This is a genomic window from Mucilaginibacter arboris, assembly GCF_009754915.1.
GTDB lineage: Bacteria > Bacteroidota > Bacteroidia > Sphingobacteriales > Sphingobacteriaceae > Mucilaginibacter_A > Mucilaginibacter_A arboris.
Window position 1 is genome coordinate 1 of the sequence record NZ_WPIK01000008.1, and the last position, 228,419, is coordinate 228,419.

The following is a 228,419-nucleotide window of genomic DNA, read 5'->3' on the forward strand; positions in this document are numbered from 1 at the left end:
AAAAGGTGGGCAAAAGAAGTAGTTGAATGCTTCTTTTACCATATAATTTTGTTAGTTCAAATTTTGCCTAACGGCTTTTACCTCCTTAGAAATCTCGTCCAATGTCATTTCAGAAAGTCAAATACTTATTTTAGCGACTGTGCTTCTTCAAATCAGGAAGTTCAAATTTTTCAAAGTCCTCTTTTGCTTTTTTCACTTTTTCGGGAAATAGAACAATATTGTCGTACTTGTTTAATGACTTGTCAATACGAACAACCGGAACTTTCTTTTCATTCAATTCAAGTATGCTTTTCATAGTCCAAATTTAAGTTTTTTCTTTGTACAACAAATGCCTGATAGTCTTTGCCTTTTATAAATCTTTCCCATTCACTCTGGGTCAATCCGAAAATTTCAAAATCCTCCTGTACAATTTCGAAATACTTATTGATACCCATGCGGTAAAGCCGTGTTCGTGCTGCTGTACTTCCAGTGGCATAAATCCATAATTTCGGATGTTTATCACAAAAAGCATAAATAGCTGATACAATAGTGGCAAGAACTTTTTCGCTGTCACCGTTATCGGTAATAACCAAATCGTCAATCTCACCAGTTTCAGGTTTTTTGTCACCAAAGCAAGATTATAAAGACCGTTTTGATTAACAAGTGTAAACTGAATGAGTTTCTGAATTTTTCCTTTCGGTCCTTCGCTTAAAAATTCATATGTTAAAAATTGATCACCGGATTTAAATTCGTATCGGTCAAGTTTCATGCCTTTGTTAATGTAGGCGTGAAAATAATAATTTAAGTCTACTGTTGAAAATTTAGCGTGTCAAACCTTTTTGACCAACCGTTCAAAGCTTAACGAAGAACTTAAAATAGAAATCCTTCAGCCTAACCTAAACCAAATTAGATGTTTAAATGTTAATGCTTCTTTTATCAACTAATTTTTTGTTTTTATGCCTAAAACTGAAGCAACATAGTGAAACAAAAGTATTGCTCAATTCTTTTAGCCAGTTTTTTTGCTAAACCTTTGATCGTCGCACTGGCCTCTTATTAATATCCGTTTATTAATTTCTTTTTTTAATCCTACTTAACATTTTTGCTTTCTTTTCGTCAAACATTTCTTGCCAAAACAATTTGTCTTTGAGGGTTGAAGCATTTTCAATTCTTTTTCTGTCGTTAAGTTCTGTTTCTAACTTCATTCTTGCTCCTACTAATCTCATTTCAAACAATCCTGCTACTCCATTTTTATATCCTTGCTTTTGAGCTTCATCATTATATTCTCTATTTAAGAGATTGTCAATTTTAGAAAGTTCAATTGCCTTTTCAATGTCAGCAATCTCACCTTCAAAATCCAAAATTGCACCTTTTGATACTGACCTTGAAAAATATTTATTACAGTCATTTGATGCTAATGTAATTGATTTATCGAAATTATTAATTGCATCATAATCATAGTCCAGTTCTTGTAAACAACAACCTCTCATGCCAAATAATTTAGTTACTTCTGTAGGAAAGTTTTCTATAAAATTATATTCAAGAGCTTTGTCAAAATATAATAACGCATCATCTGTCTGCCTCTTGAGATAACAGTCTTTCCCTTTTTGAAAAAGGTCAAATCTATCCCACTTTCTTTTTAATTGTTCTTTTTCTTCGAGCGAAAGTTCTCGTTCCTTTTTCTTTCCAAATAATTCTGAAAGCCAAGTCATTTAGTGAATGTTAGAATTTGAGGTGATCAGCGTTTTAATTTAAATTAAACATATAAATTAAATGAAAAATATAACTGAAATGATAACAAAAGAATGTTTATTCAATAGCTAATATCAAAAAAATAGGGGTAAAAGAAGTATTTTGATACTTCTTTTACCCCTATAAAATTGAAAAGACTAATTGCCTTACAAAGCCTCAGAAACCACTTCCGTAACTTCAGGGACCATGCGTTTCAATAAACTTTCGATTCCTGATTTTAAAGTGATGGTGGATGAAGGGCAACCGCTGCAGGAACCGCGCAATTCTACGGTTACTACGCCATCTTCAAAAGATTTATAAGTAATGGCGCCGCCGTCCTGCTCTACAGCAGGGCGAACATAATCATGCAAAATCTGCTGAATTTTTACTTCTGCATCATCACCTTCAAAAGCAACAACTTCCTGTTCTTTTTCCTGAACGCTTAGTTCAGATTCAACCGCACCTTTTACAAATTCTTTTAAAATCGGTTCCAAATCGTTCCAGTCAGAACCTTCGGTTTTGGTAACAGTAACAAAGTTACTGGCAAAAAAAACACCGTTTACAAAGGAAAACTTAAACAGTTCTTTCGCAAAAGCTGATTTTTCTGCGCTTTCTGCAGTCGCAAAATCAGCACTTCCGTTAATTAACAACTTGTTTACAATAAACTTCATTGTTGCCGGATTTGGCGTGGTTTCGGTATATACGTTGATGTTCATGATGATCTCTTTTTTATAAAATTACAAAAAATAAAACAGCTTGTTTTGAATGCTTCTTTTATCGGCTATTTTTTACGGCTTGTTGACTTATCAGCTTAAATTCCGGTATAGTTAAAAGGCGTAATCGCGATCAGTTCCTGTTTCAGTTCCTCAGAAATATTTAACTGGTTTACAAAATTAGCAATGGTATGTTCATCAACATGGCCAGAAACACGTGTTAAATCTTTTAAAGCCTCGTAAGGGTTTGGATAACCTTCGCGGCGGAGGATGGTTTGAATAGCTTCTGCAACAACTACCCAGTTATCTTCCAGATCTGCACGTATCGCTGCTTCGTTTAGCACCAATTTATTTAAGCCTTTTATTATCGATTTAAAAGCGATTAGGGTATGCGCAAACGGAACGCCGATATTTCTTAGAACAGTTGAATCTGTAAGATCGCGCTGCAAACGGGAAATAGGCAATTTGGCAGCTAAATGTTCAAATAAAGCATTGGCAATTCCCAGGTTCCCTTCGGAGTTTTCAAAATCAATTGGGTTAACTTTATGCGGCATGGCCGATGAACCAACTTCTCCGGCTTTAATTTTTTGTTTGAAATAATTGATGGAGATGTAGGTCCAGATATCCCGGTTTAAGTCAATTAAAATGTTGTTGATCCTTTTCAGGTTATCACAATGCGCTGCAAATTGATCGTAATGCTCAATTTGAGTAGTAAACTGCGATCGGCTTAAACCTAAAACTTTGTTTACAAAATGGTTTCCAAACGCTTTCCAGTCGGTTGCCGGATAAGCAACATGATGCGCATTAAAATTGCCGGTTGCACCGCCAAATTTTGCTGCAAACGGAATTTGATGACAAAGTTGTAATTGCGCTTCCAGGCGTTCTACAAAAACCATCATTTCTTTGCCTAAACGTGTTGGCGATGCCGGTTGTCCGTGTGTACGCGCCAGCATTGAAACGTGCTTCCAATCTTCAGCAAAACCTTTAATTAAGTTGATTACTTCTTTTACCGCCGGAAAATATTGTTCCTCAACCGCTAACTTAAAAGAGTAGGGAATGGCCGTGTTGTTGATGTCCTGTGATGTTAGACCGAAATGGATAAACTCTTTGAAATCAGTTAAATTCAATCGGTCAAACTGTTTTTTCAAAAAATATTCTACTGCTTTTACATCATGATTTGTTATTTTCTCAATCTCTTTGATCGAAATTGCGTCCTCTTCTGTAAAATCAGCATAAATTTTTCTAAGATCTGCATAACTGTTTTTGTTAAAACCTGCAAGCTGGGGCAAAGGCAATTCGCAAAGCTGGATAAAATATTCCAGTTCTACATAAACCCGGAACTTGATGAGTGCTGCTTCCGAAAAGTACTTGCTTAACTGATTAGTTACCGGATAATAACGGCCATCAACAGGCGAAATAGCAGAAAGCGGAGACAATGGCATAAATTTAATTAACTATTCTGCAAAAGTAAAAATTACAACCACTCTTTATGGACATAAATCGAAGGTAATTCTTGCCAATGCTTCTTTTATGCCATAAAAAATTGAGGGCATAAAAAAAGCCATACAAATTGCATGGCTTTTCTTTTATTTAAAAAAATTATTACATTTTTTTAACAGTTGTTTTGGTAGATTTTAAAGTAGTGTCTTTTACAGTGCTGTCTTTAGCAATTGTATCTACTTTGCTGGTATCAGTTGTAGAAGAAGACATGCTGGAAGAATCGGTTTTGGTAGAATCAGAACCTTCGCCAGTTTTTTTGTTAGAGTTACAAGCAGCAACAGATAAAGAAATTGCTAAAGCTAAAAAGCCAAATTTGAATGATTTTTTCATGAAGAAATTTAAAATTTTTGCCTTTATACGGCAGGATGAATAAAAATGATTTGTTTTTTTTGAAATAATTTGCAAAAAAGCAAATTACATTTTTTTCGTAGTATCTTTTTTAGTTGTATCTGTTGTAGCAGCAGAATCAGTAGTAGTTGTGCTGGCAGCAGAATCAACTTTTGTAGAATCAGATGATCCTAATGCTTTTTTATCAGAACTGCAGGCAGCAACAGATAAAGATATAGCTAAAGCTAAAAAGCTTAATTTGAATACGTTTTTCATGTTTGGTTTTAGTATCAAATAAACAGGACTGATATAAAAAAGTATTATCAGTCCTGTTTATTAATTAATCATTACATTTTTTTGGTAGTATCAGCACCTGTAGCCATACCTTTTTTAGCAGTATCAGTAGTTGCTGATTTTGAAGTATCCATCATTTTAGATGAAGTATCAGTAGAAGTAGATACTGAAGTAGAATCAGCAGCAGTTGTAGATTTGTTAGAGTTACAAGCAGTAACTGATAAAGTAAGGGCTAAAGCTAAAAAGCCTAATTTGAATGCATTTTTCATGTTGTTTCCTATTTTTTTAAGCAGTGAAATTTTCAACTTAATACCCTAACCTCAAAAAGGTAACCCTGTAAATAAAAAAATATTTTTTTTTCGGAAAATGGGTTACATTTTTGTACAAACTGTATTAAGTGGTGAGTTTAAAGATAAATAGTTCTGTACCAACCGACAGCGAAGATATACTTGGGATTTTAAACAACTCTCCGGATACTTTAAAGCGTATTTACAAAGTTCATTTTCCGATGATTTTGCAAATGGTATTGAATAACAATGGAAATGAGGAGGATGCAAAAGATATTTATCAGGAAAGCATCATTATATTATATAACAAAGTTAAAGCAGGCGATTTTGAACTAACCAGCAAGCTAAAAACGTATATCTATTCGGTTTGCAGGCGTATTTGGTTAAAAAAATTAAACCAGCGGAGTAAAAAGGATGTCGAATTAAAAGAGATACATGATTATCTGCCTGTTGAAAATGACTTGGAAATGCACGAAATGCGCGACTTGCAATTTAGCAAAATGGAAGAATCCATGCTGATGCTCGGCGAACCTTGCAGGACCATTATCCAGGATTTTTACATGCAAAACAAATCTATGCAGGAGATTTGTGACAAGTTTGGTTATACCAATCCTGAAAATGCAAAAACGCAGAAATATAAATGCCTGCAACGGTTAAAAAAGCTGTTTTTTCAGCTATAAATATTGAAGAAGATGAACGAGCCACAATTACTTGATTTGATTGAAAGATACCTCGGCCATGAGCTTTCTGGGCAAGAGCAGATTGAGTTTGAACGGATGCGCAAAAGCGATGCAGTAATAAATAATCGCATTAAAGAGCATCAGCAGTTTTTAAAATATATGGCCGATTGGAACGAGCGTTTGGAATTTGAAAATACCTTAAATGCCATCCACGAAGAAATTGATGTAGATGCTGTTAAAGAAAAACTTGGCCTTCGTCAGGGCCGTGTGGTTACTTTATGGCGCAACCATCATTCAAAAATTTCGGTTGCTGCTTCTGTAGCCATTTTTGCGGTAATGCTTACTTTGTTTTTTACCGGTTATTTTAATAATCAAAACCAGCAATCAAAATATAGCGCTTTACGACGCGATTTAGAAACCGTTAAGCGGTCTCAAAATGCTTTGATCCGGGATATAACAGGAAAATCTGCCCGCAAAAAAAACCTTAATCCCGGTGATTTTGGCGGAACCGGATTTGCCATTAATACCAACGGTGATATTATTACTAATTTTCATGTGATAAACGGAGCTGATTCTGTTTATGTACAAAACTCTAACGGCGATTCTTACAAAGCAGTTGCTGTTTATACCAATGCCGATTATGACCTGGCGGTTTTACATATCACCGATACTTCTTTTAAACGGTTAAGTGCAGTGCCTTATGCTTTCAAAAAATCAAAAGCGGATTTAGGCGAAGATGTATTTACGCTGGGTTATCCGAAAGATTCTGTAGTAATTGGTAAAGGTTATTTAAGTTCTTTTACCGGTTATGATAATGATTCTCTGGCTTACCAGGTTTCTATTCCGGTTAACCCTGGCAACAGCGGTGGCCCGCTTTTGGATAGTTACGGAAACGTAATCGGGATCATCAAAGGCAAACAAACCCAGGTTGATGGTGCTGCTTTTGCTACAAAATCCAGTTATTTAATGAAAGCTATCCAGGAAATGCCTGCTGATTCTACCGGCAAAAAAATTGTTTTAAACAGTAAAAACAGCATGTCTAAACTCACCCGTTCGCAGCAAATTAAAAAACTGCAGAACTACGTTTTTATGGTGAAGGTTTATAATTGAAATGCTTCTTTTAGCCCCTTAAAATCTATACATAAATTCGAAAAGCTCCGTAAAAGGGGCTTTTTTTGTTAACGGTCTAATTCGCCCAACACAATATCTATAGAACCGATAATGGCTACCAGATCAGCAATCATCACACCTTTGCTAATGGCAGGCAACACAGATAGATTATTAAAACTCGGCCCGCGCGCTTTCACACGTTTTGGTATTTCTGTTTTGCCATCTGCAATAAAATAAAAACCAAGTTCGCCTTTCGGGTTTTCTGCCCGTATGTAATAATCCTGTGCTTTTGGAATAATTTTGCGGGGAAGTTTTGCACGCGGATCAAAATCAGGTGTACGTTTCAGTTCTTTCTGCAAACGTTCTACGCATTGCTCAATCATTTTTAACGATTCGCCAATTTCATCAATACGTACTTTAAAACGGTCCCAGCAATCGCCCACACTTCCCATTTCTCCTTTTCCAACCGGAATATCAAAATCCAGTTCAGGATAAACAGAATAACCATCAATACGGCGCAAATCCCATTTCAATCCAGACCCTCGTAGCATCGGCCCTGAACAGCCATAATTAATAGCAACATCCAAGGGCAACACACCAACATTAGCCGTACGGTTGATAAACACCTGGTTATTGGTCAACAACTCATTCAGCTCAACCATTTTCGGTTTAAAGTAATCTACAAATTCCTTGCAGCGTTCTTCAAAACCAACCGGCAAATCATAAAACAAACCGCCAACCCAAATAAAGTTATACAACAACCTTGCGCCAGAAGCCCATTCCAGCAAACCCATAATATGCTCCCTATCACGGAAACACCATAAAAAAGGTGTAAAAGCGCCAATATCAATGCCATAAGTACCTAAGGCAATTAAATGTGAACCAATCCGGTTCAGTTCGCAAACCAGAACACGAATGTACTCTACCCGTTTCGGAATTTCCTGATCAATGCCCAGCATCCGTTCTACACCCATCACAAAAGCATGGCTGCTATTCATAGACGAAAGGTAATCCAACCGGTCTGTATAAGGAATAGTCTGCTGATACGACATCGATTGCCCGTGCTTTTCGAAACAGCGGTGCAAATAACCAACATGCGGAATTACTTCGTTTACAATTTCGCCATCCGTTATCAGTTCCAGTCGTAACACGCCATGTGTAGATGGGTGCTGCGGGCCCATATTTAAAACCAGTTCCTCGGCGCTCAGGTTTTGAATGCGTTCCTGGTATCTTTTAAATGCTTCGTTTATCATATAAAAATCCCTGTCTTGCAGCAGCTTTAATCAATCCTGATGCCTTTATAATATTCCGCGCTTTTATAATCGTTTCTTAACGGAAAACCTTCCCAATCATCCGGCAATAAAATACGGCGCAAATCCGGGTGGCCTTCAAAATCAATCCCCAATAAATCATAAGCTTCCCGCTCGTGCCAGTCGGCCGTACGGTAAACATTTGAAACTGTTGGAAAGGAGGGAAGCACCTCTGGACCAGCAGGTTTTTCTACACTTACTTTAAGCGTTAGTTGCGTTTGATAAGGGATAGACGACAGGTGATAAACTACACCAAAACGCTTTTCCTGCCCGTAATCCACACCGGAAAGGCAAGCCAGAAAATCAAAATAAGTTTGCGGATGATCGCGTAAAAAAAGGCAAACCTCCGAAATTTGTTTTGGGTGGATGAGCAAAGCAGGTTGCAGGCCAGCTGTTTCTTCGCCCACAATTACACTTTCTCCAAATTTTCCTGTTAAAAGAAGCTTTATTTCTTCAAAACTCATGGTGCTAAACGAACAATTTTCCAGGCTTTCTGGTCGGCTTTTTTATAAACAATACGATCGTGCAAACGGCTTGACCTTCCCTGCCAAAACTCAATCAGCCTCGGTTTTAAAATATAACCACCCCAGTGTGCTGGCTTGGGCACTTCCTTGTTTTCGTATTCCTGCTCCAGTTGCTGCCATTTGCTTTCCAGTTCTTCCCTCGAACTGATTTCCTGGCTTTGCGGAGAAACTACAGCACCAATCTGGCTTCCTTTTGGCCGGGAATGAAAATATTTGGCAGAATATTCTTTGCTTAGTTTTTCTATCGTTCCTTCAATCCGTACCTGGCGTTCCATTTCGGCCCAGTAAAAAATTAAACTGGCCAAAGGGTTTTTGGTGAGTTCTTTTCCTTTACGGCTGAGGTAATTGGTGTAAAATTTAAAACCATCATCACTAAAACCTTTCAGCAAAACAATTCGTGCCGATGGCCGGCCATCGGTAGTTGCGGTAGCCAAAGTCATGGCATTGGGTTCGTAGAGCTTGGCCTGCAAAGCTTCGTTAAACCATTTTTCAAACTGTTTGACCGGGTTTGGGTTTACATCAGCTTCTGATAAAGTAGCCGAGCGGTAATCTCTTCTTAAATTTTCTATACTTTCCTGTTCCATCTGCCACAAACTTACAAATTGCTATTTTAGGTGTAACTATTATCAAAACTAAATTTTAACCGGAAAAAATGATGATGCTTCTTTTAGCAGTAAAAAATTTAATTTAAGCGGAAAAAGAGAACATCATAAATTTAATTGTTTTTTTGTGCTGATAAAAGAAGCTTGACTAAAAAATCAGCAACTTTGTATAACAACCACGAGGAAAAAATATGTTAAACACCTTAAAACCGGCAGCCGGCAGGTTGCTAATTGCAGAACCATTTATGTTAGACCCAGAGTTTAAGCGCTCTGTTATTCTAATAACGGAGTATGCAGAACAAGGCGTAGTGGGTTTTGTGCTAAACCATCCATCAGGTTTATATATTAATGATGCCATAATTGATTTCCCGGAAACAGATACCAAACTGTTTACCGGCGGGCCTTGCAATAACGAAAGGCTTCACTTTTTGCACCGTTGTCCGGAAAAAGTATCGGGCGGAATAGATATTGGTAACGGTATTTTTTGGGGAGGGGATTTTGAAGAAGTTAAAACGATGTTTAAGCTCAATTTAATTACAGCCGATGAAATTAAATTTTTTCTGGGTTATTCTGGCTGGGGTGCAGAACAGTTAGACAAAGAATTAAGCTTGAACAGTTGGATTGTTTCCGATCAGTTTGATAAGGGTTTGATTTTTAGTGATGAAGAAGAGGACCTATGGAAAGAAGCAGTAACCAATTTAGGCGACCGCTATGCGCATATTGTTAATTTTCCAAGTAACCCGCAGTTAAATTGATGCTTGCAATGCTTCTTTTACCAGTTAAATTCGGGTGTATTTTGAGTGGTTATGTTGTCATTTAGATTAAAGGAAGAAATCGTTATTAAATAATATAAGAAATAGGAAACCCTTTTAAAGAAGGTTCCTTCCTAACGTTGCTATGCCAAGAAGCATGCTTCTTTTATCACCTAAAATTCATCATGCGCCAATCACAATTTATAAATCCACCTTCTGATATTACTGCAAAAGATATTTTGTATGAAGATAACCACTTAATTGCGGTCAATAAAAGGGCAGGGGATATTGTGCAGGTTGATGAAACCGGAGATGAACCGCTAGATGAAAAAGTGAAGCGATACATCGCCCAAAAATACAACAAGCCAAACGGTGCTTTCTTAGGTGTGGTGCACCGGTTAGACCGGCCGGTAAGCGGTGTAATTTTGTTTGCTAAAACAAGTAAAGCACTTGAACGCGTAAACGAGCTATTTAAAAGCCGGGACATGCACAAAACCTATTGGGCAGTTGTTAGAAACAGGCCAGTACCAGAAAGCGGAAATTTAGTTCATTGGCTAGTTAAGAATCAGCAAAAAAACGTAACTACGCCTCATATTCGGGAAGTTGCAGGAAGCCAGCGGGCAGAGTTAAATTATAAATTAATTGGCGAATTGAATGGTTATTATTTGATCGAGATAGATCCGATAACTGGTCGTCCGCATCAAATCCGTGTTCAGCTTTCTACTCTTGGCTGCCCTATTGTAGGCGATAATAAATATGGTTATCCGCGTGGAAGTTTGAAGAAAAGTATTTGCCTGCACGCTCGCCAACTGCAATTCATTCATCCTGTAAAAAAAGGACCGGTAGCTATTTTAGCGCCTTTACCAAAAGATGGTTTTTGGGAGAAGTTTGAAGTTTTCGGGCACTAATTTTTGTGCCATAAAAGAAGCATCGGTACAAATCATCATTCAGGATCCCTTTTGTTTGCCCCCAATTCAGAACGCAATAAAAAGGCATTTTTCTTTTGGGTTGAATATATCTGCTTTTTAGTAAAACATTGTATGTAATTTCTTCCTTTTTAACAATTAAACTGGTTTTTATAAGCGGATTCGTAAGTTAAGATGCGAGTCCAAAAATCAGATTAGAAGTTAATTAAAAGGAGGAGAAAAACAAATGAATTCAGAAGACGTGATGGACACCATTGCCAAACAGGAATGGCTTAAAGCAGTAGGAAAAAAACTTCAGCCAACAGTTATTAAAGCATTTGAAGCAGGCGGAGAAACCGGGCAAAAAATAAAGAATTTTTTACACGGGACCTGGTTAGGCCATCCGCTGCATCCGATTATTACCGATGTTCCTGTCGGTTCATGGACGGCTGCAGTAGTATTAGATGCGATGGAATTATCTGGTCAGAAAAAATATGCAGCAGGCGCCGATGCAGCAATTGCGATAGGATTAGCTGGAGCCGTTGGCGCAGCAGTTTCCGGCATAACAGATTGGTCTGGAACTACCCAAAAAAGAAGTCAGATTGGTTTGATGCACGGTATTTTAAACGTTGCTGCCACTGCTCTCTACACAACTTCATATATTATGCGCAAAAATAAAGGTCCGCGCAAAACTGCAATTGGTTTAGCCCTATTGGGTTATGGCATTACAAGCGCTGCAGCTTATTTGGGCGGACATTTGGTTTATGTGGAACAAACCGGCGTTGACCATACCGCAACAGCAGCAAAATATCCGAAAGAATTTGTGGCGGTTTTGCCGGAAAACGAATTAGCAGATAATTCGATGAAACGGGTACAAGCCGGAGAAATACCGGTTTTATTAGCTAAGAAAAACGGTGAAATATTTGCTATCGCCCATACTTGTTCGCATTTAGGCGGGCCACTTTCAGAAGGTGATTTATTGGATGATAATTGCGTTCGTTGTCCTTGGCACGGCTCTGTTTTTTCTTTGGAAGACGGAAGTGTAGTAGATGGGCCGGCAACCGCACCACAGCCTAAATTTGAAGTCAGGACCAACAATGGCCAAATTGAAGTCAGGCTGATAAAAAACGATAAACCATAAGATTTAACAAAAGGTTACTAAGATTTTAGGCTGATAAAAGAAGCATCAAACTCCTGATGCTTCTTTTATCAGCCTAAAAATTTTACTTAACCAACAAAAGTTTCCAGCAATTTAAAACCAATTGAAGTTTCCAGTTGAATGTTTTTAATAGCATTCGGGATCAAAACACAATCTCCCTTTTTAACCGGATATTTTTCGTTACTGCAAACCAGGTCATAAGCGCCATCAACGCAAACATGGATTACAAAAGAATCCAAAGCAGTATAATCACGCGAAGTATTCTCGGTAAATTCCAAGACGTTTGTTGTAAAGTAAGGACAAGTTACGGCTTCCACAGATTCATTGATTTTATGATGATACTTGGATTTATATTCCGGATAAACTTTGTAATCAATTGCAGCTAAAGCTTCCTCTGTGTGTAATTCCCGTTTTTGGCCTTTATCATCCACACGGTCAAAATCGTAAATGCGGTAAGTAATATCCGAAGTTTGCTGGATTTCTGCAATCAGCAATCCTTTTCCGATAGTATGAACACGACCGGCAGGCAAGAAGAAAATATCTCCGGCTTCTACTTCCTCTTTATTTAAAATATCAGAAAGTTTGCCGCTATTCAGTTTCTCCAGATAAAGCTTTTCATCCACCTGCTGGTTAAAACCAGAAATTAAGGTTGAACCAGGATCAGCCTGCAAAACATACCACATTTCTGTTTTTCCAAAAGAGTTATGGCGTTTTTTTCCCAATTCGTCGTCAGGATGCACTTGTATGGAAAGATCATCGTTGGCATCAATAAATTTAATCAGTAACGGAAATTCGGTCCCAAACTTTTTGTAAAGCTTTTCACCGGCAAGATTTCCCTGGTAATGGTCTAACAGTTCTGTTAAGGTTTTGCCTGCTAACGGCCCGTCTGCAACTACAGAAATATCACCTTTTACGCCTGATACTTCCCAGGTTTCGCCGCAGTTTGGCAACGGTGCAAAATCTTTTCCTAAAACAGTTTTAATTTTTTCTCCACCCCAGATTTTATCTTTAAAGATGGTTTTGAATTTTAGCGGATATAGTGAGGACATAAATATTTAATCTTCAATAATTTTTGATAGTTGGTCGATTAACAAAAGTAGATAGGTTTCTTTAATACGCCAAACAGTAGTTAGATCAATTCCAAAGTATTCATGGACGATTCTGTTTCTAAATCCTATAATTCTATACCAATCGATGTCAGTATAACCGGATTTAAAATCTTCTGTTAATTTATTTGCGGCTTCACCTATAATTTCAAAATTTCTTAGAACGGCATCAACCTTAATCTCATCTTCTTTAAATGTTTCAAAAGTATTGCTGGCTGTATACTTTTGAATTTTTAATGCACTTTGCAGAATATCTTCTATAAGCAATTGATTATTTCTTTTAGACATAAAGTATCTCAGGTTCAATCACTTCATAGTATCTTGGCTTAATCCCGTTTCTTGAAACTAAATCGACTCTGCGGTTGAGTTTTTCCTCCAGTTCATCTGCTAAATCAATAAATTCAACTCCAATTGGTTTACTAAAGGTTACCAAAATATCAATATCGCTTTGATCTGTAAAATCATCCCGAACAATGGAACCAAAAAGCCCTAATGAACTTACGCCATATTTAGACATAAGTTCTGGTTTTAGTTGCTTCAAAGTAATTTTTACTTCTTCAAGGTATGACATGGTAACAAATATAAGTAATTAACAAAGAAGCACGCTGTCCTTTTACAGAGCGTGCTTCTTTTATCAGCATAAAATCAGGATTTAGAAACCTAATTTAGCTTTTAAATTTTCATCAATTGCAGCTAAAAACTCTTCTGTGTAAAGATAATCGCGGCCGTGTTCTACTTTGTTTCCGTGGATGCAAACGGCTAAATCTTTAGTCATTTTGCCGCTTTCTACCGTTTCGATACAAACTTCTTCCAATGTTTTGCAGAAGTTGATCAATTCCTGGTTGTTGTCTAAAATTCCGCGGAATTCTAAACCACGGGTCCAGGCAAAAATAGAAGCAATCGGGTTGGTAGAAGTTGGTTTGCCAGCCTGATGATCACGATAATGACGTGTAACTGTACCATGTGCAGCTTCTGCTTCCATCGTTTTGCCATCCGGCGTAACCAAAGTGGAAGTCATCAAACCTAAAGAACCGAAACCTTGTGCAACGGTGTCAGATTGTACGTCGCCGTCATAGTTTTTACAAGCCCAAACAAAGTTACCGTTCCATTTTAAGGCCGAAGCAACCATGTCGTCAATTAAACGGTGCTCGTAAGTAATGCCAGCTTCCTTAAATTTAGTTTTAAATTCCTGCTGATAGATCTCTTCAAAAATATCTTTAAAACGGCCATCGTATTTTTTTAGGATAGTGTTTTTAGTGGATAAATAAAGTGGCCAGCCTTTCATTAATGCCTGGTTAAAACAAGCATGTGCGAATCCTCTGATAGATTCATCCGTATTGTACATGGCCAAAGCAACGCCATCTCCTTTAAAATTGTAAACTTCAAAAGATTGTTCTGCGCCGCCATCTTCAGGAGTAAAAGTGATGGTTAATTTACCTTTTCCTTTCGTTACAAAGTCTGTAGCGCGATACTGATCGCCAAAAGCATGACGGCCAATGCAAATAGGAGCAGTCCAGTTTGGCACCAAACGAGGCACATTGCTCATCACAATCGGCTCGCGGAAAACTGTTCCGTCCAGAATATTCCGGATCGTTCCGTTCGGCGATTTCCACATTTGTTTCAAGCCAAATTCTTCTACACGTGCTTCATCAGGTGTAATTGTTGCGCATTTTATACCAACACCACAAGCTTTAATAGCATTAGCTGCATCAATGGTAACCTGATCGTTTGTTTCGTCGCGGTATTCAACGCCCAGATCAAAATATTGAATGTCCAGATCCAAGTAGGACAGGATAAGCTTATCTTTAATAAATTTCCAGATGATGCGGGTCATCTCGTCGCCATCCAGTTCAACAACCGGATTTGTTACTTTAATTTTCTGTGGCATAAGAGGTTTTTAAATAGAATGCTGTTTTTAGTGTTCCAAATATATAAAAATGCAATTATGGCTGCCCCGATATTTGATATAAAATTTTAGCTTAGTGTATAATTAGTAAAACTTCTGGCTTGATTTTTTCTTTATCTCTTTAAAATAACAATTATCATGATTGATCAAAATACAACCTCTCCTGGTTTTAATGACGAAAACTTAGACCGGGACAAAAAGCTAAAGGATGACCTGGGCAATAGGACAGATGCAGAAGACCTGTTATACAATGCGGATAAAAACAGTTATGAAATTGACGTAAAAAGCGAAGATCCGGATTATCAGCACGATTTTCCTTACAATACCGCTGCGCCAAACGGAGAAGATTTTAATTCGACCTATGATGAAGCTAACCCGGAAGCAGTTGATGAATATATTCCGAATGAAAGCCTGGAAACTGACGTTGATAACCTGGGAATGCATATTGACCACGGACAAAGTGTAGAATTAGACCCGATAGACGAAGTGCTTTCCCGTACACCGGAAGATGACCGCGATGACCTGGATGAAGAAGGTTATCCGAAAAATGACCGTGGAATTGATGCAGAAGGTTATCCTAAAAAAAGCGCGGGCGATAACGATACCGAGTTTTTTAAGTAAGATTAGAACTTGAGGTTTCCGGCTCTTTTAGTCGATTTCCAGGTTAAAGCGTTTTCTTAATTCCGCCAATTCAGGATTTTTGGCAGCCATAAACTGAAATTTTTCTACCGGAGAATATGGTTTTCTCGACCCGGATTGTTCTTCAATCCGGGTTTGTATTTCTATATTAAAGTTTCTTAATGAAGTCCGCAAAAAGTTCATCAGGTTTGGTTTGTCTTCCCTGAAACTATTTTCCTGGCTTTTGTTTTCCAGAATCAGTTCAAAAATATAAGGCTGCAACATTACCGGTTTTTTGTTGTTAAAAACAGTAAGTAGCGTCATGCCTTTATCTTCTGCTTTGGCTTTTGCTGCATACTCGTTCCATTTTTGTAAAAAGGTTTCGTTATCAAAATTCTCAGCATCATTTCCCTTTAAATAAGGATCATCTTCTGCAATTTCTTGCGAAACTGTTTTACCTAAATCTTTTAAGGAAGGAATTTTAACGGAAGTTGAAGCGAGATTAAGATTCGGGATAAATACTGTTGATTTTTCAACTGGCTTTTCAACAGGTTTTATATCAGGTTTTTCAACTGGTTTGTATGCTAATTCAGGTTCGGTAACTGCTGGCAGATCAGCTTTTTTTATTTCTGGTTCAGCCAGTGTTTGATCAATTTTTACACTAATTTCCTGTGGCTGATTAGAAGTAGCAGGTGGCAAGGTTACAAGGTCAACTTTTTTTTTACCAGGATCTTCCGGCCTGCTTGCGGTTGATGCTTCTTTTACCAGGTTAAAAGCAGCATTGATGTGGCACATTTTAATCAAAGCCAATTCTACCTGCAAGCGTTGGTTTTTACTTAATTTATAGTTCAGGTCGCACTGATTGGCAATATTTAGCGCAGAAACTAAAAACGAAGCTGAAATTTGCTGTGCCTGCTGTTCGTACTTTTTGCGGATTCCTTCGCTCACTTCCAGCAGTTTTAAGGTTGAAACATCTTTCCCGACCAATAAATTACGGAAATGATTAGCTAAACCGGTTATAAAATGATAGCCGTCAAAACCGTTTGCTAAAATTTCATTCAGGATCAATAAACTTTGAGGCGTATTTTCATTCAGAATATAATCTGTAAGCCTGAAATAATAATCATAATCCAGAATGTTCAGGTTATCAATAACCAGCTTGTAAGTAATTTCTTTTCCACCGGAAAAACTAACGATCTGATCAAACATCGATAAAGCATCGCGCAAACCGCCATCAGCTTTTTGTGCGATGATGTGCAAACCGTCTTCCTCGTAATTGATATGCTCTTTTTGCGCGATAAATTCCAGATGTTTGGTCATATCTTCCACACCAATCCGGTTAAAATCAAAAATCTGGCAACGGGAGAGGATGGTAGGTAAAATCTTATGCTTTTCGGTTGTGGCCAGGATGAAAATAGCATAAGAGGGCGGTTCTTCCAGCGTTTTTAAAAAAGCGTTAAAAGCAGCCTGCGAAAGCATATGTACCTCATCAATAATGTAAATTTTATAACGACCGGCTTGTGGCGGAATGCGGACCTGTTCTATTAGATTCCGGATGTCGTCCACAGAATTATTGGAAGCAGCGTCCAACTCATGCACATTAAAAGAATTGCCGTTTTGAAAAGCGCGGCAGGAATCGCAAACACCACAAGCTTCAATATCTGGTTGTAAATTTTGGCAATTGATGGTTTTAGCAAGGATACGCGCACAAGTAGTTTTACCCACACCACGCGGGCCACAGAATAAAAATGCTTGCGCCAGCTGGTTATTTTTGATCGCGTTTTTAAGCGTTCCGGTGATATGGCGCTGGCCAACAACACTTTCAAACGTAACCGGGCGGTATTTACGGGCTGAAACTACAAAATTATCCATCAATGCGAAGTTAAACAGAAGCCGGGGTTTGTGCAAGTAATGATTGTGATGCTGTTTTTATCGTGCAAAAATCGTTAAAGAATTAATTTGTATTTTTGAAAATCAAGATTTACCGATAATGCAATTCTCCGATCTCGATCTAAACAAAACCTACACTTACGCCGATTATTTAAAATGGACTTTTGATGAACGGCTGGAATTAATAAAAGGACGGATTTTTAAAATGAGCCCGGCACCGGCAGAGGTGCACCAGCGCATATCTGCAATTGTTGGTAATGAATTATACAATTATCTGAAAGGCAAACCTTGTAGAGTTTATGCTGCCCCTTTTGATGTCAGGCTGGTACGAAAATCAGTTTCAGACCAGGAAGTTACAACCGTTCTTCAACCTGATATTTGTGTAATTTGTGATCTTCATAAAATTGATAAAAAAGGCTGTATCGGTGCACCGGACATTGTGGTAGAAATTCTTTCTAAAGGCAACAACAAAACTGAACTGAAGAACAAGTACGAGGTTTACGAAGAAGCAGGTGTAAAGGAATATTGGATTATTCAACCACAGGGAAAAATGTTTTTCAAGTATATTTTAAATGAAAACGGGAAATTTCAGCCTACAAAAATATTGACACTTGGAGATGAAATTACAAGTCCAATATTACCAGGCTTTTCTTTAAGTTTAGATGAAGTTTTTGCTGAACTTTTAAACGGATTAGCTGATTGAAAATTTGATACTGTTTTTATCACCCTAAAAACAGCATTCTGTTATTGCTGTTGCAACTTATAAAAACACAATGTCTCAGCCACAGCAAACTACTTACACCAATCCGGTTATCAATGCCGATTTTCCAGACCCTTCTGTAATTTATGTTCCCGGTGATGGTTATTATGCTTATGCTACGCATGATGAGTTTTCGCCAACGATCAATAATATTCAGGTTTCTAAATCAGTAGATTTAGTTAACTGGTCGGAGCCGGAAGGCGCGTTGGCAGAGCCGCCCGTTTGGGCTAAAAATTGTCATAAATATTGGGCGCCACAAGTTGTAAAGGTTGGCAACCAATATCGGTTATATTATGCTGCAGAGCCAGATACGAAAGATGGGATGTGCCTGGCAATGGCTGTTTCTGAACGGCCTTACCATTTTTTGGATATGGGTAAACCATTGGCACAAGTGCCAGGCTCTACTTACCAGATGATTGACCCATGCTTCTTTTATGACACTAAAACTGGTAAGAACCTGTTGTATTATGGCTCGGCGCATGAACCAATCCGTGTGGTTGAAGTTGCAGATGACGGCTATTCTTTCATTAGCAAACCAATTGTTGTGTTAAATACAAAACCGGGAGTGCAGTACGAAAGCCTTCGCGAAGGTGCTTTTGTAACTTACCAGTCCAGTTACGACCGTTATTTTTTATGGGTTTCGGGCGATAATACCTGGGCAGAAAACGGTTATGCCGTAAGTATTTTTTGGTCTGATGATCCACAGAAAGAATTTCAGCCTGTCCCCGGCAATCATATAATTTTAAAACCCAATGAACAATGGGATTCACCTGGTCAAAATTGTATTTTAACAGATGAAGCAGGTAACGATTGGATAATGTACCATGCCGTAGACCCTGCAGATCGTTTTAATGAAGGAACAGATCATTTTAAACGTAAAATGTGTATGGACAGGGTTTTTTATAATGAAGAAGGCTGGCCAGAAGTAGAAGGGAACTCGCCATCATTTACCAAAGTTGATTTATCCTAAAGCGAACTTATAAACAAGTAAGTTATACAATAAACTACTAAGATTTTAAAATGTACTTTTAGAGGTAGTGGTATAAATTCTTTTCACATTAATATTTCTTGCAAAAAAATATCTTTTAATAACGTAAACCTAAAGAATTATATATCTTGCAGAAGATATTATTAATATACTTAAATTTATGGTAAAAAAATATTTACCCTTACTGCGTGTTTCTCATTACTTAAAAAACTTTTATATTTTTTTACCTCTTTTTTTCTCTGGAGAAATACTAATTTCAGAAAAGCTTTTTAAATCATTACCAGTATTTTTTTCTTTCTGTTTGGTTGCAAGTTCCATTTATATTTTTAACGATTTAATGGATATCGAGTTTGACTTAAAACATCCGATAAAAAAGAATAGGCCTATACCATCCGGAATGATATCCAAGTTTGAAGCTTATTTTTTAACTTTTATATTATTTTTTACTGCAGTAGCGATAGCTTATACGGTTTCTTCAAAGGTATTAATTGTTATAATAGGCTATTTTTTATTGAATATACTCTATTCAGTTAAGCTTAAAAATTTTGCTTTAATTGATGTAACCATAGTTAGTATTGGGTTTAATTTAAGGGTAATAGCAGGTGGCCTTGCTACTGGTATAATCATAAGTAAATGGCTTATGGTTATGGTTTTTTTACTGTCCATGTTCCAAGCTCTTTCTAAAAGAATGGATGATTTGTATTTAATGGCTAAAGATAGTAATAGTCAGTTAAGAAGATCTATTCATGGATATAATATTGAGTTTCTACAAATAGTTTTATCTATGCTGACAGGGGTTTTGTTAGTATGTTATATCATGTACATCATATCTCCTGAAATTATTTTTAGGCTTGGGGAATATTCTTATTTTACCACGGTGTTTGTTTTACTTGGATTGCTTCGGTATCTGCAGTTTACATTTGTAAAAAAAGCAAGTGGTTCACCGGTAAAAATATTAAGTAATGATAAATTCATACAATTGTGCATTTTGTTTTGGCTAATAACTTTTGCAACTTTAATATATTTAAAATGAACAGAACAATAATCGGAATTTTTGTAGGTACAACTGTTTTGTATGCTATTTTATCACTAATATTTGCAATAAATGGTTTCCCGTGTTTTTTTCAAGATGCCCTTTGCTTTCTGCCCACTTCTTACTTTATCAACCACCAGCACCAGTTGATAAACCCACTTTATGATGCTGGTATTGACCCTATCACCCACAAATTTCTGTTTTACCCGCCCTTGTTTCCTTATTCTGTTGCAATGATCTGTAAACTACTTCCGGATAATTATAATCAGATTCATATTGCATTAACTCTCATAGATATTTGCAGCATTATTATAATGTTAAAAAGTGCTTATATCTACATTAAAAAAAGCAATATAAATTATAATTTCTATTTGTACCTTTTTTTAATCATTTGGACAGTTGCATTATTTTCATTCCATGGAGTATTTGATGGAAGGCCGGAAATCCTTTCAGATTTTTTTATTGCTTGTTTTATACTAAATAACATATGTAAGGACAAACGTTTTTTTAATTTTATTAATGGAGCCCTGATCGGATTAAATGCAATTAATTCACCTATATCAACTTTTTACCTGGTTATAATTACTGCTGGGATTATTTTTTATAATAACAATCTTAGAGCAAAATCCATAATACAAACTGTAACGGGCTTTGTGATTATATTCGGTTGTTTTGCATTAGTTTATCCATATCATTTAATAGACCTATTTCAAGGTTTGATAAAACACTCAACCCATGTTGTGGTAAACAGGGCAGAAGCGGCAGAAGTAGCAACAGACTGGTTAAAATGGATACAAGAGGTACGAGGTATGTATTTTATAACTCCATTTCATGTTTTAGCTGGAGTTAGCTTTTTAGTTTCTATTTTTTATACACTTTTTTTGCTAATAAAGCAAAAAAAAGTTATCTCAATTTTATGCTTTATTTTACTGTTTGCATTAATAGATTATTTTGCATTTAAAAATGTGCTTATGTCTTATAACACGTATGTTTTGTCGCCTATATATATGTTTGTATTGCTGGTGCTTTTTATAGATATACTTAATAAAAAAATTCTTGTCACCGTTTCAAATACTTCTGTTTGGATTTTAGTTATACTTCTTTTTATTAATTCACTTGGCCTCTTTCGTACAGCTTTAATGTTTTTTAGTACACAGGATAAAAAAGTACCTATTAATGAGGTTGGAAAAGAAATAAATTTTTTAAGTAAAAAACTAAAAAAGGATAAAAAAATTTATATCACTTTTTCACTATGGCCACCTGCTCTCGATAAAGCAAATTCTGTAGTTTCATACACCCCAATGGATAATCCAGTAATTCAATTTATTATTTTACAACAAAGTAATTCTGGTCAAAATGTAGCCCCTCAAATAGCTGGCTTTAAATTAATTAAAAACGGATTTATTCCAGAACATCCAAAATTTGGAAAAATTCAAATTGGAAATACGTATCCTTATTATCAAACAGCTATTTATGAAAAAGAATAGCATGCTCGATAATCATCTTTGTCAAAATATTTTGTATGGACTTTAACAGGAAAAGTTAATCGAATTATAATTTTGATATTCAATAAAATTAAATTATTGTTTATAGCTTATCTTTAAACTTTCTCTATAATAAATGAAAATATCTTTAAAGCTATTTCTAACAATAATCGTTACAACATATTCGTATCTAACATTTCTATTTGCCTTTAATGGTTATCCCGGATTCATCCAGGATTCTACTTGTTTTTTACCTACGGCTTATTTCATCAACCATTATCATCAGCTAATCAATCCGTTATATGATGCAGGTATTGATCCTATTCAACATAGGTTTTTGTTTTATCCGCCTTTATTTCCCTGGGCAGTTGCCTTTATCAATAATTTGATGCCTGAGTTTTACAATAATATGCAGGTAACGTTGGCTTTTATAGATATTTTAGGAATAATTGTTCTTATAATTAGCGTTTGGGTTTATTCCAGGAAAACAAATTTGAAACAACCTTCCGGTTTGCTTCTGTTTTCAGTGATTTGGCTTTTAGCTTTGTTTTCCTTTTACGGCGTGCAAGAAGGAAGGCCGGAAGTTTTGTGTAAGTTTTTTATCGCTTGTTTTCTTTTAAACAATGTTTATCAAAGTAAACGTTTTTGCAATTTTAACAATGGTTTGCTGGTTGCATTAAATTTGATTACTTCACCGGTTTCTACTTTTTATTTAATGCTTATTACCTTTGGTTTACTTGTATATCGAAATGAGTTTAAATTAAAACCAATAGTACAAACACTAATTGGATTTGCAATTATATCAGGAATTTTTACAATTGTTTATCCATATCATCTTATCGAGTTGATAAAAGGTTTACAAAAGCATTCTCAAAATGTAATTGTTAACAGGTTCAGCACAGATTCTTTTAAAAACTTCATTACTTTCTATGTAACATATGCTTACGCACCTTTGTTAATATTTAACTTTTTAATCACCATTATTTATACAGCTTATGTTTTGATTAAAAAATATAAAATTTTGTCATTGGTTTTACTTGCGATCCTAACTTGTTTGGTTAGCTACTTTTCTTTTAAAGATATGCCCATGAATTATAACATGCTTGTACTTTCGCCTGTTTTTTTCTTTGTCATATTTGTAATGTTTAGCCATATAAATAATATCGATAAAAGAAGCATGCTATCAAAAGTATCGCCAGTAATGATCGTTGTTTTATTGTGTATTAATTCTGTAGGTTTTATACGCAAAACATTGCTTTTTTACACAACTAAAAATGAAAAGGTATCTTACCTGGATTTTAGAAAAGAATTTATAGGGGTAACTAATCACACAAATAGTCATAAAAAGGTTTGTATTACTTTTTCGTTATGGCCATATTGTTTAGATCAATATCAACATATCACCTTAAACATGACGGATACTTCTATCCAGTATTTAATGTTGCAGCAATTGTACTCTGGAGTTAGCGAACCTCAGCCACAAACAAACTTTCATTTAGTTAAAAACAATTTCATCATCAAACATCCAAAGCTTTGGAAAATACCTTTAGGCAACACTTATCCCTGGTTTCAAACAGCTACTTATGAACGAAAGTAAAAGTATTGCTTTTTTTGATTTTGACGGAACAATAACCAACAGGGATATTTTTTGGGATTATACTTTTTTCAGGTTAAAAAATGGTTTATCCTTTTTTAAATTAATTAAAAGTATTCCTGATTTTACTTTATACTTATTTAAAGTTTTAAATAACGAACAAGCCAAACAAAGAATTTTTGGTAAGTTATTTAAAGGCGAAACAATAATTTTTTTTAATCGCACAGTTAGCAGCTATTACGCATCTTATCTTTACAAAAGAATAAAAAAGGATGCCTTAGACAGAATTAACTGGCATAAAAACAGTAACCATACCGTTTGCATTGTAAGCGCAAACTTCGATTTACTGTTACAGGATTTTGCAGAAAATAATAAGTTAAAATTAATTGCTACCCGGTTACAAATCGAGAACAATATAATAACCGGAAAATTTGCAACCCGAAATTGTTACGGAATAGAGAAAGCAAACAGGATAAAAGATATTTTTCCCGACTTAAATTCCTATTCGCAAATCTACGCTTACGGTGATAGTAAAGGCGATCTGGAAATGCTTGAATTAGCTTCAGAAAAGTTTTATTGCTTCTTTAAAAAGTAATAAATTCTTCCTACATTTGCGCTCCGCTTTTTAGGCGGGTAAATCATTAAATATCAACAGCAAGAATGCAACAGTACGAAACAGTAATCGTTCTTACCCCGTTGTTATCTGTAGAAGTAGCGAAAGAGGCTATTGCCAAGTTCACTAAAGTTCTAACTGATAACGGAGCCGAAATTATCCAGGAGGATAATTGGGGTTTGAGAAAATTAGCGTACCCTGTACAAAAGAAAACTACAGGTTACTATCACCTAACTGAATACAAGGCCCCGGGTGAACTAATTAATAAACTGGAAACAGAATTCCGCCGCGATGAACGCGTGCTTCGTTTCTTAACTATTTCCCTGGATAAACATGCTATCGCTTATAACGAGAAAAAACGCAGCGGTGCTTTTAATCAGCGTAAACCTAAAGCAGAGGAGGCAGCAGCAAGATAATGGCAAACGATCAGATCAAATACGTTACCGCCCCTAAAGTAGAGGACAACCGTAAAAAATACTGCCGTTTTAAAAAGAACGGGATCAAGTATATCGATTATAAAGACGCTAACTTTTTAATGAAATTCATTAACGACCAAGGTAAATTATTACCACGCCGTTTAACCGGGACTTCTTTAAAATTTCAGCGTAAAGTGGCACAAGCTGTTAAACGCGCCCGCCACATTGGTTTATTACCTTATGTTGCTGACTCGTTAAAATAGGAGGATTACGAAATGGAAGTTATTTTAAAACAAGACATCAAGAACCTCGGCGAGAAAGATGATGTAGTAAACGTAAAACCAGGATATGGTCGTAATTACTTGATTCCGCAAGGATTTGCAAGTTTAGCAACCGAATCTGCACGCAAAGTTTTAGCAGAAAACCTGAAACAAGCTGCTTTTAAACAAGAAAAAATCCGCATGGACGCTGATGCCATTGCTGCCCGTTTAGAAGGTGTTACACTTTCTATCGGAGCAAAAGCTGGCGAAAGCGGTAAAATCTTCGGTGCCATCAATACAATTCAAATTGCTGATGCATTGAAAAAACAAGGCTTTGATGTTGATCGCCGTAAAATTACTTTTGATAGCGAACCTAAATTTGTTGGTGATTATACTGCAAATTTAAACCTGCATAAAGAAGTAAAAGTGAAAGTTCCTTTCACGGTAGTTGCTGAATAAGAAGTCGGGAAGACGGAAAGTCTGGAAAGACCGAAAGTTAAAAAAACATGGCGGCATTGTCATTTCGATCAACGGGAGAAATCTTCATCGGATTTATAAGATGATTTGATCTGAATCAAAACCCTTTTCGTATGGAATGGTAGCACCATGCTTCTTTTAACACGATAAAATTAGTATTACAAATAAAAAAGGTGCCTGGGTAATCCAGGCACCTTTCTTATTTATATTTGGCCTTACCATGCGTCTGTTTAAATATCTTCTGAAATTACTTTTGATTGGCTTTTTTGGCATCACCATTCTTTGGGTTTTGCTTTATCGCTTTGTCAATCCGCCAATTACTTTGTTAATGATTGACCGCGGTTTTGAACGTAAAGCAGCAGGGAAAGACTGGAAGATTGATAAAACCTGGGTTCCGTTTGATCAAATGTCTATCAACGTAAAAAAAGCAGCCGTGGCATCAGAAGATCAGTTGTTTTTTGAGCATCACGGTTTTGATTTTAAAGCCATAGAACGTGCAATAGATAAAAACCAGCATAGCAGTAAACTGATCGGCGGAAGTACGATCTCCCAACAAACAGCTAAAAACGTTTTCCTTTGGCCTGGCCGTTCTTACATCCGAAAAGCTTTTGAAGCTTATTTTACAATGTTGATTGAAGCGTTATGGAGCAAAGAGCGGATTATGGAAGTTTACCTGAATGTAATTGAAATGGGCGATGGCATATACGGTATCGAAGCTGCTTCAGAAACATATTTTAACCATTCTGCTGCTGATTTAACCAAACAACAAGCTGCCCTTATTGTAGGCGTTTGGCCAAATCCGCTTAAATGGTCTCCGGCAAACCCTACACGATATATCCGTCACCGAAGTTATTTGATTATGAAAAATATGCGGCGTTTAGGTCCGCTTGATTTTTAAGTGATAAAAGAAGCATCGGCAGGATTTACAACACAAATCGGTTTGTGGCGAACAGGAAAGCTTAAAGAATTGGCAATAAAACACAGTTCGTTCGCTTTTTTGTGCAGCTCGTTTGCCTTTTCAATCATCGAACTTGCTGCAACAGTTACGGTTGGGTTTAAGGTTACTTCGCTAAAATGCCCGCCACAGTTTGTTTCCGTCATTGTTCCCGTAGCTTCGTCTGTATAATTTAACACGATTATTCCTGCTTCTGCACATAAGTGCAAATACCAGAGCATGTGACAACTGGAAATAGAAGCCAAAAAAAGTTCTTCCGGGTTGTGTTTGGTTTGGTCACCTAAAAAAGCAGGATCTGATGAAGCTAAAATAGGTACTTTATTTTCAGATGTTATAGTATGGCTCCGCTCGAAAGAACGATAACTATTTGTTCCTTTTCCTTTGTTTCCTGTCCAAACAATTGTTAAACTGTAATTATGTTCTTTACTCATTTGCAAGTTAAAGCATTAAAAAGCAGAATATTTAGGCTTGCACCAAACTGCCAAAAACACGGGCATGCCAGCTATCTTTTAAAGGAACCTGCCATTTGGTTTTAAAATCATGAAGATTGGCAACAAGATTATTAAACACAATGGTTTTGTTGTTTACTTTGCCTTCTTTCAATAAATCTTCAAATTCTTGCCGGCTGGCAGAACGTATTTCGTCTGCATCGATATAAGCCGTATTAAAACGGTCAAACAGGTTCAATCCAAACTCCTGCTCTAAGCTTTTCATAAAATGAACAGATTTATCAATAGAACAGCCGCTTGCGCCTGCCTGGCTTTCATCAACGAGTAAAATAATAAAGCGGTTATATAAAATTTGAGCAGCAGCTTTTAATTGTTGGTTGTGGGCTGTCCAAATGCTGGCAAACTGATCCAGCAACTGTTGAAGCTGATCTGTTTCAGTTTCATTCAGTTTACGGTTTGATTGATAGATCCAGATTTTGGAGGCAGGTGAAAATTCCATAGCACAAAAATAATTAATTGGTATTTGGTATTTGCATTTTTATGTAAAACCTTAAATTTACTTTTAATTAAAATTTTATGGTTTCCAAAAGCGCTTTGGCAGTTGTTCTGCTAATTTGTTGTTCGTTCCAAAATAACGAACTGGAAGAACTTGTGCCAGCTTTGCAAAATACGCTTCAACATTCCCTTCAGTTTCCAGCACAAATAAATACTGCAAAAACAAAGGTGGAAGTAAACCAGGCAGGGTTTGTACGCTACACGCAAACTTTAAAAAGCGGAAAACAAAATTATGCTTCACTCAATTTATGTAAATTTTTAAAATTAGATTATTGGGGAACAACACAATCAGGAATGCTGATTTTAAGGTCAGCCAAAAACAATGTAATTATTCAAACTTTTAACGATCCTGCCGGTGATGTCGATTCGATGTCAACACATTTAGATATTCCAGTGGCGTCCATCGAACCAGATCAATTGAATACCGTTGAGCAACAATTGCAACGGATTAAGGTTTTATTGCAGAAAAAGCCCCAGTTAGCTATAAACCATTTGTCAGGGCCGTAATTTTCGAAACATCAAGCTTAAAATGTTTAAATTAAATAACCATCGGCATGCTTTTACAGGTTTCGGTTTTACACCTTTTAAAACGTCGGAAAAGGATAAATTGAAGAAATTTTAAAATAAATTTTAAAAAGCAAAAAAACGCACTACATTTGCAACCCCAAGCAGGGGGTACCATAGCTCAGTTGGTAGAGCAAAGGACTGAAAATCCTTGTGTCGCTGGTTCGATTCCAGCTGGTACCACAAAATCAAAAGCCGCTTTTTAATTTAAAAGTGGCTTTTTTTATGTTGTTTAAATTTTGTTTTTGATAATTATGAAACCTGCCAAACTGTTTCTTACGAGTGTATTTTTATCTTTTGGTGCTGTTGTTCTGGGGCAATCCTCTCAAAACATTATCAAAATAGATCAAAATGGTTATTATCCAAATGCGCCTAAAATTGCGGTTATTACCAGCGATTACAAAACGGATGAGTACGCGGGTCCTAACTTTGGTTTTTATGTTTTAAAAGCAAATGTAGGTGATACCGTATATAAAAGTAAGTTAAGTGATGTCCGTTCTTCTGCCAATTCTTCTATCAAAACCCGTATTGCAGATTTTAGCGCTTTTCATCAAAAAGGAACTTTTGTAATTTATGTACCCGGCATTGGCAGTTCTTATCCGTTTAAAGTTGATGATGATGTTCATAAAGATGCTGCTACGGCTATTTTAAAAGGTTTTTATTACATCCGTTCGGCTATGCCGCTGGAAGAAAAGTATGCAGGTAAATGGCATCGTCCGGCCGGCCATCCAGATACCCATGTGTTGGTGCACCCTTCGGCAGCGAGTGCAAAACGCCCTGCCGGTACAGTTATTTCTGCTTCCGGCGGTTGGTATGATGCCGGTGATTATAATAAATATGTGGTAAACTCCGGGATATCAACAGGAACATTATTGTCTGCTTATGAAGATTTTCCTGATTATTTCACCCAGCTCAACACTAATATTCCTGAAAGCGGTAATGGCGTTCCGGATGTTTTAGATGAAGCTTTGTACAATATCCGCTGGATGATGCAGATGCAGGACCCGAACGATGGCGGTGTTTATAACAAATGTACCAATGCCGCATTTGATCCGATGGTGCGGCCGGGCGTAACCAAACTGCCAAGATATGTAGTGCAAAAAGGTACAGCAGCTACGCTTGATTTTGCAGCAGTGGCAGCACAGGCAAGCCGTATTTTCCGAAAGTACAATAAACAATATCCGGGTTTGGCAGATAGTTTATTAAATGCAGCTACTTATGCCTGGAAGTGGGCCGAAAAGAACCCGGCTTTAGAGTACAATCAGAATTTGATCAACCAAAAGTTTGAGCCTAAAATTACAACAGGTGCTTATGGCGATAAAAGTTTTAAAGACGAGTGGTTTTGGGCAGCTACAGAACTGTTGGGCACAACCGGTAAAAAAGTTTATTATGATACGGTTGCTAAACATACCACTGATCCTGTAAGCCTGCCTTCCTGGGCCAATGTGCGTATGCTGGGCTATTATACTTTAACACGTTTAAAAAATAACCTGCCTTCTTTTGCAAGAGGTTCTGCGGATGCAATGGCCAAACAAATAGTTGCTTTTGCTGATAATTATCTTCCAAGAATACCCGAAAATGCATTCGGAACGGTTATGGGCGCATCACCAAGAGAGTTTAACTGGGGAAGCAATTCTGAAGCTGCCAACCAGGGAGTTGCTTTAATTAACGCCTATTTAATTACCAAAGATAAAAAGTACGTAGATGCTGCTTTAACCAATATGGATTATTTGTTGGGCAGAAATGCAACCGGTTATTGTTTTGTTACCGGTATCGGTTCAAGGCCAACCATGCGCCCGCATCATCGACCTTCTATTTCGGATGGGATAGAAGATCCTGTTCCTGGTTTAATGGCAGGAGGTCCGAACCCGGGCATGCAGGACCATGCTTATTACGAGCATAAAGAACCCGAAACTGCTTATTCTGATACGGATGCCGCTTATGCTTCAAACGAAATTGCCATCAACTGGAATGCGCCTGCTGTTTATTTGTTTAATGCGATAGAAGCTTTACAGAAAAAAGTTGGTTATTAAATTACCATGCTTCTTTTATCACCTAAAAATTTGCTTTAAATTTTACTTAGGTTGAGGAACAAACCAGCAAGTAACAAAAAGCAACTAAACAAAAGAGGTACAAGCTTTATTTTGAGTGAGGATTTTACAAGTTATCCTCAAAAATAAATAATTTATAAAAAGTATTAATAAAAAGGGTTGGTGTATGTTTTACACTAACCCTTTTTGTTATACATTTACAGAAAATACAACTGTTCAAACCTGTTATAGCTTAATTATTTATGAGAAAAAGTTTTCTGCTTACACTACTGGGTGTTGGCCTAAATATATTGCCAAATTTTGCACAGGTAAAAGAAGCATCACTAAATATCGGTATAGGCCCGAAGGTAAAGATGCTGTTATCAAAAATGACTTTGGAGGAAAAAGTAGGGCAGATGACCAATCTTACATTAGATGCCATTTCCAAAACTGATGCAGCAGGTAAAATTGTTGAACCTCACCAAATTGACGAAGACAAGCTCAAAGAAAAGATTTTGAAATATCACGTCGGCTCATTTCAAAATGTGGCCGGACACACTTACGACCGTAAACACTGGTTTGAAATTATTTCTGCCATGCAACGCGTAGCGCTACAAGATCGGCTTAAAATCCCTGCTTTATATGGTATTGATGCTATTCATGGTGTTACTTATACTATTGGCAGCACTTTGTTTCCTCAGGAAATTGGTATGGCCGCTACTTTTAATCCTAAACTTGTACAGCAAATCGGAGGGATTTCTGCTTATGAAACCCGCGCAAGTTATATTCCCTGGAACTTTTCGCCTGTATTGGATGTGGCTAAATTTCAAACCTGGCCAAGGATTTATGAAACTTTTGGTGAGGACCCTTTTCTGGTTAAAACAATGGGTGCTGCTTTAATCAAAGGTTATCAGGGCAATAATGTGGGCGATAAGTATCATGTTACATCTACCATGAAACACTTTTTAGGTTACGGTGCACCGCTAAGTGGTAAAGACAGAACGCCGGCATGGATACCAGACCGCTATATGCGTGAATACTTTTTGCCTCCTTTTATCGAAGCGGTAAAAGCAGGTTCGCGCACAGTAATGATCAATTCGAGCGAGATCAATGGCGTTCCGGTCCACTCCAGCAAATATCTGCTTACAGATGTATTGCGAAAAGAGTTAAAATTTGATGGCATTGTAATTTCCGACTGGATGGATGTACGCTACCTTTATACACGCCATCATGTAGCCGCAAGCGAAAAAGAGGCCGTTGGTTTAGCAGTAAATGCCGGTATTGATATGTGTATTGTTCCTTTTGATTATACTTTTTATGATTATCTGATTCAGTTGGTGCATGAAGGAAAAGTACCAATGTCGCGCATTAACGAGGCGGTTGCTCGTATTCTCCAGGTAAAGTACGAGTTAGGTTTGTTTGAACGGCCAATAGGTAGCCCGGAGGATTATACAAAATTCGGTTCTGCGGAATTTACAGCAGTAAACCACCAGGCCGCTGCCGAAGCTATTACCCTCCTGAAAAATAACAATAATATTTTACCCCTTAAAAAAAGCATGAAAGTGCTGGTAACCGGTCCTGCAGCTAACACCATGCGTTCGCTTGATGGCGGCTGGAGCTACACTTGGCAAGGCGATCAGGACGACAAATATGCAGCCGATAAAAACACCATTTTAGAAGCTATTCAGCAAAAAATAGGTAAAAACAATGTTGCTTATGAAAAGGGTGCTACCTTTGATTCCCTTCAAAATGTAAATGCAACACTGGAAGCAGCACAAAAGGCAGATGCTGTTATTCTTTGTTTGGGCGAGACCTCTTATACAGAAAACGTAGGTAATATTGATGATTTGAATTTACCGGCAGCACAAATTGAACTGGCACAACAATTAGCCAAAACAGGCAAACCAATTATTTTGGTTATGGCAGAAGGCAGGCCGCGGATCATTACTCCGGCAGAAAGTTTATCATCTGCAACTATTATGGCTTATTTTTCCGGAAACGAAGGCGGCAATGCCCTTGCTGATATTTTGTTTGGCGATGTTAATCCTTCCGGCAAACTTCCTTTTACTTATCCGCGCAATGCCAATGCGCTGGTTAACTATTATCGTAAAAACCTGGAGAATGGAAATTCTGATGATGCTCACGGTTATAATCCTTTATACGAGTTTGGTTTCGGCCTGAGCTATACACCGTTTCGCTACAGTAACTTGCGCTTAGATAAAGCTAATTTAAAAGATGATGAAAGCGTAAACATCAGCGTGGATGTAACTAATAATGGAGCACGAACAGGAAAAGAGTCTGTATTATTATTTATAAGTGATTTATATGCTTCTATCGCGCCGGATACCAAACGTTTAAGAGGTTTTGATAAAATAGAGTTAAAAGCCGGAGAAACCCGAACGGTTACTTTTAAGATCACAGCAAAAGACCTTGCTTTTATAAACGATTTAAGCAAACCGGTTACAGAACCAGGCGAGTTCAAAGTACAGATTGGAGATCAAACTAAAAACTTCAACTATCAAACAACTGCGCCTTTTAAACCTGCTATAGATGGTAAATTATAATGAAATGAAGGCAAGTTTGTTTTGTATTTAATTAGACGCTAATTTTTATCGGCTAAAAGAAGCATGTTTCTTTTAGCCGATAAATTTAAATATCTCCTGTTTTTAAATTAATCGAATTTTGTGTTCTTGCATATTAATTAACTAAATCTAAAAATATATGGATAGAAGAAAGCCTTTTCTTTTCCGGTTCAAAGCAACAAATTTAACTTTGTCCGTTAATGATGATAATGAATAAATTTTACCTGCTGTATTTAAAACGCGTTTCTTCTTTTGCCAACTACAAGTACCTGTTTGTCTGCAGTATTATTTTAGGAGGTTTCAGCAATCTTCAGGCTCAAAATAAATTTACGGTTAGCGGAACGATAAAAGATGCACAAACCGGCGAAACCTTAATCGGTGCAACCATTAAACTGCAGGAAGTTGTAATAAGCGGCGTAACCAGTAACAGTTATGGTTTTTATTCGCTTTCTGCTGGTAAAGGAAATTACCATTTGTTAATTAGTTATACCGGTTATCAAAGCGTTTCGAAAAACGTTAACTTAAACCAAAATTTAAAGCTTAACATACAATTAAGTCCAGGCACTAATTTAAACGAAGTAACCATTACCGGTCGGGCAAAAAAAGACGAAGCGTTAAGCAGTCCGCAAATGGGGTTACAGGCATTCAGCATCAAAGAAATAAAGGATGTGCCGGTTTTGTTAGGAGAACGTGACGTGCTTAAAACTATTCAGCTACTTCCCGGAATTAAATCTGCCGGCGAAGGCAACAGCGGCTTTTATGTTCGCGGCGGCGCAGCAGATCAAAACCTGATTTTGTTGGATGAAGCTACGGTTTACAATGCTTCGCATTTGTTAGGCTTTTTTTCAACCTTTAATTCTGATGCCATAAAAGATGTAAACCTGTACAAAGGCAACATGCCAGCACAATATGGCGGGAGGCTGGCATCCGTGGTAGATATTAAAATGAACGACGGCAACCAGAAAGAATATACTGCAGAAGGCGGCATCGGACTGATTGCTTCGCGCTTAAAAGTAGAAGGGCCGATTGTAAAAGACCGTGGTTCTTTTATGATTAGCGGCCGCAGGACTTATGCTGATGTTTTTCTTAAAGCATCCAGTGATACTACACTTAAACAAAGTTCCCTTTATTTTTATGATTTAAATGCAAAAGCAAATTATCGTTTGGATGATAAAAATACCGTTTATCTTTCCGCTTATCTCGGTAAAGATGCGCTTGGTTTGGGCAACACTTTTAACCTGAACTGGGGAAACCAAACCGGAACGCTTCGTTTAAACCATCTTTTTAGCAGCAGGCTTTTCTCCAACACAACACTTATTTACAGCAACTATAATTACGAAATTACCAACTCGACTAACAACCAGGATTTTAAGGTAACTTCAAAAATAAACGATTACGAGTTTAAAGAGGATTTTCAATATTTTTTAAATGATAAACACCAAATTCGTTTTGGTTTGGATGCCGTACATCATACCATTGCCCCCGGTAACATTACTTCCTCAGAAACTTCCAGCATCAATTCCAAAACCTTGGAAGAACGCTACGGCGCAGAAATTTCTGCTTATATTTCTGATGAATGGCGCGCAACAGATCGTTTAAATATAGTTTATGGTTTGCGTGTAAATGCTTTTTCGCTGCTTGGCTCAGGTACATTCAGTACTTATAATGCTGATGGAAGTATAGCAAGCAGTGCTGTTTTTAGCAGTGGAAAACTGGTGAAAACTTATATCAACCCGGAACCCCGCGCATCTGCCAGTTACCGTTTAGATTCGGTTAGTTCTGTTAAAGCAAGTTATTCGCGCAATACACAAAACCTGCATTTACTGTCTAATTCTACCTCCAGCTTGCCAACAGATTTGTGGATTATGAGCAGCAATAACATTAAGCCGGAAATTGCCGACCAAGAATCGTTAGGTTATTATCGAAATTTAAAGGATAACCGGTACGAATTTTCTACAGAGGTTTATTACAAAAGCATGCAGAACCAGATCGATTATAAAAATGCAGCAGAATTAAGGGCGAATGAAAATGTAGAATCGCAGTTACTGTTTGGGACAGGGAGGGCTTACGGGGTAGAGTTTTTCCTGAAAAAGAAAGAAGGTATTTTTACCGGCTGGCTGGGTTATACTTTATCACGGACAGAAAGAAAATTTGATGGTATTAACGATGGTAACTATTTTCCAGCAAAGCAAGACCGCACACATGATATTTCTGCTGTTGGTATTTATAAACTAAGTAAACGCTGGACGCTTTCCGGTACTTTTGTTTACAGCACCGGCAATGCCATTACTTTTCCAAGCGGTAAATACACCATTAACGGAGAAACTACTTTCTATTATTCGGAGCGGAACGGATACCGGATGCCAGCTTATCACCGTTTGGACCTGAGCGCAACACTGGAAGGAAAACCTCACCCTAAATACCACTCGAGCTGGACTTTTGGTTTATATAATGCTTATGATCATCATAATGCCTACGTGATCGAATTTAAAGATAACCCTAACGATCCAAGCCGTACGGAAGCAGAGCAAACTGCGCTTTTTGGCATCATCCCGTCTGTTACCTGGAATTTTAAGTTTTAATTATGAAAAGTAAAATTTACCATCAGCAAATATTTTGCACCCTGCTGGTTTTTGCTATGCTTCTTTTATCGTGCAAAAAAGTAATTAATATTGATTTTAAAGATGCAGGTTCTTTACTGGTGATAGAAGGTAGTGTAACCAACCAGGGGAATACCCAAACGGTTAAACTTTCAAAATCTGTTGCCGTTACAGATCCTAATAATTTTCCGGCAGTATCAGGCGCCACTGTTACCATTGCCAGCAGTGATGGTAAAACTTACAAATTACTGGAACAAACTGCCGGTACTTATATTACCAATACTTTAAAAGGGCAGCCCACAAAAACTTACCAGCTAACTGTGGTTACCGGTAATAAAACTTATACAGCAATTTCTACCATGCCTAACCCTGTTAAATTAGACTCGATCGGTTTGAATTTGGTTAGCGTTTTAAACAAAGATTATATTTACCCGGAAGTTTATTATCAGGACCCTGCCGGTATAGCTAATTATTATCATTTTACTTTAGCCGTAAATAATGTAAAATCAAACAATATTTTTGTTTATAATGATGACTTGACGGATGGCCGAAAAGTATCTCATCAATTGCGCGACAATGATCTGGAACTGGTTTCGGGCAAGCTGATTTCGATTGAAATGCAATGTATAGATAAAAATATTTACAACTACTGGAACGGATTAGACCAAAACCAAAACCGCGGAGGTGCTTCTACAACGCCAGCAAACCCACCGTCTAACATTAGCAATGGCGCATTGGGTAATTTTAGCGCATATACTGTGCAGCAAAGTTTTTTTGTAGTTCCGTAAAAAGCTGCTTAACTTCTTATTTAAATACTTCTTTTATCTCCTAAAAATCTCTACTGTTGTTCTATTTGTAACCAGAAAGCCAACACCCGCTTCTTTAAAATCAAACCTTTACAAAACGAAAGGGTTGCTTAACTAATAAGCACATCAATCAAAACAGCATTAACTTAAACTGATGGTTAAAACAACAATTTATAAGGGTTAAAGCTTCTGTAAGAAAATATTTATGAACAACACCAAAGCTTCACCCCTGATAAAACTAAGCCTTATTTCACTTACTATCGGTGGCTTCAGCATCGGCATGACAGAGTTTTTAATGATGGGCGTTTTGCCCGATCTTTCCCGCTCGCTGCATGTTTCTATCCCAACTGCCGGCCATCTTATTTCCATTTATGCTTTAGGTGTTGTTATTGGTGCACCGTTAATGGTTGGTTTAACCAGTCATCTTCCGCCTAAAAAAGTATTAATCGGTTTAATGCTGATGGTTTTGGTGTTTAACGGGCTGTTTGCGTTAGCTCCAAATTACCCTTTGCTTTTAGCCGCACGTTTTTTAGCAGGATTGCCTCACGGTGCTTTTTTTGGGATTGGTGCTGTTGTTGCCAGTAAACTTGCCGATCCGGGAAGGGAAGCCAGGGCAGTTTCAGTAATGTTTGCCGGGTTAACCGTAGCCAATATTATTGGCGTTCCGCTGGGCACTTACATCGGCCACAATTTAAGCTGGCGTTTATCTTTTTTATTGATTGCAGCCGTTGCACTTGTAGCCGTGGTTGCTATTAAAATTTGGCTGCCAGCTTTAAAAGCAGCTTCAGAAGCCAGTTTTGTTAAAAGCCTTAAAATTTTTAAACAACCAGGTTTATGGATTATTATTGGCATCTCGTCTATTGGTACAGGAGGAATGTTTGCGTGGATTAGTTATATCGCACCTTTGATGACGGAAGTAGCAGGTTTTGGCAACAATACCATCACGATCATTATGGTGATTGCAGGTTTAGGCATGGCCGTAGGAAACTTTACCGGTGGCCGTTTAGCCGATCGTTTTTCGCCTTTAATTACAACTTGTGCCTTGCTCATTTGCATGATCCTGGCCTTACTTGCCACCGTTGCTTTAGTCCATTTTAAAACTACAGCTATCGGTATGACTTTTATAACAGGTGCTATCGGTTTTAGCGTAATTGCACCTATGCAAATGCTGATTATGCAGGAAGCAAAAGGTGCAGAAATGTTAGCCTCGTCGGTTTTACAGGCAAGTTCTAACATGGGCAACGCTTTAGGCGCATTTTTGGGTGGTTTGCCCATTGCCGCAGGTTTTGGCTATACTTCTCCGGAATACGTGGGCGCAGGTCTGGCTTTCTGTGGTTTTCTTTTTTGTTTGATCCTGATGCAAGTGCACAAACAACAGCAAAAAGCACAAGTTGTACTGCAGTAATTATTGCTGCTTTTCAAGTTGGATTGACGGAGGCTGATACTTCTTTTATCACCTAAAAACTTTAACTTTTTTACGCAATTGTTAAGTTAATAAACACTGATTTTTAGGTGATAAAAGAAGCATCGCTATAACAACAACAAACTCTGCATTAAAAACACATTGAATTGAAGTATTGAAAAATACTTTTTCCGGCATAGTTTCAAGGCATATTCCTGTCAGGCATAATAAGAAGTTTTTCTCTATTGAAACCAATGTTACCATTTAAGTCTGTTCCTGCTATTTGGATAGTATAAGAACCTGGTAAATCAGCCGCATAAAAGAATATTGTAGCTTTGCCATTTTTATCCGTTATAATATTAGGTTCCCAATGTATAGTTGATCGTAGGTCAGTGGCCGTTGTTATACTTTTATTGATGCTATATCTGGGCCGGTAAAATTGTTTTGGAAGGCTGAAGGGGAGAGGCCTGTAAACAGCTACATTTGGTGTTTGGTTAATAAAAGGACCATTGCCATCACGAGTGGTAATTTCTATATATGACCAACCGCCTGGAGGAGGGATTTTAAAATATGTAAAACCATATTTGCCAGTATATTTATCACTCGACATCAGTTCTACGCCTTTAATGTCAGCAGCCGTAAATGCATTAAATACACTTCTTTCAAATTCATAACGTTCGTTCAGGACTGATGTATTAGACCTTTCTGCCTGATAATAAAATTCCAGATTAACACCATCAAAAATGAATTTAACATGATCGCTATGAATCATAAACCATAAATCAAAGCTGTAGGCTGGTATCCGGGCAGTAAAGCCAGGAATTTTTTGGTAAAGCAGCTCTAACAAGCTTGTTTTTGATACTTTAATGAGGTCTTCTTCATTCAAAGTTAAATCTGCATTGCCTGGCCCATTTAAGTTGTGAGAAGTTTTTACAGTTTTTTTTGCCCTGATGGTTACTTCTTTTAAAACAATACCTGTAAGTTTTTGTTGCTGCTCATTCCTGATCCTGCTATAATCAGTATATCTAACTATAGGTTTGTCTGTATTAATATACCATGGCATAGTTAACCGGTTATTAAAGGTAAATACCGGAGGCACAAATTCATCCAATTTAATATTTGTATTACTTTTTCCATTTCTATTTTTAGACTGTATTACAAAAGCAGTAGTACTGTCTATTATTGGCAGCCTGTTAAAAATAAAATATCCTTGTTTATCCGAAATTGTATCTTGAAGCAATAATGGTTTTTTACTAAAAATCGTAATTTTTGCATCCTGCAGCCCATGATTAAACATATTGCTTACCCTGCCTTTTATTGCAAATCCGGATTCTGCAGCAAATCGAACAGGTTGTGGCTTTTTAAGCACGTCTGACCATTTATAGCTTGTCCACCCCTGGGCTAAAAGTAAGTTGTCCAACTCCTCTAAATGCTGTGTACCTTTGTTATTCAAATAATACTCTGGTTGTTCAACATCACCTTTTAAATCATCTGTTAATAGCAGGTTAGTTATGATGTTGCCACTGTTAATAGAATCAGGTTTTACCTGGCTATCGTCTGTTACAGCTAATGAGAAATTTCCTTGTATCGGTTTACCGTAGCTATCAGTAACGTTAATGGCTAAAGCAATACTATCATGGGTAAAATAACTTTTTTGGTTAGGCTTTATTGTTATATTCAATTGGTTATGATGGTCAATAAATACAGTCCGCTCACAAACAGGCTCAAAAGTATTGGCATTAAATAAAGTAATACTGGCAATGCCAGTAGGAAAACTACGGGTATTGATCTTTCCTATAAGAGAACCATTTGCAAAAGAAACCCTGCTGGCATAACATACTATTCCCTGTACATGCCCAATTAAATAGTAATCAGTATTATTACCCGCCATAATATCATCTGTGGCAGCAATAGCTATTTCTAAAGTATCAGTTAATTGAGAATTTGGCTTTATTCTCATAACTATGCCGGAAGCTTGTACCACAGGAAGCGGATACTTTTTGGTTTTACCATTGAAAAGTGTTACTACTGCTGTATATGTTTCGTTGGCAAAAGGGGTAAAATTAACTATGCCTATACCTTTAAAAGCTGCTTTAAATACTGCAACCTTCTCATTTTTACTGTTTATAACAACACCACCTACATTTATTCCGTAACCATTGCTACTAATTGCCTTAAAACCAATATGTGCCGGAATACCTGCTATCAGTTTTCCACTTTCTGGCATAAACTGCAAATCGGGATCATCACCATCTAATGTAATTGGAATAGTTAACTGATGCTGATGATGGTCATCACTGCTTTTTTGAAGCACCTCTAAAACAAATGAACTGTTAGTTGCTAAATCAGGAACATCAAAATCTATATTCAGGCTACCGTTAGCTGTAGTTTGAAGTTCGCTTTTATACCAAACTTTTTTATTCTGGCGTATTTTTAAAAGTAAATTTTGTAAGCTTACGGGTTGATGATTTAATTGTGTAAGAAGCAAAGAAAGGTTTACATGTTTGTTGTCCGGCTTGCTCACTTTAGTTGATTCTACATTTACCAGCCATGATTTTTCATCAGGATTACTGATGAAAATACTTTTTTTAAATTCAAAGTTCTCGTTAAAGTTGCGTTGCCAATTGCTATAAGCCCTGATTGTATAACTACCAGCAAATATTTCCTTATCATCGAGCGCCAAATTTCCCCAACTAATGCCTGATATAACAGGTAACTTAATCCGTTTTATTACCCTATTGCTATCATTTGATAGCTCCAGATAAATAATACCGCTTTTAGCAGAAGGAATTAATGCGCCTGCTTGTAATAGGTATGCTTTAAACCATATCGTATCTCCAAAACTATAGTAAGGTTTGTCTAATTGTACGTAAAGTTTTTCTGGCGTAATATTGTGGCCAAAGCTGTCTATTTTAGCAATAATTGTATTTATTGGCCGTGTTTGTTTCTGTGTTGATAGATGTTGAGCCTCTAAAAAGCACGGTAGCACAAGTAATGCCATTAAAAGGATTTTTAAGGTTAAAACACGCATGTTACGGATAATGCAATGAAGAATTATTTAAGGTCTGATTAAATTTTATTCAAATATTTTCTATGCTTCTTTTACCACACAAAAACCGGTAGCCTTGTTGTACTTTTTGTATCGATATAAATCTTCAAACAAAGCATTTATAGGCATAAAAGAAGCATTATAAATGTTGATGAAATAAATTTAAATAGGCTCTAATTTTTAAGTTTTTAAGATCGTTTTATTGTTAAATATATAAAAGAGGGAATAGTAAATAAAATACATTTTCCGGTTACCTGATAATTTTTATAATTTGTGCTTCGCTTAAATTTATTAAGCCTGATCAAATTCTTTCCATATAATGTACTTAGTTTCCTACACCGTTAACCATGTCTGAACCTACGCAGGAAAGACGTTTAGGCCTTGTTCATGCAACTGCAATCAACATGACCGATATGGTTGGTATCGGGCCTTTTATAACCCTTCCTATGGTAATCGGGATGATGAACGGCCCGTACTTTTTGTATGCCTGGCTTGCCGGTGCAGCTTTATCTATGGTTGATGCAATGGTATGGAGCGAGCTGGGCGCAGCATTTCCAAAAGCAGGCGGTTCTTATAATTTTTTAAAAGAAACCTATGGTAAAACAGGCTTGGGCAGATTGATGAGTTTTTTGTTTGTCTGGCAAACCATGATCCAGGCACCGCTCGTAATTGCTTCTGCTGCAATTGGTTTTGCTGCTTATTTTTCCTATTTGTTGCCATTAACGCCAATAGAATCAAAAATGATGAGCGGCGGCGTTGTAATTTGCATCGTTGCTTTACTTTACAGGAAAATTGAAGACATCGGAAAAATAAGTGTTCTGCTTTGGGCAGCCGTTATTTTAACTATGCTTTGGATTATTGGCGGAGGAATAGCACATGGCAATTTCCTGCAACCGGTAAAGCAAATTAACGACGGGATGACTATGAATTATGCTTTTGTTACCGCTATTGGTTTTGCAAGCGTAAAAAGTGTTTACAGTTACCTGGGCTATTATAACGTTTGCCATTTAGGCGGAGAAATCGTTAATCCATCAAAAAATATTCCACGCAGTATGTTTCTTTCTATTGCCGGAATTGCAGTTTTGTACCTGATGATGAATGTGAGCGTAGTAAGTGTAATACCCTGGCAACATGCTAAAAATAGCCAGTTCGTTATCAGCGAATTTATGCAGCATTTAGCTGGGCCTACCGCTGCAAAAATTGTAACCTGCCTTATTTTACTCGTTGCTTTTGCTTCGGTTTTTTCGGCTACACTGGGTTATAGCCGCATTCCGTATGCCGCCGCCGCAGACGGTGCTTTTTTTAAGGTTTTTGCAAAGTTGCATCCAACCGGTAAATTTCCTTATGTTTCGCTGTTGGTTTTAGGTGCTATTGCCTTTGTTTTTAGTCTGCTTTTTAAGCTGAGTGATGTAATCAGTGCTATTTTGGCTATGCGGATACTGATCCAGTTTATTGCACAAGCCGTTGGATTATTAATGCTGAGAAAAGTAAGGCCCCAAAAAGATTTTCCATATAAAATGCCTTTTTTCCCTATGCCGGTTTATCTCGCTATACTGCTTTGGGCATGTATTTTAATTTCTACCGGGTTTACAATGGCTGCAGGAGGTATGATCGCTATCATTAGCGGTGCTATTGTTTACTTTATTAAAGCTAAAGTGAACAGGGAATGGCCTTTTCAAACAATAGAAAAAAGCAATTCAGTCTAAGGCCATAGTTAAAAACAGAAAGGCAATGGCTTTAGTTCAGTAACTTATCAACCAGGGATTAAAAACAAGGCCTATGATACTTTTTTACGTCTGGCTATTTGTTCTTGGGGTGCAGCCACACAATTTTTTTACTGGTATTTAACTGCCTGCACCATCGGTCCTTTAACTGTTAGCATCAGTATGAGGGTACGGAACGATACTCCAAAATAGAGGTTAGTTTTTTTAAAATAAAAGTATCGCCTGTAAACCCTTCTTTTTAATCAGGAAATAACCGGATGTGGTTCTACCCGTTTTAAGGTAAAATTAGAAAACGGGTTAACAACCAAAGGTATTTTTTCTATGCGCGTTTCGCTGGTATCTAATCCGTAAGCTTGTGCATCAGACAAGGCATAATGTTTAATGGCGAAATAGCTACGTAGGATAAAACCTTCTTTCAGGCTGAACTCGTTTTCGTAGGAAAGGAATTTCTCCAACAAAACAAAGCGAAAATCAGCAGCCAGGTTATATTGGCTTAAAGATTCATACGGACTGGTAATATCGAGTTCTTTGTTGGCAACCATTTCCTGTACAACTTTCCGGAACAGGACATTAATACGTGGTTGTATACGGAAACCAAGCCTGAACTCTACCCGGATAATTTTGTCTTCTGCAAGTTCTTCAATGCTGTACTCCATTGTGTAAGGGTCATCAGCTCTTTCAATATGAATGAACCAGTAAACATCGGCCCGTTTTGGCATCCTGCTGAATATGGAATACAGTATTTTCTGTTCAATTTGTTTACTGTTGTTTGCTTTGGTAAGATAGATGAGGTGCGTTGCAAATTTCGGTATCGATTCTTCTGCACTTAATGCTTTAAACATCGGTATTTTATCTTTCAGGTCGATAAAATGCAGCAGCCTGTTATTAATTTTTCTGGCCCGGTACCAAATGTACATGGTAAAAATTAACCCGACTTCAAAAACCAAAAAGAACAAACGTTTTAATAATTTAACAGCATTGGCAACAAAAAAGGAACCTTCTACAGAAACAAAAACACAAAGAATGATAATTACTAACCATAAAGGCCAGTGTTTAACATAGCGCATAAAATAATAGATCAGGAGGGTAGTCATCAACATAGCCACTGTAATTGAAAATCCGTATGCAGCAGTCATAGCTTCAGATGTTTTGAAATAAAGGGAAACAGCAATGCACCCGAAACACAACAGCCAGTTAATACTTGGAATATAAATCTGTCCGCGGATATCGCTTGGAAATTTAATTGTAACACGCGGCCAGAAATTCATGCTTACTGCTTCGCTGATTAGGGTGAACGAACCACTAATTAAAGCCTGGCTGGCAATAATGGTGGCAAAGGTTGCCAGGATAATGCTCGGAATTAAAAAAGCATGCGGCACGATCTGAAAGAATGGATTTATATCGGTAAAAGAAGTACCGGCTGGCTGCAGCAGGACCCATGCGCCCTGACCCAAATAATTCAGCATTAAAGTAGTTTTAACAAAAATCCAGCTCACCTGGATGTTCTTCCGGCCACAATGCCCTAAATCAGAATAAAGTGCTTCGGCACCTGTTGTACATAAAAATACAGCGCCCAATAACCAAAACCCGCGCGGATGCCCGGTTAACAGGGCAAAACCATAACAGGGGTTTAGGGCTTTAAATATTGGGGGATACTGTATAATTTGTAAAGTTCCAAGCAAGCCTAACATCAAAAACCAAAGCAGCATTACTGGGCCAAAAGCAGAACCGATAACTTTTGTACCAAACTGCTGGAAAAAGAAAAGCAGCAGGATAATGCCAATCACGATGGTTAAAATCAATTCTTTTCCAGGAATAATATACGAGGCTAATGCAGGGACCAAATGCAGGCCTTCAATGGCAGAAGTAACCGAAATGGGTGGCGTAATGATGCCATCGGCCAGTAAAGTACCGGCACCGATAATGGCAGGTACAGCAAGCCATTTTCCGTATCGCCGAACAAGGGCGTACAAAGAAAAAATACCACCTTCGCCTTTATTATCAGCCTGCAACGTGATAAAAATATATTTAAAAGTAGTTTGAAGCGTTAGCGTCCAGAAAACACAGGAAATAGAACCTAATACCAGTTCCTGGTTCACTTTTCCGCCTTCAGTTAATAAGGTCTGGAAAACATATAGTGGAGAAGTACCAATATCACCGAAGATAATACCCAATGTAACCAGCACACCAGCGGCCGAAAGTTTTTTAAGATGAGAACTCATATTATGAAAAAGTGGGAGGGAACAGTTAAGCAGAAAAAAACCGGCGTTGTAAATAAAAATGGCAATACTTCTTTTACAAGCATATTTTTACTTTTCTTTCTAAAATTAAAATAGCAATTTCTGGTAAACCGGCTAAAAATATGCCTATCATGCCGGCCAGAAGTAATTTGATCCTAAGCTGCTGATAATTAGCTTACTATCTTTTATAAAGATTAGGTTAATAAAAAGAGCACACAATCATTTTGATAATATCCTATCAAAATGATTGTATTAAAATAATAAGAGTGCAAAAGCAAAAAACTACTGAAAAATTTTTCTTTGTTGGTTGAAGTTGATAACTGCTGAATTAAATACTTCTTTTACACAAGCAATTTTCTTATCCGATAAGAGGAGGTTTATCTGCAATCCGGAAAAAACCAATTTGTGGATTATAATTTGTTGATGTCTGATATTAATTTCGTTAAAAAATCCACTTCTGTCCAATGCAAAAAGGTAGGTTATTAATTATTGATGATGCAGAACGGCTACGCAAGCTGCTTTCCCGTATCTTGCAGTTAGAAGGATATGAAGTTTTTGAAGCTGCAACAGCGAAAGAAGGCTTAAAAAAATTAGAGCAGGAAACGATAGAAGTAATTGTAAGCGACGTAAAATTACCAGACAGTAACGGAATTGAACTGACCAAAAAAATAAAAGCAAGCTGGCCCGAAACAGAAGTGATTGTTTTAACTGCTTTTGGAACAATTAGCGATGGTGTAACAGCTATGAAACACGGTGCTTTTGATTATATTACCAAGGGTGATGATAATGAAAAAATCATCCCATTAATTAGCAAGGCCATGGATAAAGCGCTTTTGCAGCGGCGCGTAAACGAACTCGAAAATAAACTAAGCAGCCGTTTTGGCTTTGAGCGTATTATCGGAACGTCTGCCGCCATAACAGAAGCTGTTGATCTTGCCCGCAAAGTAGCCGCAACAGATACAACCGTATTACTGCTTGGCGAAACCGGAACAGGTAAAGAAATATTTGCAGAGGCGATACATCAAAGCAGTCGGCGCAAGGCTAAATCATTTGTAGCTGTAAACTGCAGCGCTTTTACCAAAGAGTTATTAGAAAGCGAGTTGTTTGGCTATAAAGCCGGAGCTTTTACCAATGCCTTAAAAGATAAAAAGGGGCTTTTTGAAGAAGCCAGCGGCGGAACTATTTTTTTAGATGAAATTGGCGAATTAGACCAGGACTTACAGGCAAAGTTGCTTCGTGTACTCGAATCGCAGCAGTTTATTAAAATTGGCGATACCAAACCAACATCGGTTAACGTACGCATTATTGCTGCAACAAATCGAAACCTGCTTACAGAAACGGCAAAAGGTACCTTTCGTTCAGACCTTTATTATCGTTTATCGGTATTTCAAATCACGCTGCCTCCTTTACGGGAACGGAAAAAAGACATTAAATTGCTGGCCGCCTATTTTTTACAGTATTTTGCCGGAAAGGTAAAAAAGCAATTGCCATTTTTAAGCAGGGCTTTTATTGAAAAGCTGGAAGCCTATTCCTGGCCAGGGAACATCCGGGAACTGAAAAATATTATTGAACGCACAATTATTTTATCAGGCGACAATGGTGCGGATGAAGCTTTACTGCCCGATGGTTTGCAGGAACCTGCAGTTTCACAGGTTTCAGGTACGCATTCTGTGTTTGATTTGGCTTCCGTAGAAAAACTTCATATTCAACGCATATTGAACCATACCAGAGGTAACCGGGCAGAAACAGCCCGTTTATTAAATATAGGTATAGCAACTTTATACCGTAAACTTAAAGAATACGATCTGGATTAAAAGCTTTTTAGTTACGATAAGAAACCCTAATGCTTCTTTTAGCACTATAAATTTAGTATTTATACAGTTTTTTAAAAGGTGTTTTCTGAAGTAAATGCTCCTTTTGTTTGGCCACTTTTCTAACCTTGCGGGTGAAATCCTTTTACAGAATGGGTGGTGTAGATCACCCTTCTAAGGCGTATCGCACCTGAAAAAAGTGGACAGGTTTTCCCGGTTATTGTACCGGTAAGAAATCAAAACGGGATATTTCTTTCCCCATTTCTCGTACAGGCCATCAGGTTCTCGTAACTCTGGTCCTTGGGTTTAGCCTGCAATCAGCTAAGCATCTTTCCAAAAATAGTATTTCAGCTTTGCTGTTTTTTACCTGATAAAAGAAGCATTGAAATACAGGGCCCATTTAAACAGCTTCTGTTTCATTTTAATAATAACCTATCAAACTGATAAGCATAATTTAGTTTATTACGCTTTTTTGTTTTTTTATTTCGTTCATTATTAGATCGTTATTAAAAAAAATACAGCTTGGCATTGGCTTGGTATATCTCCTCGTAAAATCATAATTTTTATGGATGTTATACTCACAATCATTTATGTACTATCCTTTATAGTCATATTCTGGCTCTTCTTTAAAGCAGTTAATTATTTCGAAAAAATCTAACCGCCATGATCGCATTATTCATTGTGGCCATAGCCGTGTTTGTTTACATGGTGTACGTGCTGCTTAAACCCGAAAATTTTTAATTTTTAAAACGATGAACACTGAAATTTCAGGTGTAATATTTACCTACCTACTCACACTTGCAATTGCCATACCGCTTGGACGATATATATCCAGAGTATTTAAAGGCGAAAAAACATGGCTTGATTTTATGGCCCCCATTGAACGTTTTATTTTTCGCTTTAGTGGCATCGATGCCAAAAAGGAAATGAACTGGAAACAGCATTTATTCGCCCTGCTTACAATCAATAGTGTATGGCTTATTTATGCTTTTATTTGTTTAATGGCGCAGGGCCACCTGCCGCTTAATCCCGATGGTAATGCAGGCCAGTCTGCAGATACAGCCTTTAATACCGCTATCAGTTTCCTTGTAAACTGTAATCTTCAGCATTATTCTGGCGAAAGCGGTGCCACTTATTTTACACAGCATTTTGTGTTTATGTTCCTGCACTTTGCATCTGCTGCTACCGGTATTGCTGCCCTGGTAGTATTGTTTAGGGCACTAAAAGATAAAGTAACCGATAAACTGGGTAACTTCTGGAATTACTTTCTAAAATCGATCACCCGTTTATTATTGCCTATCTCTTTTATAATTGCTATCATCTTTGCTTTTAACGGTATGACTACCAGCTATGCAGGTAAAACTACTTTCATTAGTATGCAGGGCGATACTGTTCACGTATCCCGCGGCCCTGTTGCTGCCCTGGTTGCCATTAAACATTTGGGTACAAATGGCGGTGGCTGGTTTGGTGCCAATTCGGCCCATCCTATAGAAAACCCTAATTACTTAACCAATACTGTTGAACTTGTTGCGCAATGCATCATCCCGATTGCGTTGGTATTTGCCCTTGGTTTTTTCCTTAATAAAAAGAAATTCTCCTATGTAATTTTTGGGGTGATGACGTTGGGCATGCTGCTCCTGGTTATCCCGACTATAAATGCAGAACTGAATGGCAACCCTGCCATAGCACGTATGGGTATTAGTCAGCCAACAGGGGCAATGGAAGGTAAGGAAGTAAGGTTCGGCCCGGTTAACTCTGCTTACTGGAGCATCATGACTACCATTATATCTACAGGTTCTGTAAATTCTATGCATGATAGCGCAATGCCAGTATCTGGCACCATGATGTTGCTTGCAATGATGGTAAATTGCTTTTATGGAGGATGCGGTGTGGGCATCCTTAACTTCTACATATTTATCATCATAGCAGTATTTATATCTGGGTTGATGGTAGGGCGAACACCAGAATTTTTTGGGCGTAAAATAGAAGCAAGGGAAATAAAGATAGCTTCATTAATAGCTTTACTACATCCTTTTATTATACTGGTTGGCCTTGCAGTATCATCCTATACATTAGTGCATGCACCAAATGCAGATTGGTCTGTAAAACCTGGCTCTTGGTTAAATAATCCTGGTAATCATGGTTTTTCCGAAATGTTGTATGAGTACACCTCATCTGCAGCAAATAACGGTTCTGGCTTTGAAGGTTTAGGTGATGGGAACATCTTCTGGAACTATACAACAGGTATCGTAATGATATTAGGCAGGTTTTTACCCATAATTGGCCCGCTGGCAATTGCTGGTTTGTTAGCGAACAAAAAATACATCCCGGAATCTGCCGGGACACTTAAAAGCGATACTTCAACCTTTGGGGTAATGATCTTCGCGGTTATTGTAATTATTGCGGCATTGTCATTCTTCCCATCACTTGCATTAGGTCCAATTGCCGAACATTTTTCTTTAAAATAAACATGAAAAACTCAAATACATTATTCCAGGGCGAACAGATGAAAGAAGCTTTGAAGCAATCTTTCATCAAACTAAACCCCCGCGCCCTATTCCGCAACCCGGTGATGTTTACCGTAGAAATCGGAACAGCAGTAATGCTTTTAGTTACCATATTTTCCTACGCCAATAAAAGTCAGGGTAGCTTTGCTTATAACTTTACCGTATTCGTTATATTATTATTAACCGTACTGTTTGCAAACTTTGCAGAAGCTATTGCCGAAGCCCGTGGTAAAGCACAAGCCGAAAGTTTGCGTAAAACCCGAGAAGAAACAACTGCACGTTTGCTGGTAAATGGCAAAGAGCAGCAAGTAATGTCGTCCCGGCTTAAAAAAGGCGATGTATTTTTTTGTGAAACAGGCGATAATATTCCTGCAGATGGTGAAATTATTGAAGGTATTGCTACAATTGATGAATCGGCCATAACCGGCGAATCAGCACCTGTAATAAGGGAATCAGGCGGTGATAAATCATCAGTTACAGGTGGTACTAAAGTTCTGTCAGACAAGATCAAAGTAATTGTGACTACCCAACCTGGCGAAAGTTTTTTAGACAAGATGATTGCTTTGGTCGAAGGTGCATCGCGCCAAAAAACACCAAACGAAATCGCCCTGACTATTCTGCTTGCAGGCTTTACAATAATATTTGTTATCGTTTGTGTTACCCTGAAACCATTTGGCGATTATTCAAATACACCAATTACCATAGCGGCATTTATATCCCTTTTTGTTTGTTTGATCCCTACAACTATTGGCGGCCTTTTATCAGCTATTGGTATTGCAGGTATGGAGAGGGCTTTACGCGCCAACGTGATCACCAAATCTGGCAAAGCCGTAGAAACAGCCGGGGATTTAGATACTTTATTGTTAGATAAAACCGGCACTATTACTATCGGTAACCGTAAAGCAACTAATTTTTATCCGGCAAACGGCGTGAATGAACAGCATTTTATTACTGCTTGTGTCTTAAGTTCGCTGGCTGATGAAACGCCCGAAGGAAAATCAATTGTTGAACTGGCCGGACAAGGTCCAAACAAACCATTATCAGTTGCGCCTAAAGATGCTGTGTTTATTAAATTCACTGCAGAAACCCGTTCCAGCGGTTTAGATACATCTGATGGTTTACGCATTCGTAAAGGCGCCTTTGATTCTATCCGTAACATTGCCATTAAATCCGGCCATACAGTCCCCTCAGAGGTTGAAGATAATGTTAAGACTATTTCATCAAACGGTGGTACACCTTTAGTTGTATCGCAAAACGAACAAGTGCTTGGTGTAATAGAACTACAGGATATTATTAAACCTGGTATTGCAGAACGTTTTGAACGCTTGCGTAAAATGGGTGTTAAAACAGTAATGGTTACTGGCGATAATCCGTTAACGGCCAAGTTTATTGCTGCAAAAGCCGGTGTAGATGATTTTATTGCAGAGGCGAAGCCCGAGGATAAAATGAACTATATTAAAAAAGAACAGCAGGCCGGTAAATTGGTAGCGATGATGGGAGATGGTACAAACGACGCCCCGGCATTAGCGCAGGCAGATGTTGGAGTAGCCATGAACAGCGGTACACAGGCAGCTAAAGAAGCAGGTAATATGGTTGATTTGGACAACGACCCAACCAAATTAATCGAGATCGTGGAGATAGGCAAGCAATTGCTGATGACCCGTGGCACACTGACCACTTTTTCCATAGCTAATGACGTGGCTAAATACTTTGCTATAGTCCCAGCTTTGTTTATGGTTTCCATACCCTCATTAAAAGCTCTAAATATCATGGGTTTATACAGCCCGCAATCAGCAATATTATCAGCAGTAATATTTAATGCAATCATTATTCCGATGCTGATACCATTGGCATTAAAGGGTGTGGAATATAAACCGATAGGAGCAAGTGCCTTATTACGCCGTAACTTACTGATTTATGGATTAGGGGGCGTGCTTATCCCATTCATCGGTATTAAATTAATTGATTTACTGATAAGCACTATCGTTTAATACACAAATTTTAAAATCAAATTCTCATGAAAACATATTTGTTGCCCTCAGTTAAAATAACTGTTGTCCTGCTCGTGGCCCTGTCTGGCCTGTACCCATTAGCAATAGCAGGAATCGGAAAGTTTACGCCGGGCCATGGCAATGGTGAAACCATAATTTATAAAAGCCGGGTAGTTGGCTATGCCGGAATAGGACAAAAATTTACCAGGGATGACTATTTCTGGTCTCGTCCGTCTGCCGTTGATTATAATGCTGCCGGTTCCGGAGGTTCAAACAAAGGCCCTTCCAATCCCGACTACCTGAAGCAGGTGGAAGGCAGAATTCAGGATTTTTTAAAGCACAATCCACAAGTAACACGTGCACAAATACCGGCAGAACTGGTTACCGCATCCGGAAGTGGTTTAGATCCAGACCTTTCTCCCGCAGGGGCACAAGTGCAAATAGCACGCATAGCCAAAGTTCGAAGATTAACAGTTGGACAAGTAACACAACTTGTTAATAGTCATATCGAAAAACCCATGCTTGGTTGTTTTGGTCCGTCAAAAGTAAATCTATTAAAACTGAACGTGGCACTTGATGAATTGAAAAAATAGTCCAAACCCAGGCATTGGTAGCATTGAAGATAATGTGCGGATTTTATTTATGAGAAACAGCAATGCTTCTTTTAGCACTAAAAAATTGATATTGGTTAAAAGTTCTGATCCAACTATAACAACAAGCTTACAATGGTACCTAACATGACAGTAGAAAACAAAGATCAATCCGTTGAGCATTTCCTTGAACTGATCAAGCGTTCCAGGCGTGGCAAATTTAAAGTTTACATTGGCATGATTGCCGGTGTTGGTAAAACCTACCGAATGTTAATGGAGGCACAAGCCTTGTTGCGTAATGGTATTGATGTAAAAATAGGTTACATTGAAACCCATAACCGAATAGAAACAGAAAGCCAGTTACCTGGTTTGCCAATAATTCCTTGTCGGAAGTTGTTTTATAAAGGCAAAGAGCTGGAAGAAATGGATGTACAAGGTATTTTGCATTCCTCGCCGGAAGTGGTAATTGTAGATGAACTTGCACATAGCAATATTGAGGGCAGCAAAAACCAGAAACGCTGGCAAGATGTAGTTGATATTTTGAACGCAGGAATCAGTGTAATCTCGGCGGTAAACATCCAACACCTGGAAAGCTTGAACGATGAAGTACAGCGGGTTACAGGCATTGCAGTTGCAGAACGTATTCCGGATAGTATTATCGAAACGGCTGATGAAGTAGTGAACATAGACCTAACAGCCGAAGAACTGATTGGGCGATTGCAGGCCGGAAAAATATATGATCAAAGTAAAGTCCAAACCGCATTAAGTAATTTTTTTCAACCCGATAAAATTTTACAGTTGCGGGAACTGGCCTTAAAAGAAGTAGCCCATCAATTAGAAAGGAAGATCAATGCTGAAGTGCCCAAAAATATTAAATTAAAGGAGGAACGTTTTTTAGCATGTATTTCTTCCAACAATGAAACAGCAAGAAACGTGATCCGGAAAACGGCAAGGCTGGCATCATATTATCGCTCCCGTTGGATAATGCTTTATGTGCAGACCAGTACAGAAACAGGAAACCGCATCCGCTTAAACAAACAGCGATATCTAATCAATAACATGAAAACGGCAACCGAACTCGGCGCCGAAGTAATTAAATTAAAAAGTGACTCCATCAGCAGTAGCATTATTGCCATAGCCGAAATGCACGAAATAACAACAATTTGTATAGGCAAACCTCATTTCAATATCTTTCAGATCATTTTAAAAACAGCCGTATTTAACCAGCTGCTTAAAAAGTTATCTGCTTCTGCCATTGATTTGATTATTTTATCTTGAATTATGAAAATAAAAACTAAACTCCGCCTTGGCTTCACTTTTTTATTTGTGATTTTTTTGTTTCTGGGCGGAATAGCCGTATGGTTCATCCGCGAGCTTTCCCAGGCATCTTCCCAAATATTAAAAGACAATTACAAAACCTTGCAGTATATGCAAGTAATGATCAAGGATTTAGGTGATGAAGCTAAACCTCTTTCTGCTAATACCCAGAAAATCTTTGAGCAGACTTTGCAGCAACAGGAACACAACATTACCGAACCAGGCGAAGGTGTTGCAACTAAACAGCTTCGAAAAGAGTTTGACCGAATGCAGGCCGGCGAAGAAAGCGGGCAAATAATTTTAGGGCATAAAAGAAGCATCAGGTCGGCCATTTTCGCCATTATGGAATTAAACAATAAAGCAATCATTAAAAAAAATGACATCGCCAGAAAAACTGCACACGATGCAACGCTTTTTGTAGCTCTGATGGCCACCTTTAGTTTTTTAATTGTTTTTAGCTTTATTATTAATTTCCCCGGTTATGTAGCCAATCCAATCCGGGAACTTTCTGCAGGTATCCAAGAAATTTCCAACAAAAATTACCAGCGCCGGATACATATTGATTCTAACGACGAGTTTGGTGATCTGGCAGAAGCATATAACCGAATGGCTGCGAAGTTAGAAGAATACGAAAACAGTAACCTGGCCAAAATACAGTTTGAAAAACTACGGATCGAAACAATAGTACAAAACTTAAACGATGCTGTAATTGGGTTTGATGAAAGCGGACGGGTATTATTTGCCAACCCAACAGCCTTGCGTTTAATGAATTTAACTGAAAACGAAGTAACCGGAAAATATGCGCCCGATATTGCCTTGCAAAATGATCTTTTTAAGCAATTGCTGCAGGAAAACAAACAAACTACGGCCATAAAAATTTTTGACGACGGTAAAGAAAGTTATTTTAGCAGAGAGATGTACCGAATCACTGTTCCGGCAAATAATTCAAACACGGAAGAAAAAGCAGTGGTAAAAACAGTAAAGGATATTGGCTCGGTTATCCTGCTTAAAAATATTACCCGTTTCCATGAGCTGGACGAAGCCAAAACTAATTTTATGGCAACCATTTCGCATGAGCTAAAAACCCCTATTGCTGCTATTAAAATGAGTTTAAAACTACTGGCAGACAAGCGGGTAGGGGATTTAAATGAAGAACAGGATTACCTGATGCGGAACATGCAGGAAGATAGCGACAGGCTTTTAAAAATAACCAGCGAATTACTCGAACTAACCCAGGTTGAAACCGGTAAAATTCAACTTAAATTTCAGCAGACAAGCCCGCAGGCTATTATTGATTATGCCTTTAATACCGTCCGTTTTCTGGCTTTACAAAAAAATATACGAATTGATATGCAAGTTGATGATGGGCTACCCAAAGTAAATGCTGATGTAGAAAAAACGGCTTGGGTATTGGTTAATTTTTTGTCGAATGCCATTCGTTACAGTGCAGAACATTCAAGCATTGAACTGAAAGCAACAGTTAAACAAAAAATGGTAGAAATATCTGTACGCGATTTTGGAAAAGGTATTGAAGATAAATATCTGGAACGCATTTTTGACCGCTATTTCCAGGTACCAACGGATTTGAAAGAAAAAGGCGGAACAGGGCTGGGACTGGCAATTTCCAAGGATTTTATAGAAGCACAAAATGGTAAAATCTGGGTTGAAAGTGCTATTGGCGAAGGAAGCAAGTTTTATTGTGCGCTGCCTTTTATCCATGATATTTAATTACAATCGCCCTATTTACACACTCCTTTTATCCCGTAAAAACAGTAATTTGTGAAGTTATAATAGATAAGGTATAAACTTTACAGCGATAAAAGAAGCATTGAACATTATTTGTGGGCAAGATAATAGGCTATATAGGGTTTTTACTTATTTAGTCGTTTCATCTGTTTTTCTGTAAGCCCAGCCAAAGATCAGCGGGAATACCCATAAGCTAAACACCATTGCACAAAGGATACCGCCTATTACCACCCTTGCCAAGGGACGGGAACTTTCTGATCCGATGCCATGCGATACGGCTGCCGGGAATAAACCGATGGCGGCCATCAGGGCTGTCATCATTACCGGCCTGATCCTGGAATTGACCCCTAATTTTAAGGAAGTGTATAGCGATTGGTGCTGGCCTTTAAATTTATCGATATTTTGTTTGAACACCGTGATGAGCAATACGCCGTCCTGGATACAAATGCCAAATAAAGCAATAAACCCGATACCGGCAGAAATACTAAAGTTTGTACCAGTGATGAGCAGCGCCAGGATACCGCCTACTATGGCAAAAGGCACGTTCAGGAACACCAGGGCTGCATCCTTAATATTGCCAAACATTACGTAAAGCAGAAAAAAGATGAGGGCCAGGCTGATGGGCACCACTTGTGTCAAACGTTTTTCTGCCCGTTTCTGGTTTTCAAAATCGCCCTGCCAGGCTAAATGGTAACCGCGTTTTACTTTAACCCTGGCTGCTACTTTTTGCTGGGCTTCGGCAATGGTGCTGCCCATATCCCTGCCCCTGATAGAAAATTTAAGGGTGGCATAACGTTCGTTGGCATCCCTGAAAATTAAACAAGGCCCGGTTTTCTGGCTGATGGTGGCTATTTCTTTAACCGGCACTTTTCCCCCGCTTTGCGTAGGCACCAGCAAATTTCCGATGTCGGAAGGTGTTTTCCTGAAGGCTTCCGGGAAACGGATCCGGATATCGAACGTTCTTACGCCTTCGTACAAGGTAGAAGCGGCCGTTCCGCCAATAGCCATCGAGATCACAGAATTGGCATCCGAGGTAGTTACGCCGTACTGCGCCATTTTCTGCTGGTCCAGGTTTATGTCCAGTTCGGGCAAACCGATGCTTTTTAGAACACCCAGGTCTGCAATGCCCTTAACCCCTTTTAATACGTTATATATTTCATTTACTTTTCCTTCTGCGTAATTTAAAGAATCACCGTAAACCTTTACCACGATCGAACCTTTTACACCGGAAACAGCTTCTTCAACGTTATCGCTGATGGGCTGTGAAAAGTTAAGGTCGGCGCCCGGGAGTTTGGATAGCTTGGCATTCATCTGGTCGATCAGCTCTTCTTTCGTGATCTTAGGCTTCCAATCGTCCTCCGGGTACATCACCACATCAAATTCGTTATTGTAAAAGCCTGCCACATCTGTTCCGTTATCCGGCCTGCCTGTTTGAGACACTGCATATTGTACCTGCGGAAAAGACATTAATATTTGTCGTACCTGTTTTGATGTTTCCACTGATTTATCAAGCGATATACTGTAAGGAAGCTGCACCCTTAGCCAGATAGAGCCTTCGTTCAGTTCCGGTAAAAACTCGCTGCCCAAAAAGCTAAACGAGAATAAGCCCACAGCCATTGCAATTAACGAAGTAATGACCACCAGTTTTTTATACTTAAAGGAAGTGGTAAACCCAAAAAGCATAAACTTGGAAAGGTTGTGCACAAAGGGGTTATGTTTTTCGTGCACATTTTTGTTTAAAAGGAGGCTGATCAATACAGGTACCAGCGTAAGCGTGGTAATTAATGCACCAAGCAAAGCAAAGCCAAGTGTAAAAGCAAGCGGCGAAAACAGTTTGCCTTCTACTTTTTGAAAGGCAAACACCGGCAGCAGGCCTGTAATGATGATGAGCTTGGCAAAAAAGATGGCTTTGCCCAGGTTAGCACCATTATTTTTGATGAGGCCCAGCTTGATCTTTTTATTGAACCGTTCCATTCCCATCTCGGTAGCCTCATGGTCTAGGATCACGAACATGCCTTCCACCATTACCACCGCCCCATCTATAATGATACCGAAATCAACAGCGCCCAGTGAAAGCAGGTTAGCAGACATGCCCATCAGGTGCAGGCAAATAAAAGCAAACAGCAGCGCCAGGGGGATGATGATGGAAACGATTAGCGTGGTGCGCCAGTTAAACATAAATATAGACACCAGAAAGGTTACCAGCAGGATGCCTTCGATCAGGTTATGCAATACGGTGTGCGTGGCAAAACCGATCAGGTTGGAGCGGTCGTAATAAGGTACGATCTTGGTATCGGCCGGCAAAACATCGTTGTTGATCTTGTTGATCTCGGCTTTTAAAGCAGCCAAAACCTCGGTAGGGTTCTGGCCTTTTCGCATTACAATAATAGCTTCAACCGCATCTGCATCATCAACTACCGTCCTTTTGCCATTTTTATCAATTATCGCATCGCTCCTGCCTACCCATCCCAGGCGCGGTACATTTGAAATGGAAACGGTGGCCACATCATTCACAATAACGGGCACGCCATTGTTGTTGCTCACCACAATATTCCTGATCTGGTTGATATCCTGCAGCAGCCCTAAGCCCCTTACTGCAAAGGCCTGGTTGTTCTGCACGATCATATCGCCCCCAACGTTCATATTGGTTTTTTGAACGGCAGCAAAAACATCTAAAGGCGTAATACCCAGGGTAGCCAGTTTGCCTGGGTCAACCGTTATTTCGTAAGCTTTTGTTTTACCGCCAAAACTATTGATATCGCCTATTCCCGGGATAGCCCTCAGCCGCCGGTCGATCACCCAATCCTGTATCGTTTTTAATTCCCTCACATCGCGTACAGAACTTTTTAAGGTGTACCTGAATATTTCTCCGGTTGGGCCAACCGGCGGCTGTACAGCGGGGGTAATGCCGGCAGGTAAAGTAGCGTTGGTTAACAGGTTGTACACTTGCTGCCGCGCTTCCTGGTCTGACACGTTATCTTCAAAAATTACCTTCACATAGCTTAAGCCAAAAATAGTGGAAGAACGCAGGCTGGATTTCTTTTGGACCGGGTTTAGGGCGATCTCTATCGGAATGGTTACCAGTTTTTCAACCTCTTCTGCACTTTGGCCCGGCCATTGGGTAATAATATCTACTTCGGTATTGGTCACATCCGGAAAAGCCTCAATGGGCATTTGCATAAAGGTGATTACGCCCGTTACAACCAGGGCCGCCGCAAGAAATAGAATGAGGTATTTGTTTTTTAATGAAAACCCTATGATGCCTCTAAGAACTTTGATCATTTCTGTTGAATTGAAGATGAAGGTTTAGCTGTTTAATGAGCCATAAATGAGGATGGCATCTGATGCGACCACCCGTTCGCCAGGGGAGAGCCCGCTTTTAATGTAGGCCGTGTTTCCGTTAATGCTGATGATATCCACGGGCCTGATCTGTACATTTTTTTCTCCCTTTACAATAATTACATAATACTGGCTATGATCAAAAACAAGGGACTTGCTTGAAATAGAAATTGCCTGTTTGTTTTCATTATTATTTACGCTTACCGTAGCAAACATCTGCGGCTTTAGTAGGTAGCCCGGGTTGTTTAAAACCACCCGCATTTTCATCACTTTTGTGGTCGGGTCGATCACGTTCATGATCTCGTTTATTTTACCTTTAAAAACCTTATCCGGATAGGAAATAGTCGTTACATCAACGGGGTCTCCCTGGTGTACCTTGCCTATATTTTCTTCGTAAACATTAGCCTGTACCCAAACGTTTTTCAGGTCAGATATGGTAAAAAGGCCGGTATTATTGTCTGTGCGGATGGCCATGCCATTGGTTACATTCTTTTGTACGATAAATCCGTCTATAGGCGCTTTGATAATATACTCGCCATTGGTATTATTGCCATTGATGCTTAATATTTTCTGCGCCGCCGTTCTGGCCGCTACAGCCTGTTCATACGCAACTTCGGCATTGGTTATATCCACTTGCGATGCCAAACCGCTGTTGAACAGGTCTTTTTGCTGAGACAATTGCCGCGCTGTTAAACGTACAGTAGCTTCGGCCGTAACCAATGAAGAGTTATAATTAGCTACTTCGGCACTTTTTACTACGCCCAATACCTGGCCGGCGTGTACATAATCACCAGGCATTACATTAACGTTTTGCACATTACCGCTAACCAATGGAAAAACATTAACTACATTATTGGTATTAAAATCTACGATTCCGTTAAAATTAATCACATCAATTATGTTGGAAGTCTTTACGGTATCGATCGCCAGTGTCTTCCATAAAGAATCAGGGATTACGTAAGGCGCACGTGCATCACTGGTTGTTTCGGTGCGTTTACAGGAAAACAGGTTTAATAATACCAGGCAGAAGGTTACCGTACGGATGCTGTTTTTAATGGTACTTTTTTTCATGGATATGTGGATAGAAAAAATAGTTGCGGGTTATTGGTTAAAGAAAGGTGTACCGGTAACAAAATTGAGCTGCTCTAATGAGGTAACCCGGTTAAGCTGGATGTTATTTAACTGCAGGGTATTTACCTTGTAGGAATCATAAAAATCAAGGAACTCCAGCAAGCTGATATTCCTTTTTTCGTAGTTTTTAAATACTTCACCGATCAAATGCGTAAAATCACCTTTAAATTTCGGGTCAAAACTATTATATATGGTTTCGTACCGCAGCGCTACCTTATAATTGGCAGCTACATCGCTTTCTACCTGGTTTTGCTGGTTCTGTAATTGTACCTTGCTTTGGTCGATGGCAATCCTGGCTTGTTTAATGGCGCCCTGGTTGCGGTTAAAAATAGGCAAAGGAAAATCGATGCCTATGCCCGTATAATCCCTGATATAACTTGCTTGTTTATCATAATTCACACCAATATTAACATCAGGAACAGCGAGCGCTTTTTGCAGGCTCAGGTTTACGTTGTTATAATCCAATGTTGCCTTGCTTAGCTTCAGATCATTACGGTTAACATAGGCCGAATCAAGCAGCCTTTGATAAGGCGTGGTGAGCACCACTTCTTTGCCATCCAGTTGATAATCGTATCGGGGCACGATATAAGCATTCGGTTTTGCCCTGATCAGGAACTTAAGCTGGCTTTCTGTTGTATCTATACCCACATTTAAATTTGTAAGTTCTGATTGCAAAGAGTATAACTGCGACTGGATGCGCAAGACTTCTTTTTCGGCAATGTTGCCTTTGCTGTATTGCACTTTATAGGCAGTTAAAAGCTTTGTTAAAGAACTGATCTCGGCATCATAAACCCTGGCCGACTGCTGCTGGAAATAGATGGTAAAAAAATCGTTCCGTAAGGTTAGTTTGAGTGTACGCAACAGGTCAAAGAATTGATACTGCGCCTGCTGGATACCGATTTTAGCCAGGCGGATATTTTTATTACGCTTGCCGGCAGTTAAAAAAAGTTGGTTTATGCTAAAGGTGTATTCGCCTGTTTGGCTGCTCACATCGAGTATCCTTTTTGTATTGGGGTTATAAAGCACATTGGAAAAATTGAAATCAGGGTTTTGAAAAAGCCGGGCGGTTATTACCTGTGCCTCTGCATTATTGATTTCGTAATGCTGTATGATTAACTGAAGGTTGTTTTTTAAGAACTGGTCTTCGGCTTGTTTAACAGTAAGCTGCAGCGTATCAGTGCCTTGCGTACGTGTTTGTGTAAAGGCCGGATTTCTGATAGTTACCAGCAGCAACAGGCAAAGCCAAAATACATTGACTGGTTTGAGATGCATGAATTAAGATTTGCATCAAAAATAGGGTGATAAAAGAAGCATCAGATTAAAGCGGGATTAGAATTTAAAGGCCCGTTTAGTTTATCCTTTTTTACCCATGCTTCTTTTACCGGCATAAAATCAAAGCCCGAGAATTATAGTGATAAAAGAAGCATGGCGATTGTCGTTATCACCCCATACAAAATCCAGCCGCTGCTACGAAGCTTTAAACTCGATCGTAAAAACAGACCCTTTGCTGGCAACAGAATGAAAACTGATGTTCCCTTTAAATAAACGGACCACTTTATCGGCAATATACAAACCAATGCCGCTGCCCAGGAAACCATAAGCGTTTTCTCCCCTGAAAAACGGGTTGAAGATCTGGTCGCGGTTAATTTCTGTAACACCGATCCCCTGGTCTTTTACTTGTATTTGTATCCGTTTATCATCCGCTAAAAGCGTAAGCTGAACGGGTTTATCTTCAGAAAACTTAAAGGCATTTCCAATAATATTATTTAAAGCAATAATTAAAAGCTGCCGGTTTACTGATAAAGTAAGGTGGGCTTCATCTTCCGGCAGTTGCAGCATCGAAACATCCAGCATCTTTTTGCCGTACTTTTTGTTCCATTGTTGCTGCAGTTCCCACACCAGGTCATCTATACGTACATTCGATTGCTGAGCGATGGTATAATCGGCATCAACCTGGGCAAGTTCCATTAAATTGCTGATGGTTTCTTTTAATTTTTCAGAATCATGGAGGATAGATCTGAGCAGTAACTGATATTCTGCTTCGCTTCGCGGACGGTATAAAGCCACCTCGATCTCGCCGATAATACTGGTAACCGGTGTCCGTAATTCATGCGAAGCATTGGCAATATACGTTTTCTGCATCTCAAAAGCATTTTCCAGGTGCTCCAGCAGTTGGTTAAAGTTCCGGGCCAGTTCGCTTATTTCATCCTTGTTGTGGTCTTCCTTAACCCGCAGGTTCAGGTTATTTGCTTTGATCCGTTGCATTTGCTTTACTACTTTATCTAAAGGCAGCAATGCTCCCTGCGCAAACCATCTGCTTATAAAAAATAAACTGATGCCCACCGATACAAACAGAAAGAGCATGATTTCCCACATCTGTTTCAACCGGTGCAAACCTTCAAAATCACTTGCCGAAACCAGGATCACGAAATTTCCCTGGTTGTCTTTGTAGTAAATGCCAACCGCCTGCCGGTTTCCTTCCACAAATTGCAAATAGCCTTTTTGGCGCACCTGGTTAATAATGGCTGCATTCCAGTACTGCATTTTATCCTGTATAAACTCGGCATTGTTATCACTGTTATAAATCCTTACCACCTCGCCCGGCAGCTCGTTTAAATATAATATCCTGACCTTGTTAAGCGAGTCTGTAGATATTTCGTCGGCCTCGAGGTAAAGCCTTGCCGTAACATTTGCCCGTTCTTTTAAATGCAGGTAAAAATCATCACGAAAAAATACAACGAAGGAAAGATAAATGGCAATAAAAACAGCCAGCAACACACCCGAGCTAATTAAGGTGAAATAAAGGGAAAGGCGGTTCTTGATTTTCATTTTGCCAGCCAGTTATTTCAAAATATATCCTTTGCCAATAACCGTATGTACCAGTTTTCGATCATGCCCTTTCTCTATTTTTTTGCGTAGGTAGTTAACGTAAACATCGATCATATTCGTACCTGTATCAAAGTCAATCCCCCAAACTTCTTTAGCAATGGTTTGCCTGGTTAAAATTTTATTTTTATTGCGGATAAAAAGCGCCAGCAGATCAAACTCCTTAGCGGTTAAATTGACGGCGGTGCCTGCCCTGGTTACTTCATTGTTTAAAGTATTCAGCACGATGTCTTCAAATTCAAGAACAGGCGCAGCGCTTTGGTTTTTTCTTCTCAGCAGTGCTTCAATACGTGCCAGCAGTTCGTTAAAATGAAACGGTTTAAGCAGGTAATCATCTGCACCTGCCTTCAGGCCTTTTACCTTATCCTCAACCGTTCCTAAGGCCGTAAGCATCAGGATAGGCACTTCTGTATTTTTTAAGCGGATTTGTCGGCAAAGTTCTACACCGTTAACGTAAGGCAGCATCACATCAAGGATAATTAAGCTGTATTCCATGTTCAGAACACGCTTTAATGCTGCCGCACCATCTGGTGCAAGTTCAACATTAAACTGGTTTTCTTCCAGTCCTTTTTTAATAAAAGCGGCTACTTTTTCCTCGTCCTCAACTAAAAGTATATTGATCATTGCTGGAGGCAAATATAACGGAACGGTTTATGGGATTATGCTTCTTTTACCGCCTAAATTCTACTGTATATTTTGTGGATGGCGTTTCTGTCGATACAATTGACGGCTTCATCGACACAAGGATAAAAATAACGCCTTATATTTACAATCTTGCCCAGTTATCATTAAAATATCTTTCCCTACTACTGTTTTGTATATGTTTGATTTTCTGAAAAGTTTGTTTACCATTTCGGAAGCTGCTGATCGTAATGCTTTAAGAAACCAGGCTGCAAATAGTATGAGAAGCTTATGCGGCATAAACAGATATTGTTGTAGTGCTTTTTTTACCGTCTTATTTTTAGTATTAACAGGCAGCAAAGGTTTTGCACAATTATGTACCGGAAGTTTAGGCGACCCGGTAATTAGCATCAACTTTGGCTCTGGTACGGCAACTCATGCCGGCGCATTGCCTTCTGGCGAAACGAGTTATACTTACAGTTCGGCTGATTTCCCGACAGATGGTTCTTATACGATAGAAAACACAACTGCCGGAGCAGGGAATGTCTGGTGGTCAACCACAGATCATACCGGCAATATAGGCGGTTATATGATGGTGGTAAACGCAAGTGTATCCAAAACCGATTACTTTTATAAAAGCCCAGTTGGTGGTTTATGCCCCGGTACAACTTATGAATTTGCTGCATGGGTTGTAAATTTATTACGCTCACGGGATATTAGTCCGCCTGATATTACTTTTACCATATCAACTACCAGTGGAACGGTTTTAGGAACTTACGATACCGGAACTATTCCGTTAACATCAAGCGGCGCAACCTGGAAGCAGTACGGACTTTATTTTACTACTCCGGCGAACGTTTCTGATGTAGTTATCCAAATGACCAATAACAGTGCGGGCGGCGCACCGGCCAATGATCTGGCTTTGGATGATATTACCTTTCGCCCTTGCGGCCCAACCATGGTTGCAAGTTTTAACTCATCCAGTGCGGTAACTACGCAAACCACTTGTGCAGGTTCAAACCAAACTTTTACTTTAAGTTCGGCAGTTTCTACCGGTTATACCAATCCTGCTTATCAATGGCAGGTAAATTCGGGAAACGGCTGGACGAATATTACCGGTGCCACAGCAACAACTTATACGGTCACTTCGCCAACAACTGCCGGAACATATCAATACCGTTTGGTAAGTGCAGAAGCTGCAAATATTGGCTCTACTTCTTGCCAGGTGGCCTCAAACCTGCTTACTTTAACGGTAACTGCTGTCCCGGTGGCTGCTTTTACCGTTGCTGCCAATACTTGTTTGGGCGATGCTACTGTTTTTACAGATAATTCTATCTCAAACGGGCTAACCATAACTTCCTGGCTTTGGGATTTTGGCGACGGACAAACTTCAACCCAACAAAACCCAACGCACGCTTATACCAGTGCCGGAAATTTTACAGTAATCTTAACCGTTAGCGCTGGTAGCAGTAGTTGTACGGCAACGCCTGTTACAAAAACCATTCATATCGGTGCAAAACCAGTTGCAAGTTTTACGGCTTCCACACCAAATTGCGCCGGGCAAGCAGTTACTTTTTCCGATCAATCCACCACTTCGGAAGGAACCATTACGCAATGGGTTTGGAATTTTGGCGATCAATCAGCCAGTCAGACGTTAACTACCAATGCTTCTTTTACCCATACTTTTTTGGCAGCAGGAACTTATACGGTTACTTTGCAGGTTACAACTAATGCAGGCTGCGTAAATACTTCAACCCAAACTATCGTAATCCATCCTTTACCTGTTGCTGATTTTTCTTTGCCTGATGTTTGTTTATCAGATGCTTATGCAAAATTTACCGATAAAAGCAGCATTGCAGATAATACCCAGTCCGGCTTTATTTATTTATGGAACTTTGGCGATCAAAATGCTACTGCCGCAAATCCCAATACTTCTACCGTTCAAAATCCTCAGCATAAATACACTCAAACCGGTAATTACATCGTTACTTTAACGGTAACTTCTGCAAGTGGCTGTGTTTCGGCGGTCAAATCTCAAACTTTTACGGTTAACGGCGCTATTCCGGTTGCTTCTTTTACAGCCGAAAATAACGGAAGTTTATGCAGCAGCGACAGCGTGGTTTTTGATAATACCTCTACCATTGATTTTGGAAACATTACCAAAGTTGTTTTTTACTACGATTATACCAATGCCCCAAATGACAGTACTGTTTTTTACAGAAGCTTGAACCAAATACCCTCCAACAACAAGTTTTCTCATTTCTACGGATTGTTCAATTCGCCAGCTTCCAAATCTTATGATGTAAAAATGATTGTTTACTCCGGTGCAACTTGCTTTAGTTCTGTTGATCGTACCATCACTATTAATGCAAACCCGATAGTTACTTTATCAACTATAGCAAGTATTTGTCAGGAAGCTTCTGCCGTACAAATCACCCAAAACTTAAACGGATTTACCGGGACAGGAACATTTACCGGAACAGGTGTTTCTTCCACCGGTTTATTTAATCCGGCAACAGCAGGCGTTGGTACGTTTACCATTAGTTATTTGTTTACGGCCACCAGCGGATGCACGTATTCGTCTTCTCAGCAAGTTGCGGTTTATAGAACGCCAGCGGTTACACTTCCTGCTAATGTTTATGTTTTGGAAGGAGGGCAGTCCGCGGTAAAAGTAACCGTAACCGGCGATAGCCTAACTTATAAATGGACGCCTTCAACCGGTTTAAGCGCTGATAATATTATAAACCCGGTTATCAGTCCAACTGCCGACACACAATATACCCTGACTGTAACTTCTGCACAAGGCTGTTCTGCAAGTGCACAGGTTGAAGTACATGTTTTAAAAGCGCCGGTTGTGCCCAATGCTTTTACGCCAAACAACGACGGAATAAACGATACCTGGAACATTAAATATTTAGACAGTTACCCGAATTGTACCGTAGAAATTTATAACAGGTATGGCGTAAAGTTATTTTACTCTGTTGGTTATCCGGTCCCCTGGGACGGAACATTTAACGGGGCACCATTGCCGGTTGGCGTTTACTATTATATCATCAACCCAAAAAGTGGCAGAAGTGCTGTTTCGGGAAGTTTAACGATTATCAGATAGAAACATTGAGATTGACCCGGATCAGGAACGTTGTTTTTACACTGTTAAATTTATGTTAAATGTTTAAACTTCTATTGCCTTAGTGTATTTTTCACACTACATTTGTGCTCTTCATATTTAGGTTTATAATTGGTTAAAAGGATCTCATTCTCCCCGTTTGAGGTCCTTTTTGTTTTACGCTTTTTTAAAGTCATAACCAGCAACAGGACCGTTTTAAAAAATAATTATTGTTTAAACAATTACCGCCGATGCTTCTTTTATCAACATAAAATTTACGGCTTAAAAATTTGTTTTCCTTGCTGTCCAATTCTATCAACACAAGCAATCAAATTAATTATTAAAGTGATGAGAACGATCAAAAAACTTCATAAAGCAGAATACGAACCTATTGCAGATTTAATTACTTATCGCGTTTTACCTACGCGTTCTATAGATTACCTCGACCCTTTTTTGTTTTTAAACCATCACGGCCCGCAGGTTTATCCGCCTTTTAACAGCGGTTTGCCTTTTGGCCCGCACCCGCACAGGGGCATGGAAACAGTAACTTTTATTTTAGAAGGCGATATCGCACACAAAGACAGCGGCGGGCACGAAAGTGTAATGACGGAAGGAGGCGTGCAATGGATGACAGCCGGCCGCGGTTTGATCCATGCTGAAGTTTCTTCGGAAGCATTTAAGAAGAGCGGCGGCCCGTTGGAGATTTTACAGTTGTGGATCAACCTTCCGGCAAGATCAAAAATGACCACGCCTTTTTATAAAGGTTTGCAAAAAGAAGACATTCCCAGTTTAACTTTAGATGAAGGCAAAGTTGTTGTAAATTTAATTTCCGGTGATTGGGAAGGACATAAAGCAGCTTTTGAATCTGGAATTGGCGTTCAACTCAATACCATTTTTTTTAAACCCGGAGGAAAACTTTCTATCCCTGTTCCGGCTGATCATCATATTTTCTTTTATGTGATTAAAGGAAAACTGACTGTAAATGACACGGAAGTAGAAAAATTATATCTGGCAGAATTTAACAATGATGGCGACAGGATCAATATTTCTGCCGATGAAGACAGTATCCTGCTTTTCGGTCAGGCAAAACCATTGAACGAACCTGTAGTTTCTCAAGGGCCGTTTGTAATGAATACCGAAAAAGAAATTGAGGAAGCTTACTTGGATTACAGGCGCGGAAAGTTTGGAAACGGAAATTTTTAAGCTGAGAAAAAACACCGGTAAAAGAAGCATCAGGAAAAATGTTACTTAGAAGTTGTTTAAACTTTTTAAAGCCTTTCTTTTTGGGCCGATGCTTCTTTTATCACCTGAAAATGTTAGTCACTAATAGACCTATAAGGTTTTGAAAACCTTATAGGTCTATTAGTGATGTACCGGGTAAAAATTGGTGTTTACATTTAATCGATCTAAAAACAATGGTTAACATTTTCAGGTGGTAAAAGAAGCATCAGGAAAAAAATCTTACGCAGAAGTTGTTTAAACTTTTTAAGGCCTTTCTTTTTGGGCGATGCTTCTTTTATCACCTGAAAATGTTAGTGTCGGGTTGTTGACGGATTTGAAAAATGCCAAACAAATGCCAACGCCAATTTTTACCCGGTAAAAGAAGCATGGGCACCATTAAACTTCAACTAAAATTTTAAACAATTTCTATATAAATGTTACACAAGTAAAAATTAATTCTTAAAAACATTATGCTTGAGGTAAAAGTTATTTATAAAATTGATAATCAGTGAAAAAGGACGAAGAAGATAATGCCCGGGATAAGCTAAATGCTGATCTGTCGCCGGGCGGGGCAAGCAGGCGGAGCTTTATATCAAAAATTGCAGTTGCAGGAGCGGGCTTATCTTTAGCTCCGCTGATTACTGCCGCAGCAGAAAAAGAAGCAGAAAACGCAGCGATTGCACCCGTTGAAGTAAACAGCGTAACCTTAATGGTAAACGGACAAAAGCGTACTTTAAATTTAGATACCCGGGTAACGCTTTTAGATGCTTTACGCGAAAAACTGATGCTGACCGGTACCAAAAAAGGCTGCGACCATGGCCAGTGCGGCGCTTGTACCGTTTTAATGAACGGCACACGGATCAATTCTTGTTTGATGCTTGCCGGAATGTGCCACGATGCAGAAATTACTACTGTTGAAGGTTTGGCCAACGGCGAAAAACTACATCCCATGCAGGAAGCTTTTATCAAGCACGATGCTTTTCAATGCGGCTATTGTACACCAGGCCAGATATGTTCTGCAGTTGGTTTGGTAAAAGAAGGGCACGCCAAAACTGATGCAGAAATCCGGGAAGCCATGAGTGGAAATATTTGCCGTTGCGGTGCTTATCAGAACATTTTAAGTGCTATAAAAGAAGTACAACAAATCGCTTAAATCCGACTAAAATCAATTATGGAACCATTTAAATTAGTTCGGGCACAAAATAATGCTGCTGCTATTGCTGCGGCTACCTCGAAAGAAACAAAATTTATTGCCGGCGGTACCAACATAATCGATTTGATGAAGTTGTATATCGAAACGCCGAAGCAACTTGTTGACATCACTTCTTTAAATTTAAAGCAAGTTGAAACCCAGCAAGACGGAAGTGTAAAAATAGGCGCATTGGTAAAAAACAGTGATCTGGCTTATCATCCAATCATCACTAAAAACTATCCGTTTTTATCGGAAGCGTTGCTTTCCGGCGCATCTGCACAGTTACGTAATATGGCTTCTGTTGGCGGCAACTTATTACAACGCCCTCGCTGTTATTACTTTTACGATACAGCATTTCCCTGCAACAAAAGAGAACCAGGTTCGGGCTGTTCTGCCTTAACCGGTTTTAACCGTAACCACGCTGTTTTAGGTACTACCGAAAATTGTATAGCTACACATCCTTCTGATATGTGTGTGCCGATGGCTGCTTTAGGCGCAACCATCCAGGTGGAAGGGGCAAAAGGAACGCGGAACATTCCTTTTGATGAGTTTTACATCATCCCCGAAAAAATCCCTCAGTACGAAACCATTTTAAAACCAGGCGAACTGATCACAGCAGTCATTTTACCGCATTTGCCTTTTGCTGCAAAATCTCATTATTTGAAAGTCCGCGACCGTGCTTCTTATGAATTTGCCTTAACATCTGCTGCAGTTGCGTTAGACATCTCCAACGGAAAAATTAATGCTTCGCGGATTGCTTTAGGTGGTGTAGCAACAAAACCATGGCGATCTGCAGCGGCAGAAAAAGTATTAAACGGCGCAGCAGCAAATGCACAAACCTATCGGGCAGCAGCAGAAGCAGCTATGGCAGGCGCAAAACCACATAAATATAACGCATTTAAAATTGAGCTGGCAAAACGTACGATAGTTCGTGCTTTGGAAGCAGTAGGAGGAATGGTATGAGCGATACAGTAGGAAAACCGATTGACCGTGTTGACGGACGACTGAAAGTAACCGGTGGTGCTAAATATTCAGCAGAATTTGATATCAAAAATATGCTTTATGGCGTTGCTGTTACCAGTAACGTAACCAAAGGCCGGATAAAAAATATCAATACCAGTATTGCAGAAAAATCACCGGGAGTAGTTGGGGTGATGACTTACAAAAATTCTATGCAGTTGCATTCGCCTTCAAGTTCTGATCCGGGCGGAGGAAAATTTGCAGAAAAAGACCTGATGCCATTGCAAAACGACCGTATATTTTATGACGGACAAATTATTGCAGTGGTTATGGCAGAAACCTTTGAACAAGCCGAACATGCAGCTACCTTAGTAAAAGTAGATTACCAGACCGAAGATCCAATTTTTGATCTGGAAAAAAATATTGAAAAAGCTTATAAACCGGCATCAGCATCAACAGGATCAGAAACCCAGGTAAGCCGCGGTAATGCTGATGATGCTTTAAAAACGGCCTCTTTAAAAGTTGAGCAAACTTATACCACGCCGGTTTATCATCATAACGCAATGGAGCCACATGCAACAATAGCTTTATGGCAAGGCGAAACGGTAATGTTTTATGATTCTACTCAATCTGTTGCTGGTACAAAAAGTTTGATGTCTTCAATGCTTGGCGTGCCTAAAGAAAAAGTAAGGGTTATATCCTATTTTATTGGCGGCGGGTTTGGTTCTAAAGGATTTTCCTGGCCAAACACTGTATTAACAGCGATGGCCGCAAAACTGGTAAACCGTCCGGTTAAATTAGTGCTAAGCCGTCAGCAAATGTTTACTACGGCTGGCCGTCGTTCTCAAACCATTCAAAAGGTTTCTTTAGGTGCAGATCAGAGCGGAAAGCTTTCAGCTATTAAACACGATAACACCGTAGAATCATCTTTTGTAGATGAATTTGTAGAAACAGCCGGTGTGGCTACTTCTATGATATACAGCAGCCCTAATGTAGATGTGAGCCATAAATTAGTACGGTTAAATAAAGTAACGCCATGCCCGATGCGTGCGCCAGGCGAAGCACCCGGAATGTATGCACTGGAAGTAGCAATGGATGAACTGGCATATCAATCTAAAATCGATCCTGTGCAGTTGCGTTTAGTTAATTATGCTGAAGAAGAGGAACAGAAACATAAAAAGTTCTCTTCAAAATATTTAAGGGATTGCTATCAGAAAGGTGCAGATTTAATTGGCTGGAGCAAACGTAACCAGCAGCCAGCATCCATGAAAGAAGGTAAATATTTGGTAGGCTACGGAATGGCAACTGCAACTTATCCCGCCAACCGAAGCGCTTCTTCTGCTAAAGCAGTATTATTTGCTGATGGACATGCAGAAATTATGTGTGCAACACAGGATATTGGTACAGGAACTTATACCATAATGACGCAAACCGCAGCAGATGCTTTGGGTTTGCCGATAGAAAAAGTGATTGTTAAATTAGGCGACAGTGAATTTCCAAAAGGTGCAAACTCTGGCGGTTCACAGGTAACTGCGAGTGTTGGGCCGGCAATTCGTGCTGCTTCTTTAGGTGCCATCAGCAAATTGGTAACAATGGCTGTTGCTGATCCAAAATCTCCTCTGCATGGACAAAAGGAAGTGGATGTTACTTCTCAAAATGGCCGTATTTTTCTCGCTGCCAAACCAGATCAGGGCGAAAGCTATACGCAAATCCTATCCAGAAATAACTTGCAAAAGATAGAAGCACAAGCCATTACAAAAGTTTCCACCCGCCAGCAAACAGAAGCCAATCCGGCAGCAGGAGGAACTCCTGAAAAGGAGATTGAAGATGAAAGCAAAACAAACCAGGCAGTTCAGCTGGATGAAAAATTAGACCGTAAACCTTTCTCTTTCCATTCTTTTGGTGCCCATTTTGTAAAAGTTTTGGTTGATCCGGATCTGGGAACGGTGCGTGTTGATAAAGCAGTTGCGGTAATGGACATAGGTACCGTTATGAACGAAAAGACTGCTAAAAACCAAATTATGGGCGGAATGATTTTTGGAATAGGCATGGCGTTGATGGAAGAAACTAATTATGATCCTAACCGTGGCCGCCCGGTTACAAAGGACCTGGCCAATTATCTTGTTCCGGTTAATGCCGATATGCCCGATTTCCAGGTTGAGTTTATTAATAAAGCAGATAACATAATTTCTCCAATTGGTGCAAGAGGCATTGGCGAAATTGGAATTACCGGAATTACTGCTGCCGTTAATAACGCTATTTACCATGCAACCGGAAAACGGATCCGCGAATTACCAGTTACACCAGATAAACTTTTATAGTCGTAAAAGAAGCATCCGCTAAAATAATACATTTGGCGGATGCTTCGTTTATCACCTAAAAATCTTCGACTTAAATTATGTCCGAACTTCAACGTTTGTTAACTGCTTACGACCGACAACGTATTACCGGAAACCCTTGTGCTTTGGCTACGGTTACCGAAGTGGAAGGTTCATCCTACCGCAGGCCGGGAGCGAGAATGCTGGTTACGGATGACGGACAACTTACAGGAAGCATCAGCGGAGGTTGTTTGGAAGGAGATGCTTTGAGAAGGGCAAGACGTGTTATGCTTACCGGAAAAAGTGAAATTATTGTTTACGATAGTACCGATATTGAAGAAGATTTACAGCATGGCGCACAGTTAGGATGCGAAGGCACCATTCATATTTTGCTGGAACCTGTTGATTATGCTGATCCAAATAATCCTGTGGAATTGTTACGAAGAACTTCCCGTCAGGATGCCCCGGTTGTTCTGGTAACTATTTTATCTGCTAAAAACAGTATTAATAATTTAACTGGCAGACGTGTTTTAGTTGCAAATGCTGATAAGCAGCGAATTACATTAACAGAAGATTCAGCAGCAGATGCCCAAATTTTTAACGATGCTTTGGGCGTTTTAAGTTCCGGACAATCACTAACACAAAACTATCGGATTAATGAAGGAACAGTCCGGCTGTTTCTTGAACTTATTCTTCCTGCCCCGCAGCTAACAGTTTACGGTGTCGGCAACGATGCGCAGCCTTTAGTTCGGCTGGCAGTTGGATTAGGTTGGCGTGTTCATGTGGTTGATGGCCGTTCTCCGCAAGCAACTGTTCAGCGTTTTCCGGAAGCAGAATCTGTACAGGTAGTAAAATTAGCAGATTTAGAAAAGCTGAATTTCTATCCGGGTTACGCAGTTTTGATGAGCCACAATTATCATTATGATTTTGCCGTGCTGCAACAATTAGTTTCTTTTAATCCTGTAAATTATATTGGGATATTAGGTCCGCGTAAAAAAACAGACCGTTTGTTAAATGATCTGGCAAAAGCAGGAGTTTTGATAAATGAAAATGAAAACGAACGTTTATATGGACCGGTTGGATTAAACATCGGTGCAGAAACAGCCGAGGAAATAGCAGTGGCCATTATGGCCGAACTATTGGCGGTAAGGCATCAGGCAAAAGCAGGTTTTTTACGGGAGTTAGATGGCCCAATCCATAACCGTAACTTTATTGCCGCTACCGAAAATTGAGCACTTCACCAACAATTTCTCCTACTAATGTAGCCATTATTATTTTGGCTGGCGGTTCATCTTCCCGTTTAGGAAAACCAAAACAATTGCTTCAATATCAGCAGAAAACATTAATAAAACATGCGGTAAAAACAGCATTGCAAACTACGGCTAAACCAGTAATTGTAGTTACCGGTTTTTTGAATGAAGAATTAGTTGTTGAGCTGGAAAATGAACGGGTTCAACTCATTCATAATCCTGACTGGCAGGAAGGTATGGGTTCTTCTATCCGTACCGGAATTAATGCATTGGGCAAATTTGAAACTGTAACTGAAATTGATGCCGCTTTAATGATGTTGTGCGACCAGCCGCTAATTACCACCGAGCATTTAAACTGTTTAATTACTCAATTTTATGCTGATAAAAGAAGTATGGTTGTAGCAACAGCTTACGCAGAAACGAAAGGAGCACCGGCTGTTTTTGATAAAACCTTGTTTCCTGTACTTGAGGTTTTATCCGGAGACAAGGGCGCACAATGGCTCTTTAAAAATTATGAAAAGGAGTTAAAAGTAGTTGCTTTTGAAAGTGCTGCAATTGATGTAGATACCGAAGAAGATTATTTGCGGTTAATCAAGTTATCAGGAAATAACAACCCATAAAAATACCTTTTGAATAACTTAATGAATGTTGGTTCCAGGCATATTTAAGTTAGCATCAGAGACAGATAAAACACTATCTACCACAAAATTACTTACGCCACGCCAAGGTAAAATACCAATATATTCTTTGTAATGCAGTTGTACAATTTTTCCTCCGGCTGTTTCCAGCTGGTTTGCAATCCGTGCATCAGTAACAGAAAACATAAATTCGTTAGATGAAATCGAGCCTTGTGTTCCTCCCCGGATCCCGGTTTGTATTAAACGGCCTTCATTAGTTTTAAAGATGTAGCCTTTTTTAACAATATAATTTAACTCGCCGGCTTTAACACCTTCGCCAAAAACAAAGAAATAACGGTAATAAAGAAATCCTGCTACCGCCAGAATTACAATCAGGGAAATAATGGTTACTGTGCGTCTCATAACATTTTATTTAAAATTCAGGTGTAAAAGAAGTACCTGCATTTAATATAGCTGTTTAAACCTGATTATGTTTGATTAAAAACTTAAAATTACTGCACAACTTGCAGCTACCGTTATTGTTAAACCCTGTTGAAGGTTTGTTTCCGGATATTGAATATTGGTAAGCAAATCTGTAAAAGTGTAATTTCCGGGTGCTGCTACGTTAAACAAATTCAATAAATCATCTGTAAATTTAACCTGTAAGGTTACTTCGTTTCGGTTAAAGTTGGCGATAATTAATAAACGGTCATCATTTTTATAACGAAGAAAAGGATATACTTTGTTATTAAAACCGCGTTCCTGATCATTTAAATACAGCAGATCATAAAATGCTCCGTTACTGATTGCTTTATGATTAGCCGTGATTTTTAATAAAATATTATAAAAATTCCTGAGGCTTTTTTGGCTGTTAGAAAGTTTTGCACCGTCCATTTTACCATTGTTCAGCCATTTCTGGTGTTCTGGTACGCCACAGTAATCGAAAATAGAAGTACGGCCGTCACTGGAAGAAAAACCTGTTGTACCTTCGGCTTGTTCGCCAACTTCCTGTCCAAAGTAAACCATCACAGGTCCTTGTGAAAGTGTTGCAAGTGTAACCATTGCCGGAAGTGCCAAACAGGCATTACCAGCAAATTCTTTGGAAGCAATACGGATTTCATCATGGTTTTCCAGAAAGCGCAGCATGTGTTCTGTAAAACCATTGTGCTGGTGCTGCCACTGGTCGCGTATTTCATATACGTTTGCTTCGTATTCGTTGCGGACCAGCTTTTTCAGCGTATCGTATAAACCTACTTTATCATACAGATAATCAAACCTGCCTTCAAAAATGTATTTGCTGTAAGCTTGCGGGTTGTAAGCTTCTGCAATAAATAATACTTCCGGATATACTTCTTTTACCTGTGCAATTACCCAGTTCCAAAATTCAACCGGAACCATTTCGACCATATCACAACGAAAACCATCAATTCCTTTTGCAGACCAGAAAAGCAGTATATCCCGCAGCTTAAACCACAAAGGCGGAATTGGGCTGAAATGAGTTTGGCCGCCATTTACATAATCAACGCCATAATTTAGTTTGACCGTTTCGTACCAATCGTTTTTTGAAGGTGCTTCGTAAAAAACATCATTTCCGGTTGCTTTTGCCGGATATTCCTTAAAATCGCGGTCTTTTAAACTGTTTTTAAATTCATCGCCGCCAGGGTTTATATCTCCCGGAACCCAAAACTTTTTGCCGGGCAGGTAATAGAAATCGTTTGAAGGACTAAAAGCTTTGGTGGTATCATCATCCTGGCCTATATCTCTTACACCTTCTGGTTTTGTATCAGATTGATAAGTCCGGGCCACATGGTTCGGAACAAAATCAATAATCACTTTCATTCCGTTTGCATGGGTACGTTCAATCAACGCTTCAAACTCCTGCATCCGTTCTCTTACATCAACTGCCAGATCAGGGTCCACATCGTAATAATCCTTGATAGCATAAGGAGAACCGGCACGGCCTTTTACCACATCCGGATCATCCGGTTTGATGCCGTAATACGAATAATCCGTCATGGTTGCATGTTCCAGGACACCAGTAAACCAAATATGCGAGAAGCACATCTTTTTTAGTTCTTGTAAGGCAAGGTCATTAATATCGTTAAACTTTCCGCAGCCGTTTTCTTCTATCGACCCATAATATTTGTTGGTTGTGTTTTGGTTGCCAAACAATCGTACAAACAATTGATAGATTAGTAGTTTATGTTCGGTTTGGTTATTTGTAGTTGATAGATTCATTCTTAAACATATAAGCTGTGCTGATTTTTATGCCATAAAAACAGCATGTGGACTAATTTAAATTCAAGGTTTACTGACAATAACTTGTTGCATAGCCAAAATGTTCTGTTCGTGCCCATAAACAAAAACTTTAATTTGGTTATTGGATTTATTGCTGATTTGTACTTTACCCGCACTTACTTTAATATCTAACAAGGCATTCCTGAAGTTGATGTGAAACGAAAAGCTTTGCCATTTTTCCGGTAAAAACGGATTGAAATTTAACTGACCGTTTTTTACACGCATGCCGCCAAAACCTTCTACAACAGCCATCCATGTTCCTGCCATAGAAGTAATGTGGCAACCATCGCAGGTATCATTATTATAATTGTCTAAATCAAGGCGTGCAGTACGCAAATAAAATTCATAAGCACGTGCTTCATCACCTAATTTTGCTGCTAAAATAGCATGCACGCATGGCGAAAGAGAAGATTCGTGAACGGTGCGGGCCTCATAAAAATCAAAATTTCTGCGGATGGTTTCCAAGTCATACTTGTCCTGAAAGAAGTAAATGCCTTGTAAAACATCAGCTTGTTTAATGTAGCAGGAGCGAAGGATGCGGTCCCAGCTCCATTTCTGGTTTATCGGGCGTTCGCCTTCCGGCAGGTCTTTCACCAGAATTTGTTCTTTATCCAGGTAATTGTCCTGCTGCATAAAAACCTGATGCTTTTCGTCGAAAGGAAAATACAACTGATCAGCAATTTTATTAAATAAAGCTGTTTCTTCTTTTTGGCTGAATTTGATTTTTGATAAAATTTCTTCTAATCTCTCCGGATTTAGTTTCTTAACAATTTCTATGGCCTCTACAGCATATTTCAAACACCAGGCGGCAATCGTATTGGTGTACCAATTATTGTTGATGTTGTTTTCGTATTCGTTCGGACCGGTTACGCCAAGCATAACATATTGCTGTCGCACTTCCGACCAGTTAACCCGCTGCGCCCAAAACCGTGCAATGCCAATTAAAACTTCCAGTCCGTGAGAAGCAAGATAAGCTTCATCGCCAGTATAATTGATGTAGTTAAAAACAGCATAAGCAATGGCACCGTTACGATGGATTTCCTCAAAAGTAATTTCCCATTCGTTATGGCATTCCTCGCCGTTCATGGTAACCATCGGATATAATGCCGCACCATCTTTAAACCCTAATTTTGCTGCATTTTCTATTGCTTTCTGTAATTGGTCGTAACGATAAACCAACAGGTTTCGGGCAACTTCCTGCCCGGCAGTAGCCAGATAAAAAGGAATACAATAAGCTTCTGTATCCCAATAAGTTGAACCGCCGTACTTCTCGCCCGTAAAACCTTTTGGGCCGATGTTTAAACGGGCATCTTTACCGGTGTAGGTTTGTTCAAGCTGGAAAATATTAAAACGGATGGCTTGTTGCGCTGCTGCATCACCTTCAATCTGAATATCGTTCATTTGCCATTTTTCTGCCCAGGCTGCTGCCTGTTCTTTCAGCATTTGCTCAAAACCTTTTTGGCTGACGCGTTCTAAAGTTTCGGCGGTTAGTTTTTGTAATTCTTCTTTCGGGTGATTAAGAGAAGATAAATTGGCCGCGTATTTATAAAGAGTTAAGGTTGATGCTTCTTTTACCGGTGTTTTTATTTGGATGCCGGTAAATTTTTCGCGCTCAATTTGTGTTGATTCAAATTCAATTGCCTGATTATCTAAGGAAAGTGAAAATTGCATTCCCGTACAAACTACAAATTCGGTTTTCTTGGTTTTCATTTCTACAAAGCTGCCATTTTTGTAAAAACCGTGTCCCGTTTCATCCCAGAATTTCTCGTCGTAATTAGAATCCTGATTTTTTACATCGCCATTAATAAAAGGCGTTAAACTGATTTCTCCTGAAAAATTTAATGGTGTTATGGCATATCGTACAGCTCCGCATTCATCATCTACCAGGCTGCAAAAACGTGTTGTCTTAACTTTAACTTCTTTTCCTGAAGCTGTTTTAGCCTGAAAACTTCGTTCTAAATATCCCTGCTGCATGTTCAGTTCCCGGCTAAATGCTGATACTTCACATTTGTCAAGGTCTAAAATTTCATCTTCCAGTTTAATCTCTATTCCGGCCCATTCCGCTGCGTTTAAAACTTTGGCAAAATATTCCGGATAACCGTTTTTCCACCAGCCTACACGTGTTTTATCTGGATAGTAAACGCCTGCAACATAGTTTCCCTGTAAAGTTTTTCCGGTATAAGTTTCTTCAAAATTAGCACGCTGGCCCATTCGTCCGTTTCCTAAGCTGAATATGCTTTCAGAAAGTTCGTGGTTATCGGCATTAAAACCTTCTTCAATAATTTTCCATTCGTGTATCTGTAAATATTTCTTCATGCTTCTTTTATAAGCTGTTTAATTTGTCGATGTTCATTTTGTCCAGGCCGGAAACTACAAGATCAGCTTTGTTTAAAATTTCTCCCGAACCAATTCCAATTACTTTCATTCCGCCTGCCAAAGCTGCTTCTACACCGGCAATTGCATCTTCAAAAACCACACAGTTTGCAGGTTCAATTTTTAGTGCTTCGGCTCCTTTTAAAAAAACTTCCGGGTCTGGTTTTGCGGTAGCAACATGGTTTCCATCAACAATCGCATCAAAAAATGGTATCAGCCCTGTTTTCTCTAAAATAGTCCCTGCATTTTTACTTGCCGAACCCAATGCTGTTTTTATGCCCGCATTTTTTACCTGCTGCAAAAATTCCCTTGCGCCTGGCAAAACTTCGTCTGGTTTCATCTTGCTGATCATTTCTGTGTACCACTCGTTTTTCCGGGTAGCCAATTCCTGCTTTTCAGCTTCTGTTTTGGTTTGATGGCCGATTTCAAGAACAATTTCCAAAGAACGCATCCGGCTTACGCCTTTTAATCTTTCATTATCATGCAAGGTAAAGTTTATACCGAGTTCATCGGCTAAACGTTTCCAGGATTTGAAGTGATAAACGGCCGTGTCTACAATTACACCGTCTAAATCAAAAATACAAGCTTTAACATTCATGCTTCTTTTATGGGATAAAAAAATGGAAAGGATCTGTATAAAAAACCCGGGTACATCGCTTGTTTGCGCTGCATCCGGGTGAGTAATTTAAAACACGAATATTGTTTTTACAGGTTTTTATTAACCTGATAATGGTGCAGCTTTGCCAGCACGGTTGGCGCCTGATTTTCAGAATAAGTGCCGTAAGCACTTACTAATGAACCTTTTATATTAAATTTGGGGGAAGAAATGGCATAAAGAATAGACATATCTGAAGGGTTGGTTGCACCTTCAAAACGATGAAATTCATCAATTTCAAATTCATCCGCAGTCATTTTAATTTTTTTCTCTCTGTCTTCTAATGCATCGTTTTCATCATCAATATTAAAATCTTCTGTATAGCCTCGTTCAACAATATCTTTCAGGGCATCTAATAATGTATCGTAATTTTTCATGGTTTTAGTTGGTTAAGGTTAATTTGTTGCAATAATTTTTACAATAATAAATTATTATCATTGATTTCATCGCGGCCTGACTTGAAATGGAAGTCAATTTCTTTATCAATCGCATCTTTTAAAGCATCATCTTTTGATTTAATGTAAGCTTTATTGGCTTCCTGATTTTTTTTTAGGAGGTCTAAAACCCGGTCTTTTGCATGTTTAATTTCTTCTGCCGATTCTTTAATTGGCTTAACAGAATAAACCGTTAGCGAAAAATAACCGCTGTGGTCGGTTAAATAAACTTCTTCTTTCGGATAAATAGTGGTGTATTTAAGTGCATTGATTGTTCCCGTATACGGAACTGTATAAATAGCGTAATATAATTTAATATAATCGGTTACACTCCTCAAACTTGCTATTGAATTTTCGCCCATAATATCGCCGGCAACGCTTTTTTCAAATTCATATTCCTGGTTTTGAACGCTGATGTCAGGCACTTTGACCTCAAAATCGCTAAAGCCCCACTGTCCTGATAAATCATCAAAAATATCTTTTTTAATTTTATTCAGATTACCGTCTTCCAGGCTGTTAGATAACCTTAAAGCTTTGATCATTTCCGGAAGTTCTTGCACAATTGCAGTATATTTTTCTTCTAAGCGATGTTCAAAGAGTGTGAATTTTGGTATGCTCATCATTTTACAGTTTAAACTGAATTTCTTATTGTAAACAGTTGATTTAGCTTTTTAACCCTTTTAGTATTATTATGTTTTAGATTGATTTTTTTATTTCTTTATGCCGCACAAAATATTTTTATTGCTTTTGCAACTGTTAATATTAAAAACATCTGGCTTAAAGATAAGTTTACACTAATTAGTTAGCACCGGCACTAAAAATTACCCGGTAAAAGAAGCATTGGTGCTGATCGGGGTAAATTGATCTGCTTAAGAGAAAGTGCTATAAAGCCGGCAACTATTAAATCAGAAACTATGCGCTTAAATGAATTTACAAAACATCCTAAAATAGTAATCATTGGTGGTGGCTTTGGCGGTATCCAATTAGCCAAAACTTTAAAGCATTTAGATGGAGAGGTGCTTTTGATAGACAGGCATAATTATCATACGTTTCAGCCACTGTTGTATCAGGTTGCTACAGGAAGCATCCAGGCAGAATCTATTTCATTTCCCCTGCGCAAAATTTTTCATAACCAGGATAACTTGACTGTTATTTATGCTAATGTAAAAAGCATTGATTCTGCAAACAATACGATAATTACAAGTGACGGTAATGTTTGTTATGATTATCTGGTACTGGCTACCGGTTCTAACACAAATTTTTTCGGTAACCAGCAGATTGAGCATTATACCATGCCCATGAAAAATGTTACAGAAGCTTTAAACCTCCGCAGTTTAATGCTGCAAAACCTGGAAGCCGCTTTTTTGGAAGAAGACCCCGATAAAAAACAGGCGTTATTAAATTTTGTGATTGTTGGGGGCGGGCCAACAGGTGTAGAATTATCAGGTTCCCTGGCTGAATTTAGAAACCATGTTTTGGCGAAAGATTTCCCGGAACACAAAAAAGAAACCATGAAAGTTTACCTGATAGAAGGTAAAACAGAATTGCTTGCAGCTATGTCTGAAGAAGCTTCTGTACATGCGAAAAAAAACCTGACCGAATTAGGCGTAGAGATTAGCAACGATGTGCATGTAAAAAGTTACGACGGTGAGTTGTTAACGATTGATGATGGCCGTACCATCCGTACTAAAAACGTAATATGGGCAGCAGGCGTAAAAGGCGAACTGCCGGAAGGGTTTTCTCCGGGTGCGGTAACAAAAGGTAACCGGGTACAAGTAGATACCACGAACCGGGTACATGGTTATGAAAATATTTTTGCCATTGGCGATGCGGCTGCCATGATTACCCTGGACACACCGCAAGGACACCCCGGGGTTGCGCCGGTTGCCATGCAGCAGGGAAAGCATTTAGGGGAAAATCTGATCAGGATAATTAAAGGGGAGCCAACAAAGCCCTTTGTTTATAACGATAAAGGTTCGTTGGCAACTATTGGCAGGAACAAAGCCGTTGCAGATTTAGGTAAAATACATTTACATGGTTTTATTGCCTGGCTTATCTGGATATTCGTCCACCTGATGTCGTTAGTAGGTTTTACCAACCGATTGATTGTGTTTTTAAGCTGGGCTTCCAGCTATCTTACTTATAATGGCGGTAACAGGTTAATTATCAGGCGTTTTAATACTAAGGAAATGAAACTTGAAGTAGATAGTGATTAATCAGGTTCTAATTGATGATTTGCTGGTTTACTTATCTTTATCAGGTGCTTCTTTTACCGGCAATTTTTCTGTTTCTTTTTCCGGTGGATAATGCAAATGGAGATTACGCTGCGGAAAAGGTATTTCTATTCCTTCCACATCAAAAGTTTGGTAAATATCATTTAATACCCTGCTTTTTAGTTCTGCCGATTTACCTAAATCTGCAACCCAAAACAGTATTTGAAAATCAACGGCATTATCACTAAAATTTTGGATCAACACTGCTGGTCCCGGATCTTTCATCACATCTTCGCGCTTGGTAATTAATTGATAAAGCAGCTTTCGTACCTTGTTTAATTCTGATCCGTAAGCCACGCGTATAACTAATTCTACACGGCGGTTATTGTTGCTTAACGTCCAGTTTACCAAATGCTGTGAGAGCAAATCGCCATTCGGAACAATAATTTCTGAACCATCTCCGGTAGCAATTTTACTGGCGCGGATACCCATTTCTTTTATCGTTCCGGAATGGCCTCCAACTTCAATTACATCACCAATTTGTACGGGTTTTTCAAAAGCTAAGATCACTCCTGAAACTAAGTTGTTTACAATGGTTTGCAAGCCAAAACCAATGCCTACGCTTAAAGCACCAATAATAATATTGATTTTTTCTACCGGAATACTGGATGCAATAATGGCCAGTAAAAAGCCTACACCAAATATGGTAAGCTTAACCAGCAGGATAGAAGAGCTGAGTTTGTTTTTACGCGTGGTGGTAACTGCATGCTGATCGGCAAATTCAAAAAAGTAGGTGATAATTTTAGATAAGGCAGAAGCAATCCAGATAATGATCACAAAAACCAACACATTGCCAAAGGTAAATTTAGTATCGCCAATGGTATGGTACTGGGTAAGCAACGTGGTAGAAAAATCAACCAGAAAATCAATGATGTTAAAATTTTCTGCCATCCATATCAGCCAAAAAATACCTGTAATAAATGTTACGATATTTTGTAACCGGCTTTGCAGGGTTTTATAATCAAAGTAAGAAGGTTCGTTATCGCTTGATTTATCTCCTTCCAGATGCAAAAATATTGCTTCCATAATCACCCTGACAAACACATACAAACTTATTGCTTGCCACAGGCCTGATAAAGCAGTAACACCAAGCAGTTTTGCTATACTAAAACGGCCAGCCAGGTTTAGTAATAATGATGCAACCTGCATCGCCATAAAAATCCTTAAAAAAAGAAAATACCTGGCCGGAAGTACCAAATCTGTTTTTTTAAGTGATTTTAAAAAAGAAATACAGCCCACAAGACAAATAATACTTAGCAGAAAAATGGCAATCCGGTCTGTATAACAAACTTTTATAAACAGGTTGCTGATATCATAAAAAATTGTTAACCCAACAATTAGCAGCCAGTAGCGGAACAAGCTTTTAGGCCACAGGGTACGCAATAAAATGCCCGTAGAAATTAACAGAATGAACATTACTGCTTCTACAAAAATTACCGGCGGATGATCATAAAAGAAAGTGGTAATTACACAGGAAACAACAAGCGACGAAAGGAACGGATGTTTTGGAACAAAATCTGCCTGGTTAAAAATTTCTCCGGCTTCTATATTGTTTTTCCTGATTTTTTTAAGGCTGCGGATTACCCAATAAAAAAAGGCTGCTAAAAGAAGTATGCCATACAGATGAATATCATAATTGCTGATGGCAAAGTAAAGAAGCAGCCTTTTGTTCATCTTCAGGGTTTCCTGCCAGGCATAGCTTAAACTGTTTAGATATTCCGAAGGTTTAGATTGCCAGAGGTAAGGATACTCTTTGCTGATTGCTTTTTCTGCAAACTTGTCCAGGATCTCGTTGATCTGGTTTTTATAGTCTGCAATTTTGATGTAATTCTGTACTACACGGTTTTGCAGCAGGCCAATATTTAAAAGTTTTTGCCTGCTGATGCCTTGCAGTTTATTAAACTTTGTATTGAGAACGGTCCATTGTTCTAAATACTGTTTTTGCAGTGCATTTTCTGAAGGGATGTAATTTAAAGAAGAATCGCTCTTAAATTCCTGGATGCGGCTTTGGATTTTTATTAAACGTGCATTTCTTTCCGAAAGCTTTTCCTGCCAGTCGTCCAGGCGGTCTTCAATATGGGTTAATATATCCCTGACCGCATATAAATAACGCAGCGTGCTGGACTTATCATTATTGTTTACTGTTTCTTTAACAATTTTAATTCCGCGTTCCAGGCGCGGCAGTCCGTTGCTAATTTCCAGCGTATCAATTCCTTTTGCTAAGGCACTATTAATTTCATTAAAAGCAGCGGTGTAATACTCAATCTTATCTAAAAGGTGATTGATGGAGGTATCAGACTTTTTTGCTTTATGAAGCAGCGAATCCCGGTATTTTAAAGCAAACTTTAACGAGTCACTTTGAACAGTAAGCGTTTTTTTTTGCTTTTGAGCGATTGAAGCCTCTGCAAAAAAGAAAGAAAAGGCAATCAGCAACAATAAGGTTACCTTTGCTTTGCTTATTTTAATGTTATAAAAACAGTATGGCATTTTATCAAATTTGGGCGGGTAAGTTTTATCCCCGCGCAAATTTAAAATAAGAGAACTTAGGACCGGCGTTTAAAACCTTCAAACTCCATCATTTTTCTTTTTTCTGCTTCGGGGATAGGAATTGATTTATACGCGTTATAATCATAATGGATACAAACGGTTTGGCCAGTTGTACAAACCTGTTCTTCGCCTGTTTCTGTCAATTTTACAATTACGTATTCCATATCAAAACTACTGTTGCCAATTCTGGAAGTGCGCACATAGCAAAAAATCTGGTCGTAAAGCTTTAACGGTTTCAAATAATTGATTTCAGATTTTCCCAAAATAATATTGGTTTCGTTCCAGTTCCACTGAATAATTTGCTGCCAGTAATTGGTCCTTGCAATTTCAAAATAAGTTAAGTAAACAGCATTGTTCACATGCCCGAAGCCATCTAAATCAGAAAATCGGATGTAAATAGGGGTTTTAAACTTGTAATTTTGGAGTATTCCTGTCATTTTTGTCAATATGTCTTATTAAAAATAATATTAACGCCATTGTGTCATGCAATAAACGTTTTTTTGCTGCTGGTATATAGTTTGAATAATAGGTTTTCAGAAGTTAAATAAACAAAAAATTAATAGATAAAGCGATGACACTTGTAAAATTTAATCCTGCAAAAAACACAGCATCCGTTAACCCATGGTTTACTGATGTATTTGAATCAGTTTTTAATGATTCTGTTTTAACTGATCGTTTAGTTTCCCGCGTACCGGCAGTTAACATTGCAGAAAGCGATGCCGACTTTCAGATAGAATTAGCTGTACCGGGATTGAAAAAAGAAGATTTTAAGATCAGCGTTGATAAAAATATTTTAAGTATATCTGCTGAAAAGAAAAATGAAAATAACCAGGAAGGTAAAAAATTCAGCAAACGCGAGTTCAGCTATACTTCTTTTGTAAGAAGTTTTACTTTGCCTGATACCATTGATCATGCAAAAATTGATGCTGCTTATGTGGATGGCATCCTGAAACTGACAATTGCTAAAAAAGAAGAAGCAAAAGTACAGTCAAGAGAAATTGCTGTACAGTAATCAGAAAATAAAATACGTTTTTTTAGTTGGTTGATAGTTAAGTTTGATGAAAGGGTTTGCTTTTAAAAAAAGCAGGCCCTTTTTTTTATTGCCACTATAGTTAAGGGCTTGTTTAATCTTATTTAACCTGTTTTTTACTTCTTTTATCGGGCAAAAATCTTTGAATCCTGCAATTATTTATCAAAAGATAATTTAAACACAAACTTTTTAATGATAAAAGAAGCATTGTGATTTTTTATGTTATAAATTTAAACAGGCCCTAAGTTTAATATTGAACTTGTTTAAACTTTTTTTTCTGGCCCTCTTTTTTTTGGGTTGATGCTTCTTTTATCGCTTAAAAATATTAACCGCTGGTTTTTAATTTCTGTAGTTGATGTTTCTTTTATCACCTCAAAAATGTTAGGGCCTGTTTAAATTTTGTCCTTTTGTTTTGATGCCCCTTTTATGCCATGATTTTTTAAATGTTTTGTGGTTTTGTGGTTTTGGCTAAAGCCTGTTGCCGCTTATCCTTTGTCCACGGCCTGAAGGCCGTGGCAACGGCCAATTAGAACATGGCCCGGGCGTCCTGTCCGCACAGGGCAATCCAGCATTGGTAAACAAAGGTTGTCGTAAAAACACACTTTAAAATTGCCACGGCCTAAAGGCCGTGGGTTGGTAGAAACACAGGGAGCGGCTTTAGCCAAAAAAAGAAGCATACAAAAAATTGCGGAATAAATTTTAAACAGGCCTTAATGCTCAGGTTTTGATTTTTAGGCTGATGCTTCTTTTATCACCTAAAAATGTTGGTCGTTGTTTTTTTGATTATTCAAATGCAGGAAAACACCAATTTTTATCCGGTAAAAGAAGCATGGGCACGGTCCTGAACCTATCGAAGGGCCTTGTAACTATTTAAACGAAGCCTAAAAGTTTAAACAACTTAATTATAAGTTAATGTTAAAAAATTAAACATAAAAAAAATAATGCTGTTGTTACAGAAACCAACATTTCAACAAAATGAAAAAATCGAATTTAATTATGCTTGCTATTGCTGCATCGTGCAGCTTTGTGGCCTGCAACTCTAACAAAAGCACGAGTAGCACATCAGATTCTTCTGCAACAACATCTACCGGAAGTTCTACAGATACAAGTGCCGCCAGCTCTGGCAGCAGTACAAACGGAACAGGTTCCGGAGCCGGAACGGGTACAACTACCGGCGGAAGCGGAACTAACACTGGCGGGACCAGTACCGGAACAGGTGCCGGTGCCGGAAATGGATCTGGTAACGGAGCAAACGGAACCGGGACAAACGGAACCGGGACAAATGGAACTGGGAACGGTTCTACAGGGACAGGAACAAACGGAACTGGAACCGGTACCGGATCAGGGACGGGCAGCGGATCTGGTTCAGGAACAAGGCCATAATTATCTGGCTTTTAGCAAAAATAAAAAGGTTACCTCAAAAGGGTAACCTTTTTGATATTTAGGTTGTTTAAACTTTTGGGTACCAATTTAAATTTGATCCTCCGGCATGCTTGGGTTTGATGCCCATGCTTCTTTTACCGGGTAAAAATTGGTGTTTACATTTAATCACTAATTGACCTATAAGGTTTTGAAAACCTTATAGGTCAATTAGTGATTGGTTAATATTTTTAGCTGATAAAAGAAGCATCGCCCCTAAAAACAAAACCTAACGACAACATTTTTAGGCGATAAAAGAAGCATCGGCCCCAAAAAAAGAAGGCCAGAAAAAAAGTTTAAACAACTTCATTATACTGTTTGATTAATTGAATTTGAAAAAAATCAGAATAACAAATCAAAATTGTACTTCAACTGCCGGTAAACGGCCCGGACAAAAGCGATGGCGTAATTTTCACTTTGTGTCCAGTTGCTGCGGCTCATAGTGCTTGGTTCATTTGCTGGGTTTATTTGTTTAAATAAACCTTTGTAATCATCATAAAATAAAGCTTTGCCTTTGTTTTTGATGAAAGAAACGCACATTTTATATTCGGTTTTATCGCCTTTTAAACCCTCGGCATAACGGCCGAACTTGTTGAAAAACGAACTGCGCCGTACATGAGGATGGTCGCTGTAATAATAAATTTTTTTATAGTTGGTAAACCAGGGCTTGATCAGCATTTCAGAAAATCCTTTTTTATAGGGTTTTAAGTAAGGATATTTAAGGTAAGCATAGAACCTGACCAAATCTAATTTTGGATCTTCCTTCAAAAACTGCATGGCATCCAAAAAATGTTCGGTAAAAGAAGTATCAGGCTCAAAATCTTCCTGGATATATAAGGTATAAGGTGTTTTTACTGCATCCTGGCCTTTGTTGATGTTGTTGCCCAAACCTTTGTTTTCGGGAGAAGTAATTAGATCGAAGTTAAACTTTTGCTGTAGTTTTTTTACAGCTTTTAAGTGCTCCGGCTTGCTTCCGTCATCAGAAATAACGGTCCCGCCAAAAGTACATTCCTGATTTTTAAAAGTATTCAGCAAATGTTCGAGCGAACGGCTGCGGTTATAGTGTGTAACCAGCAAAGTAACCTGCGGAAAATGATAAGCCATCGATATAAATTTTTAGGGGATAAAAGAAGCATCAGTTTTGGGCAAGAAATAAATCCAAATGGCCTTTTAAAAGCTTGATCTTGAGATAAAAAGACCGGATAACCAAAGTTAAAATGTTCTTGTTTTGCCGCCAGCTGCTGCGCTTCATGGTACTGGGTTCTGCCGTTGTATTGCGCTGATCAAAAAGTGTGTTGAAATCATTATAAAACAGTCCTTTGCCTTTATGTTTTAAAAACGAAATAGCCATTTTGTATTCGGTTAAATCACCCTTGATACCTTCCGGGTAACGCCCGAATTTTGTGAAAAAGGAACTGCGCCGCAAATGAGGATGATCGCTGTAATAATAAAACTTTAAGTGATTGATGGTACGGCGACTAAAAATCATTTCGGAAAATCCATGCCGATAAGGTTTTAAGTAAGGATAAGAAAAGTAAGCGTAAAACCTGACAATATCCAGCGTTTTATTGCTTTGCATCAGTTCGAGTGCATTTTTAAAATGAGTGCCGAAACCTGCAATCGGTACAAAATCTTCCTGAACGTACAAAGTGTAAGGCTTGCTTACTGCATCCTGCCCTTTATTAATATTGTTCCCCAAACCTCTGTTATGTTCAGCACAAATCAACTTAAAACCATACTGTTTTTGCAGCTCTTTTATTTTGTTTTGATGCTCCGGCAGGCTGGCGTCGTCCGAAACAATAATTTCTCCGAAAGTACATTCCTGTTCTTTAAAAGCCTGCAACAGCCTTTCTAAAGACTGGCTTCTGTTGTAATGTGTAATCAGTAAAGAAACTTCTTTAAAAGAATGTGTGCCAGCCATTTAAATTAATTTTTATACAACCGATGGTTTGCTTTTGCCTGTTAAATATTCTGATAAAGCTTTTAAATGAAGTTTAAACCTGTTTTTAAAAGCTTTGAATATTCCGCCATCATATAATAATCTTCTTGGCGATGTAAAAACCCTTGCTTTGGCGTGCGTTACTAATTTTAAACGGCCTTTTGTTTTTAAGTGCTGGGCCATTCTGCCATCTTCGGCTTCTTCTACAAAATAATCGCTGCCGTTTGCATTGTCAAATTTTCTGCTTTTCTCAACATTAAAACCATTGGGATTGCGCCCGGCTTCGGTTATAAAACCCATATTAAAACCAAGCATATTCAGGTATTCGCGATTTTTTCTTCTGATCCGGACCAGCAAACCGGTAACCAATTCATAAAAAAATAAATCCAACCTGTTTTTCCCCTCGGGCGGAAGGAAAGAATAGCGGCCATAAACACCTGTAATACTTTTATCTTCTGCCATTGGTTTTACCATGAGGTCGATCCAGTTTGGCGGATAAAAAGTATCACAATCGGCACATAAATGATATTTTCCACGCGCCTTGTCTAAACCCATTTGTCTTGCGTAAGGTGTTCCCTGTTTTTGTTGGAAATAGTTTCTGATGCCCAGTTCTTCCAGTACATTTTGTGTGCCATCTGTAGAGTTATTGTTGATCACGATAATTTCTACCTTGAAAGAAGTATGGTTTGCTGCGATGGAAGATAAGGCACGAAAGATATTGTTTTCCTCGTTCCATGCAGGAATAACGACAGAGACATCAGGTTTCTCAGCAGAAAACTTTTTAATGCGGCTTTTTAAATCAAAAAGTTCAGCCTTGTTCAAATCAGCAAACTTTTTCTCTTTATAAAGATGAGGATTGATCCAGGAAGGAAGTTTAAACAGGTGCATTCAAAATAAATTCTTGCTAACGTACTTGTATCATTAAATTTAACAGAACAGTCTGGTCCGTAACTATAAAAATTAAGCTTCGTTTAACCCTTATAGCTGTTGTTTGTACGTGTAAAATACAAGCAGGGTTGCTATTGTTACCTTTTGAAAAAATATGCTTATTAGAAAGTTCTGGTCCAGGTTTAATAATATTTACTTTTTATCCCTGGCCGGGAATGGTATTATATCCATTTTGGGTATGCTTACTTATGCCGTATTATCGCGTTCCTTATCGTTGGAAGGATTAGGCGTTTGGGTTTTTTTTGCTGCCGTTGTTGGCCTGCTTGATACCATACGTTCCGGGTTTATTGTTACTGCCTTTATTAAATTTTATTCCGGCACTACCCATCTGCGCGCTGCCGAAGTTTGCGGTTCTACGTGGTATATTGCTATTGTTCTTACTTTACTGGTTGTAATTGTTAATATACCGGCTTCGTTTATCATCAACTATACGAATAATGCAGGATTAATTTTATCTGTTAAATGGTTCAGCGTGTATTTTATAGTTACTTTACCTGTTTTTATAGCTGGTTGCTTGCTGCAGGCACAACAGTCTTTCGGAGCGTTATTATATCTTCGCTTTATTAATCAGGGTTTATTCATTGTTTTTATTGTTTTGCTGATTGTCCTGAAACTGGCTAATATCAATACCATTATTTATAGCTTTTTATCAGCTCAATTTATAACCAGTATTATTTGTTTTGCAAAAGGCTGGACTAACATTAACACCTTTTCTAAAAGAACGAAGAATTGTATTGCAGAACTTTTTCATTTTGGAAAATATAGCGTAGGCACAACTTTAAGCGCTAATCTGTTTCGTAGTTCTGATACTTTCATCATCAACTTTATGCTTGGCCCGGCTGCTTTGGCTATTTATAACCTCGGACAAAAGCTAATGGAACTGGTAGAAATACCATTAAGAAGTTACGCAGCCGTTGGAATGCCAATTATGTCTGTTGCGTTCAATCAAAATAATAGGGGCGGCGTAATTTATATTATGAAAAAATATACCGGAATGCTTACGCTTGTGCTGGTTCCGCTTGCTATAGCTTCTTACTTTTTGGCTGATTATGCTGTTTTGTTTATCGGCGGAAAACAATATGCAGGTACAGAAGCTGCCAATGTTTTCCGGATATTTATCACTTTTGCTTTGTTATATCCGGCTGATCGTTTTCTTGCTTTAACTTTAGATGTTATCCATCAGCCGCAGGTTAACTTTATTAAAGTTTTAGTGATGCTTGCCATTAACATCATTACCGATTTTGTTGGGATTTATATCTTCAAAAATATTTATGGCGTGGCTATCGCTACTGTTTTTCCGGTACTTACCGGCGTTTTGGTTGGTTACTGGTATTTGAAAAAATACCTGAAGTTTGATTTTAAAGATATTTATGTTCTGGGCTACCGGGAACTTGAGATATTAGCCAAAGCAACCATAAAAAAGCTGAAACTTGTAATGTGATCGATTGTGATAACATCAGCAGGTTTATCGCAATGCTTCTTTTATCGGCATAAAATCTTCATTGCCCAAAATTGCTTATGCTGCTTTCTCTCACATAAAAACATGCCGTAAAAGAAGCATTGTTTTTTGGAGATCAATCCCTGAACTGTCCTTTTAAACGTTCCAACCGGTTAATAATCTCGCTGATCTTTTCCTGCTCGGTTTTAATAATCCGTTCCCTCCAGTAAAAGGTAACAAATAATATCCATCCTAAAAAAAAAGTATAAGCGGTTATTTCAAAAAACAGGGAAGCCGGTTTAAGCACTTCAACCAAAAACATCCCTAAACCAACACTTAATAAAATGGTGTAAACGTAGTACATTTTGCCATACATGCGTGTGCGGCTGGTTTGGTAAAGCTTCAACTTTTCTAAATAAACGTTTACTTCTGTTGTAGGGTCGTGCGAAGCAAGCAGCTTGTAATCGCGGAACATCAGGATGGCATAAATCAGGATGGTACTCATGATGATAAAAATACCGGCATAAGTAAGCCAGGAATTGAACAGGAAAAACAGGAACAGCACGATCATCAAAATGAATGTGGCGGCCATAATCAGGATGCTCCATAATAATTTACGGTTTAATGCTGAAGTACCTTTTTTTACCTGTTTTAATAAAATATCTACCGGCACTTGCTCTGCCTGGGGTTGTGTAATCCATAGCGAGCTTAATTCCTCAAAGTTTTTCATAATGGTTGTACAGCTCGGTTAATTTATGTTTAATGCGATGGATTTTCACCCTGAGGTTTCCTTCGGAGATGCCAGAAATTTCTGCAATCTCGGGGTATGGCACTTCGTCTAATACCATCGTTATCAATATTCTTTCAGATTCCTCCAGTTTGGAGATACATTGGTAAAGCAAATCAACCTCTTCTTTCTTTTCTGATATTTCTTCTTTTTCGTTCTCAACAATAAACGGTGTCAGCTCGTCTTTAGCCTGCCGTTTTTCCGATCTTAAGTAAGTTAAACAAGTATTTACAGCGATGCGATAAATCCAGGTAGAGATCATGGACTGGTTGCGGAACTTATCCAGGTTCTGCCAAACCTTTAAAAATGTTTCCTGCAATAAATCATTTGCTGCTGCGCTGTCCGCAGTGTACGAGTAACATAAACGGTAAATGCGTTTGGAGTTGGCCTCAAAAATTTCCCTGAAAGCACTATCTTTCGTTTTCAACAGAGTAAAGCGTGTTTCTTTTCAGATTAAATTAAGCACTATTTGTTACAGCTTGAACGATTTCTTTTCGAACCAATAAATTTCGCTTTCGGCTTGCATCAGCATTTCCTCGTATAAAATACCGTAATCATGCTGTAAATCATCATGCAGTTTTTGCAAAGCAGCTTTTGCTTTTTCTACTGATCGGTAAAAAACATTTCGAAGTGGTTTATAATGCGAATGATAATCGACATAATTAATGTAACTGCTGCAAAAATGAAGGAGCAGTTCTGTTTTAACAATATCAGAACCTGTATAACGAATGTGGTTGTTCATTTCTAATGATATCTTCCTTAATTCTTTCACTATCAAATAGCTTTTGCCTTTTAGCTTACCGAATTGCAGGTCCATTTCTGCTTTATATTCCTTTACAAAAGCATCAGGGTCATCCGCTTTAAACAACAAATAGGAAAGCAATTCTTTGTTTTCTTTTTTAAAACGTACCAAACGTAAACAAAGGGTTGCTATTTCCTGGCTGCTTAAATGCTGCAGCTCTTTTTTAATTTCGGATGAAGGGTAAACAAGACTCATTAGGGCAAATATATTTGAGCAAAATGGTAATTTATTGTAGTTTTAGATTTTTAGCAAAATTGAATGGCAAAAAACAGACTTACTTTATACATTTTTTTAGCATTGATCGGTGGAATTTTAGCAGGATATTTTTATAATGTTAGAACAATCAGTTCCTATAACAATAAGATTTATCAGGCAGAAACACAAATAAAATCTATTCAACTGCAAATGCTTGCTTTGAAAGATACAAGTTCATCAGCTTATCAAAATCTTAAAACCCGAAAAGCTGCACAAAACAACATCCGTAAAGAAAGCGACACGGTCCGTGAAAGCAAGCTGGAATATTTTACAATGTTAAGTGATATTTTTCTTCGGCTGATCAAGATGATTGTTGCGCCGCTGGTTTTTTCGACATTGGTAGTTGGCGTAGCTAAAGTAGGAGATATTAAAGCTGTTGGCCGAATTGGCGGTAAGACAATGCTTTGGTTTATCAGTGCAACGCTGGTTTCTTTATTGTTGGGAATGGTTCTGGTAAACTTTTTTCAGCCCGGAAAATCCATGCATTTAGCTTTACCGGATGAACATTTGCAATCGGGCATACAAAAAACAGCTTTATCGTTAAAAGATTTTTTAGCCCACGTTTTTCCAAAAAGTTTTGTAGAAGCAATGGCGAATAATGAAATATTACAGATTGTTGTCTTCTCGCTGTTTTTTGGTGTAGCAACAGCAGCCATTGGAGAGAAGGGCGCGATAATAATTAAAGCAATGGATGCCATTGCACATATTATACTTAAAATAACCTCCTATGTAATGATGGTAGCGCCATTAGCGGTTTTTGGCGCGATGACGGCTATTGTTGCAAAACAGGGTTTAAGTGTAATTGCTACTTATGCTGTTTTTATCAGTGAATTTTATTTTGCGCTCATTATTTTATGGTTGGTGTTGGTACTGGCAGGTTTCGTCGTTTTAAAAAAACGTGTTTTTACTTTGGTAAATTATTTAAAAGATGCCATGCTCATTGCTTTCAGCACTTCTACCAGCGAAGCCGCTTATCCGCGCACTTTAATTGAATTGGAACGGTTTGGCTGTAAAGATAAAATTGTAAGTTTTGTACTGCCTTTAGGTTATTCTTTTAACCTGGATGGTTCCATGATGTACATGACGTTTGCATCGCTTTTCCTGGCGCAATCCTACAACATTCATTTATCTTTTCAGCAGCAATTATCCATGCTTTTGGTATTGATGCTTACAAGTAAAGGTGTTGCAGGAGTTCCGCGTGCGTCATTGGTTGTAATTGCCGGAACAATAGCCAGCTTTAATATTCCGGAAGCTGGTTTGGCTTTATTAATTGGTATTGACCCGCTGCTGGATATGGGACGCTCTGCTACAAATGTTTTGGGCAACGCAATGGCAACTGCAGTAGTTAGTAAATGGGAGGGAGAACTGGAAGGTTAAAGGTTTTTAGGTGATAAAAGAAGTATCAGCTTAAAATCTAAATTTGGTTTTAATTAACAATAGTTAAACTTTGATTTCGTGGATAAGCTCAAACCAATAATTTGGACTACAACTCAGAAAATTGTTTTTCGTTTTTTCCTGTTCTTTTTTTTCTTGTTTGTAATATTCACTCCAAACGGCGTATTACCATTTTCGTATCAAATTTCCAACCATTATATTCCATCTTTCAACAAGTTAATAATTTGGCTGGCCGTTCATCTTCTACAATTTAACAAACCAATTATAGTTAAACCGACCGGAAGCGGTGATACAACTTTAGATTATTTTAAAATGCTGTTTATAGCAGTATTTTCTTTAGTTGGTATGCTGGTTTGGAGTGCTTTAGATTTCAAACGAAATAGTTATCCAAAGTTGTATTATTGGCTAACCGTCATCGTTCGCTACTATGCTGGCATCACGATGATTACATACGGATGCATGAAAATTATCAAGCTACAATTTCCTTCAGCTTCTTTATACCAGTTAATAATACCTTACGGAGATTTTCCACCGATGGGTTTGGCGTGGAGTTTTATGGGTTATTCAACCGGTTACAACTACTTCACCGGAATAGCAGAATTTACTTGCGGTATATTGTTGTTTTTCCGTAAAACGTCCAGGTTGGGAGCGGTACTTTTATTGGTTGTAGCCAGTAATATCATGGCTATAAATTATTGTTTTGATGTTCCTGTAAAGCTGCTTTCTACCATGTTGGTTGTAATGGCAATTTTTTTAATATCAAAAGATGCACAGCAATTTGTAAACTTTTTTCTGCTTAATAAAACTGCTGTACAATCCAGTCTTCCGCCTCATCGTTTTAGCAAACGTTGGAAGAATTTGATTGTTGAGGGAATTAAATATGCGTTGGTTATTTACGTTGTAGGAAGTGATTTTTCATCAGCTTTAGAAATGAGAAGTGTTCGTGGTGATCTTGCTCCAAAACCATTTATGTATGGTATTTATAACGTAGAATATTTCATTCGAAACCATGATACAATTCCGCCACTTGCTACCGATACCACCCGCTGGAAAAAATTAATCATACAAGATAAAGATTATGCTATGATCCAATTTTCAAACGATAGTTTACGTAATTTCAATTATAACAACGATATCATCAAACGTAAGCTTGAGTTTGTACAGCAAAATTTGGCTGTTGGAAATTCAATTATCAGTTACACCCTTTCTGATTCCGACCGATTAATTTTAAAAGGCAAATGGAAACGTGATTCGGTCTTGATCGTACTTCGAAAATACGATGAAAACAATTTTTTACTTAAAAAGATAGGTTTTCGCTGGATAAGAGATCCCAAATGAAGCGTAGATTATATTATTTATATCGATAAAAGAAGCATCTCTAAAATCAATATTTTGGATAGTGGTTTTTTAAAGCGAATTTTGAACAGAAAAATAAAAATCTGTAATTAAAATGTCTTCCCGTTATAAAAAAATCTTTCTGGCTTTTAGTATAGTTGTTCCGTTTATGTTGTACTGCGTTTATTATTATGGTATGATGATCAGCAACGCGCCGTACAAGTTTACTGAATTTGAATTTATCGACTTTAAATATGGCGAAGGCAATAACCTGAATAATACTTACAACTCTAAAACCGGCAGGTACCAGTACGTAAACAACCATGATTCTTTAGTGGTAAAAACAGTACATCTTAACAAAGATGATTTGCTTTACCTGCATCATAAAGCTGCTGAATTAGGTTTTTGGAACTTCCCGAAAGAAGTAACCAATGTTGAAAACGATCCCCGGTTTAAAAATTCACCGCATTATTTTTTTGCTTTTCATTACCAGCGCAAAACCAAAGAAGTTATGTTTGACGAGGCCTTTAATGGCGATGTACGGTTAAAAGATGCAGCTATGCGCTTAGCTAAAGAAATTGAAGGTCGTCTGGCGGATGCAGAAGACCGGGAAAAATAGTTTGAAGGGCTGTTTTTATTAACAAAAAAAGATACTATATTTGCGCCTCATTTAAAAAATATTATTTAACAATGTACGCAATAGTAAGTATAGCCGGACAGCAATTTAAAGTTGCTAAAGACCAGAAGCTTTTTGTACACCGTTTACAAGGAGAAGAAGGCGCTAGTATTGAATTTGACCAGGTATTGTTAGCAGAAAACGAAGGTAAATTTTCTATCGGAAACGGTTTGGAAAATGCACGTGTTTCTGCTAAAATCGTGTCTCATTTAAAAGGTGATAAAGTAATCGTTTTCAAAAAGAAACGCCGTAAAGGTTACAAAAAGAAAAACGGCCACCGTCAGCAATTCACTAAAATCGAGATCACCGGAATCACTTTATAATTGATTTTTAAATTCTGAACTGATTTCAGTTCATCAAAAATTAAAAGAAAATGGCACACAAAAAAGGCGCGGGTAGTTCCAGAAACGGCCGCGAATCGCATAGCAAACGTTTAGGTATTAAAATATTTGGCGGTCAGCCTGCATTGGCTGGTAACATCATCGTTCGCCAGCGTGGTACTCCGCACAATCCGGATAAAAATGTAGGTATTGGTAAAGACCATACTTTATTTGCAATGGTTGACGGATATGTAGTGTTCAGAAAGAAAGCAGATAACCGTTCTTACGTTTCTGTTATTCCGTTTGAAACTGCTGATGTAGCACAACAAGTAACACCAGAACCAATTGCATTAACTGAAACTGTAGATGTTCATCCAACTGTAGTAACACCAGAAGGAAATTTGGTTGACGAAGCAATTGCTGCTACAGAAACTGAAGGCGAAGGAGAAGCTGTTTCGGCTTAATACTTCTTTTATCATATTAAAAAGCCCTAACTTGAGAAATTGAGTTGGGGCTTTTTGGGTTTTAAAAATTTTGTTAATGAACGAATAAATAATATAGTATTGGTAAGTAAGTTAGCATAGTTAGAAAGACATAAAAATTTCGAAAACTTTTATTGAAAACTGCTAACAATAGATTAATTAGCGAATACGCTAGAGATAAAGCTAATGCAAAAAATCCTAAAATAGCCTTCATCTCTCCATAACTAATGCTTTTCTTATTTGTGTCTGTAATAACTATGTAGTAGAAAAACAACCACATCGTTAAGTAAGCTACAAATATTAATATAGCTAAAGGATGCTTCTTAATTTGAGGTATGAGATTTTTTTTAAACATAAAGAACTGTAATATAAATATAAACAACCACACGGTAATTATCTCTCATACCATAATTCAGTAAACTCAAATAACTTCACATAGGCGAAAGCATACCTTTAAACTTTACTTCGCTTTTTAAATTTAGAAAGCAATTCCTAAATTTGAATATTAAGTTTGTAAAATTTGGAAAAGCAAATCATTAATATCGATCCTGAAATTTTAGGAGGAACACCCGTTTTTTCAGGAACCCGTGTTCCTATTAAAAACCTCTTTGATTACCTGGAAACTGGAGAATCCATTGATTACTTTTTAGATGACTTTGAAGGTGTGCAACGTGAACAAGTAATAAAAGTGCTTGAAATGTCACATAAACTGATCGAAACTTCGTCGAGTATTTTTGTATGAAAATTTTACTTGATGAATGTGTTACTAAACATTTAAAACCTCATTTGAATGAATATGAAATTTTTACTGTTAGAGAGATGCAGTGGAGTGGTATCAAAAATGGTAAGTTGATGAGTTTATGTGTTGAAAATAACTTTGATATTTTGCTAACTATTGATAAAAACCTTCAATATCAGCAGAACCTGGACAAGTATCCCCTAACAATAGTTGTTTTAAATTCTTTTACAAGTAAGGCAGAAGAATTGATAACATTTTTACCATCTTTTAGAAGACAAGTTGCGGGTTTTCAAAAGCATAAAGCTTATCTTATAAATAGATAAAAATCTCTAATTCTCCCGCACCAGCAGCATATCCTCAAACTCAAACAAAGCGTTTTTTCGCACTTCATCCAAAGGCAAATCCTTCAAACTTTGCAAAGCCCTTTGTGCGTACCAATTCATTTCCTGTTCTGATTATTCCCTGATTTCCAATTGATCAAACAGGTTTCTAACTGCGGATACTTTTTTTACCGTATCAAAATTGGTAAGCTTGGTATAACTCTATCTTCTTCATAATATTAATTATATTTGGATATGAAAACATTAACACTAAACGTACCTGACAGCTTTGAAATTGATGAACACGAAGCCACTATGATATTAGCCGCAAAACTTTACGAACGCGGCGAGCTTTCTTCGGGCCAGGCAGCAGAACTTGCTGGAATAAGCAAAAGAACATTTATTGAAACTTTAGGTAACTATGGTGTTTCAATTTTTAATTATCCTGCTTCAGATTTGGCTAACGATGTAAAAAATGCCTAAAATTATAATTGCTGACACCAGTTGTTTTATCATTTTAACTAACATCAACAAACTTGATCTGCTGCACCAAACGTATGGACAAATTTTAACTACCCCAGAGGTGGCTGATGAATACGGAATAATTTTACCAGAATGGGTACAAATTATATCAGTATCAGATAAAAATAAACAGCAGCATTTAGAGTTGCAATTAGATAAAGGAGAATCAAGTGCAATCGCGTTAGCATTAGAAAACACTGATGCAAATATTATTTTGGATGATTACAAAGCAAGAAAGATAGCAATGCAATTAAAGCTTGATGTAACAGGAACTATTGGTGTAATTATCAAAGCAAAAACTTAAAGGTATAATTTCTTCAATAAAACCTTTATTAGAAAGCATTGATCAAACAAATTTCCATTTATCTGAATACGTGAAAAATCAAGCTTTAAAAGAAGCAAACGAATAATCTCTAATTCTCCCGCACCAACAGCATATCTGCAAACTCAAACAAAGCGTTTTTTCGCACTTCATCCAAAGGCAAATCCTTTAAACTCTGCAAAGCTTTCTGCGCATACCAATTCATTTCCTGTTCTGATTTTTCCCTGATCTCTAATTGATCGAACAGGTTTCTTACAGCCGATACTTTTTTTAACGCATCAAAATCCTCAAGCTGCAACCAATAGTTTAGTTCTTTAAGTTGTTCTTTATTAGCTGTTTCTAATGCTTTAATCAATAAATAAGTTTTTTTGTTGGAGATGATATCGCCGCCAACCTGTTTGCCAAATTTCTCCGGATCACCGTAAACATCTAAAATATCATCCTGTAATTGGAACGCGATACCCAGATCTTCCCCAAAAGCATAAATTAAATCAGCATCTTGTTTTCTGGCTCCGGCAATTAAAGCGCCGATTTTTAAAGCACCGCCTAATACCACAGCTGTTTTTAAACGGATCATGTTGATATAAGCATTGATCTTCACGTCAGGTTGCTGTTCAAAGTTCATATCGATCTGCTGGCCTTCGCAAACGGCAATAGCGGTATCGTTAAAAATTTCTAAAACCGGGCGTAAAACGTTTTCATTTACCTGCATCATTAGCTTGTAGCCTTCTACAAGCATGGCATCGCCGGAAAGAATACCTACACTCGAATTCCATTTTTCATGTACGGTTGTTTTTCCTCTGCGCAATGGTGCATTATCCATAATATCATCATGCATCAAGGTGAAATTATGGAAAACCTCAATGGCAATTGCCGGATTAATAGCTTGGTAAATATCTCCGCCAAAAGCATCACAACCCATTAAAAGCAGGGCAGGGCGAAGCCGTTTTCCGCCCAAATTCATCATATACTGCATCGGCTCGTATAACTCTGCCGGTTCATCAGGATATTTTCTGGCATCAATTGCCTCAATAATTATATTTTGTAGCTGCTGGATAGAATACATAAATTTTAATACGGCTGTTATTCCTGAACGAGTGAAAAATCGATCTGCTTCTTGGTTAAATCCACACTTTTTACCTTGATTTTTACCTCGTCTCCCAACTGGTAAATTTTCTTTTTTCGCTGGCCAATAATCGCATAATTTTTCTCGTCTAACGTATAAAAATCATCAGTAATGTCACGCAGCCTGATCATGCCTTCACACTTGTTTTCTTCAATTTCAACATACATTCCCCATTCGGTAACGCCAGAAATTATGCCGGTAAAAACAGTACCGATCTGGTTTTGCAAATATTCAGCCTGTTTATATTTAACGGAAGCGCGCTCGGCATCAGCTGCTTTTTTCTCCATCTGGGAGGCATGAACACTCATTTTTTCATAAGTTTCCACATCTACTGATTTGCCTTTCGCTAAATAATGTTCTAATAAACGATGCACCATTACATCGGGATAACGGCGGATTGGCGAGGTAAAGTGCGTATAAAAATCAAAAGCCAAACCGTAATGACTCGTTTTTTTAGTGGTATAAACCGCTTTGGCCATAGAACGGATGGCCAATTGCGTTAACACGTTCTGCTCTTTTTTCCCTTCTACATCAGCCATTAAATGATTGAGCGAACGTGCAATTTCTTTATCAGAATTAGTATTGATCTTATAACCAAAACGCAAAGCAAACTGTGCAAAAGAAAGCAGGTTATCCTCTTTCGGCGAATCGTGCGAACGGTAAACAAAGGTTAGTTTGCTTTTGCCTTTGCCTTTTTTCCCGATAAATTCTGCAACCCTTCGGTTAGCGAGCAGCATAAAATCTTCGATCAACTTATGCGCGTCTTTTCGTTCTTTAGTGTAAACCCCTAACGGTTTTCCGTTTTCATCCAGCTTAAATTTAACTTCTGTAGTTTCAAAGCTAATTGCGCCGTTTTTAAACTTCCGGTCACGTAATTTGTACGCCAAATCGTTTAGTAAAAGAATTTCCTTTACATAATCACCTTCTTTGTTTTCGATAATTTCCTGTACATCTTCATAAGCAAACCGCCGATCAGAATAAATAACCGTTTTTCCAAACCATTCGGTTACAATTTGTGCATCGGCATCCATTTCAAATACGGCCGAAAAACACAATTTTTCTTCTTTAGGCCGAAGGGAACAAAGGCCATTGGATAATCTTTCCGGAAGCATCGGAATTACACGGTCAACCAGATAAACAGAAGTTCCGCGTTCAAAAGCTTCGTGATCTAAAGGCGTACCAGGCAAAACATAATGCGAAACATCAGCAATGTGAACGCCAATTTCATAATTTCCATTTTCCAGGAAACGGAAAGAAATGGCATCATCAAAATCTTTCGCATCAACAGGATCAATCGTAAAAGTAGTTATTGAACGAAAATCGCGTCGTTTCTGAATTTCTTCTTCCGAAATCTCCTCACTAATTTCTTCTGCTTCCTGTTCAACTTCTGCAGGAAATGATAATGGAAAACCATATTCTGCCAAGATAGCGTTCATTTCCGTATTGTTCTCGCCCTGTTTGCCGAGAATAGTTTTGATGCGGCCAATCGGATTTTTAGCTTCTTTTGGCCAGTCGGTAATTTCAGCAATTGCTTTGATACCGTTTTTAGCACCGTTTAATTCGGAAATTGGGATGAAAATATCATGCTGCATTTTCCGGTCATCCGGAATAAAAAAAGCAAAACGTTCGGATAGTTTTACAATTCCTGAGAACTCCATTTTAGCACGCTGGATGATCTCAATTACTTCGCCTTCTTTGTGCTTGCCTCTGGATTTTCCATAAACATACACCTTTACACGATCGCCGTTTAAAGCATTGCGCAGTTTGCGCGGTGCCACAAAAATGTCTGTTTCCGCTTCATCGTCTGTAACGATAAAAGCTGAGCCATCTGCTGTTAAATCTACTTTTCCTTCAACAAAAGTTTTAAGTTCAATAAGTTGAAAGTTGCCGCGAGATACTTCTTTTAGCACCTGTTTTTCTGCTTCTTCTTTCAGGATTTCCAGGATGGTTTCTCTTGATTCCGGGTCGCTGATATTTAGCTTCGCTGATACCTGTTTGTAATTATATGTTTGGTTGCCATTATTCTCAAAAACCTGAAGTACTAACTGTGTAAGTACTTGTTTTACCGAATGGCTTGTTTTATTTCTTGATGCCATAATTTACTGTAAAGATACAAGGATTTAGCTTGATAAAGTGTTTGCTAAATTTGCGTTTCCCCGAGAGAAAAACCTGAACCTGGTATCGAAGCAATCAATTTCTTTGTATAAGCTTCCTTAGGGTGATGATAAATTTGATCGGGATCGCCCTTTTCTACTATTTCGCCTTTGTTCATCACCATCATCCTATCCGCAATATGTTTTACTACCGAAAGATCGTGCGAAATGAAAATGTAAGTGAGGTTAAACTCCCGCTGCAATTCTTTCAGTAAATTTAAAACCTGCGCCTGCACAGAAACATCAAGCGCAGAAACAGATTCATCACAAATTAAAAATTCAGGCTGCAAAGCTAATGCACGGGCAATAACAATGCGCTGCCGCTGTCCGCCCGAAAATTCATGCGGATAACGGTTAAAATGTTCCGGCAATAAATTTACACGGTCCAGCAGTTCTAAAACTTTCTTTTTTCGCTGCTGCGGATTGCCGTACAACTGGTGCACTTCCATTGGTTCTAAAATTGCATTTCCAACGGTTAGTTTTGGGTTGAGCGAAGAGTAAGGGTCCTGGAAAATTAGCTGCATTTTTTTGCGCAGCCGGCGCATTTCATTGGCTGGAAGAGATAAAATTTCCTGGCCTTTAAATATAATTTTACCTGATGTAGGTTCAATTAATCGAAGGATACTTCGTCCAAGCGTTGTTTTTCCGCAACCAGATTCGCCAACTAAACCGAGTGTTTCTCCCGGAAAAACCTTAAAACTGATATTGTTTACCGCTTTTACAACTTCTGATGGCCGTTGCAGAAATCCTTTTTTTATAGGGAACCAGGTATTCAGATTTTTAATTTGAAGTAAGGGTTCCTGCTCGTAAAGCTTCTTATGACGCTGCTTTTTTTCATCCTCTGTTAAAGCATAGCGTTCGCGGATTTCCTGAATAGTTAAATTAGAAGACTGGATTTCTCCCTGCTGATCTACCTTTAAAAAGTCGCTGATCACGGGTAACTTATATAACTGAACTTGTGGAGAAGGACGGCAGGCAAGTAAACCTTTGGTGTAAGGATGTTGCGGGTTTAAAAAAATAGTTTCTGTTGCAGCTTGTTCTACAATTCTGCCTTTGTACATCACCAGTACTTCATCTGCAATTTCCCTAATTACGCCCAGATCGTGCGAAATAAAAATCAGGCTGCTGTTACGCTCATTTTTTATCCGTAAAAGAAGCTCTAAAATTGATTTCTGTACGGTTACATCCAGCGCTGTTGTGGGTTCATCAGCAATTAAAATTTCGGGATTGCAGCTTAACGCCATGGCAATCATTACACGCTGTTTTTGTCCCCCGGAAATCTGATGCGGATAACTATCGAAAATGGCTTCCGGCCGTGGTAACTGTACTTCTTTAAATAAGCTTATCGTTTTGCTTTTAGCTTCTTTTTTTGAGGCTTTTAAATGTAATTGTATAGCTTCTGCAACCTGGTAGCCGCAAGTTAAAACCGGATTGAGCGAAGTCATTGGTTCCTGGAAAATCATACCCATCCGGTTACCGCGGTAGGAACGCATTTCTGCTTCCGGTAGTTCTAATAACTCTTTGTTGTTTAAGGAGATATTTCCGCTTATCTCTGCCCTTTCTTCATCTAACAAACGCATAATGGCAAGCGATGTAACTGATTTTCCGGAGCCGGATTCGCCCACAATCCCAAGCACTTTTCCCGGTTCCAGTTTAAAGGATACTTCTTTTACCGCATAAAAATCTTTGTTCCCGGTTTTAAAACTTACTTGTAACCGATCAACTTTTAAACTCATCCGTTAATCAATATAAGTAATGTTTTCTTCCGAAATCAGTTCTTCACCACGAAATCTTTTAATCAATTGTGCTGTGGTAATTACGTCTTTCTGGCAGTAGGTTTTAATGCGCTGCTGGTCGTTTTCTTCCCAGTAAACACGGTCAACTTCGCTGCCGTCAATGTCGTCTTTAGGTGTTGGGATATTGAAAATGGCGGCTAATAAACTTAAAGAAGTATAGTTTTTATGATCGCCGAATTTCCAAAGTTCCATCGTATCCAGATGGTTTACTTCCCAGGGCTTTTTGCCGAAAGTTTGTAATTGGGGCGGAATAATGATGTTGTTGATCAGCATCCTTCTGCATAAATAAGGAAAATCAAATTCTTTGCCGTTATGGGCGCATAAAATTTTATTTGTCGGCTGTCGGCTTAACATCGTGGCAAAGCCTTCCAGTAATTCGTTTTCTTCTTCGCAGCAATAGGATTTAATACGAAAGGAAATACCTTCTGCAGAAGTAAAAACACCGGCAGAAATACAAACAACCTTTCCAAATTCTGCCCAGATCCCGGCACGTTCGTAAAAATCTTCAGCCAAAAGCTCTTTGCGCTGATAAGCGGTTTTCTGTTCCCACAAATCCTGCAAATGCTTTGGCACGTCACCGTATTTACGATACTGTGGAACGGTTTCAATATCGATTAGGAGCAGGTTTTGTAGGTCGAGCTGTTCGAGCATGCTTCTTTTATAATACTTTTTTTAGTAACCCTGGCTTACCGGAAACTATTGCCTTTTGTTGTATTAATTAACTGATAGCCTACCAACTCTTCGTACCGGCTGCCAGTCCTCCTAAAATAAACCAGGAACTGATAATCATTTTCGGTTTCAAAATGGCTGCCGTCTATCGATGTCTGGTCAATTTCCTGGTTTTGCTTCAACACGTAATGATAATCATAAATGCCCTGTTTTAAATATAAATCGGTATAAAAATTACCTCTGGAAGCATCGTAATTCATTTTGCTGCTTTCATCCAAACGCCAGTCGTTAAATTTTCCGGTGATAAAAACAGCATCGTTTAAATTTGGCGGACTATAATTAAGATTGAAGTAAACATGGGCATAATCTGCATCTGTCCGAGGATCGCGGCCATCTGTATTCAGGATAAAAAACTTGCCATCGTTATCGTACTGAAAGGTATAAGCAGTTTGGGTTAAAGGTTTGTCGTTCATCAGCATAACCGTATTTGCTGTATCCCTGTAAATTCTGTTGATATGTTCTCCTCCGGCTAATAAAGTGCGCAAATCAAACCTTCTGAATTCATTTCCTCCAGCAAAATCGTTGGTCTGGAAATCGTTAAACTGCAAAATACCGCCTTGTACAAATTGCGGGTTTGTGTTTATCGTACTTACATCATTCCTTCCGTTTTGCAGGATTATGGTTCTGATTTCGGCATAAGGGTTTTGGACCGATAAGGCAGAAATATTTACACTAAAATTTATTTTCTGATTAGCACTGCGGTTAACTACATTATTGGAAGGAATAATGCCTGCAGCCAGGCCGGCTTTATTATCAACTACATAAAAACGGCGGGTTAAAATTGGTTCAGAAGGATTTCCTTCGGGATAAACTTTTAATAAATAATTGCCGGAAAGTTTAGGAATGATGTTGTAATTGGGCAGCTTAAGCTGGTAATGCGTATATTTTTGTTTAGTGTTGAAGGAATAGCGGTAATCCATAATCCGGTCTTCTGTAAAACTTTGCAGGTATTCGGAAGGCGAGAGGCCCGACGGTCTCCAGTCAGCATCGCAATGTTCGATAGTATAATTGTATGTTTTTGTGCCGCCATTTAAATCATCAAAACCTAAAAGCAAAACATCATTGGTATGCAAACCAATGATGGGGAAAGAGCTTTCCTGCGTACTGTTGTACAGTTGTACCGTTTTGATGTTGGATTGATAAACCTCGTTCTGATACTTAATTTGTGCTTGAAGGATTTTGCACGATAAAAGAAGTATCAGTAAGAGTTTAAATTTCATTTGTGTTAACTGATTGTGATTCCTGCTCAACACTGTAATAAGAAATATTGAGATTAATAATCCGGTTGAAAGGAATAATAAAGAAATCACCTATAATAAAACGCTGATGTTCTTTTTTATTTTCGTTTGAAGCATTCACTTGTAGCAGGTCATCTTTAATATAATGCCAGCGAACATCTTTTAAATAAATACGGTCAATACCAGTACTGCTTGACAAAATATAATCATCCAAAAATCCAGAATATAAAATTGTTCCTTCATCAGAAGATACTAAAGCTTCAACAATAACAAAGTCAATATTATTAGTCCTACCAGGAACATTTGGAAAATCAAGAAGTTCTCCACTAAATAAATAATGCCATTCATTTTGAAAACGTAGAATTTTATATTTTCTATCTAATTTGTAATTTCTGATAATAATTTTAACCAACAAGCCCCCAAAAGCACCAGTCAAAGAAGCAATAACAGAATAAAGCAAAACAGATTTGTAGTTTGTTAAAACATTCTGCGTAACTTTACTAATTTCACTACTATTATTTGTACCGCTAATTAATATTCCGATTGAAGTTGTATCCGGATTAAGTACAAGTGGTGATAGTATGATATAACAAAGAAGATGAACGATGATGCTTGTTAAAAGCGTGGGAAATATAAGGCTGACAAGATTTTCCTTAAAATACTGTTCGGAAAACTCTCCCGAATAGAACATTCTTCTGAACAAAAAACCTGGAACTAAAAAAACTAATAATACTAATGTTGGAAGAGCAATGTTCATTTACCATTAGTAGAGAACGAGCCAATGCGTACTACTTTTATGGCACCATTTTTAGAAGTCCCGGTTAAAGAATGAGCATTATTATTGGAACGTTCATCATAAACAGCTTCTAAGATATCTGCAAGCCGTCCTTCTTTTGCCAGTTTTGTAAATTTATCGCTTATTACTTTAGGTGCTGTGTTGAATGAAAAAGCCATAATTTTGATTTCTTGTTTAAAATTAAAAAACAATTCTGTAATAAAAAATACTACAGAACTATTTGTTCAATGTTTTTTTGCCGGTAAAAACAGTATTAGTTTTCTTCCATTTCCAGGATCTGGTCGGCCAGAACTTCCCATTTCTCTTGCTGCTGTTTCAGTTCCTGCTGTTTTTGCTTCAGGTTTTTGTTGACTTCCTGCAATCGGTTTTGCTGTTTGTATATCTTTTCGTCGCTCAATTCGGCTTCCAGTTGCTTAACTGTTTTTTCAAGTTCAGCAATTTTCTGCTCCATGCCGGTTAAATCCTGATTTAGTTTTTTAAGCTGTTTAGATTTATCTTCCGTTGGTTGTTTAACGGTAACCGTTTCTTTTTTTACTTCTTTTTTAGGCTGAGGTGCGGCTGGTGCAGATTTAGCTTCCAGTTTCCGTTTTGCCTGCCAGATTTCGTATTCAGCATAAGTCCCCGGGTAAACTTTAATCTGATGGTCTTCGATAAACCAGATTTTGTTGGCTATATTATCCAGGAAATACCTGTCGTGCGAAACTGCAATTACAGTTCCTTCATACTGCTGTAAGGCCTGGATCAGAATATTTACAGATTGAATATCCAGGTGATTGGTTGGCTCATCCAGAATCAAAAAGTTGGCATCTGCAGTTAAGGCTTTGGCTAATGCTACGCGAGATTTTTCTCCTCCGGAAAGCACTTTGATTTTTTTAAAAACATCATCACCGGTAAACAAAAACGAACCTAAAATAGAGCGCAGTTCCGTTTCGTTATGTTTTGGTGCGAAGGCTTGTAATTCCTGTAAAATTTCGCTTTCCAGATGCAGAGCTTCCAATTGGTGCTGTGCAAAAAAGGTTTGTGTAACGTTATAACCAGTTTCACTTTTGCCTTCAAAATCATTATCAGCTCCGGCAATAATACGAAGGACCGTAGATTTACCGCGGCCGTTTGCACCGATTAAAGCAATTTTATCACCTTTTTCGATAATGGCATGAGCATCTTCAACAATATCAATAGTTGGATATTTTTTGGTGAGGTGTTCAATGTTAATAACATGCCGGCCAGATTGTTTAGAAAAGCGGAAGCTGAAGTTTACAGATGGATTGTCATCATCCACATCTTCAACCCGTTCCAGATTATCTAAAGCCTTGATACGCGATTGCGCCATTTTTGCTTTGGAAGCTTTGGCGCGAAAACGTTCGATCAAACGTTCTTCCTGTTTGATTTTTTGCTGCTGGTTTTTAAATTCATTGCGTTGGATTTCGCCGCGCATCTCTTTTTCTTCTACATAAAAAGAGTAGTTGCCGGGATAAACGTTCAGTTTTCCTTTTCGGGATTCGACCGTTTTGTTGATCACTTTATCCAAAAACCACCTGTCGTGCGATACAATCACTACAGCGCCTTCAAAAGCTTTCAAATAATCTTCCAGCCATTGGATAGAAGGTAAATCCAGGTGATTGGTTGGCTCATCCAGCAGTAAAATATCAGGTGCTTGTAACAGAATTTTAGCAAGCATTACACGCATACGCCATCCCCCGGAAAAAGTGCTCAGTTTTCGCTCTGTATCAGCATCACTAAAACCAAGTCCTGCTAAAATTTCGTGTGCTTTGTATTCAATATTATAGCCATCCAAAGCTTCAAACTCGCTTTGTTTATCGCTTAATTTATGTAAAATATCTTCGGAATAATCGCTTTCCAGTTTTTTCAGTAAATCTTCAATCTCATCATGCAACTGGTTCTGGCGCTCAAATGCTTCCATCGCAACATGCAGAATGCTTTTATCAGAAGCATAAGAAAGCAAATCCTGGTTTAAGTAACCGATTGTAAGTTCCTTAGATTTTGAAATAGTTCCGGAAGTAGCTTTTAAATCGCCAACAATCAGTTTTAGTAAAGTTGTTTTTCCGGTTCCGTTAGCACCAATCAAACCAATTTTTTCACCAGGTTTAATGTGCCAGTTGGCTTCATCATATAATGCCCTGGAACCGATTTCGTAAGTTAAATCATTAATTGCAATCATTGGGCGCAAAGGTACGTTTTATCAGTCATATTTACGTTTTTTAAGCTGGATAGGTACAGGAATATTACCAAAAGCAAACAGTTTTTACAACTCTTGCCAATGCTTCTTTTACCGGGTAAAAATTGTATTTATAAATTTGCGATAAACTAAGGCTTATATTTCTTGTTCAGGTTTAAAAGCCGCTTAAGCATTGCATGGATCAGAAACAAATTGATTTTTTACTGTACGTTTTAAAATGCCTGATTGGTGCCGCAATTGGTTTTTTTATCTACCGTGCGTTTCCCGAAGGTGGTGCCTGGACTTTAGTTTCCATTCTTTTAGTGCTTTCTCCCGAAGGAAAAGATGCGATTAATTTAGCGGAAGTACGCATTAAAGCCAATTTAGTAGGCGCGGGAACAGGTTTACTTTTGTTTTTCCTGCATCCACCAGCTTTTTTCATGATCTGTTTGGGAGTGATAATTGTACTGGTTGTTTGCGAATTGCTGAAACTACAGGTTGCTGCACGTTCGGCGCTTGCTTCGGTAGTTATTATTTGTATCCATGAAAGCGGAAAATATTTTTGGCAGATTGCCGTAGAAAGGGCTGGCGGCGTGGTTGGCGGTTGCTTAATTGCACTGCTGATTACTTATATTGTTCATTATAAATCCTTGATCCACAATGTACGGGAGCGAAAAGCGCGGATTTCATGGCGCAGAAACCAGTTTAAAAAACAGCAAGAAGAATCGGAACCGCAGGTTTGAGAAGGTTACAGGGATTAATTTAGTGAAATCCAAAGTCTGTCATCCTGAATTTATTTCAGGGTTTCTCTGGACAGTTATATAGTGGGATGCCTAAACAAGTTCGGCATGACAATGCTTCTTTTAAGGCGTATAATCTACCGGGACCAGTTCTGCCAGTTTATCGTTTGCCCAATCGCCTTCATACAATGTACTTTCCGGCGAAACTACAACGCCATTCAAATCAAACAAAGCATATTTATTAAATAAAGTAACAATACTTACTGCATAACTTCCCATATCTAATGGCCGGTAAACATTGTCTTTATTGTTGGCGTCGTATTTTTTGGTATAAACCACGTACAAATTATCCGGAAAAGTAAGTGCAAATAAACCCGGCCGATCGGTTTTTCTCAACACATCTTCTACTTTTAGCGGTTCTTTAAACAGGGTTTCGATATATCGCGGCTGCTGCGCCATTTGGTTCCAGTAATTAACAGAATCTCGGTTATTGCTTTTATTAAACTGATTGTATTTTTGCTTGAGCAACTCTTCCGGAGGCCGTTTCGGATTAGGTTTACGCAGCAAATGATACATCACGAAACCCTGTCCCTGCAAATCCTCATGTAAAACCGACCGTAAAAAGTGCATACTCGAACCGTAATAAGCTTCCTGCCTTTTCAGTTGCCAGTTTTGCAGTTGCGATTTATTTCCTTTCAGTTCCTCAAACAAAACCTGTCCACGATACCTGATTTCATTTTTAAGTTTATTGCTTTCAAAATGATTAACCAGAAAACGTACACGGTAGCCTAAAGCCCTGTTTTCAACTACTAAAAATTCATCGGTTGAAGCTTCTAAAGTTTCGGTGTTTTTATGATAGATGAGATTAACAGCATGCGGATTAATGACCTTGCACAACTTGGAATTAGCCGAAGTACCGATAAAATCTTTTACAAATTGCGCATAATTTCTTTTCCAGTTGGCATTGGTGGTGATAATCACTTCCTTCATTTGTATCGGGTGCGGGACCAGTTCGATCACCAATTGCTGTGGTTTATCGCCAACCAGCACACTTTGCGAATAATTTTCGTAGCCGAGAATAGAAACCACCAGATTGTATTGTCCGGGTTTTACATTGTTTAGAGTGAAAGTTCCGTCTTCGGCAGTAACCGTTCCGAAGGTAGCATTGCTTAAAAACACACTTGCTTTTCCCAGCGGCGCTTTGGTATCAATGGCTGTTACTTTACCGGTAATGGTTCCGGCTTGTGCAAATAAAATTGTAGGTAACGAAATAATCAGCCAGAAACAAAAGAAGAAACGCATGGCTAAAAGTAGCAGATTTTTGGTCGATTAATTTTGCTGACATTAATTTTTAACCGATAAAAACAGTATGTAACTAAAGTTTTTCAAAACGAGGAACAAAGGTGCACCGCAAATAAAAGTCCCTGCCTTTTTTCAAAGCAGGGACTTCCCTAAACAAAACATTAACCTTTTTATTCCTAAAACCACTTACTTTTACGATGGCCTGGCTAACAGGGTTACGTTTATTTTTATTGATTTAGCAGAAAAAATATTTCAGGCTGCATTTTCGTTTGCTTCAAATATTCCAAAAACGTTTTGGTCTAAATCTAAAAAGTAACCTTGCCAGCATCTTTTCGGAATGGCAAATTTCTCTAAAGCAACTTGTCCGCCGTTTTCAATAATTTTTTCTGCCGTTTGATCAAAGTTCTCCACCTGAATAGAACAAGTAAAAGCATTTGTACCAGATCCGGCCGGAGGTGTTTTGACCGGACGTTGTAAAAGCCCGCCGTTAATGCCGCCCGTTTCTATCCGATAATAAGGAATAGGTACATATTCTTCTTTGATAAAATTCCAACTAAAAACATTTTGGTAAAACTTAATTTCCCTTTCAATTTCTGAAGATTGGATTTCAAAATAACCAATTGTATTCATTATGATGCTTCTTTTATCAGGTTAAAATTGGATATTAATTTAATGGTAAAGTTACAATTGTAAATTTTTATTCATAAACTTTTTGTTCGTCTGTAAAATACGTTTTCGATCCATTCAGATCCATCCGATTAATTGTAAAATCGGTTGGTGTTTTAGGATTAGCAGTATGAACTTTCAGGAAACTTCTAATTTCACCGGAAATGGTATCAGGTGCAATTTTAGTGATCTGGTCAATGGCATCAGCTAAAACAGTTTTTGTTGAATGGATAATATCCTTAATTTTTTCGTCAGGGATTTTTGAAGCTTTGGAACGGGGTGCAACTTTTGCTGCCCAAAGTATTTCATCGGCATAAGCATTTCCTATGCCCCTTACAACTTCCTGGTCTTTTAATATTTTTTTAATGTTTGCACTTGCAGATTTTGCAAGAACAGGTTTTAAATAATCAAAGTTAAAATCTTTATCCAAAGCATCCGGCACTTTACTTTCAACCGGATTTAAAATTGGTTTTGCCTGTGCCATGTAATCCGTAACTGCAAATCCTGATAAATCTTCAAACAAAATTTCAAATACCTGATGTTTTATATTTTGCTCTGTTAGCAAATGTATTTCGCCATTCAGCATTAAATGAATGCCTAATTGTATATCATTACTAAAGTTTAGAAGCAATTCTTTTCCGTTTCTTTTAACGCTTTTTAAAGTTTTACCATTGATGTTTTTATAAAAGTCATCAACAGGCGCATTTAATTTTTTCTCTCTGTAAATGGTTATTTTGTTAACTGTTTTTTTAGCAAACAACTTATTCAGGTTTTTGCTGATTACTTCGAGGTCTGGTAGTTCTGGCATACTTTTTTTATGGTTACAATTTTATAAGCTGGTGTAATAGTAAACATCCAAATAAAATTATTGTTAAAGTTTTCATTTTTCTGCCACAGTTTTAGATTATGAATGAAAAGAATGTTGGTTGCCATCCCAAATGCTTAAATCTTCATCCAATACTTTGACTGATGTTTTGAATTTAGAATCGTAGGAATTGATATGGATAAAACCGGATATACTTCTTTTATGAGGTAAAATATGAGTTTCTTTAAAAAAAGTTTGAAATTATTCAACAATAAGCGGATTGCAAGTCCGACTAATAACACTATTTCGACGGCTCTTTTTGATAAACGGCAAGAAAAAACATGGGCTTATCTTTGGTATCAAAAGATTCTGGATAACTGGTTCCCGCAAGGTTGTAACAAACCGTTAACTGTCCGTTTTCAAGTTTGTAAATTGCAGTAAAGTGCTTTCCTTTATTTACGCCGTCCCGTCCGTAAATATCCATCTTATTATCGCTCAGCTTTACCACTCCTTTATCCACCGATTCGGCAGTCACGATATAAGTACTGTCGTTCAACACAAGCCGTTGTTTTTCAAATGCTTCTTTTGGTAGCTCATTTCCGCCGAATTGCTGTTTTACCGGAATCCAGGTTCCATTTAACGTGCTCTGTTTGGTTGTTGTGTTTTTTACGCTGTTATCATAACCAATACCAAAAGTAAAAAATAGTAAAATTGATAGCAGTTTCATATTCTAATGAGTTTTTTTGTGATTATTCGATCAGTTTACAATACTTCTTTTACCACATAAAAATATAGTTTTTTGGTTAAAAACAGTTTGAAATTTTTGATTGAAAAGTGCGGTTATAATTTGGTTGAAGTATAAGATTAAAAATCCTTGAGTTAAAAATAGGATTACAAATTTGGCCTGGTGAGAATCTCTTTATTTACTTGATTAAGTAACTCTAAATTTTTGTTTTGATTACATCCCAAGTGATTAAATAATTAACAAAATTATGCCTTGAATTAATTTTTCCTCACAACAAAAAAATCCCCACCTTTTCAGGCAGGGATTTAACTAAAACAGAACATTAACCAATTAATTCTAAAACCACTTACTTCTACGGTAAGAATTGATGCAGGGTTACAAGTTTTTTAAGTAAAACAAAAATATTTTATCAAACTTCAGATCGTAATACTTCCAGCGGTGGTTTGTTTAAAATGCCGCGGCTGTTAAAAAGGCCGATAAAAACAGTAATCAGCGCCACTACAAAAAACAGGATGAGAACCGGCAGCAGCGGCGGCGAAAAAGGTGTATCAAAAGAATATTTAGCCAAAGCCCAGCTTCCCGGAACGGAAATTAAAATTCCGGTTAAGGCAGCAATGGCACCGAGAAAAAAATATTCCAGTCCGGTAATAATCAGGATTTGCCTTTTGCTTGCGCCTAATGTTCGTAACAAAACGCTTTCCTGAATACGTTGGTATTTACTGATCAGTACAGAAGCAACCAGCACAATTAAACCGGTAACAATACTAAAACCAGCCATAAAACGGATAACGAAACTGATTTTCCCTAAAATATCATCCAATAGTTTTAGCACTAAAGCCAGATCAATAACAGAAATATTTGGAAATTGCCGCACAATTGCCTGCTGGTATTTCGCAGAAGCCGAAGCTGACGGAACATGCGTAGTAAACACAAAATATTGCGGTGCCTGTTCTAAAACGCCTTTTGGAAAAAGTACCAGGAAATTAGTTTGGATTCGGTTCCAATTCACTTTTCGGAAACTTGTAATTTTGGTTTCCATGTTTACGCCTTGCACGTTAAACAACATTTTATCACCAATTTTTAAATGATTGTGATCGGCAAATTTTTCTTCAACAGAAATCGGTACAACTTCATTTGCACCTGCTTTGCCAATCCAATTTCCGGCTGTAATTTTCTCGGAAGAAACCAACGTATCACGATAAGTAACGCGGTACTCGCGACTAAAAACCTGACGGGGAATGTGTAAAGAAGTATCTTTTTTATAAACAGCACCGGTTTTTCCGTTTAACTCTTCCAAGCGGATCGTTACAATCGGCACCATTCCAAACACAGGCAAATGCTGCGATTTGGTTAAATTAACTACTTGCTGCTGCTGGTTGGTTTGGATATCAAACAAAATCAAATTAGGCTGATTTCCTCCGGAAGAGAGATTAATCCGGCTCAATAAAATCGACTGGATAAAAAATAAAGTGCTGATAAAAGCAGTACCCAAACCAATAGAAACCAACAAAATAATAGTTTGATTATTTGGACGGTACAAGTTTGCAAATCCTTGCCGGAACAAATAACTCCAGGAAAAAGGCAGGAATTTTTTGATCAGCCACATGATTAGTGTTGCTACTCCTGTCAAAACAAAAAACGCCAGCAACACAAAACCTGTAAATGCAACGGCTTGTTTGATGTTGTTTAGTTGTAAATAAGTGAACGCCAGAATAAAAGCCAGTATCAGTAAATAAACCAGCCATTTCAGCGGATCGCGTTTAGCAGTTGCTTCTTCAAAAGACAAACGCAAAGTATTGAGCGGAGAAATATTTCGTATCGAAACCAAAGGCAGCAAAGCAAAAAGCAAGGAAATAACCACGCCTAACAAAATTCCGGTCCCGATAGAAGCCCAGGAAATATCAACCGTAATAGCAATCGGCAGAAAATCTTTAAAAGCTACAGGAAGCAATTGCTGAACAATGGTTCCTAAAGCAGCGCCAATAACAGAACCGATAAAACCAATAACAACAATCTGGATAAGATAGATTAAAAAAGCTTCTGAAGATTTTACGCCTAAACAACGCATAATGGCAATTGCCTGTAGCTTTTCGCGCACGTAAATGTGGATAGAACTTGCCACGCCGATGCAACCTAACAGCAAAGCAACAAAACCAACCAAAGCCAGAAAACGGGTAAGATCTTCAAAAGAACGCGAAGTCTGTTCTTTTTGGGAAGCAACGGTTTGCAGGTTTAAATCTTCTTTATCCAGCCGAGGTTCTATTTTATTGGTCAGTTTTTCAATATTTTCCTGCCGGTCGTACTTAATGTAATAACTGTAACTAATGCGGCTGCCGCGTTGCATTAAACCGGTTTGCTGCAAATAAACAAGCGGCATGTAAACCACAGGCGCAACGGAAGCAGATAAACTGGTTTGTCCGGGCGCTTTATCTAAAATTCCGGCAATGGCAAAAGTTACGTTGCCGATTTTTAAAGAATCGCCGGGATGCGCGTTAAATTGCAGCATCAGGTTGCGGTCGGCAAGCACTTGTTTATTTTTTCGGAAAGTTGCTGCTGCTGAAACCGGCGTGGTTTCTATCGAACCATAATAAGGAAAAGCACCTTCCAAAGCGCGGACTTCTACCAAACGTGTTCCCTGGTTTTTGGTGAACTGAACCATCGAAACAAAGCTGCGTTGGGTTGATTTGCGGTCGCCAAGCGAATCAATTAAAGTTTGTATCTGCGGAGAAACAGGTTTATTGCCTGAAATAACCATATCGGCACCAACCAATTCTGCTGCCTGCTGGTCAATATCTTGCCTCAGATTAAAACCAAAAGAATAAATGGCGACTAAGGAAGCAATTCCCAAAACAATAGAAGAAATAAAAAGAAACAGGCGTGAACGATTTTTGCGGCTGTCGCGCCAGGCCATTTGGAACAGCCAGCCAAAATTGATCGGCCTTTTATAATTAACAGGTTCGTTATTCATTCAAAAAAAGTATCGGTAAAAGAAGTATTTAAATGGCAACCGTTCTCTCGTCGGAAATTAAATTGCCGCCTTTGATGCGGATGATGCGCTGCGTTTTAGAAGCCAGTTCCATATCGTGTGTTACCAGAATTAAGGTTGTGCCGTTTTCGCGGTTCAGATCGAACAAAAGTTTCACCATTTTTTCGCTGGTTTCGGCATCGAGGTTTCCCGTTGGTTCATCAGCAAATAATATTTTAGGGTCATTGGAAAAAGCGCGCGCAAGTGAAACACGCTGCTGCTCGCCGCCGGAAAGCTGTGCCGGGTAGTGATGGCTACGGTTTGCCAACCCAACTTTATCCAACAAATCCATAGAACGTGTTCGTGTGTTTTTTTCTCCGCGCAACTCTAACGGGACCATCACGTTTTCCAAAGCTGTTAAAGTTGGCAGCAACTGGAAATTCTGGAAGATAAAACCAACATACTGGTTACGGATTTGCGCGCGTTCATCTTCGCTTAAATTATCCAAACGGATTTGATTTAATTCTACCAAACCGGAAGTGGAACGATCCAAACCGGCACAAAGTCCGAGTAAAGTTGTTTTTCCGCTTCCCGAAGGGCCAACAATGGAAAAAGTAGAGCCTTCTTCAACAGAAAAATTAATATTGTTTAAAACGGTTAAAGTATTACCTGCACTTTTGTATGTTTTGGTGAGGTTTTCTATTTTGAGGATATTGTTCAAACTGCTAAAAATATTAAATGAGTCGAAATATACGTTTAAAGCTAAACTTAAATGTCAGCACTATGTTTAAGAATTCATTTCAGTAAAATTGTTACGCCTTTATGCAAAAAGTTTTCCCTTTCCTGTCCCTGATTTTAATTTTTATTTTCTGCGGATGCGGAAATAACGCCAGGCAAAATACCAATACAGAAAAAGATACGGTAAAAGAAGCATCAGCTAAAAGCCAGCAACAAAAAAACATCCTGTTTTTTGGCAATAGTTTAACGGCTGGTTATGGTTTGGATGATCCTGACCAGGCTTTTCCTGCCATCATCCAACAAAATATTGATTCGCTGAAACTTCCTTATAAAGTAATTAACGGAGGTTTAAGCGGAGAAACAAGTTCCGACGGTAAAAACAGGATCAACTGGCTGCTGAAACAACCTGTAAATATTTTTGTGCTGGAATTAGGTGCGAATGACGGTTTGAGAGGGATTCCGGTTGCAGAAACCGAAGTGAATTTGCAGTCGATCATCGATCAGGTAAAAACAAAATATCCAAACGTAAAAATGATTTTGACCGGAATGCAAGTTCCGCCAAATATGGGAGGGAAATATGCAGATGATTTTAAAAAGATATTTCCGCGCTTAGCAAAAAAGAACAATATGCAATTAGTGCCTTTTTTACTTGAAAATGTTGCAGGGATCCGGGAATTAAACCAGCGTGATGGCATCCATCCAACAGCAAAAGGCGCTAAAATTGTGGCACAAAACGTTTGGGTGGTTTTGAAAGGAATGCTGTAATGCTGTTTTTACCGGATGTTTTTTTATTTTCCCCCTCAACGCTAATATTTCTTCATTCAAAAAATAACCAATAGATTTTATTTGAAATTGTCTTTAAGGGCAAAAAGATTATCGATATAATTTAATGAAAATTTCAAATGTTAAAATTTGAAATTTTGTAGATTAAACTGATTTTATGTTAGTAGATTAGGAAGTTTTTTTGGATAAAAAAGCTTTTTATAAAGGAAAAATATCAGCGAACAGATGATCATGACCTTTTGATTTTTTCTTTTTATACGCCGGAAAAAAATATAGGTTACTATAAATACTAAAAATTGTGAACACCATAATTAGGTTGATAAAAACAGCATGACAAAAAAAATTACGCTCCGTATTTTTTCTTTGTGTTTACTGCTGTTTTTTGCCTGTCCGGTTTTTTCGCAAACCAATAAAGGCACCGAATTTTGGACGGCGTATATGGATAACGTAAGAGGTGTTGTAGGAAACAATACCTGCCAGATGAGTTTATACCTTACTTCTGATGTAAGCACTTCGGGCACGATAACTGTTGCTGATGGAAGTTATTCACAAGGGTTTACCGTCACAGCCAATCAGGTTACCACCGTTACCATGCCTCAATCAGCATTTTTGGCTACCGAGGGACAATTTCTAAAAGGTATTCATATCACTGCTGCTGATCCGATCGTGGTTTATGCACATATTTATGCTTCGGCAGTTTCTGGTGCAACGCTCCTTTTACCGGTAAGTACTTTAGCTAAAGATTATTATTCCATCAATTATACGCAAAGATCGAACGAAGGAAATTCCTATTCCAGTTTTGCTGTTGTTGCTACCGAAGATACAACTACCGTAGAAATTACGCCTACAGCAACCTTAAACAGCGGCAGGCCAGCAGGAACGCCTTTTACCATAACCTTACAAAAAGGAGAATTATATCAGGGGCTGTCGTTAACAGATTTAACCGGAACACGCATCCGTTCTGTTAGTTCCGGTACAAATGTTTGTAAAAAAATTGCTGTATTTTCTGGCAGCAGCAAAATTTATATTGGTACGCCAAATATGTCGGCAGATAACCTTTTTCAACAAGTTTATCCAACAGCTTCGTGGGGCAGAAATTACATCACGGCACCTTTAAGTAACCGGCCTTATGATACTTACCGCATTGTAATCAGCGATCCAACTACTCAGGTTACTTTAAACGGTTCGGTTTTAAGCAATGCTTCTTTTACCAATGGTTTTTATTACGAATTTAACAGTACTGTTCCAAATGTTATCAGCGCTGATAAACCTGTACAGGTAGTACAATATGCGGTTACTCAGGGAAATTCTTTAAGCGGGGTAAATGTTAAAGGAGATGTTGGAGACCCGGAGATGATCTATCTTAACCCGATTGAGCAAAGTGTAAATAATGTTACGCTTTACTCGCCTACAGCTTATAAGATTCTTCAGAGTTATATAAACGTAATTATTGCTGCTTCGGCTGCATCGAGTTTTACGCTTGATGGGACTGCTCCAACTGGTGGGTTTAAAACAGTTCCCGGAAATTCTTCCTATTCTTACGGACAGTTTGCAGTTTCTTCCGGTACGCATAATATTCAGGCTTCTACTGGTTTTAATGCTATTGCTTATGGTTTTGGCAATGCAGAATCTTATGGTTATTCTGCCGGGACCAATCTCAAAAACCTGAACGAATTTGTCCAGATCAAAAATAGTGCGGGCGATACTTTGGCCAGCGCGTGTGTTGGCCAGGATGTAAAACTGGAAGTAACGTTGCCGTACCAAACAACGAGATTGATCTGGAGGCCTCAAAATTCAGTAGATTCTTTTGCTGTTGATAATCCTGTGTTAACTGCGCAAACTGTAAAAGACAATAAAACTTTATATACTTATGCTTATCCTAAAGCTGTAGCTTATTCAAAAGCAGGGACTTACGATGTTAAGGTTAAAGCTTTTAATGCGATTGCAGATGCCTGCGGATCCTATGAAGATATCGATCTCAGCTTTACCGTTTATGATAATCCTGTTGCTGCCTTTACTGCAAAAGCACAAACTTGTCAATCCGATAGTTTAACTTTTACAGATAAAAGTATGCCTACCGGAGCAATCATTAAAAACTGGGCCTGGAACTTTGGTGATGGCGGTACTTCAACTTCACAAAACCCAACACATGTTTATAATAAGGCCGGAGATTTTATTGCAACTTTACTGGTTACTAATTCTAATGGTTGTACCTCAGCGTTAGATTCTCAAAAAGTGCATATTTATGCCAAACCTGTTTCTAAATTCAGCGTTTCCAATCCTGATTGTGCAACGAAAACAATTACTTTTACCGATCAGTCAACTTCCGCAGAAGGAAATATTGTACAGTGGAACTGGGATTTTGGAGATGGAACAACACAAACATTAACTGCCAAAACACCTTTTCAGCATATTTTTAAAGCTGCAGGAAACTACAAAGTACAATTAATAACCATTTCTGATTTAGGCTGCCGCAGTGATGCTTTGATTATTCCTGTTGTAATTCATCCTTTGCCTGTTCCCAATTTTACTTTGCCCGAAATTTGTATTTCTGATGCTTACGCAGATTTTACCGATAAAAGCAGCATTGCTGATCATACAGAATCTGGTTTTACTTACTCATGGAATTTTGGCGATCCTGCTGCAAATGCTGCTAACCCTAATACTTCAACTCAAAAAAATCCTCAGCATAAGTATATGGCTGCCGCAGATTACCAGGTTAAATTAACCGTTACTTCTCAGGATGGCTGTTCTGCTGATACAACTTTCAAATTCACCGTAAACGGAGCAGTTCCTAAAGCTGATTTTACTGTGCTAAACCCTGCTTCGCTTTGCAGTAAACAAGCTGTTTTATTTCGGAATACTTCTACGCTTGATTTTGGAAACCTGACCAAGATCGTTATGTATTATGATTTCACTAATCATCCTGATCAATCTGAAACAGATGATGATCCGGCAGCGGATAAGTTATATAGTCATCAATATCCTGTTTTTAATACGCCTGCAACCGTTAATTATACTGTTTTAATGCGTACTTATTCTGGTTTAACTTGCGTTGACGAAAAAATGCAGGTAATAACCCTGAAGGCAAACCCGGAAGTAGCGTTAGCGCTTCCGTCTCGGACTTGCCTGGAAGTAATGCCATTTCAAGTTGCAGCAACCGAACTTCATGGTTATCAGGGAACGGGTACTTTCTCCGGAAAAGGTATAAGTTCGAGCGGTTTGTTTAATCCTGCTGCTGCCGGTGTTGGAACGCAAAGTATCAGTTATATGTTTACTGCCGACAATGGCTGCGCCGATACGGTAACCAAACAAATTACGGTTAACCCAACACCTACAGTAAATGCAGGCAAAGATATTTTCCTGTTAGAAGGAGCGGGAGGTGTTACCTTAAACCCAATTGTTTCCGGTACAAACCTTACCTTTAAGTGGACACCGTCTGCCGGTTTAAGCCATGATAATATTTTGCGTCCGGTTGCCAGTCCGCTCGTTAACACCACTTACAAGCTTACCGTAACCTCTGCAGATAGTTGTACAAATGCCGATGAAATAACTGTTTCGGTATTGAAAGCACCGGTAATCCCGAATACCTTCACCCCTAATAATGATGGCATAAATGATATCTGGAATATTAAATATTTAGATAGTTACCCGGATGTAATAGTGGAAGTATTTAACCGTTATGGGGAAAGGATTTACTATTCAAAAGGATATGCTGTACCTTGGGATGGCCGTTATAAAGGAACTGAATTGCCGGTAGGTACATACTATTATATTATTAATCCAGGCTTAGGAAGAAGTACAATAGCGGGCCCGATAACAATCATCAGATAAACAATGAGGAAATATATTTTTACTTTTTTGGTTTTACTTGGTATAATTGGTGCCCATGCCCAACAAAGGCCGCAGTACACGCAGTATATTTTTAACAATTATCTGATTAACCCTGCTATAACCGGAATAGAAAATTATACCGATATTAAAGCAGGGTACCGGAACCAATGGACAGGTTTAGACGGAGCGCCGGTAACCATGTATTTTACTTTACAAACGCCGCTGGGCAGTAAATTTATACAAGGCGATGCCATGAGCCAGCCAGGAAACGGAGAAGACCCGATGAGCCGTTCTTATGTACAGGATTATAGGGCTGCTGCACCGCATCATGGTATCGGTTTTACCGTAGTTTCTGATAAAGCAGGGCCAATTACCCAAAGCAATTATGATATTACTTATGCTTATCATTTAGGTATAACCAGTAACTTAAATGTGGCAGTAGGGGTTGCAGCCGGACTGGCCAGTATCAACTTAAATACAAGTCAGATTACTTTAGAAAATGCGCTTGATCCGGCTATTGCCAACGGTAATACCAATCAGCTAAAACCTGATTTAGGATTAGGTGTCTGGGCATATTCGTCCAGGTATTTTGTAGGTATTTCTGCCCAGCAGGTTTTACCGCAAACCTTGTATTTCTCTTCCAACGCCGTTTACAATCAAAGTAAAACGGTGCCCCATTATTTTGTAACAGCAGGGTATAAGTTTTTTATAGCAGATGATATTTCACTTTTGCCTTCGGTAATGTTTAAGTATGTAAACCCTGTTCCAACCACATTTGACATCAATTTAAAAATGGCTTTTTCAGATAGGTTCTGGATTGGAGGTTCTTATCGCAGAAATGATGCCATTGCAGCAATGGCTGGTATAAACGTAAGTAGCTTCCTGAATTTTGGTTATGCTTATGATTTTACCACATCCAACTTAAACACCGTAAGCAACGGCACGCACGAAATTATTTTGGGCATTATGCTGGACAATGCTTATAAAGTAATTTGCCCGAGAAGGTTCTGGTAGGAAGAGTGTTGTAAGTTATAAGTTTTACGTTATAAGTTGAACGCCGTTGTTACTTATAACTTACAACGTAAAACTTATAACTCGTTATCGCCGTTCTTACTTACAACTTACAACTCACAACTCACAACTTATAACTTACAACTTATAACTTACAACTCTTTTCTCAACCTTGCTACCGGGATATTCAATTGCTCCCGGTATTTAGCAACGGTACGGCGGGCAATGTTGTAACCGGCATCTTTTAAAATATCAGTTAGTTTTTCATCGGCAAGCGGGTGCAGTTTGTCTTCTTTGGCAATATTTTCTTCCAGGATTTTCTTTACTTCTTTGTTAGAGACCTCTTCGCCGCTTTCGGTTTGTATCGCTTCTGAGAAGAAAGATTTAAGCAGGTAAGTGCCATGTTCTGTTTGTACATACTTGGAATTGGCTACGCGGGAAACGGTAGAAATGTCCATGCCGATTTTATCGGCAATATCTTTTAAAATCATTGGGCGAAGGTTTTTTTCGTCGCCGGTTAAAAAGAAATCGTACTGATAATGCATGATAGCGTTCATCGTTTTCAGCAATGTTTGCTGGCGCTGTTTGATAGCATCAATAAACCATTTGGCCGAATCCAGCTTCTGCTTTACAAATTGGACAGCTTCTTTCAGTTTTTTATCTCTTTGCGCGGCTTTGTCGTAATGCTGGAACATATCCTGATAAGAACGGCTTACACGCAATTCAGGTGCATTTTTAGCATTTAAAGTAAGGATCAGTACGCCATCGCTGTTACGGATATGAAAGTCAGGTATAACCTGCATTTGCTTCGTGTTTACCTCGCTGGAGTCTCCCGGTTTTGGGTTCAGTTTCAGGATTTCTGCAACAATCTCTTTCAGCTCATCATCGTGCAGGTTTAAGGATTTTTCGAGCTTCTCGTAATGTTTCCGGGTAAATTCATCCAGGTAATGTTCTACCACCTGGATTGCTTTTCTGATTACCGGAATATTGATATCTTTTCTCCGAAGCTGGATTAGCAAACATTCCTGTAAATCGCGCGCGCCAACACCAGCGGGATCAAAACTCTGGACCACCTTTAACATGTCTTCCACTTCCTCGTCTTCTGCCATCACATTCTGGGAAAAGGCAAGGTCATCGGTAATAGACATAATTGGCCGTCGCAAATAACCATCATCATCCAAACTGCCAATAATTTGCTGGCAAATCCTAAAATCTTTATCCGATAAAGGGAGCAGGTCTAACTGGTTTTGCAGGTTATCAAAAAAAGAACTCTGTATAGCAATCGGCATTTCCTTGCGCTCTTCGTCATCATCGCCGTTCTGGTCGTACTTGCTGCCGTAATCATTCAAATTATCTTCCTGCAAATACTCGTCAATATTAAATTCGTCGAACTCCTCGCTGCCGCTTTCTTCTTTATTAAAGTTGTCATCATCCGGGTCCCGGTCGGGATATTCTTCCACGGGGTCTGCCATATTTGTCAAACTCAAATCCTCCAGCGCCGGGTTTTCCTCCAGTTCTTCTTTAATGCGGGCATCTAAAGAAACCGTAGGGACTTGGAGCAGTTTGATAAACTGTATTTGCTGTGGAGATAGCTTTTGAAGTAGTTTTTGTTGTAAGTTTTGTCTTAACATAAGAATGCCCAAAAATACCATTAAAATTAGGATACCTAAATCCTGGATAATATTTTATCGTAAAATCCTTGTTCTACGGGAAATTTTATATTTTGTACCTAATTAACCGAATTAAAAATCAAAAAATTAAAACTTATGGGATTTGTAAGTGAGTTTAAGGCATTTGCCTTAAAAGGCAATGTGATCGACCTGGCAGTAGGTATTGTAATTGGAGCTGCCTTTGGCAGAATTGTTACTTCGTTAGTGGAAGATGTAATTACACCAGCCATTTTAACACCAGCTTTAAAAGCAGCTAAACTGGCTGATTTAAGTTTGTTGGTTATACCCGGAACTGCCATAAAATATGGTAATTTTTTATCGCAGGTTATTTCGTTTTTAGTAATTGCAGTTGCTTTATTTATGGTGATAAAAGCCATCAACAAATTTCAAAGAAAGCAACCTGTTGCAGCGCCGGTTGAAGTTAAGGCAACTAAAGAAGAACTATTGCTAACGGAGATTAGGGATTTGTTGGCCGCACAGAAAAACATGTGATAAAAAAAGCATTGATATGTTAACAGGCCTGCATGGGATTAGAAATCATAAGCTCGAAGTTCCGCGATCAACTGCATTCTAATTATTAATGAACATTGGATTAATCGAAGTAATGGTGTAAGTATTAGTTGAATTTATGGTAGATGGAAAGGCCTATTTTAAAAATTTTTATCTGACCTTTAAAACCCTTTTTCTGTTTTTCCTTCCGTTAAAACAATAAAATCCCCCAACTTACCCAGCTTCTCCCAATCCGGTTTCGCAAAATCTTCCGAAGCAAAAGCAGCAATATTTTTTACAGAAGCTTGAGGCAGATATTTTTTAAACTGTGCAACTGCGCCTAATTTTTCTTCACTATGAAAACCACCGTTGATCTGAAAAACCATAAAACCGGGATGTGCTTTTAAAAAAGAAGCAACAGACCAGCCCATTGTTGCATCCCAAAGGTTTTGTGCCTGGTAAACTTGCATTCCGCCCATAGAACTGTGTCCGCCCATGATAGCTTCAAACTTAGTCAGATAAGCACCTGTTGCGGTGTCAATTGGGAGCGGAGGAAGATAAGATTTTCCAGTTGGTGTTAACTGATTTAAAGCATTTAAACCCATGCGGCTAACCATATTGGTATAACGGCCAGGTGCATTTGCGGCAATAACCGGCAGATGATTAGCTTTAGAAAACTCAATCACAGGACGATAATCCTGATAATTCGGCCAGCAACGCGCATCTGTTACAAAATTCTTTTCGCGGATTAATCCTGATAAATATTCGTTCAAAACGTTCTGGCAATCCGTTTCAAACATTTCCATAGATAAAGCAAGTTTCTGCGGATGTGCTTCGGCTAACTTTTTTAAAATGTTTGCTTCTAATAAATGCCCTACAGAATCGTTGTGTTCTTCACCATAAAAAACAGCATCTGTTTTACTTAATGCTTTTACCAATTCATCAACGGTAATGGTTTTTTGGGTAGCTGAATTATAGATTTTATAAAGTTTGGTATCTTGCGAATAACCGAAAACACTGATTATAAGTAGCGTAAGTAAAATAACAATGCTTCTTTTATCGGGTAAAAATCTCATTAAAAAAATAATAAACAGTAAAGAATAAAACCAATATAGCATTGGAATTTTGAAAAAACAACTCTATATTTGCGCTCTTGTTTTAAAAGCGTATAATACCACAAAGATATGAAAAGAACGTTCCAGCCTTCACAGCGTAAGAGAAGAAATAAGCATGGTTTCCGCGAGCGGATGTCATCAGCAAATGGCAGAAGAGTTTTAGCTGCAAGAAGAGCTAAAGGCAGACATAAGTTATCTGTATCTTCAGAGCCTCGCCATAAAGCATAAGCCACACTGCTTTTTCCTGTGATTTTTGCAGGAAATTCTGTTGACTGGTTTTGATTGAACAACAACCAGTTCTATTACTTTCATGAATACTTTACAAAAAGAAGAACGGTTATCCGGTATTAAACTTGTTTCAGGTTTGTACCAAAACAGTTCTTCTTTTTTATGTTATCCATATAAAATCAGTTGGCAGCTTAGTCCTGTTTTGCAAAGTTTTCCGGCCAAAGTGTTATTTTCTGTTTCTAAAAAAAAGTATAAAAGGGCAGTTGACCGCAATTTATTAAAACGGAGAATGCGCGAAAGCTACCGGCTGCAAAAGCAGGATTTTTTGTATCAGCATTTAGAAAGGCTTGAAAAGCAGCTTGTTTTTTCTGTAAGTTACATCGGCAAAGAAATTAACGATACTGTTTTTATGGCAAAAAAAATGCAGAAAGTATTGCAGCAATTAACAGAAAAAGTAAGTTCATGAGTTGGGTCAGTCAAATTTTAAGAACTGCAATTAGCCGTTTTTTTATTTTGCTGATCCGTTTATACCAAATTTTGCTTTCGCCGATATTGGGCGCTTCCTGTCGTTTTACGCCAACCTGTTCGCAGTACGGACTGGAAGCGATCCGGAAATACGGGCCATTTAAAGGCGGATGGTTAACCTTAAAACGAATTGGCCGATGTAATCCCTGGGGCGGCCACGGGCACGATCCTGTTCCATAAATATCATGAGTTTAATCCTGCAAATAGAAACTGCTACCACTTCCTGTTCGGTTGCTTTGGCAAAAGATGGAAAGGTACTTTCTTCGAGAACCATCAATCAAAGGAACATTCATGCGGAAGTAATTACTGTTTTTATCGGTGAGATTTTAGCAGAAAACGGAATCGGATTTCAGGAACTGAACGCTGTTGCTGTAAGTTCTGGTCCCGGTTCTTACACCGGTTTGCGCATTGGTGTTTCCACGGCAAAGGGTTTGTGTTTTTCGCTGGATAAACCACTAATTGCAGTAGAAACATTACAGGCAATGGCAGCAGGATATTTAGCACGTTTTCCAAAACCAGCAGTAAATGAATTTTTGTTGTGCCCGATGATTGATGCGCGGCGGATGGAAGTTTATACGGCTTTGTTTGATCAGAATTTGAAGCAGATACAAGCAACTTCCGCAGCAATTATTAATCAGGAAAGTTTTAGTGAAATTTTAAACCAGCATCAAATTATCTTTTTTGGTGACGGCGCGCCAAAATGTAAAACTATTCTGGGCACTCATCCCAATGCTGTTTTTATCGGTGATTTTTTTAATGATGCTGCCGACCTTACCCAAACAGCAGCAGCAAAATTTGAGCTGCAAGCTTTTGAAGATGTAGCTTATTTCGAACCGTTTTATTTAAAGGATTTTATTGCCGTCAAGATCAATTCTTAATGTTTTGATTTTTATGCGATAAAAGAAGCATCAGGATTTGCAGTTTATTGGAGTTTTATAAAGCGCTCGAATCTCTTTTAATTTCATTTTGCTGGAGATAAAAGTTGGTATAAAAGTTACTTTCTGAAGCCGTAAACTGCAAGGCAACTGCAAAATAATTTTTCCAACCGGAGTTTTTTTGATTGAATGTTTTACTGAATTCAGGTTGGAGCATGTTTTTTAAAAGCGGATAGGAGTTTGGCAAATGGACAAAAAACGACACGTTGCTTTGTTCGGCAAGCAATGTATTAAACGCGTAATACTGCTGGTCTTCATTTAAAAAATGCTGGTTATGGTAGTTTTGTAAGTAATTGTCAATAGCAGCTTGCGTATTTGCTAACAGCAGGTAATTATCAATCACTGTAAAATAAGGTTGTTTAAAGTGTAAAAAAGGTTCGCCTAAAAGGTAATAAGGCACATTTTGATACTTTAAATTGCTGCGGCTGCTATCCGGGTTAACGCTGATGTTGCGTAAAAAAGGTTCCAGTTCCGATCCGTTTTTTACTTTGATGATTGCTATTTTTTCATTTTCTGCAGTCGTAATTATCGCAAACTCATTTCCTAATTGTTGCCGGAAAGCGGTTTGGATAGCTACGCCTGTTTCCTGCCTGATCTGTTTAAACAAAGCTTTTGCCTGCTTATTTTGATGCAAACGGCTTTGCCATTGGTCTAACGCTTTTAAATAAGTTGCGGTGTTACCGTAAGCAAAACTAACCGCCAAAGCGGTATTGATTGGAAAAACGGATTGAATAGTGTTTTTTACAGGTTGCTGGTTTAAAAAAACATGGATATAAGTTGCAGCAGCAGTATCTGTTTTTGTATAGCCATTAAACAGCAACGCATCTTTTTTATAATTTAAACTAAGGGCAGAACTGGCCGGAAAATCGTTTAAAAACCTAAAAAAATCGTCCTGTCCATGTCGAAACAGTTGTTTAAACAAAACCGGGAATTGCTTATAGTTTACATACAGATCTGCAATAGAATTCTTGTTTTGCTGCTCGGATAACTGAGTTAAATCTGAAACTTTATTTTCAGTTCTTTCATCCAAAAACTCCAACAATAAATCTTTACTAAAACTACCAGCCAGAACATTTGCATTAATGGAAAGGTAGAATGCTTCTTTTAATGCGGGAAATGTTATTTTTTGAATGCTTTTATTTCCGATCCGTTCAGGTTCTATTGCGCCATCTGTTTTTTGCACCATTGCTTCCAATGCTTTTTGCAGGTTAATAATTCCATCAGCACTTGTAGTGAGCAGCATTTCAATTGTGCTGGAATTTATTTCAGGGTGAAGCGAAATAAAAATACTCTGGTTGCCAAAAGAAAGATTAGGTGCGGATTGTTTTAGCAAATAATTGTGGAGGTATTGCAGCTCGTCTGCCTTTTTTTGCCCGATAAAAGAAGTAAGCAGGCTGCTTTCTTTAAACAAATCGTAAAACTGAGGATCATTTTTAAACTCAAAAACCAAAGCTGCATCTTGCGGAATTTGGTCGATTACGTGGGTTGTATTTTGCCCGGGCAGCTTTATCCTGGAAAAATAGAATATCGTTACCGTTAATGCTGTTAGAAATAGAAAAACCGTAATCAGGATAATTTTCCTCATCTCATTTATTTGCAACAAAAATAGCTTATTCCCTGTTGGCGTAGGAAGTAATTCTGATATTGTTTATATTAGAAGTATAACTACCATGAACAAACAAATTATTATTACGGCTGCCATTTACGGCGTTTTGGCCGTTATTACCGGCGCTTTTGGTGCCCATGCTTTAAAAAGTAAATTAGAACCTGCACAATTAGAAGTTTGGCATACCGCCGTGCAATATCAGTTTTACCACGTTTTTGCCTTGCTGTTTTTATCGACCTTAAATCCGGCCGGCAACAATTTATTAGCGTGGAGCTATTACTTTTTTGCTTTGGGAATTTTATTGTTTTCCGGCTCGCTTTACTTATTGGCATGCCGCAATTTGTTGGGATTAGATTGGCTTCGTTTTCTTGGGCCGGTTACACCGCTTGGTGGTCTGTTTTTTATTTTGGGGTGGCTTACGCTTGGTTTAGGGGCAATTAAAAAACTATGATGCTCGATTTATCGGATTCTGTTCATATCGAGAAAAAAACACTCTTTGCAGAAGTTGTCCTGCCGCTTCCAATCGCTAAAAATTATACTTACCGCGTACCGTTTGACCGTGCTGCAGATGTAAACGTTGGCAAAAGGGTAGTTGTGCAATTTGGCAAGAGTAAGCTTTATACCGGTGTAATTATTTCGCTTGGCGAAAAGGCTCCCGAAAAATACGAGGCCAAGTACCTGATGGATATTCTCGATGATGAGCCATTAATTACCCCGCAGCAGTTAGCTTTCTGGGATTGGATTTCCGGCTATTACCTCTGCAATCCCGGCGAAGTGATGAATGCTGCTTTGCCTGCTGCCTTAAAATTGGCCAGCGAAACCAGGATCAGCTTAAATACCGAATATAATTTTGATAAAAGTGAACTGAATGACAAAGAGTTTCTCATCATTGACGCACTCGAAATACAAGCGGAACTAACAGTAAGTGAGGTAAGCAAACTGTTAGGACAAAAAACGGTAATGCCGGTACTGAAAATGCTTTTCAATAAAAACATTATTCATATTGCCGAAGAAGTAAACGAACGATACAAACCCAGAAAACGTTCTTTTTACGGCTTAAACCCGGTTTACCGTAACCAGGAGCAATTAAAAGAGCTTTTTGAAATATTGGAGAAAAGGGCGCCTAAACAATTGGATGCCGTTCTGGCCTTGCTGCAATTATCAAAACAAAAACAGCAGGTTACCAAAGCAGAGCTGGAAGAAGCTGCACAAGTAAGCACAGCAGTTTTAAAAGCTTTGGTAGAAAAAGAAATATTTTTGGTTGAAGAAAGAATAGTCAGCCGGTTTTCTAACAGTGAAGAAGATGCAGAAAGCACATTTGAACTGAATGAATATCAGGAAAAAGCATTCAAGCAGATCAACCAGCAGTTTGAACAAAAAGACGTGGTTTTGCTACATGGCATCACATCTTCCGGCAAAACTCAAATTTATGTGCGGCTGATCGAAGCGGTAATTGAAAGCGGCAAACAAGTGCTGTTTTTACTGCCTGAAATTGCGTTGACTATACATATTATAGAACGGTTAAGGCAATATTTTGGAAATAAAATTGGTGTTTACCATTCCCGTTTTAATGATAATGAAAGGGTAGAAGTTTGGAACAAAGTTTTAAGCGGAGAATACAAAGTTGTACTTGGCGCGCGCTCGTCTGTTTTTCTTCCTTTCAATAATCTTGGATTGATTGTAGTGGATGAAGAGCACGAAAACTCGTACAAGCAGTTTGATCCGGCACCGCGCTACCATGCCCGCGATGCTGCAATTTACCTCAGCACTTTATACAAGGCAAAAGTTCTGCTGGGTTCGGCAACACCGTCGCTTGAATCATATTACAATGCGCAGCAGCATAAGTACGGTTTGGTGGAACTAAATTTTCGTTTTGGGGAAGCTGTTTTGCCTGAAATCCAGGTAATCAGCATTCCGGAGGAAACAAAAAACAAAACGATGCAATCTCATTTTTCCACTGTATTGATGCAGGACATCGAATCTGCCCTGGAAAAAAAGGAGCAGGCCATACTGTTTCAAAACCGCCGCGGCTACGTTCCTTTGCTTATTTGTAAAACCTGTGGCTTCACGCCTAAATGTATTAATTGCGATGTAAGTTTAACGCTGCATAAAAGTACAGGTAAATTGCATTGTCATTATTGCGGTTACAAGGAAGATGTTTACGCGGTTTGTCCGGCCTGCGGTTCTGTTCATCTGGAGCAAAAAGGTTACGGAACGGAGAAGATTGAAGATGAACTATCGTTGTTGCTTCCTTCTGCCCGCATTGTACGGATGGATTTGGATACTACACGAACCAAAATGGCTTTCCAAAATATTTTAAGTGACCTGGAAGACAAAAAAACAGATATTCTGGTTGGTACCCAAATGGTTGCTAAAGGTTTAGATTTTTCGGATGTTACCGTTATTGGTATTGTTAATGCAGATTCTTTATTAAAATTTCCTGACTTCAGGGCAAATGAACGAAGTTTTCAAATGCTGGCACAAGTAAGCGGCAGGGCAGGCCGGCGTGGCAAAAAAGGAAAAGTTGTGATCCAGACTTATGATCCGCATCATCGGGTAATCAGTCAGGTCATCCGGAATGATTATGCCGAAATGTACCAGATGGAAATGGCCGAGCGTCTGCAGTTTAAATATCCGCCTTTTTATCGCATCATCCAATTAGATGTAAAACATAAAAATGCAGAAGCCTTGTTTCATCAGGCCGAATATCTGGGGAATGCTTTAAAAAAGCAGTTTGGCGACCGTGTACTTGGGCCAGAATTTCCGCTGATCAACCGCATCCGCAATTATTATATCAAAACCATCATCCTGAAAATCGAAAAAGAAGGGACTTCGATGGTCCGCGTAAAAAATATTTTGAAAGAAACGATTGTCCAATTTCAAACGGAAAAAATTAGTAAAGGCAATTTAATCAGGATTGATGTTGATCCGTATTGATAGTTGTTTTATTGAGTTAAGTTAGTAAATTTGGTTATGGTTGCAATTGCAGGAACTTATCAGGATGGTTATGTGAAATTAGACAGGGAATTTTCATCAACAGAACCTGTTAAAGTTATCGTGACGTTTTTAGAAGATATTGAAATATCTTCTGATAAAAGATTAACCTTATCTGATTTTTCTTTTGCTAAAAGTCAAAAGATTTTAGAAGAGTATAAAGGCTCTTTAAGTGATGAAGTGATTGAGGAAAGACGAAGTGAAGTGTGAAGTTTTTTTAGACACTTCTTCTTTAGTCAAACTTTATCATCGAGAAGACGATACAGCTATTGTAGAAACTATTTTTAAAGAATTTGCCGTAAAAACAGTTTTTCTTTCTGAGCTTACTAAAATTGAATTCACTTCTACTATCTGGAAAAAAGTACGGGTTCAGCAAATAGGTGAACTAACAGCAAAAGAAATTATAGTAAATTTTGAATCAGATATTTCGAAGTTCACCTTTATTCCTATACATACGGCAATTGTTGAACAAGCGAGAAATTTAATAAACAGATATGGAATAAATGGTTTAAGAACTTTAGATAGTTTACAATTATCTACTGCTATCTATCTTAAAAATCAAGCTAATTTATTTGTAACTTCTGATAAATTATTAAATTCCTTTTTTGTAAACGAATCATTACCGACCTATAACCCTCTTTTTTAAAATCAATTTTACAACTGCTTTTTTAGCCTTATTTTGTTACAAATTTCGGAAAAACCTTCCTTGGTTGTTGTAAAACAGTTTATACAAATAAGTATAATGCTTCTTTTACCACATCAATTTCTATATTTACCAAAACCAATTTCCCGATCTTCCTGATGAAACCATTATTTCCAAAAATAACGTTGGCACTGCTTGCTGTTTTTACCACTACTTTTTCTGCATCGGCACAATTAAACTCTGCTCAAAAATGGACAAAAGCCAATGCAGAAGTATGGTTTAAAAGCCGTGTTTGGGCAAACGGAATGAAACTGAATGTTTCTGAAACGGTAGATAAACAGGAATTTGCAAGGCAATATACCGCTAATAAACCTTATTGGGATAAAGCTTTTGCTTATTTTCGAGATACAGATTTACCAAATGTTCAGGTTGGAAAACAGGTTTTAGATAGCGGACATGTTTCTGTTGCAATTACAGAAAACCCAACGAAACCATTGGAAGAAACAAACTGGGAATCGCACGTTAAAAATATAGACGTACAATATGTAGCCGCAGGTGCAGAAAAAATGGGCGAGGTAAAAGTTCCGGATGCAAAGCTGATTGAACGGTATAATCCTGCAAAAGATGTAGCACATTACGAAGCAGAAGGCAAGTTTTACGAAGCCAGGCCAGGAACTATTTTTATATTTTTTCCGAATGATGCACATCGGGTAAATGTAAAAGTAGATGGTATTGAGAAAGACAAAAAGATTGTTATCAAAATCAGTGCTGCACCCTGATGCTTCTTTTAGCACCTAAAAATCTTCATCCTAAAATTTCTGTCGGAAACAAACCGGATAATTATTAGGTTTAAGAAAAATAATTTCAACATCAAATCAAATACCGAAACTGTTTATGATCTCGATAGAAAACGAATTTTTAACTGTATCTTTTCGTACCAAAGGGGCAGAAATGACCTCTTTTTTTAACAAAAAAACCAAGACCGAGCATTTATGGCAGGCTAATCCTGATGTTTGGCCTTGGTATGCACCTAATTTATTTCCAATTGTTGGAGGGTTGTTTAACAATGAACTGCATGTAAACGGACAAACTTACCACATGACACGCCATGGATTTACCAGAGAATCAGAATTTAAACTGGTTGACATTACGGAAACCCATGCAAAATTTTCACTGCCTTTTAGCGAAGCCACTTTAGCTGCTTATCCTTATCGTTTTGAATTTCAGGTGTTGTATGATTTGTTTGACCAGGATTTACGCGTTACTTACAAAGTAATTAATCAGGATGAGCAAACTGTTTATTTTTCTATGGGTGCGCACCCTGCTTTTCATATTCCGTTTAAAGAGGATGAAAAATATGAAGATTATTACCTGGAGTTTGAAACATCACAACCTTTATTAACGCACCTGCTTTCGGCAAACGGATTAATGAGCGGCGAACGAGAAGTTGTCCCGACAGAAGATCAAAAACTTTGGCTAACTAAACATTTATTTGATCGTGATGCACTGGTTTTTAAAAGTATCACTTCCAAAAAAGTAACTATCCGAAGTAAAAACCATGAACATAGCTTGTTAATTAGCTTTGATAATTTTAAGGACCTGGGTATTTGGGCAAAGCCGGGCGCCCCCTTTGTTTGTATAGAACCGTGGTTAGGTTATTCGGATACGGAAGGAGAAGTTAATGATATTCAGCAAAAAGCAGGTATCGAAAGCGTAGGGCACGGGCATGTTTACGAAGCTACGTTTACCATCTCTGTTAACAGTTAAACACTTATTTTAATCGATAAAAGAAGCATTCCTCTAAATTTAAATGCTTCTTTTACCGATGTTTTTTGGACTACTTTTTATAAACTCCCACCACAACTGCAAATGCAATTAATGCAGCAGCGCCAATTAAACTTGCGGTAATTACAGGATTATTTACAGCAGGCGGAACATATTTTACACCTTCTATATCGCTTTGTGCAGGTTCTTTTACATAGCGTCCATGTGCAGGAACAGCTTCTTCAGCAAAATTACGGCCTAAATGCTGTAAAGCATGCTTAAATTCTTTTCCAAACATTGGTTTACCGTGTCCGGTTGCTACAATTTGCGGATGCAGGCCGATTAATTTCCGTACAGATACACCAGCTGCTTTCCAGTCGCTGGTAAAATATTTTGGCGGGCCGGAAATAATTTTTTTCTGCGTCATAACTGATATTGCTGATTCTTGTACCGTAGTTACAAAAGCATCACCGGCAATTAAAACATGATCGCTTTCGCGGAACAAAGAAATATGGCCCGGCGCATGGCCAGGTGTATGTACAATCCGCCAGCCTGGTAGTCCGGGCGTTCCTTCTTCCGGAAAAGCATGAACTTTATCACGTAAATTAAGGGGTTTATTAGGGAACAACCACGAAGTTAAACTCATTAAACCACCACCAACAAATGGGTCTGCAGGTGGATAAGCAGAAAGGCCGGTTAAATAAGGAAGTTCAAGATAATGCGCATAGACAGGTACATCCCAGATTTTCAACAGATCCTGTAAACTGCCCCTATGGTCGAAATGGCCGTGCGTTAAAATAATGTTTTCTGGTTTTGTTCCCGTTCCGAATAATTCTTCGGCCATTTCTTTTATTTTATTTGCAGAATGCGGCAAACCGGCATCTACCAATACCCATTTTTTACTATCAGGGCTGCCAGAGGCAATCATGTAAATGTTTACAAATACAATTTTCATTCCCCAAACACCCGGGGCAACTTCAAAATAGCTGCTGCTTGTGTTTTTATTCTGATTGTTTACCTGTGTTTCGTCCATAATTATTAAAGTTTATCTGAGTTTAGAAACAAGAACGGGCACTTTAAGTTTTCGAAGTTTAATCAATATGAAAAGCATCAAAAAACGCTTATTATTTTTGGATGACTGATTTTATTTTTATTCAATCTAAAACAATTTATTTGCGTATAATATTTATTCAATTCACATATACCGTAAACAGTTTTATTATGAAAAAGAAAGTCTATTTATTATCAACCGCGTTAGTGCTTGCGTTTTCTACAACGCAATTAAGTGCAGCTACTGTAATTACCGAACCAATTGCAAAAGAAGTTAGCCTGACAGATGCACAAAAAGAAGCAAAACTTGAGGCTATAAAAGCGCGTGTTGAAGAGATCAAGGCAATGGATAAATCTCAACTAAGCAAAGAGCAAAAGCAAGAAGTAAAAGCTGAGTTAAAAACCATGAAAGCTCAGGCCAGGGCCTTAGGCGGAGGTATCTACTTATCAGTGGGTGCAATTATTATCATCATACTTGTTTTAATCCTTATTTTATAAGGAGCTAACTGGTTAACATAAAAACAAGAAAGCCCGGTGTAATTTACGCCAGGCTTTCTTGTTTAAACAGTAGTTTAATGCTCTTTATCTTCCGTTTCTATTAACCTTTGCCGCCACCTAAAGCTTTCAGGTCTTCAAAAGTAATTCTGTCGAAATCTGCCGGAATTGCAAAAGTTCCGGGTTTAACTTTTTCATCTGAGATAGATTTTAAGGTCACTTCAACAGGTTGTCCTCTTTGTATAGTGGTAAATTTTATAGGATAACCGCCCATATTGGTAAAAAATTTGGTTAAGTTATTAGATGGGGCAGTTATATCATTGGTAATCCAGGCATCAAACGTCGAACCGCTTTTGCTATCTTTAACTTTTACCTTTTTACACTTGTAACCAGAAATAGTTTGTGTTTCTGTAGTTGGAGTGGAAGTGAAAGAAGGTTCCTGGTCTTTCATTTGTTCCAAGTCTGCAGGTGTTGCTACAGCAGCTTTTTTCATGGAAGCCACAGGTACATCTATCAATACTACCATATAATTTCCTTTATCGTTAGATAATATACTAATGGTTGCAGGGCCTTGCTGCATTTTAGTAGCAGTAGAATCGTTTTTAAAATAAGTTTTGGACTCTGTTTGCTGGCCATTAGCGCTAACAGAATAAGTTATTACACCTTCAGTATAATTTTTTTGTGCATGGGCTGCAAAACAGATGGTGGTAAGCGCCAAACCCAAAGTTGCTTTTTTAATATTAATCATGTTTTTTATTTTTTTTTAAAGTAATCATTCTTTTTATAAAGATGCAAGCCTAATTTAATAAATTATTTGCGTGGTTAATTGTTAAAGTTAGACTGAAGTTGGAAGGATTTGTTACGTTTTAAAATTTTTATTTTTCGTCCGTCCGATGCTGCATCTTCTGTTAAATTTTTAATCTGGTAATCAGAGTTGCTGCCATCGATAATTAACAAGTCAAAAATAATATTTCCGGAAATCTGCGCTAAGTTTAAACGAGGGTTTCCGGTTATATACACTTCATCTACTTTTATTTTTTGTGGCAGCGTTTTGTTTTCAAATTTTTTATCCGCCACAAAAATTAAACGGTTTCCAAATTGTATTAAATTATTTTGCCTGCTAAAAACAGCATTCCTAAAGTTTTGCCCAGTTTGTAAAAGTTTAACCTGAACGCACTTACAACTATCTAAATAAGGTTGTACTGAGTATTGAAAGGTCTTGTCGGCCGGTTTTAAATCTGTTATCACCACAGCTTCATTGCCTTTTTTAAATATTAAGCCCGAATTTTTACGGAGGTTTAAAAAAACCATTTCATCCTGATTTGCGGCCTGATAGCGCTTATATGAAATACCTGCTAAAAAAAGTATGGTAAAAACAGCACCGGCTTTTAACCAAAGAGAATTGCGGTGGACCAGACAGGCGAAACCGGAGCAAATAATGGCATACAAAAGCAAATATTGGGGAACGGTGATCCAAAGTTTGTTCCAGTTGCCAAAAGGGATATTTTCTATCCGTGTTAAACCTTCGTTCATTAAAATAATGGTTTTTTCGAGTAAAAAGGCTATTAGTTTTGAAATATTAAAAACATCAGGAATTAACAGAAATGCAATTCCAAAATACATAATCAGCATAGAAGGCAGCACAATAAAAAGGTTACTGATGAGGAAATAAACCGGAAACTGATGGAAATAAAAAATGCTAACCGGAAAAGTAATGAGTTGTGCCGCTAAAGAAACAGAGATCAACGACCAAAGCTTTTGAGCAATAAAATGTTTAAAATGAAACCAGTCTTCTATTATCGGCTGTAAAATAATCAAACCAAAAACAGCTAAATAAGAAAGCTGAAAACCAACATCAGTAAGATAGAAAGGATTGTAAAGCAGCAGCATAAAAGCCGAAACCAGCAAAATATTAAGCATGCTGATATGGCGGTTATAGGTTTTCCCGGCGATAACAAACGTAATCATTACGGCAGCACGGCAAACGGCAGGCGAAAAACCGGTGATTAAAGCATATACCCAAATCAGCAGAACAGAGATCAGCGCTTTTAGTAAAACAGTGCTTCTTTTACGGTTTAAAAAACTTAGCAGCATGTTTAGAATGATGTAAACCAAAGCAACGTGCATGCCCGAAACGGAAAGCACGTGCATGGTCCCGGTTTTAGCATAAGCTTGCAAAACGTCCTGACTTAAATCTGCACGATAACCCAAAATTAAAGTGGAAGCAACCGCAATAGCATCCGGATTGTGCAGGTATTTCTTCAGTTTTAAAACTAGGTTTTTTCTGATTTTAAGTGCGTAAGCAATTATTGGATTGTCACGATTAGTAGTTAGTAATTGGTACTCGTTTGGGTTGATAAAAGTCTGAAAGTAAATGTTTTGATGTTGAAGCCACAACTTGTAATTAAATTCTGCGGGATTAAAAGGTGCATCAACAGGTTTAAAATTACTGTTGATAAGCAGTTCATCACCATAATTTAAATTGACAGGTTGATTTGGATCAATCTTTAAAGCAATTAGTAAACTTCCGCAAGCCGGAATAATTTTGCCATTAAAAGAAGTATGCGTAACAGAAGAATTAAAGTGGACAAGGTTTCCGGTTTGTTTAGGTTCCTGGATAATGCGGATGAGCAACGCATTAGATTTTTGTTTTGAAAAATGGTTTTGCTGGTTAATTTCTTTATTTCGCTCTGCAAATAAAATTCCTGCTAACAGCAATAAAATATGGACAAGAATTCCGCCAATCCAGGGTTTGCGGTAAATTTTTAATCGGGCATAACCAAAATTTAAAGTAGCAAAAAGCAAAGCAATTGCATAAATGCTGATGGTTAAGCAAAAAAACCAACTATCGAACGGAAAAATCACGCCTAAAAAAATACCCGATAAAAGAGGCATCAGCAGTTGTAAAAATGGGTTTTCGGGCATAAAAAAAGCGTTTTTCATCTTTTAAAACCGATAGCGTACTTGTATCCTGGCCTCAGATTTCTTGTTGCCTTCAATTACATCCAAACCAGAACCAACTGTTTTTTCTCCCCGGTACAAATAAGCGCTGTACCTAAACCAAACATCGATTGCTTTTTTGAAATTATACTGCGCATTAAAGTAGGTGCGAAAGCCGGTATGCTGCAAGGGCAAAACCGTGTAACTGTACAAAACATCGTTCTCAAAAGAGTAAACCCGGGAATCGTAACTGGCTGTATGAAACCAGGCCAAACGGCAATTGCCCGAAACCCTGCTGCTTTTAGGTTTATAAATTACATCCTGATAAGCCATAAAACCATATTCTGCTGCTGGTGCACCTTTTTGGTATTTTACAAGTTCTGCACGGTTTCTAAACGTGATATTTCTGGTAAAAGGATACGAAATATCCAGGTGCCAATCCTGGTAATTAACTTCATCCAAAGCTTTAATTTTTGCATTGTCGTTGTTTTGTTGCTTCTGTTTTAAGCGGTAATTGAGATAAGCAGACAGGCGGTTAGTTGGCGAGAAAGTTAATCTTCCTAAAAATTCATGTCCATAACTATTGGGTTGGCCCACCTGATATTTTAACCAGGGAAAACGGAAGAAATCAGCATAACCGGAAAAATTCCAGTAGTGTAAAAACTTCAGGTTTAAACCACTGTAAACACCTTTTTCATTTACCCCTTCTGTTGCTTCGGAAATGGCCTGATTGTAGAGCGAATGATAATTACGGCTGTAATTCCGGTAGAGCAAGACCACCGAAACCGTTGAAGACAAGGAGGTTAATAAACCATTTACAGTGGCAGCGCCGCCTCCCAAACCTTTAGCTGTTTCTCCGAAGAAATATAAATTATGGTAGCTGTAATCATAATAGAACGAAAGGTTATCTAATTCCTTTCCGGCGAACTGGAACTCGTTATAAGTGTTTCGTTTACGCTGCACCGGAAATTGAAAATTGGTATTGTAAGCTGTTGCACCTGCTTTAAAATTTCGGTTAGTATAGTTGAGGTTTAAGCCATAAGTTAATTGTTCTGCTGCATTTTTGTTAACTAATTCTGTGGGTGTGCGATGATAACCGGTTGTTCCGATAGAAGAAATATATTCAGGGTTTGCCGTGCTTTGAACGGTTGCATCAATTGGCTGATCTGAAACAAAAGGTGTAAATTCTACAGCTTTCCATTTAAACGTTGCTGCAACACCGCGGAAATAACTGACTTCATTGGTAGAAGAATAAGGCGTTAAACCGCGGCTAACTTTAGGCACCAAAGTAGCATCTGCATTTTTGCCAAATGCAAAACCGGTATATAAACCTAAACCCTGGCCAAACTGCAAAGAATAATCACCAATAACCAGGCGGTTTACAAAACCAAAATTTTTAAAAGAAAGGCTGGCCGAATAAAAATCAAAACCCATACTGTTTTTACCGGCAAAAAATGGTTCTCCCGCATCTTTTTCCATATTTAAAGCAAGTTGGATGCGGTTTTGAAAATTAAATTTATAACGTCCTAAAAGTTTCTGTGCATTTCCGGTATAATGCGAAAGCTTAGAATCTTTTGGAATGAGAAAACCTTTTTGGGCTTGTAATACTTGTCCATATCGAAAGATGAAATCTTGTTTGCCGTAACGAAAAACGTTTGTAAGGTTAACAGCATTAAAATCAAAATCCGGACTGATTGTTACAAAAGGCAATAGTTTTTGAATGGTTTGCAGGTCGAAAAGATTGATACTTTGAAGTTCGAGCAGGTTAATTAGTTTCCCGTTAGTATGGATATGTTCCTGCAAAGCCGTGATTTGCAGGACAGACAGAAACAAAAGGTCTTGCAGTTGTGTGGTAGTTGCTTTGTTAAGGTTAAGCGGGTGCAGGCGATAATTATTAAGCTGGCCAATCAATTCAGAATAGTCGTAATCGTCCGGCAGGTTTTCGGCAGCAGCTTCAATAATGGTTTCTATTTCGCGCTCATAAGAACTTTGGCCAAAAGCAGTTTTTGCAATACTTAGAAAGAAAAAAAGCAGTAAAAATTTGTACTGCATCAAGTTAAAATAGAATCATTTATACTGCTTTTATTTTAACTCAATAATATTAAAATTAATTAATAATTAAATTAAAACAGAAATAAATATTTATACCGATAAAAACAGCATGATGCCCGATTCCGTTTTTGAAGTGATATTGGTTGGAGATTCCGGTAACATTTCCCGTTACAAGCCCGATCCTGTTCTGAGTTTGTTAACTAAACACCTGGCTACGCCCAATCCTTCGGCAGTCATTTTTTTGGGTGATAATGTTTATCCGAACGGTTTACCAGAAAAAGGCGACCGGTTAAGGGCAGACGCAGAATTAGTGCTGCAAAAACACCATGAAGCAGTAAAAAATTATTCAGGAAAAGTGATTTTTATCTCTGGCAACCACGATTGGAACAAAGGCAAAGACGATGGTTTTGATTACGTTATCCGCCAGGAAAAATACATCGAAAAATTATTTGGCGGAGAAAACGTTTACCTGCCATCCAGAGGTTGCCCGGGGCCGAAAGAAGTTTCTGTAAATGATGAGCTGACTATAGTGGCCATCAATACCCAATGGTGGATCCAGCGTGGTTTCCGGCCAATAGGCGCAAAAGATGGTTGCAGCGCCGGTTCTGAAGCGGAGTTTTTTACCTTATTAGAAGAAATGATCAACAGAAATAAGAACAAAAAAGTGCTGGTGGTTGGCCATTATCCTGTTTACAGTTATTCGTTGCACGGCGGAAAATTTAAGTTTAAGCACCATTTGTTTCCGCTTACCATTTACCGTAAAAAGGCTTTTATGCCTTTGCCTGTTGTTGGTTCTTTGCTTCCTTTATACCGCAAATATATTGGCGCACCGGAGGACCTTTCGCATTTGCGTTTCCGCACATTGAAAAAGAAACTGAAAACTATTTTTGCAAATCATCCAAACCTGATCTATGCTGCCGGGCACGAGCATAATTTGCAGCATATTTATAAAAACCAGGTTAATTATATTATAAGTGGCGCAGCTTCCAAATCAACTTACGTCCGAAAAGGAAAATATGGCAAGTTTGCTTTAGCAGCAAAAGGTTTTTTTAAGCTGAAGTTTACATCAAACCAAAAAACAGTTGCCGAATCGTGGATTGTAGATGAATTTGATGAAAACGGAAAAATGGTTTATCAAGCCGAATTAGACTAAGAAACAGCCGGTAAAAGAAGCTTTAAAGCAAGCGGTGTAATGCTAATGTCGATATGTTTTACTTGGCCAATTACTTCGCCGTCAACCTGCAATACAACACCTCTTTTGGTGGTGATGTGTGCTTTTTTACAACTAATCACTTCAAAATACTCACTGGTTTGCAAATTACCGCGGAACATCTTCCAGGTAAGCGAAAATATTTTCATCCACGGAAAGAGTTTCACAATACATAATTCAAACCGACCGTCATCAATTTTACCGGTTGGGTTGATAACTGCGCCAGTGCCATATTTAGAAGCATTGGCAAAAGTGATGGAAACGGCCCTGCGCCTGATAGATTTACCATCGTAACGGATTTGGAAACTTTTGCTTCTGATCAAGAATATCTCGCGCCACAAATAACGGGCATAAGTGGAAAGTCCGCGCCTCGGGTCTTCCTCAAAACGTTTTACAATCCGCGCATTTAAACCAACATCGGCTAAGTGGACACAAGTAGAATTATTAATGGTCAGCAGGTCAACCGGCTTAATTTTATAATTTTCCAGTACATCGTAAGCTGCTGTAATTTGGTTTGGGATGGCTAATTCCCGTGCCATTCCGTTTGCCGATCCGCAAGGTAAAATCATCACAGGCAATTGGTAATCGGGTGCTATTTTTGCAACAATATTTAAGGTGCCATCGCCACCGGCAGCAATCAATAAATCAGGATGGTAATCTTTAATTTCTTTTCTGATGTTTCCTTCACAATCCTGGTTTTCCATTTCGTAAACCCGGAACTCAAACTCATACTGTTTGCTTTTTTGCTCCAATAACTCCGCGAACTGTTCGTGTGTTTTGCCACCAGCACGTGCATTGTAAATTACCAAAACAGATGAACCTGCAGGCAGCCTCATAATTGCTCTTTTACTTCCAGTAAAAATTTTTTCAGGTTTTCCAGCGCACTAATTACCTGCTGACTTTCTTTCGCTTCGCTGCCGTTCTGCTTTAAATAATCGCGCGCGCCCTGTAACGTAAAGCCGCGTTCGTTAATTAAGTTGAAGATGATTTTCAGGTTATCTACATCTTCCGGTGTAAAAAGCCGGTTTCCTTTTTTGTTTTTTTTAGGTTGAAGGATGTCAAATTCCTTCTCATAAAACCGGATCATCGATTGGTTTACATTAAACATAGCCGAAACCTCGCCCATGGTATAATACATTTTATTGATGTCTCTTTCTTTGTAAGGCATGGCGTAAAGTTAAGAGTTTGACGGGAAGATAAGAACATGCTTCTTTTACCGGGTAAAAATTAGTTACGTTCTTTTGTCTTGATACAAAAGAACCAAAAGATCAAGAATGCCCGATCGCCTCCGGGCGGCATTCAACCCACCGCGCCTAGGTGGTTACCTTGCAAAGGTCTCTTCAAAGCGACTATTTGGTTTTGTTTAATACTTCTTTTATCAACCTTTTTTTGAATTTGCAGAGCCGCTTGCAAAGTATGTGCCGAGGTGCGGAAAGGCCAGACAAAACGCCCGGAGGGATCGGGTTTGTCTTGATTTTTTGGTTCTTTTTGATCAAGCAAAAAGAACAAAAGAAAGGGCTAAAAGCCCGATTGGATAATTATGTAGCATAAAAGAAGCATGTGATTTAGAAGTTGAAATGACATTGCTTAGCTTCTCTAAAAAAAATTCAAAATCCTATCTTTGCCACATAATTTTTATACGATAAAAACAGCATTCCAAATGTTAACCGCTTCCCAGATACGCCAGCAATTTTTAGATTTTTTTGCATCGAAACAACATCAGATCGTTCCATCAGCGCCAATTGTGGTAAAGAACGACCCGACACTGATGTTCACCAATGCCGGAATGAACCAGTTTAAAAGCATTTTTTTAGGTGAAGAAACAGCAAAATTTCCAAGAGTTGCCGATACTCAGCGTTGTCTGCGTGTTTCCGGCAAGCACAACGATCTGGAGGAAGTTGGCATCGATACCTATCACCACACGATGTTCGAGATGTTAGGCAACTGGAGCTTCGGGGATTATTTTAAAAAAGAAGCGATAGCATGGAGCTGGGAATTGCTGACGGAAGTTTATAAAATAGACAAAGACCGGCTGTACGTAACTTATTTTGAAGGCGACGAAAAGGAAGGACTGGAAAAAGACCAGGAAGCCTACGATTTGTGGAAGCAGTTTTTGCCAGAAGATCACATCCTCCCCGGGAATAAAAAAGACAACTTTTGGGAAATGGGCGAAACTGGCCCTTGCGGACCATGTTCCGAAATTCATTATGATAACAGGAGCGAGGAAGAAAGAGGAGCGAGGAGCGGAGCGGAACTGGTTAATGCTGATGATCCGCAGGTAATTGAAATCTGGAACAATGTTTTTATGCAGTTTAACCGGTTAAAAGATGGTTCGCTGCAGCCGCTGCCCAACAAACATGTAGATACCGGAATGGGTTTCGAGCGTTTGGTGCGTGTTTTACAAGGTAAAAGTTCTAATTACGATACGGATGTTTTTCAGCCGCTGATTCAGTTTATTGCGGAGAAAAGCGGAAAAGCTTATGTTGGAAGCGCAGGTTCAAGTAGCGAAGGTTGGAACGAAGCTGTTGCGATGCGTGTAATGGCAGATCATATTCGTGCGATTAGTTTTGCAATTGCTGATGGACAATTGCCTTCCAATAACAAAGCTGGTTATGTTATCCGCCGGATTTTAAGAAGGGCGGTTCGTTACACTTATCAATACCTCAACTTTAAAGAACCTTTTTTAAATACTTTAGTACTTCTTTTAGCAGAACAGTTTAAAGATGTGTTTCCTAATTTGTATGAGCAGAAGGATTTTGTGCAGAAGGTTGTTTTAGAGGAGGAGGTTTCGTTTTTAAGAACTTTGGAGAATGGAATGCAAATCTTTGACCATACAATTATTGATAGGTGGGCAGAAGCTAATAATCAGATATTTGGAGTAAATAAAATTATACAAGATGCCATACAGACAAATCAAGGTATACAAAAGGTAATAGAAGCAAGTAATGCATTTCAAGCACTTGGAGTAATACAAGATTCGATGCAAGCAAGTAGGAAAATGCAAGAGATGTTTCAGGCAGGAAGAAAAATGCAAGATGCGTTACAAGCAAATACAAAAATTCAAAACGCAATAGATGCAGCTCAAAAATTAACGTCTGTATTTCAAAACAATTCTTTTTTAAAATTTCAAAACAGTCTAAGTCCATTTTTCGAAGCAGCAAGCAGATTAGAATCCAATCCGTTAAAAATTCCTGGCGATGTTGTATTTAAGCTACAAGATACTTATGGTTTTCCAAAAGATTTAACGGAATTGATGGCTCGTGAAACAGGTTCAACTATAGATACTACTGGTTATGAAAATGCCCTCCAAGAACAAAAAAACCGTTCCCGTGCAGCAACAGCCATCGATACCGGCGATTGGATCAGCCTAAAAGAAGATGATACCGTAGAATTTACCGGTTACACCGAAACAGAAACGATTGCGCATATCATCAAATATCGGAAAGTTAAAGCCAAAGGAAAAGAACAATTTCAATTGGTTTTAGATAAAACACCTTTTTATGCGGAAAGCGGCGGGCAGGTAGGAGATACAGGCGACCTGATTTTTCCGGATGGAGAAATTATCCCGGTTACGGATACCAAAAAAGAAAACGGATTAATCGTACATTTTGTAGATAAAATGCCGGAAGATCCTTCTGATATTGTTACGGCTTATGTTGACCCGGAAAGAAGGTTAAGCATCGAAAATAACCACTCGGCAACGCATTTGCTCCATGCTGCTTTGAAAGAAGTTTTGGGCAGCCATGTCAATCAAAAAGGTTCGCTGGTTAGTCCGGATTATTTACGTTTTGATTTTTCGCATTTTGCCAAAGTAAGCGATGAGGAAATTTCGAGCATTGAAGCTGTGGTCAATCGAAAGATTAGGGAAAATGTAGGTGTCATAATTCAAACCATGTCTTTTGCAGAAGCCTCACAAACTGGCGCAATGGCTTTGTTTGGAGAAAAATACGGGGATGTTGTCCGTGTGGTAACAATGGATGAAAAATTTTCTATTGAGCTTTGTGGTGGGACCCATGTGAAAGCAACCGGACAAATTGGTTTCTTCAAAATAGTTGCAGAAAGTGCAGTTGCAGCAGGTGTTCGCCGAATTGAAGCCATAACTAGCGTCAAATCCGAAGAATTTATCCATCAGCAAAATGAAGAAATTAAGGCGTTAAAAGAACTGCTGAAAAACCCGAAAGATTTAACCAAAAGCCTGGAACAATTGTTGGAAGAAAATGCTTCGCTCAAAAAAGAAGCAGAAAAAGCGGTTCTGGATAAGGTTTCTGCCATGAAAAAAGAACTGGCTGCCAGGCATGCTTCTTTTAACGGTATAAATTTTATCTCGGAAGAAGTTGATCTGCCAAATGCAGAAGCTGTAAAGAGTTTAGCTTATCAAACCAAAGATATTTTGACAAACCTGGTTTTAGTTTTAGGTGCCACTATCGAAGGAAAACCAAATTTAACGGTAATGATTTCCGAAAACTTAGTCAAAGAAAAAGGTTTGGATGCCCGTACATTTATCAAAGAACTGGCTAAAGAAATTCAGGGCGGCGGCGGCGGCCAGCCTTTTTACGCTACAGCAGGCGGTAAAAATGCTGCCGGATTAAAAACGGCTATCGAAAAAGCAAAGCTGTTTATTCACACCCAGGTATAAAAAATGCAGGCATAAAAAAAGCACGCTATTAACCAGCGTGCTTTTTTTATGCACTAAAATTTTTTTTTATTAATGATGGCCATGATCTTCATGTCCGCCGCCGCCATGCTGGTCGTTGCTTTGTTGATGGCCGCCATCAAATTGCCCATGTCCCATTTGGTTTGGTTGTCCACCCTGGTGATTCATATTATATGGCCGGTTCATGCCTCCACCATGGTTTACGTTACCATTATATCCAGGCCGGTTCATGTTACCATTTCCCGGACGGTTTCTGCCATTTCCAAAATGGTTTCCATTGTCCCTGTGTTCACGTAACATTGCTTGATGCGGGCCACTCCAGTTTTTATATCTTCCATAAGTAACACGGTCCCTCGAAAAATTTAAATAAGGTTTTGGGCGGTTAACCACTACTTTATAACCGGAATACAAATCGTAGCCGCGGTAACGCGGAGGCAGGCTATTAGCAAATATCCATCTGCCGCCATCCTGGTAAATATATTGTCCTGTTGATACATCGTAGTAAGACTCTATATCCGGCAGGTAATAATAATCCACATGGTTATAACCAGTTGGGCCCCAGGCTGGCTGACGGCCAATATTAATACTCAGGCTTAATTGTGCTTGTGCGCCGGCATGTAAAGAAAAAACAAGGGCAGTGCCTAATATTGTTCTTAAAATTACTTTTTTCATGATTTGTTTACGTTAGTATAATAGTTAAACGGGAATAGCAGTACAGGGTTTAGTTATTGTTCAGTAACAAATTATTGCTGCATTTTTAAAGCAGTCCATTGTTAATACTTAAATCCGCTGGAATTTTATTCTCGGATGTCTAACATAAACTCATCAATCAGAAAAACGTTTTGGCCGCTTACAATTCTCCCGTCACAAATAAGTTTTCTTCTTGTGCATTATTCTTCAAGAGCGTATAATGAGAGCGTAATGCTTTATATAATGAAAAAGCTTGATAGGGAAGATTGTAATTTTTAGCATATTTACGGATAATTGGGGTAATTGCCGGGTAATAAGTATGTGCAACTGTTGGAAACAAATGATGTGCAACATGATGGTTAAAACCACCAAACAGAAAATTAGCCAGTTTGCTTTCGGTACTAAAGTCTTGTGTTACTGTAATTTGGTACATAGACCAGGTAATGTCCATTTTTCCATCAGCAGGAGACATCGGAAAAACAGAATCTTCATTAACGTGTGTAGAAAGCAAAGCCATTACACCAAAAGCACTTGCTGATAAGTGCATCACCAGAAAAGCATACAGCACCATGTACCAAGGCTGTGCAAGTACCAGCATGGGCACAATTATCATGTAAAAAATATTAAACAGCTTTACGGCTACCAGCTTTGCTGCTTCGTATTTAGGAATGGTAACTACACGTTTTAGGTAATTATCACGAGTGCCGAAAATGTCTTTAAAATCCCGGACAAAAATCCAATTTAAACTGTAAAAAAAGTATAAAAACCACATGTAAATGTGCTGGTAACGATGTATGTTTAACCAGGTACTGCCCGGAAAAAGCCTTACCAAATCACTTTGTTTAATGTCTATATCCCAATTTTGCATATTTGGATAGGGATGGTGCAGCAACAGGTGCCGTTTCTTCCAGATAAAATTACTGCTGCCAAATAATTCGAGGATGTAAGTGAACCAGTTGTTATGTTTCCTCTTTTTAAAAATAGCACCATGGGCTGCATCATGGAAACCATTTAAAAAAACAAGGATCATGGTAAAACCCGTTAAAACATAAAACGCGAACAGCAAGGGTGTTTGGTTGCCAAAAATTAGGATACAACTGTAAAATAAAAAGTATAAAACAATTAAAGAGAGTGATTTGAAAACAATTAGCTGCTGAAGGCTTTTATTGGCAAGTACTTGTTCGTTTACTTCTTTTTGTAGAGTTCTTAGAAAATCGTCATTTCCGGCTTTCTTAAAAACCGGTTTATTAATGGTTGGATTATTCATCTTTTTGATCATAAATAAGCTTTAAGAATAAAACGGCTTAAATAAATCAGAAAAGTATCTGTTTTAACACGTATCGGATACAAAAATAAACTGCATTTTTTAGGTTTGGTTTACAGTTTCAATTTTTTTTGCAGAAATCTGATAATCGGTTTTACGTTGCTAAAGGCCAAAAAAAATGGTTTCGTGGTGTAATCCAAAATATTTAATAGTTTTACAGCTCTTATCAACAAGTACAAATATCCGTAATGACGATAGAATTAGACCAGGTACAAACCGGATATGAAGTGGTTATCGGCCTGGAAGTACACGCGCAATTAGCAACAGAAAGCAAAGCTTTTTGTTCAGATCCGGCAGCTTTTGGTGCAAAACCTAACCGGCATATTAGTCCGGTTTCATTAGGCCATCCCGGCACACTTCCTTTTATCAATAAAAAACATATTGAATTTGCCGCTAAGTTAGGTTTGGCAACGCATTGCCAGATCAGGCAATATAATTACTTCGACCGTAAAAATTATTTTTATGCCGATTTGCCCAAAGGTTACCAGATCACCCAAGATTCTGCAGCTATTTGTTATGATGGTTTTATCCGCATAAAAACAGCATCAGGTAATAAAGATATTCGGCTGAACCGTATTCACATGGAAGAAGATGCGGGCAAAAGCATACACGATCAGGACGACGAAAACACCTTAATTGATTTAAACCGTGCAGGCGTTCCGCTGCTGGAAATTGTATCAGAACCAGATTTGCGAAGCGGTGAAGAAGCAAATGCTTACCTTTCAGAAATCCGGCGCTTAGTCCGTTTTTTAGGGATTTGCGACGGGAATATGGAAGAAGGGAGTTTGCGTTGCGATGCCAATATTTCTGTCCGTAAAAAAGGCACAACAGGATATGGAACGCGTTGCGAAGTAAAAAACCTCAACTCCATTAAAAATGTACAAAAAGCAATTGAGTTTGAAGCAGCCAGACAGATAGAACTAATTGAAAAAGGTGAAAAAATTGAACAAAATACTTTAAACTTTGATGCTGATTCTGGTACAACTTCTGTTTTAAGGAGCAAAGAAATGGCAAACGATTACCGCTATTTCCCCGAGCCAGATTTGCCGCCCATTATTTTAAGTGAAGCTTATATTGAAGAAATCAGGAAAATCTTGCCTGCTTTACCGGAAGAACTTTACGAAAAATACACGCAGCAATTAGGCTTAAGCGAGTATGAAGCCAATGTAATTACGGCTGACTACGAACTGGTGCAGTATTTTGAAGAACTGATTAAAGAAACCGCCAACTATAAAGCTGCTGCACACTGGCTGATGGGCAGTATTAAATCCTATTTAAATACACATACTGTTTTTATCGGTAGTTTTTTGGTAAGGCCGAAAACCATTGCCGAAATGATTGCTATGATTGATGCCGGCAAAATTAGTCATACCATTGCTGCGCAACAGCTTTTTCATGAATTGATCCGTCATCCGGAAAAAACAGCAACAGAAACGGCAACTGCTTTAAACCTGTTTATTGATAAAAATGAAGAAAAACTGGATTTGATTATCGATCAGGTTTTGCAATTGCATCCGCAGAAAGTATCTGAATATAAAAAAGGTAAAAAAGGCATTATTGGCATGTTTATGGGCGAAGTAATGAAGCTTTCTAAAGGAAAAATAGACCCGAAAGCAGCAAACCGTGTACTTGCCGAAAAATTAGAAAAATAAGATGAAGAAATTAATGGTTCCTGCACTTTTTGCTGTTGCGGCTTTAACTTCCTGCAAGGATAAAAATACGTTTAAAATTGAAGGCAAAATTGAGCATCCGGCACAACAAAAAGTGTATTTGCTGGAGGCAGATTCTACCAATGTGCGTGTAATTGATTCTACCCAGTTAAGCGAACAAAACGAGTTTGTATTTAAAAAATCTGCTCCTTTTGCTAACTTGTACAAGATTAAAAACGGCGACCAGGAGTTCGATTTGATTGCCGAAAACGGGAACGGCATCAGCTTTAAAACCGATTTGGCCGATCCTGCTCATAATTATACAACCAGTGGTTCAGAAGATTCTGAAAAAATCAGAGAGTACAATAGGATCAGCAATATTTATAGTGCTAAAAACAGCAAGCTGGCTAACGAATACCAGGAAGCAGCGGCGGCAAAAGGCGCAAACCAGGATTCTGTTTTAAAAAAATACCTGCCACAGTTTGAACAGAACATGGCTTCTTTATCAAACGAAATCTTAAAATTTGTTAATGAAAATAAAAATTCGCTTGCCAGTTTTTATGCTGCTATGTCGCTCGATCAGATGAAATACGAAAAAGAACTGGTTGCCTACGCGGATGAGCTAAAGGGGAAATTTCCGGGAAATCAGGCGGTAATGCAGTTTGAAAAACACATGGAACTGGTAAAACCTGTTTCGGTTGGACATCAGGCACCAGATTTTTCTATTCCTGGCATCGACGGAAAACCCGTTAAATTAGCTGATTACAAAGGAAAATATGTAATGCTTGATTTCTGGGCTTCCTGGTGCGCACCATGCCGCAAAGAAAACCCGAACGTGGTAAAGTTGTACCAGCAATATCATCCAAAAGGATTAAATATTGTGGGTATTTCTTTGGATGAAGACAAAAATGCCTGGCAAAAAGCCGTCAACGACGATCATTTAACCTGGACACATGGCGGTGAATTAAAAAATTTTAACGGGCCAACAGTAGCCAGCTATCAGGTGCAGGCCATTCCGTCTAACTTTATTTTAGATCCTTCCGGCAAAATTATTGCTAAAAATATTACCGGAAATGATCTGGCTGTTTTTTTTGCAAAAATTTTTGGCAGGTAAAAGAAGCATTCTTCATAATTACTTAATAGAAATTTAACACCAGGATCCTTTTTTAGCCGCTACATTTACATAAAATTAAGAAAATGAGTAATTCCAAACAAAAGATCCTGATTGTTGACGATGAACCGGATATTTTGGAGCTGATTGAATACAACCTGAACAAAGAAGGTTACCAGGTTTTTGTAGCGCATAACGGACAGGAAGCCGTAGTAGAAGCAAAAAAAGTATTGCCCGACCTGATTATTTTAGATGTAATGATGCCAAAAATGGACGGCATTGAAGCTTGCCGCATTATGCGCACTATGCCGGAGTTTAAAACAACTTTTATGGTGTTTTTAACAGCAAGGAGCGAAGAATACTCAGAAATTGCAGGTTTTAATGTTGGTGCCGATGATTACATTGCCAAACCTATTAAGCCGCGTGCTTTGGTTAGCCGTATCAATGCTATTTTAAGAAGGAACCAGCCTTCGGATGAAACACCAGACAATAAACTGGAAATTGGCGATTTGGTAATTGACCGGGAAGCATTTATGGTTTTTCAGGGCGGAGAAAAAGTAGTACTCGCCAAAAAAGAATTCGAACTGCTTTATTTGCTTGCTTCAAAACCTGGTAAAGTTTATACACGCGAATCTATTTTAAAAAATATTTGGGAAGATTCTGTTGTGGTAACCAATCGGACTATTGATGTACACATCAGGAAAATACGGGAAAAACTTGGCGAAAAATATGTTTCTACAGTAAAAGGAGTAGGTTACAAATTTGAGTTGCTGTAAAACGCCGTAAATCTGCGATATTTGCCGCAGATGAAAATTCCTAAATTTCAGGACCTGGTCCTGTTTGAAAATGATGATGTAATTGTTGTAAACAAGCCACCTTTTTTAAGCTCGTTGGATGAAAGGGAAGGAGGCGATATCAATTTGCTCCGTTTAGCAAAAAATTACTGGGCAGATGCACAAATTTGCCACAGGTTAGATAAAGAAACTTCAGGCGCATTAATAATCGCCAAAAACCCCGAAGCCTACCGCTCTGTTTCTATGCAGTTTGAAAAAAGGCAGGTAAAAAAAGTATATCACGCCATAATTGATGGAACGCACGTTTTTGAAAACCTATTGATTGATTTACCAATCTTAAATGTAGGAAAAGGCAATGTTACCATTAGCAGGCAGGAAGGCAAACGCGCCGAAACCTGGTTTAATTCCCTTCGTTATTTTAAACATTATACATTGGTAGAATGCCGGCCGGTAACAGGGCGAATGCACCAGATCCGCATCCATTTAGCAACACAACGGGCTTCGATTGCTGGTGATGAAATGTATAAAGGAAAACCTGTATTTCTATCAGAACTAAAAAGAAATTACCGGTTAAGCAAGGAGCAGGAGGAACTGCCAATTATGAAACGTTTTGCCTTGCATGCCTTCGAAATCAGCTTTAAAATTAATCCTGAAGAAGAAATTACAGTACAAGCCCCTTATCCTAAAGATTTTGAAACATTGCTAAAACTGCTGGAAAAGTTTGACCAGTAAAATAATCCTGATTGGATGATACAAGTTTAACATACTTCTTTTATCAGCATAAAATTCGCATGTAACCTCTCTATTTATAATGACGTAAAGGTGACTGACCCAAAGCTTTTTCAGAAAATATAATGTATAGGTACAACGTTTAAATGGTGTACTAAAAAAAATACATAATATATTCTATTTGTCAAATAATGTTTAGAAATGAAAACATTATTGGGCAAGTATCGTTAGTCAGAAGAAAGAATGGTATCTTTGCAACTTTATTTTTAAAGTTTTAACCCTACCGTTAATTTTTTTAAAGCTAACATTCTGTTAAGCTAAGTTTTATAAATTATGAGACAACTCAAAATATCACAGTCTATTACCAACCGCGAATCACAATCGCTGGATAAATATCTTACAGAGATCGGAAAGGTAGATCTCATCACTGCCCAGGAAGAAGTTATTCTTACCCAAAAAATAAGAGAAGGGGACCAGGCTGCTTTAGAACGTTTAACTAAAGCAAATTTACGATTTGTAGTTTCTGTAGCCAAACAATATCAAAACCAAGGGCTTACATTAGGCGATTTAATTAATGAAGGAAACCTGGGTTTAATAAAAGCAGCCAAACGTTTTGATGAAACCAAAGGCTTTAAATTTATTTCTTATGCTGTTTGGTGGATCCGTCAATCTATTTTATCTGCTGTTGCAGAACAGTCACGTATTGTACGTTTGCCTTTAAACCAGGTTGGTTCTTTAAGCAAGATAAGGAAAGCCTATTCCCGTTTGGAACAGGAATTTGAACGTGAGCCAACACCGGCAGAATTAGCTGTTGATCTGGAAACAACAGAAGAAAGGATTGCAGATTCTTTAAACAATTCCGGCCGTCATGTTTCTATGGATGCGCCTTTTGTTCAGGGAGAAGAAAATACCTTGCTGGATGTTTTACAACATGGCGACCCTGCAACAGATAACAGCATGATCCAGGAATCACTTTCTATGGAAGTAATGCGTTCGCTTTCCTCTTTACCAGAACGCGACAGAGAAGTAATCATTTTATTCTTTGGTTTAGGATCAGGGACACCGCAATCTTTAGAAGAAATTGGTGAGCGTTTTATGATTACCAGAGAACGCGTTCGCCAGTTAAAAGATAAAGCATTACAACGTTTAAGGCATACCTCACGTAACAACGTTTTGGAATCTTATCTGTAATAAATTTAACACATACTGTTTTTATCAGCATAAAATAAGAAGCCAATGGCAGAACAGGAAAAAAAAGCAGGCTCAAAAATTGTCGGCATTGGTATTGTTTTATTAATACTTCTTGTTCTGGCACTAATTATTATATGGGTAACCAGGTAATCCCGGAATTTTAAAGTACAATTTCTAAAAATGCCCTTATCTTTTGGTAAGGGCATTTTTTATAGATTAAAATTTTATGCCGATAAAAGAAGCATTACAAAGCATCTTTAACATCGTTTAAATCAATTCGGCCAGCATTTGGTTTTAAAATTTTACTTAGGTTGTAATGGAATTTGCCCTCGTAACTTTCAGCTTTAATCAAACCCTGATCGTATAAATTTTTCAGGATTTTTTCTGCTTCAGCATCGGTAATCTTTTCATCCGTATTTGCTTGTTTTAGTTTGATAACTACCTCTTCTGCAGTTGCTTCTCCTAATTGTCCTAAAGCAAAAATTACCTTTTGTTCTGCCGCGTCCTGTTCATTGTAACAGTACGGCACATGTATCGGTTCGAAGGTCATAGATCGTTTTTTCCAATAAACCTGTTAACTGTATTATTGTTCTGCTGCAAACTCCTATATTTTACCCTGGTAAAAGAAGCATCAATACTTTTATTAAGCAAGTCGGCATCTGCAAAACTAAACCATAGCTGTAGTTTTGTACATATCTTTATATTTGAAGCATGGAACATCTGATTGCGCCGTCTATTCTTTCGGCAAATTTTGGCAATTTACAACAGGATATAGAAATGCTGAACAGAAGCGAAGCCGACTGGATACATTTTGATGTGATGGATGGTGTTTTTGTTCCGAATATTTCTTTTGGTTTCCCAATTCTAAAAGCTGTTAAACCTTTAACCACAAAACCAATCGATGTTCATCTGATGATTATTAACCCGGATTCGTATATCGAGGAATTTGCAAAAGCCGGTGCTTCCAATATTACCGTTCATTACGAAGCTTGCACTCATTTAAACCGGACGATACAAGCCATAAAAAGTGCAGGTTGTACTGCTGGTGTTGCTCTAAACCCACATACACCTGTTAATTTTCTGGAAGATATTATTACAGATTTAGACCTCGTACTGATCATGTCTGTTAATCCTGGTTTTGGCGGACAAAAATTTATCCAGAACACTTATAAAAAACTATACGATTTAAAAGAGCTTAGCAGAAACAGGAACCCAAAATTAAAAATAGAGGTTGACGGAGGCATTAGCAATGAAAACTGTAAAGATTTATTGCAGGCAGGGGCAAACGTTCTGGTTGCAGGCAGCTCGGTTTTTGCTGCTGCTGATCCTGCCCAGGCTATCTTCCAATTAAAACATCCTTAAAAGAAGTAGCAAATTGCTGCTTAGGATGAAAATTATTTCTACTGTTTGTTAAAATATCCGCAAAAAACTTCTTTCACTAATTCTAAATATCTAAATTAGCCCCGCCGGTGTTTCCTAAATCATTTCTTGTTTTCCGGCTAAATAAATTAAACACATGAAGCATAATTTTGGTGCAGGTCCGGGTATTTTACCACACGAGGTACTTAAACAATCCGCAGAAGCAGTTCTTGATTTAAATGGAACAGGCTTATCATTATTAGAAATTTCGCATCGGTCGCCAGAGTTCGAAGCCGTGCTGAACGAAGCCGTAAGCCTGGTTAAAGAATTACTGAACGTACCGGAAGGTTATTCCGTTCTGTTTTTACAAGGTGGCGCAAGTTTGCAATTTGCCATGGTGCCTTATAATTTGTTGCCGCAAGATAAAAAGGCAGCTTATTTAGAAACAGGTGTTTGGGCAAACAAAGCTATTAAAGAAGCTAAGTTTTTTGGAACGCCTGTAGTAGTTGCTACGGATAAAGAAAACAATTTTAAACAAATCCCTAAAAATTATGAAGTGCCTTCGGATGCGGTTTACTTTCATGTAACGTCTAACAATACCATTTATGGTACACAGTTACATGAATTTCCAAAATCAGAAGTTCCTATGGTTTGCGATATGTCGTCAGATATTTTCAGCCGTGAAATTAATGTTGCTGACTTTGGGTTGATTTATGCCGGTGCACAAAAAAACATGGGACCGGCAGGAGCAACCCTGGTGATTGTAAAAAATGATTTGTTAGGAAAAGCCGAACGTCAAATCCCTTCTATGCTGAATTACCAAATGCATATTGATAACGGCTCGATGTACAATACGCCTCCGGTTTTTGCTATTTATGTTTCTATGCTTACTTTACGCTGGATCAAAGCAAAAGGCGGCGTTGCAGCAATTGCCAAAGCAAACGAAGCCAAAGCAAAATTGCTTTATGAAGAGATAGACCGTAACCCTTTATTTAAAGGTGTTTGCGTTCCGGAAGACCGTTCTGTAATGAATGTTTGCTTCGTAATGGAAAAACCAGAACTGGAGAAACCATTTTTAAAATTCGCCGAAGAACGTGGCCTGGTTGGTATTAAAGGCCACCGCAGTGCGGGCGGTTTCCGTGCTTCTATTTACAATGCCTTGCCAATTAGCAGCATTCAGGCTTTGGTTGAGGTGATGCAGGAGTTTGCCGAGAAAAATAAATAACAGATACTTCTTTTATCAACATAAAATATTAATGATCAGGATATTAGCAAATGACGGGATTGACCCCGCAGGAAAAGCATTGTTGGAAGCGGTTGGTTTTATTGTAGAAACCGAGCATATTCCGCAAGAACTTTTGCCGCAGCAACTAAACAACTTTGATGCAATTACGGTAAGAAGTGCTACCAAAGTACGCCAGGCTTTAATAGATGCCTGTCCAAATTTAAAATTGATTGGCCGCGGCGGCGTAGGAATGGATAATATTGATGTAGAATACGCACGTTCTAAAGGTGTTGCAGTAGTAAATACACCTGCATCTTCTTCGCTTTCTGTTGCCGAACTGGTTTTTGCACACCTGTTTACCGGTATCCGTTTTTTGCAAGACAGCAACCGCAAAATGCCGGCAGAAGGCAATACCAAATTTAATGAGCTAAAAAAAGCATACGCAAAAGGCATTGAACTGCGCGGCAAAACAATTGGTATTTTAGGCTTTGGACGGATTGGCCGCGAAGTAGCAAAAGTAGCTATGGGGCTTGGAATGAAAGTTCTGGCTTACGATTTATACTCTTTTGAACCGGAAATTGCCATTGAGCTGGGCGATGGGCAATTGGTAAAAGTAACGGTAAAAGCAGCATCCAAAGAAGAAGTGATCGCGCAAAGCGATTTCATCAGTTTGCATACGCCCTTCAGCGAAAAACCAATTTTAGGCACTGAAGAATTTGCGGCAATGAAAAAAGGTGCTGCGGTAGTAAATGCTTCACGCGGCGGAACAATTGATGAAGATGCTTTACTGGAAGCTTTAAACAGCGGAAAATTAGCTTTTGCCGGACTGGATGTTTTTGATAATGAACCAACCCCACGTCAGGACCTTTTAACTCACCCTAAAATTTCTTTAACCCCACACATCGGCGCATCAACCAACGAAGCGCAGGAAAGAATAGGCGTGGAGCTTGCTAATTTGATTGTTCAGTTTTTTAATAAATAAACAGCTAATAATAGCACAAATGGCATCCTGAAATAATTTCAGGATGCCATTTTTTATTTTGTAATACTAAAAGTGCCGCTTACATAAATAGAATCTGTTGGAATGAAAACAGAATCATATAAATAATAGGCAAAACTTCCGCTGGTTGTATTAGCAGCAGCATTGAGCTGATTTACCTTAAATTTAGCATTTCCGGAAGGGTTACTTGTTGTGTAAGTTACGTTATTGTAATTAACCTGCGAGGTGCTAAGAATATAGTTACCTGCATGAACGCTGTCAGCATTGAAATTAATAATGCAATCAAGTGGATTAGTTGGGCTTCCATCACTACCTGCAATACCATATTGCTGAGATAGGTTATTTCCCGAACCTGGTGTAATGTTGGTAAAATAAACAAAGCCGGGATTTTCGTTTCTTATGGTATAAGCTTTATTTCTGATGTTTAAAACAATAACGCTACCATTTATTGCTTTAGACCGGGGAACTAAAATCGGCATTTCTTCTGTACACGATTGCAAAAAAATACCGCATAAAAGAAGCATGGCAAGTGCAATAATTGCCCTGCGAAAGGTTAAATTTTTATTCATATATAGTTTTTTTATACAAAAAGTATCTACAATTGGTATGCAACCCCCTTTTTTGCAGCCGTTACTTGATAACCATCTTCGGTTAAAGTATCAGCCAAAGCTTGCATACTCGTTGTTTCCCCGTGTACGAGAAAAACCTGTTTAAGTTGTGTTGAATCTATTTGTTTTACAGTATTTACCAAGTCATCATGGTCGCCATGAGCGCTGAACAAATCGGTTTGCTTAATGGTTGCATAAACAGCCAGGTCGCGGTCTTTGATATGAACAATCGGGTCTCCGCGAAGCAAACGGAAACCTAAAGTTCCTTTCGCACAATAACCGATAAATAAAATGGTACAATAATAATTCTGGATATTGTGAAATAAATGGTCCTGGATACGGCCGCCTTCGAGCATTCCTGCAGACGAAATAATGATGCAAGGCTCAAAATAATTAGAAACCTGTCGGCTGTCTTTCAAATTTTCCACATAAACCAGGTTATCAAACTCGAACTGGTCTCCGGATTTTCGATAAAATTCCTGCGATTCTTCACTCAGCAGATCATGATGTTTTCTAAATATTCCGGTAGATGAATTTGCCATCGGACTATCTACAAAAACCTTGATTGGAGGAAGCAAGCCTTTAGAAAATATTTTATTAAGTGAAAAAACCAAAGCCTGTGTACGGCCAATACTAAACGCCGGAATAATTAGCCGGCCTGCTTCTTTTACACAACATTTTTCTATGGTTTCTGTCAGAACTTCTTCAACTGTTTTTCCTTTGGAATGATTACGTCCGCCATAAGTAGATTCGGAAACCAGGTAATTTGTTGGGGGAAGCGTTTGCGGATCGCGTAAGGTTGGGTAATTTTTTCTGCCAATATCTCCTGTGAATGTGATGGTTTTTTCTTCGCCGTTCTCAGTGATTTTAAAAGCAGCGGCAGCAGCGCCAAGCAAATGCCCAACCGGAATAAAAGTTAACTCGATGCTGTTATTAATGCGAAAAGGCTTGTTAAAACCAATCGTTACAAAACGGTCAATCGTTTCTGAAACGTGTTTTTGTAAGTATAAAGGCTGCATTGTTCTGCTGCCGTCACGTCTTTTATGTCCGCGATGTTTCCTGTTTTTTTGTGCTTTGTGCATAAAAATATTAACAGAATCCATCAGCAGTAATTCTGCTAATTCTGCAGTTGGCGGTGTACATAAAATTTGTCCTTCAAAACCCATCCTTACCAAAGTTGGTAAATTGCCAGAGTGGTCAATGTGTGCATGGGTTAAAATCACCAGATCAATTTCGCCGGGATTAAAAGGAAAATCTTCGTTTAATTGTACGTTGTGGTCGCGCTCATAATCTAAACCACAATCTATTAAAATCTTATAATTATCTTCAGTAGTCAATAGGTGCATACTTCCGGTAACCTGTTCGGCTGCACCCCAAATCGTTAATTTCATTCAGTATCTTTCTGCGCATATAGGCGCTGTTTTTTTATCGGTAAAAGAAGCATGCCGGTTAAAACTCCGGCTTAAACTTCAAACTGCAAGCTGCTAAGATAACGATAAAGGCCGCTTTTGTGCATCATCAGTTCTTCGTGTGTACCGCTTTCTTTCACTTTTCCTTTTTCCAGTACAATAATTTTATCTGCTTCGCGGATGGTAGATAAACGATGCGCAATGATGATGGAAGTACGGTTTTTCATCAGTTCTTCCAGTGCTTCCTGCACCAAACGTTCTGATTCTGAATCTAATGAAGATGTTGCTTCATCCAAAATCAAAATGGAAGGGTTCTTTAATAAAGCTCTTGCAATTGCAATCCGTTGCCGTTGTCCGCCTGATAATTTAACACCGCGTTCGCCAACAATGGTATCATAACCTTCGGGAAAAGAAGCAATAAATTGATGCGCATTTGCCCGTTGTGCTGCTTTTACAATTTCTTCTTCGGTAGAACTTAACTTTCCGTAAGCAATGTTTTCGCGTATTGTTCCTCCAAAAAGCAAAACATCCTGGGGAACAATGGCAACCTGGTTACGAATATCTGTAAGCGAATAGGAGGAAGACGGCTTGCCATCAAACAAAATGGAACCTTTTTGCGGGTGGTAAAACTGAAGGATTAAACCGGCAATGGTAGATTTTCCGGCTCCGCTTGGGCCAACAATAGCAATTCTTTCGCCCGAACCTGCACTGAATGATACTTCGTTTAGCACCGTAATTTCTGCACGCGAAGGATAAGCAAAAACAACCTTATCAAAATTAAGATTTCCGGTTATAGATTGATTAATAGCGTTATCGGCAATTTTAATGGAAATAGCTTCGCCTTGTTCGCCTAAAATTTCTAAAACGCGCTCGCTTGCACCAACTGCTTTTTGCAATCCGGCGTACAGTTCCGGGAAACTTCCCATCGCTGCACCAACAAAAATGGAATACAAAATAAAAGTAGTGAGGTTGCCGACAGACATTTCGCCACGGCTAACCAAAACCGATCCGTACCAAATTACTGCTACAATTGCACCGAACAAACAAAACACAATAAAAGACGCAAACAAACCGCGAAATTTAGCGCCCCGAACTGCAATTCCGGCAACTTCCCGTATTTTTTTCTCATATCTTCCGGCTTCAAATGCTTCGTTTACAAATGCTTTTACGTTAGAAATCCCCTGTAAAGTTTCTTCTACAATGGTGTTTGATTCTGCTAATTTATCCTGCGCCTGCCGGGAAATCTTCCGGATAAACCTTCCGAAAAAAACGGCAACCACAATTAGCACGGGCAAAATCAGCAGTAAGGTTAACGTTAGTTTGATGGAAAAAATGGCTAATAGAATTACGCCGCCGATCATCAGGACCAGTTGCCTAATCATTTCGGCTAAAGTTGTAGTAATCGCATCCTGAATTTGAGAAAGATCAGCAGAAATCCGACTGTTCAATTCTCCTACACGACGATTATTGAAGAAATTCATCGGAAGCGTAATCAGCTTAAAATAAGTATCCCGGCGAATATCTGCTAATGCGTTTTCGGCAACCTGTACAAACCAAATTACCCGGAAGTATGAAACCAGGGCCTGTACAAACAGTACAATAAAAGCGAGGGAACCGATGGCATTAACAGTTGGCGGAAGGAAAGCGTAACGTTGTTTGCCTTGTGCGGCATCTATTAAAGCGCCCAAAAAAGACGGAAACGCCAAACCGGTTAAACTGGTTAAAAAAAGGAAAACCAAAGCTGAGAAAAATTTTCCGCGGTAAGGCTTTAAGTAAACCAGTAGTTTTGTTATTTTTTCAAGGCTTTCCCGGTTTATTTTTGCTTTTGGCAAATCTTGTTCCTGGGTATTGCCACTATTTAATCGCGCTCTGGCCATTTTTTAATTAATTCTGGTAAAAGCAACGAGTTTATTAAAAATGTTTGGCTCTGGCAATTCAGCGGCGTTTACTTGACTTAATCCTGATGATTAAAAAAGTAAGGAGCAAAATAAGCGCGGCTGCAACAAACAGTAATTTTTTTAAATTTTCTGCCTCTTTGTGGTATTGTTCGGCTTCTGCCTGCAATTTTTCGGTCTGGTTACGCAACTTATTAATAGTGCCCATAAAAGAAGTATTGCGGTTTTCCGATTCTTTGGAACGGTCTAATACCTGGCTTTGAACGGTGGTACGATAATCCAACAATATTTTTAACTCCTTAAAAACAGCATTGTCTGTTTGAACAATGTCCATCAAAATTTCATTAGACCGGCGGATGTCTTTCTTAGTTTGCAAACCAAAAATACCAGTGTGCATATCCAAACTTTGAAAATATTGATTGAACTTGATGCTTCTTTTACCTAATAAATTATTGACTTTTTTACGCTGAAGCTGGTATGCCAGTGAATCTGTTTGCTGGGCAAATGTTGCCAAGCCGATAAAAAGCAGGCATAAAAGAAGTATCAGTTTTTTCATCGGTAAAAGAAGTAGTTTTAGATGATGGTTGATAGATAATAGTTCATGGATAATAGGTAATAGATAAGATTATTGTTGATGGTTATTTTGCTGATACCTCAAACCTGAAAGTTGCTTCCTACAAAAACTCAATCCGCACAATATCGCCTACATTTAAACCTAATAAACCGCTTGCGTTTCCTTTGTTAATGGCAATTTCCAAATGGTTACTAATGCCAAACAAACACAACTTTTCGCCTTCCGGCACTTCGTTATAATGCCAGCTTAGTTTATTGATCGATTCGTTTCGTTTAAAATACAGCACAAACTGCCGTCCGTTTTGTACTTCGGTAAAAAGGTCTTTGGTGATGTTGGTAATTACATTTTGAAAGGAATCGATATAAATTACGCTTCCTTTAACAACGTTTTGATCTACAACCGGTTGCAGCGTCATCTTTTTTTCCAGCCGGATAATTGGTATGCCAATAGCTGTCAGTTTTCCTTTTTTTGCCAGATGGCAGGCAGCTTTTACAAAAATATCAGCCAAAGGAAAATGAAGAAATTTTAAATCCTGCAAAATATTGATCTCCACAATTTCATCCGGGATACGATCAAACATCAGCGAAAATATTCCGTTATCTGCGCCAACAAAATAATGGTTTTGGTACCTGATAGCGATGTACCGCGTTTCTTCGTTGTAAACAGTATCAATACCGATGAGATGAACGGTATGTTCCGGGAAGTAATGATAACTGTTTTTGAGAATAAATGCAGCCTGAGGAACATTAAAGGCTGAAACAGAGTGTGTTATATCTACAATAGTAACATCTGGCAAAAGCTTTAAAATACTACCTTTCAGAGCAGCCTGATAGATGTCCTTATCGCCCAAATCTGTAGTTAAAGTTATAATTGCCATTAAAATTCTAAATATTTATTACTAATCTTGTGGATAGGTATAAACTGCTGCAAATATTAAATTTTTAAGCATAAAAAATGATAACTAAAATTCTTAAAGCTTGAACGAATTAAATTTAACGATCGACGCCATTAATCCTGCTATGTTGTGGGGGTCTAAAAATGATCATTATGAGATTATAAAAAAGCAATATCCAAAGTTAAAAATTGTTGCCCGGGGCAACGAGGTTAAAGTTTTGGGTGATGAAGCAGAGATTAAAAACTTTGAAGAAAAATTAAACCAGCTGATTGTACACATAGAAAAATTTCAGAACCTGAACCTGAACGATGTTGAACGTATTTTAAGCACGAAAGGTTCAGTTCAGGCTGCTTCCCCTGAGCAAAACGGGCAGGATAAAGGCCAGGGCGAGGTAATTGTATTTGGTACCAACGGCCTGATGATTAAAGCCCGTACAGCTAACCAGCAGCGCATGGTCAACAGCATCAGTAAAAACGATGTGCTTTTTGCAATTGGCCCGGCAGGTACAGGGAAAACTTATACTGCGGTTGCACTGGCTGTAAGGGCACTTAAAAATAAAGAGATCAAGCGGATAATTTTAACGAGGCCAGCAGTAGAAGCCGGCGAGAACCTGGGTTTTTTACCAGGTGATTTGAAAGAGAAAATAGACCCTTATTTACGCCCATTATACGATGCACTGGATGATATGATCCCGGCAGAGCGTTTAAAAGCATACCTGGAAAACCGCACCATAGAAATTGCGCCGCTTGCTTTTATGCGTGGCCGTACTTTGGATAACTGTTTTGTAATTTTAGATGAAGCACAAAACGCTACTGATATGCAGTTAAAAATGTTTTTAACAAGGATGGGGCCAACTGCAAAATTTATTGTTACCGGAGATGTTACCCAGATCGATCTTCCCCGAAAACAGCAATCCGGTTTGCATACAGCTTTGCGTATTTTGGCAGATATAAAAGGCATTGATATTATTTACCTTACGGGAGATGATGTGGTAAGGCATAAACTGGTAAGGCGCATCCTGGAAGCTTACGGAGATATTCAATAGTTTTTAAAGTAGCAAATATTTAGCATAAAGATTAATCTTATCATCAATTCTTTATTAAATTAAATACAATTTCTTGCTACTTTATACTAAATACTTGTTACTACTACTTAATGAACGCAATTAAAGAAACTAATTTTAATTTTCCCGGCCAGACTAATTTTTACAGGGGCAAGGTAAGGGATGTTTATACCATTAAAGATAAATATTTAGTAATGGTAGCAACAGATCGTATTTCTGCTTTTGATGTAGTGCTGCCCGAACCAATACCGTATAAAGGACAAGTACTTAACCTGATTGCGGCCGGTTTCTTAAAAGCAACAGATGATATTGTGCCCAATTGGGTTATCGCTGTTCCCGATCCAAGTGTAACTATTGGCCGCATTTGCAAACCCTTTAAAGTAGAAATGGTTATCCGTGGTTATCTGGCCGGCCATGCCTGGCGCGAATATTTTGCCGGTAAAAGAAGCATCTGTGGTGTGAACCTGCCAGATGGTTTAAAAGAAAATGACCGGTTGCCGGAACCTATTATTACGCCGACTACAAAAGCCGCTGTTGGCCATGATGAAGATATATCCAGAGAAGCTATTTTAGCAAAAGGTATAGTGGCAGAAGCAGATTATATTCAGTTAGAAAAATTTACACAAGCCTTATTTCAGCGCGGTATAGAAATTGCCGCAGAACGAGGTTTAATACTGGTAGACACTAAATACGAATTTGGCAAAGCAGACGGAAAGATATTTTTAATTGATGAAATACATACACCAGATTCGTCAAGGTATTTTTACAAAGATGGTTATGCAGAACGGCAACAAAAAGGCGGGCCACAAAAACAGTTGTCAAAAGAGTTTGTTCGACAATGGTTGTTAGATCATCAGTTTTCGGGGAAGGAAGGGCAGCAGATACCTGAAATGAGTATCGAAATAGTAAAATCTATTTCAGAACGTTACATCGAATTGTATGAATACATTAGTGGGAACCCTTTTGAGAAATCTGAGGATCAGAATATTAGTACGAGGATTGAAAAAAATATTAACGATGCACTCATTCTTTTACCCTGAATACTTTTATTTCTACACGAAATTATTCTATCTTTAACTATTAATATTAAATTATATGAAATTTACGGTAGATAAACATGAAAAATATGTTCTGATTAAGTTAAACGAATCAAAACTTAACTCTTTGATTTCACCGCAGCTTAAATCTGAGTTGATTTTGATGAATACGGACGGGCAACGCAATATTATTCTTGACTTATCAATGGTTAAATTTGCAGATTCATCCGGCTTGAGTAGCCTGTTAGTTGGCCATCGTATCTGTAAAAATGCTGATGGAGGTTTTATATTAACAGGTTTAAGTGAGTCTGTTGCACGTTTAATCTCTATTTCTCAGTTAGAAAATGTGCTCTCTATCGTAAATACACCGGAAGAAGCAATTGATTTGGTTTTTATGGAAGAAATTGAAAAAGACCTTAAAAAAGAAATAAAATAATCGGTTTCCGCCTGCGAAATGAGATTTGATGTAACGATATTAGGTAGCAGCTCTGCAACACCTATTTATAACAGAAATCCAACTTCACAAGCATTAAACATCAACGAACGGTTTTATTTAATTGACTGCGGCGAAGGTACCCAGCAACAAATGCTGCGTTTTGATGTAAAGCCGGGTAAAATAGACCATATTTTTATCAGCCATTTACACGGCGACCATTACCTCGGTTTAATCGGGCTGCTTTCATCCATGCATTTAAACGGACGTAAAAAACCAATGCATATTTTTGGGCCGCCAGACCTAAAAAAGATTATCGATATAAATTTAGAATGTTCGTGGACCAAGCTGAACTACGAACTGATTTTTCATCCGTTGAAAAACACGGAAACAGAAGTTATTTTCGAAAACAAGGATATCATTGTTCAAACCATCATTCTAAATCATCGAATTCCTTGTACCGGATTTTTATTTAGTCAAAAAAAAAACCTCCTAAAACTGAATGCAACCCAATTAGAACACTATCAGGTTGGACGTAACCAGTTTTTAAAGCTGAAACAAGGAGAAGATTTTGTAAACGAAAATGGCGAAAGGGTTCCTAATTCTGTATTAACAATTAAACCGGAAGACCCTAAAAGTTATGCCTATTGTTCTGATACGTTAGCTGGGGAAGCTTATCTGCCGCAAATTGAGGATGTTGATTTACTTTATCATGAAGCTACTTTTATGCACGATTTATTAGCAAGGGCACAAGAAACTTATCATACAACAGCATTACAAGCCGGTGAAATTGCGTTTAAAACAGGTGTAAAAAAGCTCTTAATAGGCCATTTTTCTGCCCGCTATAAAACGTTAGATGGTTTACTGGAAGAAGCCAGGTCCGTTTTTAAAGAAACCGACCTGGCCATAGAAGGTAAAGTATTTACGATCTGATACTTCTTTTATCAATCATTTTTCTTTCCGCCAAATATCGAAAAGCTTACGTATCTTTTAGGATTGGCTTTCAGGTCCTGCATTAATTTATCCAGATCGGCAGCAGAATTATTTAAATTGTTATATAGCTTGTCATCATTCAATAATAAGCTAATTGAACCCTTACCAGTATTTATTTTATTGATAGCCACTTGCAAATCGCTTATCGCTTTGTTGGCATTGGTTAAAGTTTCCTGGATATTTGTTTTGGCAACCTGGTTACTTAATTGATCGAAATTAGAAACGATGTGCGAAATATGTTCATTGTTATTACGGAGGTTATTAGAGATAGACTCGAAATTAGCCAGGATTTTGCCAATACGTCCGCCTTCAGAACCAACCAGCCCATCAACTTTTTTTGTAGTCCCCTCAATTGTTGCCAACGTATTAGCAATGCTTTTAAAAGAGCGATCAACGTTTTTTTGGAAAGATGGGTTCAGGATAGTGTTTACAGAAGTTAAAAGCGAATCCATTTTAGCAATAATATTCTCTGCTTTTTTCTGTACCGGCTGTACTGTTTCGGCTAAGCTTCTTTCTACGTTAGACCTTAAAGTATCCTTGTTTTCAGCATAAACGGCACTGTTGCCTAATTCAAACTCAATCGCTTTATTTCCTAATAAATCTGTACTCATTAAACGGGCAACAGAGTTTTGCGGAATAGGATAGTCTTTATTAATCTTAAATTCAACAACTGTTCTGCCGCTTGGCTGCAACTTCATATCAGAAACACGGCCAATCTGAAAACCATTTACCAGCACCGGTTTTGAAATATTTAAGCCATCAACATGGCTATAGGTAGCATAAAATTTTTGTTCCCTGGACAGGATATCATTGCCACGCAAAAAATTATAGCCTAAAACAAGTACAGTAATAGCAACGGCCGTAAGTGCGCCAATTTTGGTTTCGTTAGATACTTTCAAAATGTAATGTTTAAATTAATTCTATTTAATAGTTATTCATTTTCCTTTCGGTACTTAACAATTGCACGAACAATAGAATTTACTATTTCTTCCTGTCCTGCTTCAGAGTTCAAATATTTTTCGTCTTCAGGATTGTTAATAAAACCGGTTTCAATTAATACAGATGGCATAGCGCTATGACATAAAACCAAAACGCCCTGTTCAATTACACCGCCGCTTGGCCGGCCATCTGTTTGTACAAATTCATTATTAACCAAATCAGCAAAACGGATACTTTGTTTACGATATTTATTTTTATATGCGTTTAACAAAATCATCGAGGTAGGGTCATTGGGGTCAAAACCGCTGTTCATTTCCTTGGCTTCCTTATCATCAAGTAAGTTTTCCCTTATGGCTTTTTCTTCTTCCTTTGTGCGGTGAAACCCGTAAACCAATACTAAAACACCACGGCTGGAACGGTCCGGCACTCTTGTCCTTTTTCCACGTACGGTAACAACTTTATCGGGCAAAGAGTTGCAATGTATGGAAATAAAAAGGTTGCCCTTGTTTTCGTTTGCAATGTCTGATCTTTTCTGCCATTCCACATCCTCGCCGTTGGTCCGTGTCATCACCACTTTAATATCGCTCATTTCCTTTTGTATCGCTTTTTGTAACTTAAATGCGATGGCAAGCGTTACATCTTTTTCGAGAGAAAAAGAACCGGCAGCACCGGCCCTGCGGCCGCCGTGCCCGGCATCAACAACAATTGTTTTTAGTTTAAACCGGCGATTTTCGGTAGTGTCTTTTTTTACCGGTTTTTCCTCTATAAAAGAAGTAGTAGTAATAAAAAGTATTAAAATTGGGAAACAATAAATGAGCCTTTTCAATGTTCTATTTTTCATTAATTTTGAGACCGTAAACAACATAATTTACAAAAATAATATTCAAAATCGATTTTGAGATTTATAAAGCTTCTTTTTCCTTTACTACTCGTCACAATTTGTTTTTTTTCAGCTTTTTCTTTCTCAGTTACCCGGATAGCCAAAAAATATAAGTTACTGATAAACGATACCATTATCCACCTGGATTCATCAAGAAGGCAGGACAGGGTACTTCTACAGCATGACACTACCGTTCGGGCAATAGGAAAAGTGAAAGGAAAAACGACTGCAAAAAAAACAGGTGTAAAAACAGCATCTAAAGCAGATACCACTTCAAAATCGAAAAATGGGTTAGGTTCTACCGTTAAATACGCTGCTGAAGATTCTATCATTACAGATCATAAAAATAATATTGTTTATTTATATGGCCGCGCCCGCATTACTTATGAAGATGCTGCCCTTGATGCAGATTACATCAAATTAGATCAAAAAAACCATTTAGCTTATGCTAAAGGTATTGTTAACCCCAAAACTAAACGTTATGCCGGCAGGCCAATTCTGAAGCAAAAAAATGAAAGCCCTGTTACGGCTGATTCTTTGGTTTTTGATTATACTACTAAAAAAGCAAAAATTTACCAGGCTTATTCTGAACAAGAAGGCAACTATATCTCGGGCGGACAGGCAAAAAAACTGAACGAAACAGAAATTGCCTACCGTAATATACTTTTTAGCACTTGCGACCTGCCTTATCCGGATACACATTTTGGTATTGTCATAACAAAAGGTATTGCCGAAAAGAACCAGATCATTTCCGGTCCAGCTTATTTGGAAATTGAAGGTGTGCCTCTTCCAATTGCCATTCCTTTCGGGTTTTTCCCCAAACCTGATAAAAGGACTTCAGGTATTATTTTACCAACTTTCGGGGAAGATGCAACGCTTGGCTTTAACCTGCGCAACTTTGGTTATTATATGGGTTTTGGCGATAAGTTTGATTTAACCAATTACGGCTCCATTTATTCCAAAGGTTCTTTTGAATTAAGCAGCGATGCGCGATATTTTGACCGTTATAAATATTCGGGCAACTTGGTTTTGAGTTATGGTTACCACAAATATGGCTTGGCAACAGATCCGGCAGCAAAAGATTTTAACATCCGCTGGTCGCACACGCAAAACCCAAATGCAAATCCCGGAACTACTTTCAGCGCTTCTGTTAATGCAGGTACATCTACCTATTATACCAATAATGCCAGTACAGTTAATTATAATTTAACTGCTTTAACACAAAATAATTTACGTTCCAGTATTGCCTACAGTAAAACCTGGGCAGGCACGCCTTTTAACTTTACCGCAAGTGCCAACCATAGCCAGGAATTATCTTCCAAAACCATTACTTTAGATTTGCCCAGCTTTACCTTTAATATGGCCAGCATCAATCCGTTTGATTCTAAGAACCGTGTAGGCGAGCAGAAATGGTACCAAAGGATCAACGTTCAATATACCTTAACAGGCGATAATCGCGTTACTGCAATTCCAGAATCTCAGTTTTTAACTAAAACCATTTTTAAAAGGTTTCAAAATGGTTTTCAGCAAAATATTCCGGTTAGTTTAAGCCTGAATGTTCTCAAATACTTTCAATTTAGTTCGAGTGTAAATTATTCTGAGGTAGATTATTTACAAACGATCAGGCAGCGTTATACAAGAGGTAATACTTCTGGCGTTGATTCTTTAGTAACAGATACTGTTCCCGGGTTCAGGCGTGCAGGGACTTACAATCTAAGCACAGGTTTATCTACCAAATTATACGGAACGGTAAATTTTAAGGGAGGAAGATTGAAAGCAATCCGCCATACCATGACACCTTCGCTCAGTTTCCAGTACCGGCCGGATTATAACAATAATTCTTACGGCTATTACCAAAATGTGGTGAGCAACCCGGCCATCCCTTATCCTTATTCTTTAACGAGGTATTCTATTTTTGCTAATTCGCTTTATCAGGGCCCGTCTGGAGGAAGATCAGCTGGGTTAGCTTTAAGCGTTGATAATACAATTGAAGCAAAAGTAAGGGCAAAAAGTACCGATACAACCAATACCGACCGAAAGGTTCCTATTTTACAAGGGCTTTCTTTTTCAACCTTTTATAATTTCGTTGCCGATTCCATGAAGCTTTCGCCCATTAGTGTTTCCGGCCGTACCGCTTTGTTCAATCAAAAACTCGGAATCAATTTTAGCGGAATATTTGATCCTTATACCACTATCATTAAAGATTCAATTAGTAATGGCCAAATTGTTAAATATGCCAGGCGGATAAATCAATATACATTAGAATCAGGCAAATTGCCGCGTTTAACCGCTTTTTCGCTTTCAACAAACTTCAGCCTTAACTCAAACACCATTAAAAACCAAAGCCAGCAACATGCACAAAATACTGCCAATACCTTGCAGGGCATGAACCAGCAACAGGCCGGCCAGCTTGCCATGATCAACCGGGACCCAAATGCATTTGTTGATTTTAATATTCCCTGGAATGTTTCCTTTAACTATAACTTTACTTACACTAACAGCGGTATATCTACAACCGTTAACAATGCCGTAAATATTAACGGCGATTTTAACGTAACACCTAAATGGAAATTGCAATACACTTCTGGTTACGATTTTCGCTTAAACAAAATCAGCACAACATCCTTGTCCATTTACCGCGATTTGCATTGCTGGGATTTAGCTTTTCAATGGATTCCGTTTGGTTATTACAAGTATTATAGTGTTGATTTGAGGGTTAAAGCAAGCATTTTGCAAACGCTGAAGCTGAACAAGCGGAAGGATTACTACAACAACTATTAAAAATGTTAGCAGAAATTATCACGATTGGAGATGAAATCCTGATCGGACAAATTATAGATAGCAATTCGGCCTGGATGGCACAACAATTAAACGCTGCCGGAATCCGTGTTAAACAAATTTCATCGGTTTCTGATAACCGCAAACATATTTTAACTGCCATAAAAGAAGCATCCGAAAGGGCAGATGTAATTTTAATTACCGGCGGACTTGGACCAACGAAAGACGATATTACCAAAACTACTTTGGCCGAATATTTTAAGGTTGGGATGAAGCGCGACCAGGAAACGCTGGACAATGTTGCCCGTATTTTTGCCCGTTTCAATCGTCCTTTATTAGATGTAAATATTCGCCAGGCTGACGTTCCGGAAAACTGCGAGGTTTTGCTGAACAAAAACGGAACAGCGCCCGGCATGTGGTTTCAGGAAAACGGAAAGGTTTATGTTTCGATGCCCGGCGTACCGCACGAGATGATGTATTTGATGGAAGACCTGGTATTGCCAAAACTGAAAGCTTCTTTTAACCTGCCAAAAATTTGGCATCAAACAATATTAACCGTTGGCGAAGGCGAATCTTTTTTAGCCGAACGGATTGCAGACATTGAAGACCAGCTTCCGCCACAAATCAAATTAGCTTACCTGCCAAAATTAGGAACAGTACGTTTGCGTTTAAGTGCTTATGGAGATGACGAAGAAAAAATGCAGCAGGAACTTGCTCTTCAAACTAAAAAACTCACAGAACGATTAGGTTCTACCGTAGCTGCAACAGAAGATATCCCGCTGGAAAAAGCCATACTTCTTTTAATGGCAAAAAATAAGCAAACCTTATCTTTAGCCGAAAGCTGTACCGGCGGTTATATTGCCCATTTATTTACCAGTCAGCCCGGCGCTTCCAGTGTTTTTGTGGGCGGTGCAGTTTCTTATTCGTATGAGATGAAAGAAAAAATGTTAGGCGTAAACAGCGATACCTTGTGGGAAACAGGCGCGGTAAGTGAAGAAACCGTACGCGAAATGGTAGAAGGTGCTTTAAGAAATTTTTCTTCGGATTATGCCATTGCTGTAACCGGAATTGCCGGCCCGGATGGCGGAACACCCGAAAAACCAGTTGGTACAGTTTGGATTGGCGTGGCCAGAAAAGATAAAACAATTGCTAAAAAATATGTTTTCGGTAATAAACGCATCCAGAATATCGAGCGCACGGCAATAACAGCCATGGGAGATTTGCTTAAACTGCTGCGCGAACCAATTGCATAACCAACAATAAAACGTAATTTTATCCGACCAAATACAAATAATGGCTTTATACGAATTACTACTGCCGAGAATGGGCGAAAGCGTTGCAGAAGCTACCATCATTAAATGGCTGAAAGTACCTGGCGAAATGATTGAGCCGGATGATGCCGTGGTAGAAATTGCAACAGATAAAGTTGATTCTGAAGTTTCTTCGCCCGTAAAAGGGAAACTATCCGAGTTATTATTTAAAGAAGATGAAGTTGCGCAGGTAGGATCGGTAATTGCACTGATAGAAACTGAAGTTGAAAAAAGTACAACCGTTGCAGCACAACCGGCAACGCCGCCGGTAACCGCACAACCAGAAAAAACACCGGTAAAAGAAGCATTGCCGCAAGCAATTCCGGGATTAGAAATTTTACAGCCAAAACCCGCAACACCAACACCTGTAAAAGATAGTATTCGTTTTTATTCGCCTTTGGTCAGGAGTATTGCCGGGCAGGAAGGCATCAGTCAGGAAGAATTGGACCAAATTCCGGGCAGCGGTTCCGAAGGAAGGTTAACCAAAGACGACCTGCTGGATTATCTTCAAAACAAAAAATCAGCACCACAATCAACAGATCAGTCTGAAAAATCTGCGCCTGCAAATCCGGCTTCCACCACAAAACCTATTGAAAGGCCGCAAGCAGAAAGTAAATCAACTCATGCTGCTGTTTCTGCAGGGGATGAAATTTTCGAAATGGACAGAATGCGTAAGTTGATTGCAGACCACATGGTCATCAGCAAGCAAACTTCGCCGCATGTAACTTCTTTTATTGAAGCTGATGTAACCAATTTAGTGCAATGGCGCGAAAAATACAAAGCTGCTTTTGAAAAGCGCGAAGGCGAGAAAATTACTTTTACACCAATTTTTGTGGAAGCTGTTGCCAAAGCTTTAAAAGATATGCCGATGGTAAATGTATCGGTAAACGGAACGCAGATCATCCGAAAAAAAAATATTAACATTGGTATGGCTACTGCTTTGCCAAACGGAAATTTGATTGTTCCGGTGATTAAAAATGCAGATACACTGAATCTTTTAGGGCTAACCAAAGCTGTAAATCATCTTGCCCAACGTGCCCGGAACAATAAACTACAGCCTGATGAGGTGAAAGACGGCACCTTCACCATTACCAATATTGGTTCTTTCGGAAACATTATGGGTACGCCAATTATTAACCAGCCGCAGGCAGCAATCCTGGCTATTGGCGTAATCAAGAAAAAACCGGCAGTTATCGAAACCGGATCTGGCGATATGATTGCAATCCGGCACCTGATGTATTTATCGCTCTCTTACGATCACCGGATTGTTGATGGCGCACTTGGCGGTATGTTCCTTAAAAAAGTATCGGATTATTTAGAGAATTGGGATGGTAAAAGAAGTATATAATGCTTTTTTTACCGGCAAAAAATTTGCTGCTTTCCTAATCAGTACCATCAGTAAATATAGATGTGCAATAACCTGAACGGAAGCAATTCAGCCGACATCTTCCTTTGCTACATCAATTAATATTTTGCTCATGATGTTATTGCCCGAGAAAAAGATGTAAAAAATCAGTGCACATGTCATAAAAAACAAGCTTATATAAACGCTGATAAAACAAGTCACTGCTGCAAGCACATAACAAACAGGGCCTATAATAGCCGTTTTAATAACTGAACGATATACTTCTTTCGTAAGTGCTTCATGTTTTAAAGTTTCATTTTTGATGATATATTCCAGGATGCTGAAATTCAGCATCGATATTGTAAATAAGGTTCCGGTATAAAGTAAAATGGTACTCGTTAAAAAAAAGTTGTCTGCCAGGATAGAAGCCGGAAACGGAACCAGCGCAATAAACATCAGGTAAAGAATGTTCAGCCAAAGCAATGGTGTATTTACTACTTTTACAAAACTAAAAATCCGGTGATGGGCAACCCAAAAAACACCAATTACCAAAAAACTAAACCCAAAACTTAGCAGTTTTGGTGCAGCAGAAATAAGGATATGGTTTAGTTGCCCGTTATTAATATTCTGTTTATCGGGTACTTTTACATTTAAGATCAGCAGGGTAATGGCAATGGCAAATACGCCGTCAGAAAAAGCTTCGAGCCTGTTTTTGTTCATCTAATATTTTTTCAGCCTAACAGCGGCAACAAATATTTGTTTAAACACGAAACATAAAAACAGCAGCAGGTTTAATGTTTTTGGGGAACATCGTGCGGATAATGCTTACTTCTGGCGCGATACTGTTGCTTAGAACACCCGGCTGCGGTAAAAGCAATCAACATAATAGCAACTATTGTTTTCTGGAATAAACGGCACATCCTATTACTTTTAAAATCTCTTTATAAAAGTAAGAATTGTGAAGGAAAAGAAAGTAAATTTCTACAGAGGGCTTAAATAATCAAAAAAGCCATCTATTACTATTTTAAAATCAAAAATAGTATTTAAACTATTTATACCTTTGTTTTAACTATTTTGCTAGTATGCCTAAAAATTTAAACTATCCTTTAGCTTCATTTCAAAAAGCTTTTACATTAGCAGATGCTGTAGATGCTTTGGGGGGAAGTTGTTCTGTTGAAAATTGCGCACAAAAAATGCAGCGGAAGGTAAGCGGCGGTTTTATGGTGATTATATCTTCTGCTCAAAAATTTCAGCTGGTAAGTTTTGAAAAAGGTATTATTACTACCTCGTCGGAATATAAACTAATCAAGCATTCTTATACCAATAGTGAGCGACTGGCTTTATTGAGAAAAGCTTTTTTAGTGCCGCAGGTATTTTCTATCCTTTTTGAAAGGTTTAAAGGGCGGGAATTACCAACCGAAATGCTGGATAAAATACTGATCCGTGAATTTGGGGTAGAAGAAAATACTGCTGGGCGTGTTGCCGGTTATTTTATAGAAGGCTTAAAAGCGTATGGTTTATTAAACGGTAATGTGGTTGTTGAAGAAGACCAGGAAGTTACCCCCAATAAAACTTCTTCCGAAACTGTTAATAATGTGGAACCTGTTGTTCTTTCGAAGCCTGTTGAAAAGGATGAAAAACCCGATAGCGCTGATGCTTCTTTTATCACCCTAAAATCTGACAGGTATGAAATACAATTATCCGGGCCGGGAATTAACGGCAAATTTATTATTGAAGATGAAGAAGGCCTGCTAATTGCAGAGGCGATACTTAAAAAAATAAAAAAAGTAATAAAAGGAGGTAGTAAAGTATAGATAGTAATAAACTATTTTCTGGTCGATTAAAAAAGTTTTATTACTATTTTATTGTTTTTACAAATTCTTCTGTTGTCCCAAATAAATAGTTTTTACTTTTTGCCCATGCAATAAAATTAGAAATTCTGTCTGCAAAATGATTGCCTGTATTTTTCATCACGTAGCTGGGGAAATTAAAGCGTTCCGGTTGGTTTAAATTAGTAAATTCCCAGGGATGAAAATACAAGTTTAAATAACCATCTTTTTTATAAGTACGGTTACACATCCATTTAATTAAACCAAGCGGCAGGTTATGAAAAGTTAGCCAAAATAAAGGAAAGCGTACGGTAGGTGTAACAGAAGATGGCAGTTGTAAAACCTTGTCCTGATAAAACCAGGTACGCGGTTTTTTTAAATTGTTGTACCTGCCGGGAAGGAACGTTGGATTGATAGACGAATTGTAAACATATCCTGCCTGAAAAATTTCTTTTTCATCTACCGGCATCATCCGTGCCATTCGGTATCCTGAAACTTTTTTGCCTGTTAACTGCTCCAATACTTCTTTTGACTGCCTTAAATGTTCAACCTTAAAATCTGAATGGTAATAGCCATGCGAAGCAATTTCATGTCCGTTGGCTACTATTTCCGCAATTATATCAGGTTTATTTAAAGCGTAATTAGCGGTACAGTAAAAGGTAGCTTTAATTTGATGCTGTTTTAACAGGGATAAAATTTTTCCGGTCCCCTCGGTAGAAATTGATAACTGGTCTTCAAAAGAAATGGTTTTGCCATATTCAAAAGGCATATCAAATTCTTCAATGTCAAAGCTTAACAGGATCATGGTTTAGTTTTACTAAGTTAGAAGAACGTACAATATAATTAGGACGCTGTTTGGCTTGCATAAACAATTTACCCAAATACAAGCCGATAATGCCTAAAACCATCAGTTGTACACCGCCAAAAAATACAACTGTAGCTAATAAAGAAGCCCAGCCGGAAACCACATGACCTGAAAAATAACTGATTAAAATATACGGAATATACAAAATGGCAGCCATAGCAAAAAACAACCCGATGCCAATAGCAATATTTAAAGGCCTGACACTGAATGCTGTTACACCTTCAACAGCAAAATGGACCATGCGTTTAAAGGTGTATTTACTTTTACCGGAAAAACGAGGGTCGCAAACATAATTGATAGCAAACTGACGAAAGCCCAGCCAACGGATCAACCCGCGCATAAATAAGCCATTTTCCGGCATTTGGGCAAGTACATTTACCACTTTGCGGTCAATTAAACGAAAATCAGCCATGCCCTTTTCCAGCTTTGTATCTGATATGGAATTGATGATACGGTAATAAATATCAGAAGTTTTACGCTTAAAAAAAGTAGCTTCATCAGCATATTCCCGTGTGGTATAAACCACATCGTAACCTTCTTCCCACTTTTCCAAAAACTGAGGGATCAGTTCTGGAGGATGTTGCAAATCGCTGTCCATGCATATTACACAATCGCCGGAAGCATGGTCATAACCGGCTTTTAAAGCATTTTGATGACCAAAATTGCGGGAAAGTTCTAAGTAAAAAAAATGATTGCCAATGCTGGAAAGTTTTTTTAGTTTATTTAAAGTATGATCTGAACTGCCATCATCTACAAAAATCACTTCAAACTGATAAGGTAGGTTTTCAAAAACAGAAATCAGGCGCATGGCCAGCGTTTCAACATTTCCTTCCTCATTAAAAGAAGGGACTACGATAGAAACTAATCTCTTCATACTGCTAATTCTGTTTTTTCTGTTTGATCTTTCATGTTTCTTGTCCAGGTTTCATAAATAACAGTTAACCAAACCAATAAACAGGGCAACGCTTTTAGGGAATATTTTACGATATATTCGTTTTTTATGCTTTTCGGAAAAATATCAGAAGGTGATAAACTGGTTAGGATAAATGCAAAAACCAATAAAGCAATCTGCAAAGGTGTTACAGGTTTTGGCAAATTAACAAACCAAATAGCAACACCTGCAAAAGCAATTATGTAAGTCGGAGATTCGGAACCGGAACTAAATAAAACCGTGAATAACAGTGTAGAACTTAGGATAAGTAACTGGTATGGCAGTTCGTTATATTTTTTAATGAAAAGATAAGAAGAGCCAAAAACAGCTAAAGCAGGAAGCAGAACAATGCCGTCAGAAATTTTAGGCAGATGAAATATACGGCGTATTAAGCCCATTACAGAAATATCCTGCATAACTGATGCTGCGTTTTCGGCATCTTTTTCTATAAGCACTTTTAGCCAATCACGATAAGTTTGAATAATGAAAGCAGGTGAAGACAGGAGCATTGGCAAAACGAAAAATGCCACCGACCAGAAAATTAAACTCAAAATCAGTTTTAATTTATGATCTGAAAAAAAGAAAAAGGCAAGCCCGACAATGCCATAAAGTTTAATAAACGTTCCTAAAATAATCAGGCAGGCCGCCCAGAAATCTTTTTTCTGCCTGATCAGAATAAAGCTTAACAAAATAATAGCAGCCATACATGGATTAAACTGCACGCTAAAAGAAGCAGTCATTAACTCGTGGGCGCAAAGCAATAAGATGATAATTTTATGTTGATTAACTAAAGGAAGATGATTAATAGCTACAAATAATATATAAGCATTAAACATCACCCATAACACTACAGCAACCGGATCTGGAAGCCAGACAAATGGCGCAATAAATAAGGCGAAAAGAGGGCCGTAATGGTTTACATCTAAAAAATGTTCTGGTTGTGGCAGATATAAATTATGCTGATGGATTACATTAAAAAAGGTAAATTTATAAATGAGGTAATTATTATAATGGTGGCTGAATGCCTGTTTTATTACTGCAAAAAAACTTAAGCCGAACCACAAAAACAGGGCGGTTTTTTTTTGTAAAAGGAAGTTTAACACAGAGGGCATGTATTGCTATAAGTAATGCTATTGTTACAAACATAAAAAAAATGTTGAACATTTTAACGCTTAGCCTATAGCCAAGGCTAAAAAAAAGAAGGCCCTGACCAGGGGCCCTCTTTTAAACTGATAAAAGAAATCTACTACAAAACTTGTATCAGCGCTTTTAATGCAATGTTATTTACCTGGAAGAAACCCTCGGGTTATTAACTGCTATAAAAGCTTTGTTTTGAGATATACGATGCTGGTTAACAATCAGATTTTTTAATTTGATTGTTCCTGTAATAAATTTAAAACGGTCTGAATAAAATCTTTCGGCAACATGTTCAAAGTTCAATTCCTTAATGAGATCTTCATTATGGTAACGCATGTAAATGTCTAATTCAATATCATTGGTAAATTGTAAACCATCTGTTGCTGCTGCTTTTTTATATTCATAATGATAATCGTAACGCAAGGCCGTAATATCGGAAAGCACGGCCGAACCAGTAGGATGTCCACCTGCACCTTTGCCAAAAAAGAATTGCTGATCTGCAAAAGCAGCCTGGACAATCACCCCGTTATATTCGTAATCAACATTATAAAGCAACTCTTTTTTATCAATGAAACGGGGAAGTACATACAGGGCAACCTGTTGGTTATTTAACTTTTTTGCATAAGGTACAAGCTTGATTTTCAATTCCTTCTCTTTAGCATATTGAATATCTTGTACAGATAAGTTTTCGATGCCCAAATTAAAAACTTCTTCCGGTTTTACCACAATTCCATACGCATGATATGCTGCAATCACTAATTTGAATTTGGCATCAAAACCACCAACATCCATCGTTGGGTCTGTTTCTGCAAAACCTAATTCCTGCGCCTGTTTTAAAGCGGTAGGATAATCCAGGCCATCGTTAAACCCTTTGGAAAGGATGTAGTTGGATGAACCATTAAAAATACCGTAAATAGAATGCAGCAACTCATTGTCATAATATTCTTCCAGGTTACGTATAATCGGAATACTTCCGCAAACCGCGCCTTCGTAAAGCAAGGAAGTACCGTACTGATGCTGCAGGTCGATCAGTTCTGATAAGTGCAGGGCAATCATTTTTTTACTGGCCGAAACCACATTTTTTCCGGCCTTGAGGGCAGCAGAAACGATCTCAAAAGCTGCTTCCGTATCGTTAATTAACTCTACTACTGTATTAATTTCGGGGTTTTGAAGAATGCTGTTTTTATCGGTAGAAAAAAGTTCTTGCGGTAACGAACGTTTTTTATTCGGATTTTTAATTACAAAACGAACAATTTCCAGGTTAAGGTTTTTGGTTTTGATAATATCATATAATCCCTGGCCAACTACACCAAAGCCAAACAGGCCAATATTTATTTTTTTACTCATGTTATCAAGCCGTACGAAATGGCGTAGTCAATTTTTCTGTAACTTGTTGTATTAAAAAAGATTTAATAATCTTACTTAAAGCTTCTGTTTCTATTAAAAAGCCATCATGGCCAAAAAGGGATTCTACCTCAGCAAAAGAAGCATCCGGAATATGCCTCGAAAGAAACCGTTGTTCTTCTGGTGGAAATAAAATATCTGAAGCGATAGCAATAATCAGGCTGCGTGCTTTAACCCTGCCTAAAGCATTTTCTAAACTTACGCGGTTTCGAGCTACATTATGGCTGTCCATTGCCTTGGTTAAATACCAGTAACTGTAAGCGTTAAAACGGTTAACCAATTTTTGGCCCTGGTAATTCTGATAGGATGCGGCATTGAAAGACCCTTTTTTCTGCAGATCATCTTCTGATTGTGTTACAGCATAAGTTTTATAACTACGGTAGGATAGCAATGCCAAACTCCGTGCTGCTTTTAGCCCTGCATTTCCGCCGTTTGGCTGACTTTTATAAAATGTAGGGTCCGCAGTTAAACACAAACGCTGCGATTCATTAAACGCAATTCCCCAGGGAGAATGCCTGGCATTGCTGGCCAGAATAATTAACTGGTTTATTTTTTCCGGTTCAGAAACAGCCCATTCTAAAGCTTGTTGTCCGCCCAATGATCCGCCTATCAGTACATCTATCTGATCAATTTTTAAATGTGCAGCAAGCAGTTGATGGGCCTTAACCATATCACGAATAGTAATTTCCGGAAAAGAAAGATAGTATGGTTCGTCATTTTTAGCGTCAATGCTTAATGGGTTGGTTGTTCCATAAGCAGAACCTACAATATTTGCGCAAATAATAAAATGCTCTTCCGGGTTAAATATCGCTTTTTCTCCAAATAAACCCGGCCACCAATCTATAACATCCGAATTTGCTGTGAGGGCATGACAAACCCATACAATATTATTTTTATATGTACTCCGGTTTCCAAAAGTATGATAAGCAATTTCTAAAGCAGGCAGCTTTTTACCGGATTCCAGATAAAACAAATCAGTATGAATAAATTTTTTTAAGCTCATCAGCAAGACCACATCGGCTTTAACAAATAGAAAAAATAAAGATCAGCAGTAGCCATAGAAACTGCTGATCTGAAAGCTTTAAGCTAATTCTGGTTTTAGCTGTGTAATTTTTGAAAAAGCTTGTTCAAAATCAGCTTTAATATCATCAATATGTTCTATGCCAACAGCAACACGTAAAGCATTGGGCTTTACACCGGCAGCAAATTGTTCCTCGTCTGATAATTGCTGGTGGGTAGTTGCTGAGGGCTGAATAATTAAAGTTTTGGTATCGCCAACATTGGCCAAATGGCTTACTAATTTTAATTGATCTACAAACTGTGTGGCATTTTCTTTTTCGCCTCTGATTTGAAAAGATAAAACAGCGCCAAAACCATTTTTTAAATATTTTTTGGCCAGTTCATAATAAGGGGAAGATTTTAATCCGGGATAATTTACTTTCTCTACCTGCGGATGTGCTTCCAGCCAGGTGGCAAGTTCCAAAGCATTTTCTACGTGCCTCTGTACACGTAATGAAAGTGTTTCAATTCCCTGAAGCATTAAAAAGGAATTAAAAGGAGACTGGGAAGGGCCAAAATCACGTAAACCTTCTACCCGTGCACGGATAATAAATTGAATATTGCCCATAGAACTGTTCACACCAAAAATATCAGAGAAGATTATTCCATGATAACCTTCTGCCGGTTCAGAAAATTGCGGAAATTTACCGTTGCCCCAGTTATAGTTTCCACTATCTATAATTACACCGCCAATGCTTGTTCCATGGCCACCAATCCATTTCGTTGCAGATTCTACAACAATATCGGCTCCGTGCTCAATGGGCCTGAATAAATAGCCGCCCGCCCCAAAAGTATTATCAACAATAAGGGGCAGATCATATTTTTTAGCCAATGCAGAAATTTTATCAAAATCAGGAATATTAAATTCAGGGTTACCAATCGTTTCCAGATATATTGCTTTGGTTTGATTATCTATTAATTTCTCAAGGCTTTCTGCGGTGTCATCTTTAGCAAAACGGGCTTCAACCCCCAATCGCTTAAAAGCTACTTTAAACTGATTATAACTTCCGCCATATAAAAAAGGAGAAGACACAAAATTGTCCCCTATTTGAAGAATGTTGTTTAAGGCAATAAACTGAGCCGCCTGTCCAGACGAAGTTGCTAAAGCAGCTACACCGCCTTCCAGTGCTGCAACACGTTTTTCAAAAACATCCGTTGTCGGGTTCATGATCCGTGTATAAATGTTCCCAAACTCTTTCAATGCAAAAAGGTTTGCACCATGCTCAGAACTGTTAAATACGTAAGATGTAGTCTGGTAAATAGGGACGGCACGAGAACCGGTTGTTGGATCAACTTCCTGGCCTGCATGAAGTTGCAACGTTTCAAATTTAGGTGTTTGGATTGCCATATTAATTTTTTTTAAAGAAGTTTAATGATGAATAAATAGCTGCTAAATTAGCTGTAATTAAATGTTGTTGAAGTAGTATATAGGTTGCTTTAACAACACCTATACATACAAAAAACATCAGCGCAAAAACCAATTTGGTTATTTATAAGATTACTTTGAAAAGGGGAACAAAAGCTTTTTTTATACATATTATTAAAAATTTATATTTCCCGGGGTTATTTTCCGGGCCAGGAATTGGCACCTTCTCCAATAAAGGAGGGTTGCCAGTGGGTTTCAGAGCCTGATCTCTCGCCACTTCTTTATAAACCAAAGCCTGTAAAAGGTTTGATTAAGCAGGTATCGCTACCAAATAATGTTTCAAATATAGGAGCAGAAAAGTAATTTTTCCAAATTTTATTCCTTTTTAGTTTGATATTGGTTGAAGTGCAGCTGCTAAATCCTCTATCAAATCATCTGCGTTTTCTAATCCAACAGATACACGCAGCAGGTTCTGGGGCGTTTTGCTATCAGGTCCTTCTACTGAAGCACGGTGTTCAATTAAGCTTTCCACGCCACCTAAACTGGTTGCCTGCGTAAAAATTTTCACCTGGTTTACTACATCCCGCGTTGTTTGTGCATTACCTTTTACCAGAAATGACAGCATTCCGCCACCGGCAAACATTTGCTTTTTTACAATTTCGTGTTGAGGATGAGAGGCAAACCCAGGATAAAAAACCCGCTCAACCATTGGATGGCTTTCCAGAAAAGCAGCCAGTTTTGTTGCATTTTCTACATGTCCTTTCATGCGGTACGGAAGCGTTTTAATCCCTCTAACTGTCATATAACAATCAAAAGGAGAGGGGATTGCACCGCCCATTTCTTGTATTTGTTTTAGTTTTAACCACCATTCGTCGGCTTCACGGGCAATTAATGCCCCACCTAAAACATCGCTGTGCCCGCCCAGGTATTTTGTTGTAGAGTGCATAACCAGATCTGCGCCTAAATCCAGCGGCCTTTGTAAAATTGGTGTGGCAAAGGTATTATCGCATACTGTTTTTACCGATGTTTTTTTGGCAATGGCTACAATAGCTGTTAGATCAGTTATTTTTAAAAGCGGATTGGATGGTGTTTCTATCCAGATCAGTTTTGTATTTGGTTTGATGCTTGCTGCAACAAGATCTAAATTACCCAGATCAATAAAATCAAATTCTAATGTCTTATTAAAAACCTGCTTTAACTGATTGCGCAAACCATGGTACATATCATCCGGACAAATAAGATGGCTGCCGGGTTCAAGCGATTGGAAAACAGTCATCCCGGCTGCATTGCCTGCTGAAAAAGCAGCAGCGGCAGCCCCATTTTCTAATTTTGCCAGAACATTTTCCAGTGAGTTCCTGTTCGGGTTATTGCTTCTGCTATAAATATATCCCGAAGGATAAGAACCATCTTCAGCCCGTTCAAAAGTTGTAGATAAAGTAATTGGCTGGATTACAGCTTTGTTTCCCTCATCAATCTGGTTACCTGCGTGGATGGCAATGGTTTCGATCTTCATGCTTCTTTTATCACCTAAAAAACTATAAATGCAAACATGTAAATATTAAAACAAATAGCAGTTAATTTATAAATAATTTGATATGTTTTTTCCATTCCTGTTTCTATCAACCTGATGTAAAAACAGGCATAAAAGAAGCATGTTGCAACTTACATTAGTTTTGCATGGCAAACAGTTAATAGTTTTTATAGTATTTTTGCAGAAATAATTACTGTTATGCCTGATTCTATAGAAGGTTTGTTAAACAACCCGGGGCTTTCTCCACAACATCAACAAATTGCTGCAAAAATTCTTCAAAATGAACGCATTACGTTTGAAGAGGGCGTTTTTTTATACGAATATGGCGAGTTGCCTTATCTGGGCATGCTGGCCAATTATATCCGTGAAAAACGGCATGGCGATAAAACTTTTTTTAATCGTAATTTTCATATTGAACCTACTAATCTTTGTGTTTACGACTGTAAATTCTGTTCTTATTCCCGCTTGTTAAAACAGCGTTCGGAAGGCTGGGAATATACGATGGACGAAATGTTTGACATCGTTAAAAAATACGATAATCAACCAGTTACAGAAGTTCATATTGTTGGTGGCGTTTTGCCTCAATACGACGTTCCGTTTTATGTTGAACTGTTCCAGCGGATTAGAAATCACAGGCCGGATCTCCATATTAAAGCGTTAACACCGGTAGAATATCATTATATCTTCAAAAAAGCAAAAATAAGTTATGCTGAAGGAATGAAACTGATGATGGAAGCTGGCTTGCAATCTATTCCAGGAGGTGGCGCAGAAATTTTTCATCCGAAAGTACGTGAACTGATTGCGAAAGATAAATGCACGGCAGACCAATGGCTTGCAATTCATGAAGAATGGCACAAACTGGGCGGAAAATCAAACGCTACAATGCTTTACGGACATATTGAGAAGTTCTGGCACAGAGTTGACCACATGGAAAGGTTAAGGCAGTTGCAGGATAAAACTGGTGGTTTTCAGACTTTTATTCCGCTCAAATTCCGTAACCAGGACAACCAAATGTCTAACGTTCCTGAATCCACCGTGATTGAAGACCTTCGGAATTATGCTATTGCCCGTATTTACTTAGATAATTTCGATCATATTAAAGCTTACTGGGCGATGATCAGCCGGAATACAGCACAACTTTCCTTAAATTTTGGTGTGGATGATATTGACGGAACTTTGGATGACACTACCAAAATTTATTCTATGGCAGGTGCAGAAGAAAAGCACCCGGGTATGAGTACTAAGGAACTGGTGGAGCTGATTAAACAAGTTGGCCGCGAACCAATTGAACGGGATACATTATATAATGTGGTAACCAATTATCAGGATTACCAGTTTGAGGAAGATGTAAAGCCAAAATTTTATAAATTGCCGGTCTTGAATTAAGCTAAGCCGCTTAAACAAAAACCGCTTTCTACATATACTTCTTTTAATGACTAAAAAAACACTTTACATCATCCGGCATGGTGAAACCGACCTGAACAAAGCAGGAATTGTACAAGGCCGTGGCATGAATACTGATTTAAACGATACGGGCCGGAAACAGGGCGAAGCATTTTACAAGGCTTACAAAAACGTTCCTTTCGATAAAATTTATACATCTACCTTAAAACGCACCAACCAAACTGTTAAACATTTTATAGATAGTGGTATTCCCTGGCAGCAGTTGGCCGGTTTGGATGAAATGGCTTGGGGCGATTATGAAGGCAAAGCGGTAAGCGAAGAAACCCGCGGCAGGTTTAAAAAAATTATGCAAAGCTGGAAAGATGGTGACCTGGACGTGCGTTTTGAGAATGGCGAAAGCCCCAACGAGGTGCAGGAAAGGCAAAAAGAAGCTATGAAAGAAATTATGGGCCATCCGGAAGAAACGACAGTATTAATTTGCATGCACGGCAGGGCAATGCGCCTTTTGCTTTGTCTTTTAAATAATCGTCCATTAACCGAGATGGATAATTATCCTCACCGGAACACTACTTTATACCGCGTTAATTTTGATGGCGAAAAATTCCATATTGAGGATTTTAACAACACCGACCACTTAAAATACTTATTGTAACACACTGAATTTACCCTTATTATTTTTGAGTGTTATTTTATAAATATTATTTATCAGGGCAATTTCTTCTATCATAATTAATTATATTTTGACTTCCCGTATTCGCGTTTCCGCAGTTAGTTATACCAATACCAAGCCCTTTATTTACGGTTTACAACACAACCCAATCCAAAATCAAATAGATTTAAGCTTAGATACTCCTTCAGATTGCGCACAAAAACTAATTGATAATAAGGTAGATATAGGATTAATACCAGTTGCCGCGATCTTAAACTTGCCATATTGGCAGATTGTTTCTGATTATTGTATCGGAGCCATAGGCGCAGTAAATTCTGTATTTATTTTTAGTAATTGTCCGATAGAAGAAGCAAATATTATTCAGTTAGACCCAGAGTCCAGGTCATCAAATAACCTGGCAAAAGTGCTGCTGAAAAACTATTGGAAAGTTAATCCGCAACAAATTATCAATGCTGCTGATTATGCTAAATCTATCGATATAAAAACAGCATTTGTACAAATTGGCGACCGCACTTTCGGTAAGAAGAACCAGTTTCCTTACGTTTATGACCTGGCTGAAACCTGGCAAAAATTAACAGGTTTACCTTTTGTGTTTGCAGCCTGGATTGCCAATAAACCAATCAATCCGGAATTTATGAAAGCATTTAATACAGCCTTAAAAGCAGGTTTGGATGCAAGGGAAAATGTTCTTGCAGAACTTCCTTCGTATGCCGGTTTTGATTTGCGCGATTATCTTTATCATAAGTTAGATTTTAATTTAACAGATGATAAAAAGGAAGCTTTAAACCGATTTTTGGAATATATCAAAGAGTTATAGTCTGAAAGGATAAAAGTTAATTTTTACCTGCTTTTATCCTTTCATCAGAAATTACTCTGCCTTAGTTACAACCATTCTTTCTGTTGGGTGATTAACTGCTTTAACAGTTCTCAAATACTGGTAAATTGCTTTTAAATCTGTTGTATCCATTCCGGCAAACCTGGTCCAGGGCATTGGTGTTTTCATCTCACCTGCGCCTACCCGGCGAGGAGGATGTGTAGCAGGGTCATACGATTTAAATTTGCTTACAAATTGCTGTTCGGTCCAGTTACCAATTCCTGTTGTTTTATCAGGCGTAATATTAGCAGATTGGATAGTTACATCCGGAAATTGAAATTTCATTCCGCCGGCATAAGTCATTCCTTCAATTTGTTTACCTTTTTCCTGTGGCGTGTGGCAGTCAGTACAAGCGGCAGCAGTTATCAGGTAACGGCCGTAAGCTACTGTATCTGTTTTGGCAGGTTTGGTAGTAAAACTTGCTTTCTGCGGAATAGTGTTGATGATTAAGCTCATCGGAAAATCACTTTTGGAAGCAGGCTGTTCGCTATCAATTGGTTTAAGTGTCCGGATGTACGCAATCACATCATAAATATCTTCCCGGTCGATCTTTCCATAAGCCAAGTAGGGCATTACCGGGAAAAGTGCTTTACCGTATTTGTTAACACCGGTAGTTAACGTTCTGAAAATTTCACCATCTGTCCAACTACTTAAATGTTTTGGGGTAATATTAGGTGAAATATATTCACCGGGAAAACCAAACTGATGGTCAAATCTTTCTCCGCCTTTACCTTCTGTGCCCGGTATTACTGGCGCAGCATATAAATCAATATTTCGTGTAGAATGGCAATCCGTACAAAGCATTACATGATTTGTCAGGTATTTGCCCCGCTCGATCCGTTCAGGTGTTGCGGTAATTTTAAGATCGGAAACAGGCTCTGCATATGGTAATGCAAATTTTAAATAACTAAAACCTGCTATGCCGGCAACAACCAAAAATAGCAGTAAAAAAAGAAGGAACTTTTTCATAAAGCAATAAGGTTTAAGGTTATACTAAAATAAATAATTACAAATAAAAGCGCAAAAAATATTTTAAATAATATTATAAAATTTAAACTATAAGTAGTGGTAACAGAAAATGGATTTTTACAAGTAAGATTATTGCCGAATTAAAGAACCCTGTAAGCTTAAATCAGTATAAGTAAGATAAAACTAAATGATGTTTTATAAAGGAGTTACTATCGGATTAGATTTTGACGGAACTGTGGTTACACACGAATTTCCGAAAATTGGTAAAGATATACCATATTGCATTGAAACATTAAAACGGGTTACTAACGAGGGTGGAAAAATTGTTTTAATTACGATGAGAACTGGAAAGCGTTTAGCTGAAGCGGTAGCTTACTTAAACTGTCATGATATTCCGCTATTTGGTGTAAACAGTAATCCGAGGCAGTACTTACATTCTAAATCTCCTAAAATTTATGCAAATATTTATATTGATGATGCCGCTTTGGGTTGCCCATTAATGAACAGTGAGTTGAGCAGCAGGGCATACGTTGATTGGGAACAAGTGCAAAAATATCTTTTTCCAAAAGTTGGAGAAGAAATGATTAAAAGTACTTTAATGGAAGCACCAGTATATGATACAGTGGTTGATATGCATCCAAATAAGTTTGTTAATTTTTTTACGAATATGTTTTCTAAGTTTGATTTTTCTTAATTAAATCCGGATGAAGTTGTCTAAACAAAAAAACTTATAGGAAACCGGAAGCTTTTTTTATGCCGGTAAAAGAAGTATGTTTAGCAAACCAAAGAGGAAGCTGTTATGAAAATTTTATCACTCATACTGTTTTTACTGCCTGTATTTTGCTTTGCCCAAAGGCCTCCGGATGGTAGTTTCAATTACTCGCATGTAAAACAATCTTCCTTCGATCATAATAAAATGGAATTTGTAAAAGTTTCAGAATTTGATAAAGCGGATGTGGATATCACCTTTAACAGCACGAATATTACGATCAGCGATGTTCGTGGCCGTGACTTTAAGATTATCGGCCTTAGGAACAAAAGCGACGGAACCTCATACATTTACGATTATTTGTTAAGAGACCAATTAGGCAAGATTTACAAACTAACCGCTACAGTTCCTAAAGCATATCCGAAAGATAGCCCCAATGTTTCTTTTTATTTTATGCCGACAAAAGACGGATATTTTGAAAAGGCTACGAGTTATTCGAATAATTGATCTTTAGGATATTCAGTACAGCTATTAGAACTGAACAAAAGACCGACGAGTTAAAAACCTTTACTTACAACTTTTTTATTTTTTGCAGTGCCTTAACAGCTGTTAAGTCCTGTTTTCTGGCAGAAGCCTTTTTATTTTTTACAAGTTCATATAGATCAATATAATTAAAATACCATCACTAAAAAAGAGTGGCTAAAAGAAGCATTACAACTTCAAATAATCGTCAATCTTTTCACCTAATTCAATCATTCTGTCTATAGATATGCTACTTCCATCCAACCAATACCAGTTAGATTTTTCATTTTTTTTAATAATGAAATGATAAGAAGGATCATTAGCAGCTTTAAATTCAAAAGCGCCGTTATCGCAGGTAAATATGCTTCCGGGTACTATTTCCCCATTTGGCCTTTTTAGCGCCGTTTTAAAAAGTAACGATTGCATGGATGATTTTAAAATTGGTTGTGAGCACTAAATTATATAACTCCTTTGAAATATAGATATGATTTGTGCAATAAATACGAACAAAAACGTGAGAAGTTATCTGATTTTTTCTATTTAGATTTCTTAAATAAAAAAGATCAATTTGCTCAAGCAGACTTTCGAGCAACAGCTCAACCAGTTCAAAGAACACGTCAATCCTTTCGAGCAGTTAACTGCTTCACTATAATTATCGAATAGACATAGGACACAAAATTGCAAAATGACACATAAAAGCCTAAAAAACAAAAACGGCCTCCATTGTGTAGAAGCCGTTTATAAAAAATTGTACGCCCATCAGGATTCGAACCTGAGACCGACGGTTTAGAAAACCGTTGCTCTATCCAGCTGAGCTATGGGCGCATATATAAGATGCTTCTTTTAGCAGATAAAAATTAGGGTGCTAAAAGAAGCACAAAAGTATAAAATTATCGTTTCTGGTCAACCGTAAAAATGAAATTTAATCCGATGAAGCTATAACTATTTCGTTTTGATTGTTGATCCGTTCCGAATTTCATCTGTAGCTGTTTTTACCAACTGATCGCCTTCGTTCAGTTTCCCATAAATTTCTACCTGATCTCCGGCTTCGCGGCCTTTCTTTACGTCAACCCATTGTGCTTTATGATCAGCAACACGAACCACAAAAACCCGTTCGGTAGAAGAAACCAATGCTGTTTTTGGTATAACAAAAGTGCTGTCTGATGATGGCAAAGGAATATTTACCTCCGCGTACATTCCTGGCAACAGCTTTTTATTGTTGTTATAAACATCCATTTCCAGGCGTTCCGAACGTAAGCGTTCATCTAAAGCGCCAGCCATACGTTTTACTTTTGCCGTAAATTTCTGGTTAGGAAGTGCTTTTACATCAAAAGTAACTTCATCCTTCTGTTTTAAAAGTCCGGTATATATCTCCGGAACTGAAATAACCAAACGCAAGCGTTTTTGCTCCTGTATAACAAATAGAGGAACATCAGATCCTTTGCCTGTTGGCCCAACATAAGCGCCAGGATTAATATTACGCGCACTTACCACACCATTAAATGGAGCACGAATATCCAAGTAAGCGCGATTAGCGGCAACAGATTGATAAGCAGATTTTAAAGCTTCGAACTGTGCCTGATCAGAACTTTTGCGTGCCGCAGCCTGCTCTAAATCATTACCGGAAATTGTTCCGGGCGTTTTACTTGTTTCTACCAAACGATCATAATTGGATTTACTGGCCATATAAATTGCCTGCTGTGATTTTAACCTTGATTGCGCTTCAGCAAGTTGCGAATTTATTTCCGGCGCTTCCATGCTTACCAAAAGCTGGCCTTGTTTTACTTCCGAGCCAACATCTACATAAACCTTTTTAACAAAACTGCTTACTTTAGCATATAAATCAACTTCCTGATATGGGATTAGTTCTCCAGGAACCTGAAGATTAGTTGACAACATACCTTTTTTTAACGGTACTGTTTCTAAAGCTGGAGTTGCCTGTGCTGTTTCTTCCTGCTGCTGATCCTGATTTTCTGATTTTGAATTACAGGCATTTAGCGCGCCAAAAGCAGTAGCCGAAGCAGCAACGATGAGCAGGCTTCTATATAAATTATTCCTCAATAGTTGCGTTATCATAAAGAGCTGGAATATAGTGTTTACTTTCTTTATCTTCAGGATCCAAAGAAACTGAATCTGTTGTTGTTTTTCCTTGTACCCAGGCAAAAGCTAAGGGCAAAATAAGCAGGGCAGCAAAAGTAGAGGCAATGAGTCCGCCAATTACAGCACGCGCAAGTGGTGAAGCCTGATCGCCACCTTCGCCTAAGCCTGATGCCATCGGGATCATACCTACAACCATTGCCAAACTGGTCATCAATATCGGTCGCAAGCGTAAAGCTGCTGCTTCCTTTGCCGATTCCAAAGCGTTTCCATTATGCATTCGTAAATGCTCTGCGTTCGTAACCATTAAAACTGCGTTTGATACGGAAACCCCAACCGACATGATCATGCCCATGTAAGATTGCAAGTTGAGTGTAGAACCGGTTATGATCAGCAGCAGCAGTGAACCTAAGATTACGGCAGGTACAGTTGATAGTACCACTAATGAGACTTTAAATGATTGAAAATTTGCAGCCAACATTAGAAAAATAACCACAATTGCTACTAATAAACCTGATTGCAAACTACTTAATGTATCCAGTAAAGTTTCGCTTAAACCTTTCAACTCCACGGTTAAGCCTTTGGGCAGTTTACCTAATGATTTAACAGCTTTCTGTACATCATCTGTAGCTGTTCCCAAATCTTTTTTATTGATATTTGCTGTTACAGATAACAATGGTAAGGCACCAATATTATCGTCTTCTCCATAAGTAGTATCCGGTTTAATATCGGCAACATCACCTAAAACCGGCCTTGGCGAGTTACTTAAAACAGGAATTTCACTTATATCATTTATGCTTGCCATTTTATATTCCGGTACTTCTACCTGTACACTGTATCCTAAACCAACCTTAGGATCAAGCCAAACATTTTTTTCTGTATAACGGGATGAAGAAGTAGAAGCAATTAAAGACCGTGATATATCTGAAACACCAACTCCTAATTGTGCAGCGCGTACACGGTCGATATCAATACTGATCGCAGGATAATGGATAGCCTGGCCGAGTTGCACGTCTCTTAAATAAGGGATTTGTTTCAGTTTAGCTACTACTTTTTCTGCGTATTCTTCGTTCTGCTTTTTATTTTTACTTGCTACTCGTACTTCAATTGGTGTTGGAGAACCCTGGCTTAATATTTTATCTGTTAATTCAATCGGCTCAAAAGACAGTTTTACATCTGGCATTTCCTCCCGCATTTTATGGCGGAAACGTTCTTTCAACTCATCCAGGTTTACTTTGTAGTCTTCACTTAAATTTACCTGTAAAACAGCTTCTTGCGGGCCGGCCATAAATAAATAAATCGGGCTGGTAGAAAATTGTCCAGGATGCTGGCCCACAAAGGCAGATGTTACTGCGATATTCTTTTTGCCAACTAATTCCTCTAGCACATGTAAAGTTCTAACTACATCCATTTCCGTGCGCTCTAAACGTGTTCCGTCTGGCGCACGCAACCTTACCTGAAACTGACCTCCGTTTACTTTTGGCAAAACATCACGGCCAATAGTGGTTAATAAAATTCCTGCAATACCTATTGCTGCCAACACGTAAATTGTTACTACTAATTTACGGTTATTAAAAAGCCGGTTCATTAATAAGAGGTAACGATCACGAAACCTGTCAAATTTAGTAGGATTGTCGTGTGCTTTTTCCAGCAGGTGTTTTTTCTGGTCCCAGGTATCGCCTTCTTCTTTCATATCGAAGTGAGCTTTATCTCCGCCATGATCTTCATGCCCTTTCATCATCCAGTTGGCCATAATGGGCACAAAGGTTTGGGCCAGCAAATAAGAGGTAATCATGGAAAAACCAATAGCCAGTGCCAGTGGCAAAAATAAGGCCCCGGGAATACCTTTCATGGTTAAAGCAGGAGCAAATACAGCAAGAATACAAAACAGGATCAGCAATTTAGGGAAAGCAATTTCTTTACAGGCATCCCAAATGGCTAATGCTTTTGGTTTGCCCATATCTAAATGCTGGTGAATATTTTCGATTGTTACTGTTGATTCATCTACCAGAATACCAATAGCCAGCGAAAGCCCGCTCAACGTCATGATATTGATTGTTTGATGAAAAAGGGACAAAAACATTACGCCGGAAATCAGGGAAATAGGAATCGTAAAAATTACAATCAGTGCTGCACGCCGATCGCCCAGAAATAAAAGTACCATCAAACCTGTTAAAATAGCTCCGATTGCACCTTCGGTAACTAAACTTTTTACAGCATTGATTACGTAAACTGACTGGTCAAATTCATAAGAAAGTTTTACATCATCCGGCAATAATGCCTGGAAACGGGGAATATTTTTTTTCAAGTTCTGCACCACTTCCCAGGTAGAAGCATCGGCAGATTTGGTAATAGGAAGATAAACAGAACGTTTGCCATTTACCAAAGCATAACTGCTGGTAATATCAGCGCCATCTTCTACTGTGGCTACATCACGTAAAAATAAACTTTGTACGCCACCTTTATATAAAGGTATATCTGCAAAATCCTTAATCTCTTTAATTGTGGTATTTGTAGGAGTAAGGTAATTGTAATCACCTATCCGTACGTTTCCTGCCGGTGAGGTTTGGTTATTATCGCGGAGTGCCTGTACAATTTGATCGGGAGTAAGATTATGTGAACGCAACAGTTCAGGATCAACTTTGATTACAACGGTACGCGTATTACCACCAAAAGGTGCGGGAGAAATAAGTCCTGGAATTGAAGTAAAAGCTGACCTAATATATACGTTTGCCAAATCCAGCAACTGGTTATTGGTCCTTTTCGGACTACTTAATACCAACTGCCCGACCGGTAAGGTAGAAGCATCAAACCGAATGATAAAAGGTGGTTGCGTGCCAGGCGGAAAGATTGCCTGTGCCCTGTTTGAAAAGGCAGTCACCTCCGCTGCTGCCTGTGCCATATTGGTGCCTTCGTAAAAGGTAAGTTTAATTAGCGTTAAGCCTGTTATGTTTTTGGTTTCTATGCTTTTAACACCAGAAACATAAAGAAGTAAGTTAACATATTGCTTCCCAAAATAGGCTTCCATCTGATCTGGAGTATATCCTCCAAAAGGATGTGAAATATAAATTACAGGAAGATTTAAATCCGGGAAAATATCAATCTTAATATTGCGGACAGCATTCAACCCGAAAAAGAAAACTGCTGCTACAATAACAAGTATGGTTATTGGTTTTCTGAGTGCACTTCTAATTAATCCCATATTGGTAGATATAGTTGCTGATGAAAATATCAGCCGAGATATTAATATTAAAATTCATTGATAAACAAGCTAAAATCTCCGCTTGCAGCCGCTTTATAAAGAAGTGCCTGCCAGACATTATTATTAGCAATATCACGGTCAGTTTCTGCACGGTTTAGAGCGTACAAAGCTTGGGTAACATCTACAATGGTTGCCAGTCCGTTTCTATATAAAACAGTTTTTTGCAGGTAAGCATCCGAAGCTGCCTTTAATCCTATTGGCGCCTGCTGATAGTTTTTAAGCGCATTTTGTATCCTGGTTTTAGAAAGAATAAGCTGGTCTGTTAGCTGTTGGCTGGTAACCAAATATTCGTTTCGTAAACCTTCCGAAGTAAATTGTTGTGCCTTTACCTGTTCGTGTACCCGTAACGGGCTGGTAAGGTTCCAGCTCACCCCAATCCCTAACAAATAATTAGAGCGGGTTGGGTTAACACCACTGAAATAGTCCTGCGTATATTGTACCTGGTTTAAGGTATAAGTGTTAAAGCCTGATCCTTTACTTTGAAAAATATTAAACAGCGAAAACGTAGGATAATTAAAGGTTCGCAGATATTTTTCGCGTTCCGTGCTAATATTGACCCTGTTCTGAAAATACTGCAATACCGGATGGTTACTAAGGTTAGTGTTGATAGCCGTATCGAGCGACTTTGGTAATTTACTAACAAAAACACTATCCAGCACAAGGTCAGCAGGCGTAGCAACTAAATACTGCGATAACTGGTTGCCTTGCTGCTGCACAACATCCTGTGCATTAACCAGTGCAATTTGTGCGCTTGCAACTTCTGCATTGGCCAGGGAAGAATCAACACCAGGGTTTAAACCACTTTTGGCGCGCGCAACCACTACATTTCGCAAAGCTATTGCCCGTTGCAGATTATTTTGCTGCGAACGAGTTAATTGCTGCGAGGCAAGCAAATTTAAATAAGCACTGGAAACACGCACTTCCTGCTGAAACTGCTCCTGTACCACATCGCTTTGGTCTAACGTCAACTGGCTTTGTGCAACTTTTATTTTTTCTTTGGATTTACCGAAGGAGAAAAAATCCCAGTTTAAGTTAGCGAGATATAAACCGCCGAAAGCAGCATTCCAGTTTTGTCCGCTTAGTATTGGCCCGCTGGATGAAACGCCAAAACCACCTAAACCATAAGAAGGGCCGTATTGAGAATTAACCGTACCAAAATCATTCTGGCCAGACACATTCAGGTTCGGCAGGTATTCCCGCTTGGTTTCCTTTAAATTAGCAGCAGATGCCTGTGCATAGTTAGCCTTGGCTTTAATAGTACCATAATTCTGAAGTGTTGTTTGTACTGCTTCTTTTAAGGTAAGAATTTTTTGCTGTGCAAAAACAGCATGGAAAGTGCTTAATAAAAACATCAAGCATAACCCCGGTCTAAAAACAGTTCTGTGGAACATGTATAGTTATGATGATAATAAATCAGGGTACAAAAAACGGTCAGAAAGTAGGTTAAGAAATTTGTACCGGCTGTATTACGCTTTCTGACGCTGCAAATATAGCCCTTGCTGTAGAAAGCACTTTGTAACAACTTTAATATTTAAATGCATAACCCGTATAAATGTAACTTTTAAAAACCTGTAGTTATAAAATTTTTAGAGCATGTTTAAAATTTGTTCAGTTTATTTTTAGATGCTTCTTTTATCTGTTAAAAATTACTAAACCTTTATCAGTTTTTTGGCTTAAGCTAATACAAAAACAAAATCTACAATCTACTGGCATAAAAGAAGCATTATAAATGTTTTTGATAGAAATTTAAACACGCTCTTAATGCTTTAAATTTTTTTCCACAAAACAAAAGCTTAACAATTTGTTAACATGCTTACGCTACCTTTAAATCAATTCTAACTTAGATAGTATGTTCAGTGCACTTGTAAAGTTTTTTACCCCAAAAGGAAAAATGCTATTTTTCCCTTTGTTTGATCATGCTGCACAAAACGTGGTAGCTATGGCAGAATTACTTAAAAAGGCGTTAAACGATACAACTTCAATCAATACAAAAGATCTGTACCATCGGATAGACCGGTTGGAAAACATTGGCGACGATATTACACACCATATTAATATAGAGCTAAGCAAAAATTTTATTACGCCTTTTAACCGGGAAGATATTCATGCACTTATCTCATCTATTGATGATGTGGCTGATTACATCCACGAATCTGCCAACAGAATGTTTTTATACGATTTGCAGGAGTTTACAAAACCAATGCAAGTGCTCGCCGATCTGATATTACAGGGCGGCTTAGAAATGCAAATCCTGATCAATGAGTTAAAGGATATAAAAAACACAGAAAAAATTGCCCAATACTGCGATTTAATTTATGCAACAGAAACCAAAGCAGACCATGTTTACAACAAAGCCGTTGCAGATCTTTTTGAAAAAGAAAAAGACCCGATAAAAATGATCAAATACCAGGAAATTTTATTAGGGCTTGAAACAGCAACCGACATGTGTAAAGATGTGGTAAAGGTTGTAGAATCGATCATGATTAAAAACGGTTAATGATTTTTGACCGATAAAAGAAGCATTATTAACTTTTAATAAAATAATTATCTTTAAAGCAATATTAAAAAAGGCTTTAAATGATTTTTGCGGAAGACCTGTTACACTACATCTGGAAGTTTCGCTTGTACAACAACAGCGATTTGTGTACTGCAGATGGTTTTTCGCTTAAAGTTCTCTCTCCCGGAATTCATCATCATCATGCCGGACCGGATTTTCAGAATGCCAAAATACAAATAGGCGAAACGCTTTGGGTAGGAAATGTAGAAATCCATATCCGTTCTTCAGATTGGATCAGGCATGAACATCACCAAGACAATTCTTACAACAATGTAATTTTGCACGTGGTTTATAAAAACGATTTCGAGGTTATAAACAATTATGGCCTTGCCATACCGGTTTTAGTTTTGGAGGAACGAATAGCTGACGGGCTTTTACAACGCTATCAAAACCTGATGTTTGCTGGCCACGCTTCTTTTCCATGCGAAAAAATAATAAACCGGGTAGATGTATTAACCAAACAAACCTGGTTAGACCGAATGCTGATCCAACGGCTGGAAGAAAAATCGGCACAGGTTTTAAAAACGGTTGCATTATTAAGAGGAAACTGGGAAGAAGCTTTTTACCAATTGCTTGCTGCAAATTTTGGTTTTAAAGTGAATGCCTTACCTTTCGAACTGCTGGCAAAATCGCTGCCCTTGCCAATCCTCGCCAAACACACTTTTAATTTAATGCAAACAGAAGCTTTGCTTTTTGGCCAGGCAGGTTTTCTGGAGGAGGATTTGGATGATTTATACTTTTTAACCTTGCAAAAAGAGTATCGGTTTTTAAAACAGAAGTATAATTTACAGCCTATAGAAAAGCATTTATGGAAATTCTTACGTTTGCGCCCGCTTAATTTTCCCACTATCCGTATTGCGCAGTTTGCTGCTTTAATGCACCGTAGCAACCGCTTTTTAGCAGAAATCATCAAAGCAGGTGAGGTAGAAAAAATCAATGCTTCTTTTACCGGCATAAATCCTTCGGCTTATTGGCTCGATCATTATCTGTTTGGTAAAACGGCTAAACCAATCGTTAAAAAACTGGGACAGACATCGGTAGAAAATATCCTGATTAATACTGTAACTATTTTTCTTTTTGCTTACGGAAAAGAAAACAAAGCCGATATTTATATCAGCAAAGCCATTAAAATTTTGGAAAATTTGCCTTGCGAAAACAATTTTATAATCAGTAGTTTTATATCGGCAGGAATAAAAGTCGGTTCTGCAGGTAGTTCTCAGGCTGTTATCGAATTGAAAAACAATTATTGCGACCAAAAACGGTGTCTGGAATGTGGAATCGGCAATAAACTTTTAAAATTTAGCTGATATGCTGCAACGTATTTTAACCTTTTTTGAAAGATATTCTTTCGGTGTATGCACATATCTGGGCGGGCGTTTTCACATTTCTATAGCTAAAATCAGGCTTTTTTTTATTTATTCTTCTTTTTTAGCGGTTGGTTTTCCGCTTATCTTTTATTTTTTTGCAGGCATCGTCCTGGATTTCAGGAATTACATCAAAAGGGCAGGAACAAGTGTAACCGATCTTTAATCATATCTTAATTAAATTTCTTTCGTAAAAGAAGCATTTTTAAAACTCTTGCACAACAAATAATTGTACCTTTTTGTACTTATTTTTGATTATTGCAGTTTAATTAGAACTAAAAATAAGTGCTTCTGCGTCCAAATATTTTAACTTTGTTGTACAAATTAATCTGTTTATTGTAAATGCCTCCTAAAGGAAATCAGTTTAAGTCTAATAGTATCAAGGAAGAAAATAAGTCCGGCGCACCTTTTATGTTCCCGAAAACTAAAAAAGCCGAGCCTAAGCTTCCTTCGTTTGATTTGCAGGACGGCAGGCTGATCAAAATTACCGGTTTATTTTTCCTGATCATTTGTCTGTACTTTTTAATTGCCTTTACCTCTTACTTGTTTACCTGGCAGGACGACCAGAGTTACGTACTCGAATCGAATGGTGGCTGGAGCAATTTCTGGAAAACACCACAGGAACTGGCCGATAGCGGCGTAACCAATCCGGTTGTGCAAAACTGGCTGGGCAAACTGGGCGCTTTACTTTCGCACCAGTTTATATACGAATGGTTTGGCGTAGCCTCATTTATATTTGTAGCTGTTTTTTTGGTGATTGGTTATCGCTTGTTGTTCAAGGTTAAACTTTTTTCCATCAGCAAAACTTTAGGCTATGCTTTTTTTAGCATCCTTTTTTTATCGGTTGCCATTGGTTTTTTTCATGGGTGGATGACAGATTCGCCGCATTACCTGGAAGGGGAGTTTGGTTTTTGGACAAACCGTTTGCTTGATGTACAAATTGGTGCCGCCGGAACTGCCGGACTCTTAATTTTTGCTGCGCTTACCTTTTTAATTATTGTTTATAACATCGATTTTAAACTTCCGGAAAGAAAACCCAAAGCAGTAGCGGCAGAAACAGATGCAGTTTCACCAGATGACGGATCGGCTTCCGAACCCAAATTTGCCCAGAACTATCCGGTAAATATGGTTTTATCTCCCGAAGAAGGACCGGCACCAACAGTTCCACCGGTAACAAAGCTTACACAAAATTACCCGATAAAAACAGCATCCCCGGAAAATGAAGATGTTGATGGAACTGATCAATACGAATTTAATATCCCGAAAAAAAGGCCGGCAGAAACAGCGAACGCACCAAAAGTAGTTCCGCTTGCGGAAGTTTTTAAACCTGTTGTATTAACGCCAGAACCGGTTTTGGAAATTGAAGATGAGGTACAGGAAGAAGAATTTAAGCCTGAACCTGTTTTTACGGTTGCCAAAACAGAATTTGAAACTACCTCAAATAAATTGGTTGAAGAGTTTGGCCTATATGATCCTGAACTGGATTTGTCATCTTACAAAAAACCAACCTTAGAATTGCTGGAAAATTATGGCCCCAACAAAATTCAGATTAACAATGAAGAGCTGGAAGCCAATAAAGATAAAATTGTTGAAACGCTGAACCATTACAACATCGAAATTGATAAAATTAAAGCAACAGTAGGACCAACGGTAACTTTGTATGAAATTATACCGGCGCCAGGCGTGCGTATCTCCAAAATTAAAAACCTGGAAGATGATATTGCTTTAAGCCTGGCTGCTTTAGGTATCCGTATTATTGCGCCGATGCCGGGAAAAGGAACAATTGGTATTGAAGTGCCAAACCAACATCCGGAAATGGTTTCTATGCGGTCTATCATGGCAACCGAAAAATTCCAGAATATTATTCAAAATAATACGATGGATTTGCCAATTGCTTTGGGGAAAACCATTTCTAACGAAGTTTATATTGCTGATCTGGCCAAAATGCCACACTTGCTCGTCGCTGGTGCAACTGGCCAGGGTAAATCTGTTGGTATTAACGCAATTTTGGTTTCGCTTTTATACAGCAAGCATCCTTCGCAATTAAAATTTGTTTTGGTTGATCCGAAGAAAGTAGAGTTAACCTTGTTCCGTAAAATAGAACGGCATTTTCTGGCAAAACTACCTGATGAAGCTGATGCCATAATTACTGATACAAAAAAGGTAATCAATACTTTAAATTCACTTTGTATTGAAATGGACCAGCGTTACGATCTGTTAAAAGATGCGCAGGTGCGCAACCTGAAAGAATACAACCTGAAATTTGTTAACCGGAAATTAGTACCGACAGACGGTCACCGTTTTCTGCCGTTTATCGTTTTGATTGTAGATGAATTTGCAGATTTAATGATGACGGCAGGCAAAGAAGTGGAAACACCAATTGCACGTTTGGCGCAGTTGGCACGTGCGGTTGGTATCCATTTGGTTATTGCCACACAGCGCCCTTCCGTAAATATTATTACCGGTACAATTAAAGCCAACTTTCCGGCACGCCTGGCTTTCAGGGTTTTATCTAAAATAGATTCGCGGACAATCCTTGATGCAGGTGGTGCAGATCAGTTAATTGGCCGTGGCGATATGTTATTATCTACCGGAAACGACCTTATCCGTTTACAATGTCCGTTTGTAGATACGCCGGAAGTAGAAAAAGTTTCTGATTTTATTGGGAACCAGCGCGGTTATCCGTCCGCATTTTTACTGCCCGAATTTGTTGGGGAAGGCGGAGAAAGCAGTCAGAAAGAATTTGATCCGGGCGACCGCGACCCATTATTTGAAGAAGCAGCTAAACTAATAGTAATGCACCAGCAAGGTTCTACTTCATTAATTCAGCGTAAATTAAAATTGGGTTATAACAGGGCCGGTAGAATTATTGACCAATTGGAAGCAGCAGGCGTAGTTGGTCCGTTTGAAGGAAGCAAAGCCCGGGAGGTTTTATTGCCGGATGATTACGCACTCGAACAATTTTTAAGTAGCATCAATTCAAAATAAAATTAATGATCCTAAAAAAAGCATTTATTTGCGCGCTGGTTTTATGTGCAGGCGTATCAACTTTAAAGGCACAAACAGATCCGAAAGCAAAAGCAATTTTGGATGGAGTTAGTAAAAAGTATAGGTCTTTTTCTGCAATTAAATCAGATTTTACTTACGTTCTTGATAATCCTCAGGAAAACATTAAAAGTTATAAACAAAGCGGGACCATTATCGCAAACCCAAAATCGAATAAGTTCAGGGTTACCATTTACGATGGCTCAGGCAGTCAGAAAACAATTAGCCAGGAAATCATCAGTGATGGAAAAACGCAATGGACTTATTCCAGAAAAGATAACGAGGTACAAGTTAATGATGCCGATAACAATCCGCAATCATTAAACCCGGCCCAGATTTTTACCATTTACGAAAAAGGTTATAAGTATTTATTTACCGGTGAAGTGAAACAACAAGGTATAATTTACCAACAAATCGATTTAACGCCAATGGACAGCAAAAAACCTTTTTTTAAAATAAAGCTTCAGGTAAATAAAGCTAAATCATTGATTTATAGCGCTGCTATTTTTGATAAAAATGGGAATAAATATACTTACATCTTAAGTTCTGCTGCAACAGACTATAAGGGCCCTGATGCTATTTTTGGGTTTAATAAGAAAAATTATCCGGGCGTAGAAGTGGTGGATTTGCGTTGAAAGGAACCATAAAATTACAACTGATGCTTCTTTTATCACCTAAATATTTGCTGATGCAGCTTAAATAATTTTTATTTGTTCCAGAGAGGTGTTTCTCAACTATTCATCATTCATCTAAAATTATTGTGCGCATTACTTTTTTAGGAACAGGAACTTCACAGGGTGTGCCCATGATTGCCTGTAATTGTGCTGTTTGTACTTCGGATGATCCGCGCGATAACCGTTTGCGTTCCTCCATTTTAGTTGAAGAAAACGGGAAAAATGTAGTGATAGATTCCGGTCCTGATTTTCGTTACCAAATGTTACGGGCAAAAGTAAAGCACCTGGAAGCAGTTGTTTTTTCGCACGAGCATAAAGACCATATTGCTGGTTTGGATGATATCCGTGCCTTTAATTATTTTCAAAATGCTGCCGTTGATGTTTATGCAGACTTTCGGGTACAGGCAGCTTTGAAACGCGAATTTTCTTATATTTTTAGTGATTACCAATATCCGGGCATACCACAAATCAGGCTAAAAACAATCAATCATCAGCCCTTTACTGCGGCTGGTATTCCTTTTATTCCAATTGAAGTAATGCACTACAAGTTGCCGGTTTTGGGTTTTCGTATTCATGATTTCACTTATATTACTGATGCAAAAACAGTATCCGAAGCAGAAACCGAAAAAATAAAAGGCAGCAAAATATTAGTGGTAAATGCTTTGCAAAAAGAAAAACATATATCGCATTTTACCTTAGCTGAAGCGATAACTTTTGCAGAAAAAATAGGAGCGGAAACAACCTATTTTACACACATCAGCCATCGTTTAGGAAGATACCAGGATGTTTCCGGAGAACTTCCTGAAAATATCCAATTGGCTTATGATGGGCTGCAACTGGAAATTTAAAATTTGAATTGGTGCCCGGAAGCGGATTCGAACCGCTACATCCTTTCGGACGCCACCCCCTCAAAGTGGTGCGTCTACCAATTTCGCCACCCGGGCTTCTTTTATCCGATAAAAAATATCGTTGCCAAAGATAGTATGTTTTAGCATTTGCTGCTGATCTTATTTGAATTTTTTGCCGGTAAAAACAGCATCTTAGGAATTTCGGAATGGCAATAGTTATTTACTGCTATTATTTACCTAACCGAATCTACTTTTGTCAATTCCTGGTTCAAATAAAACCTTTTTTTCCGCAAAGTATTATGGCGATAGGTGGTTTTAATCATCCAGCCAACAGGTTTCCCTTTGTAAGCAGTCATAAAATCAATTAACTGATCGCTGGTTGCAACTAATTGATCGGAAAGATTTTTACTGTCTTTTTTAGATTGATTAATCTCTGCCGTTGTTTTCAATTTCGGGATCCGGGCATCAATCTTTCTCCCCTCCAATTTCAAGGTGTCAATTTTGTGTAGCAGGTTTTTGTATTGTTTAGTATCAGCAAAAGAACTTCTTAAAACTTCAATTGGACTGAAATTTATATTTGCGTTAGATTTTAAATTGGATTTGCTGCTAAGGTATTTGATAATTAATCCTTGTGCTTTTTGCTGATTAGACTGTGCGTGTGCAGAATAAAAAGTGAGGATATTTAAGAAGAATAGTATTGGCAATATTTTTTTCATAGCAATTTGTTATTAAACTGTATCATAACAAAATAAAACAATTTTGTATTTGAATAATATAGTTTTTTATTTAAAAAATTTAGTTTAAATACTTGATAAGTATCCTTTTTAACTAAATATACTTTTGAAATAATTACATCTTAAAAACAAGTTGATTTTTTTGGTGATAAAAGAAGCATCAACCTAAAAATCAAAATTTAATGACCAGCATTTTTACTTGGTAAAAGAAGCATCGGCCCCAAAAAAAGATGGCCAGAAAAAAAAGTTTAAACAACCTCTAAATATACTTTTAAAGTAATTACATCTTAAAAACAAGTTGTAATTTTTATTAAGGTTGATTGTTATTTCATTTCTTTTTTACAAGTTGGATTTACCGTATTTTAATTAAAAAAAGTTTAGGTACAGTAATGGTAGTCCCTATCGGATATAAAGCAATCTATATCTGCAAAAATGAAAAAAATATTACTTGCATTTTTACTTCTAACATCCTGTAAAACCCAACAAAAATACCTGTTTCAACCAGGTGATACAGTTAAAGTACACAATAATAGGTTCTTGATCTTGGATTACAACAAAGGTCGTAAAGGTTTTTTTTATTATGCAAAAGATTTAAAACTTGGGTATAATGTAGATTATTTTTCACAGGAACGGGTAAAAAAGAGTAAAATAATTTCCCCAAGCAAACCTTTTAAAGTATATACAAACAATAACTAAAAATCTTTTACAATTTTTCCTGCAAATAATAATGAGGGAATTTTTTAAATAGCGGATAATATATTTTTTTATAAGTTTAGATACAAAATGTTTATCGATACAAAACGGCTTTCTACCGATTAAGTAATTAGATGTTGCTTGTTCATCTTTAACTTTTAAAGCTATTTTTAAACTCTTTTTTATTTACCGATCTTATAAAATTAAAATTTGACTGGTTCTTGTAGTTATATAATCAAAGTGAAGTATTTTATGCAGATCAAAATTTCCAATTTTCTTAAACCTGAAGTCCAATTCAAACATCAGGGAGATTATTTAGAATTTCCAATTCTTAGAAAATCAAAAGCATTGCATGCAAATGCCTATTATTTTGGCCAGCAAGAATGGGCCGTAGAATATTTAAAATATTGCCACAGGGGCAAGGCTTTTAAAAGCAGGTGGCAGGCAGCAGTTGGCGACTGGACAGACAAGGTTGTTGTTGATATTGGCTGTGGCCCGGGTAATATTTATGCAACTTTACAAGGTAAACCAAAGCATTTAATTGGTGTAGATGTTGCGCCACAATCACTAAAATTGGCTGCGAAATTAGGTTACACAACTATACTTGCAGATGCAAACAACTTGCCTTTTAAATCAGGTATTGCTGATGTTGTTACTTTAAATGCAACACTCCATCATTGTGAAAACATGGATTCTGTTTTAAAAGAAGCAGCCAGATTGGTAAAACCGGGCGGTATATTGGTAACAGACCACGACCCGCAATATTCGGCCTGGAATTATAAAGGTATTGCTATGGCCTTATGGCAGGCAAGGTTGTTATATTATCGGATAATTGGCCAGGGTTTTCACAAATCAGCCGAACAACAGAAATGGGGACTGGCTTGCGAAATCCATCATAAACCAGGGCACGGCGTTAAACGTGAAATGTTTGAAAGCGTTTTAGAACCTTATGGTTTCGATGTTAAAATCTTCCCTCACAATCACAAGCTTGGAAAATCTGTTTTGGATGGAAAGCAAGGTAAAGCGGATTTAAAATATCGGTTGGGGAATATTTTATCTTTTAGAAATCCATCTTCGTCTGCAAGTGCCTTATCTTTAATGTGTGTTGCCAAGTTAAGTGCTTAACTAACCGTATTTTATTCAGAAAGTATAGAATTGGATTATTGACAAAAAGATAATGCTTCTTTTATCAACCTAAAATTAGATTTAAAGACCAACATTTTTTATTGATAAAAGAAGCATTATAAGCAAGATTATTCATCAGGGATATGGAAACCGTTTTTGATATTTTATGATTTAGTTTCTGTTTCATCTTTTCTATTCGAATCAGGGACAATTGGATTTTCGGGCCCTTTAGAACCTAAATACAAAACAGAACTTACGCCGGCAACTAAAAGCAGGGTGTTGCTAAAGGCCGGCATTGATTTGTTGGTGATGACGTACCAGATAAAATATAGCCCTAAAACTAAATTCCACATTGCGGTTTGCGTACGCTGAACACTTACATTAATACCGTCTGAAAGAATATCTAACAGAAATGTACGATGCTTTTTTAGAGTTGCCGTGGGTGCGGTTTTGTTATTTTGCTGCTTTTTGTAATAATCTATAAAGCTGGCAATGCCTGTAGTGCCGCCGCTGATGCCAAGCAATAACAAAATCGAATCGTTTAAAGAATCGGTAAGCCCGGTAAGAATGATTAAATAGATAAAGCCGCCAATAATCAAAACGGTCCAAAATGCTAATTGCGTTTGCGCCAGGCTGTAAGGGCCTTTGTTGTTCAAATCGGGATCGCGGATTAAGCCGGTAGAATGGCAGAGGTAAACGAAAAGCAGGATGAATAAAAAGTAACATATTATAAGTGACCAAAATACTTGTGAATTGTAAAAAACCAGCGTTACATCGGTGTTTACTTTGTTATCATCAATGCTTGTAATTGGAAACATGCCACTCCAGCCGATCGAAAGTTTAAAGCTGATCTGACTTTTGTTCCAATGTGCCAAATGAAATATGCTGTTCCAGGCTTCTCTATTGGTGCTGTCTCTTTTAAAAATAAAAGGTATCCACATTTTATCCGGCCAAAGCTTGGTAGTATCATTCATTTGCTGCCGGCTCAGACTTAAAAAGTAATCCGAATTCATTCCTTCCAAAGGAAATCCATCTGCAAACAAAATTAATTTAGTTTTATCAGTTGGCCTTTGCAATAAAAAATCTTTAGGATTGCTAATGAGGACACTTATCTTGTAATCAACATGAATAAGTGCTCTTTTTTTAATTGCGGTTGTATCTGTCGGCGCAATTTCCTCAACCCTGATATCTAAAATATCTGACTTAAGGGGCTGATATGGTACTTTAATTTCCCGGGTTACTATCGCAGGCTTTGTGTTTTGTTTTGTTGTAGCCGGCGTTACTGTGTTTGAATCTTTTGAACGGATTGGATCAGCTTGAGTATGAGCAGAAAAAAGTAAAATGATGACTAATTGAATTGCTGCCTTAAAGGTAGCCTTAAAATGAAGTATTTCCATAAACAATAATTGATAAGGTTAAGAGAGGTTTGGCAGTAGGTCCCGACAAATTTGATAAATGTAAAATAGCTATTCCTTTCTTTCAATAGCTATAAGTAGTCATTTTCAACATCTATATTTATACATTTATCTACAAACATTATTAATAAGAGCGTTTAAAATAATGAATAAGAAAAACTTTGCTTTCGTAGCGTTAGTGATAGCAACAACATGCGGTTGTCGGATCTTTACTAAAGTAACTAATAAGTCTGCATCAAAACAATTTGAAAACGATGGTTACAAGCTGGTTTGGGCAGATGAATTTAACAAAAGCGGGCCAGTAAATGCGGAAGACTGGCAATTTGAGCAAGGTTTTAAGCGGAACGAGGAATTGCAATGGTATCAGAAAGAAAATGCCTGGTGCGAAAAAGGCTATTTGATAATTGAAGCTCGTAAGGAGACCAAGCATAATCCTGATTTTCAATCGGGCAGTAAGGATTGGCGCAAGAATAGGGAAAACATCCAATACACGTCTTCCAGCATCAATACTTCTGGTAAGCATTCCTGGAAATACGGGCGTTTTGTCATGCGAGGCAAAATCGATATCAGTAATGGTTTGTGGCCGGCCTGGTGGACTTTAGGAGTTGATGGAAGATGGCCTGCAAATGGTGAAATTGATATTATGGAATACTACAGGAATAAATTGCTGGCTAACATTGCTTGTCTGGGCAGCGATAATAAAGTGCAATGGTATAGTAAAACAAAAGATATCAACTTGTTAGGAAGTAAGGATTGGGCATCGAAGTTTCATGTTTGGCGAATGGACTGGAACGAAAAATCTATTGCCCTTTATGTTGACGAACAGTTGTTGAATGAGGTGGAACTGAGTAAATTGGTAAACAAAGACGGATCCAATATCAATCCTTATAATCAACCACATTATATGTTGCTAAACCTTGCCGTTGGCGGGATAAATGGCGGAAATCCTGCTGATACTAAATTTCCGAACCGTTATGAAATTGATTATGTGAGGGTTTATCAGAAGAAGTAATCGGAACTTTGATTTTTAGTCGATAAAAACAGTATCGATATAAAAATTCAAAGCTATGAATATTAGAAGTTTAAGGTTGAATTAAGAGGAGAAAGGGTTAATATTCCGTCCTTCCGGAAGATAAGTGTTTTTAATCTTTTTGAAAATAGTTTTCAGGAAGAAACAGTTCGCTTTTTGATTTCAATTAGTCAGGCGTTTTAATTTACTTTTGCCGCCGTTGTTATGGTCGATAAATCTTGTAATAAGAAAGCTTCGTTTACAGCATAAAAATTAAGAAAGAAATGAACTATTTTTTAGTTAAATCAGAACCTGCAAAATACAGCTGGCAGAAATTTAATGAAGACAAACGTACTTTTTGGGATGGTGTTCGGAATTACCAGGCACGTAATAGCCTGAAAGACATGAAAAAAGGCGACCTCGTTTTATTTTACCATAGCAACGAAGATAAAGCAGTGGTAGGTATTGCAAAAGTAGTTAAGGAATTTTATCAGGATCCAACCACGGAAGACCCAAACTGGGTGGTTGTTGATCTGGAACCGGTTGAAAGCTTTAAAAAACCGGTTACATTAGCCGAAATTAAAGCAGATAAACAATTGGAAAATATCAGTTTGGTAAAACAGGGCAGGTTATCTGTAATGCCGCTCAAGGCAGCAGAATTTGACAGGATCATTGCTATGGGAAATGATTAATAGAAAGTTTCTGCCCCATTCTTCAAAATAATTTAATAATTCAGGATACAACAGGATGCTTATTTAATGGATTAAGCACAAATTTGGTCTTTGTAACCAATTTATTACCTGAAGTATAATCATGAAGAAATTTTTAATAAGCCTTTTCCGGCTTAATTTATTCTGTACATTATTATTTTTTGTTTCCGGTGCTTTTGCCCAGCAAACAACCATCACTGGTACTGTTTCTGCCAGCGACGGCCCTTTGCCGGGGGCATCTGTTACAATTAAAGGGACACAAGGCGGAACGGCAACAGACATTAACGGAAAATATACGTTAAAAGCAGCAAAAGGCAATGTCCTGGTTTTCCAGTCTATTGGTTTTACTACACAGCAAATTACCGTTGGGGCAACGGCTGTTATCAACGTAAAACTGCAATCTGCAAATAGCCAGTTAAACGAAGTAGTGGTTATTGGCTACGGAACGCAAAAGCGTTCTAATGTTACCGGCGCCTTATCTTCTTTAAAGGCTGATAATCTGGACGAGCGCGCTATTACGCGTGTTGACCAGGCTCTGGTAGGCCAGCTGGCAGGAGTTACCGTTAAACAAACTACCGGTGTGCCCGGTAAAGCTTTCAGTGTAACTGTGCGCGGAAGCGGTTCTATTTCTGCGGGTAACGACCCTTTGTACGTGATAGATGGTTTTCCTTTAACTGCTGTATCCCAGGGGACCAACGGTAGTTTTTCTACCGGAAACCCGCTGGATAATATCAACCCAAATGATATTGAAAATATTGAAGTGCTGAAAGATGCGGCAGCAGCAGCAATTTACGGATCCAGGGCATCTAATGGTGTGGTTTTAATTACTACCAAACGCGGCAAAACCGGTAAACCAAATATCAGCTACAACACTTATTTTGGTTACAATGAAGCCAGCAAAACCTTAAAAATGCTAAACGGGCAGCAATGGATTGACCGCGCTACCGAAATGATCAATGCTGCTTATGTATTGAAATATGGGGCAAATGGTGCTACTGCTAATGATAATGCAGCTACCCGTACAGCCATGAACGGAGGGGCATTTAGTACCGCTTATCAATTAGATCCGCGCTGGTCTATGCCCGGGCTTCCTGGCTTGGAGGTTGTTGACTGGCAAAAAGCAATAGAACGCAAAGGCCTAATGCAAAACCATCAGCTTTCGGCCAGCGGCGGCTCTGATGCGGTTAGATATTTTATATCAGGAAATTATGCCGATCAGAACGGATTTGTAAAAGGATTAGGATATAAAGCATATTCTGCAAGGGCAAATGTAGAAGTAAACGCCTCTAAAAATTTAAAATTGGGTGTCAATATAGCGCCTACTTATTCCATAACAGAAGATCCGGGAGTAGAAGGTAAGGACAATATTTTCCACCAGGCTTTAAGTATGACCCCAATTCAGGAAGATTCTGTAGGTTTGTATGCCAATATCGGTAAAAATGCACAATATATTTGGAGCAATACTACTAACAGCCCTGTTGGAAAATTACAATACAACGTAGGCGAAACGAAAAGGCTCCGTACGTTATCTACTATTTATGGCGAGTATGAAATTGTTAAAGGGTTAAATTTCAGAAGTTCCCTTAACTTAGATAATACAGATAATAATACAAGAGGCTATACCCCTTACATTACTACAGGTTCAGTATCTTCCCGTACCTTTAATGCTGCAACAAACCCCAATGTTACTTCTGCAACTTCAGGTTCGTACAGCAGTTATAAAAGGCTGACTTTTGTAAACGAAAACACGCTGACCTATAATCATACTTTTAATAATGTTCATAGCCTGAACGTATTGTTAGGCCAATCCTACAACTTTGACCGGTTAGACCAGGCATCTTTATCATCTGTTGGCGGATATACCAGCAGCGTCATCCAAACTTTAAGTGCAGCAGCAGCTACAACCGGAAGCACAAGCAGCCAGCAAAGTGTTTTACTCTCTTATTTCAGCCGGGTACAATATGGCTATAAAGACAAGTACCTTCTTTCAGCAAGTTTGCGAACGGATGGTTCTTCCAGGTTTGGCCAAAACAATAAATACGGCGTATTTCCTTCTGCCTCTTTAGGCTGGCGTGTTGTTGAAGAAAGCTTCATGAAATCGGTACCTGTTATCAGCGATTTAAAACTGAGGGCAAGTTTTGGTGTAAACGGTAATAATAATATTGGTAATTATGGAAGTATTGCCACTTTAGGTTCTTATGGATATGTATTAGGTTCAACGCAAGCTATTGCAATTGGGCAGGCGCCAAATGTTTTGGCCAATCCTGATCTTAAATGGGAAAAATCTCAAACGTACGATGGCGGTATTGATTTTGGTTTATTTAAAAACAGGCTTACAGGTTCATTTGATTACTATAACAAGTTAAACACACAATTATTATTGAATGTGCCTGTTCTTGAAACAACCGGATTTCAGAGTTATCTAAGTAATGCCGGTTCTGTAAGAAATACCGGCGAGGAACTGGAGCTGACCAGCCGCAATTTGATAAACAAGTTCCAGTGGAGCACCACTTTAAATGTAAGCCACAACGCTAATAAAATAGTGGCTTTGTACGGTAACCAAACACAAATTATTATTCCAAATTCTTTTGATGTTTCAGATAATATTCTGCGTGTTGGCCAGCCAATAAATAGCATTTATGTGGTTAAACAGATTGGTATTTTAACCCAGGCTGATATTAACAATAAAGTAGCCATGTATAATAATGAATCTGTTGGTGATCCAAAATACCAGGACCTGAACGGCGACGGTGTAATTACCGAAGCAGACAAGCAGATAGTTGGCCATCCTAACCCGAATTACACCTGGGGCGTAACCAACACTTTCCGTTATAAAGGTTTTGACCTGAGCGTATTGGTCCAAGGCCAGAACGGTGGTTCTATTTACTCTTTGTTAGGAAGGGCAATTACCCGAACCGGACAAGGCTTTACAGATAATGCACCTTATTTTTATGCAGATCGTTGGGAATCGCCATCTAACCCGGGCGCCGGAAGGGTAAGTAAAGCATATTCTACTTTTGGCTTTATTGCCAATACCGATTGGTTATATTCATCTGATTATGTTAGGGTAAGGGATATTACCCTGGGATATAATTTAAAAAACCTGATCAAAACACGCGCGGTACAAGGTGCCCGTATTTATATCACTGCCGAAAACTTTTTCGGACATGATAAATATTATGGCGGTTTAAATCCGGAAGCAGCCAATACGGCAATAAGTTCAAACAGTGCTTATCCTGAAGCGGGAGATTACGGAGGCTTACCATTGGCAAAATCATTAATATTCGGGCTAAACTTCACATTCTAACCTCTGATACAACAAAACAATGAAAAAGATATTTTTTCTATCCACTATAGCATTTTCTTTTCTGGTTTCATCCTGTACCAAGGATTTGAACCAGGCTCCTATCTCATCTCAAACAACAGCTACTTTTTATCAGTCGCCAAGCGATTTTATACAAGGCATCAATGCTGTTTATGCTGATTTACGCGGCTATCCCGACAGGTTAGCTTATCTTTCTGAAATCAGGTCTGATAATATTTACGGCGTATCGGTTACCGTGCGCGACTGGGACCCGATCAATAATTTTGCACCAGGAATTTCTGCAAACACTTATGTTGAAGAAGGCTGGAGCACAGATTTTAATGGCATTTTCCGCGCAAATACTGTGTTGGATCAAATAACCAAAAATGGAAGTTATGTCGGTTCTGCAAGCTTAGCTACGAGGTTACAAGCCGAAGCAAGGTATTTGCGTGCATTTTACTATTTCGACCTGGTTAAATATTACGGCAAATTACCAATTATAGATCATCCGGTAACGGCAATAGAAGCTACAAGTATTGCCCGTAGCCCCGTAGCTGATGTTTATAAATTAATTATTGCCGATCTTCAGTTTGCGGCAGCTAACCTGCCTGCATCTTATACCGGCGTTGATATTGGCCGGGCCACCAAATATGCAGCGGAAGCAACTTTAGCACAGGTTTACATGGCCCGTTCTGGTTCGACTTACGGAATTGAAGGGCCTGGCCTGGGCTCAAACGAATGGAATTTAGCCTTGCCATTGTTAAATGATATTATTAACAGTGGCCAGTTCGTATTTAACCCAAGTTATACAAGCATATTTTCTTATTCTAACCAAAGCCCTGCTCCTGGTACCAATAAAGAAGCTGTTTTTGATGTAATGTATTTAAGCGGCGCAAGTGGAACTTCTTCTATTTATGGTGCTGATTTTCCTTGGCAGTTAGCTCCTAACACTTACTTTTTATCTTTAAAAGATACCAAATCAAACGGTAGTTTAGAGATCATTCCTGTATCCAATAATTTGACTAATAGTTATGCAACTGCTGATGTTCGTAAAGCACAAACTATTTACACAAAAGGTTATACTTATTCGGGAACTATGGAAATAAGGCCGTTCTTTCAAAAGTGGATAGATATATCTAAAATCCCAACCACCAGCCGTTTTGACTGGGGCATCAATTTTATCGCTATCCGTTACACTGATATTTTAATGCTGAAAGCAGAATGTATTTTAAACGGGGCAACAGGTTCACAAACTGATGTGGATGCAATTGTTAACCAGGTAAGAACACGAGCAGGATTACCGAGCATTACTGGTGTTACTAAAGCACAGTTACTGGATGAACGGAGAAGAGAGTTTGCCGATGAGGGTTCACGCTGGTTCGATTTGCAAAGAAGCGGCAATTTGCTAACCATCATGAATGCCTGGAGAACTACGGAAGATACGCAAAACAAAATCAACCCGATAACCGCGAATTACATTCTTTATCCGGTGCCGCAATCGCAGTTAGACGCTGCGCCAGGTTTGTACACACAAAATCCGGGTTACTAATTTTTAACCGATAAAAGAAGCATGAACAGGAAAGATTTTATCATACAACTTTCCATTTTATCAGCAGGAGCCTGCGTATCAAAAGGATACGCAGGCTCTTTGTTGTTGGATGGGGAAGAATCAGCATTTGCCAAACATTTAAAACCCGTTGGCCGGGCAATGGAAACAGAAGGTTATTACGTTTGGTGCAGCAGTCCGATTGAAGGGCCGGACGGAAAAACGCATTTGTTCTTCTCCCGTTGGGACAGTAAAAAAGGTATGGGCGGCTGGATTAACGGGAGCGAAATCTGTCGTGCTGTTGCTGATTCTCCTGAAAGTCAATTTCAATATGTAGAAACGATTTTTAAACCGAGGGCAGGTTTTTTTGATTCTACAACCTGTCATAACCCATTAATCAAATTTGTAGATGGTAAGTATTGCTTGTTTTACATGGGAAATTCCAACGGTAAAACCAACACCAAACGCATTGGACTGGCTTTTGCCGATTCTTTAAACGGACATTGGAAAAGGCCGGATGCACCTTTATTAGAAGCCGGGCCGGCAGGGGCGTGGGACGATCATTGCACTACCAATCCGGCTTTTATCAAACATCCCAACGGGCAATACTGGTTGTATTATAAATCCTGGAACACGCACGATTTTGAAACGGATACCGGTCCGATCAAAGGAAACCGTAAATATGGTTTGGCCATTGCAGATAAATTGGAAGGACCGTATATTAAATATAAAGGCAATCCGATTATTGATTTCTCCGGAAAAGGAAATAATACTCAGTTAGAAGATGGTTTTGTATGGATGGAAAAAGATAAGTTTAAAATGATTGCCCGGGATATGGGCTTTTATAACCATGAAGATGGCATTATTATGGAATCCAGGAACGGCATCAATTGGAATGAACCCAAAATTGCCTATTACGAAGCCAACCATTACATCCAGCAGCCACCACCGCCAAAGTATCTTAAAAAGTATGGAAGGTTTGAACGTCCGCAGATTTTATTTAAAAATGGAAAACCGGCTTACTTGTTCACCGCTTCGCAAGGCGGAAAATACATGACTTCCTCAACTTTCATTTTCAGGATTACCTAAGCATGCTTCTTTTAGCACATAAAAATTGGTGCTAAAAGAAGCATGTTATTTTTTGCAATTAAAAAAGCGTTGGGCATTTATAATTAGTTCAAAACCTGTTAACTTGCCCAACTTGTTATCTCAATCAATTCATAACCTGAAATCCATGAAAAAGTATTCTTTCCATCTGCTTACCATGCTGCTTGCAATAACTGTTTCGGCACAAGCGCAAACCAAAAACATTCAGAATTTTGACCAGGATTGGACTTTTAATTTGGGCGATGTTTCCAATGCGAAAAATACAGATTTCAATGATTCCGGCTGGAGAAAATTAAACCTGCCGCACGATTGGAGCATCGAAGGGAAATTCAGTAAAGATAATCCGGCAACACCCGAAGGAGGTGCGCTGCCAGGCGGAATTGGCTGGTACCGTAAAACGTTTACCATTCCCGAATCCTCCAGAGGAAAAATTATTTCGATTGATTTTGATGGCGTTTACCAAAAAAGCGAGGTCTGGATCAACGGACACCGTCTGGGTTTCCGTCCGAACGGTTACATTTCTTTCCGTTATAATTTAACGCCGTACTTGTTTTATGGCACAAAAAAGAATGTAATTGCGGTTAAGGCAGATAATTCAACGCAGCCAAATTCACGCTGGTATTCTGGTTCCGGCATTTACCGCCATGTTTGGCTGGCCACCAATAATAAAGTTGCGGTTGATCATTGGGGAACTTTTGTTACCACACCCAAAGTTAGCGCACAAGCTGCAAGCATCAACTTAAAAACCACCATCAGAAATTATACAGGAGCTACCCAAACTGCTGTTTTAACCACCATTATTTATGATGCTTCCGGTAAAATTGTGATGATGAAAACCATTCCAGGCATCAGCGTAAAAGATTCGATAAAAGAAGTATCGCAGGATTTCACCCTCAACAATCCAAACTTGTGGTCGGTTGATAAGCCTTACTTGTACAAAGTTGTATCCAAAGTAACTGATGAAAAATCTGTTTCTGATAGTTACGAAACCCCGCTTGGTATCCGTTATTTTAATTTTGATGTAGATAAAGGTTTTACTTTAAACGGAAAGCCAATGAAAATTCTGGGCGTTTGCGATCATCATGATTTAGGAAGTTTAGGTGCCGCGGTTAACAAACGTGCATTAGAACGCCAATTGGAAATTCTGAAAGGAATGGGCGTAAACGGAATCCGGACTTCGCACAACCCGCCTGCACCTGAATTGCTGGATTTGGCCGACAAAATGGGTTTTATTGTGATGGATGAAGCTTTTGATGTTTGGAGAAGAGGAAAAAAGAAATATGATTATCACTTGTACTTTGACCAGTGGCACAAACGTGATCTGGAAGATCAGATCCTGCGCGACCGAAATCATCCAAGTGTGATGATGTGGAGCATCGGCAATGAAATTCCGGAACAAACCGATAGCAGTGCAATTGGTATTGCAAGAGATTTGGCTGCAATTGTACATAGTTTAGATACCACGCGGCCAATTACCAATGCAAATAATAATCCCGGAACGAATAACAAAATTATACAATCTGGCGCGGTAGATTTAGTTGGATACAATTATCACCACACAGATTTAGCCGGTTTTCATGATCGTTATCCCGGCAAAAAATTCATCGGCACAGAAACTACTTCAGCTTTAGAAACCCGTGGCGTTTATGATATGCCGTCTGACAGTATCCGCAGATGGCCAAATAATAGAAATTACGAGAACGGAAAAGGAGGTATGAATGCAGATTATACCGTTTCGGCTTACGATAATGTTTCTGCACCTTGGGGATCAACGCATGAAGAAACCTGGAAGGTGATTAAGAAATATGATTTTCTTTCGGGCATGTTTATCTGGACAGGTTTTGATTATTTAGGTGAGCCAACGCCATATTCCTGGCCGGCACGCAGTTCTTATTTTGGAATTGTAGATCTGGCAGGTTTCCCGAAAGACGTTTATTATATGTACCAAAGCGAGTGGACAGACAAAACTGTTTTGCACATCTTCCCGCATTGGAACTGGGAAGCCGGAAAAACAGTGGATGTTTGGGCCTATTTTAACCATGCAGATGAAGTGGAACTGTTTTTAAACGGAAAATCTTTAGGCGTAAAAAAGAAGACCGGAGATGACCTGCATGTAATGTGGCGCGTAAAATATCAACCCGGAACATTGAAAGCAGTTTCGAGAAAAGACGGCAAAGTGGTTTTAACACGCGAAATTAAAACGGCAGGAAAACCTGCAAAAATCCAGCTCTTTGCAGATCGTTCAACCATTAAAGCTGATGGGTCGGACCTTTCTTTTATCACGGTAAAAATCCTGGATAAAGATGGTAATGTAGTTCCTGATGCAGAGAATCTAGTCAACTTTAAAATTAACGGGGATGCTTTTATTGCAGGCGTAGATAACGGCGATCCGGTTAGCCATGATCCGTTTAAGGCAAATTACCGCAAAGCTTTTCATGGTTTGGCTTTGGCTATTGTTCAATCTAAAGAAAAAGCGGGCAAAGTTAGCTTTACGGCTACGGCAGCAGGATTGGCGCCAGCTACAATTTCACTGCAAATGATTAAATAATAAAAACCCAAATATGAAGAAGCAGGAACAAAAGGATAACATTCAGAAAGTTAAATTCCTTTATTTCCTGCTTCTTCTTTAGCCCAGGAACTTTATCCGCCTGATCTTCCAACTCAACCATGGCATAATCAGGAACGTACTTTAGTTATCCAATGCATTTGGTTTTGGAATTGGATCATGTTCCGTTTCGTACTCCTTAATTAAAATACTTATATAAAGTCTAATATATTTTTACAATTATATTAAAAAGTGTTATCTTGCATAGATGAGCAAGATAGCCTTAACAATAAAGAATTACACATCAGAGGAACTCAGGTCTTTATTGCGAAAAGATGAGAAGTTCCAGCAAGCAGTAAGGTTGTATGCGTGTTATCAGGTTTCCCTTGGCAAACGGTCCCAGGAGTTGGAATCTATATATGAGACATCATTTAAGTCGATCTGTAATTGGGTAAACCGTTTAAATGAAGGCGGGGTAGAAGCCTTGGTTGATAAAATAAAACCGGGCAGGAACAACCGGCTTGAGGCAAATGAATTACAGGCGATAAAAGCGATTTTATTAAACAAAAAACCTGCTGATTATGGTTATAACAGTGCCACATGGACAGGGCCTTTATTGATCGAATTGATTAAAAAGGAATACCATGTCAGTTATAAAAAGGCGCAGGCCTATAATATATTGAAGAAATTAGGATTAACTTTCCAAAAGGGAAAAGGCGTTTACCCGGAAGCAGAAGACCGGGAAGAAAAGGTAAGTGCTTTAAAAAAAACTCCGGGAGTCAAGGGAAGCTAATGCAGTAATTGTATTTCAGGATGAGGCCAGTTTATCAAACACCGCTACGGTTTCGTATAGTTGGGCAGAAAAAGGGAAGCAGCCAAGAATAAATCAGAAGCAACGAAAACGGGAAAGAAAGACCTTGTTTGGTTGTATAGAGCCCGAAACCGGCATTGTCATTACAGACAAAGCGGACAAAGGCAACACAGCCAGTTTTTTTAGCTTTCTATTGCTGGTGGTTAAAAAGTATCATGACCGAAAGGTGGTAATGGTTTTAGACAATGTACCTTATCACCATGCCAAAAGATTAAAACCAGTCTTGGAAAGATATAAACATCGAATAGAACTTGCCTACCTTCCGCCATATTCCCCCGACTTGAACCCCATTGAAAGGGTCTGGTGGTATATGAGAAAGAAAATTACCCATAATCGATATGTTCAAAATCTGCAAGATAGGATTAACAACTTTGATACCTTCATGAACGACTTTAGGGTTGAAAATGAAATCGGCAAGGCTTTAGCTAAATTAATTGTAAATATTTAGTGGACTTTATATAACACTTCAAATTCATCAGACTTTGTCGAATTCTCTTTAATATCCGTTTGCATCAGTTCGTAAACACGGACCAGTGCATCATTATATTGATTTTCTGTTTTAATTGGTTTTAACATAGCAAACAAATTTAAAAACGTTTTATCAGCTCCTCGGATGATACTGAATAATCGTTTCCCTCAAATATTCTCTATCCAAATGCGTATAAATTTCCGTCGTAGTAATGCTTTCATGGCCTAACATTTCCTGTACAGCACGTAAATCGGCACCGCCTTCAATTAAATGCGTGGCAAAAGAATGCCTGAAAGTATGCGGACTAATGCTCTTTTTAAGGCCAATTTTTTCGGCCAGATCTTTAATAATCATAAAAATCATGACCCGCGAAAGTGCCGCGCCCCGTTTGCTTAAAAACACAAAATCTTCCTGGCCTTTTTTGATATTGAAATGAACGCGGATTTCCCTTAAATATATTTTTAATAGTTTTTGAGCCTGTTCTCCAATGGGCACCAATCTTTCTTTGTTTCCTTTTCCTACAATCTTGACGAAATCATCTTCTAAATACAAGTTGGAAATTTTTAAAGTGATCAGTTCCGTAACGCGTAAACCACAACTGTAAAGTACTTCCAGCATAGTTTTATTACGGAAACCATCAGGCTTGGAAAGATCGATTGCGCCAATTAAAGCATCAATATCTACAATGCTCAATGTATCCGGCAGTTTGCGCTGCATTCGTGGAGATTCGATGAGTTCGGCTGGATTGTGCGAAAGCAGGTTTTCCATCAGCATAAATTTATAAAATGCTTTAATACCCGACAGGGTCCTGGCTTGCGAAGCCGACGTCATTCCCAACTCATTTATCCATTGTATAAATGCTTTTAAATCCTGCGAAGTTATCGTTTCCGGCTTTCGTTCCGGCTGCAGCGAAAGGGCAAATTGCTGCAATTTATTCATATCCTGCAAATAAGCATCGACAGAATTAGGCGACAAAAATTTCTCCAGCTTTAAATAAGAGCGAAAACCGTTAATGGTAGAAGGCCAGTCCAAAATATTTTACAGATTATCGTTATGTTTGGGTGATGAAGATACAAATTATCAACGGACCAAACCTAAACCTGCTGGGCGTGCGCGAACCTTCGGTTTATGGCAATGCTTCTTTTACCGACTATTTTTCTGAGTTGAAGCAACGTTATCCTGAAATCGATTTCAGTTATTTTCAAAGCAACAAAGAAGGCGAGCTGATTGACAAAATCCAGGAAGTTGGTTTTGATTATGACGGAATTGTGCTGAATGCCGGAGGTTACACGCATACTTCTATTGCCATTGCAGATGCGATTGCTGCGGTAAAAACGCCGGTGGTAGAGGTGCATATTTCCAACGTACACCAACGGGAGGCTTTCCGGCATCATTCTTATTTATCTGCCAATTGTAAAGGTGTTATTCTGGGTTTTGGTTTGGATAGTTATCGGTTGGCGGTGGAGAGTTTTTTTTAGGTGAGCGAGTTAAAAAACTTTTTTAAATAGAAGGATTAATCTTATCTTTATATAAGATGGAATTAGAATTTGATATAACAAAATCTTTTAATGAGGATATAGCCCTATTGTCTTTCCCCCAAAGAGAAAACATAAGGAAACAAATAAACGCTGTTTCTCAATCGCTGCTGAATGGCAAAACTGCTTTTAATGAAGATTCATCTATTCCGTATATTTTTAATTTAAAAGACGGGCTTGAAAGTTCTTTATTTGTAATTAGGGCAGATCAGGACAACCGTATTATTGCTGCTGTGGATGAAGATCCAATATTCGATAAAATTTCACTTACACTTTTTCGGATTGTAAATAAAAACCAAGCCGAAAATGTTTATAAAGAAGTTGGTAAGGAAATATATTCTAAATTAGGTATTTTATAATCACCAATGGCAGAAATAAAAGTTTTGTTAGATGCGTATGGAATTATTTACGAAGCTAATAAAATACTTCCTTCTGATGAATTGAAAATAAAATTTCTGGAAGCTTTAGCCGAACTGGAAGATAACAAGGCACATAAAGTTCATCAATTTCCAAAAACACGCCTGCATAAAGTGGTTGGTGTAAAACAAAGTATTTACAGGGCTGATATTGATAAAATATCAGGCTAGAGAATACATGTTCAATACATAAATAAAGAATTGCACTTAAAAGATGTGATTAACGGACAATTGCATGATGATGTGGTTCGGGTAATCCAATCAAAGAAAAACCGGTATTCCTGAATGTAATTATCGATGGCGTTGATTTTAATGCAGTAATTGGTTTTCAATATTAATAGACCTGCAAAGTGAAAAAAACATATTTCTTATCATTACTTCTTCTGATATTTTCGTGTACAAATAATAAAACAAAAGAGGAGGATAATACCAAAGCGGCAAATAGTATTAAAAAAGAGCAAGAAACAGTTGTTAAAGCAGACCCGAAAACATATTTAGTTGGAGATTGGAAAGAGCATTGGGGGATCGGAATGGAAACCAACGTTAATTCTTCAGACCTATATAAAATTGTACTTGGCACAAACGGAAATTTGAGCATTACTTGTCCGGATAAAAAGAAGTTTGCAATAGACCAGGTATTATTTGATGGAAAAGAATTAAGTTTTAGAAAGCAAAACAAATCATACCCAAAAGGTAAGTTCTATGTTTATTACCGGTTGAAATTGCATGATGATTATAATTGGATGGAAGGGCCAATCACCAATAATAAGAAACAGAAAGATTATGTGAAGTGGGAAAAGATAAATACTACAGAAGAAAAGAGATAGCTTGAGCTTTAAATATGCTCCAAAGATTTTTCTAAAACCTTATCTACAGATTTGATAACTACAAATATTCCTCGCTAAACATTTCATGATAAATCCGGTTTCCCTAAAACGGATATCAGTGCTAACCATGCTTCTTTTACCACATAAAATATAACTATCAATCCATTTCATTCTTTAAATCTATTATGAATTTATCTATTGCAGGAAAAACAGCCGTTATCACCGGAGGCGATTCTGGAATCGGACTGGAAACAGCCAAATTATTAGCTGCCGAAGGGGCAAACATTGTTTTATCAGATTTAAAACCGGATGCACTGGAAAAGGCCGCAGAAGAAGTACGTAAACATGCGACGGGAAACAGCAAAGTAATTACGCTGACTGCAGATTTGGCAAAGAATGAATCTGTAATCCAATTAGCTGATGCCGTTCAAAAACAATTTAACGGAGCAGATATGCTGGTGAATTGCGCAGGTGCACGCGGTGCAGCAGGTGATTTTTTAAAGCTGACAGACGACGACTGGTACGAAACCATTAATATTGATTTAATGGGTGCCGTGCGTGTTTGCCGCGCTTTTATTCCGCAGTTACAGCAAAAAGGATGGGGACGGATTGTGTTGATTTCTTCAGAAAATGCTTATCAGCCTTATGAAGAAGAAAGCCCGTATAATGCTTGCAAAGCTGGAATTATCAACCTGAGCAAATGTTTATCCAGAGCTTATTCGAAAGATAAATTACTGATTAACTGTGTTTCGCCGGCATACATTCATACACCAATGACAGATGCGATGATGGAAGAACTGGCTAAAGAACGCGGAACTTCGGTTGATGAAGCGGTAAAATGGTTTCTGCAAAATAAACGGCCAAATATAACAGAGCAACGCAGGGGAGAACCACACGAAGTTGCTGCTGTAATTGCTTTTTTATGTTCTGAACAGGCCAGTTTTGTTAACGGCAGTAATTACCGTGTTGATGGTGGTTCGGTAGAATCAGCTTTTTAGGTGATAAAAGAAGCATCCGACTCTTGTTAGATGCTTCTTTTGTATAGTGCTTTTTAAGTTTTTAAAGAAATAAAATTATGTTGTAAAAACAGTATCAATAGAACACAAACAGGTTAATTTGATTTATCGCATATTTATCCTGTTTTGCAAAATTATTCTGACGTACGTTTTAGTGCGTTGATAGATTCAATCATGTCTTTTTCAAGTGTTTTTTGAAAAGGTTTTTGGAACAACCACGCCAGGAATCCTTGCATGCTTTCACTTACTATAACTTTTGTTGATGATCCGTTCACTTCAACAAAACTCCATGTATGAACTGCATAAATAGTGTAAACCGATCCGGTCCAGCCAAGTTGGCTATAAGGTTTAACAGTACGCAGGGTAGAATGAATGGTCATACCACTTGCTTTCCAATCAAAGGTTGTATTGGGTTTTAATACACCATTAAGCTTTGTTTGGCTAACATTAGGCAACCAATTATTCCAATCCTTAATGTTTGCCAGTACTGTCCAAACTTTTTTCGGACTTGCTTTTATAATTATTGTTTTGGTAGAATATATAGGCGCCTTTGGGTTTGCAGAATTTACCGATACTTCCGTGCAGCCAGTTATAAACAACATGCCTGTTAATGCTGATAAAATTGATTTTTTGAACATTGCTTTACTTGATTTTTATAAATCAAAGTTCTAACCAAAATCAGCTTTTACTCTTGATAAAAATCAAGAAGTTATTCCAGTTTCTTTTTTCTCAAACGACTTAGGGTTTCTGGTGTCATGCCGAGCATGGAGGCAATATATTGTAGCGGAACTTGATTAAATAATTCTTTCTGATTTTCAAAAAACAACTTGTATCTTTCTGCTGCTGTCATTGATAAAAGCATAAATATTCTATCTTCTAAAAATGTAAAGCAGCGTGCTATAAATAATTTTTCAAGTTGATGCCATTTTGGAATAAAGTTTCCAATCCGATTGTAATCATCAGTTTTAATAGTGTACAATTCACAGTCCGTTAAAGCTTGTATATTATATTTTGTTGGTTTATTGAACATGATTCCTGCAAGATCAGTAACGAAATATCCTTGAGTTGATATCCACTGCGTTACTTCTTTTTTTTCTGTTGCTACATACACCCTTATCAGCCCTGATTTATGAAAGCTTAGTTTATTGCAAATTTGGCCCGCCTTCAAAAAATAATCACCTTTATTTAAAGTAGTTAGTTGAAAGTAAGAGCTGATTTTGGAAATATCATCTAATGTTACTCCAAAATAAGAATGTATATATTGTTCAAGTACCGTCATTAATGTTTGAATAATTGCTGTTTAAGCATTCTGCTTAAATTGTATTAAACAATTATAATACTTCCTTTGGTACAAAAATAAGTTATGTTGGTATCAAACATATTAAAATGAATAATAAAATCAGTTTTTATACGATAAAAGAAGCATTATAATTATTCAATCATTTTTTAAAATACAATTAGAATTTCTACAAAAACTACAAGCAGATCCAAGGAATAACTTCAATTAAACTTGTGCTAAAAACAGCATCAACTAAAACCCAATCGAATTTCCGCCATCAACCGGCAAAACAACGCCGGTAACATATTTAGCAGCATCGGTAGCAAAATAATACACGGCTTCCGCTATATCGGCAGGTTCGCCTAATTTGCCCATAGGTGTGCGCGACATCACTTTGTTTTTTCTTTCCGGGTCACTGTCCAATGCTTTTGCCGACATATTGGTGGCGATAAATCCAGGCGCTACACAATTTACACGGATGCCTTTTGGCGAAAGTTCAACGGCCATCGCTTTCGTCATGCCTTCAATGGCTGATTTTGCAGCCGTGTAAGAGATCACGTAAGGAATGCCATAACGTGCTGCCATCGAACTGATGTTGATGATGCTGCCGCTTCCTTTTTCCAGCATAAAACGGGTTACTTCACGGCTCATGGCAAAAACAGCAGTGGTATTGGTTTGGATGATGTTCTGGAAATCTTCATCCGTAACTTCCATAAAATGTTTTTTCTGATTGATGCCGGCATTGTTCACCAGAATATCAATCTTGCCATGTTCATCAACAATTTCTTGTATCAATTGCGGAATACCTTTCAAATCCTGTAAATTGTAAACTTTGTAAGTACACAATTCACCCAGGCTTTCAGCAACTTCTTTTAAGTTGTTTTCGTTCCTGCCGATGATAATGGTTTTGATATTGCTCTGAACCAATTTTTTAGTAATAGCTAATCCAAGTCCGGATGCACCGCCGGTTACAATTGCAATTTTAGATGCTTCGTTTATGCTCATCATTTGTGTTTATCTTTTATTTCTGACCGAGGATTCCCGGATAATTAATTCTGATCTTAATATAATACTATGGGTAGTTTTGGTATTCAATTGGTTGGTCAGGTTTCCAATTAGAACGCGTGCAGCAACGCCGCCCATTTCGTAGCCTTTGTAATTTACGGTAGTTAAATTGGGTTCAATTACACAACACATCGGGTCGTTGTTAAAACCTGCAAAAGCAATATCAGCAGGTATTTTGATGCCTTGTTTTTTCATTTCTAACATACAACCTATGGCACAAGAATCATTTGCAGCGAATACCGCATCCGGCCGTACATGCATATTAAGAATTTGTTTTGCCGCATCTGCGCCATCTGCAGAACTTAGGCTGTTGATCAAAACCAAATCCTCATCAAACGCCAATTGGTGGTCTGCCAATGCCTGTTTGTATCCTTTAAACCGTTCGGCATATACGTTCCGTAATTGGTTACCTGTTAAATGGACAATTTTTTTACAACCCTGTTCAATCAAATGGGTAGTTACTTCGTACGCAGCTTTGTAATTATCAATAAAAATGGTTGGATATTCGGCATGTTCAAAAATCCGGTCGAAAAAAATAACCGGTATGCCACGGTTAATAAAAGGTTTAAAATGCTCAATATCTTTTGTATCGTAAGCCAAAGAAACCAGCAAGCCATCCACACGGTTATTAAACATTGCCCTGGCATTGCTAACCTCTTTTTTTACCGTTTCTAACGACTGGCTGATGATGAGGTTATAATTTGCTTCGTTAACCACCTGTTCCATGCCTGCAATCACGTCAGACATAAAACTGCTGTTTAGCCTGGGCACAATAACACCGATAATATTGCTGCTTTTTTTGCGGAGGTTACTGGCAAAAGCATTTGAGCGATAACCCATCTCGTGCGCCGCATCAGTAATTTTTTTCTTGGTGTTTTTATTAACACCCGGATGGTCTTTTAAACCACGGCTAACGGTAGCGGCAGAAATATTTAATTTTTTGGCAATATCATAGATGGTGATCTCTTTTTCCGGTTCGCTCATTTTTATCTGCTATTAGCAACAGCTTTGCAACAAGTTGTATTTGTCAGGGTTATTTAAAGTATTTATAATTGCTGTTCATTATTAGGGTTGAACTTAAAATCAGGATAAATATAGTTATTTTAATCTTTTGCAACCGATTGCAAAAATATATTTTTAGGTTTACTTCAAGTACGGAGAATCCATTTAAATTTACTTTTGAACTGTTTTTTACGCAACACCTGGAGTTGATGGATTTAGGCCGGTAAAAGAAGCATGCTGTTTTTACCGGTGTTTTTTATGTATGATAAACCTATGAAAATATTTTTATTGATTTTAAGCCTTATTTTCCCGCAACTGCTTTTGGCACAACAACCTGCAACCCGTTTAATTGCCCTTGATGCCGGCCTGGTAAAAGGAAAACTGGACCGCAGTTATAATTTTTGTGTGGGCGCAGGAAGGGCAAATGAAGGTTTACGTGCCGACTGGCAGCGGCAATTGCGGCAAACCAAACAGGAACTGGGTTTCCGTTACATCCGTTTTCATGGATTGCTGACTAACGATATGGGCGTTTACCAGGAAGATAAAAAAGGAAATCCAATTTATAACTGGCAATATTTGGATGAATTGTTTGATTTCCTGCAAAGTATCAACATAAAGCCTTTTGTAGAATTAGGTTTTATGCCGAATGCTTTGGCAAGCGGTAACAAAACGGTTTTTTGGTGGAAGGGAAATATTACCCCGCCAAAAGATTACCAGAAATGGAACGGTCTGATCAAGAACCTGCTTTTACACTGGAAGCAGCGTTATGGCGAAACGGAAGTAAAAACCTGGTATTTTGAAGTTTGGAACGAACCGAATTTAAAGGATCTCTTTTTCAGCGGAAACCAGGAAGATTATTTTAAATTGTATCAGGAAACAGCAAAAACCATCAAAGCAGTTTCCAAAGATTTTAAAGTTGGCGGGCCGGCAACGGCAGGAAACGCCTGGATACCGGAGTTTATCAATTTTTGCGTGGTAAAAGAAGTACCGGTAGATTTTATCAGCACGCATACTTATGGCGTTAAACAAGGTTTTTTAGATCAAACCGGCGATGTTGGAACAATTGTTAGTCAGGATAAAAACGCTGTTTCTTCTGATATGATCCATACTAAAGAAATCATACAAAAATCAGCTTTGCCAAACCTGGAATTGCATTATACGGAATGGAGTTCTTCCTACACGCCAACCGACCCCATCCATGACAATTACCAGGAAGCTGCTTATATTTTGGATAAGATAAAAAAAGCATCCGCATCGGTCAACTCCATGTCGTACTGGACTTTTACTGATATTTTTGAAGAATTAGGCCCGCGGATGACACCTTTTCACGGTGGTTTTGGTTTGATGAACTATCAGGATATTAAAAAGCCTGCGTATTATGCTTATCAGTATCTGAACCAGTTGGGCGACCAGGAATTGGTTAACAACGATGCAAGTTCAATTGCAACTAAATCCAAGAACGGAAACTTGCAATTGCTGCTCTGGGATTTTACCATTACGCATCCCGGAGATTCTGTAAACGATCAGGTTTATTTTAAACGGGACCTTCCTGCAAAAACCATTGCTCCGGCCCAAATCAGCATCAGGCATTTAGCTGCCGGAAAATATCAAATCCAATTGTACAAAACCGGTTACCGCAGCAATGATGCGTATGCTTCTTTTATCGGCCTAAAATCTCCACCACAATTAACGCGCGAACAAGTAACCCAGATCAAAAAGCAGAACGATAACCGCCCAATTTCTACCGTTACGGTTCAGGTTAAAGCTGATGGAAAACTGGAAAAAGAATTACCGATGCGGGAAAATGACGTGCTTCTTTTATCAGTAAAAAAAATGTAGTAATTATGCCGAACTTTATAATCACCTAAAAATATGACCGCTAATTTAGAACAAACCTTTCGTTGGTTTGGCCCTTCGGATGCTGTTACGCTGGCTGCCATCCGTCAAACCGGTGCAACCGGAATTGTTAATGCTTTGCACCACATTCCGGCAGGCGAGGAGTGGAGTGCCGACGAGATCAGAAAAAGAAAGAAAATAATTGAAGATGCCGGTTTAAGATGGTCTGTGGTAGAAAGTGTGAACATCCACGAAAGCATTAAAACTGCTTCAACTGAACGGGATAAATACATCGAAAAATACATCACTTCCCTGAAAAACCTGGCCGCCGAAAATATCAAAATTGTTTGCTACAATTTTATGCCTGTGCTGGATTGGACGCGCACCAATTTAGATTTTCGTTTGCCAAACAATGCATCCGCTTTGCGTTATCATGCACCGGCCGTTGCTGCTTTTGATTTGTATATTTTAGAGCGGGAAGATGCTTTTAAAGAGTTTTCTCCGGAGCAACAGCAGGCAGCAAAAACTTATCTGGACAGTATTGACGAGGCGGAAAAAAGTAAACTAATCAACAATGTTTTGGCAGGATTGCCCGGAACAGACGAAGTTTTTACGATAGCAGAGTTCAGGGAACATCTGAAAAAATATGCCCAGACAGATGCCAAAGCTTTGAAAGAAAATTTAGCTTATTTTTTAAAAGCGATTATTCCGGCGGCAGAAGAACTGGGCGTTAAAATGTGTATCCACCCGGATGACCCACCGTTCCCGATTTTAGGTTTGCCACGCGTGGTTTCTACTGAGCAGGATTTGAAAGATCTGGTTGATGCCGCACCTTCGCCAAGCAACGGGTTAACTTTTTGTACCGGTTCTTTAGGTGCAAGAGGCGATAATGACCTGCCCGGAATGGTAGAAAGATTAGGCCAGCACATCCATTTTTTGCACTTAAGGAACGTACAGCGCGAAGCAGACGGCAGTTTTTATGAAGCCGACCATTTGGGCGGAAGTACAGACATGTACGCGGTAATGAAAAACATTATCCTGGAACAAAAGAAACGGGAGGCGGCTGGAAGAGAGGATATTGCCATCCCGATGCGCCCCGATCATGGCCATAAAATCCTGGATGATTTTAATTACAATACTTATCCCGGTTATTCTGTTTCCGGAAGGATGAAAGGATTGGCCGAATTGAGAGGCTTAGAATTAGGCATTAAAAGAAGCATGTAAAAAAGAAATGCCGGAAAAATTTTCCGGCATTTTAAATAATAATTTTAAGTAACACTATTGAAGTTTGGACAATTATAAATTATATTTGTATTAGAATTTAAGACAGGATAATACTCTGGGAAGCCATAAAAAGCAGGACAAAAATCTGGTCAGTCTTACTAAGAAAAACCTCTTAATTGAGGTTTTTCTTGTTTATGAAGCTTTTGATTGATCAAATTAACCTTCTTTAATATGTTGTTTACCGATATTCCATGTACTCAGGCCCCAGTCCAAGCATTTTCTTGTAATCCTTGTATCCAAAATCACTAAAGACCTATAAGGTTTTCAAAACCTTATAGGTCTTTAGTGATTAACCGGGTAAAAATTGGTGTTTGTATTTAATCGATCAAAAAAACAATGGTTAACATTTTTAGGTGATAAAAGAAGCATCGCCCCCAAAAAAAGAGGCCCAGAAAAAAAGTTTAAACAACTTCTTAGCTAACTCAAA

205 protein-coding genes, 3 tRNA genes, 1 pseudogene and 1 riboswitch are annotated in these 228,419 nt (G+C 38.3%); of the genes and pseudogenes, 114 read left to right on the forward strand and 95 right to left on the reverse strand.

The genetic code is table 11. The features are described from left to right. Nucleotides 1-130: 130 nt before the first annotated feature. From GO621_RS18805 to GO621_RS09870, 8 genes and pseudogenes are all read right to left on the reverse strand, one after another. Nucleotides 131-295 (reverse strand): hypothetical protein, encoded by a 165-nt coding sequence (locus GO621_RS18805; RefSeq protein ID WP_198170204.1) that lies wholly within the window; start codon nucleotides 293-295, stop codon nucleotides 131-133. After that, a pseudogene (locus GO621_RS19390) lies at nucleotides 279-748 on the reverse strand (DUF6934 family protein). The gene GO621_RS18805 and the pseudogene GO621_RS19390 overlap by 17 nt, the downstream one beginning before the upstream one ends. Nucleotides 749-1,046: 298 nt before the next feature. After that, nucleotides 1,047-1,688 (reverse strand): hypothetical protein, encoded by a 642-nt coding sequence (locus GO621_RS09845; protein WP_157566534.1) that lies wholly within the window; start codon nucleotides 1,686-1,688, stop codon nucleotides 1,047-1,049. A 186-nt stretch (nucleotides 1,689-1,874) separates the two neighbouring features. Then, nucleotides 1,875-2,423 (reverse strand): NifU family protein, encoded by a 549-nt coding sequence (locus GO621_RS09850; RefSeq protein WP_157566535.1) that lies wholly within the window; start codon nucleotides 2,421-2,423, stop codon nucleotides 1,875-1,877. A gap of 95 nt (nucleotides 2,424-2,518) precedes the next feature. Continuing rightward, nucleotides 2,519-3,862 carry an adenylosuccinate lyase gene (purB, locus tag GO621_RS09855; RefSeq protein WP_157566537.1) on the reverse strand — a complete coding sequence of 448 codons (1,344 nt, stop codon included), beginning with the start codon at nucleotides 3,860-3,862 and terminating at the stop codon, nucleotides 2,519-2,521. 160 nt (nucleotides 3,863-4,022) lie between these two features. Further along, entirely contained in the window at nucleotides 4,023-4,250 is a 228-nt protein-coding gene (locus GO621_RS09860; RefSeq protein WP_157566539.1) for a hypothetical protein, read from the reverse strand. A gap of 84 nt (nucleotides 4,251-4,334) precedes the next feature. Then, nucleotides 4,335-4,523: a hypothetical protein gene (locus GO621_RS09865; protein WP_157566541.1), complete on the reverse strand. Its 189-nt coding sequence runs from the start codon at nucleotides 4,521-4,523 to the stop codon at nucleotides 4,335-4,337. A 71-nt stretch (nucleotides 4,524-4,594) separates the two neighbouring features. Continuing rightward, entirely contained in the window at nucleotides 4,595-4,810 is a 216-nt protein-coding gene (locus GO621_RS09870) for a hypothetical protein (protein ID WP_157566543.1), read from the reverse strand. 131 nt (nucleotides 4,811-4,941) lie between these two features. On the opposite strand from GO621_RS09870, the gene GO621_RS09875 reads away from it, so the two are divergent. Both GO621_RS09875 and GO621_RS09880 read left to right on the forward strand, forming a co-directional pair. Beyond that, nucleotides 4,942-5,508 carry an RNA polymerase sigma factor gene (locus GO621_RS09875; RefSeq protein ID WP_317163428.1) on the forward strand — a complete coding sequence of 189 codons (567 nt, stop codon included), beginning with the start codon at nucleotides 4,942-4,944 and terminating at the stop codon, nucleotides 5,506-5,508. 12 nt (nucleotides 5,509-5,520) lie between these two features. Further along, entirely contained in the window at nucleotides 5,521-6,618 is a 1,098-nt protein-coding gene (locus GO621_RS09880) for a S1C family serine protease (RefSeq protein WP_157566545.1), read from the forward strand. Nucleotides 6,619-6,686: 68 nt separating this feature from the next. Here the strand turns inward: GO621_RS09880 and GO621_RS09885 are convergent, their stop codons facing one another. From GO621_RS09885 to pdxH, 3 genes are read right to left on the reverse strand one after another with little or no spacing between them, the layout of a single operon-like run. Beyond that, complete coding sequence (locus GO621_RS09885; RefSeq protein WP_157566546.1) at nucleotides 6,687-7,871, reverse strand: NADH-quinone oxidoreductase subunit D; 1,185 nt, start codon at nucleotides 7,869-7,871, stop codon at nucleotides 6,687-6,689. Between the two features lie 26 nt (nucleotides 7,872-7,897). Beyond that, the gene (locus tag GO621_RS09890; protein WP_157566548.1) at nucleotides 7,898-8,392 is read right to left on the reverse strand and encodes an NADH-quinone oxidoreductase subunit C; all 495 of its coding nucleotides are present in this window, start codon (nucleotides 8,390-8,392) and stop codon (nucleotides 7,898-7,900) included. Further along, nucleotides 8,389-9,036, reverse strand: a complete 648-nt coding sequence (gene pdxH, locus GO621_RS09895) for a pyridoxamine 5'-phosphate oxidase (protein WP_157566550.1) — start codon at nucleotides 9,034-9,036, stop codon at nucleotides 8,389-8,391. The genes GO621_RS09890 and pdxH overlap by 4 nt, the downstream gene beginning before the upstream one ends. Before the next feature lie 209 nt (nucleotides 9,037-9,245). Between pdxH and GO621_RS09900 the strand changes: the two genes are divergently transcribed. The 3 genes from GO621_RS09900 (at nucleotide 9,246) to GO621_RS09910 (ending at nucleotide 11,852) form a co-directional block, all read left to right on the forward strand. Next, nucleotides 9,246-9,809: a YqgE/AlgH family protein gene (locus GO621_RS09900; protein WP_157566552.1), complete on the forward strand. Its 564-nt coding sequence runs from the start codon at nucleotides 9,246-9,248 to the stop codon at nucleotides 9,807-9,809. Nucleotides 9,810-9,991: 182 nt separating this feature from the next. Beyond that, nucleotides 9,992-10,714, forward strand: coding sequence for an RluA family pseudouridine synthase (locus GO621_RS09905; protein WP_157566554.1), 723 nt, complete (start codon nucleotides 9,992-9,994; stop codon nucleotides 10,712-10,714). A 244-nt stretch (nucleotides 10,715-10,958) separates the two neighbouring features. Next, entirely contained in the window at nucleotides 10,959-11,852 is an 894-nt protein-coding gene (locus tag GO621_RS09910) for a Rieske 2Fe-2S domain-containing protein (RefSeq protein ID WP_157566556.1), read from the forward strand. 86 nt (nucleotides 11,853-11,938) lie between these two features. Here GO621_RS09910 and GO621_RS09915 read toward each other — a convergent pair whose 3' ends face one another. The 4 genes from GO621_RS09915 to GO621_RS09930 form a co-directional block, all read right to left on the reverse strand. Next, a complete protein-coding gene (locus GO621_RS09915; RefSeq protein ID WP_157566558.1) occupies nucleotides 11,939-12,919 on the reverse strand; it encodes a type I phosphomannose isomerase catalytic subunit in 981 nt (326 codons plus the stop codon). Nucleotides 12,920-12,925: 6 nt separating this feature from the next. Continuing rightward, entirely contained in the window at nucleotides 12,926-13,264 is a 339-nt protein-coding gene (locus GO621_RS09920; protein WP_157566560.1) for a HepT-like ribonuclease domain-containing protein, read from the reverse strand. Continuing rightward, a complete protein-coding gene (locus GO621_RS09925) occupies nucleotides 13,257-13,547 on the reverse strand; it encodes a nucleotidyltransferase family protein (protein ID WP_157566562.1) in 291 nt (96 codons plus the stop codon). The genes GO621_RS09920 and GO621_RS09925 overlap by 8 nt, the downstream gene beginning before the upstream one ends. An 81-nt stretch (nucleotides 13,548-13,628) precedes the next feature. Beyond that, the gene (locus GO621_RS09930) at nucleotides 13,629-14,864 is read right to left on the reverse strand and encodes an NADP-dependent isocitrate dehydrogenase (RefSeq protein WP_157566564.1); all 1,236 of its coding nucleotides are present in this window, start codon (nucleotides 14,862-14,864) and stop codon (nucleotides 13,629-13,631) included. A 156-nt stretch (nucleotides 14,865-15,020) separates the two neighbouring features. Here GO621_RS09930 and GO621_RS09935 point away from each other — a divergent pair, with 156 nt between their 5' ends. After that, the gene (locus GO621_RS09935; protein WP_198170206.1) at nucleotides 15,021-15,503 is read left to right on the forward strand and encodes a hypothetical protein; all 483 of its coding nucleotides are present in this window, start codon (nucleotides 15,021-15,023) and stop codon (nucleotides 15,501-15,503) included. 27 nt (nucleotides 15,504-15,530) lie between these two features. Here the strand turns inward: GO621_RS09935 and GO621_RS09940 are convergent, their stop codons facing one another. Further along, complete coding sequence (locus GO621_RS09940; RefSeq protein ID WP_157566566.1) at nucleotides 15,531-17,372, reverse strand: DNA polymerase III subunit gamma/tau; 1,842 nt, start codon at nucleotides 17,370-17,372, stop codon at nucleotides 15,531-15,533. Between the two features lie 118 nt (nucleotides 17,373-17,490). Between GO621_RS09940 and GO621_RS09945 the strand changes: the two genes are divergently transcribed. The 10 genes from GO621_RS09945 (at nucleotide 17,491) to mtgA (ending at nucleotide 25,913) form a co-directional block, all read left to right on the forward strand. Then, nucleotides 17,491-18,093 (forward strand): Uma2 family endonuclease, encoded by a 603-nt coding sequence (locus GO621_RS09945; protein ID WP_157566568.1) that lies wholly within the window; start codon nucleotides 17,491-17,493, stop codon nucleotides 18,091-18,093. A 70-nt stretch (nucleotides 18,094-18,163) separates the two neighbouring features. Continuing rightward, a complete protein-coding gene (locus GO621_RS09950) occupies nucleotides 18,164-19,120 on the forward strand; it encodes a glycoside hydrolase family 43 protein (RefSeq protein WP_157566570.1) in 957 nt (318 codons plus the stop codon). Nucleotides 19,121-19,298: 178 nt separating this feature from the next. Then, nucleotides 19,299-20,171 (forward strand): UbiA prenyltransferase family protein, encoded by an 873-nt coding sequence (locus GO621_RS09955; protein WP_157566572.1) that lies wholly within the window; start codon nucleotides 19,299-19,301, stop codon nucleotides 20,169-20,171. Further along, nucleotides 20,168-21,658 carry a hypothetical protein gene (locus GO621_RS09960; protein WP_157566574.1) on the forward strand — a complete coding sequence of 497 codons (1,491 nt, stop codon included), beginning with the start codon at nucleotides 20,168-20,170 and terminating at the stop codon, nucleotides 21,656-21,658. The genes GO621_RS09955 and GO621_RS09960 overlap by 4 nt, the downstream gene beginning before the upstream one ends. 133 nt (nucleotides 21,659-21,791) lie before the next feature. Continuing rightward, complete coding sequence (locus GO621_RS09965) at nucleotides 21,792-23,252, forward strand: hypothetical protein (protein WP_157566576.1); 1,461 nt, start codon at nucleotides 21,792-21,794, stop codon at nucleotides 23,250-23,252. Further along, nucleotides 23,239-23,844 carry an HAD-IB family hydrolase gene (locus GO621_RS09970; protein ID WP_157566578.1) on the forward strand — a complete coding sequence of 202 codons (606 nt, stop codon included), beginning with the start codon at nucleotides 23,239-23,241 and terminating at the stop codon, nucleotides 23,842-23,844. Before GO621_RS09965 ends, GO621_RS09970 begins: the two co-directional genes overlap by 14 nt. Nucleotides 23,845-23,909: 65 nt before the next feature. Further along, nucleotides 23,910-24,278, forward strand: coding sequence for a 30S ribosomal protein S6 (gene rpsF, locus GO621_RS09975; RefSeq protein ID WP_157566580.1), 369 nt, complete (start codon nucleotides 23,910-23,912; stop codon nucleotides 24,276-24,278). Beyond that, nucleotides 24,278-24,541, forward strand: coding sequence for a 30S ribosomal protein S18 (gene rpsR / locus GO621_RS09980; protein ID WP_157566583.1), 264 nt, complete (start codon nucleotides 24,278-24,280; stop codon nucleotides 24,539-24,541). The genes rpsF and rpsR overlap by 1 nt, the downstream gene beginning before the upstream one ends. A 12-nt stretch (nucleotides 24,542-24,553) precedes the next feature. Then, complete coding sequence (gene rplI / locus GO621_RS09985; protein WP_157566585.1) at nucleotides 24,554-24,997, forward strand: 50S ribosomal protein L9; 444 nt, start codon at nucleotides 24,554-24,556, stop codon at nucleotides 24,995-24,997. 238 nt (nucleotides 24,998-25,235) lie between these two features. Beyond that, nucleotides 25,236-25,913: a monofunctional biosynthetic peptidoglycan transglycosylase gene (gene mtgA, locus GO621_RS09990; RefSeq protein ID WP_157566587.1), complete on the forward strand. Its 678-nt coding sequence runs from the start codon at nucleotides 25,236-25,238 to the stop codon at nucleotides 25,911-25,913. Here the strand turns inward: mtgA and GO621_RS09995 are convergent. Together GO621_RS09995 and GO621_RS10000 are read right to left on the reverse strand one after the other, a co-directional pair. Next, nucleotides 25,910-26,401 (reverse strand): OsmC family protein, encoded by a 492-nt coding sequence (locus GO621_RS09995; RefSeq protein WP_157566589.1) that lies wholly within the window; start codon nucleotides 26,399-26,401, stop codon nucleotides 25,910-25,912. The two genes, mtgA and GO621_RS09995, sit on opposite strands and share 4 nt — an antisense overlap. 31 nt (nucleotides 26,402-26,432) lie before the next feature. Next, complete coding sequence (locus GO621_RS10000; RefSeq protein ID WP_157566591.1) at nucleotides 26,433-26,918, reverse strand: ABC transporter ATPase; 486 nt, start codon at nucleotides 26,916-26,918, stop codon at nucleotides 26,433-26,435. A 77-nt stretch (nucleotides 26,919-26,995) separates the two neighbouring features. Here GO621_RS10000 and GO621_RS10005 point away from each other — a divergent pair, with 77 nt between their 5' ends. The 7 genes from GO621_RS10005 to GO621_RS10035 all read left to right on the forward strand — a co-directional run bounded on the left by GO621_RS10005 (nucleotide 26,996) and on the right by GO621_RS10035 (nucleotide 36,961). Then, the gene (locus GO621_RS10005) at nucleotides 26,996-27,481 is read left to right on the forward strand and encodes a hypothetical protein (RefSeq protein ID WP_157566592.1); all 486 of its coding nucleotides are present in this window, start codon (nucleotides 26,996-26,998) and stop codon (nucleotides 27,479-27,481) included. A gap of 167 nt (nucleotides 27,482-27,648) precedes the next feature. Continuing rightward, nucleotides 27,649-27,721, forward strand: a tRNA-Phe gene (locus GO621_RS10010). 71 nt (nucleotides 27,722-27,792) lie between these two features. Next, on the forward strand, nucleotides 27,793-29,571 hold the full coding sequence (locus GO621_RS10015) for a glycoside hydrolase family 9 protein (RefSeq protein WP_157566594.1): 1,779 nt from the start codon (nucleotides 27,793-27,795) through the stop codon (nucleotides 29,569-29,571). 260 nt (nucleotides 29,572-29,831) lie between these two features. Then, nucleotides 29,832-32,132 carry a glycoside hydrolase family 3 N-terminal domain-containing protein gene (locus GO621_RS10020; protein ID WP_157566596.1) on the forward strand — a complete coding sequence of 767 codons (2,301 nt, stop codon included), beginning with the start codon at nucleotides 29,832-29,834 and terminating at the stop codon, nucleotides 32,130-32,132. Nucleotides 32,133-32,359: 227 nt separating this feature from the next. After that, nucleotides 32,360-34,732 carry a TonB-dependent receptor gene (locus GO621_RS10025; protein ID WP_157566903.1) on the forward strand — a complete coding sequence of 791 codons (2,373 nt, stop codon included), beginning with the start codon at nucleotides 32,360-32,362 and terminating at the stop codon, nucleotides 34,730-34,732. Between the two features lie 2 nt (nucleotides 34,733-34,734). Next, complete coding sequence (locus GO621_RS10030; RefSeq protein ID WP_157566598.1) at nucleotides 34,735-35,538, forward strand: DUF4249 domain-containing protein; 804 nt, start codon at nucleotides 34,735-34,737, stop codon at nucleotides 35,536-35,538. 223 nt (nucleotides 35,539-35,761) lie between these two features. Further along, nucleotides 35,762-36,961 carry an MFS transporter gene (locus GO621_RS10035; RefSeq protein WP_157566600.1) on the forward strand — a complete coding sequence of 400 codons (1,200 nt, stop codon included), beginning with the start codon at nucleotides 35,762-35,764 and terminating at the stop codon, nucleotides 36,959-36,961. Nucleotides 36,962-37,160: 199 nt separating this feature from the next. Here the strand turns inward: GO621_RS10035 and GO621_RS10040 are convergent, their stop codons facing one another. Continuing rightward, on the reverse strand, nucleotides 37,161-39,959 hold the full coding sequence (locus GO621_RS10040) for a hypothetical protein (RefSeq protein WP_157566602.1): 2,799 nt from the start codon (nucleotides 39,957-39,959) through the stop codon (nucleotides 37,161-37,163). A 395-nt stretch (nucleotides 39,960-40,354) separates the two neighbouring features. Between GO621_RS10040 and GO621_RS10045 the strand changes: the two genes are divergently transcribed. Further along, a complete protein-coding gene (locus tag GO621_RS10045; RefSeq protein WP_157566604.1) occupies nucleotides 40,355-41,713 on the forward strand; it encodes an APC family permease in 1,359 nt (452 codons plus the stop codon). Nucleotides 41,714-41,973: 260 nt separating this feature from the next. On the opposite strand, the gene GO621_RS10050 is transcribed toward GO621_RS10045, so the two are convergent. After that, complete coding sequence (locus GO621_RS10050) at nucleotides 41,974-43,953, reverse strand: KUP/HAK/KT family potassium transporter (RefSeq protein WP_157566606.1); 1,980 nt, start codon at nucleotides 43,951-43,953, stop codon at nucleotides 41,974-41,976. Between the two features lie 482 nt (nucleotides 43,954-44,435). Between GO621_RS10050 and GO621_RS10055 the strand changes: the two genes are divergently transcribed. The 7 genes from GO621_RS10055 to GO621_RS10085 all read left to right on the forward strand — a co-directional run bounded on the left by GO621_RS10055 (nucleotide 44,436) and on the right by GO621_RS10085 (nucleotide 53,915). Next, on the forward strand, nucleotides 44,436-45,785 hold the full coding sequence (locus GO621_RS10055) for a sigma-54-dependent transcriptional regulator (RefSeq protein ID WP_157566608.1): 1,350 nt from the start codon (nucleotides 44,436-44,438) through the stop codon (nucleotides 45,783-45,785). Between the two features lie 660 nt (nucleotides 45,786-46,445). Continuing rightward, nucleotides 46,446-46,523, forward strand: a complete 78-nt coding sequence (locus tag GO621_RS19395) for a potassium-transporting ATPase subunit F (RefSeq protein WP_157566904.1) — start codon at nucleotides 46,446-46,448, stop codon at nucleotides 46,521-46,523. A gap of 11 nt (nucleotides 46,524-46,534) precedes the next feature. Then, a complete protein-coding gene (gene kdpA / locus GO621_RS10065; protein WP_157566610.1) occupies nucleotides 46,535-48,250 on the forward strand; it encodes a potassium-transporting ATPase subunit KdpA in 1,716 nt (571 codons plus the stop codon). 2 nt (nucleotides 48,251-48,252) lie between these two features. Further along, entirely contained in the window at nucleotides 48,253-50,280 is a 2,028-nt protein-coding gene (gene kdpB, locus GO621_RS10070; protein ID WP_157566612.1) for a potassium-transporting ATPase subunit KdpB, read from the forward strand. Between the two features lie 26 nt (nucleotides 50,281-50,306). Then, nucleotides 50,307-50,873, forward strand: coding sequence for a K(+)-transporting ATPase subunit C (locus tag GO621_RS10075; protein ID WP_157566614.1), 567 nt, complete (start codon nucleotides 50,307-50,309; stop codon nucleotides 50,871-50,873). A 132-nt stretch (nucleotides 50,874-51,005) separates the two neighbouring features. After that, on the forward strand, nucleotides 51,006-52,148 hold the full coding sequence (locus tag GO621_RS10080; protein ID WP_232335631.1) for a sensor protein KdpD: 1,143 nt from the start codon (nucleotides 51,006-51,008) through the stop codon (nucleotides 52,146-52,148). Between the two features lie 3 nt (nucleotides 52,149-52,151). Further along, nucleotides 52,152-53,915 carry a HAMP domain-containing sensor histidine kinase gene (locus GO621_RS10085; RefSeq protein WP_157566618.1) on the forward strand — a complete coding sequence of 588 codons (1,764 nt, stop codon included), beginning with the start codon at nucleotides 52,152-52,154 and terminating at the stop codon, nucleotides 53,913-53,915. 147 nt (nucleotides 53,916-54,062) lie between these two features. On the opposite strand, the gene GO621_RS10090 is transcribed toward GO621_RS10085, so the two are convergent. The 5 genes from GO621_RS10090 to GO621_RS10110 all read right to left on the reverse strand — a co-directional run bounded on the left by GO621_RS10090 (nucleotide 54,063) and on the right by GO621_RS10110 (nucleotide 61,913). Next, nucleotides 54,063-57,215, reverse strand: coding sequence for an efflux RND transporter permease subunit (locus GO621_RS10090; protein ID WP_157566620.1), 3,153 nt, complete (start codon nucleotides 57,213-57,215; stop codon nucleotides 54,063-54,065). Nucleotides 57,216-57,239: 24 nt separating this feature from the next. Then, nucleotides 57,240-58,343, reverse strand: a complete 1,104-nt coding sequence (locus tag GO621_RS10095; RefSeq protein WP_157566622.1) for an efflux RND transporter periplasmic adaptor subunit — start codon at nucleotides 58,341-58,343, stop codon at nucleotides 57,240-57,242. 30 nt (nucleotides 58,344-58,373) lie between these two features. Beyond that, nucleotides 58,374-59,675, reverse strand: coding sequence for a TolC family protein (locus tag GO621_RS10100; RefSeq protein ID WP_157566624.1), 1,302 nt, complete (start codon nucleotides 59,673-59,675; stop codon nucleotides 58,374-58,376). A gap of 195 nt (nucleotides 59,676-59,870) precedes the next feature. Beyond that, nucleotides 59,871-61,232 carry a sensor histidine kinase gene (locus GO621_RS10105; RefSeq protein ID WP_157566626.1) on the reverse strand — a complete coding sequence of 454 codons (1,362 nt, stop codon included), beginning with the start codon at nucleotides 61,230-61,232 and terminating at the stop codon, nucleotides 59,871-59,873. 12 nt (nucleotides 61,233-61,244) lie between these two features. Next, complete coding sequence (locus tag GO621_RS10110) at nucleotides 61,245-61,913, reverse strand: response regulator transcription factor (RefSeq protein ID WP_157566628.1); 669 nt, start codon at nucleotides 61,911-61,913, stop codon at nucleotides 61,245-61,247. 196 nt (nucleotides 61,914-62,109) lie between these two features. Here GO621_RS10110 and GO621_RS19290 point away from each other — a divergent pair, with 196 nt between their 5' ends. From GO621_RS19290 to GO621_RS10145, 7 genes are all read left to right on the forward strand, one after another. Then, nucleotides 62,110-65,019, forward strand: coding sequence for a PKD domain-containing protein (locus GO621_RS19290; RefSeq protein ID WP_157566630.1), 2,910 nt, complete (start codon nucleotides 62,110-62,112; stop codon nucleotides 65,017-65,019). A gap of 345 nt (nucleotides 65,020-65,364) precedes the next feature. Further along, the gene (locus GO621_RS10120) at nucleotides 65,365-66,219 is read left to right on the forward strand and encodes a pirin family protein (RefSeq protein ID WP_157566632.1); all 855 of its coding nucleotides are present in this window, start codon (nucleotides 65,365-65,367) and stop codon (nucleotides 66,217-66,219) included. 526 nt (nucleotides 66,220-66,745) lie between these two features. Next, a complete protein-coding gene (locus tag GO621_RS10125; RefSeq protein WP_317163430.1) occupies nucleotides 66,746-67,390 on the forward strand; it encodes a (2Fe-2S)-binding protein in 645 nt (214 codons plus the stop codon). Between the two features lie 18 nt (nucleotides 67,391-67,408). After that, a complete protein-coding gene (locus GO621_RS10130) occupies nucleotides 67,409-68,392 on the forward strand; it encodes an FAD binding domain-containing protein (RefSeq protein ID WP_157566634.1) in 984 nt (327 codons plus the stop codon). Beyond that, nucleotides 68,389-70,710, forward strand: coding sequence for a xanthine dehydrogenase family protein molybdopterin-binding subunit (locus GO621_RS10135; protein WP_157566637.1), 2,322 nt, complete (start codon nucleotides 68,389-68,391; stop codon nucleotides 70,708-70,710). The genes GO621_RS10130 and GO621_RS10135 overlap by 4 nt, the downstream gene beginning before the upstream one ends. A 77-nt stretch (nucleotides 70,711-70,787) precedes the next feature. Further along, entirely contained in the window at nucleotides 70,788-71,939 is a 1,152-nt protein-coding gene (locus tag GO621_RS10140; protein WP_157566639.1) for an XdhC family protein, read from the forward strand. After that, entirely contained in the window at nucleotides 71,936-72,577 is a 642-nt protein-coding gene (locus GO621_RS10145) for a nucleotidyltransferase family protein (RefSeq protein ID WP_157566641.1), read from the forward strand. The genes GO621_RS10140 and GO621_RS10145 overlap by 4 nt, the downstream gene beginning before the upstream one ends. Before the next feature lie 18 nt (nucleotides 72,578-72,595). On the opposite strand, the gene GO621_RS10150 is transcribed toward GO621_RS10145, so the two are convergent. From GO621_RS10150 to GO621_RS10175, 6 genes are all read right to left on the reverse strand, one after another. Next, entirely contained in the window at nucleotides 72,596-72,997 is a 402-nt protein-coding gene (locus GO621_RS10150; RefSeq protein WP_157566643.1) for a hypothetical protein, read from the reverse strand. Between the two features lie 75 nt (nucleotides 72,998-73,072). Beyond that, a complete protein-coding gene (locus GO621_RS10155; protein ID WP_157566645.1) occupies nucleotides 73,073-74,812 on the reverse strand; it encodes an alpha-amylase family glycosyl hydrolase in 1,740 nt (579 codons plus the stop codon). A gap of 63 nt (nucleotides 74,813-74,875) precedes the next feature. Beyond that, complete coding sequence (locus GO621_RS10160) at nucleotides 74,876-77,188, reverse strand: glycoside hydrolase family 65 protein (RefSeq protein ID WP_157566647.1); 2,313 nt, start codon at nucleotides 77,186-77,188, stop codon at nucleotides 74,876-74,878. A 7-nt stretch (nucleotides 77,189-77,195) separates the two neighbouring features. Further along, nucleotides 77,196-77,843 (reverse strand): beta-phosphoglucomutase, encoded by a 648-nt coding sequence (gene pgmB / locus GO621_RS10165; RefSeq protein ID WP_157566649.1) that lies wholly within the window; start codon nucleotides 77,841-77,843, stop codon nucleotides 77,196-77,198. A gap of 107 nt (nucleotides 77,844-77,950) precedes the next feature. Next, nucleotides 77,951-78,277, reverse strand: coding sequence for a phosphoribosylpyrophosphate synthetase (locus GO621_RS10170; protein ID WP_157566651.1), 327 nt, complete (start codon nucleotides 78,275-78,277; stop codon nucleotides 77,951-77,953). Between the two features lie 38 nt (nucleotides 78,278-78,315). Further along, complete coding sequence (locus GO621_RS10175; protein ID WP_157566653.1) at nucleotides 78,316-78,957, reverse strand: hypothetical protein; 642 nt, start codon at nucleotides 78,955-78,957, stop codon at nucleotides 78,316-78,318. Nucleotides 78,958-79,248: 291 nt separating this feature from the next. Here GO621_RS10175 and GO621_RS10180 point away from each other — a divergent pair, with 291 nt between their 5' ends. Then, nucleotides 79,249-80,550 (forward strand): NAD(P)/FAD-dependent oxidoreductase, encoded by a 1,302-nt coding sequence (locus tag GO621_RS10180; RefSeq protein ID WP_157566655.1) that lies wholly within the window; start codon nucleotides 79,249-79,251, stop codon nucleotides 80,548-80,550. Between the two features lie 27 nt (nucleotides 80,551-80,577). Here the strand turns inward: GO621_RS10180 and GO621_RS10185 are convergent, their stop codons facing one another. Then, complete coding sequence (locus GO621_RS10185) at nucleotides 80,578-83,094, reverse strand: mechanosensitive ion channel domain-containing protein (RefSeq protein WP_157566657.1); 2,517 nt, start codon at nucleotides 83,092-83,094, stop codon at nucleotides 80,578-80,580. A gap of 56 nt (nucleotides 83,095-83,150) precedes the next feature. Continuing rightward, a complete protein-coding gene (locus tag GO621_RS10190) occupies nucleotides 83,151-83,591 on the reverse strand; it encodes an acyl-CoA thioesterase (RefSeq protein ID WP_157566659.1) in 441 nt (146 codons plus the stop codon). 134 nt (nucleotides 83,592-83,725) lie between these two features. Between GO621_RS10190 and GO621_RS10195 the strand changes: the two genes are divergently transcribed. Continuing rightward, the gene (locus GO621_RS10195; protein WP_157566661.1) at nucleotides 83,726-84,166 is read left to right on the forward strand and encodes an Hsp20/alpha crystallin family protein; all 441 of its coding nucleotides are present in this window, start codon (nucleotides 83,726-83,728) and stop codon (nucleotides 84,164-84,166) included. A gap of 993 nt (nucleotides 84,167-85,159) precedes the next feature. Further along, complete coding sequence (locus GO621_RS18815) at nucleotides 85,160-85,567, forward strand: hypothetical protein (protein ID WP_198170207.1); 408 nt, start codon at nucleotides 85,160-85,162, stop codon at nucleotides 85,565-85,567. A 378-nt stretch (nucleotides 85,568-85,945) separates the two neighbouring features. Here the strand turns inward: GO621_RS18815 and GO621_RS10210 are convergent, their stop codons facing one another. Genes GO621_RS10210 through GO621_RS10220 form a run of 3 tightly spaced genes read right to left on the reverse strand, consistent with a single transcriptional unit; the run spans nucleotide 85,946 to nucleotide 88,430 of the window. Beyond that, entirely contained in the window at nucleotides 85,946-86,707 is a 762-nt protein-coding gene (locus GO621_RS10210; RefSeq protein WP_157566665.1) for a glycosyltransferase family 2 protein, read from the reverse strand. Nucleotides 86,708-86,738: 31 nt separating this feature from the next. Then, complete coding sequence (locus tag GO621_RS10215) at nucleotides 86,739-87,524, reverse strand: glycosyltransferase (protein WP_157566667.1); 786 nt, start codon at nucleotides 87,522-87,524, stop codon at nucleotides 86,739-86,741. Nucleotides 87,525-87,536: 12 nt separating this feature from the next. Beyond that, nucleotides 87,537-88,430: a glycosyltransferase family 2 protein gene (locus tag GO621_RS10220; RefSeq protein ID WP_157566669.1), complete on the reverse strand. Its 894-nt coding sequence runs from the start codon at nucleotides 88,428-88,430 to the stop codon at nucleotides 87,537-87,539. Between the two features lie 154 nt (nucleotides 88,431-88,584). On the opposite strand from GO621_RS10220, the gene GO621_RS10225 reads away from it, so the two are divergent. Next, entirely contained in the window at nucleotides 88,585-89,931 is a 1,347-nt protein-coding gene (locus GO621_RS10225; protein WP_157566671.1) for an oligosaccharide flippase family protein, read from the forward strand. A 133-nt stretch (nucleotides 89,932-90,064) separates the two neighbouring features. Here GO621_RS10225 and GO621_RS10230 read toward each other — a convergent pair whose 3' ends face one another. From GO621_RS10230 to GO621_RS10240, 3 genes are read right to left on the reverse strand one after another with little or no spacing between them, the layout of a single operon-like run. Beyond that, nucleotides 90,065-90,658: a hypothetical protein gene (locus GO621_RS10230; RefSeq protein WP_157566673.1), complete on the reverse strand. Its 594-nt coding sequence runs from the start codon at nucleotides 90,656-90,658 to the stop codon at nucleotides 90,065-90,067. Continuing rightward, nucleotides 90,645-91,142 carry an RNA polymerase sigma factor gene (locus GO621_RS10235; RefSeq protein ID WP_157566675.1) on the reverse strand — a complete coding sequence of 166 codons (498 nt, stop codon included), beginning with the start codon at nucleotides 91,140-91,142 and terminating at the stop codon, nucleotides 90,645-90,647. The genes GO621_RS10230 and GO621_RS10235 overlap by 14 nt, the downstream gene beginning before the upstream one ends. 45 nt (nucleotides 91,143-91,187) lie before the next feature. Further along, nucleotides 91,188-91,712: a hypothetical protein gene (locus GO621_RS10240; RefSeq protein ID WP_157566677.1), complete on the reverse strand. Its 525-nt coding sequence runs from the start codon at nucleotides 91,710-91,712 to the stop codon at nucleotides 91,188-91,190. A gap of 63 nt (nucleotides 91,713-91,775) precedes the next feature. On the opposite strand from GO621_RS10240, the gene GO621_RS10245 reads away from it, so the two are divergent. The 10 genes from GO621_RS10245 to GO621_RS19400 all read left to right on the forward strand — a co-directional run bounded on the left by GO621_RS10245 (nucleotide 91,776) and on the right by GO621_RS19400 (nucleotide 97,971). Further along, a complete protein-coding gene (locus GO621_RS10245) occupies nucleotides 91,776-93,149 on the forward strand; it encodes a dicarboxylate/amino acid:cation symporter (protein WP_157566679.1) in 1,374 nt (457 codons plus the stop codon). Between the two features lie 78 nt (nucleotides 93,150-93,227). After that, on the forward strand, nucleotides 93,228-94,505 hold the full coding sequence (locus GO621_RS10250; RefSeq protein WP_157566681.1) for a hypothetical protein: 1,278 nt from the start codon (nucleotides 93,228-93,230) through the stop codon (nucleotides 94,503-94,505). Between the two features lie 112 nt (nucleotides 94,506-94,617). Further along, nucleotides 94,618-95,121 carry a hypothetical protein gene (locus tag GO621_RS10255; RefSeq protein ID WP_157566683.1) on the forward strand — a complete coding sequence of 168 codons (504 nt, stop codon included), beginning with the start codon at nucleotides 94,618-94,620 and terminating at the stop codon, nucleotides 95,119-95,121. A gap of 71 nt (nucleotides 95,122-95,192) precedes the next feature. Further along, nucleotides 95,193-95,501, forward strand: coding sequence for a 50S ribosomal protein L21 (rplU, locus tag GO621_RS10260; RefSeq protein WP_157566685.1), 309 nt, complete (start codon nucleotides 95,193-95,195; stop codon nucleotides 95,499-95,501). A 50-nt stretch (nucleotides 95,502-95,551) separates the two neighbouring features. Further along, nucleotides 95,552-95,962: a 50S ribosomal protein L27 gene (gene rpmA, locus GO621_RS19055; RefSeq protein WP_232335632.1), complete on the forward strand. Its 411-nt coding sequence runs from the start codon at nucleotides 95,552-95,554 to the stop codon at nucleotides 95,960-95,962. A 538-nt stretch (nucleotides 95,963-96,500) separates the two neighbouring features. Further along, the gene (locus tag GO621_RS10270) at nucleotides 96,501-96,722 is read left to right on the forward strand and encodes a DUF433 domain-containing protein (protein ID WP_157566687.1); all 222 of its coding nucleotides are present in this window, start codon (nucleotides 96,501-96,503) and stop codon (nucleotides 96,720-96,722) included. Continuing rightward, nucleotides 96,719-97,042 carry a DUF5615 family PIN-like protein gene (locus tag GO621_RS10275; protein WP_157566689.1) on the forward strand — a complete coding sequence of 108 codons (324 nt, stop codon included), beginning with the start codon at nucleotides 96,719-96,721 and terminating at the stop codon, nucleotides 97,040-97,042. The genes GO621_RS10270 and GO621_RS10275 overlap by 4 nt, the downstream gene beginning before the upstream one ends. A 252-nt stretch (nucleotides 97,043-97,294) precedes the next feature. Next, nucleotides 97,295-97,522 carry a UPF0175 family protein gene (locus GO621_RS10280; RefSeq protein ID WP_157566691.1) on the forward strand — a complete coding sequence of 76 codons (228 nt, stop codon included), beginning with the start codon at nucleotides 97,295-97,297 and terminating at the stop codon, nucleotides 97,520-97,522. Further along, a complete protein-coding gene (locus GO621_RS10285; RefSeq protein WP_198170208.1) occupies nucleotides 97,515-97,865 on the forward strand; it encodes a DUF3368 domain-containing protein in 351 nt (116 codons plus the stop codon). Before GO621_RS10280 ends, GO621_RS10285 begins: the two co-directional genes overlap by 8 nt. A 37-nt stretch (nucleotides 97,866-97,902) precedes the next feature. Continuing rightward, nucleotides 97,903-97,971: a hypothetical protein gene (locus tag GO621_RS19400; RefSeq protein ID WP_394350184.1), complete on the forward strand. Its 69-nt coding sequence runs from the start codon at nucleotides 97,903-97,905 to the stop codon at nucleotides 97,969-97,971. A 3-nt stretch (nucleotides 97,972-97,974) separates the two neighbouring features. Here GO621_RS19400 and GO621_RS10290 read toward each other — a convergent pair whose 3' ends face one another. The 8 genes from GO621_RS10290 to GO621_RS10325 form a co-directional block, all read right to left on the reverse strand. Further along, complete coding sequence (locus GO621_RS10290; RefSeq protein ID WP_157566693.1) at nucleotides 97,975-98,949, reverse strand: polyprenyl synthetase family protein; 975 nt, start codon at nucleotides 98,947-98,949, stop codon at nucleotides 97,975-97,977. A 17-nt stretch (nucleotides 98,950-98,966) separates the two neighbouring features. Then, the gene (rnr, locus tag GO621_RS10295) at nucleotides 98,967-101,105 is read right to left on the reverse strand and encodes a ribonuclease R (RefSeq protein WP_157566695.1); all 2,139 of its coding nucleotides are present in this window, start codon (nucleotides 101,103-101,105) and stop codon (nucleotides 98,967-98,969) included. A gap of 44 nt (nucleotides 101,106-101,149) precedes the next feature. Beyond that, nucleotides 101,150-102,898: an ABC transporter ATP-binding protein gene (locus GO621_RS10300; protein WP_157566697.1), complete on the reverse strand. Its 1,749-nt coding sequence runs from the start codon at nucleotides 102,896-102,898 to the stop codon at nucleotides 101,150-101,152. Between the two features lie 3 nt (nucleotides 102,899-102,901). After that, nucleotides 102,902-103,609: a 3'-5' exonuclease gene (locus GO621_RS10305; protein WP_157566699.1), complete on the reverse strand. Its 708-nt coding sequence runs from the start codon at nucleotides 103,607-103,609 to the stop codon at nucleotides 102,902-102,904. 35 nt (nucleotides 103,610-103,644) lie between these two features. Then, a complete protein-coding gene (locus GO621_RS10310; protein ID WP_157566701.1) occupies nucleotides 103,645-104,907 on the reverse strand; it encodes a type IX secretion system plug protein in 1,263 nt (420 codons plus the stop codon). After that, nucleotides 104,897-105,682, reverse strand: coding sequence for a hypothetical protein (locus tag GO621_RS10315; protein WP_157566704.1), 786 nt, complete (start codon nucleotides 105,680-105,682; stop codon nucleotides 104,897-104,899). Before GO621_RS10315 ends, GO621_RS10310 begins: the two co-directional genes overlap by 11 nt. Next, complete coding sequence (locus GO621_RS10320) at nucleotides 105,679-105,879, reverse strand: hypothetical protein (protein WP_157566706.1); 201 nt, start codon at nucleotides 105,877-105,879, stop codon at nucleotides 105,679-105,681. Before GO621_RS10320 ends, GO621_RS10315 begins: the two co-directional genes overlap by 4 nt. A 95-nt stretch (nucleotides 105,880-105,974) precedes the next feature. Continuing rightward, nucleotides 105,975-107,900: an ABC-F family ATP-binding cassette domain-containing protein gene (locus GO621_RS10325; RefSeq protein WP_157566708.1), complete on the reverse strand. Its 1,926-nt coding sequence runs from the start codon at nucleotides 107,898-107,900 to the stop codon at nucleotides 105,975-105,977. A 194-nt stretch (nucleotides 107,901-108,094) separates the two neighbouring features. On the opposite strand from GO621_RS10325, the gene GO621_RS10330 reads away from it, so the two are divergent. After that, the gene (locus GO621_RS10330; protein WP_157566710.1) at nucleotides 108,095-108,640 is read left to right on the forward strand and encodes an FUSC family protein; all 546 of its coding nucleotides are present in this window, start codon (nucleotides 108,095-108,097) and stop codon (nucleotides 108,638-108,640) included. Nucleotides 108,641-108,760: 120 nt separating this feature from the next. On the opposite strand, the gene GO621_RS19470 is transcribed toward GO621_RS10330, so the two are convergent. From GO621_RS19470 to GO621_RS10360, 6 genes are all read right to left on the reverse strand, one after another. Continuing rightward, on the reverse strand, nucleotides 108,761-109,939 hold the full coding sequence (locus GO621_RS19470; protein WP_157566712.1) for a carboxypeptidase-like regulatory domain-containing protein: 1,179 nt from the start codon (nucleotides 109,937-109,939) through the stop codon (nucleotides 108,761-108,763). A 252-nt stretch (nucleotides 109,940-110,191) separates the two neighbouring features. Then, nucleotides 110,192-110,569 (reverse strand): VOC family protein, encoded by a 378-nt coding sequence (locus GO621_RS10340; RefSeq protein ID WP_157566714.1) that lies wholly within the window; start codon nucleotides 110,567-110,569, stop codon nucleotides 110,192-110,194. Nucleotides 110,570-110,636: 67 nt separating this feature from the next. Then, nucleotides 110,637-111,413, reverse strand: coding sequence for a DNA-formamidopyrimidine glycosylase family protein (locus GO621_RS10345; protein WP_157566716.1), 777 nt, complete (start codon nucleotides 111,411-111,413; stop codon nucleotides 110,637-110,639). Between the two features lie 298 nt (nucleotides 111,414-111,711). Next, entirely contained in the window at nucleotides 111,712-112,137 is a 426-nt protein-coding gene (locus GO621_RS10350; RefSeq protein WP_157566718.1) for a TIGR03067 domain-containing protein, read from the reverse strand. 427 nt (nucleotides 112,138-112,564) lie between these two features. Continuing rightward, nucleotides 112,565-115,123 (reverse strand): ABC transporter permease, encoded by a 2,559-nt coding sequence (locus GO621_RS10355; RefSeq protein WP_198170209.1) that lies wholly within the window; start codon nucleotides 115,121-115,123, stop codon nucleotides 112,565-112,567. Nucleotides 115,124-115,151: 28 nt separating this feature from the next. Next, entirely contained in the window at nucleotides 115,152-115,841 is a 690-nt protein-coding gene (locus GO621_RS10360; protein ID WP_157566720.1) for an ABC transporter ATP-binding protein, read from the reverse strand. A 101-nt stretch (nucleotides 115,842-115,942) separates the two neighbouring features. On the opposite strand from GO621_RS10360, the gene GO621_RS10365 reads away from it, so the two are divergent. The 3 genes from GO621_RS10365 (at nucleotide 115,943) to GO621_RS10375 (ending at nucleotide 121,489) form a co-directional block, all read left to right on the forward strand. Further along, the gene (locus GO621_RS10365) at nucleotides 115,943-116,623 is read left to right on the forward strand and encodes an arylesterase (protein WP_157566722.1); all 681 of its coding nucleotides are present in this window, start codon (nucleotides 115,943-115,945) and stop codon (nucleotides 116,621-116,623) included. Between the two features lie 348 nt (nucleotides 116,624-116,971). Next, nucleotides 116,972-120,475, forward strand: a complete 3,504-nt coding sequence (locus GO621_RS10370; protein WP_157566724.1) for a gliding motility-associated C-terminal domain-containing protein — start codon at nucleotides 116,972-116,974, stop codon at nucleotides 120,473-120,475. A gap of 3 nt (nucleotides 120,476-120,478) precedes the next feature. After that, entirely contained in the window at nucleotides 120,479-121,489 is a 1,011-nt protein-coding gene (locus GO621_RS10375) for a PorP/SprF family type IX secretion system membrane protein (protein WP_157566726.1), read from the forward strand. A 149-nt stretch (nucleotides 121,490-121,638) separates the two neighbouring features. Here the strand turns inward: GO621_RS10375 and rpoN are convergent, their stop codons facing one another. Then, nucleotides 121,639-123,117, reverse strand: a complete 1,479-nt coding sequence (gene rpoN, locus GO621_RS10380; protein WP_157566728.1) for an RNA polymerase factor sigma-54 — start codon at nucleotides 123,115-123,117, stop codon at nucleotides 121,639-121,641. 135 nt (nucleotides 123,118-123,252) lie between these two features. On the opposite strand from rpoN, the gene mscL reads away from it, so the two are divergent. Next, complete coding sequence (gene mscL, locus GO621_RS10385) at nucleotides 123,253-123,648, forward strand: large conductance mechanosensitive channel protein MscL (RefSeq protein WP_157566730.1); 396 nt, start codon at nucleotides 123,253-123,255, stop codon at nucleotides 123,646-123,648. A gap of 179 nt (nucleotides 123,649-123,827) precedes the next feature. Here mscL and GO621_RS10390 read toward each other — a convergent pair whose 3' ends face one another. Next, complete coding sequence (locus GO621_RS10390) at nucleotides 123,828-124,721, reverse strand: ChaN family lipoprotein (protein WP_157566732.1); 894 nt, start codon at nucleotides 124,719-124,721, stop codon at nucleotides 123,828-123,830. A 108-nt stretch (nucleotides 124,722-124,829) separates the two neighbouring features. On the opposite strand from GO621_RS10390, the gene rpmH reads away from it, so the two are divergent. From rpmH to tsaB, 4 genes are all read left to right on the forward strand, one after another. Next, the gene (gene rpmH / locus GO621_RS10395; RefSeq protein WP_157566734.1) at nucleotides 124,830-124,988 is read left to right on the forward strand and encodes a 50S ribosomal protein L34; all 159 of its coding nucleotides are present in this window, start codon (nucleotides 124,830-124,832) and stop codon (nucleotides 124,986-124,988) included. 82 nt (nucleotides 124,989-125,070) lie between these two features. Continuing rightward, nucleotides 125,071-125,454 (forward strand): ribonuclease P protein component, encoded by a 384-nt coding sequence (locus tag GO621_RS10400; RefSeq protein WP_157566736.1) that lies wholly within the window; start codon nucleotides 125,071-125,073, stop codon nucleotides 125,452-125,454. After that, nucleotides 125,451-125,693, forward strand: coding sequence for a membrane protein insertion efficiency factor YidD (gene yidD, locus GO621_RS10405; protein WP_157566738.1), 243 nt, complete (start codon nucleotides 125,451-125,453; stop codon nucleotides 125,691-125,693). The genes GO621_RS10400 and yidD overlap by 4 nt, the downstream gene beginning before the upstream one ends. A gap of 5 nt (nucleotides 125,694-125,698) precedes the next feature. Continuing rightward, entirely contained in the window at nucleotides 125,699-126,391 is a 693-nt protein-coding gene (tsaB, locus tag GO621_RS10410) for a tRNA (adenosine(37)-N6)-threonylcarbamoyltransferase complex dimerization subunit type 1 TsaB (RefSeq protein ID WP_157566740.1), read from the forward strand. 55 nt (nucleotides 126,392-126,446) lie between these two features. Here the strand turns inward: tsaB and GO621_RS10415 are convergent, their stop codons facing one another. After that, nucleotides 126,447-128,033, reverse strand: a complete 1,587-nt coding sequence (locus tag GO621_RS10415; RefSeq protein ID WP_157566742.1) for a hypothetical protein — start codon at nucleotides 128,031-128,033, stop codon at nucleotides 126,447-126,449. A gap of 85 nt (nucleotides 128,034-128,118) precedes the next feature. Between GO621_RS10415 and GO621_RS10420 the strand changes: the two genes are divergently transcribed. From GO621_RS10420 to GO621_RS10445, 6 genes are all read left to right on the forward strand, one after another. Further along, entirely contained in the window at nucleotides 128,119-128,505 is a 387-nt protein-coding gene (locus tag GO621_RS10420) for a DUF423 domain-containing protein (protein ID WP_157566744.1), read from the forward strand. Continuing rightward, nucleotides 128,502-130,991 carry a replication restart helicase PriA gene (priA, locus tag GO621_RS10425; protein WP_317163431.1) on the forward strand — a complete coding sequence of 830 codons (2,490 nt, stop codon included), beginning with the start codon at nucleotides 128,502-128,504 and terminating at the stop codon, nucleotides 130,989-130,991. Before GO621_RS10420 ends, priA begins: the two co-directional genes overlap by 4 nt. Nucleotides 130,992-131,027: 36 nt before the next feature. Then, nucleotides 131,028-131,258: a hypothetical protein gene (locus tag GO621_RS10430; RefSeq protein WP_157566746.1), complete on the forward strand. Its 231-nt coding sequence runs from the start codon at nucleotides 131,028-131,030 to the stop codon at nucleotides 131,256-131,258. Then, nucleotides 131,233-131,694, forward strand: coding sequence for a type II toxin-antitoxin system VapC family toxin (locus tag GO621_RS10435; protein WP_157566748.1), 462 nt, complete (start codon nucleotides 131,233-131,235; stop codon nucleotides 131,692-131,694). Before GO621_RS10430 ends, GO621_RS10435 begins: the two co-directional genes overlap by 26 nt. A gap of 155 nt (nucleotides 131,695-131,849) precedes the next feature. After that, the gene (locus GO621_RS10440; protein WP_157566750.1) at nucleotides 131,850-132,470 is read left to right on the forward strand and encodes a YhcH/YjgK/YiaL family protein; all 621 of its coding nucleotides are present in this window, start codon (nucleotides 131,850-131,852) and stop codon (nucleotides 132,468-132,470) included. A gap of 115 nt (nucleotides 132,471-132,585) precedes the next feature. Beyond that, on the forward strand, nucleotides 132,586-133,458 hold the full coding sequence (locus GO621_RS10445) for an aldose 1-epimerase family protein (RefSeq protein WP_157566752.1): 873 nt from the start codon (nucleotides 132,586-132,588) through the stop codon (nucleotides 133,456-133,458). Nucleotides 133,459-133,528: 70 nt separating this feature from the next. Here GO621_RS10445 and GO621_RS10450 read toward each other — a convergent pair whose 3' ends face one another. After that, nucleotides 133,529-134,488: an MBL fold metallo-hydrolase gene (locus GO621_RS10450; RefSeq protein WP_157566754.1), complete on the reverse strand. Its 960-nt coding sequence runs from the start codon at nucleotides 134,486-134,488 to the stop codon at nucleotides 133,529-133,531. Nucleotides 134,489-134,676: 188 nt separating this feature from the next. Between GO621_RS10450 and GO621_RS10455 the strand changes: the two genes are divergently transcribed. Further along, a complete protein-coding gene (locus GO621_RS10455) occupies nucleotides 134,677-135,003 on the forward strand; it encodes a hypothetical protein (RefSeq protein ID WP_157566756.1) in 327 nt (108 codons plus the stop codon). Nucleotides 135,004-135,103: 100 nt separating this feature from the next. On the opposite strand, the gene GO621_RS10460 is transcribed toward GO621_RS10455, so the two are convergent. From GO621_RS10460 to GO621_RS10470, 3 genes are all read right to left on the reverse strand, one after another. After that, the gene (locus GO621_RS10460) at nucleotides 135,104-135,748 is read right to left on the reverse strand and encodes a DUF4412 domain-containing protein (RefSeq protein WP_157566758.1); all 645 of its coding nucleotides are present in this window, start codon (nucleotides 135,746-135,748) and stop codon (nucleotides 135,104-135,106) included. 74 nt (nucleotides 135,749-135,822) lie between these two features. Beyond that, entirely contained in the window at nucleotides 135,823-137,943 is a 2,121-nt protein-coding gene (locus GO621_RS10465; protein WP_157566759.1) for a ComEC/Rec2 family competence protein, read from the reverse strand. A gap of 3 nt (nucleotides 137,944-137,946) precedes the next feature. After that, nucleotides 137,947-139,992 (reverse strand): helix-hairpin-helix domain-containing protein, encoded by a 2,046-nt coding sequence (locus tag GO621_RS10470; RefSeq protein WP_157566761.1) that lies wholly within the window; start codon nucleotides 139,990-139,992, stop codon nucleotides 137,947-137,949. Between the two features lie 109 nt (nucleotides 139,993-140,101). On the opposite strand from GO621_RS10470, the gene GO621_RS10475 reads away from it, so the two are divergent. Next, nucleotides 140,102-141,145 (forward strand): metallophosphoesterase, encoded by a 1,044-nt coding sequence (locus GO621_RS10475; RefSeq protein WP_232335633.1) that lies wholly within the window; start codon nucleotides 140,102-140,104, stop codon nucleotides 141,143-141,145. Here GO621_RS10475 and GO621_RS10480 read toward each other — a convergent pair. Both GO621_RS10480 and GO621_RS10485 read right to left on the reverse strand, forming a co-directional pair. Further along, on the reverse strand, nucleotides 141,142-142,038 hold the full coding sequence (locus tag GO621_RS10480) for a diacylglycerol/lipid kinase family protein (protein WP_157566763.1): 897 nt from the start codon (nucleotides 142,036-142,038) through the stop codon (nucleotides 141,142-141,144). The genes GO621_RS10475 and GO621_RS10480 overlap by 4 nt on opposite strands. Continuing rightward, entirely contained in the window at nucleotides 142,035-142,370 is a 336-nt protein-coding gene (locus GO621_RS10485; protein WP_157566765.1) for a MerR family transcriptional regulator, read from the reverse strand. Before GO621_RS10485 ends, GO621_RS10480 begins: the two co-directional genes overlap by 4 nt. Before the next feature lie 492 nt (nucleotides 142,371-142,862). Here GO621_RS10485 and alaS point away from each other — a divergent pair, with 492 nt between their 5' ends. After that, nucleotides 142,863-145,838 carry an alanine--tRNA ligase gene (gene alaS / locus GO621_RS19060; protein WP_157566768.1) on the forward strand — a complete coding sequence of 992 codons (2,976 nt, stop codon included), beginning with the start codon at nucleotides 142,863-142,865 and terminating at the stop codon, nucleotides 145,836-145,838. Between the two features lie 69 nt (nucleotides 145,839-145,907). Here alaS and GO621_RS10495 read toward each other — a convergent pair whose 3' ends face one another. Both GO621_RS10495 and GO621_RS10500 read right to left on the reverse strand, forming a co-directional pair. After that, nucleotides 145,908-146,528 carry a hypothetical protein gene (locus tag GO621_RS10495; protein WP_157566770.1) on the reverse strand — a complete coding sequence of 207 codons (621 nt, stop codon included), beginning with the start codon at nucleotides 146,526-146,528 and terminating at the stop codon, nucleotides 145,908-145,910. Between the two features lie 178 nt (nucleotides 146,529-146,706). Then, nucleotides 146,707-147,825, reverse strand: coding sequence for a fatty acid desaturase family protein (locus GO621_RS10500; protein ID WP_157566772.1), 1,119 nt, complete (start codon nucleotides 147,823-147,825; stop codon nucleotides 146,707-146,709). Nucleotides 147,826-148,058: 233 nt separating this feature from the next. Between GO621_RS10500 and gatB the strand changes: the two genes are divergently transcribed. From gatB to GO621_RS10525, 5 genes are all read left to right on the forward strand, one after another. Further along, on the forward strand, nucleotides 148,059-149,522 hold the full coding sequence (gatB, locus tag GO621_RS10505) for an Asp-tRNA(Asn)/Glu-tRNA(Gln) amidotransferase subunit GatB (RefSeq protein ID WP_157566773.1): 1,464 nt from the start codon (nucleotides 148,059-148,061) through the stop codon (nucleotides 149,520-149,522). A 1-nt stretch (nucleotide 149,523) separates the two neighbouring features. Then, entirely contained in the window at nucleotides 149,524-150,633 is a 1,110-nt protein-coding gene (locus tag GO621_RS10510) for a TlpA disulfide reductase family protein (protein ID WP_157566775.1), read from the forward strand. An 83-nt stretch (nucleotides 150,634-150,716) separates the two neighbouring features. Next, nucleotides 150,717-151,406 (forward strand): response regulator transcription factor, encoded by a 690-nt coding sequence (locus GO621_RS10515; protein WP_157566777.1) that lies wholly within the window; start codon nucleotides 150,717-150,719, stop codon nucleotides 151,404-151,406. A gap of 30 nt (nucleotides 151,407-151,436) precedes the next feature. Next, nucleotides 151,437-152,156 carry an RluA family pseudouridine synthase gene (locus tag GO621_RS10520; RefSeq protein WP_157566779.1) on the forward strand — a complete coding sequence of 240 codons (720 nt, stop codon included), beginning with the start codon at nucleotides 151,437-151,439 and terminating at the stop codon, nucleotides 152,154-152,156. A 330-nt stretch (nucleotides 152,157-152,486) separates the two neighbouring features. Beyond that, nucleotides 152,487-153,344 carry a sigma-70 family RNA polymerase sigma factor gene (locus GO621_RS10525; RefSeq protein ID WP_157566781.1) on the forward strand — a complete coding sequence of 286 codons (858 nt, stop codon included), beginning with the start codon at nucleotides 152,487-152,489 and terminating at the stop codon, nucleotides 153,342-153,344. A gap of 244 nt (nucleotides 153,345-153,588) precedes the next feature. On the opposite strand, the gene GO621_RS10530 is transcribed toward GO621_RS10525, so the two are convergent. Next, nucleotides 153,589-153,894, reverse strand: a complete 306-nt coding sequence (locus GO621_RS10530; RefSeq protein ID WP_157566783.1) for a hypothetical protein — start codon at nucleotides 153,892-153,894, stop codon at nucleotides 153,589-153,591. A gap of 161 nt (nucleotides 153,895-154,055) precedes the next feature. On the opposite strand from GO621_RS10530, the gene rpe reads away from it, so the two are divergent. From rpe to GO621_RS10545, 3 genes are all read left to right on the forward strand, one after another. Continuing rightward, nucleotides 154,056-154,706, forward strand: a complete 651-nt coding sequence (rpe, locus tag GO621_RS10535) for a ribulose-phosphate 3-epimerase (protein WP_157566785.1) — start codon at nucleotides 154,056-154,058, stop codon at nucleotides 154,704-154,706. A gap of 154 nt (nucleotides 154,707-154,860) precedes the next feature. Then, the gene (gene serC / locus GO621_RS10540; RefSeq protein ID WP_157566787.1) at nucleotides 154,861-155,928 is read left to right on the forward strand and encodes a 3-phosphoserine/phosphohydroxythreonine transaminase; all 1,068 of its coding nucleotides are present in this window, start codon (nucleotides 154,861-154,863) and stop codon (nucleotides 155,926-155,928) included. A 31-nt stretch (nucleotides 155,929-155,959) separates the two neighbouring features. Continuing rightward, nucleotides 155,960-156,910 (forward strand): D-2-hydroxyacid dehydrogenase, encoded by a 951-nt coding sequence (locus GO621_RS10545; protein ID WP_157566789.1) that lies wholly within the window; start codon nucleotides 155,960-155,962, stop codon nucleotides 156,908-156,910. A 53-nt stretch (nucleotides 156,911-156,963) separates the two neighbouring features. On the opposite strand, the gene GO621_RS10550 is transcribed toward GO621_RS10545, so the two are convergent. From GO621_RS10550 to GO621_RS10570, 5 genes are all read right to left on the reverse strand, one after another. Further along, nucleotides 156,964-157,497: a hypothetical protein gene (locus GO621_RS10550; protein WP_157566791.1), complete on the reverse strand. Its 534-nt coding sequence runs from the start codon at nucleotides 157,495-157,497 to the stop codon at nucleotides 156,964-156,966. 26 nt (nucleotides 157,498-157,523) lie between these two features. Then, on the reverse strand, nucleotides 157,524-158,927 hold the full coding sequence (locus GO621_RS10555; protein WP_157566793.1) for an MBL fold metallo-hydrolase: 1,404 nt from the start codon (nucleotides 158,925-158,927) through the stop codon (nucleotides 157,524-157,526). A 71-nt stretch (nucleotides 158,928-158,998) separates the two neighbouring features. Next, the gene (locus GO621_RS10560) at nucleotides 158,999-160,822 is read right to left on the reverse strand and encodes an ABC transporter ATP-binding protein (RefSeq protein ID WP_157566795.1); all 1,824 of its coding nucleotides are present in this window, start codon (nucleotides 160,820-160,822) and stop codon (nucleotides 158,999-159,001) included. Nucleotides 160,823-160,880: 58 nt separating this feature from the next. Beyond that, a complete protein-coding gene (locus GO621_RS10565) occupies nucleotides 160,881-161,396 on the reverse strand; it encodes a hypothetical protein (RefSeq protein WP_157566797.1) in 516 nt (171 codons plus the stop codon). Nucleotides 161,397-161,514: 118 nt separating this feature from the next. Further along, nucleotides 161,515-162,291, reverse strand: a complete 777-nt coding sequence (locus GO621_RS10570; protein WP_157566799.1) for an SAM hydrolase/SAM-dependent halogenase family protein — start codon at nucleotides 162,289-162,291, stop codon at nucleotides 161,515-161,517. Between the two features lie 100 nt (nucleotides 162,292-162,391). On the opposite strand from GO621_RS10570, the gene GO621_RS10575 reads away from it, so the two are divergent. The 4 genes from GO621_RS10575 (at nucleotide 162,392) to GO621_RS10590 (ending at nucleotide 165,775) form a co-directional block, all read left to right on the forward strand. Then, entirely contained in the window at nucleotides 162,392-163,354 is a 963-nt protein-coding gene (locus GO621_RS10575; RefSeq protein ID WP_157566801.1) for a PhoH family protein, read from the forward strand. A gap of 110 nt (nucleotides 163,355-163,464) precedes the next feature. Beyond that, nucleotides 163,465-164,412, forward strand: coding sequence for a phosphoribosylaminoimidazolesuccinocarboxamide synthase (locus GO621_RS10580; protein WP_157566803.1), 948 nt, complete (start codon nucleotides 163,465-163,467; stop codon nucleotides 164,410-164,412). A 55-nt stretch (nucleotides 164,413-164,467) separates the two neighbouring features. Then, complete coding sequence (locus GO621_RS10585) at nucleotides 164,468-164,845, forward strand: STAS domain-containing protein (protein ID WP_157566805.1); 378 nt, start codon at nucleotides 164,468-164,470, stop codon at nucleotides 164,843-164,845. An 18-nt stretch (nucleotides 164,846-164,863) separates the two neighbouring features. After that, nucleotides 164,864-165,775, forward strand: coding sequence for a ribonuclease Z (locus GO621_RS10590; RefSeq protein WP_157566806.1), 912 nt, complete (start codon nucleotides 164,864-164,866; stop codon nucleotides 165,773-165,775). A gap of 11 nt (nucleotides 165,776-165,786) precedes the next feature. Here GO621_RS10590 and GO621_RS10595 read toward each other — a convergent pair whose 3' ends face one another. Together GO621_RS10595 and GO621_RS10600 are read right to left on the reverse strand one after the other, a co-directional pair. Next, nucleotides 165,787-166,734 carry an MlaD family protein gene (locus GO621_RS10595; protein WP_157566808.1) on the reverse strand — a complete coding sequence of 316 codons (948 nt, stop codon included), beginning with the start codon at nucleotides 166,732-166,734 and terminating at the stop codon, nucleotides 165,787-165,789. A 32-nt stretch (nucleotides 166,735-166,766) separates the two neighbouring features. Next, on the reverse strand, nucleotides 166,767-167,600 hold the full coding sequence (locus GO621_RS10600) for an N-acetylmuramoyl-L-alanine amidase family protein (protein ID WP_198170210.1): 834 nt from the start codon (nucleotides 167,598-167,600) through the stop codon (nucleotides 166,767-166,769). Nucleotides 167,601-167,669: 69 nt separating this feature from the next. Here GO621_RS10600 and GO621_RS10605 point away from each other — a divergent pair, with 69 nt between their 5' ends. From GO621_RS10605 to GO621_RS10615, 3 genes are read left to right on the forward strand one after another with little or no spacing between them, the layout of a single operon-like run. Next, complete coding sequence (locus GO621_RS10605) at nucleotides 167,670-170,435, forward strand: putative LPS assembly protein LptD (RefSeq protein WP_157566812.1); 2,766 nt, start codon at nucleotides 167,670-167,672, stop codon at nucleotides 170,433-170,435. Between the two features lie 2 nt (nucleotides 170,436-170,437). After that, nucleotides 170,438-171,685: a competence/damage-inducible protein A gene (locus tag GO621_RS10610; protein WP_157566814.1), complete on the forward strand. Its 1,248-nt coding sequence runs from the start codon at nucleotides 170,438-170,440 to the stop codon at nucleotides 171,683-171,685. Between the two features lie 40 nt (nucleotides 171,686-171,725). Beyond that, nucleotides 171,726-173,090 (forward strand): dihydrolipoamide acetyltransferase family protein, encoded by a 1,365-nt coding sequence (locus tag GO621_RS10615; RefSeq protein ID WP_157566816.1) that lies wholly within the window; start codon nucleotides 171,726-171,728, stop codon nucleotides 173,088-173,090. A gap of 87 nt (nucleotides 173,091-173,177) precedes the next feature. Here GO621_RS10615 and GO621_RS10620 read toward each other — a convergent pair whose 3' ends face one another. Then, the gene (locus GO621_RS10620) at nucleotides 173,178-173,807 is read right to left on the reverse strand and encodes a TMEM175 family protein (RefSeq protein ID WP_157566818.1); all 630 of its coding nucleotides are present in this window, start codon (nucleotides 173,805-173,807) and stop codon (nucleotides 173,178-173,180) included. Between the two features lie 362 nt (nucleotides 173,808-174,169). Here GO621_RS10620 and GO621_RS10625 point away from each other — a divergent pair, with 362 nt between their 5' ends. Next, nucleotides 174,170-174,901 carry a hypothetical protein gene (locus GO621_RS10625; protein ID WP_157566820.1) on the forward strand — a complete coding sequence of 244 codons (732 nt, stop codon included), beginning with the start codon at nucleotides 174,170-174,172 and terminating at the stop codon, nucleotides 174,899-174,901. A gap of 43 nt (nucleotides 174,902-174,944) precedes the next feature. Here the strand turns inward: GO621_RS10625 and GO621_RS10630 are convergent, their stop codons facing one another. The 7 genes from GO621_RS10630 to GO621_RS10660 form a co-directional block, all read right to left on the reverse strand. Then, entirely contained in the window at nucleotides 174,945-175,721 is a 777-nt protein-coding gene (locus tag GO621_RS10630) for a polysaccharide deacetylase family protein (protein ID WP_157566822.1), read from the reverse strand. Then, nucleotides 175,702-176,655, reverse strand: coding sequence for a glycosyltransferase family 2 protein (locus GO621_RS10635; RefSeq protein WP_157566824.1), 954 nt, complete (start codon nucleotides 176,653-176,655; stop codon nucleotides 175,702-175,704). The genes GO621_RS10630 and GO621_RS10635 overlap by 20 nt, the downstream gene beginning before the upstream one ends. After that, a complete protein-coding gene (locus GO621_RS10640; protein ID WP_157566826.1) occupies nucleotides 176,652-177,824 on the reverse strand; it encodes a glycosyltransferase family 87 protein in 1,173 nt (390 codons plus the stop codon). Before GO621_RS10640 ends, GO621_RS10635 begins: the two co-directional genes overlap by 4 nt. 172 nt (nucleotides 177,825-177,996) lie before the next feature. Then, the gene (locus GO621_RS10645) at nucleotides 177,997-179,196 is read right to left on the reverse strand and encodes a homoserine dehydrogenase (RefSeq protein WP_157566828.1); all 1,200 of its coding nucleotides are present in this window, start codon (nucleotides 179,194-179,196) and stop codon (nucleotides 177,997-177,999) included. Between the two features lie 4 nt (nucleotides 179,197-179,200). Then, on the reverse strand, nucleotides 179,201-180,256 hold the full coding sequence (locus tag GO621_RS10650) for a homoserine O-acetyltransferase family protein (protein ID WP_157566830.1): 1,056 nt from the start codon (nucleotides 180,254-180,256) through the stop codon (nucleotides 179,201-179,203). A 78-nt stretch (nucleotides 180,257-180,334) separates the two neighbouring features. Further along, a complete protein-coding gene (locus tag GO621_RS10655; protein WP_157566832.1) occupies nucleotides 180,335-181,660 on the reverse strand; it encodes an O-acetylhomoserine aminocarboxypropyltransferase/cysteine synthase family protein in 1,326 nt (441 codons plus the stop codon). Between the two features lie 197 nt (nucleotides 181,661-181,857). Then, nucleotides 181,858-181,968: riboswitch (SAM riboswitch) on the reverse strand. A 95-nt stretch (nucleotides 181,969-182,063) separates the two neighbouring features. After that, nucleotides 182,064-183,191: a trans-sulfuration enzyme family protein gene (locus GO621_RS10660; RefSeq protein WP_157566834.1), complete on the reverse strand. Its 1,128-nt coding sequence runs from the start codon at nucleotides 183,189-183,191 to the stop codon at nucleotides 182,064-182,066. 216 nt (nucleotides 183,192-183,407) lie between these two features. Here GO621_RS10660 and mqnE point away from each other — a divergent pair, with 216 nt between their 5' ends. From mqnE to GO621_RS10675, 3 genes are all read left to right on the forward strand, one after another. After that, nucleotides 183,408-184,595 carry an aminofutalosine synthase MqnE gene (gene mqnE, locus GO621_RS10665; protein WP_157566836.1) on the forward strand — a complete coding sequence of 396 codons (1,188 nt, stop codon included), beginning with the start codon at nucleotides 183,408-183,410 and terminating at the stop codon, nucleotides 184,593-184,595. A gap of 46 nt (nucleotides 184,596-184,641) precedes the next feature. Further along, nucleotides 184,642-185,265, forward strand: coding sequence for a histidine phosphatase family protein (locus GO621_RS10670; protein ID WP_157566838.1), 624 nt, complete (start codon nucleotides 184,642-184,644; stop codon nucleotides 185,263-185,265). An 88-nt stretch (nucleotides 185,266-185,353) separates the two neighbouring features. Next, nucleotides 185,354-186,100: a menaquinone biosynthetic enzyme MqnA/MqnD family protein gene (locus GO621_RS10675; RefSeq protein WP_157566840.1), complete on the forward strand. Its 747-nt coding sequence runs from the start codon at nucleotides 185,354-185,356 to the stop codon at nucleotides 186,098-186,100. Nucleotides 186,101-186,151: 51 nt separating this feature from the next. Here the strand turns inward: GO621_RS10675 and GO621_RS10680 are convergent, their stop codons facing one another. Beyond that, nucleotides 186,152-187,126, reverse strand: coding sequence for a c-type cytochrome (locus GO621_RS10680; RefSeq protein ID WP_157566842.1), 975 nt, complete (start codon nucleotides 187,124-187,126; stop codon nucleotides 186,152-186,154). A gap of 187 nt (nucleotides 187,127-187,313) precedes the next feature. Here GO621_RS10680 and GO621_RS10685 point away from each other — a divergent pair, with 187 nt between their 5' ends. Further along, a complete protein-coding gene (locus GO621_RS10685; RefSeq protein ID WP_198170211.1) occupies nucleotides 187,314-187,820 on the forward strand; it encodes a hypothetical protein in 507 nt (168 codons plus the stop codon). A 105-nt stretch (nucleotides 187,821-187,925) separates the two neighbouring features. Continuing rightward, complete coding sequence (locus GO621_RS10690) at nucleotides 187,926-188,342, forward strand: hypothetical protein (protein ID WP_157566844.1); 417 nt, start codon at nucleotides 187,926-187,928, stop codon at nucleotides 188,340-188,342. A 204-nt stretch (nucleotides 188,343-188,546) separates the two neighbouring features. On the opposite strand, the gene GO621_RS10695 is transcribed toward GO621_RS10690, so the two are convergent. The 5 genes from GO621_RS10695 to GO621_RS10715 all read right to left on the reverse strand — a co-directional run bounded on the left by GO621_RS10695 (nucleotide 188,547) and on the right by GO621_RS10715 (nucleotide 195,068). Then, the gene (locus GO621_RS10695; protein WP_157566846.1) at nucleotides 188,547-188,783 is read right to left on the reverse strand and encodes a hypothetical protein; all 237 of its coding nucleotides are present in this window, start codon (nucleotides 188,781-188,783) and stop codon (nucleotides 188,547-188,549) included. 325 nt (nucleotides 188,784-189,108) lie between these two features. Beyond that, a tRNA-Arg gene (locus tag GO621_RS10700) sits at nucleotides 189,109-189,182 on the reverse strand. A 117-nt stretch (nucleotides 189,183-189,299) separates the two neighbouring features. Beyond that, nucleotides 189,300-190,418, reverse strand: coding sequence for an efflux RND transporter periplasmic adaptor subunit (locus tag GO621_RS10705; protein ID WP_232335634.1), 1,119 nt, complete (start codon nucleotides 190,416-190,418; stop codon nucleotides 189,300-189,302). Continuing rightward, nucleotides 190,408-193,656 (reverse strand): efflux RND transporter permease subunit, encoded by a 3,249-nt coding sequence (locus GO621_RS10710; protein ID WP_157566850.1) that lies wholly within the window; start codon nucleotides 193,654-193,656, stop codon nucleotides 190,408-190,410. Before GO621_RS10710 ends, GO621_RS10705 begins: the two co-directional genes overlap by 11 nt. 47 nt (nucleotides 193,657-193,703) lie before the next feature. Further along, nucleotides 193,704-195,068 (reverse strand): TolC family protein, encoded by a 1,365-nt coding sequence (locus tag GO621_RS10715; protein WP_198170212.1) that lies wholly within the window; start codon nucleotides 195,066-195,068, stop codon nucleotides 193,704-193,706. A gap of 497 nt (nucleotides 195,069-195,565) precedes the next feature. Here GO621_RS10715 and GO621_RS10720 point away from each other — a divergent pair, with 497 nt between their 5' ends. The 6 genes from GO621_RS10720 (at nucleotide 195,566) to GO621_RS10745 (ending at nucleotide 202,204) form a co-directional block, all read left to right on the forward strand. Continuing rightward, a complete protein-coding gene (locus GO621_RS10720; protein ID WP_157566854.1) occupies nucleotides 195,566-196,213 on the forward strand; it encodes a DUF47 domain-containing protein in 648 nt (215 codons plus the stop codon). Between the two features lie 80 nt (nucleotides 196,214-196,293). After that, on the forward strand, nucleotides 196,294-197,580 hold the full coding sequence (locus GO621_RS10725; RefSeq protein WP_157566856.1) for a DUF2851 family protein: 1,287 nt from the start codon (nucleotides 196,294-196,296) through the stop codon (nucleotides 197,578-197,580). Nucleotide 197,581: 1 nt separating this feature from the next. Next, a complete protein-coding gene (locus tag GO621_RS10730) occupies nucleotides 197,582-197,803 on the forward strand; it encodes a PspC family transcriptional regulator (protein ID WP_157566858.1) in 222 nt (73 codons plus the stop codon). Between the two features lie 176 nt (nucleotides 197,804-197,979). Further along, the gene (locus GO621_RS10735) at nucleotides 197,980-200,625 is read left to right on the forward strand and encodes an FtsK/SpoIIIE family DNA translocase (protein WP_157566859.1); all 2,646 of its coding nucleotides are present in this window, start codon (nucleotides 197,980-197,982) and stop codon (nucleotides 200,623-200,625) included. Nucleotides 200,626-200,630: 5 nt separating this feature from the next. Then, nucleotides 200,631-201,317, forward strand: a complete 687-nt coding sequence (locus GO621_RS10740; protein WP_157566861.1) for a LolA family protein — start codon at nucleotides 200,631-200,633, stop codon at nucleotides 201,315-201,317. Between the two features lie 125 nt (nucleotides 201,318-201,442). Further along, on the forward strand, nucleotides 201,443-202,204 hold the full coding sequence (locus GO621_RS10745) for an MBL fold metallo-hydrolase (RefSeq protein ID WP_317163434.1): 762 nt from the start codon (nucleotides 201,443-201,445) through the stop codon (nucleotides 202,202-202,204). A 9-nt stretch (nucleotides 202,205-202,213) separates the two neighbouring features. Here GO621_RS10745 and GO621_RS10750 read toward each other — a convergent pair. Together GO621_RS10750 and GO621_RS10755 are read right to left on the reverse strand one after the other, a co-directional pair. Further along, nucleotides 202,214-202,300, reverse strand: a tRNA-Leu gene (locus tag GO621_RS10750). 137 nt (nucleotides 202,301-202,437) lie between these two features. Next, entirely contained in the window at nucleotides 202,438-202,920 is a 483-nt protein-coding gene (locus GO621_RS10755; protein ID WP_157566863.1) for a hypothetical protein, read from the reverse strand. 450 nt (nucleotides 202,921-203,370) lie between these two features. Between GO621_RS10755 and GO621_RS10760 the strand changes: the two genes are divergently transcribed. Both GO621_RS10760 and GO621_RS10765 read left to right on the forward strand, forming a co-directional pair. Beyond that, complete coding sequence (locus GO621_RS10760; RefSeq protein ID WP_157566865.1) at nucleotides 203,371-203,634, forward strand: hypothetical protein; 264 nt, start codon at nucleotides 203,371-203,373, stop codon at nucleotides 203,632-203,634. Nucleotides 203,635-203,871: 237 nt separating this feature from the next. Continuing rightward, nucleotides 203,872-204,756, forward strand: coding sequence for a class I SAM-dependent methyltransferase (locus GO621_RS10765; protein ID WP_198170213.1), 885 nt, complete (start codon nucleotides 203,872-203,874; stop codon nucleotides 204,754-204,756). Between the two features lie 164 nt (nucleotides 204,757-204,920). Here the strand turns inward: GO621_RS10765 and GO621_RS10770 are convergent, their stop codons facing one another. Beyond that, nucleotides 204,921-206,153 (reverse strand): hypothetical protein, encoded by a 1,233-nt coding sequence (locus tag GO621_RS10770; protein WP_157566867.1) that lies wholly within the window; start codon nucleotides 206,151-206,153, stop codon nucleotides 204,921-204,923. Between the two features lie 163 nt (nucleotides 206,154-206,316). Here GO621_RS10770 and GO621_RS10775 point away from each other — a divergent pair, with 163 nt between their 5' ends. The 8 genes from GO621_RS10775 (at nucleotide 206,317) to GO621_RS10810 (ending at nucleotide 217,711) form a co-directional block, all read left to right on the forward strand. Further along, a complete protein-coding gene (locus GO621_RS10775) occupies nucleotides 206,317-207,183 on the forward strand; it encodes a glycoside hydrolase family 16 protein (protein WP_157566869.1) in 867 nt (288 codons plus the stop codon). Between the two features lie 281 nt (nucleotides 207,184-207,464). Continuing rightward, complete coding sequence (locus tag GO621_RS10780; protein WP_157566871.1) at nucleotides 207,465-207,872, forward strand: EVE domain-containing protein; 408 nt, start codon at nucleotides 207,465-207,467, stop codon at nucleotides 207,870-207,872. A gap of 121 nt (nucleotides 207,873-207,993) precedes the next feature. Then, a complete protein-coding gene (locus GO621_RS10785) occupies nucleotides 207,994-211,197 on the forward strand; it encodes a SusC/RagA family TonB-linked outer membrane protein (RefSeq protein ID WP_157566873.1) in 3,204 nt (1,067 codons plus the stop codon). A gap of 19 nt (nucleotides 211,198-211,216) precedes the next feature. Continuing rightward, on the forward strand, nucleotides 211,217-212,743 hold the full coding sequence (locus tag GO621_RS10790) for a RagB/SusD family nutrient uptake outer membrane protein (RefSeq protein WP_157566875.1): 1,527 nt from the start codon (nucleotides 211,217-211,219) through the stop codon (nucleotides 212,741-212,743). Nucleotides 212,744-212,764: 21 nt separating this feature from the next. Beyond that, nucleotides 212,765-213,829 (forward strand): glycoside hydrolase family protein, encoded by a 1,065-nt coding sequence (locus GO621_RS10795; RefSeq protein ID WP_157566877.1) that lies wholly within the window; start codon nucleotides 212,765-212,767, stop codon nucleotides 213,827-213,829. Between the two features lie 145 nt (nucleotides 213,830-213,974). Then, nucleotides 213,975-216,395: a beta-galactosidase GalB gene (galB, locus tag GO621_RS10800; protein ID WP_157566879.1), complete on the forward strand. Its 2,421-nt coding sequence runs from the start codon at nucleotides 213,975-213,977 to the stop codon at nucleotides 216,393-216,395. A gap of 265 nt (nucleotides 216,396-216,660) precedes the next feature. Further along, on the forward strand, nucleotides 216,661-217,185 hold the full coding sequence (locus tag GO621_RS10805) for a helix-turn-helix domain-containing protein (RefSeq protein ID WP_157566881.1): 525 nt from the start codon (nucleotides 216,661-216,663) through the stop codon (nucleotides 217,183-217,185). A gap of 7 nt (nucleotides 217,186-217,192) precedes the next feature. Then, a complete protein-coding gene (locus GO621_RS10810; RefSeq protein ID WP_317163435.1) occupies nucleotides 217,193-217,711 on the forward strand; it encodes an IS630 family transposase in 519 nt (172 codons plus the stop codon). Here the strand turns inward: GO621_RS10810 and GO621_RS19220 are convergent. Then, the gene (locus GO621_RS19220) at nucleotides 217,708-217,839 is read right to left on the reverse strand and encodes a hypothetical protein (protein ID WP_262884990.1); all 132 of its coding nucleotides are present in this window, start codon (nucleotides 217,837-217,839) and stop codon (nucleotides 217,708-217,710) included. The two genes, GO621_RS10810 and GO621_RS19220, sit on opposite strands and share 4 nt — an antisense overlap. Before the next feature lie 25 nt (nucleotides 217,840-217,864). Next, nucleotides 217,865-218,764 carry a site-specific tyrosine recombinase XerD gene (gene xerD, locus GO621_RS10820; RefSeq protein WP_157566885.1) on the reverse strand — a complete coding sequence of 300 codons (900 nt, stop codon included), beginning with the start codon at nucleotides 218,762-218,764 and terminating at the stop codon, nucleotides 217,865-217,867. Nucleotides 218,765-218,796: 32 nt separating this feature from the next. Between xerD and aroQ the strand changes: the two genes are divergently transcribed. The 5 genes from aroQ to GO621_RS10845 all read left to right on the forward strand — a co-directional run bounded on the left by aroQ (nucleotide 218,797) and on the right by GO621_RS10845 (nucleotide 221,508). Next, the gene (gene aroQ, locus GO621_RS10825) at nucleotides 218,797-219,210 is read left to right on the forward strand and encodes a type II 3-dehydroquinate dehydratase (protein ID WP_157566887.1); all 414 of its coding nucleotides are present in this window, start codon (nucleotides 218,797-218,799) and stop codon (nucleotides 219,208-219,210) included. A 56-nt stretch (nucleotides 219,211-219,266) separates the two neighbouring features. Next, complete coding sequence (locus GO621_RS10830) at nucleotides 219,267-219,626, forward strand: hypothetical protein (protein ID WP_157566889.1); 360 nt, start codon at nucleotides 219,267-219,269, stop codon at nucleotides 219,624-219,626. A gap of 6 nt (nucleotides 219,627-219,632) precedes the next feature. After that, complete coding sequence (locus GO621_RS10835) at nucleotides 219,633-219,854, forward strand: hypothetical protein (RefSeq protein WP_198170214.1); 222 nt, start codon at nucleotides 219,633-219,635, stop codon at nucleotides 219,852-219,854. A 179-nt stretch (nucleotides 219,855-220,033) separates the two neighbouring features. Further along, nucleotides 220,034-220,510: a hypothetical protein gene (locus GO621_RS10840; protein ID WP_157566890.1), complete on the forward strand. Its 477-nt coding sequence runs from the start codon at nucleotides 220,034-220,036 to the stop codon at nucleotides 220,508-220,510. 185 nt (nucleotides 220,511-220,695) lie between these two features. Further along, nucleotides 220,696-221,508, forward strand: a complete 813-nt coding sequence (locus GO621_RS10845; RefSeq protein ID WP_157566892.1) for an SDR family NAD(P)-dependent oxidoreductase — start codon at nucleotides 220,696-220,698, stop codon at nucleotides 221,506-221,508. A 152-nt stretch (nucleotides 221,509-221,660) separates the two neighbouring features. On the opposite strand, the gene GO621_RS10850 is transcribed toward GO621_RS10845, so the two are convergent. The 4 genes from GO621_RS10850 to GO621_RS10865 all read right to left on the reverse strand — a co-directional run bounded on the left by GO621_RS10850 (nucleotide 221,661) and on the right by GO621_RS10865 (nucleotide 224,854). Next, nucleotides 221,661-222,164, reverse strand: a complete 504-nt coding sequence (locus tag GO621_RS10850; protein ID WP_157566894.1) for an SRPBCC family protein — start codon at nucleotides 222,162-222,164, stop codon at nucleotides 221,661-221,663. Between the two features lie 71 nt (nucleotides 222,165-222,235). Beyond that, on the reverse strand, nucleotides 222,236-222,805 hold the full coding sequence (locus GO621_RS10855) for a Crp/Fnr family transcriptional regulator (protein ID WP_157566896.1): 570 nt from the start codon (nucleotides 222,803-222,805) through the stop codon (nucleotides 222,236-222,238). Nucleotides 222,806-223,057: 252 nt separating this feature from the next. Then, the gene (locus tag GO621_RS10860; protein ID WP_157566897.1) at nucleotides 223,058-223,813 is read right to left on the reverse strand and encodes an SDR family NAD(P)-dependent oxidoreductase; all 756 of its coding nucleotides are present in this window, start codon (nucleotides 223,811-223,813) and stop codon (nucleotides 223,058-223,060) included. Nucleotides 223,814-223,819: 6 nt separating this feature from the next. Further along, the gene (locus GO621_RS10865; RefSeq protein ID WP_157566899.1) at nucleotides 223,820-224,854 is read right to left on the reverse strand and encodes a LacI family DNA-binding transcriptional regulator; all 1,035 of its coding nucleotides are present in this window, start codon (nucleotides 224,852-224,854) and stop codon (nucleotides 223,820-223,822) included. Between the two features lie 291 nt (nucleotides 224,855-225,145). On the opposite strand from GO621_RS10865, the gene GO621_RS10870 reads away from it, so the two are divergent. After that, nucleotides 225,146-226,711, forward strand: a complete 1,566-nt coding sequence (locus GO621_RS10870) for a GH39 family glycosyl hydrolase (protein ID WP_157566900.1) — start codon at nucleotides 225,146-225,148, stop codon at nucleotides 226,709-226,711. Nucleotides 226,712-226,744: 33 nt separating this feature from the next. After that, a complete protein-coding gene (gene uxuA / locus GO621_RS10875) occupies nucleotides 226,745-227,932 on the forward strand; it encodes a mannonate dehydratase (protein ID WP_157566901.1) in 1,188 nt (395 codons plus the stop codon). Nucleotides 227,933-228,419: the final 487 nt, after the last annotated feature.

Coding starts and splice junctions, on each gene's coding strand:
- GO621_RS10090 (WP_157566620.1), bottom strand. CDS start 57,215: ATGATCAAAGTTCTTAGAGGCATCATAGGGTTTTCATTAAAAAACAAA.
- GO621_RS10650 (WP_157566830.1), bottom strand. CDS start 180,256: ATGAGCTTAAAAAAATTTATTCATACTGATTTGTTTTATCTGGAATCC.
- GO621_RS10755 (WP_157566863.1), bottom strand. CDS start 202,920: ATGAAAAAAATATTGCCAATACTATTCTTCTTAAATATCCTCACTTTT.
- GO621_RS10580 (WP_157566803.1), top strand. CDS start 163,465: ATGAACGCAATTAAAGAAACTAATTTTAATTTTCCCGGCCAGACTAAT.
- uxuA (WP_157566901.1), top strand. CDS start 226,745: ATGACCGCTAATTTAGAACAAACCTTTCGTTGGTTTGGCCCTTCGGAT.
- GO621_RS10120 (WP_157566632.1), top strand. CDS start 65,365: ATGAGAACGATCAAAAAACTTCATAAAGCAGAATACGAACCTATTGCA.
- GO621_RS10355 (WP_198170209.1), bottom strand. CDS start 115,123: ATGAATAACGAACCTGTTAATTATAAAAGGCCGATCAATTTTGGCTGG.
- GO621_RS10695 (WP_157566846.1), bottom strand. CDS start 188,783: ATGCAATCGTTACTTTTTAAAACGGCGCTAAAAAGGCCAAATGGGGAA.
- GO621_RS10075 (WP_157566614.1), top strand. CDS start 50,307: ATGAAAACATATTTGTTGCCCTCAGTTAAAATAACTGTTGTCCTGCTC.
- GO621_RS10640 (WP_157566826.1), bottom strand. CDS start 177,824: ATGCCCTCTGTGTTAAACTTCCTTTTACAAAAAAAAACCGCCCTGTTT.
- GO621_RS10685 (WP_198170211.1), top strand. CDS start 187,314: ATGATGTTTTATAAAGGAGTTACTATCGGATTAGATTTTGACGGAACT.
- GO621_RS09885 (WP_157566546.1), bottom strand. CDS start 7,871: ATGATAAACGAAGCATTTAAAAGATACCAGGAACGCATTCAAAACCTG.
- priA (WP_317163431.1), top strand. CDS start 128,502: ATGATGCTCGATTTATCGGATTCTGTTCATATCGAGAAAAAAACACTC.
- GO621_RS09900 (WP_157566552.1), top strand. CDS start 9,246: ATGTTAAACACCTTAAAACCGGCAGCCGGCAGGTTGCTAATTGCAGAA.
- GO621_RS10735 (WP_157566859.1), top strand. CDS start 197,980: ATGCCTCCTAAAGGAAATCAGTTTAAGTCTAATAGTATCAAGGAAGAA.
- GO621_RS10625 (WP_157566820.1), top strand. CDS start 174,170: ATGCCTAAAAATTTAAACTATCCTTTAGCTTCATTTCAAAAAGCTTTT.
- GO621_RS10025 (WP_157566903.1), top strand. CDS start 32,360: ATGAATAAATTTTACCTGCTGTATTTAAAACGCGTTTCTTCTTTTGCC.
- GO621_RS09850 (WP_157566535.1), bottom strand. CDS start 2,423: ATGAACATCAACGTATATACCGAAACCACGCCAAATCCGGCAACAATG.
- rplU (WP_157566685.1), top strand. CDS start 95,193: ATGTACGCAATAGTAAGTATAGCCGGACAGCAATTTAAAGTTGCTAAA.
- GO621_RS10865 (WP_157566899.1), bottom strand. CDS start 224,854: ATGAGCGAACCGGAAAAAGAGATCACCATCTATGATATTGCCAAAAAA.
- GO621_RS10860 (WP_157566897.1), bottom strand. CDS start 223,813: ATGATGAGCATAAACGAAGCATCTAAAATTGCAATTGTAACCGGCGGT.
- GO621_RS10720 (WP_157566854.1), top strand. CDS start 195,566: ATGTTCAGTGCACTTGTAAAGTTTTTTACCCCAAAAGGAAAAATGCTA.
- GO621_RS10835 (WP_198170214.1), top strand. CDS start 219,633: ATGGCAGAAATAAAAGTTTTGTTAGATGCGTATGGAATTATTTACGAA.
- GO621_RS10730 (WP_157566858.1), top strand. CDS start 197,582: ATGCTGCAACGTATTTTAACCTTTTTTGAAAGATATTCTTTCGGTGTA.
- gatB (WP_157566773.1), top strand. CDS start 148,059: ATGACGATAGAATTAGACCAGGTACAAACCGGATATGAAGTGGTTATC.
- GO621_RS10240 (WP_157566677.1), bottom strand. CDS start 91,712: ATGAGTCTTGTTTACCCTTCATCCGAAATTAAAAAAGAGCTGCAGCAT.
- GO621_RS09920 (WP_157566560.1), bottom strand. CDS start 13,264: ATGTCTAAAAGAAATAATCAATTGCTTATAGAAGATATTCTGCAAAGT.
- rpmH (WP_157566734.1), top strand. CDS start 124,830: ATGAAAAGAACGTTCCAGCCTTCACAGCGTAAGAGAAGAAATAAGCAT.
- GO621_RS10170 (WP_157566651.1), bottom strand. CDS start 78,277: ATGAAAAATTACGATACATTATTAGATGCCCTGAAAGATATTGTTGAA.
- GO621_RS09910 (WP_157566556.1), top strand. CDS start 10,959: ATGAATTCAGAAGACGTGATGGACACCATTGCCAAACAGGAATGGCTT.
- tsaB (WP_157566740.1), top strand. CDS start 125,699: ATGAGTTTAATCCTGCAAATAGAAACTGCTACCACTTCCTGTTCGGTT.
- GO621_RS10710 (WP_157566850.1), bottom strand. CDS start 193,656: ATGGGATTAATTAGAAGTGCACTCAGAAAACCAATAACCATACTTGTT.
- GO621_RS10585 (WP_157566805.1), top strand. CDS start 164,468: ATGAAATTTACGGTAGATAAACATGAAAAATATGTTCTGATTAAGTTA.
- GO621_RS10630 (WP_157566822.1), bottom strand. CDS start 175,721: ATGATCCTGTTAAGCTTTGACATTGAAGAATTTGATATGCCTTTTGAA.
- GO621_RS10510 (WP_157566775.1), top strand. CDS start 149,524: ATGAAGAAATTAATGGTTCCTGCACTTTTTGCTGTTGCGGCTTTAACT.
- GO621_RS10330 (WP_157566710.1), top strand. CDS start 108,095: ATGGATCAGAAACAAATTGATTTTTTACTGTACGTTTTAAAATGCCTG.
- GO621_RS09890 (WP_157566548.1), bottom strand. CDS start 8,392: ATGAGTTTTGAAGAAATAAAGCTTCTTTTAACAGGAAAATTTGGAGAA.
- GO621_RS10690 (WP_157566844.1), top strand. CDS start 187,926: ATGAAAATTTTATCACTCATACTGTTTTTACTGCCTGTATTTTGCTTT.
- GO621_RS10100 (WP_157566624.1), bottom strand. CDS start 59,675: ATGCATCTCAAACCAGTCAATGTATTTTGGCTTTGCCTGTTGCTGCTG.
- GO621_RS10590 (WP_157566806.1), top strand. CDS start 164,864: ATGAGATTTGATGTAACGATATTAGGTAGCAGCTCTGCAACACCTATT.
- GO621_RS10635 (WP_157566824.1), bottom strand. CDS start 176,655: ATGAAGAGATTAGTTTCTATCGTAGTCCCTTCTTTTAATGAGGAAGGA.
- GO621_RS10560 (WP_157566795.1), bottom strand. CDS start 160,822: ATGGCCAGAGCGCGATTAAATAGTGGCAATACCCAGGAACAAGATTTG.
- GO621_RS10365 (WP_157566722.1), top strand. CDS start 115,943: ATGCAAAAAGTTTTCCCTTTCCTGTCCCTGATTTTAATTTTTATTTTC.
- GO621_RS10565 (WP_157566797.1), bottom strand. CDS start 161,396: ATGAAAAAACTGATACTTCTTTTATGCCTGCTTTTTATCGGCTTGGCA.
- GO621_RS10305 (WP_157566699.1), bottom strand. CDS start 103,609: ATGCTCGAACAGCTCGACCTACAAAACCTGCTCCTAATCGATATTGAA.
- GO621_RS19290 (WP_157566630.1), top strand. CDS start 62,110: ATGTTTGATTTTCTGAAAAGTTTGTTTACCATTTCGGAAGCTGCTGAT.
- GO621_RS09930 (WP_157566564.1), bottom strand. CDS start 14,864: ATGCCACAGAAAATTAAAGTAACAAATCCGGTTGTTGAACTGGATGGC.
- GO621_RS10495 (WP_157566770.1), bottom strand. CDS start 146,528: ATGAAAAAAGTAATTTTAAGAACAATATTAGGCACTGCCCTTGTTTTT.
- GO621_RS10440 (WP_157566750.1), top strand. CDS start 131,850: ATGAAACCATTATTTCCAAAAATAACGTTGGCACTGCTTGCTGTTTTT.
- GO621_RS10110 (WP_157566628.1), bottom strand. CDS start 61,913: ATGATCAATATACTTTTAGTTGAGGACGAGGAAAAAGTAGCCGCTTTT.
- GO621_RS09925 (WP_157566562.1), bottom strand. CDS start 13,547: ATGTCATACCTTGAAGAAGTAAAAATTACTTTGAAGCAACTAAAACCA.
- rpsF (WP_157566580.1), top strand. CDS start 23,910: ATGCAACAGTACGAAACAGTAATCGTTCTTACCCCGTTGTTATCTGTA.
- GO621_RS10210 (WP_157566665.1), bottom strand. CDS start 86,707: ATGGCTTATCATTTTCCGCAGGTTACTTTGCTGGTTACACACTATAAC.
- GO621_RS09845 (WP_157566534.1), bottom strand. CDS start 1,688: ATGACTTGGCTTTCAGAATTATTTGGAAAGAAAAAGGAACGAGAACTT.
- GO621_RS10140 (WP_157566639.1), top strand. CDS start 70,788: ATGTCCGAACTTCAACGTTTGTTAACTGCTTACGACCGACAACGTATT.
- GO621_RS10345 (WP_157566716.1), bottom strand. CDS start 111,413: ATGCCAGAACTACCAGACCTCGAAGTAATCAGCAAAAACCTGAATAAG.
- rpsR (WP_157566583.1), top strand. CDS start 24,278: ATGGCAAACGATCAGATCAAATACGTTACCGCCCCTAAAGTAGAGGAC.
- GO621_RS10080 (WP_232335631.1), top strand. CDS start 51,006: ATGGTACCTAACATGACAGTAGAAAACAAAGATCAATCCGTTGAGCAT.
- GO621_RS10035 (WP_157566600.1), top strand. CDS start 35,762: ATGAACAACACCAAAGCTTCACCCCTGATAAAACTAAGCCTTATTTCA.
- rnr (WP_157566695.1), bottom strand. CDS start 101,105: ATGGCATCAAGAAATAAAACAAGCCATTCGGTAAAACAAGTACTTACA.
- GO621_RS10620 (WP_157566818.1), bottom strand. CDS start 173,807: ATGAACAAAAACAGGCTCGAAGCTTTTTCTGACGGCGTATTTGCCATT.
- GO621_RS10550 (WP_157566791.1), bottom strand. CDS start 157,497: ATGAATAAAAATTTAACCTTTCGCAGGGCAATTATTGCACTTGCCATG.
- GO621_RS10805 (WP_157566881.1), top strand. CDS start 216,661: ATGAGCAAGATAGCCTTAACAATAAAGAATTACACATCAGAGGAACTC.
- GO621_RS10850 (WP_157566894.1), bottom strand. CDS start 222,164: ATGTTCAAAAAATCAATTTTATCAGCATTAACAGGCATGTTGTTTATA.
- GO621_RS10030 (WP_157566598.1), top strand. CDS start 34,735: ATGAAAAGTAAAATTTACCATCAGCAAATATTTTGCACCCTGCTGGTT.
- GO621_RS10045 (WP_157566604.1), top strand. CDS start 40,355: ATGTCTGAACCTACGCAGGAAAGACGTTTAGGCCTTGTTCATGCAACT.
- GO621_RS10455 (WP_157566756.1), top strand. CDS start 134,677: ATGAAAAAGAAAGTCTATTTATTATCAACCGCGTTAGTGCTTGCGTTT.
- GO621_RS10795 (WP_157566877.1), top strand. CDS start 212,765: ATGAACAGGAAAGATTTTATCATACAACTTTCCATTTTATCAGCAGGA.
- GO621_RS10390 (WP_157566732.1), bottom strand. CDS start 124,721: ATGAGATTTTTACCCGATAAAAGAAGCATTGTTATTTTACTTACGCTA.
- GO621_RS10420 (WP_157566744.1), top strand. CDS start 128,119: ATGAACAAACAAATTATTATTACGGCTGCCATTTACGGCGTTTTGGCC.
- GO621_RS09970 (WP_157566578.1), top strand. CDS start 23,239: ATGAACGAAAGTAAAAGTATTGCTTTTTTTGATTTTGACGGAACAATA.
- GO621_RS10375 (WP_157566726.1), top strand. CDS start 120,479: ATGAGGAAATATATTTTTACTTTTTTGGTTTTACTTGGTATAATTGGT.
- GO621_RS10520 (WP_157566779.1), top strand. CDS start 151,437: ATGAAAATTCCTAAATTTCAGGACCTGGTCCTGTTTGAAAATGATGAT.
- GO621_RS10400 (WP_157566736.1), top strand. CDS start 125,071: ATGAATACTTTACAAAAAGAAGAACGGTTATCCGGTATTAAACTTGTT.
- GO621_RS10785 (WP_157566873.1), top strand. CDS start 207,994: ATGAAGAAATTTTTAATAAGCCTTTTCCGGCTTAATTTATTCTGTACA.
- GO621_RS10005 (WP_157566592.1), top strand. CDS start 26,996: ATGGTTTCCAAAAGCGCTTTGGCAGTTGTTCTGCTAATTTGTTGTTCG.
- GO621_RS10475 (WP_232335633.1), top strand. CDS start 140,102: ATGATGCCCGATTCCGTTTTTGAAGTGATATTGGTTGGAGATTCCGGT.
- GO621_RS10175 (WP_157566653.1), bottom strand. CDS start 78,957: ATGATGAGCATACCAAAATTCACACTCTTTGAACATCGCTTAGAAGAA.
- GO621_RS10225 (WP_157566671.1), top strand. CDS start 88,585: ATGCTTATTAGAAAGTTCTGGTCCAGGTTTAATAATATTTACTTTTTA.
- GO621_RS09870 (WP_157566543.1), bottom strand. CDS start 4,810: ATGAAAAATGCATTCAAATTAGGCTTTTTAGCTTTAGCCCTTACTTTA.
- GO621_RS19220 (WP_262884990.1), bottom strand. CDS start 217,839: ATGTTAAAACCAATTAAAACAGAAAATCAATATAATGATGCACTGGTC.
- GO621_RS10845 (WP_157566892.1), top strand. CDS start 220,696: ATGAATTTATCTATTGCAGGAAAAACAGCCGTTATCACCGGAGGCGAT.
- GO621_RS09865 (WP_157566541.1), bottom strand. CDS start 4,523: ATGAAAAACGTATTCAAATTAAGCTTTTTAGCTTTAGCTATATCTTTA.
- GO621_RS10315 (WP_157566704.1), bottom strand. CDS start 105,682: ATGAACATTGCTCTTCCAACATTAGTATTATTAGTTTTTTTAGTTCCA.
- GO621_RS09960 (WP_157566574.1), top strand. CDS start 20,168: ATGAACAGAACAATAATCGGAATTTTTGTAGGTACAACTGTTTTGTAT.
- GO621_RS10180 (WP_157566655.1), top strand. CDS start 79,249: ATGCGCTTAAATGAATTTACAAAACATCCTAAAATAGTAATCATTGGT.
- GO621_RS10285 (WP_198170208.1), top strand. CDS start 97,515: ATGCCTAAAATTATAATTGCTGACACCAGTTGTTTTATCATTTTAACT.
- GO621_RS10780 (WP_157566871.1), top strand. CDS start 207,465: ATGAACTATTTTTTAGTTAAATCAGAACCTGCAAAATACAGCTGGCAG.
- GO621_RS10790 (WP_157566875.1), top strand. CDS start 211,217: ATGAAAAAGATATTTTTTCTATCCACTATAGCATTTTCTTTTCTGGTT.
- GO621_RS10760 (WP_157566865.1), top strand. CDS start 203,371: ATGAAAAAAATATTACTTGCATTTTTACTTCTAACATCCTGTAAAACC.
- GO621_RS10660 (WP_157566834.1), bottom strand. CDS start 183,191: ATGAAGATCGAAACCATTGCCATCCACGCAGGTAACCAGATTGATGAG.
- GO621_RS10245 (WP_157566679.1), top strand. CDS start 91,776: ATGGCAAAAAACAGACTTACTTTATACATTTTTTTAGCATTGATCGGT.
- GO621_RS10500 (WP_157566772.1), bottom strand. CDS start 147,825: ATGATCAAAAAGATGAATAATCCAACCATTAATAAACCGGTTTTTAAG.
- GO621_RS19470 (WP_157566712.1), bottom strand. CDS start 109,939: ATGCGTTTCTTCTTTTGTTTCTGGCTGATTATTTCGTTACCTACAATT.
- GO621_RS10680 (WP_157566842.1), bottom strand. CDS start 187,126: ATGAAAAAGTTCCTTCTTTTTTTACTGCTATTTTTGGTTGTTGCCGGC.
- GO621_RS10190 (WP_157566659.1), bottom strand. CDS start 83,591: ATGACAGGAATACTCCAAAATTACAAGTTTAAAACCCCTATTTACATC.
- GO621_RS10515 (WP_157566777.1), top strand. CDS start 150,717: ATGAGTAATTCCAAACAAAAGATCCTGATTGTTGACGATGAACCGGAT.
- GO621_RS10645 (WP_157566828.1), bottom strand. CDS start 179,196: ATGAGTAAAAAAATAAATATTGGCCTGTTTGGCTTTGGTGTAGTTGGC.
- GO621_RS10220 (WP_157566669.1), bottom strand. CDS start 88,430: ATGCACCTGTTTAAACTTCCTTCCTGGATCAATCCTCATCTTTATAAA.
- mscL (WP_157566730.1), top strand. CDS start 123,253: ATGGGATTTGTAAGTGAGTTTAAGGCATTTGCCTTAAAAGGCAATGTG.
- GO621_RS10775 (WP_157566869.1), top strand. CDS start 206,317: ATGAATAAGAAAAACTTTGCTTTCGTAGCGTTAGTGATAGCAACAACA.
- galB (WP_157566879.1), top strand. CDS start 213,975: ATGAAAAAGTATTCTTTCCATCTGCTTACCATGCTGCTTGCAATAACT.
- GO621_RS10855 (WP_157566896.1), bottom strand. CDS start 222,805: ATGACGGTACTTGAACAATATATACATTCTTATTTTGGAGTAACATTA.
- GO621_RS10350 (WP_157566718.1), bottom strand. CDS start 112,137: ATGAAACTGCTATCAATTTTACTATTTTTTACTTTTGGTATTGGTTAT.
- GO621_RS10105 (WP_157566626.1), bottom strand. CDS start 61,232: ATGAAAATCAAGAACCGCCTTTCCCTTTATTTCACCTTAATTAGCTCG.
- rpmA (WP_232335632.1), top strand. CDS start 95,552: ATGGCACACAAAAAAGGCGCGGGTAGTTCCAGAAACGGCCGCGAATCG.
- GO621_RS10555 (WP_157566793.1), bottom strand. CDS start 158,927: ATGAAATTAACGATTTGGGGTGCAGCCGAACAGGTTACCGGAAGTATG.
- rpe (WP_157566785.1), top strand. CDS start 154,056: ATGGAACATCTGATTGCGCCGTCTATTCTTTCGGCAAATTTTGGCAAT.
- GO621_RS10275 (WP_157566689.1), top strand. CDS start 96,719: ATGAAAATTTTACTTGATGAATGTGTTACTAAACATTTAAAACCTCAT.
- GO621_RS10450 (WP_157566754.1), bottom strand. CDS start 134,488: ATGGACGAAACACAGGTAAACAATCAGAATAAAAACACAAGCAGCAGC.
- GO621_RS10280 (WP_157566691.1), top strand. CDS start 97,295: ATGAAAACATTAACACTAAACGTACCTGACAGCTTTGAAATTGATGAA.
- pgmB (WP_157566649.1), bottom strand. CDS start 77,843: ATGAATGTTAAAGCTTGTATTTTTGATTTAGACGGTGTAATTGTAGAC.
- GO621_RS10615 (WP_157566816.1), top strand. CDS start 171,726: ATGGCTTTATACGAATTACTACTGCCGAGAATGGGCGAAAGCGTTGCA.
- GO621_RS10545 (WP_157566789.1), top strand. CDS start 155,960: ATGATCAGGATATTAGCAAATGACGGGATTGACCCCGCAGGAAAAGCA.
- kdpA (WP_157566610.1), top strand. CDS start 46,535: ATGAACACTGAAATTTCAGGTGTAATATTTACCTACCTACTCACACTT.
- GO621_RS10770 (WP_157566867.1), bottom strand. CDS start 206,153: ATGGAAATACTTCATTTTAAGGCTACCTTTAAGGCAGCAATTCAATTA.
- GO621_RS10055 (WP_157566608.1), top strand. CDS start 44,436: ATGCAAAAAGGTAGGTTATTAATTATTGATGATGCAGAACGGCTACGC.
- GO621_RS10150 (WP_157566643.1), bottom strand. CDS start 72,997: ATGAGACGCACAGTAACCATTATTTCCCTGATTGTAATTCTGGCGGTA.
- rplI (WP_157566585.1), top strand. CDS start 24,554: ATGGAAGTTATTTTAAAACAAGACATCAAGAACCTCGGCGAGAAAGAT.
- GO621_RS10870 (WP_157566900.1), top strand. CDS start 225,146: ATGAAAATATTTTTATTGATTTTAAGCCTTATTTTCCCGCAACTGCTT.
- GO621_RS10130 (WP_157566634.1), top strand. CDS start 67,409: ATGGAACCATTTAAATTAGTTCGGGCACAAAATAATGCTGCTGCTATT.
- aroQ (WP_157566887.1), top strand. CDS start 218,797: ATGAAGATACAAATTATCAACGGACCAAACCTAAACCTGCTGGGCGTG.
- GO621_RS09905 (WP_157566554.1), top strand. CDS start 9,992: ATGCGCCAATCACAATTTATAAATCCACCTTCTGATATTACTGCAAAA.
- GO621_RS10135 (WP_157566637.1), top strand. CDS start 68,389: ATGAGCGATACAGTAGGAAAACCGATTGACCGTGTTGACGGACGACTG.
- yidD (WP_157566738.1), top strand. CDS start 125,451: ATGAGTTGGGTCAGTCAAATTTTAAGAACTGCAATTAGCCGTTTTTTT.
- GO621_RS10415 (WP_157566742.1), bottom strand. CDS start 128,033: ATGAGGAAAATTATCCTGATTACGGTTTTTCTATTTCTAACAGCATTA.
- GO621_RS10255 (WP_157566683.1), top strand. CDS start 94,618: ATGTCTTCCCGTTATAAAAAAATCTTTCTGGCTTTTAGTATAGTTGTT.
- serC (WP_157566787.1), top strand. CDS start 154,861: ATGAAGCATAATTTTGGTGCAGGTCCGGGTATTTTACCACACGAGGTA.
- GO621_RS10340 (WP_157566714.1), bottom strand. CDS start 110,569: ATGAATACAATTGGTTATTTTGAAATCCAATCTTCAGAAATTGAAAGG.
- GO621_RS10570 (WP_157566799.1), bottom strand. CDS start 162,291: ATGGCAATTATAACTTTAACTACAGATTTGGGCGATAAGGACATCTAT.
- GO621_RS10430 (WP_157566746.1), top strand. CDS start 131,028: ATGGTTGCAATTGCAGGAACTTATCAGGATGGTTATGTGAAATTAGAC.
- GO621_RS10230 (WP_157566673.1), bottom strand. CDS start 90,658: ATGAAAAACTTTGAGGAATTAAGCTCGCTATGGATTACACAACCCCAG.
- GO621_RS10310 (WP_157566701.1), bottom strand. CDS start 104,907: ATGAAATTTAAACTCTTACTGATACTTCTTTTATCGTGCAAAATCCTT.
- GO621_RS10325 (WP_157566708.1), bottom strand. CDS start 107,900: ATGATTGCAATTAATGATTTAACTTACGAAATCGGTTCCAGGGCATTA.
- GO621_RS10525 (WP_157566781.1), top strand. CDS start 152,487: ATGAGACAACTCAAAATATCACAGTCTATTACCAACCGCGAATCACAA.
- GO621_RS19395 (WP_157566904.1), top strand. CDS start 46,446: ATGATCGCATTATTCATTGTGGCCATAGCCGTGTTTGTTTACATGGTG.
- GO621_RS10160 (WP_157566647.1), bottom strand. CDS start 77,188: ATGAAGAAATATTTACAGATACACGAATGGAAAATTATTGAAGAAGGT.
- GO621_RS10300 (WP_157566697.1), bottom strand. CDS start 102,898: ATGAGTTTAAAAGTTGATCGGTTACAAGTAAGTTTTAAAACCGGGAAC.
- GO621_RS18805 (WP_198170204.1), bottom strand. CDS start 295: ATGAAAAGCATACTTGAATTGAATGAAAAGAAAGTTCCGGTTGTTCGT.
- GO621_RS10185 (WP_157566657.1), bottom strand. CDS start 83,094: ATGCCATACTGTTTTTATAACATTAAAATAAGCAAAGCAAAGGTAACC.
- GO621_RS10020 (WP_157566596.1), top strand. CDS start 29,832: ATGAGAAAAAGTTTTCTGCTTACACTACTGGGTGTTGGCCTAAATATA.
- rpoN (WP_157566728.1), bottom strand. CDS start 123,117: ATGTTAAGACAAAACTTACAACAAAAACTACTTCAAAAGCTATCTCCA.
- GO621_RS10320 (WP_157566706.1), bottom strand. CDS start 105,879: ATGGCTTTTTCATTCAACACAGCACCTAAAGTAATAAGCGATAAATTT.
- GO621_RS10370 (WP_157566724.1), top strand. CDS start 116,972: ATGACAAAAAAAATTACGCTCCGTATTTTTTCTTTGTGTTTACTGCTG.
- GO621_RS10445 (WP_157566752.1), top strand. CDS start 132,586: ATGATCTCGATAGAAAACGAATTTTTAACTGTATCTTTTCGTACCAAA.
- GO621_RS10715 (WP_198170212.1), bottom strand. CDS start 195,068: ATGTTTTTATTAAGCACTTTCCATGCTGTTTTTGCACAGCAAAAAATT.
- GO621_RS09965 (WP_157566576.1), top strand. CDS start 21,792: ATGAAAATATCTTTAAAGCTATTTCTAACAATAATCGTTACAACATAT.
- GO621_RS09955 (WP_157566572.1), top strand. CDS start 19,299: ATGGTAAAAAAATATTTACCCTTACTGCGTGTTTCTCATTACTTAAAA.
- GO621_RS10050 (WP_157566606.1), bottom strand. CDS start 43,953: ATGAGTTCTCATCTTAAAAAACTTTCGGCCGCTGGTGTGCTGGTTACA.
- purB (WP_157566537.1), bottom strand. CDS start 3,862: ATGCCATTGTCTCCGCTTTCTGCTATTTCGCCTGTTGATGGCCGTTAT.
- GO621_RS10670 (WP_157566838.1), top strand. CDS start 184,642: ATGACTAAAAAAACACTTTACATCATCCGGCATGGTGAAACCGACCTG.
- GO621_RS10465 (WP_157566759.1), bottom strand. CDS start 137,943: ATGAAAAACGCTTTTTTTATGCCCGAAAACCCATTTTTACAACTGCTG.
- GO621_RS09950 (WP_157566570.1), top strand. CDS start 18,164: ATGTCTCAGCCACAGCAAACTACTTACACCAATCCGGTTATCAATGCC.
- kdpB (WP_157566612.1), top strand. CDS start 48,253: ATGAAAAACTCAAATACATTATTCCAGGGCGAACAGATGAAAGAAGCT.
- GO621_RS10000 (WP_157566591.1), bottom strand. CDS start 26,918: ATGGAATTTTCACCTGCCTCCAAAATCTGGATCTATCAATCAAACCGT.
- GO621_RS09880 (WP_157566545.1), top strand. CDS start 5,521: ATGAACGAGCCACAATTACTTGATTTGATTGAAAGATACCTCGGCCAT.
- GO621_RS09995 (WP_157566589.1), bottom strand. CDS start 26,401: ATGAGTAAAGAACATAATTACAGTTTAACAATTGTTTGGACAGGAAAC.
- GO621_RS10610 (WP_157566814.1), top strand. CDS start 170,438: ATGTTAGCAGAAATTATCACGATTGGAGATGAAATCCTGATCGGACAA.
- GO621_RS10040 (WP_157566602.1), bottom strand. CDS start 39,959: ATGGCATTACTTGTGCTACCGTGCTTTTTAGAGGCTCAACATCTATCA.
- GO621_RS10085 (WP_157566618.1), top strand. CDS start 52,152: ATGAAAATAAAAACTAAACTCCGCCTTGGCTTCACTTTTTTATTTGTG.
- GO621_RS10480 (WP_157566763.1), bottom strand. CDS start 142,038: ATGAGGCTGCCTGCAGGTTCATCTGTTTTGGTAATTTACAATGCACGT.
- GO621_RS18815 (WP_198170207.1), top strand. CDS start 85,160: ATGAAAAAATCGAATTTAATTATGCTTGCTATTGCTGCATCGTGCAGC.
- GO621_RS09860 (WP_157566539.1), bottom strand. CDS start 4,250: ATGAAAAAATCATTCAAATTTGGCTTTTTAGCTTTAGCAATTTCTTTA.
- GO621_RS10460 (WP_157566758.1), bottom strand. CDS start 135,748: ATGATTAATATTAAAAAAGCAACTTTGGGTTTGGCGCTTACCACCATC.
- GO621_RS09945 (WP_157566568.1), top strand. CDS start 17,491: ATGCAATTCTCCGATCTCGATCTAAACAAAACCTACACTTACGCCGAT.
- alaS (WP_157566768.1), top strand. CDS start 142,863: ATGTTAACCGCTTCCCAGATACGCCAGCAATTTTTAGATTTTTTTGCA.
- pdxH (WP_157566550.1), bottom strand. CDS start 9,036: ATGGAACAGGAAAGTATAGAAAATTTAAGAAGAGATTACCGCTCGGCT.
- GO621_RS09940 (WP_157566566.1), bottom strand. CDS start 17,372: ATGGATAATTTTGTAGTTTCAGCCCGTAAATACCGCCCGGTTACGTTT.
- GO621_RS10530 (WP_157566783.1), bottom strand. CDS start 153,894: ATGACCTTCGAACCGATACATGTGCCGTACTGTTACAATGAACAGGAC.
- GO621_RS10740 (WP_157566861.1), top strand. CDS start 200,631: ATGATCCTAAAAAAAGCATTTATTTGCGCGCTGGTTTTATGTGCAGGC.
- GO621_RS10095 (WP_157566622.1), bottom strand. CDS start 58,343: ATGAAAAAAAGTACCATTAAAAACAGCATCCGTACGGTAACCTTCTGC.
- GO621_RS10830 (WP_157566889.1), top strand. CDS start 219,267: ATGGAATTAGAATTTGATATAACAAAATCTTTTAATGAGGATATAGCC.
- mqnE (WP_157566836.1), top strand. CDS start 183,408: ATGCCTGATTCTATAGAAGGTTTGTTAAACAACCCGGGGCTTTCTCCA.
- GO621_RS10655 (WP_157566832.1), bottom strand. CDS start 181,660: ATGGCAATCCAAACACCTAAATTTGAAACGTTGCAACTTCATGCAGGC.
- GO621_RS10290 (WP_157566693.1), bottom strand. CDS start 98,949: ATGTATTCTATCCAGCAGCTACAAAATATAATTATTGAGGCAATTGAT.
- GO621_RS10215 (WP_157566667.1), bottom strand. CDS start 87,524: ATGGCTGGCACACATTCTTTTAAAGAAGTTTCTTTACTGATTACACAT.
- GO621_RS10485 (WP_157566765.1), bottom strand. CDS start 142,370: ATGCCTTACAAAGAAAGAGACATCAATAAAATGTATTATACCATGGGC.
- GO621_RS10155 (WP_157566645.1), bottom strand. CDS start 74,812: ATGAATCTATCAACTACAAATAACCAAACCGAACATAAACTACTAATC.
- mtgA (WP_157566587.1), top strand. CDS start 25,236: ATGCGTCTGTTTAAATATCTTCTGAAATTACTTTTGATTGGCTTTTTT.
- GO621_RS10015 (WP_157566594.1), top strand. CDS start 27,793: ATGAAACCTGCCAAACTGTTTCTTACGAGTGTATTTTTATCTTTTGGT.
- GO621_RS10725 (WP_157566856.1), top strand. CDS start 196,294: ATGATTTTTGCGGAAGACCTGTTACACTACATCTGGAAGTTTCGCTTG.
- GO621_RS09935 (WP_198170206.1), top strand. CDS start 15,021: ATGATTGATCAAAATACAACCTCTCCTGGTTTTAATGACGAAAACTTA.
- GO621_RS10195 (WP_157566661.1), top strand. CDS start 83,726: ATGACACTTGTAAAATTTAATCCTGCAAAAAACACAGCATCCGTTAAC.
- GO621_RS10470 (WP_157566761.1), bottom strand. CDS start 139,992: ATGCAGTACAAATTTTTACTGCTTTTTTTCTTTCTAAGTATTGCAAAA.
- GO621_RS09915 (WP_157566558.1), bottom strand. CDS start 12,919: ATGTCCTCACTATATCCGCTAAAATTCAAAACCATCTTTAAAGATAAA.